This is a genomic window from Bradyrhizobium sp. HKCCYLRH2047, from assembly GCF_051168175.1.
Lineage (GTDB): Bacteria > Pseudomonadota > Alphaproteobacteria > Rhizobiales > Xanthobacteraceae > Bradyrhizobium.
In genome coordinates, this window is the sequence record NZ_JBNPUM010000002.1 from 1 (window position 1) to 225,634 (window position 225,634).

Here is a 225,634-nt window from a genome sequence, read left to right on the forward strand (position 1 = left end):
TTCGAAAGCGATTCGTCAGTCACTCGACCGAGGAATCATCCATTTCCGGCAGCAAAATGGTAAGTTAGCGCCAATGGGGGTCTCTCTCCGCCGGCTTCCTTCGCCGAGAGAGACCCCTCACCCGACGGAGTGCGCCGATGCGCCAGCGATGCCCTCTCCCACAAGGGGAGAGGGCGCTGCATCGGGCAGCGCGGACGAACTAATAGCTTACTGTCCCTAGGGTGGGCAAAGCGACGCCATCAGGCGTTGCGTGCCCACCGTTGGTAGCTGTGGTGTCGGTGACAAATGGTGGGCACGCTTCGCTTTGCCCACCCTACGTCGACAACTACGCCTTGGCCTTCTTCGGCTCGGTGAAGAACGCCAGCACGATGGTCAGCAGCATGAACCCGACCGAGGCGCCGAACACCCAGCGGGGTGCGTTCATGTCCATGATCCAGCCGAACAGCAGCGGGCTGACGACGCCGGCGAAGTTGAAGCCGGTGGAGACGATGCCGAAGGCGCGGCCGGCGGCGCCCGGAGGGGCGGCGTTGCGCACCAGCATGTCGCGCGACGGCGCGATCACGCCGCTCATGAAGCCGGCGACCAGCATAATCGCCGTGAGCAGCACGGTTGGCAGGTTGATGAAAGTGATCATCAGCACCAGCACGGCGTTGATCGCATAGGCGACGGCCGCGACCAGGTTGTGATGCCTGATGCGGTCGGCGAGCTGGCCGCCGGCGAGCACGCCGACGGCGCTGGCGCCGAGGAATGCGGTCAGCGCGATATTGGCGGTCGAGAACGAGATGCCGTAGCCGTTCATGAACGCGACCACGCCGAAGCTGGCGATGCCGGCGTTGGACAGGCTGAGCAGCATGAAGAACACGGTCAGCAGCATCAGCATCGGCGTCAGCAGGCTGGGCTGCTTCGCCTTGCTGCCATCGGCAGCGGTGTGGTGCGGATGCGGCGGCACCTCGGGCACGTTGCCGGCGAGCAGCAGCAGCGCCGCGAGCGGTCCGACCAGGCCGGCCGCGATCAGCGCGCCGGAGCCGCCGACGGTGGTGACCAGCGCCGCCATCACCGCGGGCGCGACGGCGCCGCCGAGATAGCCGGCGAAGGTGTGCACGCCGAAGGCGCGGCCCATGCGCTTCTCGTCCATGTGGGCCGACAGCAGGGCATAGTCCGAGGGATGGTAGACCGCGTTGGCGAGGCCGAGCAGCACCGCCGAGACGACGAGGCTTGTGTAGGTCAGGTAGAACCCGAGCAGCGCCAGCGACAGGCCGCCGAGCGTGAGGCCGAGCAGCAGGATGCGGCGGGCGCCGGCGCGGTCGACGAGATAGCCGACCGGGGCCTGCGTTAGCGCCGACACCACAGCGAACACGGTGAGCGGAAAGCCGAGCTCGACATAGCCGACGCCGAGCTTCTCCTTGAGGTAGGGAAACAGCATCGGCAGCACCAGCATGTGCAGGTGGCTGACCCAATGCGCCAGCGAGATCAGCGCCAGCGTGCGCAGCGGGGAGGCGGCCCGGACCGGAGCACGGACATGTTGCGGTGCGGCGAGAACGTCAGCCATGGTCGATCCGTGTGGCTCCGGTCGTCAGCGATGGAAAAGAGGACGCGTTGCCGGCAAACCGCCGATGCTGCCTAAACAGAGGCGCGCGACACAACGCCACAGTATCGGATTGCGGTTCATTGTCCATGAACGCCCGCGCATGGCACCTGCGCGGGATGGCCGGCGGCCGAGGGGCGGCAAGTCACCCGCCGCCGTTCCGGGGTTGTGGGCAGGAAGGCACGGTGTGTCCCCACCACAGGTGTCGTCCCCGCGAACGCGGGGACCCATAACCACCGGCGGATGTTTGTTGCGCGAGTCGTGCAACACGCAGCCTGCCTCAAGACGGATCACGCGGTATGGGTCCCGGGTCGGCGCCCGCTGACGCTTCGCGTCAACGGTCTTGCCCGGGACGACAGCGAGTGTGGGGCGCGGTCGAAGGCTGCCGAAAGGTGGGAGAGGAGAGCGAGAGCGTAACTCCCTACGGCACCACCGGTCCGCCGGCCTTCTTCCACGCGTCCAGTCCGCCCTCGATATGTGCCGTATTCGCAAGCCCCGCCGCTTGCGCGGTCTGCACGGCCATCGCGGAGCGCTCGCCATAGGCGCAGAAGAACACGATGCGGCGGCCGGTGGCGGCGGCAACCTCGCGCAGCATGCCGCCGGGCTTGAGATTGTCGGCGATCGCAGGATAGGGCGCGTGCAGCGCGCCGGACAGCGTGCCGTGCTTGGCGCGCTCGGCGGCCTCGCGCAGATCGACCAGCAGCACGTCGGGACGTCCCAGGCATTCGATCGCCTCACGTGCCGACAGCGACAGGCCCTGCTTCGCCAGTTCCTCCTGATGCAGCCCGACGCGCATGTTGGCGGGCACCGCGACATCCATCATCTTCGGATTCGGCAGCTTCAGATTCGCCATCAGCGCGACGTAGTCGTCGACCGACTTGACCTGCAGGCGCGGATTGTAGCGGCGCTCCTCGCCGATGGTGGAGACGGTGTCGCCCTTGTAGTCGTGCGCGGGATAGACCAGCGTGTCGTCGGGCAGCCGCAGCAGCCTGTTGAAGATGGAGTCGTACTGCTGCCGCGCATCGCCGTTCTGGAAATCGGTGCGGCCGGTGCCGCGGATCAGCAGCGTGTCGCCGGTGAAGACGCGGTCGCCCATCGAGAAACTATAGGAATCGTCGGTGTGCCCGGGCGTGTACATCACGTCCAGGCTGATGCCCTCGATCGCGATCCGGTCGCCCTCGCTGACGCGCATCGCCACGACATCGGCCTTGGTCTGCTCGCCCATGATGGTGACGCAATGGGTGCGGTCGCGCAAAGCGCCGAGGCCGGTGACGTGATCCGCATGCAGGTGGGTGTCGACGGCCTTCACCAGGCGCAAATCGAGCTCACGCAACAGCTGGCAGTAGCGGTCGACCTTCTCCAGCACGGGATCGATGATGACAGCCTCGCCGCCGGTGCGGCTGGCGAGGATGTAGCTGTAGGTGCCGGAGACGCTGTCGAACAATTGGCGGAAGATCATCGGCGCCTCCTTCCGATCTGGATCCCCGTGGCATTAGCACGATCGGGCTGGTGTCACCAATGCGGCGGACGCTCGGCAGGCCGGATTGCACCGCGCCGTCCGCGGTCACGATTGCGATGCAAAGCCGGGATTGCCGTCGACGCCCGAGAGCGTGACCTTGTTGGTTCCGACCAGCACCAGCTGACCGTCGCGCAGGTGGTTGGCGACCACGTCCCACACCGGCTTGCCGTCTTGCGCGTTCATCGAGGCCCAGCCGGCGACCTTGTAGCTCTTGCGCGCGTCGAGCGGGCGGCCATCGTCGCGCGTGAGATCGGAGATGCGGCGGCCGATCGGCTCGGCGGGCGCGCAGCGGTAGGACAGCCCGCCGGTGCGCACCATGTCGCCGCCCTGCTGCAGATAGGGATCGGCGTTGAACAGATTGTCGCAGACGTCCTCGAGCACGTCTTTGATCTCTGCGCCGGTCATCCGCTGCACATAGGTCTCGGGATAGGTGATGGCGGTCTGCGCCAGCACGTCCTCCAGCAGGATGGACTGGTTGGCGAGCAAGGTCGGACCCCAGCGGAATCCGGGTGACAGCGCAATCTCGGCGTCGAGCTCGCGGCGCAGCGCCGCGCAGATCAGGTCGTCGGTCGCGCCTTCGAAATTGCCGCGCCGGTACAGCAGCCGGTCCGATGTTGCGAGCTTCTCGCTCCAGGCCGCGACCTGCGGCTGCTGCGTCTGGTCGATCAGCGCCTGCATCGCGGGATCGGGCTTCAGCAGCTCCGAGTAGATGGGCAGCAGCCGGTAGCGTGCATCGGCGACGCGGCCCTTGCCGACATCGAGATCGAGCACGGCGAGAAATTTGCCGTTCGAGCCGGCATTGGTGACCAAGGTCGCGCCCTTGGCGTTGCTGACCGCGACCGGCTGCGGAACCGCGTCATGGGTATGGCCGCCGAGGATGACGTCGATGCCGGTGACGCGGCTCGCGAGCTTGAGGTCGACATCCATGCCGTTATGCGACAGCAGGATCACGGCATCGACCTTGTCGGCGCCGCGCAGGCCATCGACCAGCTTCTGCAACTCCTCCTCGCGGATGCCGAACGTCCAGTCCGGCGTGAAGCGGCGCGGATGCGCGATCGGCACGTAGGGGAAAGCCTGGCCGATCACGGCAATGCGGGCGCCGCCGATCTCCTTGATGGTGGCCGGCTTGAACACGCGCCCCGATCCGGGGTCGAACGCCTTGGCGTCGTTGAACGCGGCCTCCTCGGTCAGGAACACATTCTGCGCCAGGAACTCGCCCTTGAAGCGGGCGAGGTTGGCGCGCAGCGCCTCCTCGCCATAGGTGAACTCCCAATGCCCGGTCATCGCGTCGATGCCGAGCAAATTGGCCGCGCTCACCATGTCGGCGCCGCGCATCGCATTGGCGAGCCCGGTGCCCTGCCAGAGGTCGCCGCCATCGAGCAGCACCGAGCGATGGTCGCCGGCATCGGCGCGCAGCTTGTCGACCAGCGTCTTCAGATGCGCGAAGCCGCCCATCCGGCCGAAGCGAACGGCGTATTTCTCGAACTCGAACGAGGTGAAGGCATAGGCCTCGGCGCTGTCGGGCCGGATGCCGTAGCGGTCGAGGAAGGCGCGCTCGACCAGATGCGGCGGCCGTCCCCACATCTCGCCGATGCCGAGATTGACGCTGGGCTCGCGGAACAACAGCGGCCGCAGCTGCGCATGCGTGTCCGTGATGTGCAGGATGCGCGCGTTGCCGAATTTCTCGATGTCGTACAGGCTGACGGTGTCGGCGGCGGTCGCGCTGCGCAGCAGCGCCGGCGCGGCGATGGCCGCGACAGCCGATGCTTTCAGAAAATCCCGGCGCCGCATCGTCATGGCCAGCGTTCTAGATCATGATGCGATTCCATGGAATCGCATCATGATCCATCCCTTTGTGTGAGCATGATCTCCGCGCAAACGCCTTCGGCGGTTGTCGCGAGGGAGAACCGGTTGCCACGTCTCCGGATCATGCTCTAGCGGATCTCCATGTCCTTCCAGCGCTGCTTCTCGCTGGTGGCCTGGACGATCGAGGCCTTGGCGAGCGCCTCGGCCTCCTGCGCCGATTTCAGCGCAGAATCGAAATTGCCGGAATCCGCTGCCTTCTTCGCAGCGGTGAGTGCGGCCTGGGTCACGGTCCATTGGTTGCGCAGACGTCCGGCTTCCTTGTTGGCGCTCTCGGCCGCCGCGACCGCCGAGAGATAGTCGGCCTCCGACGCGGCCCGCGCGGAGCCGGCGCCGACCGCGGATACCATCATGGCGAACACGATCTTTTTCATGACGCCTGCTGTCGTGACATTTTTCATGGCCGCGCTCCCGGTCCTGAAACCGGCAGGCCGTTCGACACGTAGGACAGATAATATTCGAGGTTGCGGTATTCGTCCGACTGCGGCTCCAGCGGCACGGCGCGGGTCTGGCTGTTGCAAGTGACGAAGCGCCGGCTGATCGTGCCCATGCCGCTCCATTCCGAGCGGTAGATCGGCATCGCGTTGAGGATGCCGAGCGCCGGCGCCAGGATCTCGGCGCGGATGCGCTCGCCCGGGCTCTGCACATGGCAGCTCGCGCAGGAGAAGTTCAGCTGGCCGCGGCGGGTGTAGAAATACTCCTTGCCCTTCTCGAACGCCTCGAGCGCCCGCGGGTCATCGGGGATCTTGATGTCGAAGCGCTTGCCGCGCGAGGTGAACGCCATGTAGGCGGTCAGCGAGGCCATCTCGTCCTTGACGTAGGAGTAGGGCTGCTCGCCATTGGCCTCGCGGCAGCGGTTCAGCGCCAGCTCCAGCGTGATGACCTTGCCTTCCTTGTCGTCGAAATAGGGATAGTTCTGGCGGATGCCGATGCCGCCGTTCGGGAAGCAGTCGGCATAGGTCTTGCCGTTCTTGAACGGCTTGGCGAACATCTCCTTGCCGGCATCGAGCGCGAACTCGTAAGGAGGGAACTCCTCCTTCTCTTCCCATTGCTTGCGCATGTCGGCGTTCATCGAATACGGCCCGTTGACGAAATCATCGAACGCCACCTTCGGGAACTTCTTGACGAAGTAATCCTGGAACGCCTTGGCGTCGGCGGCCGGGTTCGGCTTGTCCGCGGCCGCGGCGCCGCAGGCGCCGAGAGCGAGCGCGGCCGCGACAGTCAGCGCGAGGCACGGCGCCCTCATTGGATCGTCGCCGTCAGGCTGTCGGTCGCGCCCTTGCTGTCGACCCAGCTCACCTTGAGCTCGTCGCCCTTGGCCGCGCCCTTGAAGGCGAACTTGACATAGGGGTCCTTCGAGACCGCGGTGCCCCAATCGGCCAGGAACACCGTCTTGTCCTTGTGCACGAAGGTGACCTGCTGGATATAGTGCGCCGGGATCAGCTCTCCCTTGGCGTCCTTGACCAGGCCCGTATCCATCGGGTGCTGGATCAGGGTCTGGACCTCGGCGATGTCGCCGTTCAGGACGGCGCGGACGCGGATGCTCGATGCCATGATGATCTCCTGACCTTAGCCGCCGCAGCCGCCGACGGTGACCTTGACCTCCTTGGTCGCGCTGTAGAGCTTGCCGCCGGATTCGACGAGCGCGATCACGTTGGAGGTCTTGGCCATCTTGAGTCGGTTCGCCACCGCGGGCACGGTGCCGTCGGGGATGTGGTACGACGCCGCCAGCGCGAACGGATTCTCGCTGACGATGAAAGCGATCGAGGTGACGTTCGGCAGCGTGGTCGTCACCGCGATCGGCACCACGCCGCCGTTCTCGGCGATCTCCGGCGCGTCGAGCTTGATCTTGTCGGACGCTTCGTGGTCGCGGCCGTACAGCGCCTTGACAGCGTCGCCCGCGTTCTTCTGCTTGAAGGCGTCTTCCGGATATTTGTTGTCGTTGGTCGCCGCGAAGGCGGGCGCGGCGTGCAGCACGGCGTTGCCGAGGCCGATCAGCGCGACGAGGCCGGCGCCCTTCAGGAACAGGCGGCGGTGGGCCAACGGGCCGGACGAGGCAGTCATGGCGGTCTCCAAACGGAATCAGAGGGTCTGCAGGAAATCGACGATGGCGCTGATTTCCTGCTCGGTCAGGATGCGGTTGCGGCCGAACGGCGGCATCACCGTCAGCGGATTGCGCCTGGTCTCGTCGTTGAGAATCGCGATCAGCTCGGCGCGGTCGTATCTCGCCTTGAGGTTCTCCAGCTTCGGGCCGATCGAGCCCGGCAGGTCGCCGCCCTTGATCTCGTGGCAGGTCAGGCAGTTGCCCTTGCCGCGGTCGAAGGCGAGCTTTTGGCCGTCGGCGGCACCGGACTGGGCGTGAGCGGCCATGGACATGGCGAGCGAGAGCCCCATCGCCAGGGCGGTACGCAGGACAGGTGTGATCAAGGTGGAATTCCGACGTCTCGGTGATCTCGGTATTATAGGAGCTGCAAAGCATAAAGACCATCGGCTGACAATGCAGCTATGGTGGCCGCCGCAACGCGGTTAACGAGGGCCGTTCATGGGGCGGCCGGGAGAATGGGCATGGCGGAGTATGTCGTGGAGTTCGGCCGGGACGGCCGGCCGGTGGAACCGGACGGGCGGCTGGACGCGGCCGCGTTCCATCGCAACCACCAGCCGATCTGGGCGGTGCTGGGACGGCTGCTGGCGGGCAAGACCGGCGACGTGCTGGAGGCGGGCAGCGGCACCGGCCAGCATGTCGTGCATTTCGCCTCCCAGCGCCCGGACCTGACGTGGTGGCCGAGCGATCTCAACGCCAACCACCTCGCCAGCATCGCGGCGTGGCGCCGGCATGCCGGGCGGTCCAACATCCGCGACGCCCAGCGCATCGACTTGTCGGATCCCGGCTGGCCGGCGGCGTTCCGCGCCGCGGGCGGGCCTTCGCAGCTCGCCGCGATCTTCTGTGCCAATGTGATTCACATCGCGCCGTGGGCGGTGGCGGAGGGATTGTTCGCCGGTGCCGGGCAGGCGCTGTCGGCGGACGGCGTGCTGGTGCTCTACGGTCCGTTCAAGCGTGACGGCAAGCACACCGCGGTCAGCAATGCCGTGTTCGACACCTCCCTGCGCGAGCGCGATCCGGACTGGGGCGTGCGCGACATCACCGATCTCGACGCGCTCGCCGCGCGCAATGGCCTCGCCTTGCGCGAGACGGTGGAGATGCCGGCCAACAACATGATCCTGGTGTTCGGTCGGACGTCGTGAGTTGTCGACGGCGCTGCTCCGAATTCCGCCGTCGTCCCGGCGAACGCCGGGACCCATAGCCACAGGGTCCAGTTGTGACGCGAGATCGGCGTGACATCTGCCCTCGCGACAAACTCCTGCCGCGGAGTATGGGTCCCGGCGTTCGCCGGGACGACAGCGGTGGGTGGGGCCGGCAGCACGGTAACGGAGCGTAGGCGCTACGCCATCTCCAGCCCCACATGCCGCGCCAGGAACCGGGTGCCCAGCGTGATGAAGCTGGCGCGCTCGCGGTTGTCGGTGCCATAGCCATGGCCGCCGGCGGCGGGTTCGTAGAACCACGCGTCGTAGCCCATGGCCTGCAGCTTGGCGGTCATCTTGCGGGCGTGGCCGGGATGGACGCGGTCGTCGCGCCGCGTGGTCGCGATCAGGATCGGCGGATAGGGCTGGCCGGGCGTGGCGGTGTGATAGGCCGAATAGGTCTGCAGCCAGCTCCAATCCGCGTCCTGATCGGGATCGCCATATTCGGCGATCCAGCTCGCGCCGGCGAGCAGCTTGGTATAGCGGCGCATGTCGATCAGCGGGATGGTGCAGAACAAGGCGCCGAAGCGCTCGGGGTAGCGCACCAGCATGTTGGTGATCAGGATGCCGCCATTGGAGCCGCCTTGCGCCGCGATGCGCTTCGGCACCGTGACGCCGCGGCGGACGAGATCGGCGGCGACCGCGGCGAAATCATCATGCGCGAGCCGCTTGCCGGCATAGCGGCCGGCGTCGTGCCAGGCGGTGCCGAATTCGCCGCCGCCGCGGATGTTGGCCTCCACCAGCGTGCCGCCGCGCTCCAGCCACAGCTTGCCCAGCGCCGCATTGTAGGCCGGACGCAGCGTGTGACCGAAGCCGCCATAAGCGCTCATGTGCACCGGCGCGTCGCCGGTCAGGTCGGCCGGCCCGGTCTGGGTGTAGGGAATACGCTCGCCATCCACCGAGATCGCCTCGTGCCGTGTGACGACGTGGCCCTCGGCGGCGAAGGTGCGAGGAGCCTGCTTCAGGATCACGGGTGCAGCGAAGCCCTCGATCAGTTGCAGCGACGGCGGCGTCAGCGGATCCTGGACATTGGCGAGCAGGTCGCCGTTGCTTTCCGCTTCGTCGGTGTCCAGGCGCCAGACGTCCACGGTCGCGATCTCCGGCAGGCCGGGCAGCCGCTCGCAGCTCCACGCCTCCTGCGACGGCGTCCACACCTCGAACCTGGCCCTGAGCTCGTCAAGGATCGACAGCACCAGCCGGCCGCCGGCCCAGGACAGGCCCTGCAGCGCGCGTCGCGGCGCCGGCTCGAACACGCGGGTGAAATCGCGGCGTCCGGCGAGGAATGCCGACAGCCGGAGGCCGAGCACCACATCCGCAGGATGGGTGACCTCGCCGACGGTCCAGGGCTGGCGCAGCTTGATGGCCATCCAGTCGCCATGCGCTGACATCCAGCAGTCGGTCGGCAGGTCGAGCCTGGTCTGCGCGCCGCCGCCGTCGCCGAGCCAGAGATGCTGGTTGAAGAAGTCAATGCCCTCGGCGAACCACACCCGCGCCGGCGCGACGCTGCGATCGACGCCGACATGGACCCATGTCGACTGGCTGCCTTCGGCGGCGAAGATCACCTCCGCCTGCTCGACCGGCTGGCCGCGCCGCCAGCGCCGCACCGTCCGAGCGTAGCCGGACGGCGTCGCCATGCCCGGGCCGAACGCGCTCGCCAGCAGCAGCGTGTCGGCATCGAGCCAGGCGGCGCTGCCCTTGGCCTCCGAGAGCGTGAAGCCGCCCGTGACAAAGCGCTTCGCCGCGAGGTCGAACTCGCGCAGCACCACGGCGTCGCTGCCGCCGCGTGACAGGCTCAGGATGGCGTGCTCATGGGCCGGCGGCAGGCTCGAGACTCCGTTCAGTGCCCAGTCCTCGCCTTCGTCGGCGGCGAGTCGGTCGATGTCGAGCAGGTCCTCCCATTGCGGTTGCGCCTTGCGGAACTCCGTCAGCGTCGTACGCCGCCACAAGCCGCGCGGATGCGCCGCATCCTTCCATTGATTGTACAGCAGCCCGCCGCGTCGGCTCACAAACGGGATGTTGTCGGGCCGGTCCAGAATGGCAGCTAGTGCGTCGCGGTCGCGTGCGAAGGCCGCATCGCCGAACGCGGCGAGCGTGCGCTGGTTCTGCGCCGCGACGAAGGCGAGCGCGCGCTCGCCGTCGATCTCCTCGAGCCACAGATACGGATCGTCATCGGGCGCCGCGATGGTCGGACGATCGTCGATTGACATGGCTCAAGCTCCGCGGGCGCCGTTGACGCGAGAATACCGTGATTAGCCGGGCGGGTCGGGAGTGTCGAATCACGCTCGGTGGCGCGGCCGCTGCCGCATGGCTTGTCTCCGTTCGCGCCCGTTGCCTCGGGCGCGTGCTTCCCCCAATAGTGCGGCTGAACCAGCAAGGCGAAGCGTGCGCGCCACGCCCCCGGATACCTGAGATGATCGATCTGACCGTGAGCGAAGATACTTCCGATGATGCCCGCGCTCGCCGCAACGTGGCACGGCTCGCGGCCGCCCAGGCGCTGACCGGCGCCAACTCGGCCGTGATCTTCGCGACCGGCGCGATCGTCGGCGTCACCATTGCCCCGAACATCGGGCTCGCGACGGTGCCGATCTCGATGTACGTCGTCGGCCTCGCCGCCGGCACCCTGCCGACCGGCGCGATCTCGCGGCGCTATGGCCGCCGGGCGGCCTTCCTCATCGGTACCGGCTGCGGCGCCGTCACCGGCGTGCTCGGCTGCCTCGCGATTCTGCGCGGCTCGTTCGCACTGTTCTGCCTGGCGACGTTCCTCGGCGGCCTCTATGGCGCGGTCGCGCAATCCTATCGCTTCGCTGCTGCCGACGGCGCCAGCGCCGCGTTCCGGCCCAAGGCGGTGTCGTGGGTGATGGCAGGCGGCATCTTCGCCGGTCTGCTCGGTCCACAGCTCGTGCAATGGACCATGGACGTCTGGCAGCCCTATCTGTTCGCGTTCAGCTATCTGATCCAGGCGGCGGTCGCGCTGGTCGCGATGGGGATCGTGGCCGGCGTCGATCTGCCGAAGCCTGAAGCTGCCGATCTGCATGGCGGCCGGCCGCTGTCCGAGATCGTGCGCCAGCCGCGCTTCATCGCAGCCGCGCTGTGCGGCACCATCGCCTATCCGGTGATGAACCTGGTGATGACCTCGGCGCCGCTGGCGATGCAGATGTGCGGGCTGACGGTGTCGGATTCCAATTTCGGCCTGCAATGGCACATCGTCGCGATGTACGGCCCGAGCTTCTTCACGGGATCGCTGATCGCGCGCTTCGGTGCGCCGGCCATCGTCGCGCTGGGCCTGGGGCTCGAAGCGGTCGCGGCCGTCATCGGCCTGTCCGGCCTGACCGCGATGCACTTCTGGGCCACACTGGTCATGCTCGGCGTCGGCTGGAATTTCGGCTTCGTCGGCGCCTCCGCGCTGGTGCTGGAGACGCATTCGTCCGCCGAGCGCAACAAGGTGCAGGCCTTCAACGATTTCCTGATCTTCGGCCTGATGGCGCTGGGCTCGTTCTCCTCGGGCCAGCTGCTCGCCCATTTCGGATGGTCGGCGGTCAACATGGTGGTGTTCCCGCCGGTGCTGCTGGGCTTGTGCGTGCTTGCGCTGGTGTGGTCGTCGAAGCGGCGCGAGGCAGCGGGTGTGGCGGAGCGGGGATGAGCTGAGCATCAGTTGAGCGGCGATCTCAGTGCACTCCCCTCCCCGCAAGGGGGAGGGGAGTGCACCGGCATCGTGGCGACAGCGGCGCATCGCAGCTCACGCGCTTCTTACTTCAACTCCGAAACCTCGCCCTCCGGCAGATCGAACTCGAACGTGTTCAGCGTCATCGAGACCATCGTGTAGTAGCCGCAGAGGCCGATGATCTCGACGACGCCGCGCTCGCCGAGCGTTGCGATCGCGTCCTTGTAGAGCGCATCCGTCAGCCCATGGCCCTCATGCAGCGACTTGGCGACGTCGTAGATCACTTTCGCCTTGGGATCGGAGAACTCCGGCGTGCGGCGGTCGCGGATGGCGTCGATGATCCTGATGTCCAATCCGCCGGCCAGCGCGAGGCGCTTGTGCGCGTACCATTCGTAATGCGCGGTCCAGTGCCGCGCCGTCACCAGGATCGCGATCTCCGACAATGCTGCGGGAAACACCGTGTCGTAGCGCAGGAAGGCGCCGAGCCGTGTTGCATGCCGCGCCATCTCGGGACTGTTGAGCCAGGCCATCATCGGCGGCGGCGGCGAGCCGCGCTTGCTGGCGATCGACTCGTCGTAGGTCTGGCGCTGGTCGGCGCTCATTTCGCCAGGCGAAAGAAGTTTCAGGCGCATGTTCGTTTCCTCGTATTTCACGCGGCGGCATCATGACCATAGAACGCCCGGCAAGGCGAGGGTGCCCGCGGCGACATCGATGTTGAATTCCGCCAAGCGCTGAGGTTAGGTCTTGCCAACGACAGCAATCATGGAAACGCGTGAGGACCTGGCATGGCCGATCTCGACACATTCCGCCGCGAAACGCGGGCCTGGCTGGAGGCCAATTGTCCGCCGGAGATGCGCCGGCCGATGACCTCCGAGGAGGATACGTTCTGGGGCGGCCGCAATGCGAAATTCTCCTCCGAGCCGCAGCGCATCTGGTTTGAGCGCATGCGCGACAAGGGCTGGACCGTGCCGCACTGGCCGAAAGAATACGGCGGCGGCGGCCTCGACGGCGAGGAGGCCAAGATCGTGCGCCAGGAGATGGCGGCGATCGGGGCGCGCGCGCCGATCACCTCGTTCGGCATCTCGATGCTCGGGCCGGCGCTGCTGAAATACGGCACCGACGACCAGAAGCGCGAGCACCTGCCCAAGATCACCGCCGGCCTGATCCGCTGGTGCCAGGGCTATTCCGAGCCGAACGCCGGCTCCGATCTCGCCTCGTTGCAGACCCGCGCCGAGAGCGATGGTGATGACTACATCATCAACGGCCAGAAGATCTGGACCTCCTACGCCAACTACGCCGACTGGATCTTCTGCCTGGTGCGCACCGACCCCGCGGCGAAGAAGCATGACGGCATCAGCTTCATCCTGTTCGACATGACGTCGAAGGGCGTGTCGACCAAGCCGATTCTCCTGATCTCCGGCCGCTCGCCGTTCTGCGAGACCTTCTTCGACAATGTCCGGGTGCCCAAGGCGAACGTGCTCGGCACCGTCAACCGTGGTTGGGACGTTGCGAAGTACCTGCTGCAACACGAGCGCGCGATGATCTCGGGCATGGGCGAGCGCGGGGGCAGCCGGCCGCTCGGCCAGGTCGCGGCCGACTCCGTCGGCAGCGACGGGCAGGGCCGTCTCGACGACGCGCTGCTGCGCGCCGAGATCGCGACCTTCGATGTCGACGAGGCGGCGCTCGCGGCGGCCGCCGAGCGCATGGTCGATCTCGCCAAGGCGGGGCAGGGCCATCCGGCGTTCTCCTCGGCGATGAAGTATTACGGTACGGAGCTCAACAAGCGCCGGTATGAGCTGTTGATGTCGGCCGGCGGCATCGACGCGCTGGAATGGGAGAGCGAGCGTTCCCATGAAGGCGCGCGTCCCCGTGCCTGGCTCCGCACCAAGGCCAACTCGATCGAAGGCGGCACCTCCGAGGTCATGCTCGGCATCGTCGCCAAGCGCATCCTCGATCTGCCGGGGGCGTAGTTCATCACTCTCTCCGTCATGGCCGGGCTTGACCCGGCCATCCACGTCTTTCCTCGTGACGTGAGACATGGATGCCCGGGTCAAGCCCGGGCATGACGAGTGGAGAGAGCCCGCATCCAACAAACAAAATTCTTGGAAACACCCCATGCCTCTCCTCCTCACCGAAGAACAATCCATGCTGCGCGACAGCGCGCGCGGGCTGATCAACGACAAGGCGCCGGTGTCGCACCTGCGCAAGCTGCGCGACGTCAGAGACGAGACCGGCTTCTCCAGGGAGCTCTGGGCCACCTTCGCCGAGATGGGCTTTGCCGGCCTGCTCGTGCCGGAAGAGCACGGCGGCTCCGGCCTCGGCGCGGTCGAAGCCGGCGTCGTGATGGAGGAGATCGGCCGCACCTTGATGCCGTCGCCGTTTTTCGCCACTGCCGTGCTGTCAGCCTCGGCGCTCACCCGCGCCGGCTCGGCCGCCCAGAAGTCGGAGTATCTGCCGAAGATCGCCAGCGGCGCGCTGCTCGCCGCGCTGGCGTTGGACGAGGGTGCGAAACATCGTCCGCTGCACACAACGCTGCAGGCCGCGCGCTCCGGCAACGGCTTCAAGCTCAGCGGTGCCAAGGCGATGGTGGTCGACGGCCACGTCGCCGATCTCCTGCTCGTCGTCGGCCGCAGCGCCGGCGCGCCCGGCGAGCGCGATGGCCTCACGCTGTTCCTGGTCGATCCCAAGGCCAAGGGCGTGGTGATCGAACGCACCATCATGGTCGACGCGCACAACGCCGCGCGGGTCACGCTCGACAACGTCGAGGTGACCGCCGATCACGTGCTCGGCGAGGTCGATGGGGGCGCTGCCACGCTCAGCGCCGTGCTCGATCTCGGCCGCGGCGCGGTTGCCTCCGAGATGGTGGGACTGAGCGAGGAAGTGTTCGGCCGCACCGTTGCCTATCTCAAGGAGCGCAAGCAGTTCGGCAAGGCGATCGGCGAATTTCAGGCGCTGCAGCATCGTACCGCGCAGCTCTACATTGAGATCGAGATCACGCGCGCCGCCGTGCTGAAGGCGCTGCAGGCGCTCGATGCCGATCCTGCCGGCGCGCCGGCGGCCGTGGCGGTCGCCAAGGCGCGCGCCGGCACGACCGCGACCCGCGCCGTCCAGGAGGGCGTGCAGATGCATGGCGGCATGGGCATGACCGACCAGTTCGACATCGGCTTCTTCATGAAGCGCGCCCGCGTCTGCGAGGAGATGCTCGGCGACGCCAACTACCACGCGGCGCAATTGGCGCAGCTGAGGGGGTACTGAATAAGGCTGCGCTCGCGAGACGTCACTCTCTCCACAGGTACGGCCCAACTCGTGCCACACCCAGCGCCGTCGTCCCGGCGAACGCCGGGACCCATAACCACAGGATGACGTGGTGACCCGCGCTGGCAGCTTCAGCCTTCGCCAAATCCCGGACGGTGGCTATGGGTCCCGGCTCAAGGCCGGGACGACACCGATGTTGTTGGGACGATATCGGCCCTCATCGGCCATTTGCGTCCCCGCGATCTTCAACGTCGCGATCTCAGAGATCACTGACAAAGAGCGCGCCATCAACCGATGGCGCGCCCTCGTCGCATCAATGATGCATCGCCGACTTCGCCGGTGGCAGCAGCACCTTGTCGATGACGTGGATGACGCCGTTCGAGGCCATGACGTCGGCCTGCACCACATGCGCGTCGTTGACCTGCACGCCGAAGAAGGTGCCGTCGACGTCGACCTTCTGGCCCTGCGCCGTCTTCACGCTGAGCTTCTTGCCGGCGACGTCGCCGGCCTTCACCGCGCCGGGAATCACGTGGTACTTCAAGATCGCGGCGAGCTTGGCCTTGTTCCTCGGCTTGAGCAGATCCTCGACGGTGCCCGGCGGCAGCGCGGCGAACGCCGCGTCCGTCGGGGCGAACACGGTGAACGGGCCCTTGCTCTTCAGCACCGGCACGACGCCTGCGGCCTTGGCAGCGGCGACCAGCGTCTTGAACTGGCCCGCGCCGACAGCGGTGTCGACGATATCGGCGGCACGTGCCGCGGTTGCTGACATGGAGAGCGCGCCCAGCATCAACGCGCCGGCCACGAACGAACGGATTCCCAGCGTCATTCGAATTTTTCCCTGTGAACTGAACTAATGAGTTGGTTGATGCGCAAAAGGGATTTGCGGCCCCTGTTCGCCCTGTCCTCCAGGTCGCATCACCCCGACCGGATTGGTCAGGCTCGTTACGATCGCTGCGTTCGGATGGATTTGAGGATGAGTTCACGAACTCGTGAGCCGCCTCTGAGGCCTGCAGGGCAGTGCGTCCGAGAGCCATGAATCCGCGGGACTAATTGCTTTGCAGGAGCATCCGCATTGCCCGTCGTGCCATTTTGTCGCAACCCGACGGGCGTTGTGTCGTCGGGCAAATCAGCCGCACATTTACCGCCGTCACGGCCCGCAAGAGGGACGCTTCGCGATCGTTACGAAACGTGGGCCGGCGACGCGATGGACGCATCGGATCGCAGCGCGCGAGATCGCGCCGACGAACGATGACGATGCGGACGTAAAAGCGCGTGGTCCTGGCGCCCCGATGCTGGCGTCAAGTCGATGGGAGTGATCCCGAACGACGACGGTGGCTAACAGGCCGGACACCGGGGAGAGCGCGCCATAAGCGTTAACACCATCGCGCAGGGAAGGCCGGGTTGTCCCGGCTGAGCCTGTGGTTCTGCCGCCTGCATTTTTTTCGCAGGCGGACCGCAGGTGCCAGTCGGCACCTGGCCTTCCCTGCGCCCTCGATTTACGGAGGGTGGAGATTTGGCAAAGCTCGGGCGCGAGAGGCGTCGCGAGAAGGTTACGTCATGCTCCGTCATTGCGAGCGAAGCGAAGCAATCCAGAGTCTCTCTGACAATCCTGGATCGCTTCGTCGCGTTGCTCCTCGCGATGACGGCGAGGGGGAGCGGAAACCCCTACCTGATCGGCGGTGCGTATTGCACGCCGCCGGCGTTCCAGAGCTGGTTCATGCCGCGCGGGATCTTCAGCTTGGACTCGCTGCCGACATTGCGCTCATAGACCTCGCCGTAATTGCCGACGTGACGGATCACGCGCGCCGCCCAATCCTTCGTCAGCCCGAGGTCCTCGCCGTAGCTGCCCTCGTTGCCGACCAGCCGCATCACGTCCGGCTTCTTCGACTTCAGCGCCTCGTCGATGTTCTTGGAGGTGACGCCGAGCTCCTCGGCATTGATCATCGCGTACAGCGTCCACTTGACGATCATCATCCAGTCGTCGTCGCGCTGGCGCACCACGGGCGCGAGCGGCTCCTTGGAGATCAGGTCGGGCAGGATGTCGTGATCGGCGGGCTTCGACAGCGTCAGTCGCAGCGCGTAGAGCTGCGAGACGTCGGCAGTGAAGGTGTCGCACTTGCCGCTGTCATACGCCTTGATGACGTCGTCGAGCTTCGAAAACTTCACCTCCTCATACTTCATGTTGTTGGTGCGGAAATAGTCGCCGAGGTTGAGCGCGTTGGTGGTGGAATCCTGCACGCAGACCTTGCTGCCGTTGAGGTCGAGCGCCGTCTCCAGCTTGCGCGACCGCGGCACCATGAAGCCCTGGCCGTCGTAATAGGCGACTGCGGGGAAATACAGGTCGTAGTTCTGCTCGCGCGCCATCGACCAGGTGGTGTTGCGCGAGAGGATGTCGACCTTGCGGCTCTGCAACTCCTTGAAGCGCTCACTGGCGTCGAGCGGCACGAACTTCGCCTTCTTCGGATCGTCGAAGATCGCGGCGGCCACGGCGCGGCAGAAGTCGACGTCGAAGCCGCTCCAATTGCCCTTGTCATCGGGAATCGAGAAGCCGGGCAGGCCGGCATTGACGCCGCACAGCACCTCGCCGCGGCGGATGGTCCGCTTCAGCGTGCGGGTGTCGTACATCTCATAGGTGACGGCGAGCGCCGCGACGAGGACGGCGACGGCGAGCCCGATCAGCAGGCCGCCTCGGAAAGTGCGCATGGTCAATCTCTTTCAAAAAATGTCAGGACGAAGCGATGGCTGAATGTCGGGCGGCGGGCGCCGCCGTCACAGTTCCGGCTTCTGCCGCACCACGACCTTGGTGCCGACCGGCACGCGGTCGAACAGGTCGGCGACATCGGCATTCACCAGGCGGAAGCAGCCCGAGGAAATCTTGCTGCCGATCGTCCAAGGCTGGTTGGTGCCGTGGATGCGGTACACGGTGGTGCCCAGATACATCGCGCGCGCGCCCAAGGGGTTGCCGGGGCCGCCGGCCATGAAGCGCGGCAGATAGGGCTGGCGCTGGATCATCTCCGGCGGCGGCGTCCAATCCGGCCACTCGGCCTTCTTGGTGATCGACAGCAGCCCCTGCCACTGGAAGCCGTCACGGCCGACGCCGATGCCGTAGCGGATGGCACGTCCGCCCGGCTGCACGAGATAGAGGTGGCGTTCGGCGGTGGACACGATGATGGTGCCCGGCGGCTCGGTGGTGCGGAAATAGACCACCTGCTTGCGCCATTCGGGATCGAGCTCGTAGCCGTCATCGGCGACGAGGCCGGGCTGATCGCCGGGGTCCTCGGACTGGGCAAAACTATGCGATGTGGACAGTGCCAGCGCAATGATGGCGCTGGCCGCACACAGCAGGCGACGGAAACTCGGCATTCAAAGCTCTCCTCGACGGACCCCTGCGAAGCTTGCCCGATCAAATCCACCCGCCAAATTTCAGGAGCATATTCGCAGCAAAGTCAAGGTGAGCGCAGGGCGCACCCGCTGTCATCCGAGCTTCATCCAGAGCCGCAGCAGGAAGGCCACCGCGCCGACGGTCGCCACGCCGGCGAGCCACAGCGCAACGAACCAGGCGAGGCGCTTCGCGAGTGGGGCAGGCTGCTCGGAGGGCATCAATGATAGCCGCTGTCGTGCCCGACCTTGCCGCGAAACACCCAATAGGCCCAGCCGGTGTAGGCGAGGATCAGCGGCACCAGCACCAGCACGCCCGGCAGCATGATCAATTGGCTGCGTTCGGGTGCTGCCGCCTGCCAGATCGTGATGCTCTGCGGCACGACGTAGGGATACATGCTGATGCCGAGGCCGGCGTAGGACAGCAAGAACAGCGCGAGCGCGAGAAAGAACGGCCAGCCATCGCGCTTCTGGGCGAGGTTCTTCATCATCAGCACGGTGACGCCAATGACGGCGAGCGGCACCGGCGCGGTGAGAATGATCGCCGGCCACCTGAACCAGCGGTCCGAATATTGAATGGTGAGCAGCGGCGTCCACAGGCTGACGGCGGCAATGGCGAGCAGCATCGCGAACAGCAGGACCCAGCTGATGCGGTAGGCCTTGTCGCGCAGGTCGCCCTCGGTCTTGAGGATCAGCCAGGTGGCGCCGAGCAGCGCATAGCCGATCACGAGCGAGACGCCGGTGAGCAGGCTGAACGGCGTCAGCCAGTCCCACCAGCCGCCGGCATAGTTACGCCCCTCGACATGCACGCCCTGCAGGATGGCGCCGAGCGCGATGCCCTGCGCCAGTGTCGCGACCCAGGAGCCGCCGGCAAAGGCGATGTCCCACAGATTGCGCTGGGCGCGGGTGCGCCAGCGGAATTCGAAGGCGACGCCGCGGAAGATCAGGCCGACCAGCATCGCGATCAGCGGCGCATACAGCGCGGGCATCAGGATCGCATAAGCGAGCGGGAACGCGGCCATCAGGCCACCGCCGCCGAGCACCAGCCAGGTCTCGTTGCCGTCCCACACCGGCGCCACGGTGTTGGTGATGACGTCGCGGTCCTGCCTGCCGGGAAACAGCGGGAACAGGATGCCCAAGCCGAGATCGAAGCCGTCCATCACGACGTAGATGAACACGGCGAGCGCGATGATGAACGCCCAGAGGGTGGCGAGATCGACGGTGACGCTCATGATCCGACGGCTCCCTGCACGACACCGGCGGCCGGCGTGATGCCGGCGGTGCGGACCGGCTGCTCGCTGCTCGGGCCCGGCTCGCCGGGATGCGGCGGCTCAGCCATCAGGCGCAGGATGTACATCACGCCGGCGGCAAAGATGATGAAATACACGACGATGAAGGCGAGCAGCGACGTGCCGACGGCCGGGGCGGCGAGCGGCGACACGGAATCCGCGGTGCGCAGCAGCCCGTACACCGTGAACGGCTGGCGGCCGGTCTCGGTGGTGATCCAGCCGGCCATGACGGCGATGAACCCCGCCGGTCCCATCGCAATCGCGAAGCGGTGCAGGCCGCGGTTGATGTACAGCCGGCCGCGCCAGCGCTCCCACAGGCTGAACCCGCCGAGCGCCAACATCAGCAGGCCCAGGCCGACCATGATGCGGAACGACCAGAACGTGATCGGCACCGGCGGCCAGTCCTGCCGCGGCACGGTGTCGAGCCCGGCCATCGGAGCGTCGATCTGGTGCTTGAGGATCAGCGAGCCGAACTTGGGGATGCCGAGCGCCCATTTCAGCTCGCCCTTGGCCTGGTCGGGCCAGCCGAACAGGTACAGCGGCGCGCCGTCCTTGTGGCTCTCGAAATGGCCTTCCATGGCCATGATCTTCACCGGCTGGTGCTCGAGCGTGTTGAGCCCATGCTGATCGCCGACCAGGATCTGCAGCGGCGCCACCAGGGCGGCCATCCACATCGCCATCGAGAACATCACGCGCGGGCCCGGCAGGTGCGGATTGCGCAGCAGATGCCAGGCGCCGACGGCGCCGACCACGAGCGAGGTGGTCAGATAGGCCGCGAGCACCATGTGCACGAGGCGATAGGGGAAGGACGGGTTGAAGATGACTGCGAGCCAGTCGACCGAGACGAACTGGCCGTCGGCGTTGACGGCATAGCCGGCCGGCGTCTGCATCCAGGAGTTGGCCGAGAGGATCCAGAATGCCGAGATCAGCGTGCCCACTGCGACCATCAGGGTGGCGAGGAAATGCAGCTTCGGGCCGACGCGCTTCAGGCCGAACAGCATGACGCCGAGGAAGCCGGCCTCGAGGAAGAAGGCGGTCAGCACCTCATAGGCCATCAGCGGGCCGATCACCGGTCCGACCTTGTCGGAATAGACCGACCAGTTGGTGCCGAACTGGTAGGACATCACGATGCCGGAGACGACACCCATGGCAAACGCGATGGCGAAGATCTTGAGCCAGTAATTGAAGACGTTGAGATAGACGTCGCGTCCGGTCCACAGCCACAGCGCCTCGAGCACGGCGAGGTAGGACGCGAGCCCGATCGAGAAGGCGGGGAAGATGATGTGGAAGGTGACCGTGAAGGCGAACTGCGCGCGCGCCAGCTCAACCGCATCCAAACCGAACATCAGCACCGTCCGTCATTGCCACGGGGCTTGTAGCATCGCCCCATGACGGAAGATTGCACCGGCAACGCGCGATATCAAATGGTCAAATCGCCCTATTGGCGGCACGCGCTGTCCCAAACGACGAAGACCCGGCGGGGGCATCCGCCGGGTCTTCGGAGCAACCTTGGGAGGTGGGGTTAACCTTGAATTTGCTCGCTCCAACCGAGATCAGCTGGGGGACTGAGGCTCGGCTGATGCATAACGTTCTAGCGGCCGAAATTTTCCAGGTGATTTCGCCGATTGTTTCAATTGTTTCGTTCGGCGATTTTCTCGATGTCGTCACGGGAACCCGCCGGGACATCGGCCCCGACGAGAATGAACCGCGGTCAGGCGGCGAGGCTGTGCACGCCGGCGCCGCGCAGCAGTTCGGCGAGATGCTTGCGGGCATAGAACATGCGGGTCTTCACCGTGCTCTGCGGGATGCCGATGATCTGCCCGACTTCCTCGACCGACTTCTCATGGTAGTAGATCAGAGTGATGATCTCGCGATGCGCCGGCGACAGCTTGGCGACGCAGGCGCGCAGGATGGCGCTGGTCGTCGAACGCTCGAGCGACGTTTCCGGCGTGTCGGAGTCGTCGGCGATCTCGCGCACCTCATCCTGGTCGATGTCCTCGAAACGGCGCTGGCGCAGCGCGGTCAGCGCCTTGAAGCGGGCGATCGAAAGCAGCCAGGTCGAGACCTGCGAGCGGCCCTCGAACTGCTTGGCGGTGCGCCAGACGTCCAGGAACACCTGGCTGACGAGGTCCTCGGCGATCGTGGTGTCGCGGACGATGCGCAGGATGAAGCGATAGACCCGCACATTGTGGCGCGCATAAAGCGTGTGCATCGCGGTGCGATCGCCATCGGCAATGCTCTCCAGGAGCATGTCGTCCGTGGTCGCCTGGGCTGCGATGATGCCCTGGCTGGCTGCGGAATTGATGGCAACGACGTTCTGCATGGCACTCTCCCGTTCCGCCGCCCCCTTGCGGCGTTTCGACGGGATGGATTGTTAAGGAGCGCCCGTTTCGGGACGTCTGCACGAAAACAGGAAAATGGTTTCGTGCGCCTGCGGAAATGTTTCGTCGCGTCGCACATCGCGAAACAGACGTGGCGGAATTGTGCCTTATTCCAATTTACGGAACGATGTATGGGTGCAGAGGCCGCTTTCGCCGCCGCCGCGCGGCCTGTTTCAGGCCTTCTCGCCGGCCGGGGAGAACAGGTAGCCGCCGCCGCGAATGGTCCGGATCACGGCCGGTTTGGTCGGATCGGGCTCGATCTTGCGGCGGATCCGCATGATTCGCAGGTCCACGGCGCGGTCGAAGGCCTCGGCATCGCGGGCATTGGCGAGCTCCAGCAGCCGCTCGCGCGACAGCACCCGCTTCGGGTTGGCGGCGAACACTTTGAGCAGGCCGTACTCGGAAGCCGTCAGCGGATGCTCGTTGCCTTCGTCGTCGCGCAGCGCCTGGGCATCGAGATCCAGCCATTTGGTGCCGAACCGCACCAATTGCGGGTTTTTGGCCTGGGCCGGAGCGGTCTCCGTGACGGCCGCCGCAGCCTTGGCTGGACCGCTGCGGCGCAGCACGGAGCGGATCCGGGCCATCAATTCACGCAATTCGCACGGCTTGGCGACGTAATCGTCGGCCCCGAGCTCGAGCCCGACCACGCGGTCGATCGGGCTGGCGGTGGCCGTCAGCATGATCACGGGGATGTTGGTGCGGCCCTTGAGATCGCGGATGATCGACAGTCCGTCCTCTTCGGGCATGTTGAGGTCGAGCACGACGAGATCGGCCGGGCCGGTTTCGATGGCGCTGCGCAGGCTCTTGCCGCCATCGCACAAGGTCACGGTGAAGCCGTGCATCTTGAGGTAATCACCCACCATTTCGCGGGCGGGCGCCTCGTCGTCGACGATGATGATGTGCTGGCTCTGACTCATGACAATTCGGCCGCCGGCAGTGTGATGGTGAAGGTCGATCCGGATCCCGGCCCTTCGCTCCTGGCCGTCACCTCGCCACCATGCATGTCGACGATGCGTTTGACAATCGACAGGCCGAGCCCGGTCGAGCTCTCGCCCGCGGTCGGTTTGGCCGACAGCCGCTGGAACCGGCCGAACAGCCGGCCGAGATCCTCCGGCGAGAGGCCAGCGCCCTGGTCGGTGATGCCGATGATGGTGTTGTCGCCATCGTCCGAGGCATTCACGATGATCCTGCCGCCGATCGGGCTGTACTTGATGGCGTTGCTCAAGAGATTGTCGATCGCTTCGCGGATCCGGTCGATGTCGCACATCGTCGACAGCAGCGTCGGCGCCGACACCTCGATGACCTGCTGCTTGTTGAGGGCGAGCGGCTGGTTGGCCTCGACCACCTCGTGGATCAGGGCTGTGATGTCGACCGGCTCGCGGCGGATGGTGATGTCGAAGGCGTCGGCCATCGCATCCGAGATCAGATGGTCGACCATCGAGGTCAGCCGCTTGGCGGCATCACGGATATGTCCGACCTGGCTGGTGATGCCCTCGGCGGATGCACCGGTTGCGATCAACTCGGTCAGCATTTCCGTGCGGCCGAGAATGACGCCCAGCGGATTCTTCAGGTCATGGGCGACGGTGCCGAGAATCTCGTTCTTGAAGCCGTTGGCGCGCTGCAGCCGCAGCCATTGCGCCGACAGCCGCCGGTTGGCCTGCATCAGCGCGCGGGTGCGCTGGGCGACGCGGTCCTCGAGCTGGGTGTTGGCCTCATGCAGCTGCTGATAGAGGATCACGTTGTCGAAGGCGATCGACAGCCGGCTAGAGAAGATCTCGACCAGCGAGCGGTCGGTCTCGGACAGCGGCCGCTCCGCCTGCAGCAGCACCACGACCTCGCGCCCCGAGCCGGTGCGGACATAGAGCACGGTGCGATGGTCGGCGAATTCGTTGCTGCGCTGCCTGAAGGCGGCCTCGACCATGTCGCGCAGGTCGGGATCGAGCGAGCGCGAGGTGACGGCGCCGGAGAAGCGGCTGTAGCAGCCGGAGCCGGCCAGCACCGAGAAATCCTCGGTCTGGCTGCCGTCGTCGCGCAGCACCAGGATCCCGGCGCAATCGACGTTGAGCAGCGACGCGATCTGGGTCAGCACGCCCTCGGCCAGCCGCTGCATCGACTTGAAATCATACAGCGTCGAGGCGGCGTCGATGATGATCTCCAGGCCGCGCCTTGTCTGCACCATGCGCTCGAGCTGCTGGTAGCTGCGCAGCGCTGCCGTCAGCGAGGTGAACAGCTTGTCGGCGGTGAGCTCGGTCTTGGCCTTGTAGTCGTTGATGTCGTACTGGACGATGACGCGCCGCTCCGGCGCCTGGCCGGGCTGTCCGGTCCGCAGGATGATGCGGACGGTCTCGTTCTTGATCTCGTTGCGGATGTATTCGACGAGCTCGAGCCCGGCGACGTCGGTCTCCATGATGACGTCGAGCAGCACCGCTGCGACGTCGGTGTGCTCCCGCATCAGGGCGCGGCCCTCGGCCGCCGAATAGGCGGAGAGGATTTCCAGCCCCTGGCCGTTCAGGCTGTAGTCCGACAGCGCAAAGCGGGTGCCTTCGTGCACGGCATGGTCGTCGTCGATGACGGCGATCTTCCATTTCCGGGCCGAACGGTCGTCCTCGTCGAAACCGGTATCCTCGATCAGTTGGAGGACATCGTCCTGTTCGGCCATTGCGTCGTTCCGTCACCCATTGCTGTCTCGGCGCCGCCCTTGGCGACCCGCGGCATGATAATCCGAAAGGTGGTGCCTTGTCCCTCGCGGGATTCCAGCATCATGCGGCCGCCAAGCTGCTGCGTCACCAGATTGTAGACGATATGCAGCCCGAGCCCCGTTCCCCCTTCGTTGCGGCGTGTCGTGAAGAACGGATCGAAGGCCTGGCGCTGCACGTCGGGGGTCATGCCGGCCCCGTTATCGGCGAAAATGATCTCAATGTCATCCGCGCCGCGCGGCCGCGCCGTGATCGAGATGGTGCCCGCGCGGCCGTCGGCAAAGGCATGGTTGACGGCGTTGAGGAACAGGTTGGTGAGAATCTGACCGTAGAACCCGGGATAGCCGTCGATGAAGAGCCCTTCGGGGACGTCGACCGCCAGCGTGATCGGCGCGCGCTTGAGCACCGGCTTGAGGCTGGTGATGATCTGATCGGTCGCCTCGCTCAGGACGAAGGTCCGTCGCTCCGCATGGGAGCGGTCGACCGCGACCTGCTTGAACGACTGGATCAACTCGCCGGCGCGCTGCAGATTGGCGACCAGCTGCTCCGATGCATCGCGCGAGGTGCGCACGAACTCCTCCAGCTGCGACCGGCGCAGGCCGCCTTCGGGCGACCGCAGCGCCGCCTCGAACATCTCGACCCGGCGCGCGAAGCTGGAGGCCACCGTCAGGCTGATGCCGATCGGATTGTTCACCTCGTGGGCGACGCCGGCGACGAGCCCGCCCAGCGCCGCCAGCCGCTCGGCATCGATCAGGTTGCGCTGTGCGGCGCTCAGTTCGAGCAGCGCGCTCTCGGCCTCTTCCTTCGCGGCGCGGAGCTCGTCCTCGGTCTTGCGCTTGGCGATCGCGTTCTCGCGGAAGGTCTCGACGGCGCGGGCCATCGCGCCGACCTCGTCGCGCGCCTCGGTGCCTTGGACCTCGCGGTCGTAGTCGCCCAGCATGATCGCGCGCATCGAGGCCATGATCTGCTGCAGCGGCAGCCGGATCGACAAGGCGATCAGCACGCCGGCGGAGAGGATCACTCCCAGGAAGATCACCGCGATCGAGAGGACGCGGCGGGAGATGTCCTTCAACGTCCGATCGAACGTCGCCTGCGCCTTCTGCTCGTGCTGGCGCATCTTCACCGACAGGCCGTCGATGGCGCCGATGGTCTCGGCCTGGCTCGCATCGATGGTGTTGCGCAGCAGCTCGGTGCGGTTGGTGAGCTGATCGGTGAGCTTGGAGAATCCCGCGCGCAGTGCCGCGGTCCGGGCCGACAGCCGCTGCAGCGCCAGGCGCTGCAGATCATTGTCCGCAAGGCTCGACATCACCGGAATGGTCTTCTCGATCGTCTCCGTGTTGCGGCGCGCGTCGTCGGCGGAGGCGGGCGCGAGCGACAGATAGTAGGAATTGGCCGCGACCAGCATGGCGGTGAACGCCTCGCGCGATTTGCCGAGCGAGGGCCAGATCTGCGCGTCGCGATGGCCGGTCGCGCCTTCGATCACCGAATACAGCCCGGCGATGTCGCGCGCGGGGCCGAGAACCTCTTCCTCGTAGGTCTTGGAGATCGTCGCCTGCAGGCTGCGCAGCTCGCCGAAGCCGTCCAGAAAGCGCACGGTGACGCGCTCCAGCTCCTCGACCGACCCCGACAGCATCGGGTCGGTCGAGGCGCGCGTCGTCAGCGTCCCGAGCACGGCCTCGCGCAGCAGCAGGATCTCGGCGAACAGCTCCGGGCTCGGCTGATTGATGTAGCGATGGATGAGGTTATGCAGCCGGCTGGTCTCGCTTTCGAGCAGGGCCAGGACCTTGTCGGATTCGCGGACCTGGCGGACGTCGTCCCAGGCCGTGCCGAGCACCGTCGCGCCATTCCAGATCAGCGCCGCCAGAACGATGACGACCGCCGAGTTCAGCGCGGCGATCGAGAGGATGCGCCAGCGGATCGGAACCGCCCGCAGCGCGCGCACGATTCGTGCCCGCCCCAGGACCGCCAGGCTGAGCGGCCGCGCGACGGATTTCCGCTGCTCGGATCGCGCCACGATCGCTACCTCGGACCGGGCTTACGGAACCGGCCTGCGCGCGATCCGCCGCGGGCACCCGGATTTGTATGCTGCGGCGCATTTAACCGCGCCGCGGAGTACGGGAGGCGTAAAAGGGACGAGCGGTACCGCGCGCCCGCCTCAGCGCGCATCAGCACCGGCGTGACGTCCACTCTCGAGATCGACGAAAGATGGGCGCGGTACACAGGCAACACTTTCCCCTTGATGATGAGGTCGGCCCGGATGTGAAAAGGTTCAATGCTCTCCCGAACAGGTGCTATAAGTCCATTCTGACGTCAAAGCGATACGCGTCAATGGTTTGTTGATAGTTTGTTGCAGCTCTGGGTTGCTGGGCCCCATTTTCGGTCCGATTGCGATCTCAGCCCAGGCAGATTCATCCATGGAATTGGAGTTGGCTCCCGGTGACGGTCCTCTGGCGTTCTGTTCCGTCTGCAATCCTGCTCTGGACGGTTGTTTGTGCAAGCACGGCCCAGGCCGCGACCGAGATCGTGTGGTGGCATGCGATGTCGGGCGAGCTCGGCAGGCAGGTCGACAGGCTGGCCGCCAACTTCAATGCTTCGCAGTCCGACTATCGCATCGTGCCGAGCTACAAGGGCAGCTATACGGAGACCGTGACGGCGGCCATCTTCGCATTCCGCTCGCGCAGCCAGCCGGCGATCGTGCAGGTCAACGAGATCGCGACCGCGACGATGACGGCGGCCAAGGGCGCGATCTACCCGGTCTACGAGCTGATGCGCGACGAGCAGGAGAGCTTTTCGCCGTCGGCCTATCTGCCCGCCATCGCCGGCACCTATGCCGACGCCGACGGCAACATGCTGTCGTTTCCGTTCAACGCCTCCACGCCCATCCTCTACTACAACAAGGATCAGTTTCGCGCGGCCGGGCTCGATCCGGGCGCGGCGCCGAAGACCTGGCCCGAGCTCGGCAAGGCCGCCCGGCGGCTGCGCGACAATGGCGTTGCCTGCGGCTTCACGACGTCGTGGCCGGCCTGGATCAACGTGGAGAATTTCTCCGCCTTCCACAATCTGCCGATCGCCACGCGGGCCAACGGCTTTGCCGGACTGGACGCCGTGCTGACATTCAACAATCCACAGGTGATTCGGCACATCGCCCAGCTCGCGGAATGGCAGAAGAGCAAGGTCTTCGACTATGGCGGCCGCGGCCAGGCAGCCGAGCCGCGTTTCCAGAAGGGCGAGTGCGGCATCTTCATCGGCTCCTCGGCGACGCGCGCCGACATCAAGGCGAATTCGAAGTTCGAGGTCGGCTACGGCATGATGCCGTACTGGCCCGATATTGCGGGCGCGCCGCAGAATTCGATCATCGGCGGCGCGACGCTGTGGGTGCTCCGCGACCGTCCGGCGGCCGAGTATAAGGGCGTGGCCAAGTTCTTCGCCTATCTGTCGCGGCCCGATGTTCAGGCCGCCTGGCACCAGAATACGGGCTATCTGCCGATCACGCAGGCGGCCTTCGATCTGACACGCGCGCAGGGCTTCTACGACCGCAATCCAGGCGCGGCGATCTCGATCGAGCAGGTGACGCTCAATCCGCCCACGGAGAATTCGCGCGGCCTGCGGCTCGGCTCATTCGTGCTGATCCGTGATGCCATCGAGGACGAGATGGAGCTGGCCTTCAGCGGCCGCAAACCGGCGCAGACGGCGCTCGATGCCGCCGTCGAGCGCGGCAACCGTCTGCTGCGCCAGTTCGAGCGCGCGAGCCCGGATCGCTGATGACGGCGTTGCACGAGTGAGCCACTGATGGGCCGATTGCCGGACATCACTGCGGGCGCCGAGCTGCTTGGCCTTCGCGCTGATGTCGCGGCATGGCTGCCGGTGGCGCGCGATATCGTGCGCCACCACGGTTGCGAGCATCCGGGCCTCGCTCCCTTTGCAGCCGGCACCAACCTCGTCGCGGGAATCGGCGGCGAGCTGATCCTGAAACTGTTTCCTCCGTTCCATCGGCGCCAGTTTCTGTCCGAGCGGAGTACGCTGCGCGTGCTCGCCGGACGCTTGAAGCAGGTCGCCACGCCCGAGTTGCTGCACGAAGGCGACCGCGACGGCTGGACCTATCTGATCATGACGCGGCTCGACGGCATTCCGGCCGCTGAGGTCTGGCCCGGGCTCGACGAGCGCGGGAAGCAATCCTTGCTGAGAGACGTCGGAGAGCTGATTGCGGAGGTGCAGCTTGTGCCCCCTGGCGAACTGCTCGCGATCGGCCCGCGCTGGTCCGACTTCCTGCAAGGGCAGTTCGCAGGCTGCCGCGCCCGCCATCAGCGGCTCGGTATGCCCGAGGCGCTGCTGGCTGGCCTGGATGATCTCCTGCGCGACGCCGCCGCGCTGCTGCCTCCGGACCCACGGCCCGTCATCCTGACCGGCGAATACATTCCGGAGAACTTTCTCGTCTCTCGCCATGGTGACGACTGGCGCATCAGCGGTCTGTTCGATTTCGGCGACGTCATGGCCGGCTTCGGTGAATACGACCTGCTCGGGCCGAGCGCCTTCATGGCCGCGGGCCATCCGGACCGCGCGCGCGCGCTGTTCGCGGGATACGGATTTGCGCCGGCCGACGTCACCTGGCAGCTGAAGCGGCGGCTGCTGGTCTTGATGCTGCTGCATCAGGCCAGCGATCCTGTCCGGCACATCTGCATTCCCGATTGGCCCAGCAGGGTCCGCAACTTCGATCAGTTGCAGGCCCTGATCTGGCCGGACTGATGTTCCGGTGTCCCGCCTGCGTAAATCGGTCGCATGGCATATTGAGAGACTATAATTTGTGCAAATTCGCACTTATGTATGCAATTCTGCATGGAGGTGACGCGAGGTTTGAGGTCGTGAGACCCGCAATTTCAACGGCTTAGTCGATCGTGAGGCTTGGCACGAAGCTTGCGATCACCGTTCCCGCCGGTCGTATTCTGGTGGGAGCATTTGATGAAGCGTCGCGATTTTCTGAAATCCGTGTCCGGTCTGGCTGCGGGAGCCGCGCTGCCAATGGCGCCGGCGATCATGTCGTCCGCCAAGGCCGATGCGCGGTCCGAGACGCTGCTGATCGTGTCCGAAGGCGGTCCCAACAACCTCGACATCCACGGCGTCGGCACCAACGTGCCGGGTTATGAGGTCTCCTGGAACTGCTACGACCGCCTGATCAGCCACGAGATGAAGAGCGGTCCCGGCGGGGTGCCGTATTACGACCGCGACAAGTTCAAGCCCGAGCTGGCCGAGGACATGACCATCGGCGACATGTCCGCCACCTTCAAGCTCCGCAAGAACGCCAAATTCCACGACGGCACGCCGGTCACCGCCAAGGACGTGAAGTGGTCGCTCGATCGCGCCGTCAGCGTCGGCGGCTTTCCGACTTTCCAGATGAGCGCGGGCTCGCTGACCAAGCCGGAGCAGTTCGTCATCGTCGACGACCACACGGTGCGGGTCGATTTCCTGAAGAAGGATCGGCTGACGATCCCAGATCTCGCCGTCATCGTACCCTGCGTCGTGAACTCCGAACTGGTGAAGAAGAACGCCACCGACAAGGATCCGTGGGGGCTCGAATACACCAAGCAGCAGACCGCGGGCTCCGGCGCCTACAAGGTGACGAAGTGGACCGCCGGCACCGAAGTCATCATGGAGCGCAACGACGACTGGGTGTGCGGTCCGCTGCCGAAAATCAAGCGTGTGATCTGGCGCATGGTGCCGCAGGCGGGCAACCGGCGCGCGCTGCTCGAGCGCGGGGATGCCGACATCTCCTACGAGCTGCCGAACAAGGACTTCCAGGAGATGAAGTCGAACGGCAAGCACACCGTGATCTCGCTACCGATCTCCAACGGTATCCAATATATCGGCATGAACGTGACCAAGCCGCCGTTCGATAATCCCAGGGTTCGGCAGGCGCTCGCCTATGCAATGCCCTATCAGAAGATCATCGATGCCGTGATGTTCGGCCTTGCCAATCCGATGTTCGGTGCGCCAGCCGACAAGGCGACCGAGGTGGCGTGGCCGCAGCCGACCAAGTATTTCACCGACATGGAGAAGGCCAAGGCGTTGCTGGCGGAAGCCGGCTACGCCAACGGCTTCGAAACCACGATCTCCTTCGACCTCAATTTTGCGCAGGTCAACGAGCCTTTGTGCGTGCTCGTGCAGGAGAGCCTCGCCCAGCTCGGCATCAAGACCACGATCAACAAGGTACCCGGCGCCAACTGGCGTACCGAGCTGAACAAAAAGGAGATGCCGCTCTTCACCAACATCTTCTCGGGCTGGCTCGATTACCCCGAATATTTCTTCTACTGGTGCTATCACGGCAACAATTCCGTGTTCAACACGATGAGCTACAAGTCGCCGGTGATGGACAAGTTCATCGACGGCGCGCGTGACGCCGCCGCGGCCGGGGACAAGGCGACGTATGATGCCGATGTGAAGGGCTTCGTCGACCTCGCCTTCGCCGAGGTGCCGCGCATCCCGCTGTATCAGCCGTTCGTCAACGTCGCGATGCAGAAGAACATCTCAGGCTATCAGTACTGGTTCCACCGTCGGCTGGATTATCGCGCGCTGGTGAAGGGATGAGCTGCGTGAGCTGCCTTGGTTATGTGAGCCGAGCTCTCTCACTCCCTCCCCCCTTGTGGGGGAGGGGCGGGGAGGGGGGTAGCCCCACCCACCGCCGCCGCGGCTCACCCCCCACCCCAGCCCTCCCCCACAAGGGGGGAGGGAGCAGACTGCGTATTGCCGTGGGAGCGGTGGAAAATCCGGCGAGACCTTGGCCATGCTGATGCTCATCGCCAAGCGCCTCGCTTTCGCGATCCCTTCGCTGATCGGCGTCGTGATCGTTACCTTCCTGCTCACCCGCGCCTTGCCCGGCGATCCCGCCGCGTACTTTGCCGGACCTGCCGCCACCAAGGAGGCCGTCGAGCAGATCCGCAAGAAGCTCGGCTTCGACAAGCCGCTGATCGAGCAGTTCTTCCGCTACACCGTCGATCTCGCCCATGGCGACCTCGGCAGTTCGCTGACCACGGGCCAGCCGGTCGCCAGCGAGATCCGCAACCGCCTGCCGGCCTCGGCCGAGCTCACCTTGCTCGGTCTGTTGGTTTCGGTCGCGATCGCGCTGCCGCTCGGTGTGCTCGCGGCGACGCGGCCGGGGTCGTGGATCGACCATACCTGCCGTATCGTCACGACCGCGGGCGTCTCGCTGCCGGTGTTCTTCACCGGGCTGGTGCTGGTGTATGTGTTCTACTTCCGGCTCGGCTGGTCGCCGGCGCCGCTCGGCCGGCTCGACGTGTTTTATAGCGCGCCGGATCCCGTGACCGGCTTCTACCTCATCGATACGCTGATCGCGCGTGACGGTGAGGCGTTCCGCTCGGCGCTGAGCCAGTTGATCCTGCCCGCCGCGACGCTGGCGATCTTCTCGCTGGCGCCGATCGCGCGCATGACGCGCGCCTCGATGCTCTCGGTTCTGTCGTCGGAATTCGTGCGCACGGCGCGCGCCTCGGGGCTGTCGCCCTCGACCGTCACCGTGACCTACGCGTTCCGCAACGCCATGCTTCCGGTCATCACCACGCTGTCGATGGTGTTCTCCTTCCTGCTCGGCGCCAACGTACTCGTGGAGAAGGTGTTCGCCTGGCCCGGCATCGGCTCCTACGCGGTCGAGGCGCTGATCGCCTCCGACTTCGCGCCGGTGCAGGGTTTCGTATTGACGATGGCCGTCATGTACGTCGTCCTGAACCTCGTCATCGACATTCTCTATGGCGTCATCGATCCCCGTGTGAGGCTGGAAGGATGAGCACCGTCGCGCCGACCCTCGAGCCCGCTGTCTCCGCCCGCACCTCCGGTCTCATGGCCCTGATCGGGCACACGCGCTATGTGCTGGCCGAGAACAAGGTCACGGGCTTCGCCTTCGGGCTTCTGGTCGTGATCCTGTTTGCTGCGATCTTCGGCCCGTGGATCGTGCCGTATGATCCGTTGGCCAGCGACACGGCGTCGGCGCTGAAGCCGCCATCGGCGGCGCATTGGTTCGGCACCGATCAGCTCGGCCGCGACATCTTCAGCCGCGTCGTGGTCGCGACCCGGCTCGACACCTTCATCGCGGTCGCATCAGTGGCGCTGGTGTTCTTCATGGGCGGACTTGCCGGCGTCGCCGCCGGCTTCTTCGGCGGCTGGACCGATCGCATCGTCGGCCGCGTTGCCGATACGATCATGGCGTTCCCGCTGTTCGTGCTGGCGATGGGCATCGTCGCCGCGCTCGGCAACACCGTGCAGAACATCATCATCGCCACCGCGATCGTGAACTTCCCGCTCTATGCGCGCGTCGCGCGGGCCGAGGCCAATGTCCGCCGCAATGCCGGCTTCGTGCAGGCGGCGCGGCTGTCGGGCAACAGCGAGATGCGCATCCTGCTCGGCCACATCCTGCCGAACATCATGCCGATCATGATCGTGCAGATGTCGCTGACCATGGGCTACGCCATCCTCAATGCCGCCGGCCTGTCCTTCATCGGCCTTGGTGTGCGGCCGCCGACGGCGGAATGGGGCATCATGGTCGCAGAGGGTGCCTCGTTCATGGTGTCGGGCGAATGGTGGATCGCGCTGTTTCCGGGCCTTGCGCTGATGATCGCGGTGTTCTGCTTCAATCTGCTCGGCGATGGCCTGCGCGACATCGTCGATCCGCAGCGCAGGACGTAATGGGATGAGGGTGTCCCAACAAAACTCCGTCACTGCCGGGCTTGACCCGGCAATCCATCCCCTCAAGCGAGACTTCGTCGGTCTGATGGATGCGCGGGCCTTCGCCGCGCCGAAGGGGCTTCGGCCCCGCAGGCGGGTCAAGCCCGCGCATGACGATGGGAATACGCGGAGCCACACATGACCGCCCAGCCGCTGCTCGACGTTCGCGATCTCACGGTCGAATTCTCCACCCGGCGCGGCGTCGTCAAGGCGGTGCAGCATGTCGATATCTCCGTCGCCAAGGGCGAGACGCTCGCGATCGTCGGCGAGTCCGGCTCGGGCAAGTCGGTGACGTCGTATGCGGTGATGCGCATCCTCGATCGCGCCGGGCGCATTGCCGAGGGATCGGTGATGTTCTCCGGCGTCGACGTCAGGGCGGCCGAGGAAAGCGCGATGCGCGATCTGCGCGGGCGCGAGATCTCGATGATCTTTCAGAACCCGCGCGCGGCCCTCAACCCGATCCGCAAGGTGGGCCAGCAGATCGAGGACGTGCTGAAACAGCACGCCCAGGCGGCCGCAACCGATCGCGCCGAGAAGGCCATAGCTGCGCTCGAGCAGGTCAAGATCGCGCGCCCGCGCGAGCGCTACCACGCCTATCCGTTCGAATTGTCCGGCGGCATGTGCCAGCGCGTCGTCATCGCGCTGGCGCTGGCCTGCAACCCGCAGCTCCTGATCGCCGACGAGCCGACCACCGGCCTCGACGTCACCACGCAGAAGGCGGTGATGGACCTGGTCGTCGAGCTCACCAAGAGCCGGGGCATGTCGACGATCCTGATCACGCATGATCTCGGTCTCGCCGCGGCCTATTGCGATCGCGTGGTGGTGATGGAGAAGGGCCGGGTGGTCGAGACCGCTAAGGCCGCCGACATCTTCGCCAACCCGCAGCATCCCTACACGCGCAAGCTGATGCGCGCGACGCCGCGCCTCGGCGTGTCGCTGCGGGATCTGCTGCCGGAGGAGGAGGCGCTGGCGGCGCCTAATACTCTCTCCGTCATGGCCAGGCTTGACCCGGCCATCCATCCCACTTCGCAGGACTCGCTCCAGGCGATGGACCCCCGGGGCAAGCCCGGGGGTGACGAGCGGAGTGGGGAGGGCGAGCGGAGTGCGGGTAGCGTTCGGCCGCTCCTGCTCGTCGACAAGCTGGTCAAGGAATATCCGCGCCAGGGCGCTACCGCGACACTGTCAAAGCTGTTCGGACGGAGGCCGGCGGTCGAGCCGGAGGTGTTCCGCGCGGTCGACGGCATCAGCTTCACGGTCGGTCATGGCGAGAGCGTTGGCCTGGTCGGCGAATCCGGCTGCGGCAAATCGACCACGTCGATGATGGTGATGCGGCTGCTCGACCAGACGTCGGGCCGCATCAGCTTCGATGGTGAGGAGATCGGCAACATCCTGCCGCAGGCGTTTGCCCGGCTGCCGCTGCGCAGCCGGATCCAGATGGTGTTCCAGGATCCGACCGATAGCCTCAACCCGCGCTTCACCGCAGCGCGCGCCATCGCCGATCCAGTCCTGCAGCTCGGCGATATCAGGGGCCGCGACGCGCTTCGTGCGCGCTGCGAGGAGCTCGCGACCATGGTCGGTCTGCCGCTCAACCTGCTCGACCGCTTCCCGCATCAATTGTCCGGCGGCCAAAAGGCCCGCGTCGGCATCGCGCGCGCCATCGCACTGCACCCGAAGCTCGTCATCCTCGACGAGCCCACGGCGGCGCTCGACGTCTCCGTGCAGGCGGTCGTGCTCAATCTGCTGCAGGACCTCAAGCAGCAGTTAGGTATGAGCTATCTGTTCGTCTCCCATGATTTGAATGTCGTGCGGCTGTTGTGCGATCGTGTGATCGTGATGCGGTCGGGTCGAATCGTCGAGGAAGGCACCTCCGAACGTGTGCTAGGTGATCCGCAGGATGCCTATACGCGGGAGTTGTTGACGGCGATTCCGCACCCGCCATTGCCGGCGCATTGAGCGTGAAAGCTTGAAGGGAAAAGCTGATGGCGGAGCCATTGGACGACTACATCGACGCAGTCGGGCGTGCATTGGCCCTGCCGATCGAGGACGCGTGGCGCCCGGCGATCCGGGCCAATCTCGAGGTCTCGCTGAGGATGGCGAAGCTGGTCGACGAATTCTCCCTGCCCGACGAAGCCGAGCCTGCCAGTGTCTTCACCGCTTAGTTCTCCCGAGATGACCGCGAGCGCCGTCGCCGCCGCGGTCGCCGCCGGCAAGCTCACCGCCGTCGAGGCGACCGACGCCGCGCTGGCGCGGATCATGGCCCGCGATGGTGTGCTCAATTCGTTTACCGACGTCACCGCCGAGCGGGCGCTCGCGAAGGCCCGCGCCGTGGATGCCGACATTGCGGCCGGGAAGCCGGTTGGTCCGCTCGCCGGCGTGCCGTTCGCGGTGAAGAACCTGTTCGATGTCGAGGGGCTGCCGACCCGCGCCGGCTCCAGGATCAACCGCGATCGCACCCCGGCGACACGCGATGCGACGCTGATCGCGCGCATGGAAGCCGCCGGCGCCGTCCTGGTCGGTGCGCTGAACATGGGCGAATACGCCTACGACTTCACCGGCGAGAACGTCCATGACGGTCCGTCGCGCAATCCGCACGATCCGACGCGGATGAGCGGCGGTTCGTCCGGCGGCTCGGGCAGCGCTGTCGGCGGCGGCCTGGTGCCGATTGCGCTCGGCTCCGATACCAACGGCTCGATCCGCGTGCCGTCGTCGTTCTGCGGCATCTTCGGCCTCAAGCCGACCTACGGCCGGCTGTCGCGGGCGCGCTCGTTTCCGTTCGTCATGAGCCTGGATCATCTCGGTCCGTTCGCACGCTCGGTCGAGGATCTCGCGCTCGCCTATGACGTGATGCAGGGGCCAGATGCGGACGACGCCGCGTGCACCGCGCGTGCGCCGGAGCCGGTCTCCGGCCAGCTCTCGCAAGGCATCGGCAGTCTGCGCATCGCCCTTGCCGGAGGGCACTTCCAGACGAATCTGTTTCCTGAAGCCGCCGAAGCGGTCGCTCGTGTCGCGGCTGCGCTAGAGGTCACCGAGGTGGTCGAGGTGCCCGAAGCGGCGCGCGCCCGCGCCGCGGCTTATGTCATCAGCACCACCGAGGGCGCCTCGCTGCATCTCGACCGGCTGCGCACGCGCGCGGGTGATTTCGATCCGGCGGTGCGCGACCGCCTGATTGCGGGTGCGATGATTCCGGCGCCGATGGTGGACCGCGCGCAGAAATTCCGCCGCTGGTATCGCGGCAAGGTGCTCGAACTCTTCAAGTCTGTCGACGTGCTGATCGCGCCCGCAACGCCCTGCGTTGCGCCCAGGCTCGGGCAGGCGACCTTCGTGCTCGACGGCGTCGAGCTGCCGGTGCGCGCCAATATCGGCATTCACACGCAGCCGATCTCGTTCATCGGGCTCCCCGTCGTCGCCGTTCCGATTCCGCTCGAGCCGATGCCCATCGGCGTGCAGATCATCGCGGCGCCCTGGTGCGAACATGTCGCATTGCGTGTGGCCCACGCCTTGCAACAGCTTGGCGTCGCCGCTGCGCCGGCCCCGAGAGGAGTTCTGGAGAATGGAAGTCGATCTGCCTGACGTCGTCGCGGAAGTCACCGCGCAGTTCCAGCGCTATGAACAGGCGCTGGTCCGCAACGACGTCGCCGTGCTCGACGAGCTGTTCAAGCAGGACTCCCGCACGCTGCGCTACGGCATCGGCGAGAACCTCTACGGCTACAGCGAGATCGCGGCGTTTCGCGCCGCGCGCTCGCCGGCAGGACTGATGCGGCGGACCGCGCGCACCGTGATCACCACCTACGGCCGTGACGCCGCGGTCGCCTCGACGCTGTTCTATCGTGACACCGCGCCCGGCAAGGTCGGACGCCAGATGCAGACCTGGGTCCGGTTTCCGGAAGGCTGGAAGATCGTCGCCGCCCATGTCAGCATCATCGACGAAGCAAAGGGCGGCTGAAGATGAGCCTGGACGATCTACCGCCGCGAACGCGCCAGCGGCCCGCCCGCGAGTCCGAGATCAAGCGCATCGACCGCGCGCCGCCTGCGGTTGCGAAGATCACGCGCGCGGAGGAGCTGCGCCTGCAACTCGCCGACGATATCGTGCGCGGCGCGCTGGCGCCGGGGGCGCCGCTGGACGAGACCGAGATCGCCAAGCGCTTCAACGTCTCGCGCACGCCGGTGCGCGAGGCGCTGCGTCAATTGGCGACGTCCGGGCTGATCGAGGCGCGTGCGCATCGCGGCGCCGTCGTGGCGCGGCCCTCGGCCGACCGCCTCACCGGCATGTTCGAGGCGATGGCCGAGCTCGAGGGCCTGTGCGCCGGTCTCGCGGCGCAGCGCATGACGCCAGTCGAGCGGCAGCGGCTGGAAGCCATCCACGAGGAGCTGCGCAATCTCAGCCACGCCGGCAATCCCGAGCGCTTCCACGAGGTGAACGAGCGCTTCCACAACGCGATCTATGCCGGCGCGCACAATGCCTACATCGCCGAGATCACCCTGGCGACGCGGGTGCGGGTGCAGCCGTTCCGCCGCGCCCAGTTCCGCAATCTCGGCCGCCTTGCCAAGTCGCATGCGGAGCACGACCGCGTTGTCGTCGCCATCCTGCGCGGCGACAAGGCCGGCGCGGCGAACGCGATGCGTGCCCATATCGAGCTGGTGCGCGGCGAATACGAGATCTACGCGGTGTCGGTGTAGGTTTTCGTTCGAGCGGTAGGGTGGGCAAAGCAGCCGCCGTTCGGCGGCAGCGTGCCCACCGTCCCACGGCGAGCTGATCACCAGCGGCATGGTGGGCACGGCGCCGCTGCTATCTCGCTCGGCGAGAGCGTGTGAACGCGCCTTTGCCCACCCTACGATTTTGCGCGTGGAGCCGTCAGTCCTTCTGCGCCATATACGCGCGCCAGCCGCCGAACTCGGAGATGTCGCGCGCACCGTCGAGCGCGGCGGGCTCGACGAGGAATCCTTTGGCGGTGCGGCCATCCGTCAGCCGGATGGTGCCGATCGACAGTGGCGGCGGGATCAGGTTGACGAATTGGCCGAAGCCGGCGGCCGACAGCGCCCAGATCTCGACCGCCATGGCGCTGCCCTTGTCATCGTCGATGCGCAGCATGCCGGGCTTGGGCGGCGTGGTCGACAGCGCATAGAGCTTGTAGTCCGGGGCGGTGGTCGTCGCCTCGAGCAGACGCCCGCCGAGGCTGGTCAGTTCGTGGTTCAATGCCATGCCCGAGAGATGCGCGCCGACGACGACGATGGCGATCTCGTCGCCATGCAGTGACGGTGACACAGGCGCGAGCGGCGGCAGCGGGATCGACTTGGCGCCGACCGGCAGCGCCGTGTCGGCATGAAAGGCGCGCCCGAGGCTGGCGAGCGCCGCATCGCGCCCGGCCGGCGCGAGCAGCGTGACGCCGAACGGAATGCCATCGCTGCGCATGGCGGCAGGCACGGCGAGCCCGCAAAGATCGAGCAGGTTGACGAAATTGGTGTAGGTGCCGAGCCGGCTGTTGAGCTCGATCGGGTTGGAGAGCGCCTCCGCGGTGGTATAGGCGGTCGGCGCCGTCGGCAGCACCAGCGCGTCGACGTCTGCGAACGTGCGCTCCGCCACCTTCCGCAGCCCCTGCAGACGATACAGCGCGGCAAACGTGTCGGCCGCGCTACCGCGCGCGCCGCCGATGGTGATCTCGCGCGTCACCGGATGGATCGCGTCGGGATCGGAGGCGAGGAGATCGCGGATCACGAGATAGCGCTCGGCAACCCACGGGCCTTCGTAGAGCAGCCGCGCGGTCTCATAGAACGGCTCGAGGTTGAATTCGACGAGCTCGGCGCCGAGCTTGGCGAAGCGTGCGGCCGCGGCGGCATAGCCTGCTTCGGCGGCCTTGTCGCCGAAGAAGATCAGCTGGCCCGAACGGGGAATGCCGAGCTTCACGCCCTTCGGAAAGGCCGTCACAGCGGCCACGGGGCGGTCGCGCGAAAACGGATCGAGCGGATCGGGCGCTGCCATCACCGACAGCGCCGCGACCGCGTCGTCGACCGTGAGCGAGAACACCGAGATGCAGTCGAGCGTGCGGCACGCCGGCACGAGGCCCGTGGTCGAGATCATGCCCAGACTCGGCTTCAGCCCGACGATGTTGTTGAGCATCGCCGGCACGCGGCCGGAGCCCGCCGTATCCGTTCCGAGCGACAGCGGCACGAGACCGGCCGAGACGGCCACGGCAGAGCCGGAGCTCGATCCGCCCGGCACGAGATCGGCGCGCACCGGGTTCTTCGGAATGCCATAGGGCGAGCGCACGCCGACGAGGCCGGTGGCGAACTGGTCGAGATTGGTCTTGCCGACGATGATCGCGCCGGCCGCGCGCAGCCGCCCCACCGCGGTGGAATCGCGAGATGGCGTGTACGCGAAGGCCGGGCAGGCGGCGGTGGTCGGCAGCCCCGCCACGTCGATGTTGTCCTTCACCGCGACGGGCACGCCGTAGAGCGGCAGCGATCTGTCCTTGTCGGCGAGGGCTTCGGCCTCCGCGAGCGCGTCCTTCTCGCCGCGCAGGCTGATGAAGATGGCGGGGTCGTTGTGCGCGCGAATCCGGGCGTAACAGCGCGCGATCGTGTCGCTTGGCTTTGTCAGGCCGGCGCGATGGGCGGCGACGATCTCGGCAATGGTCTCGGTCACGCGGCGCTCCGCGTCTCGTCCGAGCCCCAACTCTGGCCTGCCATTCTATTGCGCTCCGCTTCGCCAATCCTGCTGCGAACGTAGCAAGCCATGTGCCATTGTGTACACGGCCGGGATGCGGGCCCGACAAGGGAAAAATCTTGAAAGTCAGTGAGTTGGTATGCCGTCCGACAAGCCGTTGGGCGATCGGACACGGTTGCCGAAGGCGATTTGCCTAATTGATGGGCAGGTTGGGCGCCGGCGCCACCTAGTACCCGCGCCGCTCGGCCTCCCCGCCGGTGATGCGCGCGAGCCGTGCCTCGGTGGCCGAGCCCGTGCCACGGGCTGTCCGGAGCGATGCAGACGGCGGGCGGCTCACGGTGGTTCCCGACGATGGAACGTCGTCAGCCCCGCTGGGGAAGAACAGCAGTGCAACGCTCAGGCCGAGATTGACCAGCGCGCCAACCCACGTGCCGTGGTGCGATGATGTCGCCGCGTATTCGGGAAACCGGCCGGCGATCACGTAGTCCAGCACCATGACGGCAATCCAGGCCGGGATCACGCAGACCGGGTCCCAGCCGATGTCGCGGAAGCGCATCGCCTGCAGCATCAGGTTCGCGACCAGGCAAAGGCCAATCAGCACCATGATCGGCAAGCTCACCGTCAGCGCCGACGTCTGCGGGGCGAGCGCGGCAAGGCCGACGGCCACAACCACGATCAGGACCACCGAAACCAGCGCAAGACCGAGCGAGGCGAGAAAATATTGCAGACGGCCGAGACGCGCATTGAAACCGAAAATGAACCCCAACATCCGCCACTCCCCGCAGGCCGAGCCGCAATCGAGGGCGCGGCCGACATGGCATATCAGGCTGAAATTGCCGCCCGCCTTCGCCGATAATTAGAATTGCATCGATCGCGTGCGACGGCGCTTTCGCGCTGCGACATCCCGCGCGGCCGAAAATATATCGTTGCTAAAGCAACTAATCTGTGGAACGATCGACCCGATCAGCAATGAGGCGCGGAATGATCCGCGTCTTGAAGAAGGGACGGGAACGTGATGCGCAGCCTGCTCGACGCAGGCGCGGCCGCTTGCGCGCGCGCCAACAGATTGCCGCAGCGGACAGGGCGGCCGCTCGGCGGTGGCCGCCGAAGTGGCTCAGCTCGCGCCCGTGACGGCGTCGAGATTGTCGTGGATCCGGCGCAGCAGGGTGATCAGGACTTCCCGCTCATCCTTGTCGAGACAGGCGAGCAGACGCCGCTCGCGTTCCAGCGCGGCGACGATGACCTTGTCGTGCGTCGCGCGGCCCTTGGCCGTCAACGAAATCGAATGGCTACGGCCATCCGCCGGATCGTTGCGGATCGCGATCAGGCCGCGGCCCTTCATCAGCGCCAGGGTGCGGCTGACCGGCCCCTTGTCGAAGCCGATCACGCTGCAGATGCGCGAGGCCGGGATGCCCGGCTCGATCGCCAGCAGCGACATGATCCGCCATTCGGTGACGTTGACGCCGAAATTGCCCTGATAGAACGCGGTGGCGCTGTTCGACAGCTTGTTGGCGATGAAGGTGATGAAGGCCGGCACATAGCGGTCGAGATCGAGCGTGAGGCCGTGCCCCTCAGGCTCGCGCGGCGGCGCTTTGCGCGGCGTCCCGGATTTCTCGCTCATGATCCCCAGCGTCCATGCATCGCCACTCATACGGATACGAAAAGCCGCATGACAAGGCCAAACTTCGGGAGCTCCGCATGAACCCAACAGGTCTTTCCCCCGCTGCCGGCGTGGCGCCGGCCATCCCGCACCTCGCCATCGATCCGTTTTCGTATGAATTCTTCGACGATCCCTATCCGGCGCATCAGGAGATGCGCGAGGCCGGCCCCGTCGTCCATCTGGACGCGTGGAACGTCTACGGCGTCGCCCGCTATGCCGAGGTCTATGCCGTCCTCAACGATCCCCAGACATTCTGCTCCAGCCGCGGCGTGGGCTTGAGCGACTTCGCCAAGGAAAAGCCGTGGCGGCCGCCGAGCCTGATCCTCGAGGCGGATCCGCCTGCGCATACGCGCACCCGCGCCGTGCTGAGCAAGGTGCTGTCGCCGGCCGTCATGAAGCGGCTGCGCGACGGCTTCATGGCGGCGGCCGAGGCCAAGATCGACGAGCTCGTAGGCCGGAGCTCGTTCGACGCGATTCCGGATCTCGCGGAGGGCTATCCGCTGTCGGTGTTCCCCGATGCGCTTGGGTTGAAGCCGGAGGGGCGCGAGCATCTCATTCCCTATGCGAGCCTGGTGTTCAACGCCTTCGGTCCGCCGAATGAGCTGCGACAGCAGGCGATCGAGCGCTCGGCGCCGCACCAGGCCTATGTCACGGAGCAGTGCCAGCGCGACAATCTCACGCCCGGCGGCTTCGGCGCCTGCATCCATGCCTTCAGTGACACCGGTGAGATCACGCCGGCCGAGGCGCCATTGCTCGTGCGCTCGCTGCTGTCGGCCGGCCTCGACACCACGGTCTATGGCATCGGCGCCGCGGTCTATTGTCTTGCCCGCTTTCCAGACCAATGGGCGCGGCTGCGCGCCGATCCGTCGCTGGCGCGCAACGCGTTCGAGGAGGCCGTGCGCTTCGAAAGCCCGGTGCAGACCTTCTTCCGCACCACCACGCGGGACGTCGAGCTTGGCGGTGTCGTCATTCCCGAAGGCGAGAAGGTGCTGATGTTCTTAGGTGCCGCCAATCGCGATCCCCGCCGCTGGGAGCAGCCGGACAGCTACGACGTCACTCGAAAAGTATCAGGTCACGTGGGCTTCGGCTCGGGCATCCACATGTGCGTCGGTCAGTTGGTTGCGCGCCTCGAAGGCGAGGCGGTGCTGACGGCGCTTGCGCGCAAGGTCGGGAGCATCACGATGAGCGGCCAGCCGAAGCGCCGCTACAACAACACGCTGCGCGGGCTGGAGAGCCTGCCGGTGACGTTCACCCCAGCCTGCACTCCAGCCTGAGTCTTGCCATGACGACGATCACTTTCCTTCATCCCGACAACCGCAGCGAAAGCGTGGAGGCCGAGGACGGCGCCAGCGTCATGCTCGCGGCGCTGACCCACGGCATCGATGGCATCGTCGCCGAATGCGGCGGCAATGCCGTCTGCGCCACCTGCCACGTCTATGTCGACGACGCCTGGACAGCGAGGCTCGATCCGGTCTCCGACGACGAGGATGCGCTGCTCGATGGCACGGCGGCGGAGCGGCTGCCGAACAGCCGCCTGTCCTGCCAGATCAAGGTGCAGCCGGCGCTGGCCGGTCTGGTCGTGCGTATCCCGGACAAGCAGAGCTGACGGCTTCGACAACAATCAAAACAAGCAACACATGGGGAAGGAACACATGAAGCAACTCAGGACCTGTGCGCTCGCGCTGGCCGCATCATTGGGCGTCTCGGCCGGAGCATCCGCCGGCGAGATCTCGGACAACGTCGTGCGCGTGGGCGTGCTCAACGACATCTCCGGCATCTTCCAGGACACCAACGGCATGGGCTCGGTCGAGGCCGCGCGCATGGCGGCGGAGGATTTCAACGGCGGCGGCAAAGGCATCAAGGTCGAGATCGTCTATGCCGATCACCAGAACAAGGCCGATGTCGGCTCGGCGATCACGCGGAAATGGCTCGATGTCGACAAGGTCGATGCCGTCGTCGACGTGCCCAACTCGGCCGTCGGCCTCACGGTCAACGAGCTGCTGCGCAACAGCCGCATGACTTTCCTGGCCTCGTCGACCGCAAGCTCCGATCTCACCGGCAAGGCGTGCTCGCCCAACACCATACAGTGGGTCAACGACGCCTGGGCGACCGGCAACACCACGGCGGCCGCGATGATGGGCCGTGGCGGCAAGGACTGGTACTTCATCACGGTCAACTACGCGCTCGGCCAGGGCATCGAGGCGGAGGCCACCAACTACATCGAGAAGCACGGCGGCAAGGTGCTGGGCTCGGCGAAGCATCCGCTCGGTACGACGGACTTCGCCTCGTTCCTGCTGCAAGCGCAGGGCTCCAAGGCGAAAGTCATCGGGTTGGCGAACGCTGGCGGCGACACCATCAACGCGGTCAAGCAGGCGTCCGAGTTCGGCATCCAGCAGGGCGGTCAGTCGCTGGTCGCGTTCCTGCTCTTCATCAACGACATCCACGGCATGGGCTTGAAGGCGGCGCAGGGCCTGCAACTGCTCGAAGCGTTCTACTGGGACATGGACGACGACACCCGCGCCTTCGCCAAGCGCTTCGCGGCGCGCCCCGGCATGAACGGCAAGATGCCGAGCGGCAACCAGGCCGGCGTCTATGCCTCGACGCTTGCCTACCTCAATGCGGTTGCGGCCACCGGCAGCGACGATGCCAAGGACGTCGTTCCGCAGATGAAGACGGTGAAGGGCAAGGACAAGCTGTTTGGCGAAACCATGATCCGCGCCGACGGCCGCGTGGTGCATCCGATGTATCTGTTCGAGGTGAAGAAGCCGGAGGAGTCGAAATATCCGTACGACTACTATCGTCTGGTCTCGACGATCCCGGCCGAGCAGGCGTTTCGTCCGATCGCCGAAGGTGGTTGCGCGCTGGTGAAGTGACGCTCTTTGCGGGTGCCGTGACGAGCATCCCAGCCGGCCGTGTCATGCCGACGCGGCCGGCTTCTGCTGTGATGCAGTATCCTTAACAAGCACTATAGTTCTTGCCTTTGCCCGTTTCTGGGAATTATGGTGCATGGGTCGATCGCGCGCAGGATGAGAACCGCGCGACGGATGCTGCGGCGAAACGCCGCCGCTGGTCGTGCTGCTGCGTAGCGGCGACGAAACAACGATAAGAACGATTTGTCTGAGGGGAAGAAGACCATGAAGAGCTTCTGGCTGGCGAGCGCCGCGGCGCTGCTGTTTTCGAGCACGGCCTTTGCCGGCGACACCATCAAGATCGGCTTCGTCTCGACGTTCAGCGGTCCGACCGCCGTGATCGGTAACGACATGCGCAACTCGTTCGAGCTCGCGCTCGACCATCTCGGCCGCAAGATCGACGGCAAGCCGGTCGAGGTGATCTACGAGGACGACCAGCAGAAGCCTGACGTCGGCAAGCAGAAGACCGAGAAGCTCGTGCAGTCCGACAAGGTGGACTTCATCGTCGGCTACATCTGGTCGAACGTGCTCTTGGCCTCGCTGAAGACCGCGGTGGATTCCCAGACCTTCCTGATCTCGGCCAATGCCGGCCCGTCGCAGCTCGCCGGCGAATTGTGCTCGCCTTACGTGTTCTCGACCTCCTGGCAGAACGACCAGACGCCCGCCGCGATGGGCCTCTACATGAACCAGAAGGGCGTCAAGTCGGTGTTCCTGATCGGCCCGAACTATGCCGCCGGCAAGGACATGCTGGCCGGCGTGAAGAGCACCTTCAAGGGCCAGGTCGTCGGCGAGGAATACACGGTGTGGCCGAGCCAGCTCGACTTCTCCGCCGAGCTCTCCAAGGCGCGCGCCTCCGGCGCCGAGTCGATCTTCGTGTTCTATCCAGGTGCGGCCGGCGTGCAGTTCCTCAATCAATACGCGCAGGCCGGGCTCAAGGAGAAGATGCCGCTCTACACCGCCTTCACCGTCGACGAATTGTCGCTGCCGCTGCAGAAGGACAATGCGATCGGCGTGCCCGGCGCCCAGGAATGGGTCAACGACCTGCCGAACGAGCAGAACAAGAAGTTCGTCGCCGACTACCGCAAGAAATACACCGGCCTGCGTCCGACCTATTACGGCGCCCAGGCCTATGACGCGGCCCAGCTGATCAACAGCGCCGTGGTTGCGGTCAAGGGCGACACGTCCAAGAAGGACGCGATGAAGGCCGAGATGGAGAAGGCCAACTTCAAGTCGCTGCGCGGCTCCTTCAAATTCGGCAACAACCACATCCCGATCCAGAACTTCTACCTGCAGGACGTGGTCAAGGACACCGACGGCCAGCTCTCGTTGAAGACGGTCGCCACCATCGTCGAGAACGACCAGGACCGCTTCCACGACAAGTGCCCGATGAAGTGAGCGAAAAGAATTCCGAGCCAGCGGCCGAAACAGGCCTGGAATTTGCTTGAAGCTTAAAACATCTCCGGCCTAAGATCGGGACGGACATGGCGGCAGCGCCTGGAACGGGTTCTGCCGCCGTCTTTTTAAGCGTGAAGTGAGGGGCATGCTTCTCGTCGTCGAACAATTCCTGAACGGGCTGCAGTTCGGACTGCTGCTGTTCCTGCTGGCCGCCGGCCTGACGCTGGTGTTCGGCATCATGGACTTCGTGAACCTCGCCCACGGCTCGCTCTACATGATGGGCGCCTATTTCGCAGCGACGTTCGTGGCCTGGACTGGCAGCTTCGTGCTCGGTGCGGTCATGGCGCTCGGAGCCACGCTTCTGCTCGGCATCGTGCTCGAATTCACGGCACTGCGCCATCTCTATGGGCGTGATCACCTTGACCATGTGCTCGCGACGTTCGGCCTGATCCTCTTCTTCAACGAGGCCGTCCGGCTGATCTGGGGCCCGGCGGGACTGGCGCTGCCGCTGCCGTCCTGGCTCGCCTTCCCGGTCACGATCCTGCCCGGCATCCAATATCCCGCCTATCGGCTCGCCATCATCGTCGTGGCGCTCCTGGTGGCGCTGCTGCTCTATCTCGGGGTGATGCGGACGCGGATCGGCATGCTGATCCGCGCCGGCGCCTCCAACCGCGAGATGATCGGTGCGCTCGGCATCAACATCAAGCTGCTCTATACGCTGGTGTTCGGCCTCGGCGCCGCGCTCGCGGGCCTCGCCGGGCTGATGCAGGCGCCGATCCTGACCGTGCAGATCGGCATGGGCGAGAACATCCTGATCCTTGCCTTCGTCGTGATCGTGATCGGCGGCATCGGCTCGATCCGCGGCGCCTTCATCGCCGCGATCATGATCGGCCTGATCGACACGATGGGCCGCGCCTTCCTGCCAAACCTGTTGCGCCAGGTGCTGAACTCGGCGGCGGCGTCCACGGCGGCGCCGGCGATGTCGTCGATGCTGATCTATCTCCTGATGGCGATCGTGCTGGTGGCGCGGCCTGAAGGTCTGTTTCCGGCCAACCGCAGATGAAATCACAGCTCAACGTCTCAAGCCTCGTGGCCGCACTCGTCGTGGCCGGCCTGGTGCTGCTGCCGGTCTATTCCAACCTCTCCGGCAACATTTTCATCCTCACGCTGTTCACCCGCATCGTGATCCTGGCGCTGGCGGCCGTCAGCCTCAACCTCATCATGGGCTATGGCGGCATGATGAGCTTCGGCCATGCCGCCTATCTCGGCATCGGCGGCTACGCCGTCGGCATCCTGGCGCAAGAAGGCATCGGCTCCGGCTGGGCGCAGTTCGCGGTGGCGATCGCGGTGTCGGCGCTCTATGCGCTGGTGATCGGTGCGCTTTCCCTGCGCACCCGCGGCGTCTATTTCATCATGATCACGCTGGCTTTCGCGCAGATGGCCTACTACGTCGCGTCCGGCCTCGCCCGTTACGGCGGGGATGATGGGCTCACCGTCTACAAGCGCAGCGATTTCGGTGGCCTGATCAACCTCGGCAACCGCGTGCAGTTCTATTATCTCTGCCTGTTCTGCCTGCTTGCCGTCGTGGTGCTGATCTGGCGCATCGTCAATTCGCGCTTCGGCCTCGTGCTGCAGGGCCTGCGCTCCAACGAGCAGCGCATGCAGGCGATCGGCTTCCCGTCGAAGGGGTACAAGCTGGCGTGCTTCGTCATCGCCGGCATGCTGTGCGGCCTGTCCGGCGCACTGCTTGCCAACAATACCGATTTCGTCAGCCCTGCCGTGATGTACTGGACCCGCTCCGGCGATCTCATGGTGATGGTCATCCTCGGCGGCATGGGCACCCTGATGGGGCCGGTCGTCGGCGCGGTGGTGTTCCTCGTGCTGGAAGAGGTGCTGTCGCAGATCACCGAATATTGGGCGCTGATCATGGGGCCGCTGCTGCTCCTGATCGTGCTGTTCGGCCGCGGCGGCATCATGGGCATGCTCGGGAGGTTGAACCGTGGCTGAGCCGTTGCTTCGCGTCGACAATCTCGTGCGCCGGTTCGGCGGCATCGTCGCCACCGATCACGTCTGCCTGGACGTTGCCAAGGGCGAGATCCACGCCATCATCGGGCCGAACGGCGCCGGCAAGACCACGCTGATCAGCCAGCTCACCGGCCACCTGGCGCCGCATGCGGGGCGCATTTTCTTAGGTGGCCGCGACATCTCGCATTTCCCCGCCTATAAGCGCAGCGCACTGGGGCTGGCGCGTTCGTTCCAGATCACCTCGCTGCTGACCGACTTCACCGCGGCCGACAATGTCGCGCTGGCGGCGCAAGCCCATGACGGCAAGCACTCGTTCCGTTTCTTCGCAGCCGCGCGCAAGGACAAGCCGCTGCGCGCCGCCGCGCACGCCGCGCTGGAGCGCGTCGGTCTCGGCCATCGCGCCGACGTGCTGGTCTCGAAGCTCAGCCATGGCGAGCAGCGCGAGCTGGAGCTCGCGGTCGCGCTCGCGACCAAGCCGCAGCTCCTGCTGCTCGATGAGCCGATGGCCGGCTTGGGGGTGACCGAGTCGCAGCGCATGGTGAAGCTGCTCAATGAGCTGCGCGACGAGGTCTCGATCGTGCTGGTCGAGCACGACATGGAGGCGGTGTTCGCGCTCGCCGACCGCATCTCGGTGCTGGTCTATGGCCGCATCATCGCCTCGGGCAAGCCGGACGAGATCCGGCAGAACGAGGAGGTCAAGCGCGCCTATCTCGGCGACCAGCATGTGGTGGTCGGCCATGGTTGATCTGGGGACAAGCGCCATGCTGCTCGAGGTCGACGGCATCGAGACCTGTTACGGCCTGAGTCAGGTCTTGTTCGGCCTGTCGCTGGCGATCCGTCCCGGCGAGATGGTCTCGCTGATGGGCCGCAACGGCATGGGCAAGACCACCACGATCCGCTCGATCATGGGCCTGACCCAGGCGCGCGCCGGCCTGATCCGCTTCAGCGGCCAGGAGACGCGAAAGCTGCCGTCCTACAGGATCGCCCAGCTCGGCATCGGCCTGGTGCCGGAGGGACGGCAGATCTTTCCGAATCTGACCGTCACCGAGAATCTCGTAGCGGCTTCGGCCAACCGGCTCGGCGCGTCCGATCCCTGGACGCTCGACAAGATCCACGCGCTGTTTCCGCGGCTCGCCGAACGCGGCAGCAACATGGGCAACCAGCTCTCCGGCGGCGAGCAGCAGATGCTGGCGATCGGCCGGGCGCTGATGACCAACCCAAAACTCCTCATTCTCGACGAGGCGACCGAGGGGCTGGCGCCGTTGATCCGCGAGGAGATCTGGAACTGCCTGTCGCTGCTGAAATCGCGCGGGCAGTCGATCCTGGTGATCGACAAGAATGTCGAGCGTCTGACCCGCATCTGCGACCGCCACTATATCATCGAGCGTGGCCGCACGGTGTGGCACGGCACATCGGACCAACTGATGGCCGAGCCGGAGCTGCAGCACCGTTATCTCGGTATCTGAGGGCGGAGCGCTGCCGACTATGACGACGTGGAAGCGGATTGACTCAAATCAAGATCGCGTCGCGCGAGGGGCGTAGATTTCATAGTCGTGCTGGCATGCGCCGATTTTTCGCATTGAGGCGCGGCGTGGACGGGATTATTCTTCAGGGTAGTACTTTGTTTCACCCTTTACCAAAGGTTGAGCAAATGCGTGCGCCTCATCTCCGAATCGAAGCACCGAAAAAGGCCGCGGCCAGTCTGCGCAGCTTCTGGTCTGCTCATTCCGACCTCGAGACGGCGCTTTGTCTCGCCTTCATGCTGATCGTCGGAATCATCGTCAAGATGACGCCGCCAACCTAGGCGCCGCCGATCTGCGCATCGCCGCCTCCGCGCTCAGCGGTCGAACGGGATGTACTTCTGGTATTCCTTCGGCACCCGGCTGCGATAGCGCGAGGGCACCTTGCCGCTGCGCAGGGAGTCTTCGACTTCCTGCCGGGTGGTCTTGGTACGCTTCTTCTTTTTCGTGGCGGCCGCATCGGCGGCCGGCTTTGTCTCGGCCGGCTTTTCGGTCGTGGCCGCCGGCGCCGGAGCAGGTGCCGCCGCGGCAGGGGAGGGACTTGGCGTCGGAGAGGGAGTTGCGGCGGGAGCAGGCTGGGCCGGCGCATCCGCTGCCGGTGCGCTCTGCGCCATGGCCGCTCCGGACGCAAGACTCACGACCAGCATGCTTGCCATTGCGATCCCTGACAACTTGATCATGACAACGAGACCCCCAACACAGCACCGGACGTGCCGACCTGATGAGGTCGTTCGCGCTCGGCCACCGGTTCATGCCACTGATGAATGGCCGCCGAGCGCCGACGATCCTCATCGCCTAAGATGAATTCGTGATGCCGTCTTTTTGAGCATATGCTGTGATTTGTTCCGTTGAATCGCAAGCATTTTCCGTGGCACGCGGATTGCTTTTCCAGTTGCTCAGAGTTGGCAGCTAGGGTTCCGGTTCTCGGTCGAGAACGCTGGTCCGAGAGCAGCCGCCAGGGGAGAGCCCTGGTGCACGGCGGGATAAAAACCCGGGAGACCTCAGTGGCCGCGCTTGGCAGGCACGAGGTTCTTCATGCCAGTCCGCGGTCAGAAAACCGATGAGGGACTGGACATGTTCAAAGCGCGAAATCTGTTTGTTGCCCTGCTCGCGGCATCGACGCTGGCGACCGCGTCGCTGTCATCAGCGTCAGCCGAGAAGAAGAAGGAATTCAACATCGCCTGGACGATCTATGTCGGCTGGATGCCGTGGCCCTATGCGGCCGAGTCCGGGATCGTCAAGAAGTGGGCCGACAAATACGGCATCACGATCAAGGTCACGCAGATCAACGACTACGTCGAATCGATCAACCAGTATACCGCCGGCAAGTTCGACGGCGTCACCGTCACCAACATGGATGCGCTGACCATCCCCGCTGCCGGCGGCGTCGACACGTCGGCCATCATCATGGGCGACTACTCCAACGGCAATGACGGCGTCGTGCTCAAGAAGGGCAAGACCATGGCCGACATCAAGGGCCAGAAGGTCAACCTCGTCGAGCTCTCGGTGTCGCATTATCTGCTGGCGCGCGGTCTCGAGACCGCGAAGCTGTCCGAGAAGAACATCAAGACCGTCAACACCTCGGACGCCGACATCGTCGCCGCCGCGAAGTCGCCGGACACGACGGCCGTGGTCACCTGGAATCCGCAGCTGCTGGAGGTGAAGGCCGAGCCTGGCGCGACGCTGGTGTTCGACTCCAGCAAGATCCCCGGCGAGATCGAGGATCTCATGGTCGTCAACAGTGCGACGCTCAAGGACAATCCCGAGCTAGGCAAGGCGCTGGTCGGCATCTGGTACGAGACCATCGCGCTGATGAAGGACCAGAGCGAGAAGGGCAAGGCCGCGCGCGAGGCGATGGCCAAGCTATCGGGCACCGATCTCGCCGGTTTCGAGACCCAGCTCAAGACCACGTTCATGTATTATGAGCCGAAGGACGCGCTCGCCTTCGTGACCGGAGCGGAATTGCCGAAGATCATGGATCTCGTGCGCACCTTCTGCTTCGATCACAACCTGCTTGGCGAGAACGTGAAGTCGAAGGACGCGGTCGGCATCTCCACGCCAACGAAGACGCTAGGCGCGGCCGGCAATGTCAAGCTGCGCTTCGATCCGACCTTCATGAAGATGGCCGCCGACGGGAAGCTCTGAGCCGTCTGTCCGCTGCGCAACTCGTGTCACCCCTCACCCTGAGGAGCTTGCGTCAGCAAGCGTCTCGAAGGGTGAGGCCGAGGTGGGCCTCATGGTTCGAGACGGCGCTGCGCGCCTCCTCACCATGAGGAGTTAGGGAGCCATCCATGACGCGTGCGATGAACGTCGTCCCGAACCGGGGCAGCCGGCTGTTGCTGGCGCTGCTGCCGTTCCTGCTGATCGCGCTGATCTACGTGGTGGGGTCGGCGCAGCGGCGTGCGGACAATCCGGACGACAAGCTGCTGCCGCCGGTCTCCGAGATGGTCGCGACCTCGAAGCGGCTCGCGACCGAGCCGGATCGTCGCTCCGGCGACTACGTGCTGTGGTCGGACACGGCCGCGAGCCTGCAGCGGCTCGCGCTCGGGCTCGGCATTGCCGCCGTCATCGGCCTCGTGCTCGGACTCGCCATCGGCTTGCTTCCGATCGCCGGCGCCGGCTTCGGCACGCTGATTGCGGTACTGTCGATGATCCCGCCGATGGCGGTGCTGCCGGTTCTGTTCATCGTGTTCGGCCTCGGCGAGCTGTCCAAGGTGGTGCTGATCATCATCGGCGTTACGCCGACCCTGGTGCGCGACCTCTCGCTCGAGGTGCAGAACATGCCGCGCGAGCAGCTGATCAAGGCGCAGACCCTGGGCGCCTCGACCTGGCAGGTCGCGATCCGCGTCGTGCTGCCGCAGATCATGCCGCGGCTGATCCAGGGACTGCGGCTGATGATCGGTCCGGCCTTTCTGTTTCTGATCTCGGCCGAGGCGATCGCCTCCGATGTCGGGCTCGGCTACCGCATCTTCCTGGTCCGGCGCTATCTCTCGATGGATGTGATCCTGCCCTACGTCGTCTGGATCACCTTGCTCGCCTACATCCTCGACTATGCGCTGGTCTGGTTCGGACGGCGCGCCTTTCCCTGGGCCTATGCGCGAGGGAGCCGCTGATGAGCACGCTGTCCTTCCGCAACGTCTGGGTCGAATATGGCAACCAGGTCGTGCTCGAGCGCATCAATCTCGAAATCGCCTCCGGCACCTTCCTGTCGATCGTCGGCCCTTCAGGTGCAGGCAAGAGCACCTTCCTGCGCCTGATCCTCGGCCAGGAGAGGCCGACCGATGGCGCCGTGCTGCTCGATGGACAGCCGTTTCCGGCCGAGCCGGGGCCGGACCGCGGCATCGTGTTCCAGCGCTATTCGGTGTTCCCACATCTGACCGTGCTCGGCAACGTGCTGCTCGGCTATGAGCTTGCCGGCAGCCCGTTCACGGCGCGGCTGTTCGGGTCGGCGCGCAAGGAGGCGATGGAGAAGAGCCGCGCGCTGATCGAGGCCGTCGGCCTGGCCGAGCATCGCGACAAATATCCGAGCGCGCTGTCCGGCGGCATGCAGCAGCGGCTGGCGATCGCGCAGGCACTGGCGAAGCAGCCGCGCGTGCTGCTGCTCGACGAGCCCTTCGGCGCGCTCGATCCCGGCACGCGTGCGCAGATGCATGGGCTGATCAAGCCGTTGTGGCGCGAGCACAACATGACCATCGTGATGGTCACCCACGACATCAAGGAGGCGTTCGGCCTCGCCACCCGGCTGATCGCGCTCGACCGCCCGCGCAAGGATCCGCAGGCGCCCGAGCGCTTCGGCGCGCGCATCACCTACGACCTCGATCTCACCCGCGACAGCGCCGTGCCGGTGCTCGGATTCATCCGCGCCAGCCTGCAGGCGGCGCAATAGTCAGTTCAAGAAACGTCGAAAGAAACGAAGGAGAGTCTCCATGTCATTCCCACTCATGCGCCGGTCGCACCGCGCCGGATTGCACGCGCAGCGCCGGCTCATGCGGCGTCACCATCCGGACTTCGACAAGATGGCGACGCAAGGCTGGCAGGCGCTGGAGGCCGAGGGCAGGCTGCCGAGCAACGGCTGGCGCAGGGAGAAGCAATGGGCGCTCGACATGGGTTTGCCCGGCGCCGACACGCTGACGGATCGCGAGATCCCGACCTTTGCGCGCGGCGAGCTGCCGCATTTCGCCGGGATCAACACCTTCATGAAGGCGCCGTATGTCGAGAACGTCCGCGACGTCGGCAAATACGACGCCGCGGTGATCGGCATCCCCTTCGATTCCGGCACCACCTATCGGCCCGGCACCCGCTTCGGGCCGCAGGGCATCCGCCGCATCTCCGCGCTGTACACGCCCTACAACTACGAGCTCGGCGTCGACCTGCGCGAGCAGATGACCCTGTGCGATGCCGGCGACGTCTTCACCATCCCCGCCAACCTTGAAAAGAGTTTTGACCAGATCAGCCGCGGCGTCGCGCATGTGTTCTCGTCCGGGGCGCTGCCGATCATGCTCGGCGGCGACCATTCGATCGGCTTCCCCTGCGTTCGCGGCATCGCGCAGTGCACCGACAAGCGCATCGGCATCATCCATTTCGACCGCCACATCGACATCCAGGAGAAGGATCTCGACGAGCGCATGCACACCACGCCCTGGTACTGGGCGACCAACCTGCCGAACGTGTCGCCGACCAATCTTGTGCAGCTCGGCATCGGCGGCTGGCAAGTGCCCCGCGAGGGCGTCGAGGTCGCGCGCAAGCGCAACACCAACGTGCTGACCATCGCCGACATCGAGAAGATCGGCCTGGAGAAGACCGCCGAAATCGCACTCGAGCTGGCGTGGAAGGACGCCGACGCCGTCTACATCTCGTTCGACGTCGACTCCATCGATTGCGGCTTCGTGCCCGGCACCGGGTGGCCCGAGCCCGGCGGCTTCCTGCCGCGCGAGGCGCTGAAGCTGCTCGGCCTCGTCGCCGCCGAAGGCCTGTGCGGGCTCGAGGTCGTGGAGGTCTCGCCACCCTACGACACCTCGGACATCACCGCGCTGATCGGCGTGCGCGTCGTCGTCGAGGCGCTCGGCTCGATGGTCGCCCACGGCAAGCTCGGCAGCCACAAGTCCATCATCAACAAGCCGGTCAGCTTCTGAGGCTCGCGATGCGTCATCATCACCACCATCATGGCCATCATCATCACGATCATGGCCATGCGCATGATCATGATCACCACCATGACCACGATCACCCCCCGCACGGTCCCGGTCACAACCATCCCCACGGCGGCCGCTCGCCGGTACAGTGGCAGGCGCCGCATCAACCGGACGGCGCCAAGCCCGCCGCGGCGGCCGAACCGGATCTCGACAAGGTCGAGGCTGCCTTTGTCGACGGCTTCATCGCCGCGCCGGATCCGACCAGCTTCCTGCGGCTGGCGCGGGTTCCGTTCGAGATCCTGCGCGACGGCACGAGCCTCAAGCTGCTGCGCGTCGAGATCGACGCGCTGACCGATGTCGGCAGCCTGACGCCGCATCTCGGCGGCGGCACCTTCCGCTACGATCCGCTGCCGTCGAACTTCGTCTCCCGCCGCCGCCGGTTGCGCTTCGTCTATTTCGATGGCGCCAGCCTCAAGCCGCTCACCTACGCGGAGCTGCGGGAAATGGAATGAGCTTACCGCAGCGGCGTTCGCTTGAGCGCCGCTGCGAGGGCCTCGAAGCGGTCGACGACCTCCGGCAGCACGTAGGATCGCACGGTGGACGCCGCTGCGACGCCGATCAGCAGCACGATGACATATTGAGCGGCGAGCAGGAGGGCGACGCGCCGCAGCCATGCCAGCCGCGGCCGGCGCTCGGCAGCGCGAGCGGGGCTCTGCGGCGCATCGGGAGCTGCAAGCAGCAGGTCGTCTCGGTCTCGCGAGACCTCGGACATCAGCTCAGTACCCCGACAGAATCTGTTCGAGGCGGGATTTGAGCCGCTTGTTGGTGCGTTCGCGGTCGCGCAGCGTGCGAGCCCATTCCAGCGAGACGACCTCGCTCTCCTTGTCGAAGGCGAGGCCGGCGCCGGCACCGTCGCGCCACACCATGCGGGCCGGCCGCGACCATCCGCGCCGTTCGATCGTGACGTCGACGCGGTCGGGCAGCAGCACGCTCCCTTCCAACTCGATCTTGATGCCGCGGTTGTTGAAGTTGCGCACGACGCAGGCGAGCGTCGAGCAGCCGGCGTTGAATGTCAGAACGCCGCCATAGTAGACGCGTTGGCGGGCCTCGTTGCGACGGTTGTCCATGACACGTCCTCCAGTCACTTAACGATCTATTAAGCAATCGGAGGGTGTGTGGCCACCATCGGCGGTATGAAAATGACGGCGGTGGTTAACGCATGCCGGGATGTGCCGGCATTGACGTTGCGCGCGTTCACCCTCGCGCAAACATCCTGGCCTCTTTGGCGATGACCGGCTTCACAGCTTCCCCCAGCCGCGCGGCGGCCGCGTCGACCGACAGGCCCGCTGTATCCACGACGGCGTTGGCCCTTGCGTACAGCGGCTCGCGGCTGGCGAGGATGTTGCGCAGCTCGGCCATCGCCGAGCGGTCGTCGGCCATCGGGCGGAGGTCGCCCTGCTTGCGCACGCGCCCCATGTGCTCCTCCGGCTCGGCCTTCAGCCAGATCGTGTAGAACGAGGTCAGGATCAGGTCGAAGGTCACCGGTTCGGAGACGATGCCGCCGCCGGTCGCCAGCACCATCGGCTCCTTGCGCGCCAGCAGCTGCACCAGGGCGGCCTGCTCCATGCGGCGAAAGCCTTCCTGGCCGTAGAGCGCGATGATCTCGGCAACCGAAAGCCCGTTCTGCCGCTCGATCTCCTTGTTCAGCTCGACGAAGCTCCAGCCGATCCGCTCCGCCAGCATCTTGCCGAGCGTCGACTTGCCGGCACCGCGCAGGCCGATCAGCGCAATGCCCGAGAACGAACGCCGCAGCGGCGCCGATGCGCCGCCGGCAAGCAGCTCCTTGACCTCGGCGATCTGGCTCGGGCTCGCCTTCTTCAGGAGATCGCGAATGACTGGCCAGTCCGGCGATGGCTCGCCGCCGGGGATGATGTCGTCGAGCGGCGCGTTGATCGCGTTGGCGATGCGGCGCAGCAGCACGATCGAGACATTGCCCTTGCCGCTCTCGAGCTGGGCGATGTAGCGCTCGGAAATCCCGGAGACCTCGGCCAGCACCTTGCGAGACATGCCGGCGAGGCCGCGCATCCGCCGCACCCGCTGGCCCAGCTGGTCGAGGAAATCGGTCTCGGCCGCGGACTGGCCGTCGTCGCGCGGGGCATCGCTGTGTGGCGTCATATCCCTGAGGTGCTCTTTTGAGCAGGAAACATAATGCCGGGGAGGATTGACAGCAAGCGATGTTGGTGGCCTTGTATGAATTATAATTCAAAAATCCGGGGAGAATGCCGTGAGGTCGTACAATGCGGTATCGTGGTTGCTTGACCGCAATGTCGAAGCGGGGCGCGGCAGCAAGCTCGCCTACACGGACACGGTCTCCGAGCTGACCTATCGCGGTTTGCAGCAGCAGACCTGCCGCGTCGCCAACATGCTGCGTCGCCTTGGCGTCCGCCGCGAGGAGCGCGTGGCGATGATCATGCTCGATACGGTGGATTTCCCCGCGGTGTTTCTTGGCGCCATGCGCGCGGGCATCGTCCCGGTGCCACTCAACACGCTGCTGACCTCGGAGCAATACGCCTATGTGCTGGCCGACTGCCGCGCCCGCGTGCTGTTCGTGTCCGAGGCGCTGTATCCGGTGGTGAAGGACATTGTCGGCCGGATGCCCGATCTCGATTGCGTCGTGGTCTCCGGCGCCAATGCCTTCGGCCACAAGCTGCTCACCGAGGAGCTCGCGCGCGAGAGCGATCAGTTCGACACGGTCGCCACCCACGAGGATGAGCCGGCGTTCTGGCTATATTCGTCGGGCTCGACCGGCATGCCCAAGGGCGTGCGCCATCTGCACGGCAATCTCGCCGCGACGGCGGAGACCTATGCCAGCCAGGTGCTCGGCATCCGCGAGAGCGACGTCTGTCTGTCAGCCGCAAAGCTGTTCTTCGCCTACGGCCTCGGCAATGCGCTGACCTTCCCGCTGTCGGTCGGCGCGACCACGATCCTCAACTCCGAGCGGCCGACGCCGGCGCTGATGTTCAAGCTGCTCAACCGCTACAATCCGACCATCTTCTACGGCGTGCCGACCTTGTTCGCCGCGATGCTGCACGATGAATCGCTGCGTCATGAGAAGGCCGGCAGCGCTCTGCGCATCTGCACTTCGGCCGGCGAGGCGCTGCCGGAATCGGTCGGCAATGCCTGGAAGGCGCGGTTCGGCGTCGACATTCTCGATGGCGTCGGCTCGACCGAGCTGCTGCACATCTTCCTGTCCAACGTGCCCGGGGACATCAAATACGGCTCATCGGGGCGCCCCGTGCCGGGCTATCAGGTTCGTCTTGTCAACGAGGCCGGTGAGGGCGTGCCGGACGGCGAGGTCGGCGAGATGCTGGTGCACGCGCCCTCGGCTGGCGAAGGCTACTGGAATCAGCGCCACAAGACCCGCTCGACCTTCGAGGGCTATTGGACGCGCACCGGCGACAAATATGTTCGCGATGCCGATGGCCGCTACACCTTCTGCGGCCGCTCCGACGACATGTTCAAGGTCTCCGGCATCTGGGTGTCGCCGTTCGAGGTCGAGAGCGCGCTGATCACGCATCCCTCCGTGCTGGAGGCTGCCGTGGTGCCGGAAGCCGATCCGGAGGGCCTGCTGAAGCCGAAGGCCTATGTCGTGCTGCGCCCGAGCGTCGATCGCTCGACCCTGCACGAGGCACTGAAGGAACACGTCAAGCAGAAGATCGGCCCGTGGAAATATCCGCGCTGGATCGAGGTGGTGGAATCCTTGCCGAAGACCGCGACCGGCAAGATCCAGCGCTTCAAGCTGCGCGAGGGGGCGAACCAATAGTTGGTCTTACTGCCCGTAAGTAGGCCCTGCTTTTAGTTGTCGTCATGGCCGGGCTTGACCCAGCCATCCATCTTCCTGCGACGAAGAAAGACGTGGATGCCCGGGCCTTCGCCGCGTCGAAGCGGCTTCGGCCGCGCAGGCGGGTCAAGCCCGGGCATGACGAAGGAGAGAACAGCGCATGACGCTCGAAGCAAACGGCTTCCTCACCATCGACTCCGCCCAGCTCGAATATCGTCTCATCGGCCCGCAGCCGTCCGACGCCCCTTGCATCGTGCTGCTGCATGAAGGGCTGGGCTCGGTCGGCCTGTGGGGCGACTTCCCCGACAAGCTCCAACAGGCCACCGGCGCCTCCGTGCTCGCCTATTCCCGCGCCGGCTACGGCGCCTCGAGCCCGGTCACTCTGCCGCGCCCGCTCGACTACATGCAGCGCGAGGCGCGCGATGTGCTGCCGAAGCTGCTCGACGCGATCGGCTTCCGGCGCGGTCTTCTCGTCGGCCATTCCGACGGCGCCTCCATCGCGGCGATCTATGCCGGCAGCCACGCCGACCATCGCCTCCAGGGTATCGTGCTGATCGCGCCGCATGTCATCGTCGAGGACGTTTCGGTGTCGTCGATCGCCGCGATCAAGACCACTTACGAAACCACGGAGCTGCGCACCAAGCTCGGCCGCTGGCACAAGGACGTCGACAATGCGTTCCATGGCTGGAACGGCGCCTGGCTCGATCCGACGTTCCGGACCTGGGACATCACGGCTGACCTCGCCTACATCCGCGTCCCCGTGGCCGTGATCCAGGGCGTCGATGACCAGTACGGCACCGTCCGCCAGGTCGAGATCCTCCAGGAGGAGTGCTACTGCCCGGTCGAGGTGACGATGCTGCCCAAGACCGGCCATTCCCCGCATCGCGAGGCGCCCGAGGCGACCCTGTGCGTTATCGCCGAGTTCGCCGCAGCCACCTTGCCGTCACCGGCATCACAAACATGAAACAAAGTGCATGTTCTGGCATTTAACGGTAGACGCTAGTCATAACATGAATTATTGTGCATCTCAACGATAAGCACTCCAACGAAGGGTGACTCATGGCCGGGGAAGACCGCGTGCTCGCGGGAGGCAAGACGTTCATCGATTTTCAGACCGATCCCTCTCGCTACAAACATTGGAAGCTCTCGATCGACGGCGAGGTGGCGACGCTCGCCATGGATGTCGACGAGAATGGCGGCCTGTTCGAGGGCTACCAGCTCAAGCTCAATTCCTATGATCTCGGCGTCGACATCGAGCTTGCAGATGCCGTGCAGCGGCTGCGCTTCGAGCACCCGCAAGTGAAGGTCGTGGTGCTGCGCTCGGCCAAGCCGCGCGTGTTCTGCGCCGGCGCCAACATCCGCATGCTCGCGGGCGCGACCCACGCCCACAAGGTGAACTTTTGCAAGTTCACCAACGAGACCCGCAATGGCTTCGAGGATTCATCCGAGAATTCCGGCCAGCGCTTCATCACCGTGGTGAACGGCACCGCGGCCGGCGGCGGCTATGAGCTCGCGCTCGCCACCGATCACATCATCCTCGCCGATGACGGCTCGTCTTCAGTGTCGCTGCCGGAGGTGCCGCTGCTCGCGGTGCTGCCCGGCACCGGCGGCCTGACGCGCGTCGTCGACAAGCGCAAGGTGCGCCGCGACCGTGCGGACGCGTTCTGCACGACGGAGGAGGGCGTCAAGGGCAAGCGCGCCGTGCAATGGCGTCTCGTCGACGAGATCGCGCCGAACTCCAAGGTCGATGCCAAGGTCGCCGAGCGCGCCAGGGAGTTCGCGGCCGCATCCAAGCGCAACGGCAGCGGCAAGGGCGTCGCGCTCACGCCGCTCAAGCGCATCATTGACGCGAGCAGCGTGCGCTACGGCTTCGTCAATGTCGACATCGACCGCGCCGCCCGCATCGCCACCATCACGGTCTCAGCTCCCGAGGCCGCGCCGCCGGCCGACATCGACGGCATGATCGGGCAGGGCGCCTCGTTCTGGCCGCTGCAGGTCGCGCGCGAGCTCGATGACGCCATCCTGCATCTGCGCATCAACGAACTCGGCATCGCAATGCTGGTGTTCAAGTCGCAGGGCGAGAACTCCCAGGTCCTGGCCTACGACGCCTTCCTCGAAGCCAACAAGGCGCATTGGCTGGTCAACGAGATCAGGCACTATTGGAAGCGCGTGCTCAAGCGCATCGACGTCACGTCGCGCACGCTGGTGACGCTGGTCGAGCCCGGCTCGTGCTTCGCCGGCACCTTGGCCGAGCTCGTGTTTGCCTCCGACCGCTCCTACATGCTGATCGGCACCATCCAGGGCGACAACCGCCCGGCGCCTTCCATCGAATTGTCGGCGATGAATTTCGGTCCCTATCCGATGAGCCACGGTCTGACCCGGCTGCAGTCGCGCTTCCTCGACGATCCCAACGGGCTCGAGCGCGTGCACGAGCAGGTCGGCAAGCCGCTGGAGGCAGATGAGGCCGAGGAGCTCGGCCTCGTCACCTTCGCGCTCGACGATATCGACTGGGAGGACGAGATCCGGGTCTTCCTCGAGGAGCGCGCCAGCTTCTCGCCCGATAGTCTCACCGGCCTCGAGGCTAATCTGCGCTTCGCCGGTCCCGAGACGATGGAATCGAAGATCTTCGCTCGCCTGACCGCCTGGCAGAACTGGATCTTCCAGCGCCCCAACGCGGTCGGCGAGGAGGGCGCGCTCCGGCGCTACGGCACCGGCGAGCGGCCGCAATACGACATGACGCGCGTGTAGTTATCATCCGTCATGGCCGGGCTTGGCCCGGCCATGACGGGCTCATCGACACGAACGACGTGGATGCCCGGCACAAGGCCCGGCATGACCACCGGGAAGATTTCAGGGAGGCACGCCATGAACATGAACATCATGAACGTCGACTACTCGACCAAGATTCCGAACAACGTGAATCTCGCCGAGGACCGCCAGGTCCTCAAGGCGCTGGAAGGCTGGCATCCCGGCTATGTCGACTGGTGGAACGACATGGGCCCGGAAGGCTTCCAGCAGTCGCTCGTGTATCTGCGCACGGCCTATTCGGTCGATCCGCGCGGCTGGGCGAAGTTCGACTACGTCAAGATGCCGGACTATCGCTGGGGTATCCTGCTGGCCCCGCAGGAAGAGGATCGCAAGATTCCGTTCGGCGAGCATTATGGCGAGCCGGCGTGGCAGGAGGTCCCCGGCGAATATCGCGCGCTGATGCGCCGCCTGATCGTGATCCAGGGCGACACCGAGCCGGCCTCGGTCGAGCAGCAGCGCCATCTCGGCAAGACGGCGCCGTCGCTCTACGACATGCGCAACCTGTTCCAGGTCAACGTCGAGGAGGGCCGTCACCTCTGGGCGATGGTCTACCTGCTGCAGAAATATTTTGGCCGCGATGGCCGCGAAGAAGCCGACGAGCTGCTGCGCCGCCGCTCGGGCGATGCGGACTCTCCGCGCATGCTCGGCGCCTTCAACGAGAAGACGCCGGACTGGCTGTCGTTCTTCATGTTCACCTACTTCACCGACCGCGACGGCAAGATGCAGCTGCACAGCCTCGCGCAGTCCGGCTTCGATCCGCTGTCGCGCACCTGCCGCTTCATGTTGACGGAAGAGGCGCATCACATGTTCGTCGGCGAGACCGGCGTCGGCCGCGTCATCCAGCGCACCGTCGAGGCGATGCGGGCCGCCGGCATCGACGATCCCACCGATATCGCCAAGGTCCGCGCGCTCGGCGTCATCGACCTGCCGACCATCCAGAAGAAGCTGAACCTGCACTACACGCTGTCGCTCGACCTGTTCGGCTCGGAGGTCTCGACCAACGCGGCGAACGCCTTCAACGCCGGCATCAAGGGCCGCTATCACGAGACCCAGATCCAGGACGATCACCAGCTCAAGAACTCGACCTATCCGGTGCTCAAGCTGGTCGACGGCGAGATCAAGCGGGTCGACGAGCCGGCGCTGACCGCGCTCAACATGCGCCTGCGCGACGACTACTCGCAGGACTGCATCAAGGGCCTGTTGCGCTGGAACAAGATCATCACCACCGCCGGCTACGACTTCCAGCTCAAGCTGCCGCATACCGCCTTCCACCGCGCCATCGGCGAGTTCAAGGACGTCCATGCGACGCCCGAGGGCATCCTGATCGACGAGGGCACGTGGGCGAAGCGCAAGGGCGACTGGCTGCCCTCGGCCGACGACGGCGCCTACATCTCCTCGCTGATGAAGCCCGTCACCGAGATCGGCGAATACGCGTCGTGGATCGCACCCCCGAAAGTCGGCATCGACAACAAGCCGGGTGATTTCGAGTACGTGAAGATCGAGACCTGAGACCTGGACCCGGTCTGTTCCCTCCCCCCTTGTGGGGGAGGGCTAGGGAGGGAAGCCGCGGAGACGGTCGTTCGTGGCTTACCCCCCCTCTCCACCCCTCCCCCACAAGGGGGGAGGGAGCCGACCTTTCCTTGGGTTACTAATTCGGCCTCAACTATCCCAGCCCGCGCCTGGAATGCCGGGATTCGCGTAGACGATGCCGCCATCGACGGCGATCGTGTTTCCCACCACATAGTCGCCCGCCCGCGACGCCAGGAAGATCGCTGTCCCCGCCATGTCCTCGTCGGTGCCGATGCGGCCCGCGGGCACGCGCGCGGCGACCTCGTCGGCGTTGTCGCGCGCGGCCTTGTTCATGTCGGACTTGAACGGGCCCGGCGCGATCGCGGTGACCACGATGTGGTCCTTGATCAGCTTGGCGGCCATGCGCCGCGTCAGATGGATCAGGCCGGACTTGCTCGCCGCATAGGAATAGGTCTCGAGCGGGTTGACGAAGATGCCGTCGATCGAGGCGATGTTGATGACCTTCGCCGGCCGATCGGCGCTGGCCGCCGCGCGCAACGGCGCCGCCAGCGCCTTGGTCAGGAAGAACGGCGTCTTGAGGTTGAGGTTCATCACCTTGTCCCAGCCGCTCTCGGGAAACTCATCGAAGTCGGCGCCCCAGGCGGCGCCGGCATTGTTGACGAGGATGTCGAGCCTGGGCTCGCGCGTCTTGATCTCGGCCGCGAGCATGTCGATACCCGCCATCGTCGAGATGTCGATCGGCAGTGCGATGCACTCGCCGCCATATTCCGCCGTCAGTGCCTTGGCAGTCTCCTCGCACGGACCGGCCTTTCGCGCCGTGATGTAGACCCGGGCTGCGCCCTGCGCGAGCAGCCCGGATGCGATCATCTTGCCGATGCCGCGCGAGCCGCCGGTGACGAGCGCGATGCGGCCTTCGAGCGAGAACAGGTTCTTGAGCATGGTGCCTCCCTTTTGCTTATGTCGTGCGCGCTTGTGTGCGGGACGCGCCGGCACTGTCAAGTGAGAGGCAGTCGCAAGGATTTGCCGCAATTCATCGGGAGTGTGAAGACGCGGCCTATGCCGCGTCGATGCGGCGGAAGCCGTTCCACATCGCGGTCGCGGCGCCCGAGGTCAGCACCGGCAGCACGCGGGCGTCCTGGTAATGGCCGTTCAGCGAGACGCGCGACAAGGCCGTGAGATGATCGGCGCTTTCGGCGAAGATCATGCCGGGCCGGGTGGTGACGGCGGTCTTGTAGCCGCTCGCGGCCGCCAGCACGAATTCGCGCTGCGAGGCGGCGGCGCGGTCGCCGTAGGGGTAGGCCATGTGCAGCACAGGCCGCTGCAACTCGTTCTCGATCCGGGCACGGCTGTCGGCGATCTCGATGCGCGCCGTCTCCTCGGTCTGCTTGGCGAGATTGCAGTGACTGATCGAATGCGCGCCGATCGAGATCAATGGCTCCACCGACAGCGCCCGAAGCTCGTCCCAGGACAGGCAGAGCTCACGGCAGATCGACGCCTCGTCGACGTCGTAGCGCGCGCACAGCGCGCTGATCTCGCGCCGGACGTCGTGTTCGCCCGGCAGTGCGCGCAGCCAGTCGTGCAGGCGCTGGAACGTCACGCATTTGGCTGCCGGCGTCGATGCATCGAGCTGCAACGACAGCCCGCCGATCTTGATGTCGATCGCGTTGGTCTTCGCGACCAGCCGCTCCAGCGTCACCCACCAGAGCCGGCCGTTTCCGGACGCGAAATCGGTGGTCACATAGATCGTGAACGGCGCATCGAACTCGCGCATGACAGGCAGCGCGAAGTCGCGGTTGTCGCGATAGCCGTCGTCGAAGGTGAAGCAGGCAAAGCGGCGCGAGAAGTCCTTCGCCACCAGCCGGCTGTGCAACTCGTCGAGAGTGATGATCTCGATGTCGTGGTCGCGCAGGTGCGACAACATCTCGCGCAGGAAATCCGGCGTGACCTCGAGGTGACAATTGGGCTGGAAATCGGCGTCGCGGTGCGGCCGCACATGATGCAGCGTATAGATCGCACCCACGCCCGAGAAGATCGGGCGCAGCCAGACATGCGCGCCGCTCAGATACAGCGCTTCCAGGCCGGCACGGATAAAGGTTTTGCGAAATCGCCTCATCTGAAATATGCGGCCCGGTGAGTGTCGGGACAAGGTTACCGACGAATGATTGAAGAAAACCTTAGCCTGCGGTCGCAACGTACCGTGCGGCGCTCCTCATTTCCGGTTTGACAGGCATGCAAGGGTTTGTTTTCTCTCTACTTCCTCGATGCGACGGATGACGAATGCGCGGACTTTTCAGGTGGAGCGGGAAATGGTGGCCTGGTGTCATCCCGCTGATCGTGCTTTGGGGCTTCGCGGCCTGGACCAGCACCGTTCCCCTGGAGAATGATCTCGCCGGTCGCAGTGCGGCCGCTCTGAAGGGGGCGGTGCTCGACAGGACGAGCATCACGGTGGATGGCCGCGATGTCTCGCTGCGCGCCAATGCGTTTTCCGAGGCCGGGCGCCGCGATGCCGTCGCCGCGGTCGACGCCGTGGCCGGCGTGCGGCTCGTCAACGACGAGACTCGGCTGGTCCCCGAGGCCAAGCCGTTCGTCTGGTCGGCCGAGCGTGACGTCGTCCGGGTGACGCTGGGTGGCAGCGCGCCGTTGCCCGCCTTGAAGGGCAAGCTGATGGACGCGACCCGGGCGGCGCTGCCGGGCGTGGAGGTCGCTGACCAGATGGGCCTGGCGCGCGGCGCGCCGGCGCGCTTCGAGGATGCGGCGCTGCTGCTGATCGGCCAGATCGCCAAGCTGAAGGACGGCAAGTTCACGATCTCCGACGGCGACGTCACATTGTCCGGCATGGCGCGCGAACTCGGCGGCCGCGAGGCGATCGCGGCCGCGCTCGGAAAGCTGCCCGACGGCTTCAAGGTCGCCAGCAACGAGGTCAAGGCGCCGCCCTATGTCTTCCAGGCCTACAAGGACCCGGTCGCGGTCACCGTGACGCTTGGCGGCAACGTTCCCGACGAGAACATCCACGCCGTCGTCATCGGCTCCTCATCGCGCAAATTCTTCAGCGAGAAGGTCGTGGACAATCTCAAGAACAGCCTCGGCGCGCCGACCAATTTCGTCAATGCGGTGGTGCCGGCGCTGGGCGCCTTGTCGCGTCTGTCGACCGGCACGCTGGTGGTGTCCGACCGTGACATCAAGATTTCCGGTGATGCGCTCTACGACGCCGCCGCGGCCCAGATCCGGACCGGGCTCGCCAAGGACGTGCCGCAGGGCTGGCAGGTGAAGGCCGAGATCACGGTGAAGCCGGCAGCCGCCCCGGTCGATCCCACGGTGTGCCAGCAGCTGTTCTCCGACCTGCTCGGCAAGGCCAAGATCCGCTTCGAGACCGGCCGCAGCGACCTCGACCGCGATTCCACCGGTCTGCTCGACCGCCTCGTCGAGATCGCGTTCCGCTGCCCCTCCGCCAATGTCGAGATCATCGGGCACACCGATGCTGAAGGCGACTCTGCGGCCAATCAGGTGCTGTCGCAGAAGCGCGCCCAGGCGGTCGTCGATTATCTGGTCAAGGCCGGGCTGCCGGCCGATCGTTTCAGCGCGATCGGCTATGGCAGCACCCAGCCGATCGCCGCCAACGACACCGCCGACGGCCGGGCGCAGAACCGGCGCATCGAATTCGTGGTGAGGTAACGTCATGGCCTATCTCGTTGCCTTTCACTGGGGCTGGCTGGCCGGCGCATTCGCCATCGGGCTGGCGATGGGCTGGGTCGCCGTGGTGCATCGCGCCCCGCGCGTGTCGGGCTGGCTGACCTGGCTGCTGGCGGCGCTGGCCGCCGGCCTGGTCGCGGCGGCCGTGGTCTCCCTGATCCCCGGCCGGGCCGGCTACTGGCTTGAGCTGTTGCTGATCATGTTCGTGCCCTACCTCGTCGGCTGCGCCATCGGCACCTGGCTGCGGGCGCTGGTGGTGATCCGCAGCATGCGGACGAAATCGGCGGCCTGAAACCGCCGCACCGGACTGCACCCGACGCCACCTGCAAAGACGGCGTCGGGCGCGTCGCCGGTCCGCCTGCGCAGGTCATCGCAACTGCGAGACACGAAGGTTTGACGAGGCGCGAACCTGTCAAACGCGCAACTGGCGCTTATCGTTGAGCCATGCCGACCCGCCGAGCCATGGGGCGACCCGGAAAGCCCGGAGATCCGCGTTCCTCACCAAAGTTTAACCTGGGGTTTGCAGGCTGGCGGGAGCGTGCGCTGACCCGCCGTCCTGCATGATGCCTTGCCTGACGTCTTTGCCTGATGTCTTGCCTCATGTGCGGCAAAACGGTGCATCGCATTTCCGTAAAGCCTGCTAAGTATATCCATGTGTACGCTTTTGTTCGCACGCTCCGTGTTCCCCAATGCGTCGAAACGCGCTACGAGGGCGTTGTATGCGCACATGATGCTGCGGCCTCCGGGGCGCGGCGTCCCCGGCCGTCGTGATCGGATCACGGTGAGAGGTGTAGATGCTTGAAGCCATACGCAGAGCGGCCACGTTCCTGCGCGAGAAGCAAGTCCTGCACAAGCTCGGCGTGCTGATCAGCATCGCGGTGATCGCGGTCGCCTGCTACGTCCTCTACCACATGCTGCGCGGCATCGACACCTACGAGGTGCTCGAGGCGATCAAGAGCACGGAGCCGCATCAGATCGCGCTCGCCGCGCTGTTCGTCGCCGCCGGCTATTTCACGCTGACCTTCTACGATCTGTTCGCGGTGCGCGCCATTGGCCACGACCACGTGCCCTACCGCGTCAACGCGCTGGCCGCCTTCACCAGCTATTCGATCGGCCACAATGTCGGCGCCAGCGTCTTCACCGGCGGCGCCGTGCGCTACCGCGTCTATTCGGCCCATGGGTTGAACGCCATCGACGTCGCCAAGATCTGCTTCCTTGCCGGCCTGACGTTCTGGCTCGGCAATGCCGCCGTGCTCGGGCTCGGCATCAGCTATCATCCGGAGGCCGCGGCCTCGATCGACCAGCTGCCGCCCTGGGTCAACCGCATGGTGGCGATCGCGATCCTGGTCGGCCTGTTGGGGTATGTCGCCTGGGTATGGACCAAGCCGCGCGTGGTCGGCCGCGGGCCGTGGACCGTGGTGCTGCCGAGCGGCCCGCTGACCCTGTTGCAGATCGCGATCGGCATCATCGACCTCGGTTTCTGCGCGCTGGCGATGTACGTACTGGTGCCGGACGAGCCCAATCTCGGCTTCGTCGTGGTGGCCGTGATCTTCGTCTCGGCAACCCTGCTCGGCTTCGCCAGCCATTCCCCCGGCGGGCTCGGCGTGTTCGACGCCGCGATGCTGGTCGGGCTGTGGCAGATGGACCGCGAGGAGCTGCTGGCCGGAATGCTGCTGTTCCGGATGCTGTATTATTTGGCGCCGTTCCTCATTTCTGTAATCTTGCTGACGTTTCGCGAGGTTATCATCAGCACGCGGTCGAAGCGGCTGCGGCAGGCCGCGCTCAGCCTCGATCCGGGCCCCCCGCCCGAAGCCGCTTTTGTGAGGAAACGCAGCGATTCCGGTGCCTGACGCCAGTTCAAGGGAACAATCGGACCAGATGGCCCTCGACGCTCCCTCCGACACCTCGCTCTCGATCTTCACCCCCTGGCCGGACCGGCTGCGCCATTCCGCGATCATCCTGCTCGCTGCGGCGCTCGCGCTTGTCGGGCTCGTGCTGCTGGACGAGCTGCTGCCGCTGCGGGCCCTGGCGGTATTCCTGTGCATTGCCGCCGCCGCCCTGGTGCCGTGGCGGCTGCATGGCGCGGTCGCCAAGCGCGAGGAGGAGCGCCACGCCAACCCGGTCGAGGCGCCGGCCGTGAGCGCGGTGGTCGAGGGCATCCCCGATCCCGCCGTGCTGCTCGACCGCGCCGGCCGCGTCATCCACCTCAATGCCGCCGCCGCGCAGCTCGCGCCGGCCCTGCGCAAGGGCGAGCTCGCCCAGTTCGCGCTGCGTACGCCGGAGATCATCACCGCGCTGCGCGAGGCGATCGCCACCACCGAGATCCGTCGCGCCACCTATCACGATCACGTTCCGGTCGATCGCTGGATGGAGCTGATCATCACGCCGGTGCCGGTGCCGACGGCGTTCGGCGGCACCGACAAATGCATGCTGATGACGTTCCACGATCTAACCCCGCTGCGCCGGGTCGAGGAAATGCGCGCCGACTTCGTCGCCAATGCGAGCCACGAGCTGCGCACGCCGCTGGCGGCGCTCTCGGGCTTCATCGACACGCTGCAGGGGCCGGCGAAGGACGATCCGAAGGCGCGCGAGCGCTTCCTCGGCATCATGCACATCCAGGCGACGCGCATGGCGCGGCTGATCGACGATCTCCTGTCGCTGTCGCGGGTGGAGCTGTCGGCGCATGTCCAGCCCCACGCCATGGTCGACGTCGTCCCCATCATCCGCCAGGTCACCGACGGGCTGGAGTCGCTGGCCAGGGAGCGCCAGGTGGTGATCGAGACCAGCCTGCCGGAGGCGCCGGTGACGATCGCCGGCGACCGCGAGGAATTGCTGCGCGTGTTCGAGAACCTGATCGAGAACGCGCTGAAATACGGCGCCTCGGGCGGGCGCGTGATCGTCTCGCTGGAGCAGGCCGTCTCCGCCGAGAACGCGCCGGAGATCCGGGTCAAGGTGCGCGATTTCGGCCCGGGCATCGCGCCCGAGCATCTGCCGCGCCTGACCGAGCGCTTCTATCGCGTCGACGTCGGCGACAGCCGCGCGCAGGGCGGCACCGGGCTCGGCCTCTCCCTGGTGAAGCACATCCTCAACCGCCATCGCGGCCGGCTGCTGATCGAGAGCGTGCCGCGCAATGGCGCCGCCTTCACGGCCTGCTTTCCGCAGTCGAAGCCCGCGCGGGGCGCCTGATCGGCGGGCGCATCCTGCGGCCCGGCGCAGGCCGGGCACACGTCATCGATCGTTCTGAGTAAGCAGCCGGAGATCGCGGGGCGATGTGGAGCATCCTCATCGCCTGTCGCGGCCAACCGCTCAGCGCGTGGTCGACTTCGCCGGCTGGCGGCGGCGGTCGGCCGCGGGCTGATAGGCGACACGCGAATGCTGTGCGCAATAGGGCAGGCCGGACAGCGCCTTGCCGCCGCAGAAGAAGAAATCCGCGCTCGAGGGATCGCCGACCGGCCAGTGGCAGGTCGCCTCGTTGAGCTCCAGCAGCGACAGCCGCTGGTTCATCGGCACGACGTTGTCGAATGCAACCGGATCGGGCTCCGCCTCGACCTCGAAAACCTGTGCGAGCGCCGTGTTGCCGCGCGCAACCGGGCGCGCCACCCGCATCATCGGCTGGGCCGGGCGGGCCGCCTTGCGCTGGCGCGGTGCCGCGGTGGCCGGGCTCTTGGCGCGGCCGGACAGGCCCAGCCGGTGCACCTTGCCGATCACGGCGTTGCGCGTCACGTTTCCGAGTTCCGCGGCGATCTGGCTGGCCGATAGTCCGGCTTCCCAGAGTTTTTTCAGTTGCTCGACGCGATCGTCGGACCAGGTCAATACGGTCATCGAACCTTTCCCTTCGCGTTGCGCCGGCCAATTCCGGGACGGCGCTGCGATGCTGTCTCAAGAAAATCCCTGGCGGCAGAATCCCTTATCCCTCGCCGGGCGCGCACGAGGCACCCGGACGTTACGCAAACTCAGAGAACTTCGAGAGGGATCAGAACTGCCGCACGAGATGTCGTACTCGACGTCGAAAACGCTACAATATGGCGTGACTCTCGCGCAAGAGTCGGTGGCCGCAGTCCACACATTCCGTGGTTCCCTGTGGCACGTCTCGAGCCGTGTCGTGCGTCCGCAATCTCACGGGCCGGCCCCGCCATGCATCGGCTGACGCGTAGTTGACTCCCACCGCTGCCCGCATACAATAGATGTATGTGCCGCCTTGAAAAGGCGGCACATTTTGTTTTCCAGGGTGGGGTCCCTGATGCGCGATGGCGCCGCGTGGCGCGTGTCTCGGCCGGCCCGTCAGCTCATGTGATCCGCCATGACCAGTGTTGCCGCTACGCATCTCCTCCCCGTATTCGCCCGGGTCGATCTTTCGTTCGAGCGCGGCGAAGGCGCGTGGCTGATCGCGACCAATGGCGATCGCTATCTCGATTTCACCTCGGGCGTCGCCGTCAATTCGCTCGGCCATGCGCACCCGCATCTGGTCAAGGCGCTGCAGGAACAGGCGGCCAAGCTCTGGCACATGTCGAACCTGTTCAAGAGCCCGGATGGCGAGCGCCTCGCCGCGCGGCTGTGCGAGCAGAGCTTTGCCGACTACGTGTTCTTCGCCAATTCCGGCGCCGAGGCGATGGAAGGCGCGATCAAGATCACGCGCAAATATCACGCCGCCAAGGGCCATCCCGAACGCTACCGTATCATCACCTTCGAAGGCGCGTTCCACGGCCGCACGCTGGCGACGCTCGCCGCGACAGGTTCCGCGAAATATCTCGACGGCTTCGGTCCGCCGATGGACGGCTTCGATCAGGTTCCGTTCGGCGACATCGAAGCGGTGAAGAAGGCAATCGGTCCGCACACCGCCGGCATCCTGGTCGAGCCGGTGCAGGGCGAGGGCGGCGTGCGCACCGCGCCGCTGCCGTTCTACAAGGCGCTGCGCCAGCTCTGCGACGACAACGGTCTGTTGCTCGTCATCGACGAGGTCCAGACCGGCATGGGCCGCACCGGCGATCTGTTTGCGCATCGCTGGCTCGGCGTCACGCCGGACGTGATGTCGCTGGCCAAGGCGCTCGGCGGCGGCTTTCCCATCGGCGCCGTGCTCGCCACGGCCGAGGCCGCGTCGGGCATGACGCCGGGCTCGCACGGCTCGACCTTCGGCGGCAATCCGCTGGCGGTCGCCGCGGCCAACGCCGTGCTCGACGTGATGCTGGCGCCCGGCTTCTTCGATCACGTCCGCAGGATGTCGCTGCTGTTGAAGCAGAAGCTTGGTGCCGTCCTCGATCGTCATCCCGACATCATCTCCGAGATCCGCGGCGAGGGCCTTCTGATCGGCGTCAAGGCGGTGGTGCCGTCGGGCGATCTGGTCGCGGCGCTGCGCGATCAGAAGCTGCTCACGGTGGGCGCCGGCGACAACGTCGTGCGCTTTCTGCCGCCGCTGATCGTCAACGAATCCGAAATCGAACAATCGGTCGAGATGCTCGATCGCGCCTGTGCGGCGCTGTCGGGCAAGCCTGCCAGGCAGGCGGCCGCATCATGAGCAAGACCATGGGCAATACGCCGCGTCATTTCCTCGATCTCACCGAGATGCCGGTCGAGGAGCTGCGCAACGTGCTGGCGCTGTCCAGCGCGATGAAGAAGACCTTGAAGGCGCGCGAGCCGGCGAAGAAGCCGCTCGAGGGCAAGGTGCTGGCGATGATCTTCGACAAGCCGTCGACCCGCACCCGCGTGTCGTTCGACGTCGGCATGCGCCAGCTCGGCGGCGAGGCGATCATGCTGACCGGCACCGAGATGCAGCTCGGCCGCGGCGAGACCATCGCCGACACCGCGCGCGTGCTGTCGCGCTATGTCGACGCCATCATGATCCGCATCCTCAGCCACGAGGCGCTGCTCGAGCTCGCCGCGCACGCCACCGTGCCGGTGATCAACGGCCTGACCCGGCGCTCGCATCCCTGCCAGGTGATGGCTGACGTGATGACCTTCGAGGAGCATCGCGGCTCCATCGAGGGCCGCACCGTGGCCTGGACTGGCGACGACAACAACGTGCTGGCGTCCTGGGCGCATGCCGCCGAGCGCTTCAAGTTCCGGCTCAACGTCGCCACCCCCCCGCAGCTGTCGCCGGGCAAGCCGATGAAGGATTTCATCCGCGCCACCCGCGCCGACATCCATCTCGGCCACGACCCGGAAGTGGCCGTGGCGAATGCCGACTGCGTCGTCACCGACACCTGGGTGTCGATGGGCGACAAGGACGGCGAGCATCGCCACAACCTGCTCAAGCCGTATCAGGTCAATTCGAAGTTGATGTCCTTGGCCAAGCCCGAGGCGCTGTTCATGCACTGCCTGCCCGCCCACCGCGGCGAGGAGGTTACCGACGAGGTGATCGACGGCCCGCAGTCCGTCGTCTTCGACGAAGCCGAAAACCGCCTGCACGCCCAGAAGGGCATCCTGGCGTGGTGCTTCGGCGAGCGGGCGTAGGGTTCGACGGCGCTACACCACAATTGTCGTCCCGGCCTTGAGCCGGGACCCATACCGCGTGATCGAACTGGTTTGCAGCGGTGGCCGTTGCTCTGCTTAGTTGTCGGGATCGTGGTTCGTTCGTCAAGGCCTGGTGTGGGCTACAAGACGAGTGACTACTACCGACGTCCCTCGATAGCATCCGCGGTATGGGTCCCGGCTCAAGCCGGGACGACAGCCGGGGGGTGCCCTTCCATTCGTGCCAAAAAACCCCAAATACGCCCCATGACAGCCAATCCCCCCGCTACCAACATCAACCTCGACACCAGCCGCGCGCCCTCGGCGGTGCCGGTCGACGACGCCGTGCTGCCGTTCGAAGTCGCGGCGCTCGATCTGCGCGGGCGGCTGACCCGCATGGGCCCGGCGCTCGACGACATCCTCACCAAGCACGCTTATCCCGCGCCCGTGGGCAAGCTGCTCGGCGAAGCCATCGTGCTGACGACACTGCTCGGCTCCTCGCTGAAGTTCGACGGTCGCTTCATCCTGCAGACCCAGACCGATGGGCCGGTCTCGTTTCTGGTTGTCGACTTCCAGGCGCCCGACCGGTTGCGCGCTTACGCACGCTATGACGAGGCGCGGCTCTCGGAAGCGAAGGACTCCGGCGGCCTGCTCGGCAAGGGCCATCTGGCGATGACCATCGACCAGGGCGCCGACATGAGCCGCTACCAGGGCCTCGTCGCGCTCTCCGGCGGCAGCCTGGAGGAGGCCGCGCACGAATACTTCCTCCGCTCCGAGCAGATTCCCACGCGGGTGCGCCTCGCCGTCGGCGAGGAGTGGAGCGGCGGCAAGCACCGCTGGCGCGCCGGCGGTCTGCTGACGCAATTCCTGCCGCAGGCGCCCGAGCGCCTGCGCCAGGCCGATCTGCATCCCGGCGATGCGCCGGAGGGTACCGAGCTGCACGCGGTCGAGGAAGACGAGGCCTGGATCGAGGGTCAATCGCTGGTCGCGACAGTCGAGGATATCGAGCTGATCGACCCGGCGCTGTCCGGCGAGCGGCTGCTGTATCGCCTGTTCCACGAGCGCGGCGTGCGCGTGTTCGACACCGTGCCGCTGCAGGCGCGCTGCTCCTGCTCGCGCGACGCGGTCGCCAACATGCTGAAGAGCTTCTCGTCCCAGGACCGCGCCGACATGGTCAAGGACGACAAGGTCGTCGTCACCTGCGAGTTCTGCTCCTCGGTCTATCAGTTCACCCCGCACGAGGCGGGCGTGACGGAGAACTAGGCCGTCGATTCACGACGCGACGGCCCGGCAGGAGTGATTGGACGGCCGGCGATGCGCCAGCGAGCGATGCCGCAAGGCGTGATGCGCAACAGGGCGCCGGATCGTGACGCGATGGGATGGAGTCGCATTACTGATCAGTTCGCACAAACCTCGCGACAAGCGCCTCCAGCAATATGTCACTCGACCGCTTGATCTCGGCGGCCGGCACGTCCTGCAAGAACAGGGTCAGAACGCCGTTCGAAGCCGCCCAGATCGTTCGTGACGCGGTGTCCACGTCGGTCGTCAAACGCCCTTGGGCTTCAAGCCGCTCGACCACCGCCCGCATGAGTCCGAAAGCCTCTCTGGACGCGCCTGGGTCCGACCGGGTTTGATCGATCATCATGCGGAACAATTTTGGTCGTTCGAGTGCGAAAGCGATCCAGCCGTTCCAGCCGCGCTTCAGATCGGCGAGGGCGTCAGCGGTGTGACGGTTGGTCCGCTTCTGTGTCATGAACGTCTCGACCCCCCGCAAGACCAGGGCACGCAGCAATCCGCTCTTGTCACCGAAGTGGTGATAGAGCGTTGGCGCGGTGACGCCCGCCGCTTGGCACACCGCCCGCGTCGTCACGGCTTCGGGGCCCTGCCGTTCCAGGATTTCAGCGGCGGCGGATAGAATCTGATCTTCGGTCGACATCGACAGTCCCTGACGGATCTTGCATTGGCCTATAGCGGTGCTATATGAGTGCTATAGCAACGCTATAGAGGTAGCATGAAAAACGTCTTTGTCACAGGCGGCTCCGGCTTCGTCGGCAAGCGCCTCATCGCGCGGTTGCGGGAGATGAATGTGCGAGTGGTCGCGCTGGTTCGCAGCGACGAGGCGGCGGCGGCCGTCGAGGGCCCGGGTGTCGTGACCCGTCGGGGCGACCTTCAGGATGAGATGGCGCTGACCGAGGGTATGCAAGGGTGCGACACGGTCTTTCACGTGGCCGGGCACTTGAGCGAGTGGGACCCTCATGCGCTGTTTCGCGAGGCCAATGTTGACGGCACGCGCAAGATGCTGGCCGCCGCCAAGGCGGCTGGCGCATCGACATTTGTCGCCGCCGGAGCCGCCGCGGTGGTGATGGGACGTCCGAAGCCGATGAGGGACGTCAGCGAGGATGCGACGCTGCAAAGGCCGTCCTGGGCGCCCTACATCGCGACCAAGGCGGACGCCGACCAGATGGTGCGGCAGGCCAACACGGCTGCGTTTCGCACGATCGTGGTCCGGCCGCCGCTGATCTGGGGCGAGGGGATGCCGATGCTCGATGCCATGGTCGAAACCGCGAGGGCAGGTCATTTCGCGCTGCCCGACGGCGGTGGACAGCTCATGTCCACGAGCCACGTCGACAATGTCGTCGCATGCCTGCTATTGGCGGCCGAAAAAGGCCGGGGCGGGCAGGCCTACCATGTCACCGACGGGCAGGCCGGCACGCTCAAGCAGGTGATCACCGATCTGCTCGGCACCCGGGACGTTCCCCCCATCCAACGATCCGCACCGTTCGGCATCGCCTGGCGCATGGCGGCCGTCATGGAGACCGTCTGGCGCATGTTTCATCTGCGCTCCAAGCCGCCGATCACGCGCCAGACACTGCGCATGATCGGCCAGGATTTCACGCTCGACATCAGCAAGGCGCGAAGCGACCTCGGCTACACCCCGGTCGTGACCTGGGCCGAAGGCATCGCGCGCATGCGGGGATGATCGAAGGGCGTCGCGCTGGCGGCACGGTGGCCCCGACGGCGCCTCCGAGCGTGATCGCGTTCCCACGATCGCGAGCGGTGGTCGCGGGCGGTGGGCACGGCACCGTGCACTTGTGCCTCTATCGTCGGGCCTCCAAGTGCCTTTTGCCCGCCCTATGGTCCGGTGCTTCGTCGCTATTAGTTCATCCTGGATCGTGCCGACCGCACTGCCCGTCGCGCTCCTTTGTCGCAGCAACAAACAACTTGTGTCGTCGGGCAAATCACTGGCACATTTCCGCGCGTCTCTGCTGCCGCATGAGGGGCGTTTCGCGACCGTCACGAACCGTTGGCAGTGGGATGCGATGGGCGTGTATTGCCGCAGCGTGGATCAGTCCGCGCGGACGAACGGCGATGCACGCACGGTCAAGTCGCGCGGTCCTGATATCCCGACGCTGATATCAACTCACGCCGGAGCTTTCGCTTCGCGTGGGGATGGTGGCCAGAAAGCACGGCGCACCAGGGAGAACGCGAAGCAGCCGTTAAAACCGATCGCGCAGGGAGGGCCGGGTCGTTCCGGCTGAACCTGTGGTACCTGCCGCCTGCATTCTTTTCGCAGGCGGGCCACGGGCCTCAGCCGAGGCCCGGCCTTCCCTGCGCCCTCTGCTTTGAGAGGGCGAACGAACCGACAAAGCTCGGGCGCGGGATGCGTCGCGAGAATGCGAAGTGCTGTGACGTCAGTCAGAGAGGGGCGGTGTGACGCAATCTCGCTTCGACAGAAATGGTGTCGTCCCCGCCTAGTGCGCAATTGCGCACGTCGCGCGGGGAGCCATAACCACAGGGTCTTGTGGTGAAACGGCATCGTCGCTCCAGCCGTCGCCAAACTGCACACTGTGGTTATGGGTCCCGGGTCGGCGCATCCGCCAACGCTGGCGCGTTGTCGGACGCTTGCCCGGGACGACAGCTGAGCAGAAGTCAGCGGGTGTGCCGGGCCGATACGCGATGAACGTTGAAAGCCAAGTACAAAAATGCGGGTGCACGATCGGTCATCAGCCGAACCAAGTGCACGCTCGGCTAATTCAACACCCGCTTGCCGCCGTCCGGGCTGTCGAGCGAAAACGCCGGCACGGCGATGTCGAAGTGCTCGCCGCTCTCGCTCTCCATCTGGTAGGAGCCGGCCATGAAGCCGGACGCGGTGGTGAGCGGCACGCCGGAGGTGTATTCGAAGCGCTCTCCTGGCGCGAGCACCGGCTGCTCGCCGACCACGCCCTCGCCGCGCACCTCCTGCTGCCGGCCGATCCCGTCGGTGATGATCCAGTGGCGGCTGCGCAGCCGCACCGTCTCCTCCCCGCTGTTGGTGATGACGACGGTATAGGACCAGAACCAGCGGCCATCGGCCACCGAAGACTTCTCAGGCAGGAAGTTCGGTTCGACGGTCACTTCGATGTGGCGAGTCACGGCGCGATACATGGTGGCATTGTAGCGGAAACCCGCGCCGGAACCAATCGCGACGCCATCGTGCTTTCAACACAGTTCCGCATTATGGCACCAGAATCGCGGACTCTGTCGGCCGTACGCGCGGTCCGTTCCTTGGACTCGGATCGGGCGCGGCCGGCAGACCCTGGCGGCGATCGACCTGTCCTGCGTCGTGCGATCGCCCACCAGCTGGCCGCCAAGGTCGAAAAACTGGGCACGGCCCAGCTGATAAGTCCTTCATCGCTTGCGCAAAAACTGCGCAGCCCTACATTTCCCCTGCCGGGCCTCGAAGGCTGGCAGCCTTGACGCGGTGCCTGATGACGTCGATTGCCGATCGCCTTGCCGGACCGTCCGCCCCCGCAGCCAGCGCCGCACCCGCGCCGGCTGCGGAGACCGCCGCCGCGGCGAGCGCGGCTGCACCTGTGGTCGCATCAGCATCAGCCGTCGCGGCCGCGCCGGCCGCCACTGCTGCACCCGCCACCACCGCTGCTCCGGCGATCACCTTCCCGGCGGTCGGCGAGCGCGAGCTGCGGCTCGACCTGTTTCGCGGGCTGGCGCTATGGCTGATCTTCATCGACCACCTGCCGCCGAACCTGCTGACCTGGTTCACGATCCGCAACTACGGCTTCTCCGACGCCACCGAGATCTTCATCTTCATCTCCGGCTACACGGCGGCATTCGTCTATGGCCGGGCGATGCAGGATGCCGGCTTCATCGTCGCCACCGCGCGCATCCTGCGCCGCGTCTGGCAGATCTACGTCGCCCACGTCTTCCTGTTCACGATCTTCCTCGCCGAGATCTCCTACGTCGCGACCAGCTTCGAGAACCCGCTCTACACCGAAGAGATGGGGATCATGGATTTTCTCAAGCAGCCGGACGTGACCATCGTGCAGGCGCTGATCCTGCGCTTCCGCCCCGTCAACATGGACGTGCTGCCGCTCTACATCGTGCTGATGCTGTTCCTGCCGCTGATCCTGTGGCTGATGCGCTGGCGTCCGGATGTCACGCTCGGGCTCTCGGTCGTTCTCTACGCACTCACCTGGGAGCTCGATCTCTATCTGACGGCCTATCCGAACGGCTTCTGGGCGTTCAACCCGTTCGCCTGGCAGCTCCTGTTCGTGTTCGGTGCGTGGTGCGCGCTCGGCGGCGCCCAGCGCATGTCGCGCATCATCAACTCGCCGATCACGCTCGGGCTCTGCGTCGCCTATCTGGTCGCGGCGTTCTGCGTGACCTTGACCTGGTACATCCCGCAGCTCGGCCATCTGATGCCGCGCCGAATCGAGCAGTGGATGTATCCGATCGACAAGACCGACCTTGACGTGTTGCGCTTCGCGCATTTCCTCGCACTCGCAGCACTCACCGTGCACTATCTGCGCAAGGATTGGCCGCTGTTGAAGTCGCCGTGGCTGCGCCCGCTGATTGTTTGTGGGCAACACTCGCTCGAGATCTTCTGTCTTGGCGTATTTCTGGCGTTTGCGGGCCACTTCGTCCTTGCCGAAGTGTCCGGCGGCGCCATGATGCACGCGGTGATCAGCCTTTGCGGCATCCTCATCATGTGGGGGGTGGCGTCGTTGATTTCGTGGTACAAGCGTGAGGCCGATAAGGGCGCCGCGCGAAAAGGTGCGCGCAGCAACGCCGATCTGGCGGGAGGGGGCTGATGAAGTCCGTCTCGTGGTTAAGGTTTGGTATCGCGGCGCTGGCTGTTTCGCTGGCGGCCTCCGCGCGCGCGGAAGACGCGCCGCAGAACTGCGAGGTGCCGGCCTACCTGCTGACCACCGAGAGCCCGCTCCCGAAGGTTGCAGACGCCGTCAAGAACGGCCGCACACTCGATATTCTCGTCGTCGGAAGCCGCTCGTCCTCGATCGTCAACACCTCCGACGCCAATGCGTACCCCGCCCGTCTGCAGGCTGCGCTGAAGGACAAGCTGCCGGCGGTCGCCGTCAATCTCAGCATCGAGCTGCAGCCCAAGAAGACGGCCGAGGAAGTCGCGGGCAATCTCGTTAAACTGGTGGAAGGAAAAAGGCCTAATTTGGTCATCTGGCAGACCGGCACGGTCGACGCCATGCGGTCGATCGATCCTGATGAGTTCCGGCAGGCGGTCGACGACGGTGTGGCGACGCTGCAGAAAGCAGGAGCTGACGTCGTCTTGATGAATCTGCAATACAGTCCGCGGACGGAAACATTGATCTCCGTGCCGCCCTATGTCGACAACATGCGTGTGGTGGCGCAGCACCGCGACATTCCGCTGTTCGATCGGTTTGCCATCATGCGGCAGTGGAACGAGCAGGGCGATTTCGACCTGTTCAATCCGACGCACGGGGTCGAGCTGGCCAGGCAGGTTCATGACTGCATCGGCCGGGCGCTGTCGAAGTTCATCATCGACGCGGCGCATATCGGGCCGGCGCAGCAGAACTAGGATTATGTCGTTCATGACGTCGAATGAGTGTCACCGCGTATCCGGGACATGGGAGAAGCTTTCGGCCGTTGCGGTCATTGCCATCGCCCTCGCGCTGAGCCCGCAGACGGTACGGGCGCAGAGCGCAGCGCCGGCTGCACCCGCCGCGCTGTCCGATGTGGAGAGCTCCGGTCCGAAGACTCCGCTGATCAGCGAGCTGCGACCTAGCATCGGACACGTCACATTGGCGCAGGCGAACGATCAGGTGCGCGGGCCGATCGCCGCGGTGCGCCCGGCGGCCACGACCGCGCCGCCTGCGGCGACGACTGCGCCGGCCATGACCGACGCACAGCCGCCGGCCGCAGCCGGGCAGGCCGTCGCGGCCACGCCGCCGCAATCGCGCAGCATCACCGAGCGGGCGATCGACAAGGTCAAGCAGGTCGCCAAATCGGCCACCGACATCTTCAACCGCGTGCCATGCCTGGCGCCGAAGGGCGTCGCGAAGAAGAATTTCATTTCGCTGCCGCACGTCGCCAACAAGCTCGCCTCCGGCCTGCCGATCGTGATCGTCGCCTTCGGCTCATCGTCGACGCAGGGCTATGGCGCAAGCGCGCCGGACTACACCTATCCGAATCGGCTCGCCGCGCAGCTGCGCCGGCAATATCCGATGGTCGACATCAGCGTCATCAATGCCGGCGTCGGCGGCGAGGATGCGCCGGAGATGATGAAGCGGATCGAGACGTCGGTGATCGACCGTCACCCGGATCTCGTGATCTGGCAGGTCGGCACCAATGCCGTGCTGCGCGATCTCGATCCGGCCGAGACCGCCAGGCTGGTCGAGGACGGCGTCGCCAAGATCCAGGCCGCAGCCTCCGATGTCGTGCTGGTCGATCTGCAATATTCGCCGCGCGTGAACGAGCGGCAGGAGAGCGCGGGTCGCATGAACAAGCTGCTCGGCCGCATCGCCGAGCTGCATCACGCCGGCATCTTCCCGCGCTTCGAGGTGATGCGCGACTGGCACGAGCGGCAGGCGATCCCGATGAACGAGTTCGTGATCTCGGACGGCTTGCACATGAGCGATTGGGGTTATGCCTGCTTCGCGCAACTGCTCGGCGACGACATCATCCGCTCGGTTGGCCAGGTCAAGCTCGGCATCAACGCGCCGGCCGAGGTGCCGACCTATCGGCCGATGTGACGCCGCGGGCGTTATCCCGGGGCGCTCGCCGCGCGAGCGAACCCCGGAATCCGGAGGTGATGTGCGGATGAGGAATGACGAGTAGCGCGCAGGGATGAGATCGGTCTACTCGCGACGCCACTTCACCATTCGCTACGCCGCGCTGAGGGCGGCGTCGAGATCCTCGATCAGATCGTCGGCATGCTCGAGCCCGGCGGAGAAGCGGATGAAGCCCTCGCTGATGCCGAGCTCGGCGCGCGCGTCCGGCGTCAGCCGCTGATGCGTGGTCGTCGCGGGATGCGTGACCAGCGTCTTGGCGTCGCCGAGATTGTTGGAGATGCGCGCGAGCCTCAATCCGTTGAGCATACGGAACGCCGCCGCCTTGCCGCCCTTCACCTCGAAGCCGACCAGGGTCGAGCCGGCGCGCATCTGCTTCTTGACCGTCGCCGCCTGCGGATGGTCCTCGCGTCCGGGATAGATCAGCCGCGAGATCTTCGGATGCGCGGCGAGAAAATCGGCGACCTTGCCGGCGGTCTCAGTCTGCGCGCGCACGCGCACCGCGAGCGTCTCCAGGCCCTTGAGCAGGACCCAGGCGTTGAACGGCGAGATCGACGGGCCGGTCTGGCGCATGAAGTTGTGGATGTGCTCGGCGATGAAGGCTTCCGACGACAGGATCACGCCGCCGAGGCAGCGGCCCTGGCCGTCGATGTGCTTGGTCGCGGAGTAGACGACGACGTCCGCGCCGAGCGCGAGCGGGCTCTGCCAGATCGGCGTGGCGAACACATTGTCGACGATCAGCCGCGCGCCATGGGCGTGCGCGATCTCGGCGATCGCGGGAATGTCCATCACGTCGAGCGTCGGATTGGTCGGGCTCTCGAGGAAGAAGCTCTTGGTATTCGGCCTGACCGCCTTCTGCCACTGGTCGAGATCGAGCCCATCGACCAGCGTCGACTCGATACCGTAGCGCGGCAGGAGATCCTCGACCACGTAGCGGCACGAGCCGAACAGCGCCTTGGCCGCGACGACGTGATCGCCGGCCCGCAGGGGCGCCAGGATCGCGGTGGTGACGGCGGCCATGCCGGTCGCCGCGGAACGGCAGGCCTCGGCGCCCTCGAGCTCGATCATGCGGCGCTCGAACATCGCCGTGGTCGGATTGGAGAAGCGCGAATAGATGAAGCCGGGATCCTCGCCCTTGAAGCGCGCCTCGCACTCCTCGGCGGTGGCGTAGACGAAACCTTGTGTCAGATAGAGCGCTTCGGCGGTCTCGCCGAATTCGGAGCGCAAGGTGCCGGAATGCACCAGCCGGGTTTCGGGACGACACTGGGCGAACGACGCCGGGGCCTTCGCGGGGGACTTCGACATGTGACCTCCATCGTGGCCACCGCCTCGGGCGATGGGCACAAAAAAACCGGCCTGGGAAAACTCCTCACGGCCGGGATCACATTCGTCCCCGGCCTGTTTAGCGACTTATTTAACGTGGCTGCAAGCCGGCCGGCTCAAATCACCACGGGATAAGTCGTGCTCATAGTCGCAACCGGCCTTTCCGTCAAGCCGGCCATCGGATAACCGGTCAAAAGACCCTATATTGGCTCCCCAAGCCGCCGTTCCGGCGCCTGCAAAGGATCAGGCCTTGCCGTTTTCGCTTCCCGCCGACGCCCACGGCATCCTCCCCGATCGCATGATCGTGGCGATGGCGGAGGCCGGCCTGATCATTCCCGAATATGATTTCGTCGAGAGCCAGATCCAGCCGGCGAGCCTGGACCTGCGGCTCGGCGACGTTGCCTATCGGGTGCGCGCGAGCTTTCTGCCAGGGCCGGGGTCGACCGTCGCCGAGCGCATCGACGAATTGAAGCTGCACGAGTTCGCGCTTGCCGATGGTGCCGTGCTCGAGACCAACTGCGTCTACATCGTGCCGCTGCTGGAGAGCCTGGCGTTGCCGAAGGACATCGTCGCGGCCGCCAATCCGAAGAGCTCGACCGGCCGGCTCGACGTTTTCACCCGCGTGATCGCCGACGGCACGCGACGCTTCGACATGATCGGCGCCGGCTATCACGGTCCGCTCTATGCCGAGATCAGCCCGAAGACGTTTCCGGTCCTGTTGCGCGAAGGCTCGCGCCTGTCCCAGGTTCGCTTCCGCTATCGCGACGCGGTCCTGTCGGAGGACGAATTGATCGCGCTGCACCAGGCCGAGCGGCTGGTGGATCGCGATGATGCGGATCTCGCCGGCGGTGTCGCTCTGTCCGTCGACCTCTCAGGCAGCAATGCGAACGGCTATGTCGGCTACCGCGCCAAGCGCCATACCGGCGTCGTCGACGTCGACCGCCGTGCCGGCTATCCGGTCGAGGAGTTCTGGGAGCCGATCAAGGCACGGCCCGATGGCAGCCTCATCCTCGATCCCGGCGAGTTCTACATCCTGGCCTCGAAGGAAGCCGTGCAGGTGCCGCCGGACTACGCCGCGGAGATGGTGCCGTTCGATCCGCTGGTCGGCGAATTCCGCGTCCACTATGCCGGCTTCTTCGATCCCGGCTTCGGCTATGCCGGCGCCGGCGGGCAGGGCTCGCGCGCGGTGCTCGAGGTGCGCTCGCGCGAGGTGCCGTTCATCCTCGAGCACGGCCAGATCGTCGGCCGCCTAGTCTACGAGAAGATGCTGGCGCGTCCCAACGCGATGTATGGCAGCCGCATCGGCTCCAACTACCAGGCCCAGGGCCTGAAGCTTTCCAAGCACTTCCGCTTCTAGCCGGCTGCGTCTGCCGCGCACCCCCAATGCGCCTGCCGCACAGGGCGCGCGCCAGCGCCGTGCTAGGAAAGCGAAAGCAATCGAACGATAAGACGGCCGCGACCTGCGCGGCCGAGCGGGGAGCTGAGATGTCCGAGATCGGCCTGGCCGACAATCCGGTCGGCGAGGGGCGTGCATTGCCGCCCCCCGAGAAGCCGATGCGGAATAAGCTCGTCGACGGCCCCATTCTGCGCACCCTGCTGTCGCTGGCCTGGCCGAACATCATCGCCAACACGGCCGGCACCTGCGTCGTCATTGCCGAGACCTCCTATATCGGCCGGCTCGGCATCGAGGCGCTGGCGGCGATGGCGCTGGTGTTTCCGCTGGTGATCCTGACCATGACGATGTCCGGCGGCGCGATGGGCGGCGGTGTGGCCTCGGCGATCGCGCGGGCGCTGGGCGCCGGCGACACCGATCGCGCCTCGACGCTCGCCTCGCATGCGCTGCTGATCGCGCTGCTGTTCGGCGCGACCTTCATGATCGGCATGCTGGTGTTCGGCCCGGCCTTGCTGGAGTTGCTCGGCGGCCGCGGCGCGGTGCTGAGCCATGCCACGGCCTATCTGCAGATCTTCTTCGGCGGCGCGATCCTGCCCTGGCTGATGAACTCGATGGCCGGCATCCTGCGCGGCACCGGCAACATGAAGCTGCCGTCGTTCATGATCCTGAGCTCGGCGATGCTGCAGATCGTGCTGGGCGGCACGCTCAGCCTGGTCCTCGGGCTCGGTATGCGCGGCGTCGCGGCCGGCGCGCTGCTGGCGTTCTGCGTCAGCATCTCGGTGATGGGCTGGTACCTATTTTCGGGGCGCGCGCGCGTCCGGCCGAAGCTGCGCGGCCTCAGGATCAGCGGCGCGATGTTCGCCGACATTCTCAAGGTCGGCGCCGTCGCCTGCTTCTCGCCGCTGCAATCCGTGCTGTCGATCGCGATCTTCACGCATATGCTGGCGTCGTTCGGCACCGCGGTGCTCGCCGGCTACGGCATCGGCGCGCGGCTCGAATTTATGATGACCACGGTCGCCTTCTCCGTCGGCATGGCCTCGGTGCCGATGGTCGGCATGGCGATCGGCGCGCAGCGAATCGCGCGCGCCCGCCGCATCGCCTGGACGGCGGGGCTGGTGTCGTTCGCGTCGGTTGGCGCGCTGTCGACGCTGATCGCGATCGTCCCACAATTGTGGGTCGACATCTTCACCCAGGACGAGAGCGCGCGCGGCGCCGGCCGGCACTATCTGCAGGTCGCCGCGCCGATGTATGCCTTCATCGGCCTGGCGATCTCGATGTACTTCTCTTCGCAGGGCGCAGCCAGGGTGATCGGTCCGGTGCTGGCGCAAACGGTGCGGCTCGTGTTCATCGCCGCAGGTGGCTCTTATCTGTTGAGCCATGCCGCGACCGAGGGCGACTTCTTCATGCTGGCGGCGTCCTCGATGGTGCTGCTCGGCGTGCTGACGCTCGCGAGCGTCATGCTCACGCGGTGGGGGCCGAAGCCGGCCGCGGCGCTGGAGCTGCGCCCGGCCGTGCTGGCGGCCGGACGCGGTCCTGACGCGCACGCGCCGCCCCCGGCGCGTGTCGGCTGAGCCGCTATCCGCGCAGCCTGCCCAACGTGTCCTGCATCGCGCGCGCGCCGAGCTCCATCTGCTGCTCGATATAGGGCGCGATCTCGTGCGGCAGCACGTCGGTGGTCCAGATCACCCGGCAGCGCTCCTCGCCTTCCGCGATGATCTGAAACGAGGCACTGTGCTGGCTGATGCGTTCGTTCCTGATGGCGTAGACGAGGCGCCGGCGTTGATCGTTGCAGTCGACCAGCTGCTCGCGCACCACGCTGCCGTTGGCGAAGCTGACAATGCGGACGTCTCCGTCGAGCCTGGTGCCGGTCACGAAGCCGCGCGCCACCCTGGTATGAACGGCGCCGAAATCGCGCACTGCGTCCCACACTGCACCCGCCGGGGCCGCGATCGGAATATCCTTCTGGATGGATGCCATGACGCTGACCTCACGGACATACGGCTTCGATGTTGTTGCCGTCGGGATCGATCAGGAAGGCGGCGTAATAGGTCGGGCTGTAGTCCGTGCGCGGCCCGGCGCCGCCATTGTCGCCGCCTCCTGCCTTCAAACCCTCGCTGTGGAATCTGGCGACCGCCGCGTGGTCCTTGGCGCGGAACGCGATATGCGCGGTGCCTTTGCTGGCGCCCTTGTCGAGATACAGCCACAGCGCCGGCTGCCCCTTCGGGCCGATTCCCGCCGACGCCTCGTCCTTGGAGCAGAGGATGTGGCCGAGCGGCGCCAGCGCGGCGGTGTAGAAGCGGACGCTGGCGTCGAGATTGCCGACCCTGAGGCCGATATGATCGTACATCGATGATCTCCATGCTTAGCATGCGGCTGCCGCACGCGCCGGGATCATCCAATCAATGGCGGCTCAGACGGTCTTGGAGAATCTTGCGCTCGCCGCGCGAGGCCTTGCGGAACTTCGCCGGCGACACGCCGGCAGCGCGCGCGAAGGTGCGGGTGAAATTCGACAGATCGGCAAAGCCCGAATCGTAGGCGATGGCGGTGACCGGCGTATCCTCCTCGCTGAGGCGCCGCGCGGCGTGCCGCAGGCGGGAGCGGATCAGATATTGGTGCGGCGTCACGCCGATCGTAGCGGCGAACATCCGGAGGAAATGAAACGGGCTGACGCCGGCCTCGCCTGCCGCAGCCGCCAGGTCGATGTCATCATGCGCATTGTCGTCGATCCACAACGCGCTCTCGACCGCGCGCCGTCGGTCGCGAGGGCCTGGTGTCGCGGCGCGCGCCTGCTGGCCCGTGGCGGTCGCGACGAAGCGGCTGGCGATGATATGGCCAATCTCGTCGAGGCCCAGGGTCTGCTCGCGCGCGGCGACGGCCTCTGCGAGCTCAGCGAGGACCATGAGCTCCGGCAGCGGCGGCATCGCGCCGGCCCGCCAGGCCTGCCTGTCGCCGCCGATCTCGTCGATCAGCGCATCGTCGAAGAAGAACGACAGGCATTCGTCGCCGCAGACGTGGTCGTGCGTACACATGAACTCATCGCCGGGATGCCCGACCAGCAGCGCGCCGGTGACCAGCTCGAAGACGCGGCCGCGGTGCCGACAGCCGAAGCTGCCCTTGCGCACATAGGACAGCGAGTAGCCGGCATACTGCTCGACATAGGGACGCTCGCCCGGCATCGCTGCACAGCGGAACTCGGACACGGTGACGTCACGGCTTTCGAACAGGATGGTGGCGGTCATCCTGCAAATCTAGCGCATTGCGGAGGAAAGTGGAGGGCGATGCGCGAGATAATATCGCGCGACGCGAGGCGTCCGCTTACGACGCGCGCGGCCGGTCGACGGCGAGAAACGCGTCGAACAGCGTCAGGCCCGCATGAGGCCGTGCGCCTTCGAGCGACAGCAGCCGACGCTTGGAGACGATGCCGCTGTTGGGCGACGGCTTGTCGAGGCCGTTGCCGATGTCGCGGACGCGATGGCAAGGGACGATCAGGACGAACGTATTCTTGGTCAGTGCCTGCGCGATCGAGTTCAGCGCCTTGGGCACGTGCAGTTCGTCTGCGATCGCGTCGGCGGTGCGCGTCTCGCCGCGCGGAATCGCGCGAATGCAATCGTAGACGCGCTGGTTGAAGGGCGTGACGCCGTCGAGGTCGAGCGCAACGTCGGAGAAGTCGACCTCCTGCCCGCGCAGCATGGCCGCGATGCCTTCGATGGCGAGTTCAGTATTCGAACACGAGCGCTGCTCCCGTGCGTCGGGAAACTGACGAAACAGGCGCCGCCGCGTCTCGATTTCCCGCGCTTCCGGCAATTGTACGCCGGTGATTCCGGCATCGCTCCATGCAATGCCGCAACGGCCGAGGGCCGTATCAAAGATCGTATACCCACGCCCCATGACGCCACCCCAACCCCACGCACATCATATCATCGTCACGATCGCCCGCATCAACTTTGTTTACAAAGTGTTAACAGCGCGGCGTGACGGGGGCGGGTTTGCCCTGATTTGGGTGATGGTTGTCAAGCGTTGCGTTGCGATCTCTGTTGTCGCAGGCGAGACGCGATCGATCAGAGCTCAGACGAGCGGCTCACCATTCCGGTGCGATCGCCAGCAAAATCAGGATCATGCGCGAGCCACAGCTCGAGGAGGCTTAGGAAGGTCACGGCGATCCCGACCGTGATGCTGACATGCATCGCCGATGTATGCGCGAACCCGAGCAGCCACGGCGCTGCAATCAGCCATACGCCAAGCGCAACCTTCAGCCACTCCTCCCAATCGGCGAACGCCACGAGGCCGCCGAACGAGAGCGCGACGACGGCAGCTCCCGCCAGCTCAGCATCGATCCGGCCGGCGCTGCGCGCGAAGCCGAACAGCGCGGGCGCGAAGGCCAGGAACAGGCCGCAACCGAGCGTGTAGAGGTCGAGCGCCGACGGGCCCGACATGAAGGCGAGGGTTTTCGAGGGGGCGGTCGGAGACTTGTGGCCATGGCTCTGCATGATGTGAACTCCCAGCACACGGCGCGGCGACGCGAGCGCCGGCTCCAATGGCAAGGCGAGATCGCCCAATCTGTTCCCGAGACTTGCGGTTGCGACCGATCACGATCGGGCGATCCGGCCATCGCAGACCTTTCGCGTTCGCCGTCTGGGCCCGCGGATCGCGCGGCAACAAGCCGCTTGGCGAAACGCATCGTGTCGGCTAAGCATTGGCGAGCGCGGGCGTAGTTCAATGGTAGAACGGCAGCTTCCCAAGCTGCATACGAGGGTTCGATTCCCTTCGCCCGCTCCAAGCTCCGCATTGGATGCCGACAATGCGAAGGTGAATTGTCCACCGCTTCCGATAGCGCCGGATAAGACGAGTACGCGGTCTATGCTGCGCGATGAGGTGCAGCTGCGGCGTCAGGACGGTATGCGTTGCGCGCGCCCGGTGGAGGGCGGACCTCCCCTGCCGCTCCGCACTTTCGCTGCAAATCGATCAGGACCGCGCGGTCTCGAACCTGACACCAACCCGACGTTCGCGGGAGATCGTGAAGATGGGCGTCGCGGCAGGTGCAGATCTTTTGGCTGTCGCGATCGACTGACGGGCAGGGACCGTGCGCGCGCCGGAGCGTCGTTGCGGCCCTGGCTTCCTCAACCTGCGCGGCTGACGACACGGCGGCCGGCCGGAGGAGCGGTTCTGAAGATCGTCCGGTTGCCAAGATGCAGCTGGGACATGATCACGCCTCTCATCCTCGAAAAACTGCCATCGAATACACCTTTAAGGTGTATTTCAATTGACTAGAAAGTCCTGATGGCACAAGTTTCACGTGTATGTATTTTCATTACAATCATAGATTAAACCCAATCATGGATTGTTAAGGGGCCGGATCGGCCCCGACATCTTCGTTTCGGCAAGGGGAACGTCCAGTGGCAGAGCAGCCTGTCTCATCGACGGGAGTCGATAACTATTCCCGATACGGCGACTATCTTTCCGCGCAGATGCAGTCCAACCGCAGCTTCGGTTACGGTCTGTTCATTTGCAGGATGCAGGCGGCACCAGGTCCCGTCTGCTCGGCATTCTGGCTCTACTCCAACGCGCCCTCGGCGGCGCAATCGCCCGACGTAGCGCAGAACTGGAATTGGAACGAGGTCGATTTCGAGTTCGTCCCCTTCACCCAGGCGACCCAGGCGGCCTACGCCACCTTCGCGGGCGGGCTGCCAAAACCGAATGACCTGCAAACCTTCGGCGCAACCGTCGCTCTGGGAGATCCGCGTTCGCAGACACTCGATCCGGCCGCGACCTCTTGGACACTCGGCTTCACGCGGACCGATGAGGCCATCGCGCAGCAGATGTGGGCCTACTACAATACGTGGATGGGCGCGCCGGGCGCTCCGCCCAGCGGCGGAACGTTCGTCCTGGAGGACGGCACGACTGGCGCCAAGACCGGTGATCTTGCTTACAATATCAGTTCCGGCGACCTGCAGACAGCGCTCAACAAACTCAACAGCGGCACCGGCTTGTTCGGCGCAGGGCCGGTCACGGTCACCGTCGCGGCGTCGGGCGGTTCGGGAAACATCAACAGCGGCCAGCTCAATCAGATCGATATCACCACGGCTGGCCTGATCGGACAGCTTTCGGGCGGCGAGGCGGTCTCCGCCGTGGGTAACCCCGGTCTGCTTCCCGAAGGGACCTTCATCACCGAGGTCGACCAATCGACGTCGATCGTCACGCTGAGCCAGGCCGCCAGCGCGCCCGTATCAGGCCAGACCTTCCAGTTCACCCCCGTGAACGTTTGGTCGGTTGGCCTCGCCGGTAGCCAGCCAGTCAAAGACGTGCTGATCATCGATACAAGTGATCTCACGCCGGAGGGCACGCTCGGAAGCGTGATCGCCGGCCTCGGCGGTCCCGGTGGCAACGAGGAGACCGCATTCAATGTCTCCGTCTTCCAACCCCTGCACGCGCCGGCGCGCGGGTCGACCTGGTGGGAGTTGCTCGTCGACCAGACCGGGCCCAATTTGATCTGGCCTGACGCGACGACCTGGAAATATCCGCTGACGTCGCTCGCGGCTCCATCCGACCTCGACATGACCAATGCCGTGGCGCTCAACTACTGGCGGAGCCCTGCCGGCCAAGCCTCGAATACCGTCGATTTCACCGGATGGCCCGACGTCACGCACACCGGAATACTCCGGGTGAGCCCCATACCCGGCACGAGCGATCCGAACTCCTTCACCTCGGCGGTGCTCAACAACGAGGCGTATCTGTTCGACACGTCTGGAAACTTCGCGCCTTACAGCGAGTTTCATACGTACACCATCGCGTGGACGCCGACGCGTGTGGCGCAGTACATCGACGCGCCGAACGGCGGCCGCGACATCTCCAATGCCACCCCGGTCGCGGTGTTCGACCGCACTGATTTCCCGTCTGTCGCCAAGTCCGGACCACAGGCGCCGGGCGCGGAGATCCCGTGGATCAGCAGCGAAATGAACATGCCGGTGGGGAACGTCACGATAAATCTCGCCAACTACGTCGCCTTCATGGCTGCCGGTGCGGGACCAAACCCTCCGGTCGAGACGACAGGCAGCCTCACCGCAAATTCGACGGCCGTCACCGTTTCCGATCCATCGGGGATTTTCGCCAGCCAAGTCGTCTCCGGGGCGGGAGTGCCGGCGGGAGCGACGGTGACGGGCGTCAACGGAAGTATTGTGACGATGAGCCTCGCCGCCACGACGAGCGGCACGGGGGTCCCGCTGCAATTCGTGCCGACCGCCACGGTCACGACGACAGGCGACCTCGCGACCGGATCGCCGACGATCTCCAACATCGCTGCGGCGCAGGGAATCTTCGTCGGCCAGCAGGTCTCGGGGGCAGGCGTCCCGGAGGGGACGACGGTGACAGGCGTCGCGCCGCCCGATGTGATCATGAGCGCCAACGCCAGCGCGAGCAGTTCGGGAGCGCCGCTGACCTTCACCACATTGTTCGACGCGACGACGACCGGCGATCTGACCCAAGGTTCGACGATCATCACCAATGTCGCCAATCCCTCGATTGCCCTCCCGGGCCAGTCCGTCTCCGGTCAAGGGATACAGAATGGGACGAGCGTGGTCAGCGTCAACGACACCATGGTCACGCTGACCCAGGCCGCCGCCGCGAGCGGGACGGGCGTCGCGCTGACGTTTGCCACGATGCAGTCCGGCGTCGGGTGGTCGGGTCCCCCTCCCGGTTCTGACTTCACCAACGTGGCGGCCTTCGTGCAGACGATCGGCTGGTACCCGCTCATCCCTTTCAAGTCCGGCAAGGACACGTCGGATTTCGACCTGCAGAGCGACGATGCCCTGTGGCTCGATTTCTCCGACGGAACGTGGACTGCGAGCGATTTCGCGACCGACTTCTCGAAATATTTCGGCATCCTCTACGCGCAGGACTTCACCAGCGCGGGCGGCGCCGGCTCGGCTCCGCTGCGCGATTCGAAGAGCCCTCTCGCCGTATCGTGGGTGGGGGGGCCCAACGGCACTGGCGCCATGCAACTCGCCTGTGCATCGTCGGTGGCCGATCCGGCACGCAATTTCTTCGTCCTGCTCCCGAGCCAGGAAAGTCCGGGCGTGTTGGGCCCCGGCAATCCTCTCGTGCGCGCCGTGGTTCAGTCGACCGGGATCACTTTGAGCGCCAACGCGACCCAAAATGGCGACGCGTTGCTGACCTTCACCAGCACGACCACAGGCGATCTGTTCGAAGGAATAACGGCGATCTTCAACGTCGCAGACCCGTCGCTCGTCCAGATCGGTCAGTCCGTATCCGGACAGGGAATCGCGACCGGCACCGTGGTAACCGACGTCAATGCATCGGCCGTCACCATCAATTGGCCTCCGACGTCTTCCGGCACGGCGGTCGCGGTGACCTTCGTCAGCACGACGACCGCGACGCTGATCCAAGACGAGGCCGCCGTCACCCTCGCTGACCCCTCGTGCGTCGTTGCGGGCCAAGCGGTCACCGGGACAGGAGTGCCGGCGGGCACGACCGTGGCGCGTGCGAGACAATACTACGCCGCAACCAGCTCGGTCGGCACGCCCACCGCGTTCTACGCGCCGCCGGCGAATACGAGCATCGAGCTCTTCGTAGGCGTCTGGACCAGTTCGGCCAGCTACTTCCCCCAAGCGACGGTCCAGCCGTACTACACCGCCGAGATCATTGCTTCGACCAGTGCGGAGGGGGCGGTGTCGTGGGCGATCAAATCAGATCCGAAAGGGGCCCTGACCATCGATCCGAGCAACCCGTTCCGCATCGCCGTCGCAGCGCCTTCCGGGTAATCGGATCGCTGGCGGTTTCGGCCAGGCAAGGCTCGCCGAGGCCGGCGCACGGACCTCGCCGGCGTGCCCTCGCCAGCATGCCCTCGGCGCGAAACCAGGGATGCGAGCGGGTCAGCCGCGGGCTGAGCCTGAAACGGCAGTCTGTGGCGCCACCCGCTTCGCATAGATCGCCTCGATCTCCGTCGCGAAAGCACGCTCGATCGCCGGGCGCTTGTTCTTCAAGGTCGGCGTGATCAGGCCTTCCTGTATGGTCCACGGCTCCAAGGTCCAATGCACGGCTTTCGGCGTCGCGTAGGAGGGATAGGCCTTCACGGCGCGGGCGATGTGCCGCAGCAGCGATGCCGCCTCGGCCTCGGTGCCGCGCTGGCCGTGCGCCGCGAGCCGCGCCTGCTGCTCGGCCCAGCCCTTGGCATTGAGCACGACGATCGCGGCCAGGAACGGCCGGTTCTCGCCGATCACGATTGCCTGCTCGAACAGCGGATCGGTCAGGATCGCGGTCTCGAGATCGGCAGGCGCGATCTTCTCGCCGGTCGAGGTGACGAGGATGTCCTTGATCCGACCGGTGATGGTGATGCGTCCCGCATCGATGCGGGCCTGGTCGCCGGTGTGCAGCCAGCCGTCCGCTTCCTTGATCCGCGCGGTTTCCTCCGGCCGGCGCCAGTAGCCGAGCATCACGTTCGGGCCGCGCACCATCAGTTCGTCATTGTCGCCGATGCGCACCTCGATGCCGGGCAGGGCGCGACCGACGGTGCGCGGGTCGTTGTCGTCGGGCGTGTTGACGCTGACGACGGGCGAGGTCTCGGTCATGCCGTAGCCCTGCAGCACCTCGAGCCCGAGCGCCAGGAACAGCCGCACCACCGGCTCGGCGATCGGCGCGCCGCCGCTGACGGCGACCCGCAGCCGTCCGCCGAACCGGGCCAGCACCTTGGCGGCGACCAGGCGCTGCAGCAGCGGCCACGCGATACGGTCGAACGCTGACAGGCTCGTTTCGCGCCCATGCTGCGCATCGAAGCGACGGCCGCCGATCGCGATCGTCAGGTCGAGCAGCGCCCGTTCGAGCGGGTTTGCGGTCCCGCGATGATGCATGACCAGCGAGTAGATGCGCTCATAGATGCGCGGCACCGAGATCAGGATGGTCGGACGGACCTCCACCAGATCTTCGGACAATTGTTTCACCGACCGCGCATAGGCGACGCAGGCGCCGATGGCGATCGGGTAATAATAGCCCGCGGTGCGCTCGAACGTGTGCGACAGCGGCAGGAACGACAGGAACACGTCGTCGGTGTCGGCCGCGAGCCGTTGATGAATCGCCTTGAGGTTGGAGACGACGTTGTCGTGCGACAGCATCACGCCCTTGGGCCGGCCCGTCGTGCCGGAGGTGTAGACGATGGCGGCGAGGTCGTGCGGCGCGATGGCGGCCTGGGCGCCGGAAGGCGCGGCGTTGCCGGCTGCGTTCAACCACGCGTCCAGATCGACGAGGCGCGGATCGCCGGTCGGGCCAGCCGGTTGTCGGTCGGCGCAGATGATGCGCCGCAGCTCTGGCAGGGCCTCGCGGACCGCCGCGATCTCCTCCCAGCGGGCGTCCGAATCGACCAGCAGCAGCCGGGCGCCGGAATCGGCGAGGATGTAGGCGATGCTGTCGGCGTTATCGACGGCGTGCATCGGCACCGGCACCAGGCCGAGCGACAGCGCCGCCTGGTCCATCGCGAGATGCGCGATCCCGTTCGGCATCAGGATGGCGATACGCTCGCCCCGGTCGAAGCCCTCGGCCGCAAGCGCCCGCCGCCAGCGGGCGACGACGAGATCGATCTCGCGCCAGCTGAAGCTCGCCCATCGGCCGCCTCGCGCGTCGAAATGGCGGTAGGCCGGCTTGTCCGGGCTCTGTGCGACGCGCCAGCGCCAAAGCTCGGGCAGGGTGGTGATGGCGGCCAGCGTGCCGGCCGCCATGGCGTGATCATCGATGGGATTTGATTGCTGCACGCCCGTCTCCGGCGATCCTGGACTCCGTTGCGAGCAGAAGCTCTGCAGCGGCGGATCGCGTCCGACGTTGACGTAGCGCAATCATCGCAAGGCAGGTCGCGCATCCGCGCATGGGAGCCCGGCCATCGCGGCAGGCCGGCACCGCAACGGACGCCGGACCGGTCGGAGCGTCCATCAGGCGCCCTGCGGGACCTTGTCGAGAAATCCGGTGACGCGCTGGATGCGGCCGTCGGCCAGCTCGACGAAATCCGTGCCCTGGATCGGGGCTTCCGCATTCTCGGGGCCGAGCTCCCAGGAAAATCGCAGATGAGGACCGTGGCCGTCCGCAGCGCCGACCAGGCGAAAGCGGAAGTCGGGAAAGCGCTGCTGCACGCCCGCGACCAGGCCATCCACCGCGTCGCGTCCTTCGCCGCGCATCATCGGGTCGACGTAGAGCGCATCCTTGGTCCAGTTGCGCGCGAGCAAGGTGCCGCGCTGCGCGGCGTCGCGTTCGTTCCACAGCGCGATGTAGCTCTCGGCGATCTCGGTCGGGTTGGTCATCGGTGCTCTCCATGTTGTGAACGATGAGGAGCCCATCATCGCGCCCGGCGCGCAGCGAATCGATTACGTCGAACGTCATCTCATCCGGAATGACAGAACTGTAAGTTGCCGCCTGTTTGCGCGAGGCCTACGTCTCGCGCGGCGGCGGTGCGGGGAATGCGTCTCATGATGTCCGACACTTGGAAGTGGATTGCCGTCGCGATCTGCCTGGTGCTGTTCACGGCGGATACCGTGCTCAAGCCGCAGGACAAGCCCAATCGCATGGTCTTCTTCGAGCTGCATCGCGGTGAGAGCCCGACGATGATCGGCATGATGCGCGACGACCTCGTCAAGCTGCCGGGACGCGGCGCCAGCCGCATCCGCGATGCGCTGGCGCGTGGCGAGACGTTAACGGTCTGGCAATATGAATTAAAAAAGATTGAAGACGGCAGCTATCAGGAGGTGCCGGAGCGGCAGATCGAGCTCGGCGCCGCCGATGCGCCGCTCGTCACCTTCGGTGCGCGGATTCGGCTGCCCGATAATTAGTTCGATCCGCCGGGGCCGTGAGCGTCGGGAGGCCGATCGTCTCCCGGCTGCTGGCGCGGTGTCGGCGCGACCTCGCTTCATCTCCTCCCGATCAGACGGCGCGGTGCCGCCTGACCCCAACCGCAGTCATTGCGGCGCAGGGCCAGGAGCGGACGGCACAAACTTGTGATTGCGTCGACGGCCTCTCCTGACGTCGTCGCATGACGCCATGCCCGCGCGAGCCCTCACCCGCCATCGGGACCGCACCAGCGCCGCTGGGCCGGCGATCCGCGGGATTCGCCTCCCGCCCTGATTGGGGTGTGTCGTGCGAAAGCGCGGCCCCCGGGTTTCTCCGGAGTGCCGGTCGTGCCGCCGTGACGCCGCTGCCGCGCCGATGGGCGAATCATGCCGGGCCTCCGCCTTGCTCGTGGCGCGACCGCCATGTCCGGAACCAGCGTTCGGCCATTTTCGGTGGTAGCGACTCATTGGTGCAGCGGGCTTGCAACACTCGCGGTGAATTTGGCTTTGGTCGCTGCGCTCTCCTGGACAAAAACACGATCTCGAAACACGCTGCATGTGCGATTTGGATTTGGCCTTCGCGTTCCGGTTCTGCGGATGGGGTCGTGATTGCAAGGTCCACCGCAGTCCAAGCATCACAAGAAGCGCATCACACGAAGCGTGCCAAAGTCGGTCAGATCGGTTTCGCCGGGTTGCACTGGGGCTCGACATGAAATTCTGGACGGGATTGCTTGCGGTCGTTCTGTTGCTGTCGGGGGTCGGCGCCAGCCAGGCCGTGGTCCGGATCGCCGATGACCGCGGCGGCCGGATCGGAACCTATGTCGACAGGTACCAGGGCCTGCGATCTTCCGGGGAGTACGTGATCATCGACGGGCTCTGCGCATCGGCCTGCACCATCGTGCTCGGCGCCATCCCGCACGAGAAGATCTGCGTCACCTCGCATGCCAATCTCGGTTTCCACGCCGCCTGGGATTTCGGCGCCAACGGCCGGGCCGTCACCAATCCCGAGGCGACCCAGATGCTTTACTCGATGTACCCGTCGCCGATCCGCCGCTGGATCACCCAGCGCGGCGGCCTGACGCCCCGGATGATCTTCCTGAAGGGCAAGGAGCTGCAGGCGATGTACAAGCCCTGCTACATGGATGCCCAGGCATCCTCGCCCTCGTCCTCGCATGTCGCTCCCAATGCGCCGGCCATCTCTCCGGCCGCGGCCAAGGCCTCCGCCTCCCATTGATAACGGCTGGCATTTGGGCTGATCGGCCTCCCGACTGCGGCGCTTGCCTGGACCGGTTGCGGGGCTTATCTGGAGTCTGAGGGGCGGGCCGCGTGGTCGGCTCCGGCCGATGAGTACGCCATCATGCAGCCTCTTTCAGCGCCGCAAGAGATACCGTCCGTGTCGCAAGCCCGGCGTCCCGCCGCTGTGCCGGCCATCGCGGCGGGGCTCGCGGCGGTCGGGCTCGTCCTCGGGGCCGTGACGATGTGGGCGCAGTACGGGACCGCGGTGTTCTTCGAGACCCTCGCGGCCGGCTTGCAGGCCTGCTTCTGAGAGACAGTGAAGGAGCGCGCAATGCCGTCCAATATCACCCGTCCGCTGGTGATCGTCGGAGCCTTCGCCGCCAGCCTGGTGATCGGGCTGTCGCTGATGTTCCTCGTCATGGGCGGCGGACGCAACATCGCGGCGCCGGCGGCGATCGGCGGCCCGTTCCAGTTGACCGACCAGAGCGGTGCGGTCGTCACCGAGAAGAGCCTGGAGGGGCGGCCGACCCTGATCTTCTTCGGCTTCACCCATTGCCCTGACGTCTGCCCGACCTCGCTGTTCGAGATCTCCGAGGTGCTGCGCGCGATGGGCAAGGATGCCGACAGCGTCAACGCCTATTTCGTCTCGGTCGACCCGGAGCGCGACAATCCGGCCGCGATGAAGGATTACCTCTCGAGCTTCGACCCGCATCTCAAGGGCCTGACGGGCGATCCCGAGGTGCTGGCGAAGGTTCTCACCGAATACCGCGTCTATGCCAAGAAGGTTCCGCTGAAGGACGGCGACTACACCATGGACCACACTGCTTTGGTGTATCTGATGGACCGCAATGGCCGGTTCGTCGCGCCGTTCAACCTGAAGCGGACGCCCGAGGAAGCTGCGGCGGATCTCAAGAAATACCTCTGAGCGCGTTAACGCTCCAGCCGGGCGGCTGCCTCCCGGCCGAATCCAGCCTCGAATTTGCGCTGGGATGCTTTATAAGGCGGTGACCATCGGGACCGCTGATGCCGACCGTCTTGTCAAAGCCCGTGAAATCGACCCGTCTCGCCCGCGCCGCCGCTGGCGCGTTGCTGTGCTTCGGCCTCGCCGCGGCCGGTTCCGAGGTGCGCGCGCAAGCGCCGGTGAGGCCGGTCGTCGAGGCGGCGCCGCAGGCCGTCCCTGGTTTCTGGGATCCGCGCCGCCGGCCGGAGCGGCCCGATCTGTCGCGCCTCACCGTGATTCGGTTCCTGACCGAGACCGACTATCCGCCGTTCAACTTCACCGGCCCGGACGGCAATCCGGCCGGCTTCAACGTCGATCTTGCCAGGGCGATCTGCGACGAGATCAAGGTCACCTGCACCGTCCAGATGCGCCGGTTCGAAACCCTGCTCGACGCGCTGTCGTCCAACCGGGGCGATGCGATCATCGCCTCGATCGCGGTGACGCCGCAGATGCGGGCGCGGGCCGACTTCTCCGATCCGTATTACCGCGCGCCCGCGCGTTTCGTGTCCCGCCGCGACGCCGTCATGACCGAGATCCGCCCCGAATTTCTCGAGGGCAAGAAGATCGGTGCCGTCGCCGGCACCGCGCACGAGGCCTACCTCAAGGCGATGTTCACCGACGCCGAGATCAAGACCTATCCGAACGACGAGGCGCTGCGGCAGGCGCTGCGCCGCTCTGAGGTCGACCTGATCTTCGGTGACGGCATCTCGCTGGCGTTCTGGGTCAATGGCACCGATTCCGGCGATTGCTGCGCCTTTTCCGGTGGACCTTTCGTCGAAAGCCGTTATTTCGGCGAGGGCGTCGGCATCGCCGTGCGCAAGGGCAACGACCTCCTGCGCCAGGCGCTGAACTGGGCGCTGTTCCGGGTCTGGGAAAAAGGCCGCTACACCGATCTGTGGCTGCGCTACTTCTCGATCAGCCCGTTCTAGAGTTTCACCTGCCGGGTGGGCGAAGGCGTCATGCGCCCGGCCCGCCGTCGCTGCGCATCCACCGTCATTGCGAGGAGCGGAGCGACGAAGCAATCCAGAAGCCTTGTGACGGCTGGATCGCTTCGCTTCGCTCGCGATGACGCCCTGTGTTAGTTTTCTGCTCCTTCGAAACCGGTACTTCAAGATGTCCACGATCGATCTCGTCCCGACCAGCCCGAGCGACCTGCGCGCGCTTGCCGAAAACTCCAACGCCTGGCCGTTCGAGCAGGCGAAGGCGATCGTCAACCGGCTGAAGAAGACCCCGAAGGACGAGGTGCTGTTCGAGACCGGCTACGGCCCGTCCGGCCTGCCGCACATCGGCACCTTCGGCGAGGTCGCGCGCACCACCATGGTGCGCCACGCCTTCCGCGTGCTGACCGAGGACAAGATCAAGACCCGCCTGATCGCGTTCTCCGACGACATGGACGGCCTGCGCAAGGTGCCGGACAACGTGCCGAACAAGGAGATGCTGGCCATGCATCTCGGCAAGCCGCTGTCGCGCATCCCCGATCCGTTCTCCAACGAGTATCCCTCGTTCGCCGCGCACAACAATGCCCGGCTGCGCGCCTTCCTCGACCGGTTCGGCTTCGACTACGAATTCGCCTCCTCGACCGAGTACTACACCTCCGGCAAGTTCGATGCGGCGCTGTTGCGCATGCTGGAGCGGCTGGAGAAGGTGATGGCGATCATGCTGCCGTCCCTGCGCGAGGAGCGCGCGGCGAGCTACTCGCCGTTCCTCCCCATTTGCCCGCGCACCGGGCTGGTGCTGTACGTGCCGATCGTCGAGCACGACGCCAAGGCTGGTACGATCTCCTATGACGATCCCGAGACCAAGGAGCGGATGACCGTTCCGGTCACCGGCGGCCATTGCAAGCTGCAATGGAAGCCGGACTGGGCGATGCGCTGGCACGCGCTCGGCGTCGACTATGAAATGGCCGGCAAGGACCTGATCGATTCGGTGAAGCTGTCGGGCAAGATCTGCGCGGCGCTCGGCGGCACGCCGCCGGAGGGCTTCAACTACGAGCTGTTCCTCGACGAGAAGGGCCAGAAGATCTCGAAGTCGAAGGGCAACGGCCTGACCATCGATGAGTGGCTGCGCTATGCCTCGCCGGAATCGCTGTCGCTGTTCATGTATCGCGAGCCCAAGGCAGCGAAGCGGCTGTATTTCGACGTCATCCCGCGCAACGTCGATGATTACCAGCAGTTCCTCGAGGGCTTCTCCAGGCAGGACGCCAAGCAGCAGCTCGGCAATCCGGTCTGGCACATCCATTCCGGCAAGCCGCCGAAGGCCGACATGCCCGTCACCTTCCAACTGCTGCTGACCTTGGTGTCGTCGTCGAACGCCGAGAATGCCGAGACCCTATGGGGCTTCATCGGCCGCTACCGGCCAGGCGTGACGCCGCAAACCCATCCCAAGCTCGATGCGATGGTCGGCTACGCGATCAACTACTATCGCGACTTCGTCGCGCCCACCAAGACGTTCCGCGAGCCGACCGAGGGCGAGCGCGTGGCGCTGCAGGATCTGCGCGACGCGTTGTCGAACCTGCCGGCGGAGGCGACGGCCGAGGACATCCAGAACGTGGTCTACGAGATCGGCCGCCGCGAGCCGTTCCTCGACCACGCCAAGAAGGGCAAGGACGGCCGCCCGGGCGTGTCGCTCGACTGGTTCAACATGCTCTACCAGGTGCTGCTCGGCCAGGAGAAGGGCCCGCGCTTCGGCTCCTTCGTCGCGGTCTACGGCCTGAACAATGCGGTGGCGATGATCGACGGGGCATTGGCACGCAGCGCGTAAGGCCAACGCTGGTCATGACACAAAAGGTGTCGTCCCGGCCTTGAGCCGGGACCTATAGCCACCGGCCAACATGTGGCGGAGGGTCTCCGCCATCTTCTCAACCAATCAGGATTCCGCGGTATGGGTTCCGCTTTCGCCGGGACGACGGCGGAATGCGCGGCGGCGCTTTCCACCGCCGCGCGGCGAGCGAACTACACCCCTTGCAGCACGAAGCGGCGGTCGAGCTTCTGCACCGGGCGGGCGTTCATCGGATACAGTTTGGCGAATTTCGCCACGTCGGCTTCCGCGACCGAGACCGGCTCGCTCAGCAGCAGCCATTCGACCACCTCCGAGCAGGGCGGCGTCGTCAGCGAGCCGGCATAGCGATAATAGGAGCGGCGCGCTGGCAGCATCATGTGGGGATTGATGCGCGGATCAGCCTTGACCGCGGGACCCTCCTTGTCCGGCATCGTCGCGACGATCTGCGCGAAGGCGGCGTTGGGGCGGCCGGTGGTCATGAGCACGCCGAGGACGGCGAGGCCGCCGGAGGCGGCGCGATGCACGAAATGCGCCTCCATCGGATAGTTCTTGCCGCCGATCTGGTGCTCGCTCGGACGATGGAAATGCACCTGCAGCAGCTTGTAGGTGGTGCCCTCGAGCTTCATGGTGCTGCTGCCATCGGCGAAGTTGAGCTGGATGGTGTGGCCGTTGTTGACGATGGTGTCGGCGGTCCTGGCCCAGTTCAGCCTGAAGTCGGGCAGCTGGGCCCGAGTCGAGTGCTCGATGTCGATGGGCGATTGCTGGGTGCCGACGCCGCAGACCTTGTTGGCCGCGTCGAGATCACCCCATTTGGCCGGTCCGGTCGCGCCCTCATAGCTCCAGTGCGGGGCGCCCTCGGCGGCGAAGCCCGGGGTGGCGCAGACGGGGCACAGGGCGAGCCCCGCCAGGGCCTTCAAGACGTGGCGGCGGTCCATGACAATCTCCAAAGGTTCAAGCGTGGGCATGATCGGCTGCAAATCGCGCGCAACAGGAAAGCCGAATCAGGTTAACTCTTGCTGAGGAACCGGTTGCACCCTCGCGAATTCGCGGTCGCTCAGATACAGCCTGAGCGGGTCGGCCGCCGAACTGTCCCGGGCAAACGATGCTTGAGTTCGCCGCCCCCTGCCGATACGGTCGGCCGCTCCCGAAAACATCAGCAAACTCAAGCTCAAGCCAGGACCGCGCGAAGGTGCCCAAAATCTACAAAATCTGCTCAGCTTCGGCCTGGCGCGAGGCGGAGCGGCTGGGCGTGTACCGCGGCAGCGCGGACGATCTGCGCGACGGGTTCATCCATTTTTCGACCGCCTCCCAGGTGCCGGAGACGGCGCGGAAGCACTTCTCGGGGCAGAGCGCGCTGTTCCTGGTCGAGGTCGAGGCGGATGCGCTGGGGGCAGGCTTACGCTGGGAGCGCTCGCGCAACGACGAGCTGTTCCCGCATTTGTATGGCGAGCTCGATCTCGGCGCCGTGACCGCCGTTCACCAGATGCACAGCCGTGCCGATGGCGGCCACGACCTTCCGGAATTGAAGCCGTGATCCGCGCTTTCGACCAGCTCTCGCTGCCGCTGCTCCGATGGCTCGACGCCGAGGATGCGCACCGGCTCGCCATCCAGGGCCTGAAGCTGCTGCCGGCGATCAAGCCGCGACCGGATGATGCCAAGCTCGCGGTGCGCGCCTTCGGGCTGAACTTCCCTAACCCGGTCGGCATGGCCGCCGGCTTCGACAAGAACGCCGAGGTGCCGGACGCGCTGCTGCGGCTCGGCTTCGGCTTCGTCGAGATCGGTTCGGTGACCCCGCGGCCGCAGAGCGGCAATCCGCGCCCGCGGCTGTTCCGGCTGGAGCGCGACGAGGCGGTCATCAACCGCATGGGCTTCAACAATGACGGCGCCGAGATCGTGCTGCGCCGGCTGGCCGGCCGCGCTCATCAGGGCGGCATCGTCGGCGTCAATGTCGGGGCCAACAAGGATTCGGCCGACCGCGTCGCCGACTATGTCCGGCTGATCGAGACCTTCGCGCCGGTGGCGAGCTATTTCACCGTCAACATCTCCTCGCCCAACACGCCGGGCCTGCGCAATCTCCAGCAGGCCTCGCAGCTCGACGATCTGCTGTCCAAGGTGCTCGAGGCGCGCGACCGTATCAGGCGGAAATCCGGTGACACCCCGGTTCTGCTCAAGATCGCCCCCGATCTCAGCCTGGCCGAGCTCGACGACGTCGTCCACGTCGCCCGCTCGCGCGGCGTCGACGGCATGATCGTGTCGAACACGACGCTCGCCCGGCCGAGCTCGCTGCGCGAGCAGTTGCGCGCCAGGGAGCAGGGCGGCCTGTCCGGGCGGCCGCTGTTCCGGCTGTCGACCCGCATGGTGGCCGAGACCTTCGTGCGCGTCGAAGGCGCGTTCCCGCTGATCGGCGTCGGTGGCATCGACACCGGCGGCGCCGCGCTGACCAAGATCCGCGCCGGCGCCAGCCTGATCCAGCTGTATTCCTCGCTGGTCTACAAGGGCCTCGGCCTGGTCGAGAGCATCAAGGCCGACCTGACCTCGACCCTGCTGCGCACGGGACGCGATTCGCTGTCGGAGATCGTGGGCGCCGATGCCGCCACGATCACCGCCGAGGATTGGCCGGTCTAGCGCGCGGTCTATCGTCGACAAAGAATGTAGGGTGGGCAAAGCGCAGCGTGCCCACCCTTTGCACGTCAAGGAAGGCGGCGGGCACGCTGCGCTTCGCCGCCCTACGACCCTCATGATTTCCCGAACGACGCCCGCAACAGCGCCGGATAGCGCGCGGCCTGGAAGCCGCCGCGCGCCGCGTAGAAGCTCAGCATCGCGATCCACAGGCCCGTATTGCCGAAGCCGCGCAGCGCCAGCCAGGTGCCGAGGAAGACGACCAGCGCCGCCACCATGAGGTTGCGCATGTCGCGCGCCCAGGTGGCGCCGATATAGACGCCGTCGAATGCAAAGGCGAACACCGACAGCAGCGGCGACGCCACCACGAACGGCAGGTAGTCGCGCGCCGCACGGCGCACGGCATCGCTTGCCGTCATCACGTCGATCAGCACCGGCCCGAACAGCGCGAAGATCGCGGCCACCGCGAGCGCGAAGCCGAAGCCCCAGGTCAGCACCAGCCTCGTGGCGCCGGCGAAGGCGTCCTTGTCGCGCGCGCCGAACGCGTAGCCGCAGAGCTGCTCGGCGGCATTGGCGAGCCCGTCGAGGAAGAAGGCGGCCACCAGCAGGAAATTGTTCAGCACCGCGTTTGCGGCAAGCGTCGTGTCGCCGGCGCGCGCGCCTTGCGAGGTGAAGAACAGGAAGGCCACGATCATCGCCGCGGTGCGGATCATGATGTCGCGGTTGACGGCCATCATGTGCATCAGCTTGGCGCGGTCGAGCAGCGCCGCACGCGACATCCGGGCGTCGGCCTTGACCAATCGGCGCGCCAGCACGAGGCCGATCGCGACACCGACCGTTTCCGCGATCACGGCGGCGATCGCCGCGCCGGCGATGCCGGCCTGCAGCACCTGGACGAACAGGATGGTCGCGGCCATGTTGATCAGGTTGATCGCGACCTGAACGCCCAAGGCCAGCCGCGCACGCGCCAGTCCGACCAGCCAGCCGAGCAGCACGTAGTTGGCGAGCGCCAGGGGCGCCGACCAGATCCGGACGATGAAATAGCTGTGGGCCGCGCTCAGCACGGCGTCGCTGCCGCCCATGATGTCGAAGATGATCGCGCCCAGCGGCAGTTGCAGCGCGATCAGGCTGACGCCGATCAGCGCGGCCAGCACGAGGCCGCGGACCAGGACCATCAGGATCTCGTCGGTCTCGCCGGCGCCGAGCGATTGCGCAGTGAAGGCGAGCGTGCTGGCGCGGAGGAACGCGAACAGCCAGAACAGGCAGTCGAAGATCACCGAGGCCATGGCGACGCCGCCGAGCATGGCCGCTTCGCCGAGCCTGCCGATCGCCGTGGTCGAGACGATGCCGATCAGCGGCGTGGTCAGATTGGCGATCATCGCGGGGCCCGCGATGTCGAACACCTGCGCAGTCGTGACTTTGGCTGAAGCGGTCAAGAACGGCTCGTTGATTGGCGAAACGCGCGACACGCGCGTCTCTGCCGTTCTTAGCGGCCTTTCGCCTCTCCCGGCTAGAGGTCGATGCTCATGCCGTCATGCGCGGCCACGTGGTCGATGCGGTCCAGCCGGCCCAGCATGTCGTCGCTCATATGGGTGAGCACCAGCCGCCTCGGCCTGATAGCATCGAGATGCGCCTCCAGCGTCGCGAGGCTGAGATGGTTCTTCACCGCCTTGTCGTAGGTATAGGCCTCGGCAATCAGCAGGTCGGCGTCGCGGCCGAGCGGGATCAGGCTGTCGGTCCATTCGGTGTCCGCGGTGTAGGCGACGATCTTGCCCTCGGCCTCGATCCGATAGCCGAGAAACGGCCCGCCCGAATTGCCGTGGACGACTGGAAACGGCGTCACGCAGACCTTGCCGAAGCGCGCCGTCTGCTCCGGTTCAACCTCGATCACCGACAGCTCGAATTTCCGCGGCGTGCGCGACGAATGCTCGAACAGCGCCTCCATCACCTGCGTCAGCCGCGCCGCGATGCCGGCAGGGCCGGCGATCACCAGCGGCAGCGTCCGCTTTGAAAACTGCGCATCGAGCAGCAGGAAGGGGAGTCCGGCGAAATGATCGCCGTGGAAATGCGTGATCAGGATCAGTTCGATGGCGTTGCAGGCGATGCCGAGCCGCTTCAGCGCCGGCAGCGACGACGCGCCGCAATCGATCAGAAGGTTGGTGCGCGCCGCCGTCAGATGGAAGCAGGTATTGGACCTGCCGCCCGATCCGAACGCGTCACCGCAGCCGACGAAGCGGAGCTGCATCGGCTGCGTCTCTCTAGCGCCCGCGCGGGGCGAACAGCCGCGACAGGAGCCAGACCGGAATCACGATGACGGCGCCGAGCAGGAAGTAGCGCCACAGCCAGTTGAAGGCGTCGAAGCCGAGCTCGTACAGCCGGATGAACAGCAGCCGGATGCTGTGCAGGATGTTCAGCGGATCGAAGCCGATCGCCGACAGCACCACGCCGACCAGGATCGACAGCAGCACCAGCCGGAACGCGACCGACAGCGGCGAGCCGCCGAGAAAACGGTACAGGCCATCCGAGCTGCGGGCGCGGGCCGGATAGTCCCTGACGTCGTTCGACATGGCATCGTCTCCAGGCGGGTTCGTCGGATTCGCGAGCCCGATTATAAAGCACGGCAGGGCAGGTGGGGAACCCGGCTCAGCGCCGCAAGGCGATTACTGGCATTTAATGTTCCCGCGCCGTCACCCCGCCGTCTCGCTCTTCAGCATGCGCTCCAGCGTCTCCAGCCGGTCGGCGTCGCGCGGCGGCTTGTCCCAGCGCAGCCGGCTGATGCGCGGAAAGCGCATCGCGATGCCGGATTTGTGCCGCGGCGAGCGCTGCAGGCCCTCGAACGCCACTTCGAGCACAAGGCCCTGCTCGGGCTCGTGCACGACATGCCGCACGGGACCGAACTTCTCGGTGGTGTTGCGGCGGACGAAGCGGTCGATCTGCAGGAGCTCCTCGTCGGTGAAGCCGAAATAGGCCTTGCCGACGGGGACGAGCTGATCGCCGCCGTCTCCTGCCGTCCAGACGCCGAACGTGTAGTCGGAGTAGTAGGACGAGCGCTTGCCATGGCCGCGCTGCGCATACATCAGCACGGCATCGATGATGTGCGGATCGTGCTTCCACTTCCACCATTGCCCCTTGGGACGGCCGGGCAGATACAGCGCGTCCCGCCGCTTCAGCATCACGCCTTCGACCGCCTCGGCATCGTCGCCGGCACCGGCCGAGGCGGGATTGGCACGCGCAGCCTTCAGCTCGTCCCAGGTCGCGAACGCAATCGTCGGCGACAGGTCGACGCGCGGGTCATCCAGACGCCGGATGAACGCTTCGAGCCGCTCGCGCCGCTGTTCGAACGGCAGCTCGCGCAGATCGTGCTCCTCATCGCCGAGCAGGTCGTAGGCGCGCAGGTGGATCGGATACTCCTTCATCAGCTTCGGCGACACCGTCTTGCGGTTCAGCCGCTGCTGCAGCACGTTGAAGCTCTGCACGCGACGGTCGCGCACCACCAGCAGCTCGCCGTCGAGCGCGCCGGGCAGATGCAGCGACGGCAGCAGGTCCGGGAAGCTTGCCGTGATGTCCTCGCCGCTGCGCGAATACAGCCGCGTGACGACGCGGCCATCGGCCTCGCGGCCGCTCACTGCCTGCACGCGGATGCCGTCCCATTTCCATTCCGCGATGTAGTCGGCTGCCTTCATGTTGGCGAAGTCGTCGTCGTCGACGGCATGCGCCAGCATCACCGGCCGGAACGGCGCGGGATCGCGATTGACCGGCTTGTCGCCGCGGCCTTCCAGCCAGGCGAACAGGTCGAGATAGGGCGGCGCGAGGCCCGGCCAGATCAGCTCGACCTCGTGCGGGTCCTTGTCGCCGAGGGCGGCGGCCGCGGTCTTGGCGAGGCGCGCGGAGATGCCGATGCGCAACGCGCCGGTGACGAGCTTCAGCAGTGCCCAGCGCCCAGTTTCGTCGAGTTCATCCAGCCATTGCGCGAGCTGCCGCGGCATCTCCGTCTTGCCGAGCGTGCGCAAGGTGGTGACGACCTCGGTCAGCGTCGGCGGTGGCGGGTTGTTGTGGCCTGCGGCGTGCGATCCGGGTGTGTGCGCTTCAGGGAAACCGCCTGTGTGGCACCCCCCTCCCTGACCCTCCCCCACAAGGGGGGAGGGAACGGAGGGAGTGGTGCTCGGAGGAGCAAGAGCACTTTTCGAGCTGCCGTTCGCTATCGAATGAGATGCAAACTCCGGGTCCCACTCGGCTCCCTCCCCCCTTGTGGGGGAGGGCTGGGGAGAGGGGTACCCGGAAACGAGCTGCTCATTAGGAGCGCCCTTCGGCCACATCAGCGCGACCGTCTCCGAGAGATCGCCGACATAGTCATACGACAGCGCGAACAGCGCCGGATCGGTGCGCGCGGCGATCAGGTCGCGGATCAGGGCCGGCTTGGCGTGCTTGAACGACAGCGCGCCGGTCAGCGCTGATAGCGCGTAGCCGCGATCGGGGTCCCCGACCTCGCGGAAATACGCCGTCAGCAGCCGCAGCTTGTTGTTGCGGCCGGGCTCGTAGGCGAGGCGGTCGAGCAGCTCGGCGAAGCGGTTCATGCCTCGGCGTCCTCCGTCGCCGCCACTTCGCTCTCCTCCTCGTCGCCGTAGCCGACCAGGTCGAGCGGCCGCGCGGCAAGCCCGCGCGACTGGCACCAATGCACCAGCGCGTCCTCCTGGCCATGGGTGACCCACACTTCGCTTGCGCCGGTCGCCGAGATGGTCGCGGTCAGCCCGTCCCAATCGGCATGGTCCGAGATCACTAGCGGCAGCTCGATGCCGCGCTGCCGGGCCCTGGCGCGCACCCGCATCCAGCCCGAGGCGAAGGCGGTGACGGGATCGGGAAAGCGCCGGGTCCATAGGTCGGAGGTCGCGCTCGGTGGCGCAAGCGTGATGGTGCCGGCAAGCTCGGCCTTCTTGACGCCCTTCACAGGCCGCAGCTCGCCCAGCGCGATTCCCTTGTCCTGATAGTAGCGCGTGATCTTCTCCATCGCGCCATGCAGGTAGATCGGCCGATCGTAGCCGGCCTCGCGGATCAGCGCGATCACGCGCTGCGCCTTGCCGAGCGAATACGCGCCGACCAGATGCGCGCGCTCGGGAAACAGCGCTACCGAGGCCAGCAGCTTGTTGACCTCCAGCGCCGCGTCGCCGTGACGGAACACGGGCAAGCCGAACGTCGCCTCGGTGATGAAGACGTCGCATTGCACGAGCTCGAACGGCGTACAGGTCGGATCGCGCGCATCCTTGTAGTCGCCGGAGGCGACGATGCAGGTCCCGCCGCAGGACACTTTGATCTGCGCCGAGCCCAGCACATGGCCCGCCGGGTGGAAGCTCACGGTGACGTCGCCGAGCCTGATCTCCTCGCCATAGCGGATCGGCTGCGTGTTGCCGGCAAAATTCTCGCCATAGCGCAGCCGCATGATGTCCAGCGTCTCCTGCGTCGCCAGCACGGCGCCGTGGCCGGCACGGGCGTGGTCGGAATGGCCATGCGTGATCAGCGCCCGCTCGACCGGGCGCACGGGATCGATATGAAAGCCGCCGGACTTGCAGCACAGGCCGGACGGAACGGGCAACAGAATGTCTTGCGGGCGCATCAAGTTCATATAGGTCTCGTCAGCCGGATTTTCAGTCTGTCCCATTCCCGGCCGGCATGCGCGGGCTTGACCCGCGCAGCCATCTCCTGGAATGACAGCCCGCCCAGACCATGGTTCCAGCATGCCCCACCGTTTCTTCCTCTCCTCCGGCGACCTGATCGCCGACCGCCGCTATGAGTTCGCCCGCGACCTGCAATTGAAGGGCGATCTGGCCGCGGCCGCGGAGGTGATGGAGCAGGCCATCGAGGTCGCGCCGAACTTCGCCTCGGCGTGGTTCGAGCTCGGCCAGATCAGGATTGCGCTCGGCGAAACCGACAAGGCGGTCGCCGCGTTCCAGAACGCCCGGGCCGCCGATCCGGATGACCGCCATGGCGCCGGCGTGCGGCTGATGCAGCTCGGCGCCGCGCCGCTGTCGGATATGCCGAAGGCCTATGTGCAGTCGCTGTTCGACCAATACGCGCCGCGCTTCGAGTCCGAGCTGACCGAGCGGCTCAACTATCGGGCGCCGAACATCCTGTTCAAGGCCGTGCTCGCAGTGCGCGCGGCCGAGCGCAAGCCGGCCTACTTCAAGCGCGCCATCGATCTCGGCTGCGGCACCGGCCTCGGCGCGGCGGCGTTCGCCAAGAACGTCGACAGCTTCATCGGCATCGACCTGTCGGCCGGCATGATCGCGGAAGCGCGCGCCACCGGGCTCTATGCCGGGCTCGAGGTCGACGATATGACCGCAGGGCTGGCGCGCCAGGACGATGCGTCTGCGGATCTCATTCTTGCTGCCGATGCGATGGTCTATGTCGGCGACCTCGGCCCGGTGTTGCGCGAGGCGCAACGTGTGCTGATGCCGGGCGGACTGCTGGCCTTCACCGTCGAGACCCATGACGGCGACGGTGTCATCATGGGCAAGGGGCTGCGCTATGCCCATGGCGCGGAATATGTCCGTAGCGTGATCGCAGCCGCGGGATTGAAGCTGGCTCACCTCGCGCCGGCATCGCCTCGGACCGAGGAGCAGCTGCCGGTGCGCGGGCTGGCCGTGGTCGCCACCAGGACTTGAGTCTACACGCTATTGAATGCGCTGCACGCAGCGTCCAATGCGGCAACTTCGCTCTTGCCGCAGCTCTCTCGATGCCAAAAAATGCCGGCAGTCCAGGGAGAGACAAAAAATGAAAAAACATCTGACGCGGCGCGATTTCTGCGCCACCGCGCTTGCGACCATCGGCGCCTCGACGATCGCGTCGCCCTATGTCTGGGCCGCCGAGAAGAAGTATGACGCCGGCGCCAGCGATACCGAGATCAGGATCGGCCAGACCATTCCGCATTCCGGCCCCGGCTCGCTGTATGGTGTGCTCGGCCGTGTCGGCGAGGCCTATTTCCAGATGCTGAACGAGCAGGGCGGCATCAATGGGCGCAAGGTCAAGTTCCTGACGATGGACGATGCCTATAGCGCGCCGAAATGCGTCGAGGCGACCCGGCGGCTGGTCGAGCAGGACGAGGTGCTGGCGCTGTACGGCTCGCTCGGCACCGCGCCGCAGACCGCCGTGCACAAATACCTCAACTCCAAGGGCGTGCCGCAGCTCCTGCTCAACACCGGCGCCTCGAAGTGGAACGACCCCAAGAACTACAAATGGACCATGGCCGGCCTGCCGCTGTATCCGACGGAGGCGCGCATCCTCGCCAAGCATGTGCTGAGCGTGAAGCCGGAAGCCAAGATCGGCATCCTCTATCAGAACGACGATTTCGGCCGCGATTTCCTGGGACCGTTCAAGAAGGTGCTGGCCGATGCCGGCGGCAAGGCGCAGGTGATCATGGAGCAGACCTATGATCTCACCGAGCCGACGGTGGACTCCCAGCTCATCAACCTGTCGAAGTCCGGCGCCGACGTGTTCTACAACATCACCACCGGCAAGGCGACGTCGCAGTCGATCCGCAAGGTGGCCGAGCTCGGCTGGAAGCCGCTGCAGCTGTTGTCGGCCGGCTCGACCGGCCGCTCGATTCTCTCGGCCGCCGGACTCGAGAATGCCAAGGACATCGTCGCCATCCGCTATTCCAAGGATGCCGGCGTGCCGCAATGGAAGGACGACCCGGACGTCAAGGGTTTCGAGGCGCTGCGCGCCAAGTACCTGCCCAACATCGATCCCGACAACACCATCGCCTATGCCGGCTACGGCCAGGCGGTGTCGATGGGCGAGATCCTGCGCCGCTGCGGCGACACGCTGACCCGCGAGAACGTGCTCAAGCACGCCACGACGCTCGCGGGCTTCCACTCGCCGTTCTTCCTCGATGGCGTCAACTACGCCTACACGCCGGACGACTACACGCCGATGAAGACGCTCTACATCTCGATCTTCGACGGCAAGGATTGGAGCATCTCCGAGAAGCCGATGACAGAGTAGGGATTTTCTCTCCATCGGATGATGACACCGGAGCTGTCGCCGCACTCTCCGGTGTCGTCCCTGCGAACGCAGGGACCCATACCGCGGGGTCAATCGGTCAGGCATAACTGCCAGTCATCGTCTCGTCGGGGCCGGTGGCTATGGGTCCCTGCGTTCGCAGGAACGACAACGGAGTTTACTGAGGCGCTGGTGCGCTTCAGCATGGGCTGGGCCGACGGCGGAGGTGGTCGAGGCAATCGCGTGTTCTCGCCCCGACCCTCGACGAACCGCGCGTGACTGCCTACCTTCCCCCGGTGCCGCCCCGCGTCTCACCAGTCCCGTCCGACGACAGCGCCGCGCTGCCTGACCATTTCGCAAAATGGTTCGCGGCGCGCGGCTGGGCGCCGCGCGCGCATCAGCTCGCGCTGCTCGACAAGGCGCGGGCCAACCGGTCTGCACTGCTGATCGCCCCGACCGGTGCCGGCAAGACGCTCGCCGGGTTCCTGCCAACCTTGGTGGAATTGGGCTCGGCCTCTGCGTCGAATGACCGATCTGCTCGCGCCAAACAATCCGCTCTCTCCTCTCCCTCCCCCCTTGTGGGGGAGGGGCGGGGAGGGGGGCCTCCGGCGGAAGTATCGATGAGTCCCGCGCCTTCCCGCCGGGACGCCTCGCACGAATCTGGCGAGTCCACTGCCGCGGATCCCGATCCTTCGTCTTCGCGGGTAGCAGGAACCAACCCGGCAGCTGCAAAGGTGATTTCAACGGGGCGATCCGTCGTTCGCTCCACCGGCCTGCACACGCTCTACATCTCGCCGCTCAAGGCGCTCGCGGTCGACATCGCGCGCAATCTCGAGGCGCCGATCTCCGAGATGGGTCTGCCGATCAAGGTCGAGACCCGCACCGGCGACACGCCGGTGTCGCGCCGGCAGCGGCAGCGCCGCTATCCGCCGGACATTTTGCTGACGACACCGGAGCAGATGGCGCTGCTGCTGTCGTCGGACGATGCGCCGTTCCTGTTTTCCTCGCTGAAGCGCGTCGTGCTCGACGAGCTGCACGCGCTGGTCACCTCCAAGCGCGGCGATCTCTTGTCGCTCGCGCTGGCACGGCTGTGGCGGCTCGCGCCGGACATGCGCATGATCGGCCTGTCGGCGACGGTCGCCGAGCCCGAGCAGCTCGCGCGCTTCCTGGTGCCGCAACCGCGCGGCGGCATCGCTGCGGCCGATGTCGTGGTCGCCGGCGGCGCCGCACCGCCGGTGGTCGAGATGCTCGACACCCAGGAGCGGTTGCCATGGGCCGGCCACAGCGCGCGCCACGCGCTGGCCGAGATGTACGAGCTGATCAAGAAGAACAAGACCACGCTCGTGTTCGTCAACACCCGCAGTCAGGCCGAGATGCTGTTCCAGGAGTTCTGGCGCATCAACGACGACAACCTCGCCATCGCCCTGCATCACGGCTCGCTCGACGTCGCGCAGCGCCGCAAGGTCGAGGACGCGATGTCGGCCGGCCGGCTGCGCGGCGTCGTCTGCACCTCCTCGCTCGATCTCGGTGTGGACTGGGGCGACGTCGACCTCGTCATCAATGTCGGCGCGCCCAAGGGCTGCTCGCGGCTGATGCAGCGTATCGGCCGCGCCAATCACCGGCTCGACGAGGCCTCGCGCGCGGTGCTGGTGCCGGCCAACCGCTTCGAGGTGCTGGAATGCTCGGTGGCGATCGACGCCATCGCCGACAATGCGCAGGACACGCCGCCGCTGCGCATCGGCGCGCTCGACGTGCTGGCTCAGCACGTGCTTGGCTGCGCCTGCGCCGAGCCGTTTCTCAGCGACGAACTCTATGCGGAGGTGATCACCACCGCGCCCTATGCGTCGCTGTCGCGGGCCGATTTCGACGACGTCGTCGACTTCGTCGCCACCGGCGGCTACGCGCTGAAGACCTATGAGCGGTTCGCGCGCATCAAGCAGGATGCGAAGGGCCGCTGGCGCGTCGCCAATCCCAAGGTGCGGCAGAGCTATCGCTTGAACGTCGGCACCATCGTGGAAGAAGCGATGCTGAAGGTGCGGCTGGTGCGCGCGCGCGGCGGCGGCACGGGAGCGACCGGCGCGATCGCGCGCGGCGGCCGGCTGCTCGGCGAGATCGAGGAGGCGTTCATCGAAGGCCTCACGCTCGGCGACACTTTCGTGTTCAGCGGCGAGATCGTGCGCTACGAGGCGCTGGCCGAGGACCAGGTCTATGTCAGCAGGGCCAACGACTCCGATCCGAAGGTGCCGTCCTATATGGGCGGCAAGTTTCCGCTGTCGACCTATCTCGCCGAGCGCGTGCGCGGCCTGCTCGACGACCGCACGGCCTGGAGCGCGTTGCCGGAGCAGGTGCGCGACTGGCTGTCGTTGCAGAAGGACGTGTCGCGCATCCCGGCCCGGCGCGAGCTGCTCGTCGAGACCTTTCCGCGCTCCAACAAGCACTACATCGTCTGCTATCCGTTCGAAGGCCGGCTCGCGCATCAGACGCTCGGCATGCTGCTGACGCGCCGGCTCGAGCGGGCGCGCGCCCGGCCGCTCGGCTTCGTCGCCAATGAATATGCGCTTGCGGTGTGGGGGCTCGGCGACATGTCGCTGATGGTCAAGCAGGGGCGGCTCGACCTCGCAGCTTTGTTCGACCCGGATATGCTCGGCGACGATCTCGAGGCATGGCTCGCCGAATCCGCGCTGATGAAGCGCACGTTCCGCTCCTGCGCCATCATCTCCGGCCTGATCGCGCGGCGGTCGACGACCGAGGAGAAGACCCGCCGCCAGGTGCTGTTCTCGACCGATCTGGTCTACGACGTGCTGCGCCGGCATCAGCCCGATCACATGCTGTTGCGCGCGGCGCGCGCCGATGCCGCCACCGGCCTGCTCGATCTGAAGCGACTCGGTGATATGCTCCAGCGCATCGAGGGACGAATCACCCATCGGGAACTCGATCGCGTCTCGCCGCTGGCGGTGCCGGTGATGCTGGAAATCGGCCGCGAATCCGTCTATGGCGAGGCCGCCGACGAGCTTCTGGCCGAGGCTGCCGAGGAACTCGTGAAGGAAGCGATGGGGTAGTTGATAGTTGGGGCACGCAATGCGCGGCGCAGCAGGTCTACTCCCTCCCCCCTTGTGGAGGAGGGCCGGGGAGGGGGGCAGCCCCGAGGAGCGGCCGTCGTGAGTCTTCCGATCGCCATCGCCTCGGCTCATCCCGATCAGCACGGTGGTGCGCAGCGCGGCCGCTCCGCCGCGCTCGAGATCGCCGGCCTGTCGCTGCGCGTCGATCTCTCCGGCGCGCTGGTATGGGACGCGCAGCAGTTGCTCGTTGTCTCCGACCTGCATCTGGAGAAGGGCTCGAGCTACGCCTCGCGCGGCACGCTGCTGCCGCCGTTCGACACCATCGCGACGCTCCAGCGCCTTGCCTCGGTGATCGCACACTACAATCCGCGCACCGTGATCGCGCTCGGCGACAGCTTTCATGATCGCGATGCGCATACGCGCCTGACCGGCGACGACCGCGCTGCGATCGCAAATCTCCAGGTCGGCCGCGACTGGGTCTGGATCACGGGCAACCACGATCCGGCGCCGCGCGGTATCGGCGGCGAGGTTGCGGACGAGATCACGTTGGGCGCGGTGACGTTCCGCCACGAGCCGACCGGCGCGCGCGGCGAGATCGCCGGCCATCTGCATCCCAAGGCGCGGGTGGCGACGCGGGCGCGCACTTTGGAGCGCCGCTGCTTCGTCTCCGACGGCGAGCGCGCGGTGATGCCGGCGTTCGGCGCCTATGCCGGCGGCCTGAGCGTGCGCGACGCAGCCTTCGCCAGGCTGTTCCCGAAGCGTGCCTTCATCGCCCATGTGCTGGGAGATACCCGGCTGCACAGCATCGCCGCGGCGAGGTGCTATTAGTTCAGTGGATGGTCGGGAGTCGAAATTCGGAGTTGGACTGACCATGCCGGCGACGAACTCCGCCGCGCTCTCTCCCCCGCGTGCGGGGGAGAGTTGGAGAGGGGCGCCACGCGCACCGCCGTTGGAGCGGCCCCCTCCCTAGCCCTCCCCCGCAAGCGGGAGAGGGGACGCACCGCCATCGTGGCGGCAGGGTGGCAGGAGCCGTAGACAAGATACTCGTCACGCCGCCTTCGCCTGCACCTTCTCGCAGAACTCGGCCAGCCGGTCCGCGAGCCGCAGCGTCGCCGGGCTGGCGTCCGGCGAGGCGACCAGCGCGACCTCGGTGCGGTCGATCGGCGCAAACCCTTCGCGGGCCGTCAGCACGCGGTGCTCCGACTGCACCGACATCTCGGACAGGATGCTCAGGCCCATGCCGGCGGCGACCGCGGCCTGGATGCCGGCGAGGCTCGACGATGTGTAGGCCATGTGCCAGGCGCGTCCCTCGCTCTCCAGCGCATGGATCGCGCGGGTGCGATAGATGCAGCCGAGCGGGAAGCCGATCAGCGGCAGCGAGCGGGCATCGAGGCTGACCGGATGGCTCTTGCTGGTCACCCAATAGACCTGCTCCGGCCATGCCGCGATCGCCGCGTGTGAGTCGTCGGCGCCGCGCTTGAGCAGCGCCAGATCGAGGTCGCCGCGCTCGATGTCGCGCTTGAGGTTGAGGCTCTGGTCGGCACGCACGTCGAGCCGCAGATCGGGGTGGGCGCGCGAGAACGCGGCGAGCAGCTTGGCGAGGCGGTAGGCGGCGAAATCCTCGGGAATGCCGAGCTTCACCGCGCCGGCCGGACCCGGACGTGCCACGACGTCGCGGGCCTCCTCGGCAAGCGCGAGCAGGCGGCGGGCATAGGACAACAGCCGCTCGCCGGCCTCGGTCGGCGTGACCTCGCGGCCGTCGCGGTTGAGCAGCGTCTGGCCGAGATCGTCCTCGAGCCGCCGGATCTGCTGGCTGATCGTCGACTGCGTACGGTGGACGCGCTCGCCCGCGCGGGTGAAGCCGCCGGCCTCGACCACCGAGACGAAGCTGCGCAACAGGTCCAGATCGAGCATTCCTGGCCTCCATTTGGAAAACCACTGAGTTTCAGTCTATCATTTAATTTCCAGATGGGAAAGGAATAGCCCTACATCGAGGACGAAGGAGATCCCCGATGTCGTCCCTATCCTCCGTTGCGGTGACCCCCGTGAAGTCGAACCTGCTGCCGCTCGAGATCGGCCTGTTCTGCCTGCTGTGGAGCTTTGCCTTCGTCGCCGGCAAGATCGGCGTCACCTATTGTCCGCCGCTCCTGCTGCTCGCGGCGCGGTTCTCGCTCGCCGGCGTGCTCATTCTCGCGGTGCCGGCTATCCGGGGCGAGCTGCGCATGAGCTGGCGCGATGCGGCGGTGTTCGCGATCATCGGCATCGCCAACAACGCACTCTATCTCGGCCTCGGCTATACCGGCTTGCAGACGGTGTCGGCGGGGCTCGGCGGCCTGATCGTCTCGGCCAATCCGGTGTTCACCGCGGTGTTCGCCGCGCTGCTGCTCGGCGAGCCGCTGACCCTGCGCAAGGTCGCGGGCCTCGCGCTCGGCACCATCGGCGTCGCCATGATCGTCTGGCACCGCATGTCCGTCGGCACCGACCACCTCGAAGGCATCCTCTATACGCTGGCGGCGCTGGCCTCGATCGTCACCGGCACCATCCTCTTCAAACAGCTCGCGCCGAAGGGCAGCCTGTGGGTCGGCAACGGAATCCAGAATCTCTCCGCCGGGCTGGTGCTCTGGCCGGTGGCGCTGGGCGTGTCGCACGTGGGCGAGATCGTGCTGAATGCGCAACTGATCGGTGCGTTCGCCTTCCTGGTGCTCGGCGGCTCGATCCTCGCCTACGTGCTCTGGTTTCACCTCCTGAAGGTCTGCGGTGCGACCGCCGCCAGCGCCTATCACTTCGTGATGCCGCCGCTGGCGATGATCTTCGCCTTCGTGGTGCTCGGCGAGCACGTGGCGCTGCAGGATCTGCTCGGCGTCATACCCGTCGCGCTCGGGATCTATCTGGTCACGCGGGCTCCGGCCCGCACGGTGGGAGCACAAGCATGAGCGTTGCGATCACGCTGATCGGCGGCCCGACCGCCCTGATCGAAATCGACGGCTTCCGCCTGCTGACCGATCCGACCTTCGACGATCCCGGCACATATCAGCTGCCGCACGTCACCCTGGAGAAGCTCTCGCGACCGGCGCTGACGGCAGATGCGGTCGGCGACGTCGACGCGGTGCTGCTCAGCCATGATCAGCATTCCGACAATCTCGATCATGGCGGACGGGCCTTCCTGTCCCGTGCGCGGCGCGTGCTGACCACCGAGATCGGTGCAATACGGCTCGGTGCGTCAGCCGAAGGGCTCGCGCCCTGGAGCGAAACCGAGCTGACGAAGAATGGCAGGTCGTTGAAGGTTGTGGCAACCCCGGCGCGCCACGGTCCGGCCGGCATCGAGCCGGTCGCGGGCGATGTCATCGGATTCGTGCTGCAGTCGAAAGGGTCTGCGCCGATCTATGTCAGCGGCGACACCGTGTTCTACGACGGCGTCGCCGAGGTGGCGCGGCGCTTTCGTGCGGGAATCGTGCTGCCGTTTGCTGGCGCGGCGCAGACGCGCGGGCCGTTCCACCTGACCATGGACACCAACGACACGATCGAGACGGCCCGGGTGTTTTCTGACGCGCTAATCGTTCCCGTCCACACCGATGGCTGGGCACATTTCCGGCAGAGCGCGCAGGACCTGCGCAACACGTTCGACGTACTCGGCTTCGGGGCGCGGCTGAAGCTGCTGGAGCCAGGTGTGCGGACGGTGATCGAACGCTGACCTCGCACAGCGACTAATCCCTTCGGAACACGATCGACGCCATCCATCCCGTCATCAGCGCCATCGCGGCGGTGACCAGGCCATAGACGAAGCCGTTCTGCTTGGCGGAGGCCGCGACGAACTGCTCGAAGCCGACCTTGACGATCTCGAACGCAGTCTCGGTCTTGGTGACCAGTGCGCCGTCGGCGAGCAGCTTGATCTCGACCTCGTAGGTGCCGATCGGGACCGCAGCGGGCAACGGGATTCCGGTGCGGAACAGCGTCGGCGTGAGGAAGGTCACCGCGGACGTATCCTCGCGGTACAGGCCGTGCTGCGACTGCAGCCGCACGAAGGCGCTGCGGAACGCGTCGTTCGGGACGACATCGGCATAGTCGGGACCGACGCGCTGCGTGAGCAGCACGTTGTTGAGTCCGAGCTGCTGCCGGCGCAGCACCTCGGGCGCGGCCATCGCATCGAAGGGGCGGTTGGCGAACAGCGCCAGATAGCCGGGCACTTTCAGGAACTGGCGGGAGTCGGTGTTGATCCAGATGCCGAACTTTCGTTCCTTGCGTCGCGTCACCATGTCGGCCCGCGGTCCGCGGACGGTGACGACGAGGTCATAGGCGGTGCGGCCCGGCGGCGTCTGGATGTCCTTCTCGACCGAGCCGAACAGCACCAGCTCCTCGCCGGAATAGTTCGGCGTCACCGTCACGCGATGGTTGGAGACCGAGACGATCAGGCGCTCGGCGCGTGCGGATGCGGCGCCGGCCAGCAGCAGCATGACGATAAGGCTGGCGAGGCGGAGCGGCGTCATTGGCTGATCTCGGTCTCGCGGATCGTGAACAGGTCGTCGGGCTTGATCACGAGCTCGATCGCGAACCGGATGCCGACGGCGAGGATCAGCAGGCCGAGCAGCAGCCTAAGCTGCTCGCCGCGGATCATCTGGCCGGCGCGGGCCCCGAACTGCGCGCCCGTGACGCCGCCGACCATCAGGATCAGCGCCAGAACGGCGTCGACCAGATGATTGCTCATCGCGTGCAGCATGGTCGCGATCATCATGGTCGCGAGCGTCAGGACCATCGAGGTGCCGATGACGGTCGAGGTCGGCACACGCAGCAGGTAGATCAGCAGGGGCACCAGAATGAAGCCGCCGCCGATGCCCATCACGGCGCCGAGGAAGCCGATGATCAGGCCGATGCCGATCACTGGAATGACGGAGATGTAGATCTTCGAGCGCTTGAAGCGCATCTTCAGCGGCAGGCCATGGATCCAGACATGGCTGCCCGGACGCCGCACGGTCGCGACCGCGCCCTGGCGCGCGCGCATCATCGCGCGCAGTCCTTCCCAGAACATCGTGCCGCCGACGCTCGTCAGCAGCGCGACATAGGACAGCGCGATCATCAGATCGAGCTGGCCGAGCGACCGCAGCAGGGTGAAGGTGGCGACGCCGAGCCCCGTGCCGAGCGCGCCGCCGATCATCAATACCGCGGCCAGCGAGGGATCGATGGCGCGCCGCCGCCAATAGGACAGCGCGCCGGAGAACGACGAGGCGGCGATGTGGCTGGAGACCGAGGCGACCGCAACTGCTGGGGTGATGCCGACGAAGATCAGGAGCGGCGTCATCAGGAACCCGCCGCCGATGCCGAACATGCCGGAGACGAAGCCGACGGCCGCGCCCATCGCCAGCAACAGGAAGATGTTGACCGGGATGTCGGCGATCGGAAGATAAATCTGCATCCGCGCGGCCTCTGCCATCCTTCGAGCGAGCATCCCGCGCATGCCATGCAGGACGCCAAGCTCCTGCATAACCGAAAATCGCAGCGAAGGGATCAGTCATTCCCGCCCGAAGTCACATCCGCCGACGCCGAGCGTGGGGTTCTGAGGGCTCGGTCAAAGGGCCTTGAGCTGCGCGGTCACCAGCCTCATGGCCTCGGCATCGCTCGGATCGAGCCAGCGGATGTCGCGGGTCTGCGACATCGCCTCGATGACCTGCGACGATACGCCCATGCGCGTCATGTAGCCGAGGATGGCACCGGTGACGCGCTGGGTGTCGGCGACCGCGTCAGCGCCGCGGGCCTCAGACGTGAAGCGGTGCACGCCGAGCGCCGAACCATCGAGGCCGTAGCGGGTCTGCCCGCCGGCAAAGGCGAACACGCAGGCGCTGGCGCAGAAGCCCGGACGGATGCGGCCGCCATTGTCGGCCACGCCGACGGCGGTCGCGAGTCCGCGGGCGCGGATGATCTCGCCCATCAGTACCCCCTGGTCGAGGTTGCCGCCGGGCGAGGACAGCAGGATCACGTCACCCGGCTTGAGACGGGCCTCGCTGATCCGCTCACGCAGCCAGCCGGCCGCCGCTGGTCCGATGGGGCCGCTGACGGCGAGCACGGCGCGCCTGTCGCCCAGCCCGGCAAGGACGGGGTCGGCGACCAGCGCCGCCGACAGACTTGGCGAAATGTACTGATCCTTCCAGAACGACCAGGCGTCAGGCCGCGACAGGTCGCGGTAGGCGCGAATGCCCCCGCCGAGCACGATTGCAACGAAGAAGATGACGGTAGCCAGCCGGCGCCATCGGAACGCCGCAGGATAGCCGTCGGTCACGTGCTGCATTCGTTGGCGAGGAGGCGGAGCAGCGGCGACGTTCGCCGTGGTCCGCGGCGGCACGCGGGGCCCCGTCGGCGACTGCAGGAAGCGCGCGCCGTCCTGTTGTTCGTTCCCCGCTGACACCTGTCGATGCTCCTCGCGGCGCTCGTGATGATCCGCCGCGACAATCTATATCGATCGACCGCGCGACACTATGGCGGCGCGATCGCAAGCCGGGAGGATTTTTTTGGGCTGCGCGCGAGCGCTCGTCCATGTCGAGAGGGGGGCGCTATACCCGTGTCAGCGCGGCGCCGTCGCCGCCGCGCGCTTCGCCAGGGCCGCCTTGGCGGCGGCTGCCTTGGCGATCGCCTGCGTGCCATCCCAGCCGCCGGCGGGCGCCGGCACGTTCACGGCGTCGTCGGGCTGCGGTTCGACCGTGAAGGTCTGGATCGCGAGCTTGGCCGCGGCGAGCGACTGGACATCGAGCCGCTTGGCGACATCGTCGCGCTTGCGCCCTGCGTCGACGTCACCCTGCGCTGCGGCCAGGGTGAACCATTTGTAGGATTCGGCGAGGTTCTGTTCGACGCCGATGCCACGGGCATAGAGAATGCCGAGGTTGAACTGGCTATCGGCGACGCCGCGCTCGGCGGCCTTGCGGAACCATTGCGAGGCGCTCTTGTAGTTCGCGCCCTTGCCGCCGCCGTCGGCGTCCAGCACGGCGAGATTGTGCATCGCCTTGGCATTGCCGCGCTCGGCGGCGACCACGTAGTAGCGGCGGGCGATGTCGGCGTCCTTCTTCACGCCGAGGCCCTTCTCGTAGAAGGTGCCGAGACGGAAGACCGCCGGGATCAGCCCGGCCTGCGCCGCGCGGTCATACCACTTCGCGGCTTCCTCATAGTTCGCCGCGACACCCTTGCCCTCGGCAAAGCGCACGCCGACTTCGTAGGCGGCGGTCGGATCACCCTTCAGTGCGGCATTGCGCAGCGCCAGTCCGCCGATGGCATCGGGCAGCTTCTCGGAGGCGGGCACCTGCACCAAACCGAGCTTCTGGCCGTTGGCAGCGGTGGGGATCGTGCCGGTGACGTCAGTGGGGACGGCAGCGGGTAAGGTGGCTGGCTTTTCGACGTCCTGCGGGATCGCGAGCATCGCGATCGTCTCCGCTTCGCTCGGCATGGCCCGATTGTAGGACTGACGGTCGAGCGGCGTCGGCGAGGTCAACGACGGCGCGCTCTGGTCGGGCGTCGTCGGCCGCGGCGACAGGCTCGGCGAGGCCGACGGCATCTGCGCGCGCGGCGCCTCGCCCTGAGTCTCCATCGGCGAGATCGGCGGCGGCGTGCTGCCGCTGTCGAGCAGCGACATCGCGAATTTGAAGGTGCCGAGCACGATCACCACGACGCTTGCACCGACCAGGAGCGAACGGATCTTCGACCCGATGGTCGAGACCTCTTCGTCGCCCTCGGCGGTGAGAGCGAACGTCGGCTTGTCCTTGGGTTTGGCCTTGGGCTTGACAGCGTCGCTGGCGACGTCCTTGGGGAGGTCTTTCGGCGGCTCCTTGGCCTTGTCCTTCGGCTTGTCCTTCTTCGCCTTCTTGGCGTCCACAGGCTGTGCCGCCGCCGCGGCCTGCGCCGCGCGGCGCGCAGCCGCGATGAAGCTCGATGTCGACACCGGCTCCCGCTTGCCGGCGGGAAGCTCGCTCAGGGCATCCTCGGACGCGGCGATCCGCTCGGCGGGCGATGCGGTCCGGCCAGGCGGACGGGTGCCGGGTTCGAGCGGATGATCCGGTGGCAGCTCGGGGACGATGACGGTCGGGCGGGGCGCCTGCGCTGCGTGCGGCTCCAGGATGTCGGCGATCGCCTTCGGCGGAATCGGCGGCGGCATGGCGGCCGCCGGCGCCTGCGCGGCGTGGAAGTCGCGCGAGGCCGCTGCGAACGCCTGTTGACCCGCGGCCGGAGCGACAATCTGTCCCGCTGGCTCCTCGGCCGCCGGATTGGGCAGCTCCGGGCGGTAGGCAGGTTCTGGCTTGGCGGGCTCGGCATAGGCCTGGGGCGCCGTCGCGCGTGCGGCCGGCATCGGCGACTCGATTGGCGGCGCCAGCGGCGGCAGCGCGGCCGGCGGGCTCGCGGTGGCGCGCACATTGCGCAGGTCGCCTTCGATCATGGCGAGGCGGTCGACGACGTGCCCCAGCGTGTTGTGGACGGCCTCGAGCGAGTCCTGGGTGTTGCGGTCGGTCTCGGTCTGGCTGAAGCGGATGTCGGACAGCTCGCGCTTGACCATGTCGATCAGGCCGCCGTCATGCGACGTTTCGCGCTGCGACCGGCTCTCCGCCAGCGCTGCGAAGGTCGCCTGCTGCCGTTCGAGATAGCGCAGGATGTCCTGCAGGCCATCCTCGACCCGGGTCATGTTGCCGCCGCGCGGGTCGTTGGCGGCTTCGAGCCGTTCCAGCAGGTAGCTGATCCGCTGTTCGAGATGCGTGATCGCCGATGAGCCGTCGCTGCCGACCTGCAGGCGGTCGATCCGGTCGGACAGGCCGCGCAGCGCGTCCTCGATCTGGGCGGTGTTGTCGGGCGCGGCCGCCGGCGGCTCGCGGCTCTCCAGGGTCGAGGTCAGCGCGGCGATGCGCTGTTCGAGCGCCGCAAACGACTCGTGGAACGAGTCGTGATTGTCGCGCGCCTGCGTGACCTGGTCGACCTTCGACGACAGCTGGCGGAGATCGTCCGACAGCCGTTCCAGCGCGTCGTTGGAGGCGACATTGGCGACGATCGCACGCAGCGCCGCGATGGCGCTTTCGAGCTGCTGCACGGTGCCGGGGTCGTCATTGGCGCGCAGGATCAGGTCGAGCTTGGCGCCGAGATTGCGGATCGCCTCGTCATAGACGGCGAGCTGCTCGGCAGGCTTCAGCGAGCCGACGACCTCGCGGATGTCGGTCAACGCGCGCTCGATCCCGGCCAGAGCCTGGCCGTCGACGCCGGTGTTGCGGTTCTCGTCGATGCGGCGCGACAGCGAGCGGATCTCGTTCTCGATCGACTCAATCGCGCGGCGCGGCATCGCCTCGGTAATGGCGTGACGGATCTCGGAGAGCTCGTTGCGGAAGCCGGCGATCGACTGCTCGATGCCGTCCTCGGGGCGATGCAGCGCCTCGATCTGGCTCGTGATCTTCAGCAGATGGCGTTCGAGCAGCGAGAAATCGGGAGTGGGTGCCGCCGGTTGCGGCGGCGTCAGCGGCGCGCTGATCGGGGTCATCAGCGGCGCTGCTGCGGATGCCATGGCAGGCGCGGTCGGCGGCGCCTGGTGCGGCGGCAGCGGGCGCGCATTGTCGAGCTCGCTCTGGCGGGCGCTGATTTCGGCGACGGCCACGTCGAACGAGCCTGCGCTGAGCGTCTGGGCCGGCCGGTAGAGCTGTGCGGCGGCGCGCTCGACGCCGTCAGGACCACGATAGCGGTCCTCGGTGTCCGGCTTGCGCAGCGGCGTCGAGATCTGTGACAGGCGGGCGTCGAGCCGCGAGATCGCGTCGTTGAGCTGGCGCGCGACGCCCTGCTCGTCGCGCGGCGCATCCTTGCGCGCGACGGGGCGCGACATCTGCTCGATCTGCCGTGCGATGGAGTCGAGCCGCTGATGGATGTCGGTCACCTCGCGGGCATCGCGGCTGACGGTCGGCGTGCTGCGTGGCGCGGGGCTGCCGCGGAAATCGGGCGGGGCCGATGCGCCGAGCGTGGAGTTGATCCAGTCGTTCAGCGTCATGCCGGCGCGTTGCGCCGCGGCCTCGGCCCTTTCACGGACGGACGGGTCGATGCCTTCATTACTCCACGGTACGCGCGAATTCATGTCTCGTCCGGTTCCGCTTCCAGCGCTCCACCAAGCGCCTCCAGCCTCCCCACGCGTCCCGGACATGAACATGAACGGGTCCGCGCAGATCGTCTGCTCCAGGTCCCGACTTTTGACTTTTACGGTAAATAACGCGTTAAGTTTACCGCCGGCGCGGTCAGAAGTTTTGCGCTGTCAAACGGCGCGTATCAGCCGGCATTTTCGCGTGATGATGGATCGAGCGGCCGCACGCTGCTCGCGCCGGATATCGTCGACAGCGCGGTGATCGCCTCTTCGCACCATTCCGCCACCATGCGCTCGTGGCGCAGTCCGAGCCGCAGGTTGAGAAGCTTGCCCATATCGGCAGGGGCGACGCTGCCATCAGCGTAATGCTTCTTGAGGATGCGGTCGTAGCGCTCGGCGCGGTCGCGATGATGTTCCAGCCGCGCCATCAGGTCGGCCCGGATCGGCCCGATGTCGGCGGCGCCCAGCGCATAGAGCCGGACGAGAAGATCGTCCTTCGTCGAGGCCGGTGTGCTCGGCCGCGCCGCCCAGCTGCGGAACGCCGCGCGGCCCTCGGGGGTCAACGTGTAGACCAGCTTGTTGGGCTTGCCGGTCTGCACCACCTCGCGACCTTGGATGTAGCCGCGGTCGCGCAGCCGCGACAGCTCGCGGTAGATCTGCTGGTGGTCCGTCTTCCAGAAGAAGCCGATCGAGGAGTCGAACGTCTTGGCGAGCTCGTAGCCCGTCATCGGATGTTCGGTAAGGCAGGCGAGGATGGCGTCGCCGAGGGCCATGGCCGGAAACTGCTCCCGTCTTTCTGATCGTGTTCTATCCCGCTCCACGCTTGACATTATGCACACTGGCGCATATGCGTCAATGTGCATATGGGGTGGTTGTGGTGCTGGCCTGTTCCGCCCCGAGGAGACGCCCAATGACAATGACCGGCCTCGATGGATGGTACGGCTATATGAGGTCTCACGATCTCGGCGCTTTGCGGGAGCTGCTGCACCCGGACGCCGTGTTCGAAAGTCCCGTCGTGCATACGCCGCAGCGTGGCCGCGACATCACCTTCAAATATCTCGCAAGTGCCGAGAAAGTCCTGGGCGGTCCCGGATTCAAGTATGTCGGGGAGTGGCGTAACGCCACGGGCGCCGTGCTCGAATTCGAGAACGAGATCGAAGGCATCAAGCTCAACGGCGTCGACATCATCAGCTTCGACGACGCCGGTCTGATCACCCATTTCAAGGTCATGGTGCGCCCGCTCAAGGCGATCAACCTGCTGCACCGCCTGATGGGCGAACAGCTCGCCGCGATGAGCAAGCCGTCGTGACGTGACCGACGGCCGCAACGTGACGGCTGCCGCAAGTGCCTCAAACCCGCTACAGTCCGCGGCCTGCATTGTCTGCCGCGTCCGTGGAAATCCCAGTCTGAAACTTCAGCCTTCCTGCCGGAGACGCCGATGCCGATCTACAAAGCCCCCGTGGAAGATGTCACCTTCCTGCTCAACGACGTGTTCCAGATCGACCGCTACGACAATCTGCCGGGCTTCTCCGATGCCTCGGCCGATGTCCGCGAGGCGATCCTCGGCGAAGCCGCCAAGCTCGCCGAAGAGGTTCTGCACCCGCTGAATCGCGTGGGCGATCTCGAGGGCTGCAAGCGCCATGACGACGGCAGCGTGACAACGCCGAAGGGCTTCAAGGACGCCTACAGGCAGATCGTCGAGGGCGGCTGGCTCGGCCTGTCGGCACCGACCGAATATGGCGGCCAGGGCCTGCCGGTGACGCTCAGCCAGACCGTCAACGAATTCCAGTGCTCCGCCAACATGGCCTTCTCGATGTATGGCGGCCTCACCATGGGCGCGACGGCGGCGCTCATCGTGCACGGCAATGAGGAGCAGAAGAAGACCTACGTGCCGAAGATGGTCGCCGGCGAATGGACCGGCACCATGAACCTGACCGAGCCGCATTGCGGCACCGATCTCGGTCTCTTGCGCACCAAGGCGGTGCGCCAGGCCGACGGCAGCTTCAAGATCACCGGCACCAAGATCTTCATCTCCGCCGGTGAGCATGATCTGGCCTCCAACATCATCCACCTCGTGCTTGCCCGCATCGAGGGCGCGCCGGCCGGCATCAAGGGCGTGTCGCTGTTCGTGGTGCCCAAGTTCATGGTCAACGCCGACGGCTCGCTCGGTGCACGCAACGGCGTCAGCTGTGGCTCGATCGAGCACAAGATGGGCATCCACGGCAATTCGACCTGTGTGATGAACTACGACAACGCCACCGGCTGGCTGATCGGCGAAGAGAACAAGGGCATGCAGGGCATGTTCGTGATGATGAACGAGGCCCGGCTCGGCGTCGCCGTGCAGGGGCTCGCGCAGTCCGAGGTCGCCTATCAGAACGCGGTCGCCTATGCGCGCGAGCGCATCCAGGGCCGCTCGCTCACGGGCGCCAAGGCGCCGGACAAGGCCGCCGATCCGATCATCGTGCATCCCGACGTGCGCCGCACCCTGCTGTCGATCCGCGCCTTCAACGAGGCGGCGCGCGCGATGGTGGTGTGGACCTCGCTGAAGAGCGACGTCGCGCACCGCTCGGCTGACCCGAAGGACCGCCAGGCCGCCGACGACCACATGGGCCTGATGACCCCGGTCATGAAGGGCTACATGACCGACATGGGCTTCGCCAACGCCGTCCAGGCGCAGCAGATGTATGGCGGCCACGGCTACATCGCCGAGCACGGCATGGAGCAGTTCGTGCGCGATGCGCGTATCGCCATGATCTACGAAGGCGCCAACGGCATCCAGGCGCTGGACCTCGTCGGCCGCAAGCTGCCGCGCGACGGCGGCCGTGCGGTGATGGCGTTCTTCAACGAGGTCGGGACCTTCGCCAAGGAGCAGGGCGGCAATGACGCGATGAAGCCGTTCGTAGCTCCCTTGTCGACCGCGCTCGGCCATCTGCAGCAGGCCACGACCTGGCTGATGCAGAACGCGATGACCAAGCCGGACAATGCCGGCGCCGCCGCGACCGACTACATGCATCTCTTTGCGCTGGTCACCTTCGGCTACATGTGGGCGAAGATGGCGAAGGTGGCGCAGGACAAGATTGCCGCCGGCGACGGCTCGACCTATCTCACCACCAAGCTGGTGACGGGTCGCTTCTTCATGGAGCGCGTGCTGCCCGAAACGGCGGCGCATCTCGCCCGCCTCCAGGCCGGCTGTGCGACCGTGATGGAACTGCCGGCGGAAGCCTTCTGAGGATCAGACGAGAGCCGGTGCGCGCCGCGCGCCGGCTCCGTCGTCAATGCCAACAACAAATCTGACCAGATGAGGAGGGCGTGATGCCTGAGGCCTTTATCTACGACCACGTACGGACTCCCCGCGGCCGCGGCAAGGCCGACGGCAGCCTGCATGAGGTGACCGCGCTCGCGCTCGCCACCGTGCCGCTGAAGGCGCTGAAGGACCGCAACAACATCCCTGAGGACGCGGTCGACGACGTCGTGCTCGGCGTGGTCGATCCGGTCGGCGAGGCCGGCTCCGACATCGCGCGCTTCGCCGCGCTGAATGCGGGTCTCGGCGATGCCGTTCCGGGCATTCAGATCAGCCGCTTCTGCGCCTCCGGCCTTGACGCCGTGAACTTCGCCGCGGCGCAGATCATGAGCGGCCAGCATGAGCTGGTCATCGGCGGCGGTGCGGAATCGATGAGCCGCGTCGGCATCGGTGCTTCCGGCGGTGCCTGGCCGATGGATCCGTCGATGGCGGTGCCCGCCTACTTCATGCCGCAGGGCGTCTCGGCGGACCTGATCGCGACCAAATACGGCTTCTCGCGCGACGACGTCGACGCCTATGCGGTCCAGAGCCAGCAGCGCGCCGCGAAATCCTGGGAGGAAGGCCGCTTCGACAAGTCGGTCGTGCCGGTCAAGGACATCAACGGCCTGACCATCCTCGCCAAGGACGAGCATATGCGTCCGTCGACGACGATGCAGTCGCTGGCGCAGTTGCAGCCGTCGTTCGTGCAGATGGCGCAGATGGGCGGCTTCGACGCAGTGGCGATCCAGTCGCATCCGGAGATCGAGCGCGTCAACTACGTGCATCACGCCGGCAACTCCTCGGGCATCGTCGACGGCGCCGGTGCGGTGCTGCTCGGCAGCAAGGAGGCAGGCGCGAAGTACGGCATGAAGCCGCGCGCGAAAATCCGCGCATTCGCCAATATCGGCTCGGAGCCCGCGATGATGCTGACGGGCCCGGTCGACGTTACCGAGAAGCTGTTCGAGCGCTCGGGCATGAAGAAATCTGACATCGATCTGTTCGAGCTCAACGAAGCCTTCGCCTCGGTCGTGCTGCGTTACATGCAGGCGTTCGAGATCGACAAGGACAAGATCAACGTCAATGGCGGCGCCATCGCGCTCGGCCATCCGCTGGGCGCCACTGGCGCGATGATCCTCGGCACCGTGCTCGACGAGCTCGAGCGCACCGGCAAGGCGACCGCGCTGGTGACGCTGTGCATCGGCGGCGGCATGGGCACCGCGACCATCATCGAGCGGGTGTGACGGTGGGCTCCCTCCCCCCTTGCGGGGGAGGGTCGGGGAGGGGGGTGCCACGCGCTCCACTGCCCGTGAAAACCCCCACCCCCGACCCCTCCCCGCAAGGGGGAGGGGAGAAGAATTCCCCTGGGGCTGATGCTGTACTAGCGCGCCCCTTTCGTATCTGGGAGCACCATATGGCCTTCAAGAACTTCAAGCTCGAAACCGATGCCGACGGCATTGCGCTGATCACCTGGGACATTCCGGGCCGTTCGATGAACGTGCTGGACGAGACCTCGACCAACGAGCTCGAGGCCATCGTCAAGCAGACCACCGCCGACGCCGCCATCAAGGGCGTCGTCATCACCTCGGCCAAGGAGGCGTTCTGCGCCGGCGCCGATCTGTCCATGCTCGAAGGCATGAACCGCATCTATGCGGATGTGCTGAAGAGCAAGGGTGAGGAAGCCGCCAACCAGATGCTGTTCGACACCAGCCGGCGCTTCTCGCAGATCAACCGCTCGATGGAGACCTCGGGCAAGCCGTGGGTCGCCGCGATCAACGGCCTTGCGCTCGGCGGCGGCTTCGAGATCACCCTGTCGTGCCACTACCGTGTCGCGGCCGAGAATCCGAAGACCCGGCTCGGCCTGCCCGAGATCAAGGTCGGCCTGTTCCCGGGCGCCGGCGGCACCCAGCGCGTACCGCGCATCGTGCAGCCGCAGGACGCGATGAACCTGCTGTTGAAGGGCGAGGCGCTGACGCTCGACAAGGCCAAGGCCTTGAAGCTGGTCGACGCCATCGTTCCGGCGGCGGACCTCATCAAGGCCGCGAAGGACTGGATCAAGGGTGGCGGCAAGGCCGTGCAGCCGTGGGACGAGAAGGGCTTCAAGCTGCCCGGCGGCCCGGTGTTCTCCAAGAACGGCATGATGATGTTCCCGGCCGGCAACGCCATCTATCGCCGCGAGACCTACGACAACTATCCGGCCGCGCGCGCCATCATGAGCTGCGTCTATGAAGGTCTGCAGCTGCCGATCGATGCCGCGCTGCGCGTCGAATCGCGCTACTTCACCAAGATCCTGCGCTCGAAGGAAGCGGCTGCGATGATCCGCAGCCTGTTCCTGTCGATGCAGGAGCTCAACAAGGGCGCGCGCCGCCCCGTGGACGTGCCGGCGACCAAGCTGAAGAAGATCGCCGTGATCGGCGCCGGCTTCATGGGCGCCAGCGTCGGCTACGTCTCGGCGCGCGGCGGCCTCGAGGTGGTGCTGATCGACCGCGACCAGGAGAGCGCCGACAAGGGCAAGGCCCACGCGCAGAGCGTGATCGATGGCCTGGTCAAGAAAGGCCGCGCCAAGCCGGGCGAGGCCGAGGCGATCATGGGCCGCATCACCGCCACCGCCGACTACGCCGCGCTGAAGGATTGCGATCTCGTCATCGAGGCCGTGTTCGAGGACCGCAAGGTCAAGGCCGAGACCTATGCCAAGGCGCAACAGCACCTGAAGGACGGCGCGATCTTCGCGTCGAACACCTCGACTTTGCCGATCACCTCGCTGGCCGAGGAGTTCAAGGACCAGGGCCGCTTCATCGGCATCCACTTCTTCTCGCCGGTCGAGAAGATGATGCTGGTCGAGATCATCATGGGCAAGGCCACCGGCGACGTCGCGCTGGCGACCGCGCTGGACTATGTCCGCACCATCGGCAAAACCCCGATCGTCGTCAACGACTCCCGCGGCTTCTTCGCCAACCGCTGCGTGATGCGCTACATCGCCGAGGGCAACGAGATGTTCCTCGAAGGCGTGCCGCCGGCGATGATCGAGAACGCGGCCAAGATGGCCGGCATGCCGGTCGGCCCGCTGTCGCTGTCGGACGAGGTCGCGCTCGATCTCGGCCTGAAGATCATGAAGGCGACCGAGCACGATCTCGGCCCCAACGCGATCAACCAGGACCACAAGAAGCTGATGGTCGAGCTGGTCGAGAAGCAGGGCCGCTTCGGCCGCAAGAACGCCAAGGGCTTCTATGACTATCCCGAGAAGGGCAAGGGTCAGAAGAGCCTGTGGCCGGATCTGGCCAAGCTGCAGCCGAAGCATCTCGATCCGGATACGCTGGATGTCGAGGAGCTGAAGCAGCGCTTCCTGGTGGTGCAGGCGGTCGAAGCCGCGCGCACGGTCGAGGACCACGTCATCACCGACGTGCGCGAGGCCGATGTCGGCTCGATCCTCGGCTTCGGCTTCGCGCCGTTCACCGGCGGCACGCTGTCCTACATCGACTTCATGGGCACCAAGAAGTTCGTCGAGCTGTGCCACACCTTCACGGCGAAGTACGGCTCGCGCTTCGCGCCGCCGAAGCTCCTGGAGGAGATGGCCGCCAAGGGCGAAACCTTCTACGGCCGCTTCCCGCCGAAGAAGGTGGCGGCTTAGTCCTGTTGTGAGTTAGCACGGAGCCGGCCTCGCCCGATCTCCGTTCCCTCCCCCCTTGTGGGGGAGGGTTAGGGAGGGGGGTAGCCACAGGCGACGGTGTCCGTGGCTACCCCCCTCTCTATCTCTCCCCCACAAGGGGGGAGAGAACCTACTGCCCGGGTGGCAGCAGAGAGCTCTTTCAACAGCGAACTCACCCCGCCTTCATCAGCCCTTCCTTGGTCAGCGCTTCCTGCACCTTGGGGCGGGCCGCGACGCGGTTCTTGTAGGCCACGAGATTCGGCATCGCCGACAGGTCGAACTTCATCCGGTCGGCCCAGGTCAGGATGGTGAACAGATAGCCGTCGGCCACCGTGAACTGGCTGCCCATCAGGTAGTCGCGGCCGGCGAGCTGGCCGTCGATGTACTTGAACTTGCCCATCACCCGGTCCTTGAAGAACGCCTTGGCCTCGTCGGCGAGCACGGGAGAGAACATCGGGCCGAAGTTCTTGTGCAGCTCGGAGGTGATGAAGTTCAGCCACTCCAGCAGCTTGTAGCGCTCGCCGCTGTCGCGCGCCGGCGCCAATCCCTTGTCCTTGGCCTGGTCGGCGATCATCTGGACGATGACCGGTCCCTCGGTCACGATTTCGCCGCTCGGCAGCCCCAGGGCCGGCACCTGGCCCTTCGGATTGACCTTGAGATAATCGTCGCCATTTTCCAGGGTCTTGGCGCGCAGATCGACCTTGACCAGATCAAAGGGCAGGCCGGCCTCGAGCAGGGCGATATGGGGCGAGAGCGAGCAGGCGCCGGGTGAATAATAAAGCTTCATCTTGTATTCCCTCCGTGAGACCTTTTCTTCGTGGAACCGGTCGGGGCGCCACATCCGCCTTTAGATGCAGATGCATGGAATAGTCAAGATTGATGCAGCTGCATCGAATGCGCTAGACTGCGCATCTGAGGATACGAGCCGGCCCATGAAACGCAAACCATCGACCGAGGCGACCGCCGCCTGGATCCGCCTGATGCGGGTCCAGAGCCGGGTGCTGGACTGCGTCGAGCAGGAGCTGAAGAAGGCCGGGTTCCCGCCGCTCGCATGGTATGATGCGCTTCTCGAACTGTCGCGCGCGCCCTCCGGCGAGCTGCGTCCGGTCGAGCTGGAGCGGCAGATGCTGATCCCGCAATATTCCACCTCCCGGCTGATCGACCGTCTGGTCGACGAAGGTCTGGTCGTCCGGCGCGAATGCAAGATGGACAAGCGCGGCCAGTTCGTCGAGATCACCGAGGCCGGGCGCGAGCTGCAGAAGCGGATGTGGTCGGCCTATTCGGCCGCGATCGAGAAGCATGTCGGCTCCAAGCTGTCGGATACCGACGCCGCAAAGCTCTGCATGCTGCTGGATCGCCTCGGCTGCTCCTGTGGTCAGGCCGCTCCGTTGGCGGCCGGAGAGGGCGCAGCGATCCGATGAAGCATCCGTTCCCATTCACATCCGCGGCCCCCTGGGGTCCGCGGCCCTTCCTGTCACCACGCGCGACCCTCGAAGCGCTTCTGAACCGAGACTCCCATGGCGCGTGACCAGATCGATATGACCCCGCTGCAGTCGCGCGACGAGCTCGTGGCCTGGCTGGCCGCCGGCGTGAAGCCGCCGTCCGCCTTCCGCATCGGCACCGAGCACGAGAAGACGCCGTTCACGCTCGACGGTCACCGCCCGGTCCCCTACGAGGGTGCGCGCGGCATCGGCGCGCTGCTCGAAGGCATGAAGCTCTTGCTCGGCTGGGAGCCGATCATGGAGCGCGGCAACATCATCGGGCTCTATGACGTCACCGGCGGCGGCGCCATCTCGCTGGAGCCCGGCGGCCAGTTCGAGCTGTCCGGCGCGCCGGTCGAGACCGTGCACCAGACGCATGCGGAGCTGATGGCGCATCTGGCGCAGGTGCGCGAGATCGCGACCCCGCTCGGCATCGGCTTTCTCGGCCTGGGCATGACGCCGTCCTGGTCGCGCGCCGAAATTCCGATGATGCCCAAGGGCCGCTACAAGATCATGACCAGCTACATGCCGAAGGTCGGCAGCTACGGGTTGGACATGATGTACCGGACCTGCACCGTGCAGACCAATCTCGACTTCTCCTCCGAAGCCGACATGGTCAAGAAGCTCAGGGTCTCGGTGGCGTTGCAGCCGATCGCAACCGCGCTGTTCGCCAATTCGCCGTTCACCGAGGGCAAGCCGAACGGCTTCCTGTCGTTCCGTTCCGAGATCTGGCGCGACACCGACAATCAGCGCTCGGGCATGATCCCGTGGGCGTTCGAGGACGGTATGGGCTTCGAGCGCTGGGTCGACTACGCGCTCGATGTTCCGATGTATTTCGTGAAACGCGAGGAGACCTATATCGACGTCTCCGGCACCTCGTTCCGCGACTTCTTCGCAGGCAAGAACCCAGCGATGCCGGGCGAGCGGCCGACGCTGTCGGATTGGGCCAATCACCTCTCGACGATCTTCCCCGAGGTGCGTCTGAAGCGCTACCTGGAAATGCGCGGTGCCGACGGTGTGCCATGGGGCCGGCTGCCGGCGCTGCCGGCGTTCTGGGTCGGCCTGCTCTACGACGATGTCAGCCTCGATGCGGCCTGGGACCTCGTCAAGGACTGGACCGCGTTCGAGCGCCAGAACCTGCGCGACGACGTGCCGCGCCTCGGCTTCAAGACGCGCATCCGCAATCGCTACGTATTCGAGGTGGCGAAGGAGTGCCTGACGCTCGCCCATCACGGCCTGCGCCGCCGCAACCGCGTCGATCAGAATGGCCGCGACGAGAGCCGCTATCTCGAGCCGCTCGATCAGATCATCGATTGCGGCCGCTCGCCGGCGGAGGAGATGCTGGAGAAGTTCGACGGCCCGTGGGGCGGCTCGGTCGAGCCGGCCTACGACGAATATGCGTTCTGATCGGAACGGCCGTCCCTGCAGCCGTCGCAGGTTCGCTGCGTCGCCTGTTCCACGTTGAGGCGGTCGGCGGCTCGGGTCCCCTGTTCTCTGTTGCGATTTGTGTCTCAGGTTCGATTCAGCGCCTGGGCGCCGCTGCTTTGCCTTCCGCAGCTCCCCCGGTCCGGGCCGTTCATCCGCCATACAGGTTCGTGGCGATCAAATGACTGCCTAAAAACTCGCAAGAAAACTCGAACATTAACAATGGGTCGGATGGTTCAGCGGCGGCGCGTGGGGCGCTTCATCGGGGCATGGCTGAGGGCACTGGCGTGCCTGTTCGTGGCTGCCTGCCTGACGCCGGCTTCAGCCCAGACCTATTCCGATCGCCCCGGCGGCGACTACATGAGCGCGCCGATCGCCTCCGGCGACCCGGCCGATTGCGCGCTGCTGTGCGAGCACGACCGGCGCTGCCGCGCCTGGAGCTTCAGTTATCCGACCGTGATGGAAGCGGGTGCGGTGTGCTGGCTGAAGAACAGCGTGCCGTCGCGGGTGCCGGACAATTGCTGCGTTTCCGGCGTGCGCGGCGCTGGTGTCGTCGAGATCCGCAACGATGCGGTCGAGACGTCGATCGACCGTCCCGGCGGCGACTACCGCAGCTTCGACATCAAGACCACTGATCTGAAGGGCGGCGACAAGGCCGAGAAGGCCGCCGACAAGGGCGACAAGAGCAGCGGCGACAAGGCGGCGGACAAGAAGGAAGAAAAGGCCGCCGACGCCGAGGAGATCTGCAAGGCCGCCTGCACCGGCGACAACAAGTGCCGCGCCTGGACCTTCGCCCGACCCGGCTATGCCGGCAAGGAGGCGCATTGCTTCCTGAAGAAGGAAATCAAGCCGCCGCGGCGCAAGGCGGGCTTCACGTCGGGCGTCGTTCGCTGACCTGGCAAACGTCCGGCCCGCAGATTTTCTGCATCGTCGGGTAACATTGCATCCGTCTCCTGCGTATTGAACGACGGCACCGGACGGCTTTCGCCGCCGGCTGCCTGTCGCAACGCAGAGATCGGGTGTGTCATGACGTTTTCGCGCAGGTTCTTCGTCACCGCAGCAGTCGCTGCCACGTTTGCTTTCGCGGGGCTGAAGGCGGCCTCCGCCATCGAGACCGCCTATTCGGACGCCGCCTTCAAGGCTGCTCAAGCGGCTGGGCAGCCGATCCTGATCGAGATCCATGCCGGATGGTGCCCGACCTGCAAGGCGCAGAAGCCGATCATCGACAAGCTCGCGGCAGAACCCAAATTCAAGGACCTCAAGATTTTCCGCGTCGACTTCGACGACATGAAGCCGGTGGTGAAAGCGTTCGGCGCGCAGATGCAGTCGACCCTGATCACCTTCAAGGGAACGACCGAGACCGGACGTTCGGTCGGCGACACCAAGGAAGCCTCGATCGCGGCCCTGCTCGACAAGAGCCTGTAGCGCATCATGCTCGCGCTGCTGCTGGCCTTCGTGGCCGGCCTGCTCTCGATCCTGTCGCCCTGCGTGCTGCCGCTGGTGCCGATCGTGCTCGGCGCGGCGGCCTCCGCGCATCCGCGCGGTGCGCTGGCGCTCGCGGCCGGCCTTGCGCTGTCCTTCACCGGTATCGGCCTGTTCATCGCCCTCGCGGGCAACTCCATCGGCCTCGATGCCGGCGCGTTCCGTCTTGTCGCAGCGATCATCATGCTGGCGATCGGCGTCGTGCTGCTGGTGCCGTCCTGGCAGGCGCAACTCGCCGTCGCAGGTGGACCGGTGCAGCGCTGGGCCGACCGGCATTCCCAGGGCTTCGCAACGTCGGGCGCCGGCGGCCAGTTCATGATCGGGCTGCTGCTCGGCGCGGTGTGGTCGCCCTGTGTCGGTCCGACCTTGGGCGCGGCGTCGCTGCTGGCCTCGCAGGGACGCGACCTCGTGATGGTGAGCCTGACCATGCTGGCCTTCGGCCTCGGCGCCGGCCTGCCGCTGGTCGTGCTCGGGGTGCTGTCGCGAACGACCATGGTACGCCTGCGCGCGCGGTTGCTGTCGGCCGGCAAGCTCGGCAAGATGCTGATGGGGGCGGCCTTCGTCGTCGTCGCGGTCGCGATCCTCAGCGGCGTCGACAAGCAGCTCGAGGCGTGGCTGGTCGCCGTCTCGCCGGCGTGGCTGACGGAGCTGACGACGTCGATCTAACGCCCGAGCTGCATAGGCGGACCCACAACTCAGTGTCATTCCGGGGCGAGGCTCCGCGCGCCCCGGAATGCTGTTGCTATCCGCGTGGATCATTCCTCAGGAGCGATCACCGTGATCTCCGGCCACAGTGCCTTCCAGCGCGCCGCCTTGGCCGTGTAGTTCGTCACCGAGAAATTGGCCGTATAGTTCGGACGCACGATCATCTGGGCGATGTCGTCGAGGCCCTTGGGGGCATAGAGCTCGTAGCCGCCAGAAGCCGGTCGGATGCCGACCTGCGTGTTCACGGTGAGGAAGCGATCGATGCCGTCGGTGGACCGTGTCACGGCAGGGTAGGGCCGGCCGTGCTTGGTCGGATACCAGAGATGCACGCGCGCCTGATTGCGGACTTCGACTTTGGCATCGACCCGATCGAGACAGGATGCCATGCGCCGGATCACGGCATCCTCGGCATCCCACGACGTGTCGGGATCGAAGTAGAAGATATCGTAGTCGTTGATGCCGTGATCGACCGGGCGGCCGGTGCGCACGTTCCAGACCGTCTGGGTCAGGCAGCCGGCGACGATCCACGCATCAGGCAGCGTCGTCACGCGCAGCATATCCAGGATCGCCGTGTTGACGGGATTGCGGAGCGCTGACGCGACGAAGTCCTCTTCGGTCATGCCCGTGGATAGCATGCAAATGGCATCCGATCATGCGGACCTTGCTGCACCCACCGCACCGGATGCGGGAAAAAGCCGAGCGCTCAACCGCGATCGAACGCGGCGACGGCTTTCCGGGACGCCAGTGCCCGCCACTGCCGCCGCAGCAGCGGCGCGACGTCAGCGGCTCTCGCCTCGGACAGCCGCAGCAGCACGATTGGATAATCGCGGTAGTGATCAGTGAAATAGAACAGCTTCGGCCGGCTTTCCACCAGCATCGCGCGTTCGTCCGGCGGCACGCCCGGAAGGACGAGACTGTCCCCGTCCTCCTTCAGGCGCGCCAGCATCTTCTTGCGCACCTTCAGCGCTGACGTCCCATAGGACGTGCCGTCCTCGACCTCCGGCCATGCCAGCGCGAGCGCCCTGACATCGTCGAAGGTCATCGGCGTTCGTTCAACGCACCGCGGTGAAGAAGCGATCCAGCCGGAAGCCGGACAGCCAGGCCCAGACCGGCTGGTTCTTGTAGCCAAGGTCCCAGGAGCCGACCACGGCATCGGCGCGGCCGACGAGATTGTCGATCGGCAGCAGGCCGACGCCGCCATCGCGCAAGGCCACGCGGCTGTCGGCGGAGTTGTCGCGGTTATCGCCGAGCACGAACAGCTTGCCGGGCGGCACCGTCACCTCCGGCGTGTTGTCGAGACGGCCGTTGTCGCGCATCTTGAAGATCAGGTGCGATACGCCGTTCGGCAGCGTCTCGACGTAGCGATAGGCCGGATCGTTGCGGCCGGTGTCGTCCTCGGCATCGCCGATGCCGTCCGGCTTCAGCGCGGCCGCCTGGCCGTTGATGTAGAGCTGACCCTGGCGCATCTGGATGCGGTCGCCGGGCAGGCCGACGACGCGCTTGACCCAGGCCTGCGAGGTGTCGCCCGGCCAGCGGAACACGACGACGTCGCCGCGCTTCGGCGTCTCGCCGAACAGGCGGCCGGTCTCCGGCAGCGTGATCTGCATCGGCAGCGACGAGGTGCCGTAGCCGTAGGGGAATTTGGAGGCGAGCAGGGCGTCGCCGATCATCAGGGTCGGCTCCATCGAGCCCGACGGCACGTAGAACGGCTCGGCGATCGCGCCCTTGGCGACGAACACCACCATGACGACCGCGACGAGCTGCGCGAGCTGGCCGCCCCAGGTGCTTTCCTTGCGGACGGCGCCCGTGCGCGGGGCCTTGGTGCTGGTCTTGTCCGTGGACATCTTCTCAAGGCTCATCGGCCCGTGCCTCCGACCGTAATGCGATCCATGCGAAGCGTCGGCTGGCCGACGCCGACCGGCACGCCCTGGCCGTTCTTGCCGCAGGTGCCGATGCCGGTGTCCAGCGACAGATCGTTGCCGATCATGCTGATGCGGTTGAGGTCGGTCGGACCGTTGCCGATCAGCATCGCGCCCTTCACCGGCGCGCCGACCTTGCCGTTCTCGATCCTGTAGGCCTCGGTGCACTGGAAGACATATTTGCCCGAGGTGATGTCGACCTGGCCGCCGCCGAAATTGACGGCGTAAATGCCGTTCTTGACGGAGGCGATGATCTCGGCAGGATCGCGCTCGCCGGCCAGCATGTAGGTGTTGGTCATGCGCGGCATCGGCACGTGTGCGTAGCCCTGGCGGCGGCCGTTGCCGGTCGGCGCCATGTTCATCAGCCGGGCGTTCTGGCGGTCCTGCATGTAGCCGACCAGGATGCCGTCCTCGATCAGCACGGTGCGGCTGGTCGGCGTGCCCTCGTCGTCGATCGACAGCGAGCCGCGGCGCGAGGCCATGGTGCCGTCATCGACCACGGTGACGCCCTTGGCGGCGACCGGCTTGCCCAGCAGCCCGGCGAAGGCGGAGGTCTTCTTGCGGTTGAAGTCGCCCTCGAGGCCGTGGCCGACCGCCTCGTGCAGCATCACGCCGGGCCAGCCGGCGCCGAGCACGACGTCCATCTCGCCGGCGGGGGCGGGCACGGATTCGAGGTTGACCAGCGCCTCGCGCAGTGCGCCGTCGGCGGCCTCGCGCCACGCCTTGGTCTCGATGAAGCGGGCATAGGCCTCGCGGCCGCCATAGCCCTTGCTGCCGCTCTCCTGGCGGTCACCCTGGCCGGCGACGACGGAAACATTGACGCGCACCAGCGGGCGGATGTCGCGATAGCTCTCGCCGTCGGGACGCAGGATCTCCACGACCTGCCAGGTCGCGCCGAGGCTCACGGTCACCTGGCGCACGCGCGGATCCTTGTCGCGCAAATACGCGTCGATCTCGCCGAGCAGCTTGACCTTGCTTTCGAACCCCGGGGCGTCCAGCGGATTGTCGTCGCCATAGAGCCGGACGTTGGTGTGCGGCGGCGCGCTCGCGAACGTGCCGGAATAGCCGCCGCGCACGGCGCTGACGGCATCGGCCGCGCGCATCAGGGCCGGCAGCGAGACGTCGGAGGAATGGGCATAGCCGACTGCATCGTCCTTCACCGCGCGCAGGCCAAAACCCTGGCTGGTGTCGTAGGTCGCCTGCTTCAGCCGGCCATTGTCGAAGGTCAGTGCCTCGGTCTGGCTGTATTCGAAGAACAATTCGCCGTCATCGGCGCCGGCCAGGCCACGCCCGACCTCGCTCCGGACCGCATCACGGTCCAGGTTGGCGCGCTCGAGCAGGGAGGTGGTGGGAGCAGTCATGTGTCAATCCGTTGTCGGAGCGTTCATTCCAAGATAGTTGTTTTGACGCCGGGGCGCGAGGGGCTGGATGATTACCGAACTGACATGGTTGAGATCGTTCCCATCACGTCCGCTCACATCGAGAGCTTCCACCGCACGCTCGATTACGTCGCGCGCGAACGGCGCTATCTGTCGTTCGTGCAGGCGCCGCCGCTCGAGTCGACGCGCGCCTTCATTCTGAACAACATCCACGAGGGATATCCGCAATTCGTCGCTCTCTCGGCCGGGGAGGTGGTGGGCTGGTGCGATGTGACGCCCAAATCAGGGCCAATCGATGCCCGGATCGGGGTGCTCGGCATGGGCCTAATGCCGCAGTTCCGGCACCAGGGCCTGGGCCGACGACTGATGGCGGCGGCGCTCGAGGCGGCGCGGGTGGCCGGCTTCTCGCGCGTCGAGCTCACCGTTTACCGCAGCAACACCAACGCCATCAGGCTGTACCAGCAGGCCGGATTCCTGCTCAAGGCGGTGCAGCCGCGGGAGCCCGGCGATGACGGGTTCGACAAGACCCTGCTGGTGATGGCGCTGGCGCTCGACGCACCACGCTGAGATCGCGTCACACCGTCTCACGGCCCGATCACGGCATCGTGCGAATCCCGTCAATCGCAGCCGACGTCAGGGCAGCTTGTCGAAGCCCTCGGCGAGGCCGTTGAGGCTCAGCGGGAAGCCGATGCCTTCCTCCGGCGTCTCGAAGATGATGAAGGTCGCGGTCTTCGCCGTCTTGAGCTGGCCGAGCAGCTTGTCCTCCAGCACCACCTCGGCGACGCAGCCATTGGGCAGACAGCGCACGAAGCCGGCGCGGCCGACGTCCTGGTTGTCGAGCTTCAGTCCGAGGCCGGACGGCAGCAGCACGCCGAGCGGCGCCACCACACGCATCAGCCGGCTCTTCTGGTCGGCGGTCTTCAGCATGATCACGGTGAGGCCGGCATTGGAGCGGTCCTCGGCCACGACGCTCTGGATCAGCGCGCACTGCTCGGCCTGCGCGCCGGGCGGCGTGTCGCAGCGGATCTGCCAGTCGCCATGCACCGAGCGCACCGCGCCCTGCGCCCACGCCGCATGCGGCACGCCGACGACCGTCGCAGCGATCATCGCGACCGCGGTCGCTGCGGCGGAGGTCATCGCGGCAACACGCGTGAGTCGCGCACGCACCGCGCTGAATCGGTACAAACGGCGCGAGTCATTCGCAGCTGGGGTCGACATGTCAGCTGTCCTGTCCGTTGAAACCCTGATCCGGGTCGGTGCCATGACAATTTCCTGTGGGTGATCTGCGCGTCCGACGCCATGATACGGCAATGATGGCGTCTTGAGGACAGCGTCATCGGCGTACGGCACGAAACGATACCCAAAATGGCCGCACCCTGGTGGGCGCTGCCGCTGCGCCTCGCCGAATCAGCCTCGCAAACGGCCGTGTCCCGTTTGCCTACATCGCGCCGCACGCCTGTCAAGCGCCCGTTGCCCGCGAAATCACGGCATGCGGCAATCTCCCGGAAAATACGCTCGTCGCGACGAACAGCGCGGCGCGCGATATCAGGCGCAAGACTGCATTGCGATAGATCAAGAATTATGGTTTGAGAAGAAAGATTTCGTCATTCCAGTGAACTGGCCCAGGTGCTTTTCTATGCATCCGCCCGAGGGCCATTTGTCAGGAGAGCGGATCGAACGGCGCGCCGCTGCGTGAAGCGGGCGGTGCGCCGAGGGGGAAAGTTCTGAAGGGAGCGCGACGGCATGAAGATGTCGAAAGGCCAATTGGGCGCCTTGCTGGGGTTGGCCGTAACGGGCATGACGCTCGTGTCGGGTGGAGCGGCGTTTGCTGAAACGGGCCAGCCGGCGCCATGGGAAGTCAAGCTGCAGGAGGCCGCGACGCCGGTGATGGAGAACATCACCTGGTTCCACGGCCTGCTGCTGACGATCATCACCATCATCACGCTGTTCGTGCTGGCGCTGCTGATCGCCGTGGTGGTGAAGTTCAACGCGCGCGCCAATCCGGTGCCGTCGCGGACGACCCACAACACGCTGATCGAGGTGGCCTGGACGCTGATCCCGGTGCTGATCCTGGTCATGATCGCGGTGCCGTCGTTCCGGCTGCTGTTCCTCGAGCTGGACGTGCCGAAGGCCGATATGACCGTCAAGGCCACCGGCAAGCAGTGGTACTGGAGCTACGCCTATCCCGACAACGGCAAGTTCGAGTTCGACTCGCTGCTGGCGCAGGACAAGCAGCCGCGCCTGCTCGCCGTCGACAACGAGATGGTCGTGCCGGTCAACAAGGTGATTCGCGTTCAGACCACCGGCGCCGACGTGATCCACTCCTGGGCGATCCCGTCGTTCGGCGTCAAGATCGACGCCATTCCCGGCCGCCTCAACGAGACCTGGTTCAAGGCGACCAAGGTCGGCATGTATTACGGCCAGTGCTCCGAGTTGTGCGGCAAGGATCACGCCTACATGCCGATCGCGGTGCGCGTCGTGAGCGACCAGGAATTCACCGCCTGGGTCGAGGACGCCAAGAAGAAGTACGCCAGCGCGCCCACGAGCACCTATGCATCGGCTGCGGGCGTGTCGCAGTAGCCGAGCGCGGATGAACGCTAAGATTGAGGGCCGCCTTGGCGGTCCACGGGGACACTGAGGATTGGACAATGGCGACGAACGTAGCGACCCATGCAGGCCATGACGATCACGCGCACGACCACCCGACCGGATGGCGGCGCTGGATCTATTCGACCAACCACAAAGACATCGGCACGATGTATCTGATCTTCGCGGTGTGCGCCGGCATCATCGGCCTCGCCATGTCGGTCGCGATCCGCATCGAGCTGATGTATCCGGGCGTGCAGCTCTTCCACGAGAACCACACCTACAACGTGTTCGTGACCTCGCACGGCCTGATCATGATCTTCTTCATGGTCATGCCGGCGATGATCGGCGGTTTCGGCAACTGGATGGTGCCGCTCATGATCGGCGCGCCGGACATGGCGTTCCCGCGGATGAACAACATCTCGTTCTGGCTGCTGCCCGCCTCGTTCGCGCTGCTGCTGACCTCGACCTTCGTCGAGGGCGAGCCCGGCGCCAACGGCGTCGGCGCCGGCTGGACGATGTATGTGCCGCTGTCGACCTCGGGTCATCCCGGACCGGCGGTGGACTTCGCGATCCTGTCGCTGCACCTTGCCGGCGCGTCGTCGATCCTCGGCTCGATCAACTTCATCACCACCATCTTCAACATGCGCGCGCCGGGCATGACCCTGCACAAGATGCCGCTGTTCGTGTGGTCGATCCTGGTGACGGTGTTCCTGCTGCTGCTGTCGCTGCCGGTGCTCGCCGGCGCCATCACCATGATGCTGACCGATCGCAATTTCGGCACCACCTTCTTCGATCCGGCCGGCGGCGGTGATCCGGTGCTGTTCCAGCACCTGTTCTGGTTCTTCGGCCATCCGGAAGTGTACATCCTGATCCTGCCCGGCTTCGGCATGATCAGCCAGATCGTGTCGACCTTCTCGCGCAAGCCCGTGTTCGGCTATCTCGGCATGGCCTACGCCATGGTCGCGATCGGCGGCATCGGCTTCGTGGTGTGGGCGCACCACATGTACACGGTCGGCATGTCCTCGGCGACGCAGGCCTATTTCGTCGCCGCCACCATGGTGATCGCGGTGCCCACCGGCGTGAAGATCTTCTCCTGGATCGCCACGATGTGGGGCGGCTCGATCGAGTTCCGTGCTCCGATGCTGTGGGCGGTGGGCTTCATCTTCCTGTTCACGGTCGGTGGCGTCACCGGCGTCGTGCTGGCGAACGCCGGCGTCGACCGCGTGCTGCAGGACACCTATTACGTCGTCGCGCACTTCCACTACGTGCTGTCGCTCGGCGCGGTGTTCGCCATCTTCGCGGGCTGGTACTACTGGTTCCCGAAGATGTTCGGCTACATGTACAACGAGACCATCGCCAAGGCGCACTTCTGGGTGACCTTCATCGGCGTGAACCTCGTGTTCTTCCCGCAGCACTTCCTCGGCCTGTCGGGCATGCCGCGCCGCTACATCGACTATCCCGATGCCTATGCCGGCTGGAACCTGGTCTCGTCGATCGGCTCCTACATCTCGGCCTTCGGTGTCCTGATCTTCATCTATGGGGTGGTCGACGCCTTCATGCGCAAGCAGCAGGCGGCGAACAATCCGTGGGGACCGGGCGCGACGACCTTGGAATGGACCCTGTCCTCGCCGCCGCCGTTCCACCAGTTCGAGGTGCTGCCGAAGGTGCAGTAACCCTGCTCTCGCGATGCGGCGCCGATCCGGCGCCGCATCGATGTCCGCCGGCAGCGCGCTCGACGGCGCGCCGTCGGGATCCTTGAAGCGAGGTGCTGACGCGACATGCGTCGGGGCCGTTTGAATTGAAGTCTGGATTCGTCGTGTCGGTCATTGATCAGAACGCCATTGCCGTCGGCCCGCGGATTTCCGAGGCCGATGTCGGCGATTATCTCGCGCTCCTGAAGCCGCGGGTGATGTCGCTCGTGATCTTCACGGCGCTGATCGGTCTGCTCATCGCTCCGGGCCATTTCCACCCGGTGCTCGCCATCACCTCGCTGCTGTGTATTGCGGTCGGGGCCGGCGCCTCCGGCGCGCTCAACATGGCGCTGGAAGGCGACATCGACTCGCTGATGTCGCGCACCGCCAACCGTCCGATCCCGCGCGGCCGCGTCACCCGCCAGGAAGCGCTGGCCTTCGGCATCACGCTGTCGTTCTTCTCGGTGCTGACGCTCGGCATCCTCGTCAACTGGTTCGCCGGCGCCCTGCTCGCCTTCACCATCTTCTTCTACGTCGTCGTCTACACGCTTTGGCTGAAGCGCTGGACCGCGCAGAACATCGTCATCGGCGGCGCCGCCGGCGCCCTGCCGCCGGTGGTCGCCTGGGTGTCGTCCACCGGATCGATCGCGCCGGAGCCGCTCTGGCTGTTCCTGATCATCTTCTTCTGGACCCCGCCGCATTTCTGGGCGCTGGCGCTGTTCCGCAGCGATGACTACGCCCGCGCCGGCGTGCCGATGCTGCCGGTGGTCGCCGGCCCGGACGCGACCCGGCTGCAGATCCTGCTCTACACCATCGTCCTGGTGGCGATCGCGGCTGCGCCGTGGCCGCTCGGCTATTTCGATGCCGTCTACGGCGTCGTCTCGCTGGCGCTTGGGGCTGGCATGCTGTGGCTCGCGGTCGAGGTGTTCCGCAAGCGCGAGCGCAGTGCCTCGCTTCGCGCCAACCGCAAGCTGTTCGCCTTCTCGATCCTTTATCTGTTCGTGCTGTTCGCGACGCTCGGACTCGAAGCGGTCGCGCGCATGATCGCGCCGCTGATCTGGTAAGGGGCGCGAGACTGGAAAACATGGCGACCACGATGGCGGATCGAAACGAGTCAGAGGGCATCGTCCTCACCGAGGCGCAGCTGCGCAGCCGGCGCCGCCGCTCGATCGCGATCGCGCTCGCGCTCGGCGTGCTGGTGGTGCTGTTCTTCGCGGTGACCATGGTGAAGGGTCCCGCGGTGCTGAATCGGCCGATGTAGAGACGCGATGCAGGACGGGACGAAGCAGACCGCGATGGAGACAACCGACCAGAACGTTCCGGCGACCGCGTCGGCCGCGCCGCGCCGCGGCCTCAGCCGCGATGCGCTGGTCGGCGGCATCTGCGGCGCCGTCGCGGTGCTGATGGTGGGCGCGGCCTATGCCGCCGTGCCGTTCTACAACTGGTTCTGCCGCGCCACCGGCTTCAACGGCACCACGCAGGTGGCGACATCGGCGCCATCCGCGGCGCCGCTGGCGCGCCGGATCTCCGTGCGCTTCGACTCCAATGTCGCCGGCGGTCTGCCCTGGAAGTTCGAGCCGGAGAAGACCGAGATCGATGTCGCGATCGGCGAGGTGGTCACGGTCTACTACAAGGTCACCAACGAGGCGGCGCGCACCACCATGGCGCAGGCGGCCTACAACGTGTCGCCGCTGACATCAGGCGCCTACTTCCAGAAGATCAACTGCTTCTGCTTTACCGAGCAGACCATGGCGCCGGGCGAGACCCGCGAGATGGCGGTGGTGTTCTACGTCGATCCGGCGATAGCAGCAGATCACGAGAACGACAGCTTGAAGACGATCACGCTGTCATACACCTTCTATCCCGTCCGCGACACGCCGAAGCCGGTCGCTGCGGGCGAGCCGGACAAGCCGCGGGGCAGCCTATGACTGTGCGGAAATCCGATATCCGGGGACCATCGCTGTTGAACGACACCGTGCCGGCGCGACCGGCATCGATCTGGGGAGAGACTTGCCATGGCTGAGGCGCACGCCAAGCATCACGACTACCATCTCGTCGATCCGAGCCCTTGGCCGTTCGTCGGCTCGGTCTCGGCCTTCATCATGGCGTTCGGCGCGATCGGCTGGATGCACAAGATGTACGGCGCCGCGCCGATCGTGTTCGGCATCGGCACCATCGGCGTGCTCTACACCATGGCGAGCTGGTGGGGCGACGTCATCAAGGAAGCGCAGTACAAGGGCGACCACACCCGCGTGGTGCAGCTGCATCACCGCTACGGCATGATCCTGTTCATCGCCTCCGAGGTGATGTTCTTCGTCGCCTGGTTCTGGGCCTATTTCAATGCCGCGCTGTATCCGAACTACGAGGTGCAGGCGACCCGCGACGCCCTGTTCGGCGGCGTCTGGCCGCCGAAGGGCATCGAGACCTTCGATCCCTGGCATCTGCCGCTGCTCAACACGCTGATCCTGCTGACCTCGGGCACCACGGTGACCTGGGCGCACCACGCGCTGCTCGAGGGCGACCGCAAGGGCCTGAAATACGGCCTGATCCTCACCATCCTCCTGGGTGCGACCTTCACCTGCGTGCAGGCCTACGAGTACAGCCACGCGACGTTCTCGTTCGCCGGCCACGTCTACGGCTCGACCTTCTTCATGGCGACGGGCTTCCACGGCTTCCACGTCCTGGTCGGCACGATCTTCCTGATCGTCTGCCTGGCGCGCGCCTATGCCGGCCACTTCACACCCAAGCAGCATCTCGGCTTCGAGTTCGCCGCCTGGTACTGGCACTTCGTCGACGTGGTCTGGCTGTTCCTGTTCATCTGCATCTACGTCTGGGGCCACGGCGCCGAGGCGATGGCCCACGGCGCGCACTGAAGCCGGCGCGCACCGGTTCCGTCGAACGTGCTAAGAAGGGGCGGCCGTCGGGCCGCCCTTTCTCGTTTGCGGCGGCGCCCGGCGGTTGATCGAAATGTGATCCGCCGTCGCCGCCTCCGGTTGTATCACCAGGGGGCGCCGCCCGGCCGCCCAGGGGCAAGACACCATGACCACGCATCCGCCCGTCACTTTGGCCCAGACCGTCCTGCGCGGGCTCGCCTGCCGCTGCCCGCGCTGCGGCCAGGGCAAGCTGTTCGACGGCTTCCTCAACCTGCGCAAGCGTTGCGAAGCCTGCGATCTCGACTATGCCTTCATCGACACCGGCGACGGTCCGGCGATCTTCATCATGATGCTCGCCGGCGCCATCGTGGTCGGCGCCGCCCTGATCGTCGAGGTGAAGTATCAGCCGCCGTTCTGGGTCCATGCCGCGCTCTGGGGGCCGCTGATCCTGGTGACGACGCTGCTGCCGCTGCGCGCGATGAAATCGCTGCTGATCGCCCTGCAATTCCACCACAAGGCCGCCCCCGGCCGTTTGGTGGACAAGACGCCGCGATGAACGGTCCGAGTTCCGCGGAGCGGCGCTCCGGTTTTGAAGCGCTGCTCAGGTCCTGCCGTTGCGGTCTGTCTCCCGGGACATGGGTCAAGCCGCTTCCGGACGCGAAAGAAAAGGTAAGCCCTCGCCGCAAACACGCTGCGCTCCCTCCCCCCTTGTGGGGGAGGGTTGGGGAGGGGGGTAGCCTCAACGGCAGTCTTTGCTGGGGCACCCCCAACCCCTCCCCGCAAGGGGGAGGGGAGCGCACTGTCCGCGCGGTGAAAGCGGGAGGCTATCTCACGCGTGTGGACACCATCGAACTCAAGCCGGCGCGCAGCGTCGGAGTCGCCGCATGACCTCCGCCCGTCCCACCACCTCCTCCCGCGCCTTCGCCGCCTTCACCTTCGTCATGGTCGCACTGTTCATCGGCCTCGGCGTCTGGCAATTGCAGCGCCGCGCCGAGAAGCATGCGCTGATCGCCGCGCTGACCGATCGCGTCGCTGCCGCACCCGCACCGCTGCCCCCGCCGAGCGACTGGCGCACGCTCACGCCGGAGCGCGACGAATTCCGCCGCGTCAGCTTCACCGCGACCTATGCAAAGCTGCCGGATGCGATGGTCTACAGCGCCGGCTCGGCCGTGCGCGAGGACGTCTCTGGGCCGGGCACCTGGGCGTTCCTCCCCGCGCGCCTGCCGTCTGGCGAGACCATCGTGATCGACGCCGGCTTCGTCGCCAACACCATGCAGGAGCGCAGCATCCAGGATCGCCAGGTCGGCAAGCTCGTCACCGGCGAGCCCGTGACTTTCACCGGCTATCTGCGCTTTCCCGAGGCCGCCGGCCTGCTCACCGCGGCCGAGAGCCGCGACAAGCGGCTGTGGTTCACGCGCGACCATCGCGCGATGGCCAAGACGCTCGGCTGGGGCGAGGTCGCGCCGTTCTACATCGACCTGGAAACGCCGGTGCCGGACAACGGCATCCCAAAACCCGGTCCGCTGTCGCCGCATCTGCGCGACGAGCACATGCAATACGCGATCACCTGGTTCTCACTCGCCGCGGCGCTGATCGTGGCCTTCGCGGTGTGGGCGAGGGGACGGCGCGCGGCGAACCGATGACCCGTAGCCCGCATGAGCGCAAGCGACATGCGGGACCGGTGCCGACCCGCATGTACCTTGGCCACGCTGCTGGCAAAACGGCGCTTGACTTAGAGCGCGCTCGAACCCGTAGCCTGCCTGGCGTCGTGAATGGAGATAAAGCGCGCATGAAGATCGGCGAGCTGGCGAGGCAGTCGGGGCTGACGCCCCATACGATCCGCTACTACGAGCGGATCGGGCTGCTGCCCAGGGCCGATCGCGATCATGCCCGCCAGCGGGACTACGACGCATCGATCCTGACCTGGATCGAATTCCTCGGCCGCCTCAAGGCCACGGGAATGCCGATCCGGGACATGCTGCGCTACGCCGAGCTGCGCGCGGGCGGCGCTGCCACGGAGCCGGAACGACGCCGGCTGCTGGAGCGGCATCGCGACGCGGTCCGGGCGCGCGTCGCCAGCCTGCAGGATTGCCTTCTCGTTCTCGACGGCAAGATCGCCGGCTATGCCGGCAGCAGCGAGAGGACGAACGACGATGACGCGATCAACGCCCAGCCAAGCCGCGACGACGAGCCCGATGCCGGGCGCCACGCCATCCGGCACCAACACCGATCAGGACCGTCTGGCGCGCGGCCGGCGCGCGCTCGATAGTATCGACGGCGAGGCCGGCCACAATGTGATCGCGGCGCTCGCCGACATCGCGCCGGACTTCGCCACCTACGTGATCGAGTTTCCGTTCGGCGACATCTATTCACGCCCCGGCCTCGATCTGCGCAGCCGCGAGATCGCGACCATCGCGGCGCTGACCGCGCTCGGCAATGCCAGCCCGCAGCTGAAGGTTCATATCCATGCTGGCCTCAACGTCGGCCTCAGCCGCGACGAGATCACCGAAGTGATCATGCAGATGGCGGTCTATGCCGGCTTCCCCGCCGCGCTCAACGGATTGTTCGCAGCCAAGGCGGTGTTTGCCGAGGCCGACGCGAAGGCCGGTGAGGCCGCCTCGGTTTGATTAGCGGGCTACGCACCGCGCCTCGCCACCGCGATCGTCGCGATTCTGCCCCGAGTCGCCCGACAGGCTATTCGCAACGGCATGAGCTGGCGTCCGATATCAAGAATTCGGCCGCGCCGGAAAACTGATTATGTAAGCATCCTCAACGCGCTGATGAGTTCAGCATCGACCGGCGGCAATTTTTTACTTTCATTTTTTCCGAAATCATGGTTGTCTCTTCCCATTCCGCCTCGCCAGCGAGGGACGTACGCGTCGTCACGGACGTTGAGGTGGGATGCGATGGACGGGTCGGCTGCAACTGACGAGTGCGGCCGGCACGGACGGCGAAGTCGCGTGTTCCTGATACCCCGACGCTGGTATCAAGTTGGCGCTGGTGCCGATGCATCGCGTCGATGACGGTGGCCAAAAAGCCCGGTGCACCGAGGAGAGCGCGTATAAGTCGTAAGCCATCGCGCAGGGAAGGCCGGGTCGCTCTGGCTGAACCTGTGGTTCCTGCCCCGTGCATTCTTGTTCGCACGGGGGCCACGGGCCTCAGTCGAGGTCCGGCCTTCCCTGCGCCCTCCGTTTCCGGAGGGACGAGATTCCACAAAGCTCGGGTGCCGATCGCGCCGCGAGGATAAGAAGCTGTGTCTTGCGGGCCGGGGCGCCGCCTCCACCGCCGCCATGCCCGAAGGCGGGGATCCAGTAGGCCGCGGCAGTGCGGTTGACCATGGTCGCCACGGCGTACTGGGACGGAGCACCTTCGTGTGCTGCCACCCCGCGCCGGCGTAACGCCGCCGTAACCCGGAGCCGCGACCATTGCTGTGCCAACAACCGGTTTCGCCCACGGGCCAAAACCATTATGGTGCCGGACCATGTTGCCGCCGGGCGGTTCCGATTTCGAATTCAATCAACGGGTTATGGCCTGGTGACGCAGGTCAGGAGAGCGGTTTGACGCGCTATGTTTCGACCCGCGGGGAAGCCCCCGCGCTCACTTTCTGCGATGTGATGCTGACCGGGCTCGCCCGTGACGGCGGCCTGTACGTGCCCGAGACCTGGCCGCAGCTGACGCCGGCGACGATCGCGTCGTTCTTCGGCCGGCCCTATTGGGAGGTCGCCGTCGAGGTCATCAAGCCGTTCGTCGCCGGCGAGATTTCCGACGAGGAGCTCGGCCGCATGGCCAACGAGGCCTATGCGACCTTCCGTCACCCCGCCGTGGTGCCGCTCGACCAGACCGCGCCGCATCAGTTCGTGCTGGAGCTGTTTCACGGCCCGACCCTGGCGTTCAAGGACGTGGCGATGCAGCTGATCTCGCGGCTGATGGACCATGTGCTCGCCAAGCGCGGCGAGCGCACCACCATCGTCGTGGCGACATCAGGCGATACCGGCGGCGCCGCGGTCGATGCGTTCGCCGGCCGCGACAATGCCGACCTCATCGTGCTGTTTCCGCATGGCCGCATCTCCGAGGTGCAGCGGCGGATGATGACCACGTCGGGCGCGGCGAACGTGCATGCGCTGGCCATCGAAGGTCATTTCGATGACTGCCAGGCGATCGTGAAGGGCCTGTTCAATCATCACGGCTTCCGCGACTCGGTCAGGCTGTCGGGCGTCAACTCGATCAACTGGGCGCGCGTCGTCGCCCAGGTGGTCTACTACTTCACCTCGGCGGTCGCGATCGGCGCGCCGCACCGCGCCGTCGACTTCACCGTGCCCACCGGCAATTTCGGCGACATCTTCGCCGGCTACGTCGCCAAGCGCATGGGCCTGCCGGTGCGGACCTTGCGCGTCGCGACCAACGTCAACGACATCCTCGCCCGGACGCTGGCGACCGGCATCTACGAGGTGCGCGAGGTGCATGCGACGGCCTCGCCCTCGATGGACATCCAGGTGTCGTCGAATTTCGAGCGGCTGCTGTTCGAAGCCGGCGGCCGCGACGCCGGCACCGTGCGGCGGCTGATGGACGGCCTCAAGCAGTCCGGCCGCTTCGTGCTGCCGGATGCGATGCTGGCCGCGATCCGCGCCGATTTCGACGCCGGACGCGCCGACGAGACCGAGACCGCGGCTGCGATCCGCGCCGCCTTCCGCGAGGCCGGCGATCTCGTCGATCCGCACACGGCGGTGGCGCTGGCGGTGGCCGATCGCGACGGCACGGATCTGTCGGTGCCGAACATCGTGCTGTCGACCGCGCATCCCGCCAAATTCCCCGACGCGGTCGAGGCCGCCTGCGGGATGCGGCCGCATCTGCCGGCGTGGCTCGAAGGGCTGATGAGCAGGCGCGAGGACATCAGGATCATGCGGAACGACCAGGCCGAGGTGGAGAAGTTCATCCGCTCGGTCAGCCGGGCCGCCAAGCAGGGAATTGCATGATGGGTGTGGAAGTCACCAAGCTGCCGACGGGGCTGACGGTCGTCACCGACACGATGCCGCATCTGGAGACGGCCGCGCTCGGGGTCTGGGCCGGCGTCGGCGGCCGCGACGAAAAGCCGGATGAGCACGGCATCTCGCATCTGCTCGAGCACATGGCATTCAAGGGCACGACGACGCGCAGCGCCCGCGAGATCGTCGAGACGGTTGAGGCCGTCGGCGGCGATCTGAATGCCGGGACCTCGACCGAGACCACGGCCTATTACGCCCGCGTGCTGAAGGCCGACGTGCCGATGGCGCTCGACGTGCTCTCCGACATTCTCGCCAATCCGTCGTTCGTGCCGGAGGAGCTGGAGCGCGAGAAGAACGTGATCGTGCAGGAGATCGGCGCGGCACAGGATACGCCTGACGACGTCGTGTTCGAGCATCTCAACGAGCTGTGCTTTCCGGACCAGCCGATGGGCCGCTCGCTGCTCGGCACCGCCAAGACGCTGGAGGCGTTCGATCGCGACAAGCTGCACGGCTATCTGTCGACGCATTACCGCGGCCCCGACATGGTGGTCGCCGCCGCCGGTGCCGTCGACCATCAGCGGGTGGTCGAGGACGTGACGAAGCGCTTTGCGAGCTTCAATGGCGGCGAGGGGCCGAAGCCGCTGCCGGCGGCGTTCGGCAAGGGCGGCTCGCGGGTCGTGCATCGCGATCTCGAGCAGGCGCATCTGACGCTTGCGCTCGAGGGCGTGCCGCAGGCCGACCCGTCGCTGTTCTCGCTGCAGGTGTTCACCAACATCCTCGGCGGCGGCATGTCGTCCCGGCTGTTCCAGGAGGTGCGCGAGAACCGGGGGCTCTGCTACTCCGTCTACACGTTCCACGCGCCCTACAGCGACACGGGGTTCTTCGGCCTCTACACCGGGACCGATCCGGCCGACGCCCCCGAGATGATGGAGGTCGTGGTCGACATCATCGGCAATGCTGTGGAGACCCTGAGCGAGGCCGAGGTCGCCCGCGCCAAGGCGCAGATGAAGGCCGGGCTCTTGATGGCGCTTGAGAGCTGCAGCGCCCGTGCCGAGCAATTGGCGCGGCATATCCTGGCCTATGGCCGGCCGCAGACCTTGCAGGAGATGGTCGCCAAGATCGAGGCGGTCAGCGTCGAGAGCACGCGCGATGCGGCGCGGGCGCTGCTCGCACGCAGCAAGCCGGCGGTCGTCGCGCTCGGCACCGGCAGGGGTCTGGACACGGCGGTCACTTTCGCCGAAGGTCTGACCGGTTCGCGATCGAAGGCCCAACTGCACTGAGCGTGGTTCGGCTCGGTGCGGTCCGCGCGCATTTGAATCTCGCCAGATCTTGGCCTTGGAGATCTCGGCATTGGAGATCTGGGGTGGGTCGGAGCAGGCTTCGACCCGGAAAGAGCAGGGGGAGCATCACAGATGGCCCTGTTTCGCTTGCCATCCAACGGACCGGCTGCGCTGGCTCCGCGCGGCCAGGGCCTGCTGCTGCGTGCGCCGCAGATGGCCGATTACGCGCAATGGGCGCGGCTGCGCGAGATCAGCCGCGACTATCTCACGCCGTGGGAGCCGATCTGGCCGTCCGACGACCTGACGCGCTCCGGCTTCCGCCGCCGGCTGCGCCGCTATGCCGAGGACATCTCGGCCGACCGGTCCTATCCGTTCATCGTCTTCCGCGAGCAGGATGGCGCCATGCTCGGCGGCATCACGCTCGCCAATGTCCGCCGCGGCATCGTTCAGGCCGGCACCATCGGCTACTGGATGGGGCAGCCGTTCGCGCATCATGGCTACATGACGGCGGCGCTGCGGCTGCTGCTGCCGACCCTGTTCGGCGAGCTCAATCTGCACCGGGTCGAGGCGGCCTGCATCCCGACCAATATGCCGTCGATCCGCGTGCTGGAGAAATGCGGTTTCACCCGCGAGGGCCTGGCGCGTCGCTACCTCTGCATCAACGGGGTCTGGCAGGACCATTATCTCTACGGCCTGCTGCACGAGGATTTCCGGGGGTAGCAATCGTGATCGTGATCGCCGCGGGAGAGGCCAATCGGGGCTGGTTCCGGGCTCTGAAATGGGTATAGACGCCTTGGCTGGGCGACCGAGTTGCCGGGGATATCAGACGATGCGAGAGACGAGCGTGATCAGGGCTGGGACGTTGGCAGCCGTGCTGCTGGCCTTGGGAGCCGCGAGCGCGGCGCCGCCGGCCGCCGCCCAATCGCTGACCGACCGCTTCAAGAGCCTGTTCGGCGGCGGCTCCGACGACAAGGGGCAGGAGAACCTGCCCGCCAGCGGCGGACCGCCGGTCGATCCGACCGATGGCCTGACCTGTCCGCCGGTCAATATTCGCGCCGGCGCCTCGACCTACGCCGTGGCCGCGCCCGGCAAGCAGGCGGTCGGCAACGACGTCCGGTTCCAGGCGTCGATCACCAAGACCGCGCGGGAATGCAATCTCAACGGGGCCGAGATCACCGCCAAGATCGGCATTCAGGGGCGCATCGTCGCCGGCCCCGCGGGTGCGCCGGCGAGCGTCGACATTCCGATGCGCATTGCGGTGGTCCAGGGCGGCATCGGCGAGAAGGTGATCGCGACCAAGTCGTATCGCACCACGGTGCAGATGACCGAGGACGGCAGCGTGCCGTTCACGATCGTCGCCGAGGACATGGTCTATCCGGTGCCGCCGCCCGGCGCCAATGCCGACAATTACGTCTTCTACATCGGCTTCGACCCGCAGGCCCTGACCCCGGAGCGGCCGCACGGCAAGAAGCGGAGGTGACGATTGCCCTTGCGCGAAGCGGTCGCCGGAGAGTGTGAATAGCAAAAGGCCGGTGCGATGGAATCGCACCGGCCTTTTGAAGATGATGGATGAGATGGGCTGCCGCTCAGTTCAGCTTGCGGCCGACTTCGGCGATGCCCTTGGCGACGAGGTCTTCGCCAAGAGCGCCCTTGACCGACTGCGACAGCACGGTCGCTGCCGCCTGGACGGCGGCCTCCGCCGCAGCGGACCTGACGTCGGCCAGAGCCTGGGCTTCGGCGAGGGCGATCTTGCCCTCGGCGGCCTTGGTGCGACGGGCGACGAAGTCTTCCATCTTGGCCTTGGCCTCCGCCGCGATGCGCTCGGCTTCCGCCTTTGCGCTGGTGACGATCTCCTCGGCCTCACGCTCGGCGCTGGCGCGGCGGGTCTTGTAATCGGCGAGCACCTTGGCCGCCTCTTCCTTGAGCCGCTTGGCCTCCGCGAGCTCGTTCCTGATGCGCTCGGCGCGGTGGTCGAGCGCCGTCAGGACCATGCGGTGGACACCGAGATAGGCGAACAGGCCCATCAGGATCACGAAGGCGATCGCGACCCAGGTTTCCGGATCAGCAAGCAAATGCATCAGGCTGTTCCCTTCAACGATGCATCCACCGCAGCCTCGACCGTCTTGGCTGCGGGGGCCTTGCCGGTGAGCTGCTTCACGATCGCGCTGGCTGCATCTGCGGCGATGCCGCGGACATTGCTCATTGCGGTCGTGCGCGTGGTGGCGATGGATGCCTCAGCCGCCGCGAGCTTGGCTGCGAGGCTGTCTTCCAGCGCCTTGCGCTCGGCGTCCGAAGAGGCCGCGAGCTTCTCGCGAGTCTCGGCTCCGATCGCCTGGGCACGGGCACGAGCCGTCGCCAGCTCGCTCTCATATGCCTTCATCGCGGCTTCGGATTCATCCTTCAGCCGCTGCGCTTCAGCCAGATCGCCGTCGATTGACTTCTGGCGGGCGTCGATGACGGCCCCGACCTTCGGCAGCGCCACACGCGAGACGATCACGTACAGCGCCACGAAGGCGATCACCAGGGAGACGATCTGGGACGGAAAGGTTTCCTTCGAGAACGGAGGGAAACCATGCCCGCCATCGGCCTCCGTATGGGCGCTTGCGGTGCCCTTGGCCTCGCCGCCCTTGGCTTCGCCATGACTTTCAGCCACGGGCTTCTCCTGTCCGGCTCAGGCCGTCTTAGACGGCGTACAGCAGGAGCAGCGCGATCAGCAGCGAGAAGATGCCGAGCGCCTCGGTCACCGCGAAGCCGAAAATCAGGTTGCCGAACTGGCCCTGGGCGGCCGACGGATTGCGCAGAGCGGCCGACAGGTAGTTGCCGAAGATGATGCCGATGCCGGCACCCGCGCCACCCATGCCGATGCAGGCAATGCCCGCGCCAATGTACTTCGCTGCAACCGGATCCATGAAACGAACTCCTTTGAGGGGTTTGGTAGAGAGGGCCGGATCAGTGGCCCGGATGGATAGCATCGTTGAGATAGATGCAGGTGAGGATCGTGAAGACGTAGGCCTGGAGGAACGCGACCATCAGCTCGAGGCCGGTCAGCGCGACCGTGAGGCCGAGCGGCAACAGCGCGCCGACCTTGCCGACGAAGCCGAGCGCACCGAGCATGGTCACGAAGCTCGCGAACACCTTCAGGGTGACGTGGCCGGCCAGCATGTTGGCGAACAGACGGACGCTGTGCGAGATCGGACGGGAGAAGAAGGAGATGATTTCGATCACGACCACCAGCGGCAGGATCACCGCGGGGATGCCGGAGGGGACGAACAGCTTAAAGAACTTCAGGCCGTTCTTGTAGAAGCCGTAGATGATGACCGTCAGGAACACCAGCAGCGCCAGCGCGAAGGTGACGATGATGTGGCTGGAGACGGTGAAGGTGTAGGGGATGATGCCGACGATGTTCGAGACGAAGATGAACATGAACAGCGAGAACACCAGCGGGAAGAACGTCATGCCGTGCGAGCCGGCGCTGGTTCTGATGGTGTTGGCGACGAATTCGTAGGACAGCTCGACCACCGACTGGAACCGGCCCGGCACGAGCGCGCGCCCGGCGGCCATCATCATGACGGCGATCAGCACGACCGCGAGCAGCATGTACGCGGACGAATTGGTGAAGGCGATCTCCTGATTGCCGATGTGGCCGATCGTGAAGATCTTGTTGAGGTGGAATTGATGGATCGGATCGATCATCCGCGTGGCGTCTCAGTTGTTCACCGGCCACGCCGGCGCTTTGCAATTCACTCGTTGGTCTTCCGCGCGAGGTCTTCCGCGCATGTCTCACTGGCGGGGCCTGTCGGGAGCTATGCCTGCGGATCTCACCACGTTCAACACGCCGGCCGCGAAGCCGAGCAGGAAAAACACGATGAATCCAAAGGGCGATGTCGACAGCAAGCGGTCGAAGCCCCAGCCAAGCACCGCACCGACGAGGACACCGGCGATCAACTCGGAGGACAGTCGCAGGCCACGCGCCATGGCCGAAGCCCGGGCTGCAGTGTCACCGCCGCCGTTTCCAGGTTGATCAGCCCCGATCTTTCGGCCGTCGCGAAATTCGGACAACCGTTGGTCGAGACTTCCGAGCCTTGCGGAAAGCGCAACCTCATCGGGCGACTTGTCGCGATCCCCGTGTCCGCCGCTCTCGTTCGTGCCATCCGCCATGTGCTTATCCGCCATGTGTGGAGACCCGATCCGTTGCCGCGAGTGTCAGGAAATAGCGCCCCATCGCCCTTTAAAGCCGCGCGGACCATACTGACCGCATCCCCCCAAGTCAAGATTGCGTGTTGAACTGTTAGGTGCCTGATTCTGCTCGTCTTCTCGGCTTTTTCGTCAGATCGGTCGCGCGTGTCACCGCGCCGCATCAACAGTGTTCTGTGCAACTGCGATCTTGCCCCTGTCAGGGCCCTCTGATCCGATGTCGCTGAACTCCAACCAGCACGGGAACCCGCATGTCGCGCCAGATCGATTACTATTTCTCGCTGCAGTCGCCATGGGCCTATATCGGCCACCGGCTGTTCCGCGACATCGCCGCGAGCCACGGCGCGAGCGTCAACCTCAAGCCGGTCATGCTGGTGGATCTGTTCGCCGAGACCGGCGGGCTTCCGCTGGCCAAGCGCCATCCGGCGCGGCAGCGCTATCGCATCGTCGAGCTGAAGCGGTGGCGCGACAAGCGCGGTCTCGATTTCCACATCCAGCCGAGCAACTGGCCGTTCAATGCCCGGCTCGCCGACGGCGTCGTCATTGCGGCGCAGCAGGCCGGCCTCGATCCGGAGCTCTATCTGCAGCGCGCCTTCCCGGCCATCTGGGAGCAGCAGCTCAATCTTGCGGATGCCGAGGTGATCGCCGGCCTGGCCGATGCAGCCGGACTGCCGGGCCGCGATCTCGTGACGCAGGCGGCGAGGGACGTGGTCGGGGCGGCCTACGAGCAGAACCGGCAGGACGCGATCGCGGCCGACGTGTTCGGATCGCCGGCCTACGTGCTGGATGGCGAGATATTCTGGGGGCAGGACCGGCTCGAACTGCTGGCGGACGCGTTGAAATCCGGTCGCTCCGCCTATACGTCCGAAACATAGGTGCGGCCTGTGGCAGCGGATCGCACCTGAGGCAACGTCATGGCCGCGACACAATGTCGGCGTGCATGGCGGCGGTTGCGAATGCGCCTGGGAGAGCCAGCCATGAGTCCCACGAAGCCCTACCGGCCGCCCCTCCTCGCGCTGCTGGCGTTGAGCTGCCTGGGCGGAGAGGCGTTTGCGGTCGAGGACACAACGCCTGACGGCGACAAGGGACGCTACACGATGTCGACGACATCGGACGGCGTGATCCGGCTCGATACCAAGACCGGTGCGGTCTCGATGTGCAACAACAGCGGTGGATCGGGCTTTGCCTGTTACGCGGTGCCTGATGAGCGCGCCGCGCTGGACGCCGAGATCGGCCGTCTGCAGGCGGAGAATGAAAAGCTCAAGGGCCAGCTCGCGTCGCGCGACCAGAGCATCTCCGGCAAGATCGACGAGCCGCTGCCGAAGGACCAGGCGCTGCCCAAGTCCGATCAATTGAAGAAGGCGGAGCCTCGAGCCGGAGAGTCGAAGTCTGCTGATGGAACGCGCAAGCTCGAGATCCCGCTGCCCAGCGACCAGGACATGGACCGCATGATGGGGTTCCTCGAGCAGGCGTGGCGCCGGTTGCTCGACATGGCGACGCGGGTGCAGAAGGACGTCTCGGGCAGGATCTGAGACCGCTTCGAGGAGGCTGTATCCATGTCGGCACGATCGGCCTCGCGCACGGCACCTTCGGCCGCTGCGATCGATACGGTGGTGACGTCGATCCTGACGGTGCAGACTTCGGGCCGCGGCTTCACCGATCTCACGCGCGAGGTCGAGGCATTCCTGCGTGAAGTCTCCGCCAGGGAAGGCGCGGTGACCCTGTTCGTTCGCCACACCTCGGCGTCGCTGACGATCCAGGAGAATGCCGATCCCACCGTGCTGCACGATCTCACCACGGCGCTGGCGCGGCTGGCGCCGGAGGATGCCGGCTGGGTGCACGACACCGAGGGGCCCGACGACATGCCGGCGCACATCAAGACCATGCTGAGCTCGGTCTCGCTGCAGGTGCCGGTGCAGGACGGCCGCATGATGCTCGGCACCTGGCAGGCGCTCTATCTGATCGAGCATCGCGCGCGTCCGCATCGGCGCGAGCTGGTGTTGCAGTTCATCGGCGCGGCCTGAGGCCATAAAGAGAAAATCCGTGGGTCTGAAATGCGGAACGGCCGCGGAGCGATCCGCGGCCGTCCGTTCGAAGAAGATGCGGGCGGGGTCGCCGCCCGCGTCCTGATCAGTGCTGCTGGATGTCGACGTCCTTGGTCTCCGGCAGGAACAGGAAGCCGACGACCGCCGTGATCACCGCGAAGAAGATCGGGTACCACAGGCCGGCATAGATGTCGCCGGTCGAGGCCACGATCGCGAAGGCGGTTGCCGGCAGCAGGCCGCCGAACCAGCCGTTGCCGATGTGGTAGGGCAGCGACATCGAGGTGTAGCGGATCTTGGTCGGGAACAGCTCGACCAGCATCGCGGCGATCGGGCCGTACACCATGGTGACGAAGATCACCAGGATGAACAGCAGGCCGATGATCGCGGCGACCTGCGGACGGAAGACGTCGAACGGATGCGCCATCTTCACGATCGACGGATCACCCGCCTTCGGATAGCCGGCCTGGCCGATCGCGGCCGTCAGCGCCGGGTTGCTGGTCTTCGCATCGGTGTAGGGCACTTCCTTTCCGTTGAAGGTGACCTTCACGCCGGAGCCGGCCGGACCATAAACGGTCGAGTACTTGACCGAGGACTGGGCCAGGAAGGCGCGGGCGGTGTCGCAAGGCGCGGTGAAGACGCGGGTGCCGACCGGGTTGAACAGATCGCCGCAGCCGGCGGGATCTGCCACCACTTCCACCTTCGTCGCCTCGATCGCCTTCTCCAGCGCCGGGTTGGCGTTGGTGGTGATCATCTTGAAGATCGGGAAGAAGGTCAGCGCCGCGATCAGACAGCCGCCCATGATGATCGGCTTGCGGCCGATCTTGTCGGACAGCATGCCGAACACGATGAAGAAGCCGGTGCCGAGCAGCAGCGACCAGGCGATCAGCAGGTTGGCGGTGTAGCCGTCGACCTTCAGGATCGATTGCAGGAAGAACAGCGCGTAGAACTGGCCGGTGTACCAGACCACGCCCTGGCCCATCGTGGCGCCGATCAGCGCCAGCAACACGATCTTGGCGTTGCCCCAGTTCGCGAACGCTTCCGTCAGCGGCGCCTTCGAGCTCTTGCCCTCGTCCTTCATCTTCTGGAACACGGGCGATTCGTTCAGGCGCAGACGGATCCAGACGGAGACGCCAAGCAGCAGCACCGAGACCAGGAACGGAATGCGCCAGCCCCATTTGGCGAAGTCGGCCTCGCCGATGATGGTGCGGGTGAACAGGATGACCAGCAGCGACAGGAACAGGCCCATCGTCGCCGTCGTCTGGATGAAGGAGGTGTAGTAGCCGCGCTTGCCCATCGGGGCGTGCTCGGCGACATAGGTCGCGGCACCGCCATACTCGCCGCCGAGCGCGAGGCCCTGCAGCAGGCGCAGGCCGATCAGGATCACCGGCGCCGCGAAGCCGATGGTCGCGGCGTTCGGCAGCAGGCCGACGATGAAGGTCGACAGGCCCATGATCAGGATCGTGACCAGGAAGGTGTATTTGCGGCCGACGATGTCGCCGATGCGGCCGAACACGATGGCGCCGAACGGACGCACCAGGAAGCCGGCGGCGAAGGCGAGCAGTGCGAAAATGTCGCGGGTGGCCGGCGGATAGTCGCTGAAGAACTGCGCGCCGATGATCGAGGCCAGCGACCCGTAGAGATAGAAGTCGTACCACTCGAAGACGGTGCCGAGAGAGGAGGCCAGAATGACGAAGCGTTCGTCCTTCGTCATGCCTCCAGCTCTCGCTTGTGTGGCTACCATTGTTGACATCGGCATTCGCTCCCCATGATTGTTGTGATGATGGCTTTCGCCTCCGCATGCCGGACTTGGACGGCGCAGGTCGCGGAGACCTTGCTCTTCAGTAACATTGCAGTGAAACTCGCCCCAATACGACTTTCGGCTCTGCCCTCTGCGGCGCGCGGGAAAGATGGGGACATTGCGGCGGATCAAGTTCGCTGAGCGGCCGACGCGCTATCGATATTGCGTTGCACAAGGTTCGGATTAACCGCCTTCCCTGCAAGTGGAATTGCACGCTTGCATGCAACCGGTGGCCGGGCGAGTATTTTACGGAAAACCGGGCGCGTGCAGTTGCAGCATGTCGTCGGTCTCGCAAGGTCAAGTCTGGATTCATGGCGGCTGCCAGCACTCATCTCGTCATTGCCGATGATCACCCGTTGTTCCGCAATGCCTTGCGGCAGGCGGTCGCGAGCGTGCTCGCGGAGGCCGTGGTCGACGAGGCCGGCTCGTTCGAGGACCTCACCGCTTTGCTGGAAAAGGATTCCGAGGTCGATCTGGTGCTGCTCGACCTCACCATGCCCGGCATCTCCGGCTTCTCGGGCCTGATCTATCTGCGCGCGCAATATCCGGCGATCCCGGTCGTCATCGTGTCGGCGAGCGACGACGGCGCGACGATCCGCCGCTCGCTCGATTTCGGCGCCTCCGGCTTCATCCCGAAGCGGTTCGGCGTCGACACCTTGCGCGATGCCATCAAGAAGGTGATGGACGGCGAGGTCTGGGTGCCGCCCGACACCGACCTGGCCGCCGGCGCCGATCCTGAAATGACCAGGCTGCGCGACCGCCTGGTCACCTTGACCCCGCAGCAGGTGCGCGTGCTGATGATGCTGTCGCAGGGCCTGCTCAACAAGCAGATCGCCTACGAGCTCGGCGTCTCCGAGGCGACCATCAAGGCGCACGTCTCGGCCATTCTGCAGAAGCTCGGCGTCGAGAGCCGGACCCAGGCGGTGATCGCGGCCGCGAAGATCGCGGGCAGCGCCTGGCGGCAGGATACGCCGACGGGGAAGTGACGGGGTTTTCGCGCGTCGGGCGCCGATCTCCGAGCTTGACCCTCATGGTGAGGAGGCGCGCAGCGCCGTCTCGAACCATGAGGCCACCGTCCGGGCCTCGCCCTTCGAGACGCCCGCCTGCGGCGGGCTCCTCAGGGTGAGGGGCGAACGTCTTATTCAGACGTGAAGTTCGCCTCATTTGATGATCCATCGCGACACACCTTCTCAGCCTCGCGACGCGTCTCGCGTCCGAGCTTTGCTGATCTTTCGCCCTCTCGAAAGCAGAGGGCGCAGGGAAGGCCGGGCGCTGGCCGCGCCCGTGGCCCGCCTGCAGAAAAAAAGCAGGCGGCAGTCACCACAGGTCTGGCCGAACACGCCCGGCCCTCCCTGCGCGATGGTTTTGACGGCTGCTCCGAGCTCTCCCCGGGGACCGGCGTTCTTGCCCCCGTCATCCGCAACATCGTCGTCACGGACTTGGCATCAGCACCGGGATGCCAGGACCACACGGCTTGACCGTGCGCACCGGATCGTTCGTCCGCGAGACCTAAGCCCGCTGCGACCCGACGCGCCCACCGCATCCCGCGCCCCACGTTCGTGACGATCGCGAAGCGCCCCTCATGGCGGGCACGGGATGGCGCAACATGTATCATGATTTCTGGGAAAAAGAAATAAGATTCGACGGGCTGTGAATTTGTCGATCTGAACCGATAGCTGAACAGGACTGGAGTTCCGAGGACTCTTGGAGCCAGCGAACGCGCGCGGTCCTTGATCGCGCTCAAGCTGCGAGCAGCCGGTGGCTCTGCCGAGACGCGCTGGTGGGTTTGATCCGAGCATCGGCTGACGGCAAACGGCCGTCGCTGGGGACAACGGAGGCAGACGTAGAGGAGGGATAACTGACCGAGGTCCACAGGACTGGGTGCACAAGGGGACATGAAAATGTCAGCGGGGTTTGAGCTTACGTCACCATTTCGGGTTTGATCGCCAAAAAATTGCAGATTAATGAGTTTGCTCGCGCCGGAAGTATTTGGGCGCGTGCGGAAGAGAGCGGGTCGTTATGCATTCACCAGCCGAGGTGCACTACGCCAGGGACGCCGTCCATGGGCCTCTCTACCGACCAGACATCGACGGATTGAGAGCTGTCGCCGTCCTCTCCGTGGTCGCCTTTCACGCCTTTCCTGGCACGCTCCGAAGCGGCTTTGTCGGCGTCGACATCTTCTTCGTGATATCGGGCTTCCTTATCACATCAATTATTCTCGGCGGGCTGGAAAGTGGCACATTCAGCTTTCAGGTCTTCTACGCCCGGCGGATCAAACGGATATTTCCCGCGCTCGCGCTCGTGCTAGCCACATCGTTAGCAGCGGGCGCGCTTCTGCTACTGCCAGACGATTTCCGTCTGCTCGGTAAGCATGTGGCCGCTGGCGCGGGCTTTGTTTCCAACTTTGCTCTGTGGCAGGAAGCCAACTATTTCGACGTTGCGGCAGACACCAAAATCCTGCTGCATCTCTGGTCGCTTGGCATCGAGGAGCAGTTCTATCTCGTGTGGCCGGCGCTGATCTGGATTGCCTGGCGGCTGCGCCTGAACCTGTTCACGGTTTTTGTCGCAATGTTTGCAGCTTCATTCGTCTTCAACATCAAGGCTACGCCATCCAACCCCGTTGCTGCATTCTATTCCCCAGGCGCCCGCTTCTGGGAGCTGTCGACGGGCAGTATTCTAGCCTATCTGGCATTTTCGACGCCGCGGGCGGCAGTGTGGATCGAAAATGGCATCGCAACGGTGATGGCGTCCGTTCTCTTCGAACGCGGCGGAGTGGATGAGAGAAAGCTCTACCGCGACTTCGTTTCGGTCGCGGCCATCGCGCTGATTGGTGCGTCAGTCCTCATGATCACGCGCCGACAAGAGTTTCCGGGCTGGTGGGCGCTGATGCCGGTCCTTGGAAGCTACCTGGTCATCCTCGCCGGGCCGGGGGCTTGGCTCAACCGGGTGCTCCTCTCAAATCCAGTCATGGTCTGGATCGGTCTGATCAGCTATCCATTGTATCTTTGGCACTGGCCGCTGCTGACTTTTGCGCGCATCCACTATGGAGCCTCGCCGCCCCCGCAGGCCGTCATCACGTTGTTGGTCGGTGCGTCAGTCGGGCTTGCGTGGGGCACCTATCAGTTTCTCGAGAAGCCCATCCGGTCTGGCGAGCGGCGGGTCTGGATGGTGCCAGGGCTAGCAATGGCGATGATCGCCATCGGCGCATTTGGGCTCCTCGATGTCGCGATGCAGGGTTTCCCGGGCCGGATCAACGACGAGGACAAGCGTGAATATGCGGCATATTTTTATGGCGGGTCGCCGCTGATCCAGGCTGAGGCTCAGGATATCATGCAGAACCGCTGTAACTTTTACGCCTGGGATAGTCCGGTCCCCACGCTCGCGCCAAGAAAGGCCATCGATCCCAGTTGCTATATGCGGCACTCCGACAAGAGTGTGCTCATTATCGGAGATTCCAATGCTGCGGATCTATATTACGGGCTCAATGAAGTTCTTCCGAAAGATGTCTCGGTACTGCTGATCCACAGTTCGGGCTGCCAAGTCAGTCCAATTATCGAGCACATCATAGAAACTCACCACTGCAACATGGCGAACTACTTTGCGCTGCGTCGGATTGAGATCGATCCGCCCGATGTTCTGTTGCTTTCATCGAACAACTCGTTCGACATCGAGTACATCCGCAAGTTTTCGATGATGGTGAAGGGGTATGGCGTCAAGAAGGTGCTCGTGCTTGGTCAGCGGCCGCATTGGAAGCGCTTTCTGCACAAAATCATTCTGGATGAGTATTGGAAGTCGACCCCGCGGTATATACCGGGTCACCTCGATGACGAGTTGATGTCGTTCACCAAAAAGTTTCAATCGCAGCTGAAGCGCGACGAGCCCTTCGACTTCGTGGACGAAATGCAAGCGTTCTGTAGCGCAGAGGGGTGCCTTGCTTTCCTCGGAGATAACCGTCGCGAAGGGCTGATCACGGCTGATACGGTTCACCTCCGCCCATTCGCCTCGGTCTGGTTGGCGCGCCAACAGCTAGCCCCCCTGATTTTGAGGTCTTTGGGTAGTCAGTAAGCTGAGTCGTACACTTTTCCGTTCTGCGTCATCAGTGGCACGCCGTCGGGCGTACCCGGGATAAAGCAGCCGAACTTCACGAGCAGGCCGTTGCCTCCGACAATGGATGGGCCCACCTTGCGATAGCCATCCCTCCTGGGGCAATTACCGATACGTAGCTGTTCGCTCCCGATGACCATAAACAATCGGTTGATGCTCGGCATGTCGCCCGACTCGTCCGCTATCGGCTCTATGCTGGCGCATCCTTGAGAGCTGCAGCCTAGCGTAAACCGCCCTCCGCCTTGCTCCATGCGCCAGACGATATCGAAATGACCGGCGACTTGGATTCCGCCATTGAAGGACGAGCCTGCCGTTGGACCGTCAAACGAAATAGCGATATCCTTGTCGCCAGATCCGTGAAAGACGAGCTTTCCTGAGCCGTCGAAAACTCCGTTGTTGTGTGCGAGCATTTGCGGTGTATTCGGGTTGTTGTCCCTATTGCAGTGCATCTCGATCTGCCCCTGCGGCCCAAATTGATCCGCCCATAGAAACAGCTCACCATTGTCGCCTGCCGTAATGCACGTCGCTGCATGCACCAGCTTTATCGTTCCGTTTCCGTTCGGAGATAGCGCGATCAAATTGCTGCCCAGGGGCTGCCCACTAATGGCAACCGCGTCATCTTTGAAGGTTTGGCCGATGGTCGGCGCGATCGTTACGAGCGATTGGCGGGTGTCGAGGTCCTGCTGGATCAGCTGAACGGCGGTAGCGAGATACTTCACTGGCCTGCTGATGCCGTCGTTGCCATCATCGCCGTCATTATCGACGAGGATCTTCAAACTTCCATTCGGAACTTTGTATCGACCGGGCTTGTGCGTCGAAATCCAACGACCTTTGTAGCTTGTTATTCCGACCGACTGGTTTGGATAAAGCCGTGGGTTGATGTCTTGTGGGAAGTCGATCAAGAGCTTGCCGGCATCGGACTCTTCGTTGACGAGAACGATATCGCATCCATCTTCGATGCCAGTCGCCGCGGGAAGAGTAATTCGTATGTTTCCTCCGAACGCAATAATGTTCTGGTCGCACGCAAGCGGAAGGGGGCCGCTCCGACCGATAGTCCCTATAGGGCGTGACTGCGCGTTGAGGAGCGTGCCCGTAAGCACAATCAAGACGAAAAGAAATCGCCCCACCAAACCAAATCCAATCGGGAAATTTCAAATCTAGGATCAACTAACTTTCTAGGCTTTGTCTGGTAAGGTTCAACCATGGGCTGTGTCAACTGCCGCGATCTGCGTTTGGGTCGCCGACTTCGCTTCAACTCGGTCAAACCCGCCGTTTTTCGAGCCAGTTCCTCCTCCGGCCCTCTCAAGATCGTAGTCGTCGAGTGGACCCCCGCTAAAGTACGGAGTGGCCGAACGCTAAAGAAACCGCCCCACAAACCCCAGCGCCGTTTCCGCCACCTCGCGCCAGCCGCTGTCGATTGTCAGCGAGTGGCCGCGTTGCGGGAATTGGGCGAATTCGGTGACGGCGTGCTGGTTGCGCTTCTGCCGATCGTAGGCGGCGCGGGCGACCGAGGGCGGCACGGTGTGGTCGTGCTCGCCGGAGATGATCAGCAGCGGGCCGCGTTCGACGGCCTCGCTGTCGACGTGGGCCTCGGTCCAGGGATTGAGGTTGGCGGCCGCGGCCTGGAAGATCGGTCGGCCCGGGGCAGGCGCCTGGTAGGTTTCGTATAATGCGTCGCTCTCGGCTTCCGGCACGGAGTTCGCAAACGCGTAGCGGAATTGTTCGGGGGTAAGACTGACGTTGCGGTTGGCATTGAGCGGGTTCTGCAGGACCGGCCAGGCGGAGCGCAGCGCCGAGACGGGCAGCGGCAGCACGCCGCGGAATGGCGCCGGATCGATCGCGACCGTCGCCGCCGACAGCCCGCGGCCGGCGAGGATCTGCGCGATCAGGCCGCCGAAGGAATGGCCGATCACGGCGGGGCGCCGGTCGAGCGCGCCCGCGATCGCGGCGAAGTGCGCCGCCACCTCGCCGATCGTTTCGGGCGCTGCGGCGCCGCCCACCTCCGCCGGCCAGCCGGGCGCCAGCGCGGCATAGCCCGCGGCGGCGAACATCTCGGCCCAGCGGTCCCACGAGCTGGGCTTCAGCCACAGGCCGTGGATGAAGATGACCGCAGGCTTTTGCGCGGCGTTGGCCGCGCCGATCGCATCATCGAGAGCGTGGGTCGACATGATCGGCGCCTTCTGCTGCGTTGGATCAGTTGCGCGAGGATCAGCGCGACGACGGCGTGGCGGCCGGCTGCCCGTTGAGGAAGGCGTCGATCGCAGCGACCGTCGCGGTGGGCTGCTCTTCCATCAGCCAATGGCCGGAGCCTTCGATGACCTGCTCCTGCACGTTGTTCGCGCCGGCCCGCGCCACCACCGCCATGGTCGGGCCGAAGGACGCCGCGCCGCCGATCGCCAGCACCGGCATCGTCAGCTTGCCATGGGCCGCGAGCCAGGCGCGGTTGTCGATGGCGTCCTGATCGAAGGCGGCGAACTGGCTGAAGCCGGCATGCATCCGCCCGGGGCCGGCATAGAGCTCCGCGTAGTGGACGCGCGCGGCCTCCGGGAAATGCGCAGGGTTGGCCGAGAACTCGTTCCAGAAGCGGTCGAGATAGATGCGCTCGCGGCCCTCGACCAGGCGCTCCATGTCGGGGCCGCCGAAGCGGAAGTGCCACAGCAGCGGGTTCTTGAGGATCTCCTCCCACGGGCCGATGCCCGGCACCGGCGCATCCATCAGCACCAGCTTGGTAACGCGGTCGGAATGCCGCGCTGCCAGCGCATAGGCGACCATGTTGCCGATGTCGTGGGCCACGACCTCGGCGGTGCGCGCGCCCAGCGCGTCCATGACGCCGGTGATGTCCTCGGCCTGGTTGGCCTTCTCGAAACCCTTGTCGGCGCGGGCGGAGAGGCCGAGGCCGCGCAAATCGGGCACGATCACGGTGTGGTTCTCGGCGAGCTTGGCGGCGAGCGGCACCCACATGTCGCCGGTGTCGCCATAGCCGTGCAGCAGCACCACCGCGGGTCCTGTGCCGCCGACGCGGACGTGGAGCGTGGTGCCGTTGGTCGGGATCTCCTGGGTGCGGAAGCTCTTCGGGAACTTGCCGGGCGCCTCGGTCGCGTCGGCGAGGGCGGCGCTGGTCAGCATCGTGAGCGCGCTGGCGGCGAGGGCGGTTCGTTGCAGCAGGCGGGGCAGGGTCATGACGGTCTCCGTAGGTTGCATCGTGGTGATGCACGCAAAGCTAGACGAACCCCAATCGCGGTATTAGAGGGTAGTGACGCCAAAGATTTTTGATCTGGACGCAAAGATGGTACTGTCCGGCGCGGACCGCGCCCGGGATCTCGAGGTGTTCTGCGCGGTCGCCGACAGCGGCAGCTTCTCGGCCGCGGGCCGGGGCCTCGGGCTGACGCCGTCGGCCGTCAGCCGCACGCTCGACCGCATCGAGGCGCGGCTCGGCGCGCGGCTGCTGCTGCGGTCCACGCGCGTGCTCACGCTGACCGCCGAGGGCCTGGCCTATCTCGCGGCCGCCCGCCGCATTCTCGCCGATCTCGACGAGGCCGAGCAAGCGATCGCGGATCAGGGCGCGCCGCGCGGGCGCATCCGGGTCAGCGCCGCGCTGTCGCACGGCCGCATCTGCATCGTGCCGTTGCTCGGCGAGTTCGTGCGGCGCTATCCGAACATCCTCGTCGACATCAATCTCAGCGACGGCCTCGTCGATGTGGCGGCGGGCCAGGCCGACGTCGCCATTCGCGGCGGTCCGCTGGCCGACAGCGCGCTCACCGCGCGGCGCCTCGGCGACAATGGCCGCACCATCGTCGCCTCGCCGGACTATCTGGCGCGCTGGGGCGTGCCGCAGACTCCGGAAGACCTCACCAACCACAACTGCCTGAACTTCAGCTTCCGCCGCGCCGAGCCGGTGTGGCCGTTCCGCCGCGACGGCGTCAACTATGCGCTGAAGCTGCGCGGCGCCGTCGAAGCCAACAGCGGCGACACGCTCAGCCAGCTCGCGCTCGATGGCGTCGGCATCGCCCGCGTCGGCGATTTCAGCCTCGGCAACGCGATCGCAGAGGGGCGGCTGGTGCCGCTGCTCGAGGTGTTCAATCCCGGCGACAGGGAAGTCTTCCACGCCGTGTTCGTCGGCGGTCCCAACATGCCCGCGCGCGTCCGCGTGTTCGTGGACTATCTCGTGGAGCGGATGGGCGCGAGGGGAGAACCTTAGTTCTTGCCTCAAAGGATGTTCTGCGACCCTCGCAAGCGACAGCGGCCGGGGTTTGCGCCCGGCCGCCGTGCCATGTTCGAGGATGCTCCGTCAACAGACGCTGTCAGATGCAGTGCGCGACGGCATGGATCGTCTGGGAGGCTTCCTTACCCGGCCGGCTGCAGGGCGAGCGCGACCTTCGGGAAGTCGATGTCGGTGTGCGCGGCGTTGTTGACGTAGTTCGTCAGCACGTTGATCGCGACGTTCGCGATGATCTCGATCAGCCGGCCGTCGTCGAGACCCGCCGCGCGCGCCGTGGCGAGGTCGGCGTCGGCGACCTGTCCCTTGGTGTCGACGACGCGGCGCGCGAGGCGGGCGACGGCTGCGTCGATGGCGTCATCAGCGGTGCCTTCGCGAGCCTTGCGGAGGCCGTCCGGGCTGAGGCCTGCGCCCTTGCCCATCAGCGAATGGGCCGAGAGACAATATTCGCAGCCATTGGCCTGGGCGACCGCGAGCGCGACGATCTCGCGTTGCCTCGCGGTGAGCGCGCCCTTGGCGAGTGCATCGGAGAAGGCGATGTAGCCGTTCAGCGCGGCGCCCGACTGCGCGAGCGTCGAGAACAGGTTCGGCGTCATGCCGATCTTGGCCTTCACGGCGGACAGCGTGGCGACGACGCCGGCATCGGCGCTGACGGTGTCGACGGGAGCAATGCGGGGCATGGGAACATCCTTGGTGTGAGGTGCGGGCTTGCACGCCCCCTCCATGCCGGACTATGTGTGGCTTTAGGTGCCAGAAACATTGCAGATCGTCCCATGGACCCTTTTGCCGCGCTGTTTGCCCATGTCACGCCGCGGGCTCGGACCTTCTTCTCCGGCAACCTTTGCAACACCGTGGAATTCGGACCGGAGGGCCATCTGCACCTGTTCAAGGCCGGCGTGCTGACCCTGACCCAGCCGGGCGCAGACGACTTGAAACTGCACGAGCCGACCCTGATGTTCTTTCCGCGCGGACGGACGCATCGCTTCGTCGTCGATCCCGAGCGTGGTGCCGATCTCGTTTGCGCGACCGTCGAGCTCGGCGGCGCCGAGGGCAATCCGATCGGTGAGGGACTGCCCGAGCTCGTGGTGCTGCCGCTCGCCGGGCATCCGACGCTCACGCCGGTCTGCGACCTGCTGGTCGCCGAGGGGTTTGCCGATGGCGGCGGTCGGCAGGCGGCGCTGGACCGGCTGTTCGACTATCTGCTGATCCTGATCGTCCGCGACGTCGTCGCCAGCGGCGCGGTCGAGAGCGGCGTGCTCGCCGGGCTCGCTGACCCGCGCCTGGCGAAGGCGCTGACCGCGATCCATGACGCGCCGGGCCGGGCGTGGAGCCTCGAGGATCTCGCCGATATCGCCGGCATGTCGCGCACGCGCTTCGCCGATCTGTTCCGGGCGCGCGTCGGCCGAACGCCGATCGACTATCTGACGGCTTGGCGCATGACGCTGGCGCGGCAGCTGCTTGCCAAGGGCAAGTCCGTCAAGAGCGTCGCTTCGCAGGTCGGCTACGACAGCGCCGCGGCGTTCTCGCGTGTGTTCAGCCGGGTGTCGGGGCGCCCACCGCGGGAGGTGCGGTAGCCCGAGCGGCCGTTTCGCCGACCGGCGTTCCTACTCCGCCGCCACCATCTGCTGGATCCGCCACTGTCCCAACAACGCCCGCAGCGACGCCGGCTTCAGCGGCTTGTTGAGCACGGCGACGTTGTCGTCGCGGGCAGCGGCGCGGACGTGGGGGCTGCGGTCGGCGGTGATCAGGATCGCGGGCAGTGCCTCGTTGAAGCGGCGGCGGATGTCGCGGATGGCGGCGATGCCGTTGCCGCGGTCGAGATGGTAGTCGACGAGCAGGCCAGTGACGGCGCCATCGCGCGCCGCGATCGCCTCCATCGCGGACTCCGGATCAGGCACGGCGATCACCTCGGCGTCCCACGCCGTCAGCAGGGTCTTCATGCCGTCGAGGATCGCCGGATCGTTCTCGATGCAGACGATCAGCGCGCCGGCAATCGGCGTCGTCGCCAGCGGCGTCGCGCTGGTGACGGCGGCAGTGTGGTTGATCGCTTTCGCAATCGGCACCGTGACCGAGAACACCGAGCCGCGGCCGGGCCGCGAGTCCAGCGCGATGCCGTGATTGAGCACGCGCGCGATGCGCTCGACGATCGACAGCCCCAGGCCGAGGCCGCGCGCGATCCGCGCGCCCTGCTCGAGGCGGTGAAATTCCTTGAAGATCTCGCCGCGCTTCACCGGGGGGATGCCGACGCCGGTGTCGTAGACGCCGATCTGCAGCGACTGGCCGTGGCGGCGGCAGCCGACCAGCACGCGGCCCTTGGGCGTGTACTTGATGGCGTTGGAGATGAAGTTCTGCAGCAGCCGGCGCAGCAGCAGGCGGTCGGACTCGACCGGCAGCGACGACGGCACGAACACCAGCTCCAGACCCTTGGCGCGCGCGGCGGGCGCGAACTCGATCTCCAGCGAGCGCATCAAATCGGCCATCTTGAAGCTCGACACCGAGGGCGTCATCGCGCCGGCATCGAGCCGGGAGATGTCGAGCAGCGCGCCGAGGATCTCCTCGATCGCTTCCAGCGAGTCGTCGATGTTCTCGACCAGGCGCGAATCCTCGCCGGCCGTCTGCCGCTCGACGAGGCTCGTCACGTAGAGCCGCGCCGCGTTCAGCGGCTGCAGGATGTCGTGGCTTGCCGCCGCAAGGAAGCGCGTCTTGGAGATGTTGGCGTCCTCGGCGGCGCTCTTGGCCAGCGCCAGCTCCGAGTTCAGCCGCGTCAGCTCCTCGGTGCGGTCGCGGACGCGTTTTTCCAGCGTCGCATTGGCGCGCTCCAGTGCCTCGGCGGCCTCGAACGAGGGCGTGACGTCGGTGAAGGTGATGACGAGGCCGCCACCCGGCATGCGGTTGGTGCGGACCTCGATCACCATGTGGCGGTCGGCGAGGCGTTCCAGATAAGGCTCGCCCTCGGTGGTGTAGGCGGCGAGCCGGCGCGCCAGCAGCGCCTCGCCGTCCTCATAGGTGGGCGCGCCGATCGTGCCCATGAATTCGAGGATTTCCTTCAGCGGGCTGCCGATCTGCACCAGATCCGGCGGCAGCCCGAGCAGGTCGACGAACTGGCCGTTGGAGCAGATCAATTGCAGATCGGCGTCGAACACCGCGATGCCCTGGCGCACATGGTTCAGCGCGGTCTGCAGGATCTCGCGGTTGAAATGCAGCGCGGCATGGGAATCGTCGAGCAGCTTGAGCGCGGCCTTGGCCGACACCGTGCGCTTGCGCAGGAGCAGCGACATCACCAGGCGCGACGACGCCGCGCCGATCGAGGAGGCGATCAGATGCTCGGCATGGCGCAGCAGCTCGAAATCGGCCGGCGCGGCCGGATCGAGCGGCAGGTTGCGCTGGGCGGCGAAGGCCTCGAACGAGGCGCGGGCGCGATCGGGGCCGAGATATTGGCCGACCGTGCTCTGGATGTCCTGCACCGTCACGGTCGAGCGCCAGCGGCGGAAGCTCGGTGCGCTCGGCGTCAGCTCGGCCGGCACGAAGATGTCGGCCTGCAACAGCTCGATCGACGACGGCTGCCGCGCCAGCGACAGCACGATGTAGGTCAGCAGATTGAGCGACAGGCTCCACAGCACGCCATGCAGCAGCGGCGGCAGGTCGGTGCCGAGCAGCGCCTGCGGCCTGAGCGCCTCGAGCCCGAACGGGCCGTGCTGAAGAAACAGGATGCCCGCGGTCGAGGTGTCGAGGAAGCTCGGGATGAACAGCGTGTAGAGCCAGACGGCGAAGCCGACCAGCATGCCGCCCATCGCGCCGCGCGCGGTCGCGCGCCGCCAGAACAGGCCGCCGAAGAAGCTCGGCGCGAGCTGCGCGATGGCGGCGAACGACAGCAGGCCGATCGCGGCGAGCTGGGTGTTGCCGAGCGCGCGATAGTAGAAATAGGCCATCACCATGATGGCGAAGATCGCGATGCGGCGGGTGCCGAGCAGGAAGCCGGCGAAGTCGCGGCCGATCTCGCGCTGCTCCTGCTGGCGCTGCAGCACCAGCGGCACGACGATGTCGTTGCAGACCATGATCGACAGCGCGACGCATTCGACGATCACCATCGCGGTCGCCGCCGACAATCCGCCGACGAAGACCAGCACCGACAGCCATTGCGAATTGGCCTCGATCGGCAGCGCCAGCACATACATGTCGCTGTCGACGGCGCCGAACGGGAAGGTGATGAGGCCGGCGAGGGCGATCGGGATCACGAACAGATTGATCGCGACGAGATAGAGCGGAAACAGCCAGCGCGCGCGCGACACCTCGGCATCGTCGGCGTTCTCGACCACACTGACATGGAACTGGCGCGGCAGCAGCATCGCGGCGCAGAACGACAGCAGGGTCATGGTCAGGAAGCTGCCGATGCCCGGCACGTATTCCAGCGCGCGCTCGGCCTCCGGCGATTTCATCGCACGCTCGATCAGCTCGACCGGCGAGAACATAACGAAGGTGACGAAGGCGCCGGCGGCGATGAAGGCGACCAGCTTGATGATCGATTCGGTCGCGACCGCCAGCATCAGGCCGTGCTGGTGCTCGGTGGCGTCGGTCTGGCGGGTGCCGAACAGCACCGCGAAGATCGCCATCGCCAAGGTCACCATCAGCGCCATGTCGCCGACGATCGGGATATGGGCGAAGGCGCGGTCGTCGACCATGATGGTCTCGAGCGACGATGCCACCGCCTTGAGCTGCAGCGCGATGTAGGGCACCGAGCCGATGATCGCGATCAGCGCCACGGTCGCCGCCACCGCCTGGCTCTTGCCGTAGCGGGCGCCGATCAGGTCGGCGACCGAGGTGATGTTCTGCGACTTGGCAAGGCGGATGACTCGGCGCAGCAGCGGCGTGCAGGCGCCGACCATCAGGATCGGCCCGAGATAGATCGCGAGGAAGTCGACGCTGTTGCGCGAGGCGAAGCCGACCGAGCCGAAGAAGGTCCAGGACGTGCAGTAGATGGCGAGCGACAGCGGGTAGATCAGCCCGGCCAGCCGTGACGGCCGCCGTTCACCGGCCCGGTTGCCGCGGCTGGCGACCAGGAACAGGAACCCGATGTAGCCGAACGCGGCCAGGATCACGCCCCAGTCGTGCAGCATGCGTTGACGCCAACTCCTCGATCGATCCCTCTGGACGAGCAGCAAACTTAGCGCTTTGCGGGGGGCGGGGCGATAGGGATGTGGCGGCGGAAGCTGGAATGAGGCGGCGTCGTTAAGGGGCGGGCGCGCCTCAGATGCAAGGATGTGGTTAGGCGAATACAGCCTGTGGGAGTCGGTCTCTCACGGCGAGGTTAGTCGGCTCCCCTCCCCGCAAGGGGGATGGGAGCGCACCGCGTGTGTGGCGGCGGCTCGCGTTGCGCGGTCGGGGGCTACTCCGCCGCCAGCGGCTTCTCGTGCAGCGCCAGGCCCAGGCGTTCCCAGACCTGGAGCAGGGCCTCGGCCAGGCGGTCGATCAGGCCGTCGTCGTGGTAGGGCGAGGGCGTGATGCGCAGGCGCTCGGTGCCCTTGGCGACCGTGGGGTAGTTGATCGGCTGGATGTAGATGCCGTGCTCTTCCAGCAGCAGATCGGAGGCCTGCTTGCACTTCTCGGGATCGCCGACGAACAGCGGCACGATGTGGGTGTCGTTGGTCATCACCGGCAGGCCGGCGGCGTGGAGGACCGCCTTCACCCGCGCGGCGCGGTCCTGGTGGCGTTCACGCTCCCAGTTCGACGATTTCAGGTGCTTGATCGCAGCCGTCGCGGCCGAGCAGATCGGCGGCGGCAGCGCGGTCGTGAAGATGAAGCCCGGCGCGTAGGAGCGCACGGCATCGATGATCTCGCCCTTGGCGGCGATGTAGCCGCCGAGGCAGCCGAATGCCTTGGCCAGCGTGCCTTCGAGGATGTCGATGCGGTGCATGACGCCGTCGCGCTCGGCGATGCCGCCGCCGCGCGGGCCGTACATGCCGACCGCATGCACCTCGTCGACATACGTCATCGCGTTGTAGCGCTCGGCGAGATCGCAGATCTCAGCCAACGGCGCGACGTCGCCGTCCATCGAATACAGGCTCTCGCAGGCGATCAGCTTCGGCCGGTTCGGGCCGGCGGCGATCAGGAGCTGCTCGAGATGGGCGAGATCGTTGTGGCGCCAGATCTGGCGCTCGCAGCCGGACTGGCGCACGCCCTCGATCATCGAATTGTGGTTCAGCGCGTCCGACAGGATCAGGCAGTCCGGAATCAGCTTGGCGAGCGTGGCGATGCCGGTCTGGTTGGAGACGTAGCCTGACGTGAACAGCAGCGCCGCTTCCTTGCCGTGGAGGTCGGCGAGCTCGGCTTCCAGCTGCACCAGGGGATGATGGGTTCCGGCGATGTTGCGGGTGCCGCCGGCGCCGGTGCCGACGCGGGTCGCGGTCTCGACCATCGCGCCGACCACCCTGGGGTGCTGGCCCATGCCGAGATAGTCGTTGGAGCACCAGATCACGACATTGCGCGGTCCGCTCGGCGAGTGCCAGGTCGCATGCGGGAACCGGCCGGCGATGCGTTCGAGATCGGCGAAGACACGGTAGCGACGCTCATCATGCAGGCGACCGAGGGCGGCACTGAAGTACTGGCTGTAGTCCATCACGAAACCCGAACTGGCGCGCTGCAGTGCAGCACCTGAAGCGAAAACCTCGCGGCATGCGTGGCGTGAGGTCTTCTTAGAGCGTTTCCAGAGCGGCTGTCGAGCCGGAATCCCACGGCGGGAATTGGGCGATTTGTCCAAGGGGCAGCTGATCCCGGCTGAACGGCGCCAGGATTGCGGCGACGCGGCGGCGTTGCGGCCCCGCAGCCTCAGGTGGTGCGATAATGCAGCACGCCGTCGACGTCGCCGGCGGTCAGGCGGCCCTCGACCAGCATGTAGTTGACATGCGCGATCAGCTCGCCGGCGGCGAAGCCCATCTGATGCGCATCGAGCACGTGCTTATGGAACACGACCGGTACGAGCTGCGCCGAGGTCTTGGTCTCGTCGCGGCAGGCGTCCGCGATCATCCGGCAGCGCTCCTCATGGTGGTCGGCGAGCTGCTTGATGCGCGTCTTCAGCCCGTAGAACGGCACGCCGTGGCCGGGCAGCACCAGCACGTCATAGGGCAGGGTGGTGGTGAGGCTCGCCAGCGACGCCAGATACTCGCCGAGCGAGTTCTGGTCCGGCTCGACCGCCCAGACGCTGACATTCGGCGAGATCTTGCTCAGCACCTGGTCGGCGGACAGGAACAGCTTGTCGGCGGCGCAGTACAGCATGACCTGGTCGAGCGCGTGACCGCCGCCGGTGATGACCTTGAAGCGCCGGCTGCCGATCTGGATCTCGTCGCCATGGGAGATGCGGCGGTAGGAGGCCGGCAGCACCGAGACGCGCTGCAGATATTCCTGGCCGCGGCCGAGCAGCTTGTCGGTCAACGTTTCGTCCATGCCGTGGCGGCGGAAGAACAGCCGCTGCGCATTGCGGCGCTCCTCGGTGCCGCGGTTCTGGTGATAGACCGACTGCAGGTACTCGACCTGCGACATCACCAGCGGGCAGGCGAAGCGCTCGACGATCCAGCCGGCGAGCCCGACATGGTCGGGATGAGAATGCGTCACGATCAGCCGGGTGATCTTCACGTGCTTCAGCGGGCCATCGAGCAGCCGCGTCCAGGCGCCGATCGATTCCTCGTTGCCGAAGCCGGAGTCCACCGCGACCCAGCCATCGCCGTCGGCGAGCAGATAGATGTTCACATGGTTGAGGCGGAACGGCAGCTTCAGGCGCAGCCACAGCACGCCGGGCGCGACCTCGACGACCTGGTCCTCACCGGGATGCTGCTCCCAGGGATAGCGCAGGGCTTCAGCGGAGGAGGGAACGGTGTCTGTCTTGGTCATGCCTCATCGATTAACGGCCGCCGCGGGCGAGCGCCAGCCGAAAAACGCGATGGAAGCGGCATGGCTGGACGGCATTCCGGGACGCGGCAGGCCGGGCCTCATGGTTCGAGACGGCGCTGCGCGCCTCCTCACCATGAGGGTTGAGGGTCGGCGCTTCGATCCCACGCCCGGTTGGCCGCAAAGCGACCTGCGCCTCCTCACCCTGAGGAGCCGGCCGCAGGCCGGCGTCTCGAAGGGCGAGGCCCGATATCGACTACGCCGCCCTGATGTTGGTCAGGAACGCGTCGACCTCCGCGCGCAGCGTCTCCGCCTCGCGGCGCAGCGCCTCCGAGGCGCTGAGCACCTCGTTGGCGGAGGTGCCGGCCTGGGCCGAGGCGCTGGAGACGCCGGTGATGTTGTTGGAGACCTCGGTGGTGCCGGAGGCCGCCTGCTGGATGTTGCGGGCGATCTCGTGCGTCGCCGTTCCCTGCTGCTCCACGGCGGCGGCGATCGCGGTGGTGACGTTGTCAATCTCGGCGATGGTCCCGCCGATGTTGCGTATCGCCGACACGGCCGACGAGGCGACCTGCTGCATGCTCGCGATCTGCGAACGGATCTCGTCGGTGGCCTTGGCGGTCTGGCTCGCCAGGCTCTTCACCTCCTGCGCGACCACCGCGAAGCCGCGCCCGGCCTCGCCGGCGCGCGCCGCCTCGATGGTGGCGTTGAGCGCGAGCAGGTTGGTCTGCGAGGCGATCGCCTGGATCAGGTCGACGACGACGCTGACGCGGCTCGCATTGTCGGCGAGCCCCTGCATCGTCGAGTCGGTGGCGCCGGCTTCCTCGACCGCCTTCTTGGCGATCTGGGCCGAGGTCACGACCTGGCGGCTGATCTCCGCGATCGACGACGACAATTGCTCGGTGCCGGCCGACACGGTCTGGACGTTGACCGAAGTCTCCTCGGCAGCCGCCGCGACCGCATTGACCAGCGAGTTGGACTGGTCGGCGGTCTGCGACATGCTCTGTGCGGTCGCCTGCATGGCCGTGGCGGAGTTCTGCAGCGTGCCGAGGGCGCTGCGCACCGTCGCCTCGAACGTGGCGATCTGGGCCTCCATGCGCGCGGCGCGCTCGGCCTTGGCGGCATTCTCGCGGTCCTGCTCGGCGGCCAGGGTGCGGGCACGGACCATGTTTTCGCGGAACACCTGCAGGGTGTCGACCATCGCGCCGATCTCGTCGCGCTGCTTCGAGGCCGCGATCTCGGTGTCGAGATCGCCGCTCGACAGCGTCTGCATCGCCTGCTGCAGCCGCTTGATGCGGCGCAGGATGTTGCCGCCGACATAGAGCCAGACGAACAGCACCGAGCCGAGCAGCGTGGCTGCGCCGGCGCCGACCATGCCGAGCGTCGCCAGCTCGATGTCGCGGCCCGCCGTGGAGGTGGCACCTTCGGTCGACTTGCGAACGCCTTCGACGAGCTGCTGCACGCTGATGTCGAGGCCGACATTCAGCTTGCGCGTCTCCTCCAGCACGGTCTGGCCGTAGTCGTTGGCGTCGAGCTCCTTCTCGCGGGTCTTGAACACGCGGGTCTTGCCCTCGCCGAGCGCGGCGAGCTTCAGCGCGGCGTCGTGGATCGCCTTGGTGCTGCGGCCGGTCGGCAGCAGTTCGAGATTGGATTTGAGCTGCGCCAGCGCCTCCTTGAACTGCCGCTCGATCGTCTCCAGCGTGTCGCTGTCGTTGGCCGAGAGCGCGGCGGCCATCTGCGCCACCAGCAGGTTGCCGGATGCGATCACGTTGCCGAGCTGCTCGACGAAGCGGGCGGCGGCCGTCGCGTCGTCCGCCGACACCTCGGCCGCGCCGAGCACGGCGTTGAGCTGCGTCTGCGCGTCCAGCATCGGCTCGTTGGCGGCGGCGGTGAACTCCGCCTGCGCCTTGCGCAGGGCGTCATACTGCTTGTTGTGAAGGGCTGCGACGTCGAGCCGCTCGCGCGCCGCCGACACCAGGCTCTGATTGGCCTCGTTGATGTTCTTGATGGTCTCGGCGAGCGGCGCCACCACGCTTTTCGCGGCGCCGAGCGCGCTGATCTCGCTCAGCCGCTCCTGCGTGGTCTTCTGGATCTCCTGCATCCTCTTCAGGCGATCGTTGAGCGCGTCCTCGCTCTGGGACTGCAGCAGCGCCGGGCCGAGGCTCGCCAAGCTGGAGCTCTGCGCCAGCAGTTGCAGGCTCGAGGTCAGGCGCGGAATGTCGCGGCCCGAGAGCTCGACCATGGCGCCGCCGACGTGGCGCAGCATCAGTCCCGCAGCGACGCTGATCGCGATCGCCATGCCGGCGATCACCGCGAAGGCTGCGAACAGGCTGCCGCGGACGCCCCATTTGGGTCGCAGCGCCCCGAGCATCCTGCTGAAGCTGAACCGAATCGCCATCTCTGGTGTCCCCCAATATGCACTATTTGTAGCTGTTGCTTGCAGGCAGTATCGGGGCCGGCGGTTAACAAATCAGGGAAACTACTCAGGGCGTGCCGAATTTTCGCGGATTTTCGCATTTCACCGCGCGGCATTTAACGGGATGGAAGGGATTGTTCGGCCGCGCTTTCGATAACCTATGACAGAAAAGGCCGGCATCGCTGCCGGCCTTCCCGTCGTTTGTTGTTATTTGACGCCTGCGGATCAGTAGCGGGCCGCGAGCGGAGCGCCCCAGTTGAAGCGGTAGTTCACGCCAGCCTTGAAGGTGTGGTCGTCGGTGGTGAAGCTGCCGGTCGGGACCAGCGCGGCGGGCGCCGTGAAGGTGGCGCTGCCGAAATTGTAGTACTGATACTCGGCCTTGGCCGACCAGTTGGGCGCGAACATGTATTCGAGGCCGGCGCCGACGGTCCAGCCGTTGCGGTGGTCGCCGCTGGTCGCGAAGCCGACCGGCGTTCCGGCGAACGTCACCTTCTCGTTGTTGTCGGAATAGGCATAGCCGCCCTTCACGTAGAGCAGGCCCGGACCCCAGGTGTAGCCGAAGCGGCCGGTGATCGAGCCGAGGCCGCGCTGGCTGTTGGTGTAGGCGTAGCCGCCCGGGAATGCTGCTCCGACGCTTCCGCTCAGCCAGCTGTACTGGCCTTCCGCGCCGATCACCCAGGTCGGGGCGAACTGCCAGTCGGCGCCGACCTGCACGCCGCCCAGGAAGCGGCCGTTGGAGTTGTTGCCGGTGGCGAGGCCGGAGAAATTGTTGTCGCTGGAGAACGCGCCGCCGAGATGGGCGCCGAGATAGAAGCCGGTCCAGTTGTAGATCGGAGCGGCGTAGGCCGGCGGCGCCTTGGTGGCGTAGGGGTAGGTCCGGGCGCCGAGATCGGCGGCGAAAGCGGACTGGGCCGAAGCCAGCGCGGCGACTGCAACGGTTGCGAACAGGATCTTCTTCATGGCGGGTCTCCGATACTCAACTAACAAGGCTCGCGCGTCGCGCGCCGTCGATGGATCGGAGATAGATCGCTTTTGAGTAAAATGCTGTCACTCGCGCAGCACACCGGCTTCCAACCCGACTTTCTCCGGGCAAAGGTTCTGGCGTAGTTAGCAATGCACTAACGAAGGCTGAACCGGGAGTTAACGCCGCGCCTTGCTGTGCCGTCGCGGCACAACCGGTTAAGGCGCGTTAAGGGCTCGATGCAGATCCGCGACTGCGTCGCGCAGCTGCTCGCGATGAACGATGTCGTCCTTGGGCATCGAAGCGATGCCGGCGGCGAGCTCGCGAAGAATCCCGGCGAGCAGTCCAAAGTGCAGATGCATGCGGATCGATTTTCGGACGTCCTCGGGGCCGGGCCGCTCCAGGGTCAATGCCAGGCCGGATGATTCGAGATGGGCTTCGAACCGCGAGGAATGCTCGAACGTGCCGGCATAGAACTTGTCGGGATATTCGAGCGCGATCTCGGCCTTGTCCGGGATGGGTTTCGACATGGTGGCTCCTGGTGGCTCCTGCAGCAACGACGCTTGAATGTTCGCAGATCCACCTCCCGCCGCCTTGCGCCAGGTCAGAGTGGGAGGAGCGCCTGCATCCCCGGCCGAACGGGCTGCACCGCATTTCTACGGGGGCGGAAATTTACCTTCCCTGAGAAAAGGTTGTGCACGCTGATCAAATTAACGACTCGATGCCGGTCGTTCCGGACCGACCATCTCCATGCAAGCGAACGGAGAGGGCTCCGGCGGGACGACGGCGGGTGCAGTCCACGCTCCAGCGAAATGTGCCGCCGCCATGAAGATGCGTCTCTCCATTTCCACGTTCATTGCGGCTTTCGGCCTCGTGCTCGCACTCGGCTTCGGTGCGGTCGTGCTGACCAGCGCCTATGCGCTGCGCGAGCTCAAGGTCGGCGGGCCGCTCTACGACAAGATCAAGCTCGGCAATGATCTGGTGGCCGACATCCTGCCGCCGCCTGAATATGTGCTCGAGGCCTATCTCGAGGCGACCCTCGCACTCCGGACGCCGAAAGATCTCGACACGCATGTCACGAAGCTGGCGCAACTGAAGAAGGACTATGAGGATCGCAAGACGTTCTGGACCGGCTCGGCGCTGCAGCCTGATCTGAAATCGCTGCTGGTCGAACGATCGGACGGCGAGGTCCGGAAATTCTGGCAGGCCCTGGAAGCCGAGTTGATCCCGGCGCTGCGCTCCGGCGACATGGCGAAGGCCGATGCCGCCTATGCCCGGCTGGCCGACGCCTACGCCGCCCACCGCGCGGTGATCGACACGCTGGTCGACAAGGCGAACAAGTTCAATTCGGACATGGAGGCGACGGCGGCGACCCAGGACCGCAGCATCTCCATCATCGTGTGGAGCGTATCAGGCATCGTTCTGGCCCTGGTCGTCGCCGGCATGTCGGGTCTGGTGCTCGGCGTCGTCCGTCCTCTGTCGCGCATGACCGGCCTGATGCGGCGGATCGCCGAGGGCGATCTGTCGGCCGATATCTCCTATTCCGAACGCGGCGACGAGATCGGCGCGATGGCGGGCGCGCTGAGCATCTTCAAGACCAACGCGCTCGAGAACGCGAGCCTGCGCGACAGGCAGGAGCGCGATCGCTCGGCCGCCGAGGAGCACAAGAAGCGCGCCATGCTCGACATGGCCGACGTGATCGAGCGCGAGACCGAGACGTCCGTCGAAGCCGCGGCCGGCGCATCGCGCCAGGTCGAGGCCGTGGCCGCAGGCCTCTCGAAACTGGCCGAGGAGCTGTCGACCGATGCGCAATCGGTGGCCGCCGCCTCGGAGCAGTCGCTCTCCAATGCCCAGACGGTCTCGTCGGCAGCCGAGCAACTGAGCTCGGCGATCCGCGAGATCTCGAGCCAGGTGGCGCGCGCCAGCACGATCACCAAATCGGCGGTGACCGGGCGTGAGAAGGCCAAGAACACGATGCTCTCCTTGTCGACGGCCGTGGACAAGATCGCCGAGGTCTCCAACCTGATCGGCGGCATTGCCGAGCAGACCAACCTCTTGGCGCTCAATGCCACCATCGAGGCCGCGCGCGCCGGCGATGCCGGCCGCGGCTTTGCCGTGGTTGCGGCCGAGGTCAAGTCGCTGTCGGATCAGACCGCCAAATCGACCGAGGAGATCTCGCGCCTGATCGGCGAGGTACAAACCACCACGCAGGCCACCGTCGACGTCGTCGAAGGCATCGGCAGCCAGATTTCCGAGATCGACGAGGTCGCGGCCTCGATCGCTGCGGCGATGGAGGAGCAGCACGCGGCGACCCAGGAGATCAGCCGCTCGGTCCAGTCATCGGCCAGCGCGGCGCGCGACGTGTCGTCCAAGATCGGCAATGTCGGCAGGGATGCCGGCATGGTCAACGATCGGGCCGCCGAGGTGCGCAGCGCCATCGGCTCGGTGGCGACGGGCCTGACCTCGCTCCGCGCCACGCTGGTGAAGGCTGTGAGGACCGCGACCGCCGAAGCCGACCGCCGGCAGTCGCCGCGGATGAAGTCGACCCTGCCGATCAAGGTCGTCGACGATCGCAAGGGCGTGGTGAAAGCCGACCTGGTGGATATTTCCGAGGGCGGCGCCTGGTTCCGGTTCGACCCCGAGCCGGGCATCGGCGATCGCGGCGTCATGGAGTTCAGCGGCTTCGATGGCCGCGTGCCCTATCGGGTCCGCGCCCGCGACAAGGACGCGCTGCATGTCGAGTTCGACGCCGGCCAGAACCGCGAGGCGTTCCTGGCGTGGTTCAGGCGGACCTTTGCGCGGCAGGCGGCGTAAACGAAGCGAGGTCGCTGGCCTCCGCTCTCGGTCAGGAGAACGGAGGCATTGCTTCGAACGGGTTTCGTTGCCGCGCTCACGTCATTGACGCGAGACCAGATCGCTGATCCGCACCGGAAACCGCCTGATGCGGATGCCGGTCGCATGCGCCACCGCATTGGCGACTGCGCCGGCCGAGCCGGTGATGCCGATCTCGCCGACGCCCTTGATGCCGAGCGGATTGACGAACGGATCGTGCTCCTCGACCGTGAACGCCTCGATCGCCGGCACGTCGGCGCTCACCGGCACATGATATTCGCCGAGATTGGCGTTCATGATGCGGCCGGTGCGGCGGTCGGTGACCGCCTCCTCGTGCAGCGCCAGCGAGATGCCCCAGATCATGCCGCCGACGAGCTGGCTCTTCACCAGCTTCGGGTTGATGATCCGCCCCGCCGCGAATGCGCCGACCATGCGAGTCACCCGGACCTGGCCGAGATCGGGATCGACCTTCACCTCCGCGAAGACCGCGCCATGTGAATGCATCGCGTATTGCTCGTTGGCGGCAGGGTCGGGCATGCCGCTGCCGGAGCCCTCGACCTCGTCGAGGCCGGCGCGTGCGAGGATGTCGGCATAGCTCTCGCCGCGGCCCTCGTCGTCGCGCCGGAGCAGCCGGCCGTTGCGCGCGATCACGCCGGCATTGCCGGCGCCGAACAGCGGCGAATGCTGATCGGAGGTCGCGAGCTCCGCGAGCCTGGCGATGACGGCGGCGCCGGCATTGTGGATCGCCGTGCCGACGGTCGCGGTATGTGCCGAGCCGCCGGCGATGCCGGCATCCGGCAGGTCGGAGGTGCCGGCCTTGAACGTCACCTGATCGAGCTCGAGCGCGAGAGAATCCGCCGCGACCTGCGCGAACGCGGTCCAGGCGCCCTGGCCCATGTCGTGCGCGCCGCTCTCGACCACGCCGGTGCCGTCGCGCCGGATCACCGCGCGGGCCTGGCCTGCAAACATCAGCGCATGGAACGTCGCGGTGCCCATGCCCCAGCCGACCAGGAAGCCGTCTCTGTCGCGCATCATCCGCGGCTTCAGCGGCCGATCCCACCAGCCGAACTTCTCCGCGCCTTGCGTGTAGCACTCGCGCAGCGCTTTCGACGAGAACGGCTTGCCGGTGGCCGGCTCGACCTCGGCGTAGTTCTTGACGCGAAATGCCAGCGGATCGAGGCCACAGGCTTCGGCCATCTCGTCGACCGCGCTCTCCAGCGCGATCGATCCCGGCGCGATGCCGGGCGCTCGCACGAACAGCGGCGTGCCGGTGTCCATGCGTACCGCGTCGTAGGTGGTCGCGATCGCCGGCGCGGCGTAGAGCGTGTGCGTCACATGCGCCGCGGCTTCATAGAAGTCCTCGAAGCTCGAGGTTGCGATCCTCGCGTGGTGACGGATCGCCGACAATTGTCCGGTGTTGCTGGCGCCGAGCTGCAGCGTCTGCCGGGTCGGCGAGCGATGGCCGAACGGGCCGTAGAGCTGCTCGCGGCGCGCCACCAGCTTCACCGGCCGGCCGACCATCTTCGCGGCGAGGATGCCGAGCACCTGCGGGCCGGCCATCAGGCCCTTGCCGCCGAAGCCGCCGCCGAGATAGGGGCTGCGGATCAGGATGTTGTCCGGCGCGATGCCGAACAGCTCGGCCAGGCGGCCGCGCATCATCACCAGGCCCTGGGTCGGTGTGTCGATGATGAGCCTGTCGCCCTGCCACTCGGCGACGATCGCGTGCGGCTCCATCGCGTTGTGATAATGCGGCGGAGTCTCGTAGATCGCGGTGATCTGCTTGTCGCTGCCCGCCAGCGCGGCCTCGATATCGCCGTGATGGCTCTCGGCGGGAAACCCCATGCCGACGACAGGCGGCACATAGGCGTCAGCGGCATCGAGACCGATGCGGGCCGGCTCGGCCTCGTAGCGCGGCGACAGCAGCGCGGCGCCCTCGGTCGCGGCTTCCAGGCTTTCGGCAATGACCAGCGCGATCGGCTGGTTGGCGTAGCGCACACGGTCGTTCTGCAGCGCCTCGAAGCGGAACGCGAACGGGTTCGGCTTGCCGTCGGGATCGGCATGCAGCGGCGGCCGGTTGGCGGAGGTCATCACCTCGACGACGCCGGGATGAGCCTTGGCGGCGTCGACGTCGAGCGTGATGACGCGGCCGCGCGCGATGCTGGAGACGGCGAGCACGGCATAGAGCAGGCCGGGCGGATTGTTGTCGGCGGCATAGCGCGCCGTGCCGGTGACCTTGGCACGGCCATCGACGCGCGACAGCGGCTGGCCGACGTTGGAGCCGTGTCTGACATGGGCGGGATCGCGGGAGAGATTGAGCTCAGGCGTCATGAAGTGCTCCTGGAACGGCGGAGAAGGGAGAGGCCGGCAGCGCCGGCACGCGCGACGGCGTGCCCTCGGCTGCGGCGGCCAGCGCGCGCATGATCAGGCTGCGCGCGAGCGGGATCTTGTGGGCGTTGTCACCGGATGGCTTTGCATCGCGCAGCGCGATCTCGGCAGCGTGCTGGAATGTGTGCGGCGTGGCCGGCTGGCCCGTGAGCAGCGCTTCGGCCGGGTGGGCGCGCCACGGCTTGGCGGCGACGCCGCCGAGCGCCAGACGTGCGTGCTTGATCGCGCCGTTCTCGATCACGAGACCGGCCGCGGCGGAGACCACGGCGAACGCATAGGAATTGCGCTCGCGCACCTTCAGATAGCGCGCGTGCCTGGCGAACGCCCGCGCCGCCGCGGGCAGCCGGACCGCGACGATCATCTCGCCCGGCGCGAGCACGGTCTCGCGCTCCGGCGTGGTGCCGGGGAGCAGATGCAGCGCCTCCAGCGCGACCTCGCGCCGGCCGGAGCCGCCTTCGATCTCGACGATCGCATCGAGCGCGGCGAGCGGCACGCAGAAGTCCGAGGGGTTGGTGGCGATGCAGGCCTCGCTCCAGCCGAGCACGGCGTGCTGATGGGTGTCGCCGCCGCGCGCGTCGCAGCCTGCGCCGGGCGTGCGCTTGTTGCAGGCCGAGGCCGGATCATAGAAATACGCGCAGCGTGTCCGCTGCAGCAGATTGCCGCCAACGCTGGCCGCGTTGCGCAGCTGCGCCGACGCGCCCGACAGCAGCGCTTCGGCGACCGCCGGGAAGTCGCGCGCGAACGCCGCGTCATGCGCGAGGTCCGCATTGCGCACCAGCGCGCCGATCCGGACGTCGCCATTGCCGAGCGTTTCGAGGCGCGCGAGCTCCTTGATCTGGGAGATGTCGACCAGCCGCGCCGGCCTGATGACATTGCCCTTCATCAGGTCGAGCAGGTTGGTGCCCGAAGCGAGATAGGCGGCGCCGGGCGCGCTGGCCGCTACGATCGCCTCCGCGACCGTCGACGGCTTCACGTAGTCGAACCGGTTCATGCCGCGCGCTCCTTGTCCTCGGTGAGCGTCGCCTGGGCGTCGAGCACGGCCTCGACGATGCCGACATAGGCGCTGCAGCGGCACAGATTGCCGCTCATGCCTTCGCGCACGCGCTCCGGATCGCTGCCGGCCTGGCCTTCGTTGATGAGGCCGACCGCGCTCATGATCTGGCCGGGCGTGCAGAAACCGCATTGCAGGGCGTCGTGGGCGATGAAGGCCTCCTGCACCGGGTGTAGCTGGTCTCCGTTGGCAAGCCCCTCGATGGTGGTGACGGCGGCGCCGTCGAGGCTCAAGGCCAGCGTCAGGCAGGAGTTGATGCGGCGGCCGTCGACGAGGACGGTGCAGGCGCCGCACTGGCCGCGGTCGCAGCCTTTCTTGGTGCCGGTGAGATGGAGGCGCTCACGGAGGAGGTCGAGCAGGGTGACCCTGGGGTCGTCGAGCGCAAGCGTTCGCGGCTCACCGTTGACGGTGAGTCTGACAGTCCAATTCATGCGTTGTTCCGATCGAAGCGATGGCCTAATCGGATCGCAGCGGGCACCGCCTTACGGGCGGTGGTCCGTCCAGATCCAGCGACCGCGGGACGAAAGCCCAGGAAGGTTGGCTATCCCGGAGTGGCAGGTCTATTTATACGGAGGGTTCCTCCGTTTAGCAAGGGGACATGAACGGTCCGTCATCAAGAGCTGGTGAGATGGAGACGAAACCACAAGACCGCCATCGCAAGCCGCGCGCGGACGCGCAGCGCAATCGCGAGCGGGTGCTGGAGGCGGCCAAGGCGGTGTTCAGCGTCGGCGGCGCCGAGGCGAGCCTGGAAGCGGTGGCGCGCCAGGCCGGCGTCGGCATCGGCACGCTGTATCGTCATTTCCCGACCCGCGAGGACCTGTTCGAGGCCGTGTACCGGCGCGAGGTCGAGCAGCTCGCGGAGCTGGCCGAGGAGCTCAAGAGCGAGCCGTCGGCGGTCGAGGCGCTCCGGCGCTGGCTGCGCTCGACGGTGCAGTTCGTCGCCACCAAGAAGGGCATGATGGCCGCGCTCGCGATCGTCATGACCGCGAACTCCGAGCTCGCCGCCTATTCGCACGGCCATCTCACCCGCTCGATCGGCGCGCTGCTCGCCCGCGCCGTCGACGCCGGCGAGATTCGCGGCGACATCAGCGCCGACGACGTCCTGCGCGCGCTGATCGGTATGTGCTACATGCACGACCAGACCGGCTGGCAGCAGAGCGTGCTGCGGCTGCTCGACGTGTTCGTGGATGGGTTGCGGGTGCAACGTTGATGGCTTCCGTCAGGCGAGAATGATGCGAATCGTCGTCATCCTTGTCGCCCTCATCGCACTGGTCTATTCAGGCGAGTGGGTCTATCGCAGCTTCATCCGGCCCATTGATCCAATGCCTGCCGAGATCGTCGCGCTTGCCGACCATTTCGATCGGAATGGCATCAAGGTCTCTCCCTACGCCGTCCGGCACGGCTTCAGACATTCAGAGGTCGAGGCCGTCGCCGCCTTCAAGGTTGCGGAGCTTCCGATCCCATTTGTCGTGCTTGTTTGTCCGGACAAGCGATCGGCGGCGGTCCAACTTGATGCGCTTAGACGCGATGGCGTGACGCGTGCCGGACAGAATGGCCGCATGGTGCTGGAACTCGGCCTGTGGGCTGATGACGATCAGGATCGCGCGCTGAAAATCATCGAGCTCTTCAATGCGTTCGACGGCTCGCAGGCGTCCTAACCGATCCAATCACCCCCGCAACCACTCCATCAGCGCCTGCGCCGTCTCCTCCGGCTGCTCGGGTTGCGGCAGGTGGCCGCAATTCTCCAGCACCACCAGCCAGCTGCCGTCGATGCCGTCGGCCATCTCCTTCGACAGGCTGTTCGGGATGGTGTTGTCGGTGTCGCCGGTCAGCACCAGGGTCGGACAGCGGATCGCGGTCAAGGTCGGCCGCGAATCCGGGCGCGACATGATCGCCGTCAGCTGCCGGATGAAGCCGATGACGCCGACCTCCTCGGCCATGTCGTGCACGAGCTGGCGCAGTCGCGGATCATCCTGGCGCGACGGATGGACGAAGCCGGAGAACAGCTCGTCGACCACGCCGTGGTAGTCGCCCTCCTTGGCGCGGGTGATCATGGTGCGGCGGCGGGCGCTCGCCTCCGGCGTGTCGGGCCGCGCCTGGGTGTTGATCAGCGCCAGCCGACCCACGCGCTCCGGCGCCTGGCGCATGATCTCGAGCGCGATGTAGCCGCCCATCGAATGTCCCGCGAGCGCGAAGCGCGGCGGCGCCTCGGAGAGGATGCGGCGCGCGATCGCAGCCATGCTGTCGTCGCGGACGTGGTTCGCCACCATCACCGGCCCGAGCCGCCACAGCGCCGGGATCACCGGCGCATAGATGCGGGGCGACGAGATCAGGCCAGGCACCAGCACGAGCGGCAGCGCATCAGTCATGGGTCTTCCCCCCGGAAACGGCGTTCACCTGCATGTCCGGGTGTCGTCCGCCCGGCATGCCATTTACGCGCGAGAGGCGGCCGATGTCCAACGATGTGCTGCGGCTCGCGCCCGGCGTCCCAGGGCGACGACCTCGTCCCCAGCCTTGTCCTGGCTCATCCTGCGCCTCTTCGCGACAGTGGATGGCCAGCCGGATGATCGCTGTGATCGGGGCGCACGCGATGCTGCTTGGGCCGCGGCGCCTCTGGCTTTCGTGATTACGGCGTCATTCGCGGCAATCTGGTGGCGTCGTCCGCAATTCGCGCGCGAGGAAGGGGGCTAACTACTTCCGCCCCGGATCATGCCACCATCGCATGCAGCGCGATGATACCTGGATGGATCGTCAATCGTGGCAAACGAGGTCGGGCGTCACGATAATATCACGTAATGGGCGTGGGGCCCGGCGTCGCAAGGCCTGCGACCACAACGATTAGTTCGAGCGGCTGGTAACTTCACGTGGCTGTTGACGCCCGGCGCTCTCGTTCCGTCGCGGCGATGAATTGATAGCACCGGGCTGTCGGCGATGACATCGGAGCGATCGTCGCACCCGGAGGAAACATATCCGCGCGAAGTCTAGCTCTTGCCGGAGCAGCGCGGGCCGACGCTGTTGATGGAACGAGAGACGACTGCTCGCTCGGCAGCAGCGAGGACGCGTCCGGCGACGTCGCTGCCGGATGAAACAGTGGCACTCGCGGCAGCGAGGTCGATGCGAAGCTTAAGGTGCTGTGGCCCAATGCGCGAGCACGAGCCGGCACGGCTGCAGCCGAGCCCGGTGCCTCTTGTCGAAGGATCAGACGAGCAGTGGCTGCGCCGTGGCGGCGAGCTTCTTCAGCAGCGGCAGGAAGCGCTCCTTCATCTCGTCGACGCCGATGCGATCGACGTGGCCGCCGATGTTGGCGGCGGCGATGATGCCGCCGTCATAGCGGCGAATCGGCACGGAAATCGAGCGGAAACCCTCCTCCGCCTCGCCGTCGACGAGCGAATAGCCGTCGTCCCGAACGGCCGTGACCGACGCGATCAACGCGTCCTTGTCGGTGATCGTCTGCGGCGTCATCTCGGTCAGCGTCATGCGCTCGACGGCCTGGCGCAACTGATCGTCCGGCATCCGGCTCAGCAACACGCGGCCGACCGACGTGCAGAACGCCGGCAGCCGATAGCCGATCTCCAGGCCGGTGGAGAACATGCGCGCCGGCGTCGCGCGCGCGATGAACACGACCTGGTCGCCGTCGAGGACGGCGAGAGAGCAGACCTCGCGGGCCTCGCCGGCCGTGCTGTCCATCAACGGCTGCATCACGCTGTTGACCTGGTTGGAGGCGAGATAGCTGGAGGCCAGCAGCAGCACGCGCGGCGTCAGCGAGAACAGCCGGTCGTCGCCATGGACGAAGCCGGAGGCTTTCAGGGTCAGCAGAATCCGTCGCACCGTGGCGCGGGCGAGGCCGGTGAGTTCCGCCGCCTTGCTCAGCGTCATCGGCCGGCCCTCGCGGCTGAAGGCTTGTATCACCCGCAGGCCGCGATCGAGCGCTTCCACGAACTCGGGACCGTCGCCCCGAGCCTGCTTCTTCTCCTCATCAGTGCGCTTCAGTTTCGGCATCGGCCTGACATGATCCGCTGTTGTTGTTTTCGGCCGCAGTGAAGCTGCAGTCCGTTGGCCCCTCGGCTTCGGTTGTAGCTTTTTCACTTGCGCTTCTCCCCACTTAAAGCGAATCTAATCTGGGCGAACATATGTTCGTCTAGCGAACATTATTAGATGATCGCGTGACGCTCAACGCCCGACTTGCGACGGAACAGGAGAGACGGCCATCATGATGAGCCAGGAGCAGAACGACCTGATCACGCGCGTCGGACCCGGCGCGCCCGCCGGTAAACTAATGAGGATGTACTGGCAGCCGGCCGCGCTGGTCGATGAGCTCGCGGGCGAGCGCCCGGTGCGCGCGGTGAAGCTGCTCGGTCAGGACTTCGTGCTCTTCAAGGATGCGCAGGGCCGCTACGGACTACTTGATCGCGATTGTCCGCATCGCGGCGCAGATCTCGCCTTCGGACGGCTGGAGAACGGCGGGTTGCGTTGCGCCTTCCATGGCTGGCTGTTCGACGCTGACGGCAATTGTCGGGAGACGCCGGCCGAACCGGCCGGCTCGCCACTGTGCAAGAACGTCAAGCAGCGCGCCTATCCCGTGATCGAGAAGGGAGGCATCCTCTGGGCCTGGCTCGGCGATGGTGCAGCCCCGGCGTTTCCCGATCTCGACTGCTTCACCGCGCCCGATACCTACACCTTCGCCTTCAAGGGCCTGATCGAGTGCAATTGGCTGCAAGCGCTGGAGGTCGGCATCGACCCCGCGCATGCCTCGTTCCTGCACCGCTTCTTCGAGGACGAGGATACGTCGACCGCCTATGGCAAGCAGTTCCGCGGCGCCTCCGCCGACAGCGAGCTGCCGATGACCAAGGTGCTGCGCGAGTACGATCGTCCGATCATCAATGTCGAGCGTACCGAATACGGCCTGCGCATCATCGCACTGCGTGAGATCGATGCCGAACGCACCCATGTCCGCGTCACCAATCAGCTGTTCCCGCATGCCTTCGTGATTCCGATGAGCACGGAGATGACGATCACGCAGTGGCACGTGCCGGTCGATGACGAGAGCTGCTACTGGTACGCGATCTTCACCAGCTATGGCGCGCCGGTCGACCGGGCGAAGATGCGGGCGCAGCGGCTCGAGCTCTATGAGCTGCCCGACTATCGCTCGCGCAAGAACAAGAGCAACGATTACGGCTTCGATCCACGGGAGCAGGCGACCGCGACCTACACCGGCATGGGCAACGACATCAACGTGCACGACCAGTGGGCGGTGGAGTCGATGGGCCGGATCCAGGACCGCACCCGCGAGCATCTGGGCCAATCCGACAAGGCGATCATCCAATATCGTCGGCTGCTGCGCGAGCAGATCGAGAAGGTCGCGAGCGGCGAACCGCCGATGCTGTTCCTCGATGCCGCCGGGGCCCGCAGCGTGCAGGGCCCGGCGACGATGGACGGCATCGGCCCGACCCGCGGCTGGGAGACCTACTGGATGGAAGTCGACGTCCGCCGCCGCCGCAACGCCCCCTGGGCAGCGCCGGTGCCGGCCGATATCGTGCGTCTCGCACCGCATCTGAGCGCTGCGGAGTGATGGCTGGCGTGAGCGGGCATTTGATTGGGGGCCGTCGCGACGAGCAGCCTTGTCAATTATTCACTCCGTCATGCCCGGGCTCGTCCCGGGCATCCACGCCGTCCTCAGGATGCCGAACGACGTGGATGGCCGGGACAAGCCCGGCCATGACGACGTGGAGACAGACGGGTGCTAAACTCCGATCTCTACATGCGGTGACTTGGCCGCAGGCGAGGAGAGGCCGGGACCGAGCCAGCCGCACCGCCGCGGACTCGATTGCGCAATCAGTCATGCTCATCAGGAGCCATCGTTGAGTTTCGTCGACAAGCATCAGTTGTGGACCGCCGAGCAGGCCGAGGCCGCAGTGCGCATGCGCCGCCTCGCCGAGGAGCACGGCCTCACCACCATCCGCTTCTCGTTCCCGGACCAGCATGGCATCCTGCGCGGCAAGACGCTTTCTGTCGATGCTGCGTTGTCCTCGCTCGAGGACGGCTGCTCGATCACGACGACCCTGCTCGCCAAGGACACCTCGCATCGCACCGTGTTTCCGGTGTTCACCGCCGGCGGTGGCTTCGGCATGGCCGAGATGCAGGGCGGCAGCGATGCACTGATGGTCGCCGATCCCACCACGTTCCGCGTCCTGCCCTGGGCGTCCGGCACCGGCTGGGTGCTCTGTGATCTGTACTTCGCCAACGGTGCGCCGGTCCCGTTCGCCACGCGCAATCTCTACCGGTCGGCATTGGCGACGCTCGAACAGCGTGGCTATCAGTTCATGGCCGGCCTCGAGGTCGAGTGCCACATCTTCAAGGTCGAGGATCCCAGGCTCGCGCTCGGTGATGCCGGCTCGCCCGGTCAGCCCGGCGTGCCGCCGACGGTCAGCCTGCTGACCCAGGGCTATCAATATCTCACCGAGCAGCGCTTCGATCAGATGGAGCCGGCGCTCGAGATCATCAGGGCCAATCTCGTCGCGCTCGGCCTGCCATTGCGCTCGATCGAGCTCGAATATGGCCCGAGCCAGTGCGAATTCGTGCTGCAGCCGGCGCTCGGGCTCGCGCCTGCAGATACGATGGTGCTGTTCCGCAGCGCCGTGAAGCAGATCTGCCAGCGCCACGGCTATCACGCCACCTTCATGTGCCGGCCGCGCATTCCCAACGTGATGTCGTCGGGCTGGCATCTGCACCAGTCGCTGGTGGCGCGCGACGGCGGCAACGCCTTCATGACGGAGGATGCCGAAGGCCTGTCCGCGCTCGGCCGCCACTACATGGCGGGTCTGCTCGCGCATGCGCGCGCCTCGGCGCTGTTTTCGACGCCGACGATCAACGGCTACCGGCGCTACCGCGCCTATTCGCTGGCGCCGGACCGTGCCATCTGGGGCCGCGACAACAGAGGCGTCATGATCCGCGTGCTCGGCGGCCCCGGCGATCGCGCCACGCGCCTGGAGAACCGCATCGGCGAGCCCGCCGCCAATCCCTATCTCTACATGGCGTCGCAGATCGCAGCCGGCCTCGATGGCATCGACCGCAAGCTCGAGCCGGGACCGTCGGCCGATGTGCCCTATGAGACCAAGGCGAGCCTGCTGCCGAAATCGCTGCGCGAGGCCGTCGATGCGCTGAGGGACGACGCGTTCTTCCGCCAGGCGTTCGGTTCGACCTTCGTCGACTACTACACCTTCATCAAGAACGCCGAGCTCGAGCGCTTCCAGGCGGAGGTCTCCGACTGGGAGCAGCGCGAATATTTCGAGATGTTCTGACGGCGATGCACCGCCTCACCGGCTGCGCACCAGCCCGCCGTCGACGTGGTTGTTTTGCCCGGTGACGTAGGCCGCGGCCCCTCGGCGCGGGTATTTCCTTATCCGCCGGATTCGTTCCCGCGCCGCCGCGTCGCATTTTCGTGAGTCCTGTGTCCGTTATTCCGCGCGCAAGCAGGCCTGCGGGAACCCGATCCCATCCAGCGGCATATCGAAGGAGGCGTTGCACAACTCACGCCGGTGCCGGCGCGACCCTGCATGTCATGGCGATGGAAGGCGGAGCAAGGAAGCATGTTGGAACACGGGCCGCAGCGCGATCGCGCGATTGTCGACAGCGGCGATGCATCCGATCTGTCGTCTGAGCGCCACGACATCTTCTTCGCGGCCGTCGAGACCACGCGGATGCCGATGATCGTCACCGATCCGCGCCAGCCTGACAATCCGATCCTGTTCGCCAACCGGGCGTTCCTGGAGATGACCGGCTACGCGCTGTCCGAGATCGTCGGAGCCAATTGCCGTTTCCTGCAGGGGCCGGACACCGACCGCGACACCATCGCGGCGATCCGCACCGCGATCGCCAACCGCCAGGACATTGCGGTGGAGATCCTCAATTATCGCAAGAACGGCGCTGCGTTCTGGAATGCGCTGTTCGTCAGCCCGGTCTACAACCGCGACGGCGAGCTGGTCTATTATTTCGGCTCGCAGCTCGACGTGTCGCGCCGGCGCGACGCCGAGAGCGCGCTGGTGCAGTCGCAGAAGATGGAGGCGATCGGCCAGCTCACCGGCGGCATCGCGCACGACTTCAACAACATCCTGCAGGTGATCATCGGCTACACCGAGACGCTGCAGGGCGCCGTCAGCGAGCTTGCCCCGCGGCACCGCCGCGCCGTCGAGAACATCCGCTCGGCCGCCAACCGCGCCGCGACCCTCACCCAGCAGCTGCTGTCGTTCGCGCGCAAACAGCGGCTCGACAGCCGGCCGATCAACCTCAACAACATGATCGAGACCATGGTGCAGATGGCGCGCCACACGCTCGGCGACAGCGTGCGCATCGTCGTCAAGGCGCAGCCCGGCCTGTGGAACAGCCGTGTCGACCAGACCCAGGCAGAGGTCGCGCTGCTCAATCTGTTCGTCAACGCGCGCGATGCGATGCCGCACGGCGGCACGTTGACCATCCGCACCGAGAACAAGGAGATCGCGGAGGAGGACATCGTGCAGTTCGGCGTGCCCAAGGGCGGGCGCTATGTCGCGCTGAAGGTGTCCGACGACGGCGTCGGCATTCCGCACCACATTCTCGCGCGGGTCGCCGAGCCGTTCTTCACCACCAAGGAGGAGGGCAAGGGCACCGGGCTGGGCCTCGCCATGGTCTACGGCTTCACCCGCCAGTCCGGCGGCAGCACCTATATCTACAGCGAGGTCGGGCAGGGCACGACTGTGCAGCTGCTGTTTCCGGCGACCGAGCAGGCGATCGCTGCGCCGTCGATCCGGCCGCAGATGGCGATGGACCGCACCGGCAGCGAACGCATCCTTATCGTCGAGGACCGCCATGAGGTCGCCGAGCTGGCGCGCTCGATCCTGGAGGATTTCGGCTATCGTACCGAGGTCGCGGCCAATGCGCATGCCGCGCTCGAGCTGTTGGATTCGGAGGTCCGCTTCGATCTGCTGTTCACCGATCTCGTGATGCCCGGCGGCATGAACGGCACCGTGCTGGCGCGCGAGGCGCGCAAGCGCCAGCCGAAATTGAAGGTGCTGCTGACGACCGGCTATTCCGATGCCGCGGTCGAGCGCGCCGACGCCAACATCGGCGAGTTCGAGATCATCAACAAGCCGTACCGCCGCACCGATCTGGTCCGCCGCGTCAGGCAATTGCTCGACGGCCCGACCGGCGTGACCTGATGCGACGCTTGACCAGGCGACTCCTCGCATCGAAAGTCGGGCTGGAGAGCGGAGATCCAACCATGCGTCACGTCACGGTGCAGACACCGGCCGATGCGCCAGTCCTTCAGCCCCGCGGTGAGCCACGGGAACTGGGCGTGGTCGCAGCCGGTGCCTATGCCAATGGCCGCCGCGTCGCCGACATTCAGATCGAGGACGCCGGCGCCTGGAGCAAGCGGCCCGGCCACGTGGTGTGGATCGGGCTGCACGAGCCCGACGCGGCGCTCCTGCAGCGCGTGGCGGACCAGTTCGGCCTGCACGAGCTCGCGATCGAGGATGCGTCGAAGGCGCATCAGCAGCCCAAGGTCGAGCGCTACGGCGATGCGCTGTTCGTCGTCGCCCGCACCGCGCAGCTCGTCAAGGAGCACATCGTGTTCGGCGAGACCCACATCTTCGTCGGCCCCGGCTTCGTGGTCTCGGTGCGCCACGGCGCCTCGACCTCCTATGGCGCGGTGCGCGAGCGCTGCGAGAGCTGCCCGGGCTCGCTCGCCAAGGGCGAGGACTACATCCTCTATGCGATCCTCGACTTCATCGTCGACAACTACCGGCCGGTGACCGAGAGCATCATGGCGGAGGTCGAGACGCTGGAGGAGGTGGTGCTGCAGCGGCCGCTGGCGCGCCACGAGGTCGACCGGCTGTATCGCCTGCGGCGCGACCTGCTGCGGCTGCGCCGCGCCGTCGGCCCCGTGGTCGACGTCTGCAAGCGGCTCGAGCATGTCGACAACGTCGCGATCGATGCCGAGATGGCGCCGTTGTTTCGCGACGTGCTCGACCACGCCAAGCGCGCCGAGGAGGATGCGGATTCCCTGCGCGAGATCCTCGCCTTCGTGTTCGAGGCCAGCATGATGGCCGGCCAGGCGCAACAGACCGACATCGCGCGGCGGCTGGCGGCGTGGGCCGCCATCCTCGCCGTGCCGACGGCGGTGGCCGGCATCTACGGCATGAACTTCGAGCACATGCCGGAGCTGAAATGGCAATACGGCTACTATGCCGTACTGGGCTTCATCGCCACCGTGTGCAGCGTGCTGTATTGGCAGTTCCGCCGGCGCGGATGGCTGTGAGGGGATGGGCTGTCGGTCCTCCTCGCGAAGCGGGTCCAGCCGCTTGCGCGCGGTGCGAAGGCGTCGCTCCAAATCCCTTGCTTCAAATCCCTTGCGGCAAAGCGAGGCGCGGTGCCAGGGCGCTGAGTGCGGTGGCGCCAAGACCGCCGAGCACGACGTGCCGCGTGTGACATCGAAATCGTCTGCCGTTGAGGGAGCAACGCGCCTGCCATGGCGCAGCGCTCACGCCGCGGCGGATCGCCCGGGATGTGCGGACCACCACGCGGCGATGGCCTCCGTCAGCTCGTCCCAGATCGCGGTCGGCAGGTCGGGCACGGCGACGCGCACGCTGTAGCGATCCGTGGTGGCGTCGTGAAACCATTCCGTCGCAGCGAAATCGAAGCCGAAGCTGCCGGCGTGGCGGATCGGCAGCCCGGCGCGCCGGAGATCATCACTCATGGCGGTTGCGGCTTGCCGGGCGGTGGCCTCGTCGAGCGGCGCGCGACCGGCGAGCGTGACGTAGAGGCCGTGCGCGAAGTCGAGCTCCGCGGTCAGGCCGCGCAGCGTGGTCGCGAAGTGGCGCCGCGCCCGCCGGCTGTTGCGCAGGATGGCGGCCACGCGTCGCGCGGTCAGCTCGCGATAGGCCGGCAGGCCGACGTAAGGCGGGAAATGCGCCGGCAGCGCCGCGCCGCCAAGCAGCCTGACGGCGTTGCGCGTCTCGTCCGGCAGCGCCTGAAGCGCAATACGCCCCGCGGCGCCGGCCTTGCTCCAATCGGCGAAAGCGACCGAGCCGAGCCGGCCATATTCAGCGCCGAGCGAGTCGAGCTTGGTGTGGCTGCGCACCATCACGACCGGCACGTCCCAGCGCCGCGTCCAGGCCAGCACGCGGCGAATGCGGCCGGAGCCGTTGGCAAAGCAGGTGGTGTCGAAGATCAGGAGATCGATCGCCGGGCGGTCGCAACCCAGCACGGCTTCGAAGCGCGGCGCGGTCGCGCTGGAATCGATCAGCAGCAGCCGCGGCGCGGGCGAGCGCTGCGCCAGCGCGGCGGCCAGGTCGCGGGTCAGCGTCACCGGGCGCAGATGCCGCGCATGCGCCGCGACCAGCTCCTGCGTCTCGCCATAGGAGCCCGGCAGCATCAAGAGGTCCGCCGTGCCGAGAACGGGCCGCGTCGCCAGCAGCAGTGCCGCGATCGCCGCCATGCCGGAGATGGTGTAGATGGTGTCATGGCGGCTCTCGCCCGCCGCGTAGAACGACGGCCCGCGCACGTCGAGATCGGCGCGCTGATAGTCGTAGCTGAAGGCGAACGGGCCGGCGCGATGATCGCCCGCATCCGCCCAGGCCGTCTCGGTCGCGGTCCAGTCGCTGAGCGCGTGCTCGGCCTTCAGCGCGGCCGTGAGCTGAAACTTGCGCCGGATGACCTCCATCACCGAGCGCGGCGCCGGCAGCGCATGCGGTCTCCGCAGGCAGCAATTCAGGAGCTGCAGCTCCTGATGCTTGCGGGCGAGATAGGCTTCGATCGTCTCCATCGGGCTCTTCATGGGTGATGCTGGCGGCCGGGATGCAACGCGTGGGGATCGCGATGGGTCCAACGGAGTGCGGCAACGCGGCGCGGTTTGCTGTAGTCTGGCCGGACAAGGAGGAGACGATGGGCAGGGAACTCGAAGGCAAGGTGGCGGCGGTCACCGGCGCGGCGTCGGGCATCGGCCTGGCCAGCAGCGCGGCGATGCTGGCGGCCGGCGCGCGCGTCGTCATGATCGATCGCGACGCCGCGGCGCTGGCGAAGCTGCGCGAGACCCATGGCGACGCCGTGATCCCCGTCGTGATCGACCTGCTCGATCCCGCTGATTGCGCCACCCTTCTGCCGCGCGTCCTCGATGCGGCCGGACGGCTCGACATCCTCCACGCCAATGCCGGCAGCTATCTCGGCGGCGATCTCGTCGACGCCAGGACCGACGCGATCGACCGCATGCTGAACCTCAACGTGAACGTCGTCATGAAGAATGTGCGCGACGTTCTCCCGCACATGATCGCGCGCGGGTCGGGCGACATCATCGTGACCAGCTCGCTCGCGGCGCATTACCCGACGCCGTGGGAGCCGGTCTATGCGTCGTCGAAATGGGCAATCGACTGCTTCGTGCAGACGGTGCGGCGCCAGGTGTTCAAGCACGGCATCCGCGTCGGCGCGATCTCGCCCGGCCCGGTGGTCACCGCGCTGATCGCCGACTGGCCGGCCGAGAAGCTGAAGGAGGCGCGCGAGTCCGGCAGCCTGCTGGAGCCCTCGGAGGTCGCCGAGGTGATCATGTTCATGCTGACCCGTCCGCGCGGCATGACCATCCGCGACGTCGTGATGCTGCCGACGAATTTCGATCTGTAGGGCCGTCCAAAATTTCCCGAGCTGGACTCAACCCCAAGTCGTCGCCGCGCGTAAGGACATTCTTCGAGCGGGGCGGGATGACCTGTCCGGCGCCCGTGTCTCCGATCAAGGACGCGCGACGTCTCCGTGGAACTACGGGGGTCGAATTAAGCGCAACCTTAATCATACGGAACCTAGCGTGAGCCCGCGCAATCCGGGGGCAATAATGAAGATCGGCCGACTTTTCGCAATTTCCATGCTGTCGGTGACGGCTTTGGCCGTCCTCCCTTCTGCTCAAGTCGTGATCGAGCAGGTCAGGGCTGTCAGCAACAAGGCCGAGGCGATCAAGACGGTCGAGGCGTTCGGCGCCGTGCTGCTCTACGCGCAGGACGTGGTCGGCCATCGCGCCCCCTACATCACACCCATCTTCCAGGATTCGCCCGCGACGCCCGCGCAGCTCGAAGGCGTGCGCAAGATCAGGCAATCCGCCGAGGCATCCTTCGCCAGGGCGCGCGCGCAGCTGGCGAACGTCTCCAACAGCGAGGCGATCACACGCAGCCTGGACCAGGCCTCGTCCAAGCTGAACGAGATCCTCGCCAAGGTGGACCCCACGCTGGCTGCGCCGCTGAACGCGCGCGATCCGGCCGTCATCAAGAGCTTTCTTCCCGGGGTCACCCAGGTCGCCCTGGCGATCGAGCCGATCCTGAACCAGCTGCAGAACCGCATCGCCAACGCCGACGCGTCGCTGACGACGCTGCTCGACGTCGCCCGCACCGCGCAGGACCTGCGCGTGACCGCCGGCGGCCGGGCTGCCGCGCTGTCGCCGGCGCTCAGCGCCCGCCGCGCCGTCACTCCGGCCGAGAAGGCGGCGATGGACCGCGCCCAGGGCCGCACCGAGGCCGACCGCGAGCGCCTGGATGCCGGCATCGACCAGCTCGGCAATCCGGAGCGGCTGCTCGCGGCGTTCAAGGAGGCGCGTGACGCTTATTTCGGGCGCGCCGTTCCGATAGTCGACAAGGACATCGCAGCCGGGCTCGGCGATCTCAACTACGCCCTCACCGCCGACAGCCTGGCCGAGGCGGTCGTCCCGGCCGTGCAGAAGTTCTTCGTCGTGCGCGACGCCGCGATCGGCGAGGCCCGCGACCGCGCCGTCGCGGCGCGCGATGCGGCCTATCTGATGCTCGCGCTGGCGACGGCGGTGGTCGCGGCGCTCGCCGGCATTCTCGTGTTCGTCACCCTGCTGCTACGCCGCCGCGTGATCAACCCGATCGTGGCCCTGACCGGCCTGATCGGCGAGATGGCGGCCGGCCATGACGACGTGGCGATCCCGACGATCGATCGCGACGACGAGATCGCCGCGATGACCGGCTCGCTGCAGACCTTCAAGGAGGCGCTGCTGGAGAAAAAGCGCGCCGAGCAGGCGGCCGCGGCCGACGCGCAGGCCAAGATCGAGCGCGGCCAGCGTGTCGAGCGTTTCACCCGCGAGTTCGAGATGGCGATCGGCGAGGTCGTCGGCATCGTGTCGTCAGCGTCGGCCGATCTGGAGCGCTCGGCCTCGTCGCTGACGACGACCGCCGGCCGCTCGCTGGAGCTCGCCACCGTCGTCACCCAGGCGTCCGAGGAGGCCTCGACCAACGTGCATTCGGTCGCCGCGGCCGCCGAGGAGATGAGCTCATCGGTCACCGAGATCAGCCGCCAGGTGCAGGACTCCGCACGCATCGCCAACGAGGCGTTGGCGCAGGCGCGCAAGACCAACGACAACGTCGCCGAGCTCGCCAAGGCCGCCGCGCGGATCGGCGACGTCGTCGAGCTGATCAATGCGATCGCCGGCCAGACCAACCTGCTCGCGCTCAACGCCACCATCGAGGCCGCCCGCGCCGGCGAGGCCGGACGCGGCTTCGCGGTGGTCGCCTCGGAGGTGAAGGCGCTGGCCGAGCAGACCGCCAAGGCCACCGGCGAGATCGGCCAGCAGATCGGCGGCATCCAGGCGGCGACGCAGGAGTCGGTCGGCTCGATCAAGGAGATCGGCGAGACCATCGCCCGGATGTCGGAGATCGCGTCCGCCATCGCCTCCGCCGTCGAGGAGCAGAGCTCGGCGACGCGCGAGATCTCGCGCAACGTCCAGCAGGCGGCGCACGGCACCCAGCAGGTGTCGGCCAACATCGCCAGCGTCCGGCATGGCGCCGACGAGACCGGCTCGGCCTCGTCGCAGGTGCTGTCCGCCGCGAAGTCGCTGTCCGGCCAGAGCAGCCGCCTCCGCGACGAGGTCAGCAGGTTCCTCGACTCGGTGCGGGCGGCGTGAGGGTGCATTTTGCGTGGCCTCGACGAGGGCCTCGCATCGCCACCCGATCGCAGCAGCTGTAGCCCGCATGAGCGCAAGCGACATGCGGGGCCGGCCCCCTCAGATATCGGTGCCGCTCATGCGGGCTACAGCTACTCAGATCTGCGCTGCTGCCGATGCTCCGCGATCGGACTGATCGCGCCCTTTGTTCTTCTCGGCTGCCCCGTTCTCCCGCGAACGCGGGAATCCACAACCCCAGGCGGATGTTAGCTTGCGAGACACGTTCAACTGAAGTGGACCCCACGCACGGGACCATGGATCGCCGAAAATGAAGGTGTGATCGCGCCTGCCTTGTCGTTCAAATCAAGCAGCTTCCTGCTGCTGCGTTTGGGCCTGCTGTGGGGATGTGGGCAACGCGTTTGCGTTGTCCAAGCGAAGCGGCATATCCACAGTCTGGGCCGCCTCGATCACATCCATGCCGGCGCGCCATGCCGCCATGGGAAACTGATTGTTCATCGCCTGGTGCGGGCGGCGATGATTATAAAAGGTCATCCATGAGCCGATGCCGTCTCGCGCTTCGCGCCCGTCAGCATAGGCTTTCAGATGCACTTCCTCATACTTGATCGAGCGCCACAATCGTTCGATGAAGATGTTGTCCATGAAACGGCCGCGTCCGTCGATCGAAATCGCCATGCCTGCAGCCTCCAGCCTGCCGGTGAAGGCTGAGCTGGTGAACTGCGCGCCCTGATCGGTGTTGAAGATCTTAGGCCGGCCGTGCCGCGCCATCGCCTCGTCGGGCGCAGCGATGCAAAAGCCCGCATCCATCGTGTTCGACAAGCGCCACGCCAGCACCGCCCGGGTGGCTCAGTCGATGATCGCCACCAGATACAGGAACCCCTGCGCCATCGGAATGTAGGTGATGTCGGCCGCCCAGACGTGATTGGGCTCGGTGATGCTGACGCCGCGCAGCAGATAGGGATGGATCTTGTGGCCGGAGACGGCCTTGCTGGTGCCGGGGCGCGGGACCAGCGCCAGTACCGTTAACGGACCGCCGGACAATGGTTGAAGTTTCCGATACAGGTGCTCTTTGAGTTTTCCTTCCAACCCTCTCCCTTTGAGGGGTTTCCAAGACATGTCTTGCAAGAAGTGGTCGACGTCGTGCCCTTGCAACCTAGGTTTTTGTAGCAAGTGCCCGCATGGACGGTCCAAGGAATGAAAACAATCGCGACTAGTGCGGCGGCGGTGCAGATATTTCTCATCGTTTTTTCCCATTTGAAGCGGTGATGGTCTCGATCGAGCCGATAAGCGAAGGGCTCGACCAGCATTTCGGTCGTCAAAGCGGGCACGACATTGGTAGCTACCAATGCTAACGCTGGAGACTTAAACCGACATCGGGGTCGCACCCCGTTTTCGCATTGGGAGAATCCCCCATGGGCCGCCCAGCTTCGCACGCGTGAACTTGCCGGACGCAGACGGGCATGGATCAAGGCGCCGGTGCGCCGTAAGGGTCGCCGAGCAGCCGCTGCGGATCGCCACCAGAAGGTCTTCCGTCATCTCCCGCTTGGCGACGTAGCCGTCGGTGCCGGATTCGAAAGCGCGGCGGACGTATTGCGGCGAATCATGCCTGTTCAATCCAGGTAGCGGCAGACGAACAAAGCGCGCGCGAACGTCTCTCACCAGATCCAAACCATTGCTATCGCCAAGGAACAGATCGACGATCCCTAGATCCGGTTTCGTGGCCGCGATGGCCACGAGCGCATCCCGTTGGATGGCCGCCAAGGCACATACGACAAGATCGGGCTCAGCATTGATCAGCGCGGTCAGCCTGCGCCGCATCAGGGGTGACTGTCCACAATGAGCAGACGCCGCTTGCGCCGTGCCGATCGCGCAGTCCGCTTTAGCACCATGGACCAGACCGCGTGTTCGGCCGTCGCGCTTGCCGGAAAGCGGCTTGGTCGAGAAGTCATCAGCGCCATGGCAGACGTGTATGACACTAACCGCGCACTTGGGCGAACTTTATGACTCAACCCAATCGGGCGATTGTAACCCATTGAGCCGCGCGTTGGGCGAGTTCAGCAGCCGATTCGATCGCCAGCTTATTCTTGATGTGCTCAAGATGGGATTCTACCGTTTTGACGCTGCGGTTCAGTAGACCAGCGATCTGCCGCGTGGTTCGGCCCTGACCAACGAGCCGAAATACCTGCAATTCGCGATCGCTCAGCGTGCGCACCGGCGAGGCGGCCTCGAGCGGTCGCGCGCCGACGCATCGTTCAGCCAGCCGCCGCTGCAGAGCCTCGCTCATGTAGGTCTCGCCTGCAAGCACCCGACGAATGGCAGCGATCACGGTCGATTCGAGCTGTTGTTTGGTGACATAGCCGAGGGCGCCGGCGCAAAGCGCGCGCTCGGCGAACACCTCTTCGTCGTACATCGAAAGCACCAGTGAGCGAACGCCGGGATGACGCGCCTTGATTTCCTTGACGAGGTCTAGGCCGTCCTCGTCGCCGAGAGCAAGGTCTACGATCACCAGATCAGGGCGACTGATCGCGATGGTCTTGAGCGCGGCCACGCGCGTACCGACCGCGCCGTGAACGGCGAGGCCATTTTCCGCCTCGATGAGGGCGATCAACCCGCGGCACAGCACGGGATGATCGTCGACGACAAGCAGCCTCTTCCGCACCGCGTCCGCGGCTTCAGCCAGGCAAGTGGGCATCGCCGATACTTTCCTGCCGTTCGTAATTCGATAACAGCGGAAACGCGCACGCAACCATGACGCCGCGACGGGCCTGCGGCTCCACAGTGAGAGAACCGCCGATCGCCCGCGCGCGGTAGTCCATGGTATAAAGCCCGATGCCGTCATGATCGCGCCATTTTTCGGGAAGCCCGACACCGTTATCCCGGATGCTCAATAGTCCCGAGCCTGCAGTGCACGCCAGACGGATCTCGATTTCGTCGGCTCGGCCGTGGCTGACCGCATTGCGGACGGCTTCTTGGGCGATGCGCACGAGGTGGCTCGTGGTTTCGCGGCCAAGATCGGGACAAGGGTTATCTTCCACAAACGCACAAAAGGCGCCATGAGCGGCGCTGACGTTGCGGGCGAGGCTCTCAAGGGAGCCGACAAGATCCGCGCTATTCAGACCGATCGAGCTGAGCCCACGAGCGAGGTCACGCGCCTCGCCGATGGTCTCGTTCAGCAATCGTACGAGTTCGGCCGCGGCCGCGGCGGGACCCGGTTGGCCACTCGCCGCCAAACTTCGCCACAGCGCCGCAGCTAGCGCCGCTAAGCCGGCGAGCGATTGGCAGAGCCCGTCGTGGAGTTCACGCCCGATGCGCTGCCTCTCGCGAGAGGCAATCGCAAGAATTTCACGTTCAAGAATTTCTTGTTGCCCAATATCGCGAGTTATGGCTTCGATCTGCTCCCGTTGCATCGAAGACCAGCCAGGTTTTCTCGTGACTAAGATACACCCTTAGGATGTATCAGCAGTATGATCGAGTCAACTTCAAAGATCGATTTAAACCGCATAACTTTATGTACATTAGAGGTACGCGCCGCACCGTTGTAATTGTCGATCGGCAGGGCGCCGATGAAGCTCATCGCGTCGACGGAGAGCACTGCGCCGCCATTCGTCGTCTTTCCCGACGCTAGCATGAGCCAGTGGACGCTGAGCCTTGCAGCTTCCATACGCATGAAATGTGGACGTGAGGTGAAGGTCTCACAGGCGTTGAATAGCGGGCAGCGGGTTTATCCTCATTCATGATTGATCGCCTCGGCAACTCTGTTGAGGCAATCTCATGACAGGCAAGATCAAACCAATCTCGATCTGTCTCGCGGGCGCCCGACCGCAAGGTACGACCGCCGTGCTTCCACATCAGTTGCGCGAAGCGAAATGCAACGACAGCGGTCGCCACGCTTCCATTAGACGTCCGTGTAGCAGCCAGTCCCCCGGCTTACGTCGGGTTTGGTGAAGTGCGTGCGTGCATTCACGACACCGATGTCTCCAAGGCCCCTGATCTGGATGTCGCCGCCGGAAATCTCGGTGACCGGCGACTTCCGGGCGACTTGCTGCAGGAAGCCGGCGCGGTGGAGGACGGGGATTACGGTGACGCTGCACCAAACAAAGCCCCCTCCGCCGCCCGCATCCCAGCTCTGCTAAAACTGCCCGTCGTGCCACTCTGCCGCACTCATTTCCCTTGCACCGTCGGGCAAATCACCCGCACATTTTCGGCCGTCCCGTGCTCATCGAAGAGGGGCGTTCGCGAGTCGTCACGAGCGTTGGGTGGGGGATGCGGTGGCCGGGTCGGAGTTGCAGCGCGCATTCGCGAGCGGACGAACAACTTCGATACGGACGGTGAAATCGCGTGGTCCTGGCCTCCCGACGCTGAGGTCAAGCTCGCTGGTGTGCGTCGCGCGCATCGCGGGTGATGGGGGCAACAAAGCCCGGTCCCCAGGGAGAGCGCGTATAAGCCGTAAGCCCATTGCGCAGGGAGGGCCGGGTGTGTTCGGCCAGACCTGTGGTACCTGCCGCCTGCATTTTCTTTCGCAGGCGGGCCACGGGCGCGGCCAGCGCCCGGCCTTCCCTGCGCCCTCGATTTCCGGAGAGGGCGGTGCTGCAGCAGAGCTCGGACGCAAATTGCGCCGCGAGGCCGATGACGCGCATCCGCGCGTGGCCTGTGGTCCCGAGGGGTCGCCGAAGATCATGTTGGGGGAATGATGCCCTGGTGCTGCCGGACAGGATTGAACTGTCGACCTCTCCCTTACCAAGGGAGTGCTCTACCACTGAGCTACGGCAGCAAACGGACTGGCGGGGACCGGCCCGAAGGGCGCGACCGAACGCGGGCGGTTCTTGCCACAAGGTCCCCGCCTGCGCAAGCGCGGCTCGCCCGGTTTTCCGGGAAAGACGTCAGCGTGATGCATGGAAATGGAGCGAAAGACCTCCGAATCGGCGCGAAATCGCCCGCTCGCGGCGGATTCTCGCGGTTGGCCGCTCAAGGTGCCCAACTGGCCGTCGCCGCGGCGGCAACTCCCCATCCGGGCAGGCGACGGCCGGCCGGGCGGAACCTACCGTCTGCGTCGCCAACGCCTCTTGGCTTTCGCATCTGCGGCCCCAATTGTGCCTCTGGTATGGGGTGACCGGGGGGAAGGGATGACGGATAAGACCGGGAAGGCGGCGCCGAAGGGCGCGCGCGAGGAGCGGCTGAAGCAGGCGCTGCGCGAGAACCTGAAGCGCCGCAAGGCACAGAGCCGCGCGCGCAGCCAGCCGGTGACGGCCGAGGAGCGCGGCCTGGACGAGGCCGCTGCCGGCGGTCCGGACGATTCGAAGCGTTGAGCAGATGGCAGGCGGGGTGGGCGTGATGGCAGCGGATGACGGGATGACGGCGGATGCGGCGGCACAACGGGCGGAGCTCGCGAAGACGCTGCCGCGCTTCGACCAGACGTTTCCGGAGCTGACGCCGCCGGAGATCGCGCGTCTGCGCGGCTTCGGCGAGATCCAGAGCTATCGTGACGGCGAGCTGCTGTTCGAGACCGGCAAGCCCGGCCCCGGCATGTTCGTGATTCTCAAAGGCCATGTCGCGATCACCCAGCGTGACGGTCTCGGTCACGTCACGCCGGTGATCGACCAGGGGCCAGGGCAGTTTCTGGCCGAGATCGCCCAGCTCTCCGGCCGCGTCGCGCTGGTCGACGGCCATGCCGAGGGCGACGTCGAGGTCATCCTGATTCGTCCCGAACGGCTGCGCGCGCTGTTGATCGCCGAGGCCGAGCTCGGTGAGCGCATCATGCGGGCGCTGATCCTGCGCCGTGTGAATCTCATTCAGGGCGGCGCCGGCGGCCCGGTCATGATCGGCCCGCCGCAATCGGCCGCGATCGCGCGGCTGCAAAGCTTCCTCACCCGCAACGGCTTTCCGCACCATCTGCTCGATCCCGCTGTCGATCACGACGCGGCCGACCTGATCGCGCGCTATTCGCCGACGCCGGCCGAGCTGCCGCTGGTGGTGGTGTCCGACGGCAGCGTGCTGCGCAATCCCAGCGAGACCGAGCTGGCGCGTGCCGTGGGGATGATCGGCGGTCCGCGCGGCGAGAAGGTCTACGACGTCGCGGTCGTCGGCTGCGGGCCGGCGGGCCTCGCCACCGCCGTGTATGGCGCGTCGGAGGGGCTGACGGTCGCGGTGCTGGATTCGCGCGCGTTCGGCGGCCAGGCCGGCGCCAGCGCGCGCATCGAGAACTATTTCGGCTTCCCGACCGGCATCACCGGCCTCGCGCTGACCGCGCGCGCCTTCAACCAGGCACAGAAGTTCGGCGCCGAGATCATGATCCCGGTGTCGGTCAATGCCCTCGACTGCGAGCGCAAGGCCGGCGCCTTCGTGCTGGCGCTCGAGGGCGGCGACGAGGTGCGGGCGCGCTCGGTCGTGGTCGCGAGCGGCGCGCGCTATCGCCGGCCTGATCTTGCCCGGCTCAAGGAGTTCGAAGGCAGGGGCGTGTGGTACTGGGCCTCGCCGATCGAGGCGCGGCTGTGCGCCGGGCAGGAGGTTGCGCTGGTCGGCGGCGGCAATTCCGCGGGGCAGGCCGCGGTGTTTCTGTCGGGTCACGTCAAGAAGGTGCGGATGATCATCCGCGGCGGCGGGCTCGCCGCGTCGATGTCGCGCTATCTCATCGAGCGCATCGAGGCGACGCCGAACATCGAGCTGTTGTTCAACACCGAGGTGGTCGCGCTCGATGGCGGGGCAGACACGGGGCTCGAACGCATCACCTTGAAGAGCCGGCTGTCCGGCGAAGAGACGCCGGCCGACATCAGCAATCTCTTTCTGTTCGTCGGCGCCGATCCCGCCACCGGCTGGCTCGACGGCTGCGGTATCACGCTCGATCGCGCCGGCTTCGTCGTCACCGGCGCGCAGTCGGAGCAGAATGCCGGGCGGATGGTGTCGCCGCTCGAGACCTCGGTGCCCGGGGTCTATGCGGTCGGCGACGTCCGCTCCGGCTCGGTCAAGCGCGTCGGCGGCGCCATCGGCGAGGGCGCCCAGGTCGTCGCCGCGCTGCACGGGTTTCTGGCCGATGCGCTGGTCCCGCCGGTCTGATTCGCGCCGGCAGCCCGCACCGCCGGGGGATGACTTTCCCGACGATGCGACCTGCCGTTGCGAACTCATCAAATCGCCGTAATGTCGGTCCTGTTGCGCCCATCTCACCCAATTTCCCGGCCAGCCAGCAGGACCAGCATGGATCGCATTCGCATCGTCGGCGGCAACCCGCTTCACGGCACCATCCCGATTTCGGGCGCGAAGAATGCCGCCCTGCCGCTGATGATCGCGGGTCTTCTGACGCCGGAGACGCTGATCCTGGACAACGTCCCGCGGCTGGCCGACGTCGCGCAACTGCAGCGCATTCTCGGCAATCACGGCGTGGACATCATGTCGGTCGGCAAGCGTCCCGGCGATGGCCAATACCAGGGTCAGACGCTGCAGATCTCCGCGGCCAACATCATCGACACCACCGCTCCTTACGAGCTGGTGTCGCGGATGCGCGCCAGCTTCTGGGTGATCGCGCCGCTGCTCGCGCGCATGCACGAGGCGCGGGTGTCGTTGCCCGGCGGCTGCGCCATCGGCACGCGGCCGGTCGATCTCCTGATCATGGCGCTGGAGCGGCTCGGGGCCAGCATTGACATCGACGCAGGCTATGTCGTCGCCAAGGCGCCGGGCGGCCTGCGCGGCGGGACGATCGATTTTCCCAAGGTCACCGTCGGCGGCACCCATGTCGCGGTCATGGCGGCCGCGCTCGCCAAGGGCACGACCGTCATCACCAACGCCGCCTGCGAGCCGGAGATCACCGATCTCGCCGAGTGTCTCAACAAGATGGGCGCGCGTATCTCTGGCGCCGGCACGCCCCGCATCGAGATCGAGGGCGTGGCGTCGCTGCATGGCGCGCGCCATACCGTGCTGCCCGACCGCATCGAGGCCGGCACCTATGCGATCGCGACCGCCATGACCGGTGGCGACGTCCGCCTTGCCGGCGCGCGGCCGGAGTTGCTGCAATCGGCGCTCGACGTGCTGACCGAGGCGGGCGCCGAGATCTCGAGCGATGCCGAGGGCATCCGCGTCGTCAGAAACGGCCACGGCATCCGCCCGGTGCAGGTGACGACCGCGCCGTTCCCCGGCTTCCCGACCGACCTGCAGGCCCAGCTGATGGCGCTGATGGTCTGCGCGCAGGGCGCCTCGGCGATCACCGAGACCATCTTCGAGAACCGTTTCATGCACGTGCAGGAACTCGCGCGGTTCGGCGCGCGTATCAGTCTCGACGGCGAGACCGCGCGGATCGAGGGCACCTCGAATCTGCGTGGCGCGCCCGTGATGGCGACCGACCTGCGCGCCTCGGTGTCGCTGGTGATTGCCGGCCTTGCTGCGGAAGGCGAAACCATGATCAATCGCGTCTACCATCTCGATCGCGGCTTCGAGCGGCTGGAGGACAAGCTCAAGGCCTGCGGCGCCACGATCGAGCGCATTCGCGAGTGAGGTTGAAGGGATGATGCCGTGACCGACCGGCTCAAACTGATCGCGCTCGACGCCGACGATCTCGCCGTCATCTCGGCCCATGTGCAGGACGCGCGGGTGCAGGCGGCGGATATCATCTGGCGCCAGGCCGAGAAGCGGCTGGTGATCGGCATGAACCGGCTCGACTGGGATCAGGCGCTGCATGGCGAGAGCGAGCCGCGCCGGCTGCTGGCAGCGCTGCGCTTCGACCGCGTGCTGGCCTGCAAGTCGCGCCGCATCGACCTAGCCGCGCCCGAGGCCGTGCTGGAGCTGATCGGCATCGAATTCTACGCCGGCGCCGAGCCGCCGGCCGGCAGCGCGCTGCTGCTGTTCTCCCACGGCGGCGCATTGCGGCTGGATGTCGAATGCCTGGAATGCGAGCTGACCGATCTTGGCGAGGACGACCTCGGCACCAGCGATATCGATGGCGTCCCGCCGCTGACCGGGTAGGCGCCTGTTCAAAGGGTTGACGGCCTCGCGCTGCCGCGCCATTGAGCAGGGGGTCGGGGGCAGCCACCCCTTCGGAAAGTGCCAGAGATGCCCATTCGCCTGTCCCGCGCCAGCACCGATTTCGACGCCCAGTTTCGGCAGTTTCTCGCCGCCAAGCGCGAGACCTCCGCCGACGTCGAAGCCGCCGCCCGCGCCATCGTGGACGACGTCGCCAGGCGCGGCGATGCGGCGCTGCTCGAGGCGACGCGCAAGTTCGACCGGCTCGAGCTGACCGCCGCGTCGCTGCGCGTGACGCCCGCCGAGATCGAGGCCGCGGTGAAGGCCTGCGACGCGGCTACCGTCGACGCGCTGAAATTCGCCCGTGACCGCATCGAGGCCTTTCACCTCAAGCAACTGCCGGCCGACCAGCGCTTCACCGACGCCGCCGGCGTCGAGCTCGGCTGGCGCTGGAGCGCGATCGAATCCGCCGGTCTCTACGTTCCCGGTGGCACCGCGGCCTATCCGTCCTCGGTGCTGATGAACGCCATTCCCGCCAAGGTCGCCGGCGTCGGGCGCCTCGTGATGGTGGTGCCGGCGCCGGACGGCAAGCTCAATCCGCTGGTGCTGGCGGCCGCCCATCTCGGCGGCGTGTCCGAGATCTACCGCGTCGGCGGCGCCCAGGCGGTGGCCGCGCTGGCGCATGGCACCGCGACGATCGCGCCGGTGGCGAAGATCGTCGGTCCGGGCAATGCCTATGTCGCCGCCGCCAAGCGGCTGGTGTTCGGCAAGGTCGGCATCGACATGATCGCCGGCCCCTCCGAGGTGCTGGTGATCGCCGACGACAGCGGCAATGCCGACTGGATCGCCGCCGACCTGCTCGCGCAGGCCGAGCACGACGCCAGCGCGCAGTCGATCCTGATCACCGACAGCCGCCGCCTGGCGGATGACGTCGCCCGCGCCGTCGAGGGCCAGCTCAAGACGCTTCCTCGCGCGGAGATCGCCGGCGCGTCCTGGGCCGATTTCGGCGCCATCATCGAGGTCGACCATCTCGACCAGGCCGTGCCGCTCGCCGACGCCATCGCCGCCGAGCATCTGGAGATCATGACCGCCGACGCGGACGCGTTCGCCGCGAGGGTTCGCAATGCCGGCGCCATCTTCCTCGGCGCGCACACGCCGGAGGCGATCGGCGACTATGTCGGCGGCTCCAATCACGTGCTGCCCACCGCGCGCTCGGCGCGGTTCTCCTCCGGTCTCGGCGTGCTCGACTTCATGAAGCGCACGTCGCTGTTGAAATGCGGCCCCGAGCAGTTGCGCGCGCTGGGACCAGCGGCGATGACTCTAGGCAAGGCCGAGGGTCTCGACGCCCATTCACGCTCCGTGGGAATACGCCTCAATCTGCCATGACCCAGCACCCGCCAGGCGACGACCGGACCAATCGCATCGTGGCGGTGACGCTCGACGAGGAGTCGATCGGCCGCTCCGGTCCGGACATCGAGCATGAGCGGGCGATCGCGATCTACGACCTCGTCGAGGAGAATTTGTTCGCGCCCGAGGGCGCCGACGGCACCGGCCCCTTCACTTTGCATCTCGGCATCACCGCCAACCGGCTGATGTTCGACATCCGCAGGGAGGACGGCACGCCGGTGGTGACGCACCTGTTGTCGCTGTCGCCGTTCCGGCGGATCGTGAAGGACTACTTCATGATCTGCGACAGCTACTACCAGGCGATCCGCACTGCGACGCCCGACAAGATCGAGGCCATCGACATGGGCCGCCGCGGCATCCATGACGAGGGCTCGCGCACCCTGCAGGAGCGGCTCAAGGGCAAGGTGCGGGTCGACTTCGAGACCTCGCGCCGGCTGTTCACTTTGATCACGGTGCTGCACTGGAAGGGCGAGGGCCAGTGATGCCGCCGGCCGCGATGCGCGCCTCCCAGCTTTCGGCCAAGGGCGCGTAGGCGCATGGCCGAGGGGCCGCCGCGCGCGCGCCAGCCGCAGGCGGTGCTGTTCGCCTGCGGCCAGAACAGCGTGCGCTCGCCGATGGCCGAGAGCCTGCTGCGCCAGATGTTTCCGCAGGCGCTGTACGTCCGCTCCGCCGGGGTCAAGAAGGGCGAGCTCGACCCATTCGCGGTGTCGGTGATGGCCGAGCTCGGCCAGGACATCTCGCAGCACAAGCCCACCACCTTCGAGGAGCTCGAGGACTGGGAGGGCCTGAACTTCGACCTCATCATCACCCTCTCGCCCGAGGCGCATCACAAGGCGCTGGAGCTGACCCGCACCATCGCCGCCGACGTCGAATATTGGCCGACGCCGGACCCGACCGGCGCCGACGGCAACCGCGAGCAGAAGCTGTCAGCCTATCGCGAGGTCTGCGACGGGCTGTTCACGCGGATCCGCAAGCGCTTCGGCAAGCCCGGGCCCGCCGGTCTGTAGGTTTTCGGTTCCCGAGCCGGTGTCATCGAACCGAAATACCAACGTCGTCCCCCGCTCAAATTCGCGCCGTAGAGCAGGCCTGTCGCAGCCTTGTCGCAGCCTTCGGGTTGTGGAATGACAGCCCTTCCGATAGGTTCCGCGCGCCCGCCCCGCCGCTTCCGAATCCCTCAGCGAAATCAGCATGCTCGGCCGTCCCAAAATCGTTCTTGCATCCGGTTCGCCGCGGCGTCTGGCGCTGCTCAACCAGGCCGGCATCGAGCCCGACGCGCTGCGCCCCGCCGACGTCGACGAGACGCCGAAGCGCGGCGAGCTGCCGCGCGCCTGCGCCAACCGCCTCGCCCGCGCCAAGGCCGATGCGGCGCTGAAATCGGTCCAGCTCGACGACGAGCTGCGCGGCGCGTTCATCATCTCCGCCGATACCGTGGTCGCCGTCGGCCGCCGCATCCTGCCCAAGGCCAACCTGGTCGACGAGGCCTCGCAGTGCCTGCGGCTGCTGTCGGGCCGCAACCATCGCGTCTACACCGCGATCACCCTGGTGACGCCGAAGGAGGCGTTCCGCCAGCGCCTGGTCGAGACCCGCGTCCGCTTCAAGCGGCTCAGCGAGGACGACATCCAGGCCTATATCGGCTCCGGCGAATGGCGGGGGAAGGCCGGCGGCTACGCCGTCCAGGGCATCGCCGGCTCGTTCGTGGTGAAGATGGTCGGCTCCTACACCAATGTCGTCGGCCTGCCGCTGTACGAGACCACGACGCTGCTCGCCGGCGAGGGCTTCCCGATCCGCTTCGGCTGGCTGAACACGGTCGGCGTCTGACGCGAACGAGGGGATGCATCGGTCGCCGCGCGCGCCTAGATAGCGGCCATGCCCGACGAATCGACCAGCCCGAAGACCGCCACCCCGGCCAAGCCCGTCCGCCGCTGCCCGATCTGCAACCGGCCGGCCGCCGAAGGCTCGCGCCCGTTCTGCTCGCCCCGCTGCCGCGACGTCGACCTGCATCGCTGGCTGAGCGGCTCCTATGTCATTCCGGCCACTGAGGGCGACGAGGACGACGTCGAATAGATCAATATTCTCATGCTGTTGCGGCGGCGGTGCCGGGCGGCATCGGCGCGCACTCCGCGTGGCTGCGCAACCGCAAAAGGAATGTGAAAACTTCGCCTCAGGGCGGTAGACAGCGCCGCCTGCTCTGACTATAACCCGCCGGCTCGCCGGGCTTTTCTGCCCTTCACGAGACCTGCCCAGGTAGCTCAGTTGGTAGAGCATGCGACTGAAAATCGCAGTGTCGGTGGTTCGATTCCGCCCCTGGGCACCACGCTTCGCCCTTCGGGCTACGCGTGGCGCAGCCGCGCAGTAGTCCGCAGGGCGAAGCGTGCCCGGCGTAGCGCCTTCGCGAAGCCGGGCGTTTGAGCCCCCAGCTCTTGCTTGAGCCCCCCGCTCTCTGATCTCCGATCAACCCTGTCAAACAGCCCGCTACTCGCCGCAGCCGTAGCTCGCGCCCATGCCGCCGCGATCTCGCGGCCAAATCAGCCCGAGCTCTGCTGCAGTTGGCGTCCTCTTGAAAAGAGAGGGCGCAGGGAAGGCCGAGTGCCGACTGGCACCCATGGCCCCCGTGCGAAAGAAGTGCACGGGGCAGGAACCACAGGCTCAGCCGGAATCAACCCGGCCTTCCCTGCGCAATGGGTTTACGGCTGCTCCGTGCTCTCCCAGGGGACCGGGCTTGCTTGCCCCCGTCATCGGGATGTCGCCGACCAAGACACCAGCGTCGGGGTGTCGGGACCACACGGCTTGACCGTCCACGGCGCGACGTTCGTCCGCACCCCCAAGGAGATGCTGCGTCGCCCCGCGGCCACCGCTCCCCGCCCGCAACGTCCCGTGACGATCGCGATACGCCCCTCTCAGTGCGGGCGGGATGGCGGGATAAAACCACTGATTTGGGGGCTGTGTCAACAAATTTTCTGGTATTCAGAATTCACGAATGAGCCTTTGCGTTGTTACTCCGATGCCAAGAGAAAGCGCGGTTTCACCCAGTTGGAGTGCTTCTTGGATCTAAGCGACGTGACGCTGGTGAACATCTGCCGGACGACCAGTGGCCGACACGCGTTGATCGGGTCAGGAAGCCTTCCGTTGGTGAAGGCCAGGATCGGTACCGACGACCGTAGCCGCTCAAGTTCTGCAGGCTCAGCGGGGCCGCAACGATATTCGGATCGAGTCGCATTGCTGCGGCGCATCCTACGAGGTTGACGATCTGGGCCGTAAAGATTTTCGCGGGAAGTTGTAAGGAAGCTTATTCGGTCTGGACACGCGAGCGCGCGGTACATAGTTTCTGCATAGATCGACGCAATCAGAGGTTTATTTGTGCGTTACATCATTGCCATTTCTGGACCGGTTGCGGTCGGAAAGTCGGCTTTGGCCGACGAACTACTCAAAAGGTTTAGCTCCTATCGGATTTCGACTCGACAGTTGTTGATCGACGCCGGTTGCCTAAACGAGCGTGACGCTTTGATCCAAGCCGGCAAGCGACTGGATATTGAGACCGGTGGTAGATGGGTCCGGGACGGCATCGCGCGGTACATGACCGAGCATGCGGGCAATGACGTGATCCTCATCGATGCAGTGAGGACTGCGCCGCAAATCGCGTTTCTTCGCGAAACCTACGGCGAGCGGCTCGTCCACGTCCATGTCAAGGCGCCGTTTGATGTGATCAAGAACCGCTACGAGGAGCGCGGGTCGGTCGCCGATACCGGCATAACCTACGATCAAGTCAGGGCCGATCCCACCGAGGCCGGTGTCTGGTTGCTGGACAATAAGGCCGATCGGGTCGTTGTGAACCACAACAGAGAGCCTTCCTCGTTGTTGGCTCTGGCCGTGGCTGGGTTGGGCCTTTTTCCGCTGGAGCCGACCCCGAGTGTGGACGTGATCGTCGGCGGGCAATACGGCAGCGAGGGTAAGGGTCATGTCTGCGCGCATCTGGCCCCGGGCTACGACGTGCTAGTGCGTGTTGGCGGGCCGAACGCCGGACATCGCGTGGCCTACCCGCCCTATGACTACATCCAGCTTCCTTCGGGCACGCAGTCGAATGTCAACGCCAAGATCCTCATCGGACCCGGCGCGACCATCAGGCCGTCGCAGATGATGAAGGAAATACGAGAATGTGCCCTGGAACGCGCGGCCCGACTCGTCATCGACGAGCAGGCGATGATCATCGAGGACGCCGACGCCGAGATCGAGGCCGGCCCACTGGAATCGATCGGATCGACCAAGCAGGGTGTTGGAGTGGCGACCGCGCGCAAAATCTTGAACCGCGGCGACCAGCCAATATTCGGCGCGAAGGTGCGGCTCGCGCGGCATCATCCTGATTTGAAGCCCTATATCGGGTCCACGGCGCGCCATCTCGAAGACGCTTACTCGGCGGGTCTGAAGATTATGCTCGAAGGCACGCAGGGAACGGGGCTGAGCATCCATCACGGCAGCTATCCGCACGTCACCTCGCGCGAGACGACCGCGGCCGGCTGTCTGGCGGATGCAGGTATCTCGCCGAGGCGGGTCCGCAAGATCGTCATGCTGACCAGGACTTATCCGATCCGAGTCGGCGGCACCTCCGGACCGATGGGCAAAGTGATTGATGCCCAGACCATCGCGGATCGAGCGGGGCTGCCGGTGTCGCAGATCGAAAAGACCGAGGTCGGAACCGTGTCCGGCAAAAAGCGGAGAATGGCCGAATTCGATTGGGAGCAACTGAGGCGCTCGGCCTCGCTCAACGGCGCAACCGACATCGCGCTGAGCTTCTCGGACTACATCACCGCCGAAAACCAGAATGCGACGCGCTACGACCAGTTGTCGGTTGAGACGCATGCTTTCATCGCCGAGGTCGAGAGGGTCGCCAACGCGCCGGTCACGTTGATATCGACCAAGTTCGACCGCTTCGGCGTCATCGATCGAAGGAATTGGCGGTGAAGGAAGAAGATTTGTTGAGGAACTATCCGCGCCTCTACCACATGGCGGAGGACGCGAGTTGGGAGTCGATCGTCGAGCATGGCCTTCTTTCGACGACCGAGCTGCTCGATCTGTACGAATTCGAGGGCGAGGAACGGCGGAAGCTGGAATCCGAACGCAGGCCGGAATCGGTGAAGATTTCTCGGGAGGGTTTGCCCGCGGCTGTAGTGCGCGACCAGAAGCCGATGACGCGCTCCGCCCTGGAGAAGTGCCTGAAAGACGGTACGACGCCCGAAGAGTGGTTCGAAGCCTTGAATGCGCGCGTGTTCTTCTGGCTGTCTAGGGATAGGCTTCAAGGACTTCTCGGTGCGCGGGCCTATCGAGACAAGCCGCAGACTGTGATCACCCTGAATACGGCGAGTCTGGTCGGCGTCCATCGCGATATCATTGCGCTCAGCCCGATTAACAGCGGCGCCACGATCTACAATCCCGTACCGAGGGGACGCAGCACCTTCATGCCTATCGCCGACTTTCCGTTCGACGATCGCCGCAAGATCAAGAAGAAGGCACTTAAGGATGCCGTGGTGGAGCTGACGGTCTTGGGCGGCGTGCCCGATATCGAAAGGCACGCGCTCGCGGTTCATCGGGTGTGCAAAGGCGTCAAAACCGAGCTTTGGCGCCGTAAAGGCGCCGATCCTTCCGAGGGACCCTAGGCGGTCTATAGCGCCGAACTCTCACTCAGACGCGCAGGGCGCTGGTGCTTGCGGAGGAGGTCGGCAACGTGACTCGTCAATCCGACCTCGCCGCGGATACGGACGCCGACACCCGACGGCAGTCGGTGCAGCAGGCTGCGCAACTCTTCCAGGCCGCTCGAAACATCGAACGTCTCCCAACGTTCCGCCTCGCCCGGAACGAGAGTCGACGCAGCGCTGTCGGTGGCGCCCTTGTGGAGTTGCACAATCCAGACGCGCTTGCCGTCGTGGACCCACTCGAATCGGACAGGCCCGAGCCGCTCCGTTATCCGGTGATAGATCGCCTCGACGTCTTTCACGACATCCCTCGGCAGGCGTTCCGGCACCTTTTGGCCGAGCATGAAGCGATCGCCCTCGCCGGCGGCACCCTCTATGACGATCTCACCGCGTGCGTCCGTGATGGCCGCGCCCGCAAACGAGGCAGGTACTGCGGCTTGAGAGAGGACTGCCGAGATGGCTTCGCCCGTCGGATCTTCGGCGTTCAGTAGACGGAACGGATCCAGCCACCCCTTGCGCGTGGTGAACCTGCCGGGCTCCTGCTCTCGGGGGCACGTGCGCGTCCACACTTCTTTGGAAGACGTCGTCTCGCCGAACGTGAAAGGAGCTATGCGCCGTGTGATGCAGGTTGTACGGGGAACGGGCAGGCCAACTACGTGAGCGATCAACAGACCGAAAGTCTTGTCGCCGATCAGCCGGCTAAAGCGGTTCGGCCATTTGACAGCCGCCCTAGCCGGGGCGCTGTTCGAGCCTTCATATTCCCACATCAAGGTGTGGGTTCGCCGCCAGCCGCGCGGCTTGGGGTGGACGCTGAATTCGAGCCGTCCACGACCGGCATCAACCGTTTCGACAGGAATTCCGTACACACGCTCGATGAACGCGAGAGCCCACTCCAGTGGAAGAGACGCGGTGCCACCCTTCTCCACGCAGCGCGGCGTGTCGTCAGGTGCAAACTCGGCCACTCCGCCCTGGATGACGCCGGAAACGCCGCCGTCGGAGACGTCAACGGTCTCGTTAGCGATGACGAATAGACCCTCAGCCGACATGCTTCGGACCAGTGCCTCAATCTGTGCGAGATCGGAGAGGCCGTAGTGGAAGTCGCGGCTTCTCGGACTGTCGGGTGTGAAGCTTCGAAGATTTATCGTCCCTTCGGGACTGTGCTCAATCAGCCCGCGAATTGCGTCCGACAGCGACGGGAACTTATGGTTAGGGTCGAACCCGGTGACTCGGCAGAATTCCTGCCGCGGCCGCTGCGCGTCAGGGGAAAAGCTCACGAACTGCGCGACATTTCCAACCCGCGCGAGCTCGTCCAACGATATGTCCTTACGCAATGACATCAAATCCCGCCCCTGTTACGCGTCCCGTCCAGACGTAAAGACGTAAACAGCGGCCTCCTCCAGCCGACCTCGGGAAATATCACCACCTTTCACCGAACTCACCGGGACTGGGATTGCCCCTTGACAATCCTCTACTGCCAGAGCGCCTCGAAACGCTCGAGCCACATCCTCTTGGCGATCTCCGGTGGCAGATGTCGGACCACAATGGGAGCCGGAGTGATCGACAATTCGCTGAGCCAGCCATCGGTCCCGGCCGGCATGATCTGCCGTTGTTCGGCAGCCAGCACCCTCAGGTCGGCCTCCTTGATCTGCGGCGGAAGAGGAGAGGTTACACCGAACCGCTTCAAGATTGCATCCTGGACGCCGGCTTCGATCCGCTTGAAGTCAGGAAGCATCTGTTTCAGCGGCCGCGTTATGTCGCCAATAAAAGCCTCGGCGGCATCGTGGAGGAGCGCTTCAAATTCGCATCCTTCGGCGACGTCGCTGACCAGGAGGCTGTGCTCGGCGACCGAGTAAAATCGGCTGCATTGACCCGAGTACCGGCAGATGTGAGCGAGGCCGTGGGCGATGTCTTCGACCGTGAAGTCGCTAGTGTGTGGCGATGCGAAGTCGAACCACGCGCCACTATGGAGCCTGATCGACGGTCCCACCTCGACCTTGACTGCGACCATCACGCTGTTCTTCCAAGACATCGATCTCACCAATATAAGTCAGCGCGCGAGATGGCGCCATTGGTCGGATCTTGCACGGTTTATGTTGCAAATAAAACAAAAATGAAGCAGATATTCGCTATTATCCTCTTCTCAGAACGCTGTCATGCCCCGAGGAACGGTCGGTCACCCCGCGGTCGCGCGGTTGCGAGAGCTTGCGGACGAGCGCTCTTGGAGCAAGCGTGAGCTGGCTAGGCGCCTTGGCTTAAATCATTCCCTCGTCACAAGGGCGCTTGCCGGTCATCCCGTAACGCAGACCAACGCCAGTCTAATCGAGCAAGGACTTGATCGCCTGCGGCATGGCGAAAGGCCGAAGATCGATGTTTCATTTGCAACAGAATTGTTGCTTTTGATGCAGCGAGCTTTGAGAGCCTATGAATTGTCGCAAGATACCAAGAAGCGCAGTCGAAAGCCCTGACGCTGGATGCCTTTCTTGCCAGGGATTGCGGTGACGCTCCACTAACGCCGAGGCATCCGGCATACCGAGGCCCACCTCCGCGAACAAGCCGGCCGGTACTCAGGAGCCGAAATAGCGGCTTGATGTTGATGTGACCTCTCTCACAGCCCGCCACGTGATCGGGCGTCAACGTCGTCCCACCTGGTCCTGGCACGTCGAACAAGGAGATGATGACATGCGCTGGAGTGACTCAGCCAAGGGATTTGCGGTCGTCGTGGTGGTGACCGTCGCCGGAGTTCTATCCACGACCTATGTCGACCACCGATTTGCCGCGCTTGAAGCATCCACGGACGCGACAACGAGTCCGTCCCCGGCATCCGCCGCTTGCGTCGGCGAAGATGGCCGCTGGCACAATTGGCCGTGGGCGAACGTGCCGATGCTCTCGCCGGCGTGCCGGCAAGATCGATAGCGCGTCGGGCGGATGGAGCGTCATCCGCCATGCGGGGATCATCGATGACGGCGTTGGATCGTCGGCCGCGAGCTCGACGAGCAGCTCCTCGGCGATCCAGCGGGTTCACGGCAGGAACAAGCGTCCTCCCGGAATGAGCGGCGACCGTTGGCAAGCAACGCAAGCCGGCGGCGGATGACGCTTCGCTCATCCGCCCTACGAATTACGCTGACGATTGCCGACTCGACGTTTCAGGCATCCCACGGCCGCCGCGAATCCGGCTTTGACTCCAGGTTGCCGAAGTGATCATCTTCTCCGCTGACGGGAGAAGCGGGGCTCCAGCCAATCACACGCACCCAGGGAGGCGATGATGAACGGCAACAACAACAAGCTCGTGGCGGAGGCGATCGGGACGTTCTGGCTCACCTTCGGCGGTTGCGGCAGTGCGGTGATCGCGGCCGGGGTGCCTGATGTCGGGATCGGGATGCTCGGCGTGGCGCTGGCGTTCGGGCTCACCGTGGTGACGATGGCCTATGCGATCGGGCACATCTCGGGCTGTCATCTCAATCCGGCCGTGACGGTGGGGCTGGCGTGCGGCGGGCGGTTCCCGAGCAGCCTGATCGTGCCCTACGTCATCGCGCAGGTGGTCGGCGCGATCGTCGGTGCGGCCGTGCTGTATGCGATCGCCAGCGGCGCGCCGGACTTCAGCATGGCCGGCGGCTTTGCCGCCAACGGCTATGCGGAGCATTCGCCCGGCAGATATGGGCTGGGGGCCTGCCTGCTCAGCGAGGTCGTGCTGACGATGATGTTCCTGTTCGTCATCATGGGCGCGACCCATGGCAAGGCGCCGGCCGGATTTGCGCCGCTGGCGATCGGGCTCGCGCTGACGCTCATTCATCTCATCAGCATCCACGTCACCAACACCTCGGTGAACCCGGCGCGCAGCACCGGGCCGGCGCTGTTCGTCGGCGGCTGGGCGCTGGCGCAGCTCTGGCTGTTCTGGGTGGCGCCGCTGCTCGGTGGCGCGGCCGGCGGCTTCATCTATCGTTGGCTGAGCCCGGAGCCGGCCGGCGAGGTGACGGGCGAGCGCGCCGGGCAGGGCGTGGTCGCGAAGAGCGCCTAGCGAGATTTTCCCACGCGGTCGCGCTCACACCTTCATGTCGATCACGGTGCGGCTCATCTCGTCGCTCGCCTTCAGCACTTTCGCGTTCGCGGCAAAGCTGTATTTGGCGACGAGCTGGCTGATCATCTCCTGCGCGAGATCGACGTTGGGCGCGGCGACCAGGCCGTCCTTGTTGGCGAATGGCGCGGAGGGATCGTAGCTCGCGGACGTGCCCGAGCTCGACCGGGTGATGGTCGTCTGCGTGCCGCCGCCGGCGACGTCGCTCTGCACCAGCGCGAGCGGGTCGTAGGCCTTCGGCGCGCCGGCCGGCAGCGTGCCGTCGGCATTGGGCAGCGCGCCCGTGCTCCGGGCATTGGCGATGTTCGAGGCGGACACCTCGAGCCGGCGCGAGGCGGCCTGCATGCCGGAGACTGCGATGGTGGCGGTGGGGCTCATGGCGGCGCTTGCTGGTGACGTGATGCGTCAGCTAAGCCCGCGGCGCACCAAGCAAGCGTCAAGACCGCCGATGAGACTCGAGCGTCCGGCGTAAGGTCCTGTTCACCATCACGATCTCAACCCGGCCTGTTCGGATCATCGCGCAGCAGCGCCAAGGCGCTGGGCACGTCCTTGGCTGCGGAGACGAGTACATATTCGCCACGCGCCGCGCGGACGCCGCCGGTGACCACGACCGCCCGCTTCGGGCACAGGCCGAAGCAGCTCGTCATGACGATGCGCGCCGGCTTCTCGCCCGCGCCGTTGCCGGGGCCGTCCGGGGATTTCAGCGCGTTCTTGATGGCCTTCCTGATTTCCTTGGGGTCATCGCTGCGCTTCAGGCATTTGCGGCAGACGAACATCGGGGCGGCGCGGCGGGGGCGGGCGAGAGCAGGGAGGGCCATGCCTCCGAGCTAAGCGGCCGGCCGAGGCGCCGCATCCCTCGCGGATGCGCAGCCGTCGTGCGGCGAGCGAGGTTCCGGGGCTTGGGTTGCAACCTTCCGAGCTTGGGCTATTGCCCATGATCGGGGCATATGATCTGGTCCGAATGACCCGGCCGCGTCCGGCTGGGGATGGTGGCGGGCTTCGGTTCCCGGCGCCGTGGCGGCCATGCCATAGTGCCGGCCGATCACCGTCGTGCCCCTGCTCGGCCGGGGGACGACGTGTCTGAGAAGGAGACCGCTCTGCGTCATGGCAGGCGACAGCGAAAAATCCCGGCTCGACGACGCCGCCCGCGCCGGCTGGCTGTATTTCATCGCCGGCCACACCCAGGACGAGATCGCCCGGATGCTGCAGGTGTCGCGCGCCTCGGCGCAGCGGCTGGTGTCGCTGTGCCTCGCCGAGCGGCTGATCACCTTCCGACTCGAACACCCGATCGCGTCCTGCATGGCGCTCGCGGCGCAGCTCAGGGAGCGGTTCGCGCTGGTGCATTGCGAGGTGGTACCGACCGATCCGGCCGCCCCGGCGGGCGCCGCGGGGATCGCCGAGCGCTGCGCCAACCTGCTGGAGACGACCTTGCGCGCCGAGACGCCGGTCATCATTGCGCTCGGAACGGGGCGGGCGGTGCGCGCCGCGGTCGAGCGCGTCTCGCCGGTCGACCGTCCCGAGCACCAGATCGTCTCGCTGGTCGGCAACATCCTGGCCGACGGCTCCGCCAGCTTCTTCGACACCGTCGGCCGGCTCGCCGACCGCACCGGCGCGCGGCATTATCCGATGCCGCTGCCGTTCCTGATGGGCAGCGAGGACGAGCGCGACCGCATGGTCCGGCTGGATGCCATCGCCAAGGTCAAGGCGGTCGCCGACAAGGCCGATCTCAAACTGGTCGGCATCGGCCAGATGGACCAGAAGGCGCAGATGCATGTCGACGGCTTCGTCACCCGCGACGAGCTCACCGAGATGATGCGGCTCGGGGCCATCGGCGAGATCACCGGCTGGGCCTATGACGCCGGCGGCAAGGTGATCGCTGGCGGCACCAACCGCCGGCTCACCAGCATTCCGCCCGAGGTGCCGGCCCGCGCCATGACCATCGCGGCGGCGCTGGGGCCGGCGAAGATCCCGGCGATCCGCGCCGCGCTGACCGGTCGTCTCATCAATGGCCTGATCACCGACGAGGCCACGGCGCGCGCCGTCCTGGGGTGAATGCCCGCGGCGCTGCGCTTCCTTCTATCAAAGTCCGATCTCTGTCGCGCCGCACAACCTGTGGGCGCCGGCGCATGCTTGACAAAGCCCGACCAGTGTTGTGAACATCAGCTCAGCCCGTGAGCATATATTCAAAAGACACGGGAAGGGAGGAGACCGTGAAGACCATCTTCACTCGGACGAGCACGCTTGCCGCCCTGATGGGCGCCGCCACGCTGCTGACAGTTACGCCCGCACTGGCGGAGACGAGCCTGACCATCGCCACCGTCAACAACGGCGACATGATCCGGATGCAGGGCCTCACCAGCGAATTCACCAAGGCCAATCCCGACATCTCCGTGAAATGGGTGACCCTGGAAGAGAACGTGCTGCGCCAGCGCGTCACCACCGACATCGCCACCAAGGGCGGCCAGTTCGACATCCTCACCATCGGCACCTACGAGGTGCCGATCTGGGCCAAGAAGAACTGGCTGGTGCCGCTCGACAAGCTCGGTGCCGACTATGATGCCAACGACATCCTGCCGAAGATCAAGGACGCCGTGTCCGTCGACGGCAAGCTCTACGCCGCGCCGTTCTATGGCGAGAGCTCGATGGTGATGTATCGCACCGATTTGTTCGACAAGGCCGGGCTGAAGATGCCGGAGAGCCCGACCTGGGACTTCGTCATCGACGCCGCCAAGAAGCTCACCGACAAGCAGGCCGGCGTGTTCGGCGTCTGCCTGCGCGGCAAGGCCGGCTGGGGCGAGAACATGGCGTTCCTGACCGCGATGTCGAACTCGTTCGGCGCGCGCTGGTTCGACGAGAAGTGGCAGCCGCAATTCAACACGCCGGAATGGAAGAAGACGCTGTCGACCTATGTCGAGCTGATGAAGGAGGCCGGCCCTCCCGGCGCCAGCTCCAACGGCTTCAACGAGAACCTCGCGCTGTTCAACTCCGGCAAATGCGCGATGTGGATCGACGCCACCGTGGCGGCCTCGTTCGTGACCAATCCGAAGGAGTCCAAGGTCGCCGACAAGGTCGGCTTCGCGCTGGCGCCGAACACCGGCCTCGGCAAGAACGCCAACTGGCTGTGGGCCTGGAGCCTCGCGGTGCCCGCCGGCTCCAAGAAGGTCGAGGCGGCGGAGAAGTTCATCGCCTGGGCGACCAGCAAGGACTATCTCAAGCTCGTCGCCTCGAAGGATGGCTGGGCCAACGTGCCGCCGGGGACGCGCACCTCGCTCTACAAGAACGAGGAGTACCTGAAGGTCGCGCCGTTCGCCAAGCTGACCTTGGCTTCGATCGACGCCGCCGATCCGAACCATCCGACGGTGAAGCCGGTGCCTTATGTCGGCGT

At 66.1% G+C, this 225,634-nt stretch carries 200 protein-coding genes, 3 tRNA genes, 2 pseudogenes and 2 riboswitches (1 of these 207 cut by a window edge); of the genes and pseudogenes, 116 read left to right on the plus strand and 89 right to left on the minus strand.

Annotated elements, in window-relative coordinates; translation table 11 throughout:
* Positions 1–325 precede the first annotated feature (325 nt).
* From ACQR1D_RS03610 to soxX, 8 genes are all read right to left on the minus strand, one after another.
* Positions 326–1,549: an MFS transporter gene (locus ACQR1D_RS03610; RefSeq protein ID WP_434838144.1), complete on the minus strand. Its 1,224-nt coding sequence runs from the start codon at positions 1,547–1,549 to the stop codon at positions 326–328.
* A gap of 457 nt (positions 1,550–2,006) precedes the next feature.
* Entirely contained in the window at positions 2,007–3,044 is a 1,038-nt protein-coding gene (locus ACQR1D_RS03615) for an MBL fold metallo-hydrolase (RefSeq protein ID WP_316179393.1), read from the minus strand.
* Between the two features lie 105 nt (positions 3,045–3,149).
* Entirely contained in the window at positions 3,150–4,901 is a 1,752-nt protein-coding gene (soxB, locus tag ACQR1D_RS03620; RefSeq protein ID WP_434838143.1) for a thiosulfohydrolase SoxB, read from the minus strand.
* Between the two features lie 137 nt (positions 4,902–5,038).
* Positions 5,039–5,341, minus strand: a complete 303-nt coding sequence (locus tag ACQR1D_RS03625) for a hypothetical protein (RefSeq protein ID WP_410053204.1) — start codon at positions 5,339–5,341, stop codon at positions 5,039–5,041.
* Between the two features lie 23 nt (positions 5,342–5,364).
* Positions 5,365–6,213 (minus strand): sulfur oxidation c-type cytochrome SoxA, encoded by an 849-nt coding sequence (soxA, locus tag ACQR1D_RS03630; protein WP_316179398.1) that lies wholly within the window; start codon positions 6,211–6,213, stop codon positions 5,365–5,367.
* Complete coding sequence (gene soxZ, locus ACQR1D_RS03635) at positions 6,210–6,521, minus strand: thiosulfate oxidation carrier complex protein SoxZ (RefSeq protein WP_315801650.1); 312 nt, start codon at positions 6,519–6,521, stop codon at positions 6,210–6,212. Before soxZ ends, soxA begins: the two co-directional genes overlap by 4 nt.
* A 15-nt stretch (positions 6,522–6,536) precedes the next feature.
* Positions 6,537–7,031: a thiosulfate oxidation carrier protein SoxY gene (soxY, locus tag ACQR1D_RS03640; protein WP_434838142.1), complete on the minus strand. Its 495-nt coding sequence runs from the start codon at positions 7,029–7,031 to the stop codon at positions 6,537–6,539.
* 18 nt (positions 7,032–7,049) lie between these two features.
* Positions 7,050–7,343: a sulfur oxidation c-type cytochrome SoxX gene (soxX, locus tag ACQR1D_RS03645; RefSeq protein ID WP_316179438.1), complete on the minus strand. Its 294-nt coding sequence runs from the start codon at positions 7,341–7,343 to the stop codon at positions 7,050–7,052.
* Between the two features lie 189 nt (positions 7,344–7,532).
* Between soxX and ACQR1D_RS03650 the strand changes: the two genes are divergently transcribed.
* On the plus strand, positions 7,533–8,210 hold the full coding sequence (locus tag ACQR1D_RS03650; protein WP_315801648.1) for a DUF938 domain-containing protein: 678 nt from the start codon (positions 7,533–7,535) through the stop codon (positions 8,208–8,210).
* A gap of 197 nt (positions 8,211–8,407) precedes the next feature.
* Here the strand turns inward: ACQR1D_RS03650 and ACQR1D_RS03655 are convergent, their stop codons facing one another.
* Entirely contained in the window at positions 8,408–10,474 is a 2,067-nt protein-coding gene (locus ACQR1D_RS03655) for a prolyl oligopeptidase family serine peptidase (RefSeq protein ID WP_434838141.1), read from the minus strand.
* A gap of 203 nt (positions 10,475–10,677) precedes the next feature.
* On the opposite strand from ACQR1D_RS03655, the gene ACQR1D_RS03660 reads away from it, so the two are divergent.
* Complete coding sequence (locus ACQR1D_RS03660; protein ID WP_434838140.1) at positions 10,678–11,907, plus strand: MFS transporter; 1,230 nt, start codon at positions 10,678–10,680, stop codon at positions 11,905–11,907.
* Between the two features lie 107 nt (positions 11,908–12,014).
* Here ACQR1D_RS03660 and ACQR1D_RS03665 read toward each other — a convergent pair whose 3' ends face one another.
* A complete protein-coding gene (locus ACQR1D_RS03665; protein ID WP_316179405.1) occupies positions 12,015–12,560 on the minus strand; it encodes a carboxymuconolactone decarboxylase family protein in 546 nt (181 codons plus the stop codon).
* 153 nt (positions 12,561–12,713) lie between these two features.
* Between ACQR1D_RS03665 and ACQR1D_RS03670 the strand changes: the two genes are divergently transcribed.
* A complete protein-coding gene (locus tag ACQR1D_RS03670) occupies positions 12,714–13,898 on the plus strand; it encodes an acyl-CoA dehydrogenase family protein (protein ID WP_316179407.1) in 1,185 nt (394 codons plus the stop codon).
* Between the two features lie 145 nt (positions 13,899–14,043).
* Entirely contained in the window at positions 14,044–15,183 is a 1,140-nt protein-coding gene (locus ACQR1D_RS03675; RefSeq protein ID WP_434838139.1) for an acyl-CoA dehydrogenase family protein, read from the plus strand.
* Between the two features lie 313 nt (positions 15,184–15,496).
* On the opposite strand, the gene ACQR1D_RS03680 is transcribed toward ACQR1D_RS03675, so the two are convergent.
* The 10 genes from ACQR1D_RS03680 to ACQR1D_RS03725 form a co-directional block, all read right to left on the minus strand.
* The gene (locus ACQR1D_RS03680; RefSeq protein ID WP_434838212.1) at positions 15,497–15,952 is read right to left on the minus strand and encodes a fasciclin domain-containing protein; all 456 of its coding nucleotides are present in this window, start codon (positions 15,950–15,952) and stop codon (positions 15,497–15,499) included.
* A gap of 896 nt (positions 15,953–16,848) precedes the next feature.
* Positions 16,849–17,886, minus strand: coding sequence for an amino acid ABC transporter substrate-binding protein (locus tag ACQR1D_RS03685; RefSeq protein ID WP_315801642.1), 1,038 nt, complete (start codon positions 17,884–17,886; stop codon positions 16,849–16,851).
* A gap of 66 nt (positions 17,887–17,952) precedes the next feature.
* Positions 17,953–18,546: a L,D-transpeptidase gene (locus tag ACQR1D_RS03690; RefSeq protein WP_315717095.1), complete on the minus strand. Its 594-nt coding sequence runs from the start codon at positions 18,544–18,546 to the stop codon at positions 17,953–17,955.
* Positions 18,547–18,657: 111 nt separating this feature from the next.
* The gene (locus ACQR1D_RS03695; protein WP_315801641.1) at positions 18,658–18,783 is read right to left on the minus strand and encodes a DUF2474 family protein; all 126 of its coding nucleotides are present in this window, start codon (positions 18,781–18,783) and stop codon (positions 18,658–18,660) included.
* On the minus strand, positions 18,783–19,793 hold the full coding sequence (gene cydB / locus ACQR1D_RS03700) for a cytochrome d ubiquinol oxidase subunit II (protein ID WP_315801640.1): 1,011 nt from the start codon (positions 19,791–19,793) through the stop codon (positions 18,783–18,785). Before cydB ends, ACQR1D_RS03695 begins: the two co-directional genes overlap by 1 nt.
* Positions 19,790–21,196: a cytochrome ubiquinol oxidase subunit I gene (locus ACQR1D_RS03705; RefSeq protein WP_315801639.1), complete on the minus strand. Its 1,407-nt coding sequence runs from the start codon at positions 21,194–21,196 to the stop codon at positions 19,790–19,792. Before ACQR1D_RS03705 ends, cydB begins: the two co-directional genes overlap by 4 nt.
* Before the next feature lie 365 nt (positions 21,197–21,561).
* On the minus strand, positions 21,562–22,173 hold the full coding sequence (locus ACQR1D_RS03710; protein ID WP_315801638.1) for a sigma-70 family RNA polymerase sigma factor: 612 nt from the start codon (positions 22,171–22,173) through the stop codon (positions 21,562–21,564).
* A gap of 231 nt (positions 22,174–22,404) precedes the next feature.
* Positions 22,405–23,148, minus strand: coding sequence for a response regulator (locus tag ACQR1D_RS03715; protein WP_434891646.1), 744 nt, complete (start codon positions 23,146–23,148; stop codon positions 22,405–22,407).
* Positions 23,145–24,890: an ATP-binding response regulator gene (locus tag ACQR1D_RS03720; RefSeq protein WP_316182052.1), complete on the minus strand. Its 1,746-nt coding sequence runs from the start codon at positions 24,888–24,890 to the stop codon at positions 23,145–23,147. Before ACQR1D_RS03720 ends, ACQR1D_RS03715 begins: the two co-directional genes overlap by 4 nt.
* Positions 24,860–26,845 carry a sensor histidine kinase gene (locus ACQR1D_RS03725; protein WP_409997902.1) on the minus strand — a complete coding sequence of 662 codons (1,986 nt, stop codon included), beginning with the start codon at positions 26,843–26,845 and terminating at the stop codon, positions 24,860–24,862. Before ACQR1D_RS03725 ends, ACQR1D_RS03720 begins: the two co-directional genes overlap by 31 nt.
* Positions 26,846–27,363: 518 nt before the next feature.
* Here ACQR1D_RS03725 and ugpB point away from each other — a divergent pair.
* The 10 genes from ugpB (at position 27,364) to ACQR1D_RS03775 (ending at position 38,328) form a co-directional block, all read left to right on the plus strand.
* Positions 27,364–28,689, plus strand: a complete 1,326-nt coding sequence (gene ugpB / locus ACQR1D_RS03730) for a sn-glycerol-3-phosphate ABC transporter substrate-binding protein UgpB (protein WP_434893802.1) — start codon at positions 27,364–27,366, stop codon at positions 28,687–28,689.
* A gap of 27 nt (positions 28,690–28,716) precedes the next feature.
* On the plus strand, positions 28,717–29,670 hold the full coding sequence (locus ACQR1D_RS03735) for an aminoglycoside phosphotransferase family protein (protein WP_434838137.1): 954 nt from the start codon (positions 28,717–28,719) through the stop codon (positions 29,668–29,670).
* Between the two features lie 213 nt (positions 29,671–29,883).
* Positions 29,884–31,506 (plus strand): ABC transporter substrate-binding protein, encoded by a 1,623-nt coding sequence (locus tag ACQR1D_RS03740; protein WP_434838136.1) that lies wholly within the window; start codon positions 29,884–29,886, stop codon positions 31,504–31,506.
* A 196-nt stretch (positions 31,507–31,702) separates the two neighbouring features.
* Complete coding sequence (locus tag ACQR1D_RS03745; RefSeq protein WP_434838135.1) at positions 31,703–32,716, plus strand: ABC transporter permease; 1,014 nt, start codon at positions 31,703–31,705, stop codon at positions 32,714–32,716.
* Positions 32,713–33,612, plus strand: coding sequence for an ABC transporter permease (locus tag ACQR1D_RS03750; RefSeq protein ID WP_316237369.1), 900 nt, complete (start codon positions 32,713–32,715; stop codon positions 33,610–33,612). The genes ACQR1D_RS03745 and ACQR1D_RS03750 overlap by 4 nt, the downstream gene beginning before the upstream one ends.
* 177 nt (positions 33,613–33,789) lie before the next feature.
* Positions 33,790–35,604 carry a dipeptide ABC transporter ATP-binding protein gene (locus ACQR1D_RS03755; protein ID WP_434838134.1) on the plus strand — a complete coding sequence of 605 codons (1,815 nt, stop codon included), beginning with the start codon at positions 33,790–33,792 and terminating at the stop codon, positions 35,602–35,604.
* Positions 35,605–35,630: 26 nt separating this feature from the next.
* Positions 35,631–35,810 carry a DUF4089 domain-containing protein gene (locus ACQR1D_RS03760; RefSeq protein ID WP_315801629.1) on the plus strand — a complete coding sequence of 60 codons (180 nt, stop codon included), beginning with the start codon at positions 35,631–35,633 and terminating at the stop codon, positions 35,808–35,810.
* Between the two features lie 10 nt (positions 35,811–35,820).
* Positions 35,821–37,221, plus strand: a complete 1,401-nt coding sequence (locus tag ACQR1D_RS03765) for an AtzE family amidohydrolase (RefSeq protein WP_316237367.1) — start codon at positions 35,821–35,823, stop codon at positions 37,219–37,221.
* The gene (gene hpxZ / locus ACQR1D_RS03770) at positions 37,202–37,594 is read left to right on the plus strand and encodes an oxalurate catabolism protein HpxZ (protein ID WP_315801627.1); all 393 of its coding nucleotides are present in this window, start codon (positions 37,202–37,204) and stop codon (positions 37,592–37,594) included. Before ACQR1D_RS03765 ends, hpxZ begins: the two co-directional genes overlap by 20 nt.
* A gap of 2 nt (positions 37,595–37,596) precedes the next feature.
* A complete protein-coding gene (locus ACQR1D_RS03775; protein ID WP_315801626.1) occupies positions 37,597–38,328 on the plus strand; it encodes a GntR family transcriptional regulator in 732 nt (243 codons plus the stop codon).
* Positions 38,329–38,503: 175 nt separating this feature from the next.
* Here the strand turns inward: ACQR1D_RS03775 and atzF are convergent, their stop codons facing one another.
* From atzF to ACQR1D_RS03790, 3 genes are all read right to left on the minus strand, one after another.
* Positions 38,504–40,291, minus strand: a complete 1,788-nt coding sequence (atzF, locus tag ACQR1D_RS03780; protein ID WP_434838133.1) for an allophanate hydrolase — start codon at positions 40,289–40,291, stop codon at positions 38,504–38,506.
* A 247-nt stretch (positions 40,292–40,538) separates the two neighbouring features.
* Positions 40,539–41,081 (minus strand): DUF805 domain-containing protein, encoded by a 543-nt coding sequence (locus ACQR1D_RS03785; RefSeq protein WP_434838132.1) that lies wholly within the window; start codon positions 41,079–41,081, stop codon positions 40,539–40,541.
* A 345-nt stretch (positions 41,082–41,426) separates the two neighbouring features.
* Positions 41,427–41,933 (minus strand): MarR family winged helix-turn-helix transcriptional regulator, encoded by a 507-nt coding sequence (locus tag ACQR1D_RS03790; protein WP_315801623.1) that lies wholly within the window; start codon positions 41,931–41,933, stop codon positions 41,427–41,429.
* 77 nt (positions 41,934–42,010) lie between these two features.
* Here ACQR1D_RS03790 and ACQR1D_RS03795 point away from each other — a divergent pair, with 77 nt between their 5' ends.
* The 9 genes from ACQR1D_RS03795 (at position 42,011) to ACQR1D_RS03835 (ending at position 50,105) form a co-directional block, all read left to right on the plus strand.
* Complete coding sequence (locus ACQR1D_RS03795; protein WP_434838131.1) at positions 42,011–43,246, plus strand: cytochrome P450; 1,236 nt, start codon at positions 42,011–42,013, stop codon at positions 43,244–43,246.
* An 8-nt stretch (positions 43,247–43,254) separates the two neighbouring features.
* Positions 43,255–43,578 (plus strand): 2Fe-2S iron-sulfur cluster-binding protein, encoded by a 324-nt coding sequence (locus ACQR1D_RS03800; protein WP_315801621.1) that lies wholly within the window; start codon positions 43,255–43,257, stop codon positions 43,576–43,578.
* Between the two features lie 46 nt (positions 43,579–43,624).
* Entirely contained in the window at positions 43,625–44,845 is a 1,221-nt protein-coding gene (locus tag ACQR1D_RS03805) for an ABC transporter substrate-binding protein (protein WP_434838130.1), read from the plus strand.
* 261 nt (positions 44,846–45,106) lie between these two features.
* Positions 45,107–46,276 (plus strand): ABC transporter substrate-binding protein, encoded by a 1,170-nt coding sequence (locus ACQR1D_RS03810; protein ID WP_315801619.1) that lies wholly within the window; start codon positions 45,107–45,109, stop codon positions 46,274–46,276.
* Positions 46,277–46,421: 145 nt separating this feature from the next.
* A complete protein-coding gene (locus ACQR1D_RS03815) occupies positions 46,422–47,339 on the plus strand; it encodes a branched-chain amino acid ABC transporter permease (protein ID WP_315801618.1) in 918 nt (305 codons plus the stop codon).
* A complete protein-coding gene (locus tag ACQR1D_RS03820; protein WP_434838129.1) occupies positions 47,336–48,283 on the plus strand; it encodes a branched-chain amino acid ABC transporter permease in 948 nt (315 codons plus the stop codon). Before ACQR1D_RS03815 ends, ACQR1D_RS03820 begins: the two co-directional genes overlap by 4 nt.
* The gene (locus ACQR1D_RS03825; protein WP_434838128.1) at positions 48,276–49,046 is read left to right on the plus strand and encodes an ABC transporter ATP-binding protein; all 771 of its coding nucleotides are present in this window, start codon (positions 48,276–48,278) and stop codon (positions 49,044–49,046) included. Before ACQR1D_RS03820 ends, ACQR1D_RS03825 begins: the two co-directional genes overlap by 8 nt.
* A gap of 16 nt (positions 49,047–49,062) precedes the next feature.
* A complete protein-coding gene (locus ACQR1D_RS03830; RefSeq protein ID WP_434838127.1) occupies positions 49,063–49,767 on the plus strand; it encodes an ABC transporter ATP-binding protein in 705 nt (234 codons plus the stop codon).
* A gap of 38 nt (positions 49,768–49,805) precedes the next feature.
* Positions 49,806–50,105: a hypothetical protein gene (locus ACQR1D_RS03835; RefSeq protein WP_434838126.1), complete on the plus strand. Its 300-nt coding sequence runs from the start codon at positions 49,806–49,808 to the stop codon at positions 50,103–50,105.
* 33 nt (positions 50,106–50,138) lie between these two features.
* On the opposite strand, the gene ACQR1D_RS03840 is transcribed toward ACQR1D_RS03835, so the two are convergent.
* On the minus strand, positions 50,139–50,435 hold the full coding sequence (locus ACQR1D_RS03840) for a hypothetical protein (protein WP_434838125.1): 297 nt from the start codon (positions 50,433–50,435) through the stop codon (positions 50,139–50,141).
* A 284-nt stretch (positions 50,436–50,719) separates the two neighbouring features.
* Positions 50,720–50,821: riboswitch (guanidine-I (ykkC/yxkD leader) on the plus strand.
* Between the two features lie 74 nt (positions 50,822–50,895).
* On the opposite strand from ACQR1D_RS03840, the gene ACQR1D_RS03845 reads away from it, so the two are divergent.
* The 5 genes and pseudogenes from ACQR1D_RS03845 to ACQR1D_RS03865 all read left to right on the plus strand — a co-directional run.
* On the plus strand, positions 50,896–51,966 hold the full coding sequence (locus tag ACQR1D_RS03845; protein ID WP_434838124.1) for a putative urea ABC transporter substrate-binding protein: 1,071 nt from the start codon (positions 50,896–50,898) through the stop codon (positions 51,964–51,966).
* A gap of 146 nt (positions 51,967–52,112) precedes the next feature.
* Positions 52,113–52,934: an ABC transporter permease gene (locus ACQR1D_RS03850; RefSeq protein ID WP_434838123.1), complete on the plus strand. Its 822-nt coding sequence runs from the start codon at positions 52,113–52,115 to the stop codon at positions 52,932–52,934.
* A complete protein-coding gene (locus ACQR1D_RS03855) occupies positions 52,934–53,707 on the plus strand; it encodes an ABC transporter ATP-binding protein (RefSeq protein WP_434838122.1) in 774 nt (257 codons plus the stop codon). The genes ACQR1D_RS03850 and ACQR1D_RS03855 overlap by 1 nt, the downstream gene beginning before the upstream one ends.
* 40 nt (positions 53,708–53,747) lie before the next feature.
* Positions 53,748–54,953 (plus strand): arginase family protein, encoded by a 1,206-nt coding sequence (locus tag ACQR1D_RS03860; RefSeq protein ID WP_315801610.1) that lies wholly within the window; start codon positions 53,748–53,750, stop codon positions 54,951–54,953.
* 143 nt (positions 54,954–55,096) lie between these two features.
* A pseudogene (locus tag ACQR1D_RS03865) lies at positions 55,097–55,465 on the plus strand (hypothetical protein); the annotation flags it as partial.
* A 2-nt stretch (positions 55,466–55,467) separates the two neighbouring features.
* Here ACQR1D_RS03865 and ACQR1D_RS03870 read toward each other — a convergent pair.
* From ACQR1D_RS03870 to ACQR1D_RS03880, 3 genes are all read right to left on the minus strand, one after another.
* Positions 55,468–55,725, minus strand: a complete 258-nt coding sequence (locus ACQR1D_RS03870) for a hypothetical protein (RefSeq protein ID WP_316182020.1) — start codon at positions 55,723–55,725, stop codon at positions 55,468–55,470.
* Between the two features lie 4 nt (positions 55,726–55,729).
* A complete protein-coding gene (locus ACQR1D_RS03875) occupies positions 55,730–56,080 on the minus strand; it encodes a PilZ domain-containing protein (RefSeq protein ID WP_315801608.1) in 351 nt (116 codons plus the stop codon).
* 127 nt (positions 56,081–56,207) lie between these two features.
* Positions 56,208–57,128 (minus strand): helix-turn-helix transcriptional regulator, encoded by a 921-nt coding sequence (locus ACQR1D_RS03880; protein ID WP_316218744.1) that lies wholly within the window; start codon positions 57,126–57,128, stop codon positions 56,208–56,210.
* A gap of 109 nt (positions 57,129–57,237) precedes the next feature.
* On the opposite strand from ACQR1D_RS03880, the gene ACQR1D_RS03885 reads away from it, so the two are divergent.
* The 4 genes from ACQR1D_RS03885 to boxB all read left to right on the plus strand — a co-directional run bounded on the left by ACQR1D_RS03885 (position 57,238) and on the right by boxB (position 63,111).
* Entirely contained in the window at positions 57,238–58,776 is a 1,539-nt protein-coding gene (locus tag ACQR1D_RS03885) for a benzoate-CoA ligase family protein (RefSeq protein WP_434838121.1), read from the plus strand.
* Positions 58,777–58,954: 178 nt separating this feature from the next.
* Positions 58,955–59,758: an alpha/beta fold hydrolase gene (locus tag ACQR1D_RS03890; RefSeq protein ID WP_434838120.1), complete on the plus strand. Its 804-nt coding sequence runs from the start codon at positions 58,955–58,957 to the stop codon at positions 59,756–59,758.
* Positions 59,759–59,853: 95 nt separating this feature from the next.
* Entirely contained in the window at positions 59,854–61,542 is a 1,689-nt protein-coding gene (gene boxC / locus ACQR1D_RS03895) for a 2,3-epoxybenzoyl-CoA dihydrolase (RefSeq protein WP_315801604.1), read from the plus strand.
* A 117-nt stretch (positions 61,543–61,659) separates the two neighbouring features.
* The gene (gene boxB / locus ACQR1D_RS03900) at positions 61,660–63,111 is read left to right on the plus strand and encodes a benzoyl-CoA 2,3-epoxidase subunit BoxB (RefSeq protein WP_316218159.1); all 1,452 of its coding nucleotides are present in this window, start codon (positions 61,660–61,662) and stop codon (positions 63,109–63,111) included.
* A 150-nt stretch (positions 63,112–63,261) separates the two neighbouring features.
* Here the strand turns inward: boxB and ACQR1D_RS03905 are convergent, their stop codons facing one another.
* Together ACQR1D_RS03905 and ACQR1D_RS03910 are read right to left on the minus strand one after the other, a co-directional pair.
* A complete protein-coding gene (locus ACQR1D_RS03905) occupies positions 63,262–64,071 on the minus strand; it encodes an SDR family oxidoreductase (RefSeq protein WP_315801602.1) in 810 nt (269 codons plus the stop codon).
* Positions 64,072–64,186: 115 nt separating this feature from the next.
* Positions 64,187–65,245, minus strand: coding sequence for a polysaccharide deacetylase family protein (locus ACQR1D_RS03910; RefSeq protein WP_434838119.1), 1,059 nt, complete (start codon positions 65,243–65,245; stop codon positions 64,187–64,189).
* A 164-nt stretch (positions 65,246–65,409) separates the two neighbouring features.
* On the opposite strand from ACQR1D_RS03910, the gene ACQR1D_RS03915 reads away from it, so the two are divergent.
* From ACQR1D_RS03915 to ACQR1D_RS03930, 4 genes are all read left to right on the plus strand, one after another.
* On the plus strand, positions 65,410–66,804 hold the full coding sequence (locus tag ACQR1D_RS03915) for an OmpA family protein (protein ID WP_434838118.1): 1,395 nt from the start codon (positions 65,410–65,412) through the stop codon (positions 66,802–66,804).
* Between the two features lie 4 nt (positions 66,805–66,808).
* Positions 66,809–67,114 carry a hypothetical protein gene (locus tag ACQR1D_RS03920; protein WP_315801599.1) on the plus strand — a complete coding sequence of 102 codons (306 nt, stop codon included), beginning with the start codon at positions 66,809–66,811 and terminating at the stop codon, positions 67,112–67,114.
* 502 nt (positions 67,115–67,616) lie between these two features.
* Positions 67,617–68,672: a lysylphosphatidylglycerol synthase domain-containing protein gene (locus ACQR1D_RS03925; RefSeq protein ID WP_315751236.1), complete on the plus strand. Its 1,056-nt coding sequence runs from the start codon at positions 67,617–67,619 to the stop codon at positions 68,670–68,672.
* Between the two features lie 28 nt (positions 68,673–68,700).
* Positions 68,701–70,008 (plus strand): ATP-binding protein, encoded by a 1,308-nt coding sequence (locus ACQR1D_RS03930; RefSeq protein WP_434838117.1) that lies wholly within the window; start codon positions 68,701–68,703, stop codon positions 70,006–70,008.
* A gap of 120 nt (positions 70,009–70,128) precedes the next feature.
* Here the strand turns inward: ACQR1D_RS03930 and ACQR1D_RS03935 are convergent, their stop codons facing one another.
* Positions 70,129–70,644 (minus strand): GcrA family cell cycle regulator, encoded by a 516-nt coding sequence (locus ACQR1D_RS03935; RefSeq protein WP_315717142.1) that lies wholly within the window; start codon positions 70,642–70,644, stop codon positions 70,129–70,131.
* A 478-nt stretch (positions 70,645–71,122) separates the two neighbouring features.
* On the opposite strand from ACQR1D_RS03935, the gene ACQR1D_RS03940 reads away from it, so the two are divergent.
* From ACQR1D_RS03940 to ACQR1D_RS03950, 3 genes are all read left to right on the plus strand, one after another.
* Positions 71,123–72,334: an aspartate aminotransferase family protein gene (locus ACQR1D_RS03940; RefSeq protein WP_316182001.1), complete on the plus strand. Its 1,212-nt coding sequence runs from the start codon at positions 71,123–71,125 to the stop codon at positions 72,332–72,334.
* Between the two features lie 8 nt (positions 72,335–72,342).
* Positions 72,343–73,269 (plus strand): ornithine carbamoyltransferase, encoded by a 927-nt coding sequence (gene argF, locus ACQR1D_RS03945; RefSeq protein WP_315801770.1) that lies wholly within the window; start codon positions 72,343–72,345, stop codon positions 73,267–73,269.
* A gap of 264 nt (positions 73,270–73,533) precedes the next feature.
* Positions 73,534–74,529, plus strand: coding sequence for an Hsp33 family molecular chaperone (locus ACQR1D_RS03950; protein WP_316181999.1), 996 nt, complete (start codon positions 73,534–73,536; stop codon positions 74,527–74,529).
* Between the two features lie 127 nt (positions 74,530–74,656).
* Here the strand turns inward: ACQR1D_RS03950 and ACQR1D_RS03955 are convergent, their stop codons facing one another.
* Entirely contained in the window at positions 74,657–75,202 is a 546-nt protein-coding gene (locus ACQR1D_RS03955; RefSeq protein WP_316181998.1) for a TetR/AcrR family transcriptional regulator, read from the minus strand.
* A 75-nt stretch (positions 75,203–75,277) separates the two neighbouring features.
* On the opposite strand from ACQR1D_RS03955, the gene ACQR1D_RS03960 reads away from it, so the two are divergent.
* The gene (locus tag ACQR1D_RS03960; protein ID WP_434838116.1) at positions 75,278–76,246 is read left to right on the plus strand and encodes an NAD-dependent epimerase/dehydratase family protein; all 969 of its coding nucleotides are present in this window, start codon (positions 75,278–75,280) and stop codon (positions 76,244–76,246) included.
* Positions 76,247–77,295: 1,049 nt separating this feature from the next.
* Here the strand turns inward: ACQR1D_RS03960 and apaG are convergent.
* Positions 77,296–77,691 (minus strand): Co2+/Mg2+ efflux protein ApaG, encoded by a 396-nt coding sequence (apaG, locus tag ACQR1D_RS03965; RefSeq protein WP_315801592.1) that lies wholly within the window; start codon positions 77,689–77,691, stop codon positions 77,296–77,298.
* A 323-nt stretch (positions 77,692–78,014) separates the two neighbouring features.
* Between apaG and ACQR1D_RS03970 the strand changes: the two genes are divergently transcribed.
* The 3 genes from ACQR1D_RS03970 to ACQR1D_RS03980 are packed head-to-tail and all read left to right on the plus strand — an operon-like array spanning position 78,015 to position 81,287.
* Positions 78,015–79,355, plus strand: a complete 1,341-nt coding sequence (locus ACQR1D_RS03970; protein ID WP_316218163.1) for an OpgC domain-containing protein — start codon at positions 78,015–78,017, stop codon at positions 79,353–79,355.
* Complete coding sequence (locus ACQR1D_RS03975) at positions 79,355–80,113, plus strand: SGNH/GDSL hydrolase family protein (RefSeq protein ID WP_315801590.1); 759 nt, start codon at positions 79,355–79,357, stop codon at positions 80,111–80,113. The genes ACQR1D_RS03970 and ACQR1D_RS03975 overlap by 1 nt, the downstream gene beginning before the upstream one ends.
* Positions 80,114–80,126: 13 nt before the next feature.
* Positions 80,127–81,287 carry a GDSL-type esterase/lipase family protein gene (locus tag ACQR1D_RS03980; RefSeq protein WP_316237349.1) on the plus strand — a complete coding sequence of 387 codons (1,161 nt, stop codon included), beginning with the start codon at positions 80,127–80,129 and terminating at the stop codon, positions 81,285–81,287.
* Positions 81,288–81,419: 132 nt separating this feature from the next.
* Here the strand turns inward: ACQR1D_RS03980 and ACQR1D_RS03985 are convergent, their stop codons facing one another.
* Positions 81,420–82,628, minus strand: coding sequence for an O-succinylhomoserine sulfhydrylase (locus ACQR1D_RS03985; RefSeq protein ID WP_434838115.1), 1,209 nt, complete (start codon positions 82,626–82,628; stop codon positions 81,420–81,422).
* Positions 82,629–82,704: 76 nt separating this feature from the next.
* Positions 82,705–82,784, minus strand: a riboswitch (SAM riboswitch).
* Between the two features lie 112 nt (positions 82,785–82,896).
* On the opposite strand from ACQR1D_RS03985, the gene ACQR1D_RS03990 reads away from it, so the two are divergent.
* Positions 82,897–84,003 carry a 2'-deoxycytidine 5'-triphosphate deaminase gene (locus ACQR1D_RS03990; RefSeq protein WP_316181992.1) on the plus strand — a complete coding sequence of 369 codons (1,107 nt, stop codon included), beginning with the start codon at positions 82,897–82,899 and terminating at the stop codon, positions 84,001–84,003.
* A 128-nt stretch (positions 84,004–84,131) separates the two neighbouring features.
* On the plus strand, positions 84,132–85,610 hold the full coding sequence (locus tag ACQR1D_RS03995; RefSeq protein ID WP_434838114.1) for an MATE family efflux transporter: 1,479 nt from the start codon (positions 84,132–84,134) through the stop codon (positions 85,608–85,610).
* Between the two features lie 4 nt (positions 85,611–85,614).
* Here the strand turns inward: ACQR1D_RS03995 and ACQR1D_RS04000 are convergent, their stop codons facing one another.
* The 5 genes from ACQR1D_RS04000 to ACQR1D_RS04020 form a co-directional block, all read right to left on the minus strand.
* Positions 85,615–86,016 carry an SRPBCC family protein gene (locus tag ACQR1D_RS04000; RefSeq protein WP_316218166.1) on the minus strand — a complete coding sequence of 134 codons (402 nt, stop codon included), beginning with the start codon at positions 86,014–86,016 and terminating at the stop codon, positions 85,615–85,617.
* A gap of 10 nt (positions 86,017–86,026) precedes the next feature.
* A complete protein-coding gene (locus ACQR1D_RS04005) occupies positions 86,027–86,386 on the minus strand; it encodes a VOC family protein (RefSeq protein ID WP_434838113.1) in 360 nt (119 codons plus the stop codon).
* A gap of 52 nt (positions 86,387–86,438) precedes the next feature.
* On the minus strand, positions 86,439–87,278 hold the full coding sequence (locus ACQR1D_RS04010; RefSeq protein ID WP_434838112.1) for a helix-turn-helix transcriptional regulator: 840 nt from the start codon (positions 87,276–87,278) through the stop codon (positions 86,439–86,441).
* Positions 87,279–87,354: 76 nt separating this feature from the next.
* Positions 87,355–87,927: a methylated-DNA--[protein]-cysteine S-methyltransferase gene (locus ACQR1D_RS04015; RefSeq protein WP_316218167.1), complete on the minus strand. Its 573-nt coding sequence runs from the start codon at positions 87,925–87,927 to the stop codon at positions 87,355–87,357.
* A 170-nt stretch (positions 87,928–88,097) separates the two neighbouring features.
* Positions 88,098–88,526 carry an SPW repeat protein gene (locus ACQR1D_RS04020; protein WP_315801580.1) on the minus strand — a complete coding sequence of 143 codons (429 nt, stop codon included), beginning with the start codon at positions 88,524–88,526 and terminating at the stop codon, positions 88,098–88,100.
* Positions 88,527–88,741: 215 nt separating this feature from the next.
* On the opposite strand from ACQR1D_RS04020, the gene ACQR1D_RS04025 reads away from it, so the two are divergent.
* Positions 88,742–88,815, plus strand: a tRNA-Gly gene (locus ACQR1D_RS04025).
* Positions 88,816–89,432: 617 nt separating this feature from the next.
* Positions 89,433–92,813, plus strand: coding sequence for a hypothetical protein (locus ACQR1D_RS04030; protein WP_434838111.1), 3,381 nt, complete (start codon positions 89,433–89,435; stop codon positions 92,811–92,813).
* 111 nt (positions 92,814–92,924) lie between these two features.
* Here the strand turns inward: ACQR1D_RS04030 and ACQR1D_RS04035 are convergent, their stop codons facing one another.
* Positions 92,925–94,793 (minus strand): AMP-dependent synthetase/ligase, encoded by a 1,869-nt coding sequence (locus tag ACQR1D_RS04035; protein WP_434838110.1) that lies wholly within the window; start codon positions 94,791–94,793, stop codon positions 92,925–92,927.
* Between the two features lie 174 nt (positions 94,794–94,967).
* Positions 94,968–95,333, minus strand: coding sequence for a nuclear transport factor 2 family protein (locus ACQR1D_RS04040; RefSeq protein ID WP_316181981.1), 366 nt, complete (start codon positions 95,331–95,333; stop codon positions 94,968–94,970).
* Positions 95,334–95,498: 165 nt separating this feature from the next.
* Here ACQR1D_RS04040 and ACQR1D_RS04045 point away from each other — a divergent pair, with 165 nt between their 5' ends.
* From ACQR1D_RS04045 to ACQR1D_RS04070, 6 genes are all read left to right on the plus strand, one after another.
* A complete protein-coding gene (locus ACQR1D_RS04045; RefSeq protein WP_315801576.1) occupies positions 95,499–95,858 on the plus strand; it encodes a hypothetical protein in 360 nt (119 codons plus the stop codon).
* Between the two features lie 706 nt (positions 95,859–96,564).
* On the plus strand, positions 96,565–97,089 hold the full coding sequence (locus tag ACQR1D_RS04050) for a hypothetical protein (protein ID WP_316181980.1): 525 nt from the start codon (positions 96,565–96,567) through the stop codon (positions 97,087–97,089).
* Between the two features lie 159 nt (positions 97,090–97,248).
* On the plus strand, positions 97,249–97,401 hold the full coding sequence (locus ACQR1D_RS04055; RefSeq protein ID WP_434893801.1) for a hypothetical protein: 153 nt from the start codon (positions 97,249–97,251) through the stop codon (positions 97,399–97,401).
* 21 nt (positions 97,402–97,422) lie between these two features.
* The gene (locus ACQR1D_RS04060) at positions 97,423–98,016 is read left to right on the plus strand and encodes an SCO family protein (protein WP_315801573.1); all 594 of its coding nucleotides are present in this window, start codon (positions 97,423–97,425) and stop codon (positions 98,014–98,016) included.
* Between the two features lie 98 nt (positions 98,017–98,114).
* On the plus strand, positions 98,115–99,020 hold the full coding sequence (locus tag ACQR1D_RS04065; protein WP_316181978.1) for a transporter substrate-binding domain-containing protein: 906 nt from the start codon (positions 98,115–98,117) through the stop codon (positions 99,018–99,020).
* Positions 99,021–99,204: 184 nt separating this feature from the next.
* On the plus strand, positions 99,205–100,851 hold the full coding sequence (locus tag ACQR1D_RS04070; protein ID WP_316181976.1) for a lysine--tRNA ligase: 1,647 nt from the start codon (positions 99,205–99,207) through the stop codon (positions 100,849–100,851).
* 191 nt (positions 100,852–101,042) lie between these two features.
* Here the strand turns inward: ACQR1D_RS04070 and ACQR1D_RS04075 are convergent, their stop codons facing one another.
* Positions 101,043–101,804, minus strand: a complete 762-nt coding sequence (locus ACQR1D_RS04075; RefSeq protein WP_315801570.1) for a carbonic anhydrase — start codon at positions 101,802–101,804, stop codon at positions 101,043–101,045.
* A 254-nt stretch (positions 101,805–102,058) separates the two neighbouring features.
* Here ACQR1D_RS04075 and ACQR1D_RS04080 point away from each other — a divergent pair, with 254 nt between their 5' ends.
* Both ACQR1D_RS04080 and ACQR1D_RS04085 read left to right on the plus strand, forming a co-directional pair.
* Positions 102,059–102,403 (plus strand): DUF952 domain-containing protein, encoded by a 345-nt coding sequence (locus ACQR1D_RS04080; protein ID WP_315801569.1) that lies wholly within the window; start codon positions 102,059–102,061, stop codon positions 102,401–102,403.
* Positions 102,400–103,494, plus strand: a complete 1,095-nt coding sequence (locus ACQR1D_RS04085; protein WP_316181974.1) for a quinone-dependent dihydroorotate dehydrogenase — start codon at positions 102,400–102,402, stop codon at positions 103,492–103,494. The genes ACQR1D_RS04080 and ACQR1D_RS04085 overlap by 4 nt, the downstream gene beginning before the upstream one ends.
* A gap of 110 nt (positions 103,495–103,604) precedes the next feature.
* On the opposite strand, the gene ACQR1D_RS04090 is transcribed toward ACQR1D_RS04085, so the two are convergent.
* From ACQR1D_RS04090 to ACQR1D_RS04110, 5 genes are all read right to left on the minus strand, one after another.
* Positions 103,605–104,891, minus strand: a complete 1,287-nt coding sequence (locus ACQR1D_RS04090; protein WP_434838211.1) for an MATE family efflux transporter — start codon at positions 104,889–104,891, stop codon at positions 103,605–103,607.
* Between the two features lie 107 nt (positions 104,892–104,998).
* Positions 104,999–105,733, minus strand: coding sequence for an MBL fold metallo-hydrolase (locus tag ACQR1D_RS04095; protein WP_434838108.1), 735 nt, complete (start codon positions 105,731–105,733; stop codon positions 104,999–105,001).
* 13 nt (positions 105,734–105,746) lie between these two features.
* Positions 105,747–106,055 carry a DUF6460 domain-containing protein gene (locus ACQR1D_RS04100; RefSeq protein WP_315717950.1) on the minus strand — a complete coding sequence of 103 codons (309 nt, stop codon included), beginning with the start codon at positions 106,053–106,055 and terminating at the stop codon, positions 105,747–105,749.
* Positions 106,056–106,175: 120 nt separating this feature from the next.
* Positions 106,176–108,062 (minus strand): ATP-dependent DNA ligase, encoded by a 1,887-nt coding sequence (locus tag ACQR1D_RS04105; protein WP_434838107.1) that lies wholly within the window; start codon positions 108,060–108,062, stop codon positions 106,176–106,178.
* A complete protein-coding gene (locus ACQR1D_RS04110) occupies positions 108,059–109,096 on the minus strand; it encodes a ligase-associated DNA damage response exonuclease (RefSeq protein WP_434838210.1) in 1,038 nt (345 codons plus the stop codon). The genes ACQR1D_RS04105 and ACQR1D_RS04110 overlap by 4 nt, the downstream gene beginning before the upstream one ends.
* A 121-nt stretch (positions 109,097–109,217) precedes the next feature.
* Here ACQR1D_RS04110 and ACQR1D_RS04115 point away from each other — a divergent pair, with 121 nt between their 5' ends.
* From ACQR1D_RS04115 to pdeM, 4 genes are all read left to right on the plus strand, one after another.
* Positions 109,218–110,144, plus strand: coding sequence for a methyltransferase domain-containing protein (locus ACQR1D_RS04115; protein ID WP_434838106.1), 927 nt, complete (start codon positions 109,218–109,220; stop codon positions 110,142–110,144).
* 109 nt (positions 110,145–110,253) lie between these two features.
* Positions 110,254–111,483 (plus strand): ABC transporter substrate-binding protein, encoded by a 1,230-nt coding sequence (locus tag ACQR1D_RS04120; protein WP_316181968.1) that lies wholly within the window; start codon positions 110,254–110,256, stop codon positions 111,481–111,483.
* 293 nt (positions 111,484–111,776) lie between these two features.
* A complete protein-coding gene (locus ACQR1D_RS04125; protein ID WP_434838209.1) occupies positions 111,777–114,539 on the plus strand; it encodes a ligase-associated DNA damage response DEXH box helicase in 2,763 nt (920 codons plus the stop codon).
* Positions 114,540–114,719: 180 nt separating this feature from the next.
* Entirely contained in the window at positions 114,720–115,367 is a 648-nt protein-coding gene (gene pdeM, locus ACQR1D_RS04130) for a ligase-associated DNA damage response endonuclease PdeM (RefSeq protein WP_316182065.1), read from the plus strand.
* A gap of 219 nt (positions 115,368–115,586) precedes the next feature.
* Here the strand turns inward: pdeM and ACQR1D_RS04135 are convergent, their stop codons facing one another.
* On the minus strand, positions 115,587–116,453 hold the full coding sequence (locus ACQR1D_RS04135; protein WP_434838105.1) for a LysR family transcriptional regulator: 867 nt from the start codon (positions 116,451–116,453) through the stop codon (positions 115,587–115,589).
* 98 nt (positions 116,454–116,551) lie between these two features.
* Here ACQR1D_RS04135 and ACQR1D_RS04140 point away from each other — a divergent pair, with 98 nt between their 5' ends.
* Together ACQR1D_RS04140 and ACQR1D_RS04145 are read left to right on the plus strand one after the other, a co-directional pair.
* Positions 116,552–117,472 carry a DMT family transporter gene (locus ACQR1D_RS04140; RefSeq protein ID WP_434838104.1) on the plus strand — a complete coding sequence of 307 codons (921 nt, stop codon included), beginning with the start codon at positions 116,552–116,554 and terminating at the stop codon, positions 117,470–117,472.
* Positions 117,469–118,230, plus strand: coding sequence for an MBL fold metallo-hydrolase (locus tag ACQR1D_RS04145; protein ID WP_315801559.1), 762 nt, complete (start codon positions 117,469–117,471; stop codon positions 118,228–118,230). The genes ACQR1D_RS04140 and ACQR1D_RS04145 overlap by 4 nt, the downstream gene beginning before the upstream one ends.
* Before the next feature lie 13 nt (positions 118,231–118,243).
* On the opposite strand, the gene ACQR1D_RS04150 is transcribed toward ACQR1D_RS04145, so the two are convergent.
* The 5 genes from ACQR1D_RS04150 to ACQR1D_RS04170 form a co-directional block, all read right to left on the minus strand.
* Positions 118,244–119,023 (minus strand): TIGR02186 family protein, encoded by a 780-nt coding sequence (locus tag ACQR1D_RS04150; protein ID WP_315801558.1) that lies wholly within the window; start codon positions 119,021–119,023, stop codon positions 118,244–118,246.
* Complete coding sequence (locus ACQR1D_RS04155; RefSeq protein ID WP_434838103.1) at positions 119,020–119,946, minus strand: sulfite exporter TauE/SafE family protein; 927 nt, start codon at positions 119,944–119,946, stop codon at positions 119,020–119,022. Before ACQR1D_RS04155 ends, ACQR1D_RS04150 begins: the two co-directional genes overlap by 4 nt.
* Positions 119,947–120,099: 153 nt before the next feature.
* Complete coding sequence (locus tag ACQR1D_RS04160) at positions 120,100–120,933, minus strand: hypothetical protein (RefSeq protein ID WP_434838102.1); 834 nt, start codon at positions 120,931–120,933, stop codon at positions 120,100–120,102.
* Positions 120,934–121,089: 156 nt separating this feature from the next.
* Complete coding sequence (locus ACQR1D_RS04165; RefSeq protein WP_434838101.1) at positions 121,090–124,611, minus strand: hypothetical protein; 3,522 nt, start codon at positions 124,609–124,611, stop codon at positions 121,090–121,092.
* A gap of 188 nt (positions 124,612–124,799) precedes the next feature.
* Positions 124,800–125,387, minus strand: coding sequence for a PadR family transcriptional regulator (locus ACQR1D_RS04170; protein WP_315801554.1), 588 nt, complete (start codon positions 125,385–125,387; stop codon positions 124,800–124,802).
* A 137-nt stretch (positions 125,388–125,524) separates the two neighbouring features.
* On the opposite strand from ACQR1D_RS04170, the gene ACQR1D_RS04175 reads away from it, so the two are divergent.
* The 4 genes from ACQR1D_RS04175 to ACQR1D_RS04190 all read left to right on the plus strand — a co-directional run bounded on the left by ACQR1D_RS04175 (position 125,525) and on the right by ACQR1D_RS04190 (position 131,519).
* A complete protein-coding gene (locus ACQR1D_RS04175; RefSeq protein ID WP_315717936.1) occupies positions 125,525–125,923 on the plus strand; it encodes a nuclear transport factor 2 family protein in 399 nt (132 codons plus the stop codon).
* A 129-nt stretch (positions 125,924–126,052) separates the two neighbouring features.
* On the plus strand, positions 126,053–127,843 hold the full coding sequence (locus tag ACQR1D_RS04180; protein WP_434838100.1) for an acyl-CoA dehydrogenase C-terminal domain-containing protein: 1,791 nt from the start codon (positions 126,053–126,055) through the stop codon (positions 127,841–127,843).
* Positions 127,844–127,926: 83 nt separating this feature from the next.
* Positions 127,927–129,135 (plus strand): acetyl-CoA C-acetyltransferase, encoded by a 1,209-nt coding sequence (locus tag ACQR1D_RS04185; protein ID WP_315801552.1) that lies wholly within the window; start codon positions 127,927–127,929, stop codon positions 129,133–129,135.
* Between the two features lie 170 nt (positions 129,136–129,305).
* Positions 129,306–131,519: a 3-hydroxyacyl-CoA dehydrogenase NAD-binding domain-containing protein gene (locus tag ACQR1D_RS04190; RefSeq protein ID WP_434838099.1), complete on the plus strand. Its 2,214-nt coding sequence runs from the start codon at positions 129,306–129,308 to the stop codon at positions 131,517–131,519.
* Positions 131,520–131,709: 190 nt separating this feature from the next.
* On the opposite strand, the gene gstA is transcribed toward ACQR1D_RS04190, so the two are convergent.
* Complete coding sequence (gene gstA, locus ACQR1D_RS04195; protein ID WP_434838098.1) at positions 131,710–132,324, minus strand: glutathione transferase GstA; 615 nt, start codon at positions 132,322–132,324, stop codon at positions 131,710–131,712.
* Between the two features lie 145 nt (positions 132,325–132,469).
* On the opposite strand from gstA, the gene ACQR1D_RS04200 reads away from it, so the two are divergent.
* The 5 genes from ACQR1D_RS04200 (at position 132,470) to ACQR1D_RS04220 (ending at position 136,591) form a co-directional block, all read left to right on the plus strand.
* Positions 132,470–132,958 (plus strand): MarR family winged helix-turn-helix transcriptional regulator, encoded by a 489-nt coding sequence (locus ACQR1D_RS04200; RefSeq protein WP_315801549.1) that lies wholly within the window; start codon positions 132,470–132,472, stop codon positions 132,956–132,958.
* Positions 132,959–133,054: 96 nt separating this feature from the next.
* Positions 133,055–134,425 carry a glutamate--cysteine ligase gene (locus tag ACQR1D_RS04205; RefSeq protein ID WP_316181954.1) on the plus strand — a complete coding sequence of 457 codons (1,371 nt, stop codon included), beginning with the start codon at positions 133,055–133,057 and terminating at the stop codon, positions 134,423–134,425.
* 249 nt (positions 134,426–134,674) lie between these two features.
* On the plus strand, positions 134,675–135,337 hold the full coding sequence (locus ACQR1D_RS04210) for a PAN domain-containing protein (RefSeq protein WP_316182063.1): 663 nt from the start codon (positions 134,675–134,677) through the stop codon (positions 135,335–135,337).
* 132 nt (positions 135,338–135,469) lie between these two features.
* A complete protein-coding gene (locus ACQR1D_RS04215) occupies positions 135,470–135,868 on the plus strand; it encodes a thioredoxin family protein (RefSeq protein WP_315801547.1) in 399 nt (132 codons plus the stop codon).
* 6 nt (positions 135,869–135,874) lie between these two features.
* Positions 135,875–136,591: a cytochrome c biogenesis CcdA family protein gene (locus tag ACQR1D_RS04220; RefSeq protein ID WP_434838097.1), complete on the plus strand. Its 717-nt coding sequence runs from the start codon at positions 135,875–135,877 to the stop codon at positions 136,589–136,591.
* Positions 136,592–136,680: 89 nt separating this feature from the next.
* On the opposite strand, the gene ACQR1D_RS04225 is transcribed toward ACQR1D_RS04220, so the two are convergent.
* From ACQR1D_RS04225 to tldD, 4 genes are all read right to left on the minus strand, one after another.
* The gene (locus tag ACQR1D_RS04225) at positions 136,681–137,250 is read right to left on the minus strand and encodes a nucleotidyltransferase family protein (protein WP_316218234.1); all 570 of its coding nucleotides are present in this window, start codon (positions 137,248–137,250) and stop codon (positions 136,681–136,683) included.
* Positions 137,251–137,333: 83 nt separating this feature from the next.
* On the minus strand, positions 137,334–137,672 hold the full coding sequence (locus ACQR1D_RS04230) for an MmcQ/YjbR family DNA-binding protein (RefSeq protein WP_315801545.1): 339 nt from the start codon (positions 137,670–137,672) through the stop codon (positions 137,334–137,336).
* 10 nt (positions 137,673–137,682) lie between these two features.
* Positions 137,683–138,489 (minus strand): signal peptidase I, encoded by an 807-nt coding sequence (lepB, locus tag ACQR1D_RS04235; RefSeq protein ID WP_409997896.1) that lies wholly within the window; start codon positions 138,487–138,489, stop codon positions 137,683–137,685.
* Positions 138,486–139,910 carry a metalloprotease TldD gene (gene tldD / locus ACQR1D_RS04240; protein WP_315801544.1) on the minus strand — a complete coding sequence of 475 codons (1,425 nt, stop codon included), beginning with the start codon at positions 139,908–139,910 and terminating at the stop codon, positions 138,486–138,488. The genes lepB and tldD overlap by 4 nt, the downstream gene beginning before the upstream one ends.
* A gap of 84 nt (positions 139,911–139,994) precedes the next feature.
* On the opposite strand from tldD, the gene ACQR1D_RS04245 reads away from it, so the two are divergent.
* The gene (locus ACQR1D_RS04245) at positions 139,995–140,495 is read left to right on the plus strand and encodes a GNAT family N-acetyltransferase (protein ID WP_315801763.1); all 501 of its coding nucleotides are present in this window, start codon (positions 139,995–139,997) and stop codon (positions 140,493–140,495) included.
* Between the two features lie 66 nt (positions 140,496–140,561).
* Here the strand turns inward: ACQR1D_RS04245 and ACQR1D_RS04250 are convergent, their stop codons facing one another.
* Positions 140,562–141,191, minus strand: coding sequence for an invasion associated locus B family protein (locus tag ACQR1D_RS04250; protein ID WP_315801543.1), 630 nt, complete (start codon positions 141,189–141,191; stop codon positions 140,562–140,564).
* Between the two features lie 480 nt (positions 141,192–141,671).
* Between ACQR1D_RS04250 and coxB the strand changes: the two genes are divergently transcribed.
* From coxB to ACQR1D_RS04320, 14 genes are all read left to right on the plus strand, one after another.
* Positions 141,672–142,508, plus strand: coding sequence for a cytochrome c oxidase subunit II (gene coxB / locus ACQR1D_RS04255; RefSeq protein WP_434838096.1), 837 nt, complete (start codon positions 141,672–141,674; stop codon positions 142,506–142,508).
* 68 nt (positions 142,509–142,576) lie between these two features.
* Positions 142,577–144,190 carry a cytochrome c oxidase subunit I gene (ctaD, locus tag ACQR1D_RS04260; RefSeq protein ID WP_316218188.1) on the plus strand — a complete coding sequence of 538 codons (1,614 nt, stop codon included), beginning with the start codon at positions 142,577–142,579 and terminating at the stop codon, positions 144,188–144,190.
* A gap of 143 nt (positions 144,191–144,333) precedes the next feature.
* On the plus strand, positions 144,334–145,272 hold the full coding sequence (locus ACQR1D_RS04265) for a heme o synthase (protein WP_316218189.1): 939 nt from the start codon (positions 144,334–144,336) through the stop codon (positions 145,270–145,272).
* A 20-nt stretch (positions 145,273–145,292) separates the two neighbouring features.
* A complete protein-coding gene (locus tag ACQR1D_RS04270) occupies positions 145,293–145,469 on the plus strand; it encodes a CoxF protein (RefSeq protein WP_315801539.1) in 177 nt (58 codons plus the stop codon).
* A gap of 34 nt (positions 145,470–145,503) precedes the next feature.
* Complete coding sequence (locus ACQR1D_RS04275) at positions 145,504–146,136, plus strand: cytochrome c oxidase assembly protein (RefSeq protein ID WP_434893807.1); 633 nt, start codon at positions 145,504–145,506, stop codon at positions 146,134–146,136.
* Between the two features lie 87 nt (positions 146,137–146,223).
* Positions 146,224–147,081, plus strand: coding sequence for a cytochrome c oxidase subunit 3 (locus tag ACQR1D_RS04280; protein ID WP_315801538.1), 858 nt, complete (start codon positions 146,224–146,226; stop codon positions 147,079–147,081).
* A gap of 166 nt (positions 147,082–147,247) precedes the next feature.
* A complete protein-coding gene (locus tag ACQR1D_RS04285) occupies positions 147,248–147,637 on the plus strand; it encodes a DUF983 domain-containing protein (RefSeq protein ID WP_315717920.1) in 390 nt (129 codons plus the stop codon).
* 328 nt (positions 147,638–147,965) lie between these two features.
* Positions 147,966–148,724, plus strand: coding sequence for an SURF1 family protein (locus ACQR1D_RS04290; RefSeq protein WP_434893800.1), 759 nt, complete (start codon positions 147,966–147,968; stop codon positions 148,722–148,724).
* A gap of 146 nt (positions 148,725–148,870) precedes the next feature.
* Complete coding sequence (locus ACQR1D_RS04295; RefSeq protein ID WP_434893799.1) at positions 148,871–149,350, plus strand: MerR family transcriptional regulator; 480 nt, start codon at positions 148,871–148,873, stop codon at positions 149,348–149,350.
* The gene (locus ACQR1D_RS04300) at positions 149,277–149,708 is read left to right on the plus strand and encodes a carboxymuconolactone decarboxylase family protein (protein ID WP_434893798.1); all 432 of its coding nucleotides are present in this window, start codon (positions 149,277–149,279) and stop codon (positions 149,706–149,708) included. The genes ACQR1D_RS04295 and ACQR1D_RS04300 overlap by 74 nt, the downstream gene beginning before the upstream one ends.
* A 930-nt stretch (positions 149,709–150,638) precedes the next feature.
* Positions 150,639–152,054 (plus strand): threonine synthase, encoded by a 1,416-nt coding sequence (gene thrC, locus ACQR1D_RS04305; protein WP_434893797.1) that lies wholly within the window; start codon positions 150,639–150,641, stop codon positions 152,052–152,054.
* On the plus strand, positions 152,054–153,343 hold the full coding sequence (locus ACQR1D_RS04310) for a M16 family metallopeptidase (protein WP_315801761.1): 1,290 nt from the start codon (positions 152,054–152,056) through the stop codon (positions 153,341–153,343). Before thrC ends, ACQR1D_RS04310 begins: the two co-directional genes overlap by 1 nt.
* Positions 153,344–153,475: 132 nt before the next feature.
* On the plus strand, positions 153,476–154,063 hold the full coding sequence (locus tag ACQR1D_RS04315) for a GNAT family N-acetyltransferase (protein ID WP_316181937.1): 588 nt from the start codon (positions 153,476–153,478) through the stop codon (positions 154,061–154,063).
* A 142-nt stretch (positions 154,064–154,205) separates the two neighbouring features.
* Positions 154,206–154,823, plus strand: coding sequence for a hypothetical protein (locus ACQR1D_RS04320; protein ID WP_316182056.1), 618 nt, complete (start codon positions 154,206–154,208; stop codon positions 154,821–154,823).
* A 106-nt stretch (positions 154,824–154,929) separates the two neighbouring features.
* Here ACQR1D_RS04320 and ACQR1D_RS04325 read toward each other — a convergent pair whose 3' ends face one another.
* The 5 genes from ACQR1D_RS04325 to ACQR1D_RS04345 all read right to left on the minus strand — a co-directional run bounded on the left by ACQR1D_RS04325 (position 154,930) and on the right by ACQR1D_RS04345 (position 157,501).
* On the minus strand, positions 154,930–155,421 hold the full coding sequence (locus tag ACQR1D_RS04325) for a F0F1 ATP synthase subunit B family protein (RefSeq protein WP_315801532.1): 492 nt from the start codon (positions 155,419–155,421) through the stop codon (positions 154,930–154,932).
* On the minus strand, positions 155,421–155,996 hold the full coding sequence (locus tag ACQR1D_RS04330) for a F0F1 ATP synthase subunit B family protein (protein ID WP_315801531.1): 576 nt from the start codon (positions 155,994–155,996) through the stop codon (positions 155,421–155,423). Before ACQR1D_RS04330 ends, ACQR1D_RS04325 begins: the two co-directional genes overlap by 1 nt.
* 28 nt (positions 155,997–156,024) lie before the next feature.
* Entirely contained in the window at positions 156,025–156,252 is a 228-nt protein-coding gene (locus tag ACQR1D_RS04335; protein ID WP_006615622.1) for a F0F1 ATP synthase subunit C, read from the minus strand.
* Between the two features lie 40 nt (positions 156,253–156,292).
* Positions 156,293–157,036 carry a F0F1 ATP synthase subunit A gene (locus tag ACQR1D_RS04340; protein ID WP_316181934.1) on the minus strand — a complete coding sequence of 248 codons (744 nt, stop codon included), beginning with the start codon at positions 157,034–157,036 and terminating at the stop codon, positions 156,293–156,295.
* Between the two features lie 87 nt (positions 157,037–157,123).
* Positions 157,124–157,501 (minus strand): AtpZ/AtpI family protein, encoded by a 378-nt coding sequence (locus ACQR1D_RS04345; RefSeq protein ID WP_315801529.1) that lies wholly within the window; start codon positions 157,499–157,501, stop codon positions 157,124–157,126.
* Between the two features lie 287 nt (positions 157,502–157,788).
* Here ACQR1D_RS04345 and ACQR1D_RS04350 point away from each other — a divergent pair, with 287 nt between their 5' ends.
* The 3 genes from ACQR1D_RS04350 (at position 157,789) to ACQR1D_RS04360 (ending at position 159,561) form a co-directional block, all read left to right on the plus strand.
* The gene (locus ACQR1D_RS04350; protein ID WP_434893796.1) at positions 157,789–158,412 is read left to right on the plus strand and encodes a 2-hydroxychromene-2-carboxylate isomerase; all 624 of its coding nucleotides are present in this window, start codon (positions 157,789–157,791) and stop codon (positions 158,410–158,412) included.
* A 102-nt stretch (positions 158,413–158,514) separates the two neighbouring features.
* The gene (locus tag ACQR1D_RS04355) at positions 158,515–159,069 is read left to right on the plus strand and encodes a hypothetical protein (RefSeq protein WP_434893795.1); all 555 of its coding nucleotides are present in this window, start codon (positions 158,515–158,517) and stop codon (positions 159,067–159,069) included.
* 24 nt (positions 159,070–159,093) lie between these two features.
* Entirely contained in the window at positions 159,094–159,561 is a 468-nt protein-coding gene (locus ACQR1D_RS04360) for a secondary thiamine-phosphate synthase enzyme YjbQ (protein WP_316218198.1), read from the plus strand.
* Between the two features lie 106 nt (positions 159,562–159,667).
* Here the strand turns inward: ACQR1D_RS04360 and ACQR1D_RS04365 are convergent, their stop codons facing one another.
* Positions 159,668–161,338, minus strand: coding sequence for an MFS transporter (locus ACQR1D_RS04365; RefSeq protein ID WP_315801525.1), 1,671 nt, complete (start codon positions 161,336–161,338; stop codon positions 159,668–159,670).
* Positions 161,339–161,691: 353 nt separating this feature from the next.
* On the opposite strand from ACQR1D_RS04365, the gene ACQR1D_RS04370 reads away from it, so the two are divergent.
* The gene (locus ACQR1D_RS04370) at positions 161,692–162,366 is read left to right on the plus strand and encodes a response regulator transcription factor (RefSeq protein ID WP_316181924.1); all 675 of its coding nucleotides are present in this window, start codon (positions 161,692–161,694) and stop codon (positions 162,364–162,366) included.
* 1,033 nt (positions 162,367–163,399) lie between these two features.
* Positions 163,400–165,445 (plus strand): acyltransferase family protein, encoded by a 2,046-nt coding sequence (locus tag ACQR1D_RS04375; protein ID WP_434893794.1) that lies wholly within the window; start codon positions 163,400–163,402, stop codon positions 165,443–165,445.
* On the opposite strand, the gene ACQR1D_RS04380 is transcribed toward ACQR1D_RS04375, so the two are convergent.
* The 3 genes from ACQR1D_RS04380 to ACQR1D_RS04390 form a co-directional block, all read right to left on the minus strand.
* Entirely contained in the window at positions 165,439–166,611 is a 1,173-nt protein-coding gene (locus ACQR1D_RS04380) for a hypothetical protein (RefSeq protein ID WP_434874793.1), read from the minus strand. The genes ACQR1D_RS04375 and ACQR1D_RS04380 overlap by 7 nt on opposite strands.
* Before the next feature lie 228 nt (positions 166,612–166,839).
* Positions 166,840–167,652 carry an alpha/beta fold hydrolase gene (locus ACQR1D_RS04385; RefSeq protein ID WP_434874794.1) on the minus strand — a complete coding sequence of 271 codons (813 nt, stop codon included), beginning with the start codon at positions 167,650–167,652 and terminating at the stop codon, positions 166,840–166,842.
* Between the two features lie 40 nt (positions 167,653–167,692).
* A complete protein-coding gene (locus ACQR1D_RS04390; protein ID WP_316237318.1) occupies positions 167,693–168,664 on the minus strand; it encodes an alpha/beta fold hydrolase in 972 nt (323 codons plus the stop codon).
* A gap of 106 nt (positions 168,665–168,770) precedes the next feature.
* On the opposite strand from ACQR1D_RS04390, the gene ACQR1D_RS04395 reads away from it, so the two are divergent.
* A complete protein-coding gene (locus ACQR1D_RS04395) occupies positions 168,771–169,682 on the plus strand; it encodes a LysR family transcriptional regulator (RefSeq protein WP_434838088.1) in 912 nt (303 codons plus the stop codon).
* 146 nt (positions 169,683–169,828) lie between these two features.
* Here the strand turns inward: ACQR1D_RS04395 and ACQR1D_RS04400 are convergent, their stop codons facing one another.
* Positions 169,829–170,380: a carboxymuconolactone decarboxylase family protein gene (locus tag ACQR1D_RS04400; protein WP_316218204.1), complete on the minus strand. Its 552-nt coding sequence runs from the start codon at positions 170,378–170,380 to the stop codon at positions 169,829–169,831.
* 93 nt (positions 170,381–170,473) lie between these two features.
* Between ACQR1D_RS04400 and ACQR1D_RS04405 the strand changes: the two genes are divergently transcribed.
* Positions 170,474–171,274 carry an AraC family transcriptional regulator gene (locus ACQR1D_RS04405; protein WP_315801516.1) on the plus strand — a complete coding sequence of 267 codons (801 nt, stop codon included), beginning with the start codon at positions 170,474–170,476 and terminating at the stop codon, positions 171,272–171,274.
* A 30-nt stretch (positions 171,275–171,304) separates the two neighbouring features.
* Here ACQR1D_RS04405 and ACQR1D_RS04410 read toward each other — a convergent pair whose 3' ends face one another.
* From ACQR1D_RS04410 to ACQR1D_RS04435, 6 genes are all read right to left on the minus strand, one after another.
* On the minus strand, positions 171,305–174,814 hold the full coding sequence (locus ACQR1D_RS04410) for a PAS domain-containing hybrid sensor histidine kinase/response regulator (RefSeq protein ID WP_315801515.1): 3,510 nt from the start codon (positions 174,812–174,814) through the stop codon (positions 171,305–171,307).
* A 269-nt stretch (positions 174,815–175,083) separates the two neighbouring features.
* Positions 175,084–176,313: a 5-aminolevulinate synthase gene (gene hemA / locus ACQR1D_RS04415; protein WP_434838087.1), complete on the minus strand. Its 1,230-nt coding sequence runs from the start codon at positions 176,311–176,313 to the stop codon at positions 175,084–175,086.
* Positions 176,314–176,522: 209 nt separating this feature from the next.
* Positions 176,523–177,581: an MBL fold metallo-hydrolase gene (locus tag ACQR1D_RS04420; protein WP_434838086.1), complete on the minus strand. Its 1,059-nt coding sequence runs from the start codon at positions 177,579–177,581 to the stop codon at positions 176,523–176,525.
* 253 nt (positions 177,582–177,834) lie between these two features.
* On the minus strand, positions 177,835–179,973 hold the full coding sequence (locus tag ACQR1D_RS04425; RefSeq protein WP_434838085.1) for a methyl-accepting chemotaxis protein: 2,139 nt from the start codon (positions 179,971–179,973) through the stop codon (positions 177,835–177,837).
* Between the two features lie 243 nt (positions 179,974–180,216).
* Positions 180,217–180,951: a porin family protein gene (locus ACQR1D_RS04430; protein ID WP_315801511.1), complete on the minus strand. Its 735-nt coding sequence runs from the start codon at positions 180,949–180,951 to the stop codon at positions 180,217–180,219.
* Between the two features lie 219 nt (positions 180,952–181,170).
* Positions 181,171–181,482, minus strand: coding sequence for a hypothetical protein (locus tag ACQR1D_RS04435; RefSeq protein ID WP_315801510.1), 312 nt, complete (start codon positions 181,480–181,482; stop codon positions 181,171–181,173).
* Positions 181,483–181,777: 295 nt separating this feature from the next.
* Here ACQR1D_RS04435 and ACQR1D_RS04440 point away from each other — a divergent pair, with 295 nt between their 5' ends.
* Positions 181,778–183,766: a methyl-accepting chemotaxis protein gene (locus tag ACQR1D_RS04440; RefSeq protein ID WP_434893793.1), complete on the plus strand. Its 1,989-nt coding sequence runs from the start codon at positions 181,778–181,780 to the stop codon at positions 183,764–183,766.
* An 81-nt stretch (positions 183,767–183,847) separates the two neighbouring features.
* Here ACQR1D_RS04440 and ACQR1D_RS04445 read toward each other — a convergent pair whose 3' ends face one another.
* Genes ACQR1D_RS04445 through ACQR1D_RS04455 form a run of 3 tightly spaced genes read right to left on the minus strand, consistent with a single transcriptional unit; the run spans position 183,848 to position 187,651 of the window.
* Positions 183,848–186,112 carry a xanthine dehydrogenase family protein molybdopterin-binding subunit gene (locus ACQR1D_RS04445; protein ID WP_434838083.1) on the minus strand — a complete coding sequence of 755 codons (2,265 nt, stop codon included), beginning with the start codon at positions 186,110–186,112 and terminating at the stop codon, positions 183,848–183,850.
* Positions 186,102–187,160, minus strand: a complete 1,059-nt coding sequence (locus ACQR1D_RS04450) for an FAD binding domain-containing protein (protein WP_434838082.1) — start codon at positions 187,158–187,160, stop codon at positions 186,102–186,104. The genes ACQR1D_RS04445 and ACQR1D_RS04450 overlap by 11 nt, the downstream gene beginning before the upstream one ends.
* Positions 187,157–187,651 carry a (2Fe-2S)-binding protein gene (locus ACQR1D_RS04455; RefSeq protein WP_434838081.1) on the minus strand — a complete coding sequence of 165 codons (495 nt, stop codon included), beginning with the start codon at positions 187,649–187,651 and terminating at the stop codon, positions 187,157–187,159. The genes ACQR1D_RS04450 and ACQR1D_RS04455 overlap by 4 nt, the downstream gene beginning before the upstream one ends.
* A 197-nt stretch (positions 187,652–187,848) precedes the next feature.
* On the opposite strand from ACQR1D_RS04455, the gene ACQR1D_RS04460 reads away from it, so the two are divergent.
* Positions 187,849–188,430, plus strand: coding sequence for a TetR/AcrR family transcriptional regulator (locus ACQR1D_RS04460; protein WP_434838080.1), 582 nt, complete (start codon positions 187,849–187,851; stop codon positions 188,428–188,430).
* A 22-nt stretch (positions 188,431–188,452) separates the two neighbouring features.
* Positions 188,453–188,878: a hypothetical protein gene (locus tag ACQR1D_RS04465; RefSeq protein WP_434838079.1), complete on the plus strand. Its 426-nt coding sequence runs from the start codon at positions 188,453–188,455 to the stop codon at positions 188,876–188,878.
* Positions 188,879–188,887: 9 nt separating this feature from the next.
* Here the strand turns inward: ACQR1D_RS04465 and ACQR1D_RS04470 are convergent, their stop codons facing one another.
* Both ACQR1D_RS04470 and ACQR1D_RS04475 read right to left on the minus strand, forming a co-directional pair.
* The gene (locus tag ACQR1D_RS04470; RefSeq protein WP_315801502.1) at positions 188,888–189,589 is read right to left on the minus strand and encodes an alpha/beta fold hydrolase; all 702 of its coding nucleotides are present in this window, start codon (positions 189,587–189,589) and stop codon (positions 188,888–188,890) included.
* A gap of 829 nt (positions 189,590–190,418) precedes the next feature.
* A complete protein-coding gene (locus tag ACQR1D_RS04475) occupies positions 190,419–191,219 on the minus strand; it encodes an IclR family transcriptional regulator domain-containing protein (protein WP_315801501.1) in 801 nt (266 codons plus the stop codon).
* 211 nt (positions 191,220–191,430) lie between these two features.
* Between ACQR1D_RS04475 and ACQR1D_RS04480 the strand changes: the two genes are divergently transcribed.
* The 4 genes from ACQR1D_RS04480 to ACQR1D_RS04495 all read left to right on the plus strand — a co-directional run bounded on the left by ACQR1D_RS04480 (position 191,431) and on the right by ACQR1D_RS04495 (position 197,511).
* Positions 191,431–192,789: a Rieske 2Fe-2S domain-containing protein gene (locus ACQR1D_RS04480; protein WP_434893792.1), complete on the plus strand. Its 1,359-nt coding sequence runs from the start codon at positions 191,431–191,433 to the stop codon at positions 192,787–192,789.
* A 289-nt stretch (positions 192,790–193,078) separates the two neighbouring features.
* Positions 193,079–194,518, plus strand: coding sequence for a glutamine synthetase family protein (locus ACQR1D_RS04485; RefSeq protein WP_434893791.1), 1,440 nt, complete (start codon positions 193,079–193,081; stop codon positions 194,516–194,518).
* A 288-nt stretch (positions 194,519–194,806) separates the two neighbouring features.
* The gene (locus ACQR1D_RS04490; protein WP_315801498.1) at positions 194,807–196,411 is read left to right on the plus strand and encodes a hybrid sensor histidine kinase/response regulator; all 1,605 of its coding nucleotides are present in this window, start codon (positions 194,807–194,809) and stop codon (positions 196,409–196,411) included.
* 62 nt (positions 196,412–196,473) lie between these two features.
* Positions 196,474–197,511: a magnesium and cobalt transport protein CorA gene (locus tag ACQR1D_RS04495; RefSeq protein ID WP_316218225.1), complete on the plus strand. Its 1,038-nt coding sequence runs from the start codon at positions 196,474–196,476 to the stop codon at positions 197,509–197,511.
* Between the two features lie 222 nt (positions 197,512–197,733).
* Here ACQR1D_RS04495 and ACQR1D_RS04500 read toward each other — a convergent pair whose 3' ends face one another.
* A complete protein-coding gene (locus ACQR1D_RS04500; protein WP_434893806.1) occupies positions 197,734–199,017 on the minus strand; it encodes a hypothetical protein in 1,284 nt (427 codons plus the stop codon).
* Between the two features lie 119 nt (positions 199,018–199,136).
* Between ACQR1D_RS04500 and ACQR1D_RS04505 the strand changes: the two genes are divergently transcribed.
* On the plus strand, positions 199,137–199,865 hold the full coding sequence (locus ACQR1D_RS04505) for an SDR family oxidoreductase (protein ID WP_315801496.1): 729 nt from the start codon (positions 199,137–199,139) through the stop codon (positions 199,863–199,865).
* A 205-nt stretch (positions 199,866–200,070) separates the two neighbouring features.
* Positions 200,071–202,146, plus strand: a complete 2,076-nt coding sequence (locus tag ACQR1D_RS04510; protein WP_316182238.1) for a methyl-accepting chemotaxis protein — start codon at positions 200,071–200,073, stop codon at positions 202,144–202,146.
* 450 nt (positions 202,147–202,596) lie between these two features.
* Here ACQR1D_RS04510 and ACQR1D_RS04515 read toward each other — a convergent pair.
* The 5 genes and pseudogenes from ACQR1D_RS04515 to ACQR1D_RS04535 form a co-directional block, all read right to left on the minus strand.
* Positions 202,597–203,157: pseudogene (locus ACQR1D_RS04515) on the minus strand (IS3 family transposase); the annotation flags it as partial.
* 348 nt (positions 203,158–203,505) lie between these two features.
* Complete coding sequence (locus ACQR1D_RS04520; protein ID WP_434887453.1) at positions 203,506–203,961, minus strand: response regulator; 456 nt, start codon at positions 203,959–203,961, stop codon at positions 203,506–203,508.
* Between the two features lie 187 nt (positions 203,962–204,148).
* Positions 204,149–204,835, minus strand: a complete 687-nt coding sequence (locus ACQR1D_RS04525) for a response regulator transcription factor (RefSeq protein ID WP_315801493.1) — start codon at positions 204,833–204,835, stop codon at positions 204,149–204,151.
* Positions 204,816–205,550: a sensor histidine kinase gene (locus ACQR1D_RS04530; protein ID WP_315717875.1), complete on the minus strand. Its 735-nt coding sequence runs from the start codon at positions 205,548–205,550 to the stop codon at positions 204,816–204,818. The genes ACQR1D_RS04525 and ACQR1D_RS04530 overlap by 20 nt, the downstream gene beginning before the upstream one ends.
* Positions 205,551–206,839: 1,289 nt before the next feature.
* Positions 206,840–206,914, minus strand: a tRNA-Thr gene (locus ACQR1D_RS04535).
* 352 nt (positions 206,915–207,266) lie between these two features.
* Here ACQR1D_RS04535 and ACQR1D_RS04540 point away from each other — a divergent pair.
* The 12 genes from ACQR1D_RS04540 to ACQR1D_RS04595 all read left to right on the plus strand — a co-directional run bounded on the left by ACQR1D_RS04540 (position 207,267) and on the right by ACQR1D_RS04595 (position 218,141).
* Complete coding sequence (locus ACQR1D_RS04540; RefSeq protein ID WP_316218918.1) at positions 207,267–207,449, plus strand: hypothetical protein; 183 nt, start codon at positions 207,267–207,269, stop codon at positions 207,447–207,449.
* Between the two features lie 25 nt (positions 207,450–207,474).
* Positions 207,475–209,193 carry an FAD-dependent oxidoreductase gene (locus ACQR1D_RS04545; RefSeq protein ID WP_434887503.1) on the plus strand — a complete coding sequence of 573 codons (1,719 nt, stop codon included), beginning with the start codon at positions 207,475–207,477 and terminating at the stop codon, positions 209,191–209,193.
* Between the two features lie 138 nt (positions 209,194–209,331).
* Positions 209,332–210,621, plus strand: coding sequence for a UDP-N-acetylglucosamine 1-carboxyvinyltransferase (gene murA, locus ACQR1D_RS04550; protein WP_316182250.1), 1,290 nt, complete (start codon positions 209,332–209,334; stop codon positions 210,619–210,621).
* A gap of 18 nt (positions 210,622–210,639) precedes the next feature.
* A complete protein-coding gene (locus ACQR1D_RS04555; protein ID WP_316218920.1) occupies positions 210,640–211,089 on the plus strand; it encodes a DUF2948 family protein in 450 nt (149 codons plus the stop codon).
* 87 nt (positions 211,090–211,176) lie between these two features.
* Complete coding sequence (hisD, locus tag ACQR1D_RS04560) at positions 211,177–212,472, plus strand: histidinol dehydrogenase (protein ID WP_316218921.1); 1,296 nt, start codon at positions 211,177–211,179, stop codon at positions 212,470–212,472.
* Positions 212,469–212,975, plus strand: coding sequence for a UPF0262 family protein (locus tag ACQR1D_RS04565; RefSeq protein ID WP_006613054.1), 507 nt, complete (start codon positions 212,469–212,471; stop codon positions 212,973–212,975). The genes hisD and ACQR1D_RS04565 overlap by 4 nt, the downstream gene beginning before the upstream one ends.
* Before the next feature lie 54 nt (positions 212,976–213,029).
* A complete protein-coding gene (locus ACQR1D_RS04570; RefSeq protein WP_316182256.1) occupies positions 213,030–213,500 on the plus strand; it encodes a low molecular weight phosphatase family protein in 471 nt (156 codons plus the stop codon).
* A gap of 181 nt (positions 213,501–213,681) precedes the next feature.
* Positions 213,682–214,311, plus strand: a complete 630-nt coding sequence (locus tag ACQR1D_RS04575) for a Maf-like protein (protein WP_006613056.1) — start codon at positions 213,682–213,684, stop codon at positions 214,309–214,311.
* A 48-nt stretch (positions 214,312–214,359) separates the two neighbouring features.
* A complete protein-coding gene (yacG, locus tag ACQR1D_RS04580) occupies positions 214,360–214,557 on the plus strand; it encodes a DNA gyrase inhibitor YacG (protein ID WP_315801484.1) in 198 nt (65 codons plus the stop codon).
* Between the two features lie 174 nt (positions 214,558–214,731).
* Positions 214,732–214,807: transfer RNA gene (locus tag ACQR1D_RS04585), tRNA-Phe, on the plus strand.
* A gap of 1,043 nt (positions 214,808–215,850) precedes the next feature.
* On the plus strand, positions 215,851–217,449 hold the full coding sequence (locus tag ACQR1D_RS04590) for an adenylosuccinate synthetase (RefSeq protein ID WP_434893790.1): 1,599 nt from the start codon (positions 215,851–215,853) through the stop codon (positions 217,447–217,449).
* Positions 217,446–218,141, plus strand: a complete 696-nt coding sequence (locus ACQR1D_RS04595; protein ID WP_434893789.1) for a DUF7002 family protein — start codon at positions 217,446–217,448, stop codon at positions 218,139–218,141. Before ACQR1D_RS04590 ends, ACQR1D_RS04595 begins: the two co-directional genes overlap by 4 nt.
* A 5-nt stretch (positions 218,142–218,146) precedes the next feature.
* On the opposite strand, the gene ACQR1D_RS04600 is transcribed toward ACQR1D_RS04595, so the two are convergent.
* On the minus strand, positions 218,147–219,490 hold the full coding sequence (locus ACQR1D_RS04600; RefSeq protein ID WP_434893788.1) for a hypothetical protein: 1,344 nt from the start codon (positions 219,488–219,490) through the stop codon (positions 218,147–218,149).
* Between the two features lie 155 nt (positions 219,491–219,645).
* Complete coding sequence (locus ACQR1D_RS04605) at positions 219,646–220,206, minus strand: hypothetical protein (RefSeq protein WP_434893787.1); 561 nt, start codon at positions 220,204–220,206, stop codon at positions 219,646–219,648.
* A 1,233-nt stretch (positions 220,207–221,439) separates the two neighbouring features.
* Here ACQR1D_RS04605 and aqpZ point away from each other — a divergent pair.
* Positions 221,440–222,192, plus strand: coding sequence for an aquaporin Z (gene aqpZ, locus ACQR1D_RS04610; protein ID WP_434847104.1), 753 nt, complete (start codon positions 221,440–221,442; stop codon positions 222,190–222,192).
* Positions 222,193–222,216: 24 nt separating this feature from the next.
* Here the strand turns inward: aqpZ and ACQR1D_RS04615 are convergent, their stop codons facing one another.
* The gene (locus ACQR1D_RS04615) at positions 222,217–222,627 is read right to left on the minus strand and encodes a flagellar basal body rod protein FlgC (protein WP_316181053.1); all 411 of its coding nucleotides are present in this window, start codon (positions 222,625–222,627) and stop codon (positions 222,217–222,219) included.
* A gap of 116 nt (positions 222,628–222,743) precedes the next feature.
* Positions 222,744–223,067, minus strand: a complete 324-nt coding sequence (locus ACQR1D_RS04620; protein ID WP_434893786.1) for a hypothetical protein — start codon at positions 223,065–223,067, stop codon at positions 222,744–222,746.
* Positions 223,068–223,353: 286 nt separating this feature from the next.
* On the opposite strand from ACQR1D_RS04620, the gene ACQR1D_RS04625 reads away from it, so the two are divergent.
* Both ACQR1D_RS04625 and ACQR1D_RS04630 read left to right on the plus strand, forming a co-directional pair.
* Positions 223,354–224,301 (plus strand): sugar-binding transcriptional regulator, encoded by a 948-nt coding sequence (locus ACQR1D_RS04625; RefSeq protein WP_434847105.1) that lies wholly within the window; start codon positions 223,354–223,356, stop codon positions 224,299–224,301.
* A gap of 200 nt (positions 224,302–224,501) precedes the next feature.
* A protein-coding gene (locus ACQR1D_RS04630; protein WP_315804687.1) for an ABC transporter substrate-binding protein crosses the window boundary here: on the plus strand, positions 224,502–225,634 show its 5' portion. 157 nt of this gene lie beyond the right edge of the window; the window shows 1,133 of its 1,290 coding nt (coding positions 1–1,133); it begins with the start codon at positions 224,502–224,504; the stop codon falls past the right edge of the window.

What these genes read in the sequence shown, in the direction of transcription:
- ACQR1D_RS03660 (WP_434838140.1), top strand. Translation starts at nt 10,678, where the DNA reads ATGATCGATCTGACCGTGAGCGAAGATACTTCCGATGATGCCCGCGCT.
- ACQR1D_RS03855 (WP_434838122.1), top strand. Translation starts at nt 52,934, where the DNA reads ATGAGCACGCTGTCCTTCCGCAACGTCTGGGTCGAATATGGCAACCAG.
- ACQR1D_RS04215 (WP_315801547.1), top strand. Translation starts at nt 135,470, where the DNA reads ATGACGTTTTCGCGCAGGTTCTTCGTCACCGCAGCAGTCGCTGCCACG.
- ACQR1D_RS04110 (WP_434838210.1), bottom strand. Translation starts at nt 109,096, where the DNA reads ATGCGCCCGCAAGACATTCTGTTGCCCGTTCCGTCCGGCCTGTGCTGC.
- ACQR1D_RS04495 (WP_316218225.1), top strand. Translation starts at nt 196,474, where the DNA reads ATGCGTCACGTCACGGTGCAGACACCGGCCGATGCGCCAGTCCTTCAG.
- ACQR1D_RS03970 (WP_316218163.1), top strand. Translation starts at nt 78,015, where the DNA reads ATGACGTCGATTGCCGATCGCCTTGCCGGACCGTCCGCCCCCGCAGCC.
- ACQR1D_RS04345 (WP_315801529.1), bottom strand. Translation starts at nt 157,501, where the DNA reads ATGGCGGATGGCACGAACGAGAGCGGCGGACACGGGGATCGCGACAAG.
- aqpZ (WP_434847104.1), top strand. Translation starts at nt 221,440, where the DNA reads ATGAACGGCAACAACAACAAGCTCGTGGCGGAGGCGATCGGGACGTTC.
- ACQR1D_RS04355 (WP_434893795.1), top strand. Translation starts at nt 158,515, where the DNA reads ATGAGTCCCACGAAGCCCTACCGGCCGCCCCTCCTCGCGCTGCTGGCG.
- ACQR1D_RS04070 (WP_316181976.1), top strand. Translation starts at nt 99,205, where the DNA reads ATGTCCACGATCGATCTCGTCCCGACCAGCCCGAGCGACCTGCGCGCG.
- ACQR1D_RS04300 (WP_434893798.1), top strand. Translation starts at nt 149,277, where the DNA reads ATGCCGGGCGCCACGCCATCCGGCACCAACACCGATCAGGACCGTCTG.
- ACQR1D_RS04370 (WP_316181924.1), top strand. Translation starts at nt 161,692, where the DNA reads ATGGCGGCTGCCAGCACTCATCTCGTCATTGCCGATGATCACCCGTTG.
- ACQR1D_RS03890 (WP_434838120.1), top strand. Translation starts at nt 58,955, where the DNA reads ATGACGCTCGAAGCAAACGGCTTCCTCACCATCGACTCCGCCCAGCTC.
- soxZ (WP_315801650.1), bottom strand. Translation starts at nt 6,521, where the DNA reads ATGGCATCGAGCATCCGCGTCCGCGCCGTCCTGAACGGCGACATCGCC.
- lepB (WP_409997896.1), bottom strand. Translation starts at nt 138,489, where the DNA reads ATGAGCCTTGAGAAGATGTCCACGGACAAGACCAGCACCAAGGCCCCG.
- ACQR1D_RS03995 (WP_434838114.1), top strand. Translation starts at nt 84,132, where the DNA reads ATGTCCGAGATCGGCCTGGCCGACAATCCGGTCGGCGAGGGGCGTGCA.
- ACQR1D_RS04615 (WP_316181053.1), bottom strand. Translation starts at nt 222,627, where the DNA reads ATGAGCCCCACCGCCACCATCGCAGTCTCCGGCATGCAGGCCGCCTCG.
- ACQR1D_RS03625 (WP_410053204.1), bottom strand. Translation starts at nt 5,341, where the DNA reads ATGAAAAAGATCGTGTTCGCCATGATGGTATCCGCGGTCGGCGCCGGC.
- ACQR1D_RS04525 (WP_315801493.1), bottom strand. Translation starts at nt 204,835, where the DNA reads ATGCCCACTTGCCTGGCTGAAGCCGCGGACGCGGTGCGGAAGAGGCTG.
- ACQR1D_RS04045 (WP_315801576.1), top strand. Translation starts at nt 95,499, where the DNA reads ATGATGTCCGACACTTGGAAGTGGATTGCCGTCGCGATCTGCCTGGTG.
- ACQR1D_RS04505 (WP_315801496.1), top strand. Translation starts at nt 199,137, where the DNA reads ATGGGCAGGGAACTCGAAGGCAAGGTGGCGGCGGTCACCGGCGCGGCG.
- ACQR1D_RS03760 (WP_315801629.1), top strand. Translation starts at nt 35,631, where the DNA reads ATGGCGGAGCCATTGGACGACTACATCGACGCAGTCGGGCGTGCATTG.
- ACQR1D_RS04365 (WP_315801525.1), bottom strand. Translation starts at nt 161,338, where the DNA reads ATGCCGATGTCAACAATGGTAGCCACACAAGCGAGAGCTGGAGGCATG.
- ACQR1D_RS04455 (WP_434838081.1), bottom strand. Translation starts at nt 187,651, where the DNA reads ATGAATTGGACTGTCAGACTCACCGTCAACGGTGAGCCGCGAACGCTT.
- ACQR1D_RS03830 (WP_434838127.1), top strand. Translation starts at nt 49,063, where the DNA reads ATGCTGCTCGAGGTCGACGGCATCGAGACCTGTTACGGCCTGAGTCAG.
- ACQR1D_RS04200 (WP_315801549.1), top strand. Translation starts at nt 132,470, where the DNA reads ATGAAACGCAAACCATCGACCGAGGCGACCGCCGCCTGGATCCGCCTG.
- ACQR1D_RS03960 (WP_434838116.1), top strand. Translation starts at nt 75,278, where the DNA reads ATGAAAAACGTCTTTGTCACAGGCGGCTCCGGCTTCGTCGGCAAGCGC.
- ACQR1D_RS04540 (WP_316218918.1), top strand. Translation starts at nt 207,267, where the DNA reads ATGACGGATAAGACCGGGAAGGCGGCGCCGAAGGGCGCGCGCGAGGAG.
- ACQR1D_RS03750 (WP_316237369.1), top strand. Translation starts at nt 32,713, where the DNA reads ATGAGCACCGTCGCGCCGACCCTCGAGCCCGCTGTCTCCGCCCGCACC.
- tldD (WP_315801544.1), bottom strand. Translation starts at nt 139,910, where the DNA reads ATGACTGCTCCCACCACCTCCCTGCTCGAGCGCGCCAACCTGGACCGT.
- ACQR1D_RS04150 (WP_315801558.1), bottom strand. Translation starts at nt 119,023, where the DNA reads ATGACGCCGCTCCGCCTCGCCAGCCTTATCGTCATGCTGCTGCTGGCC.
- soxX (WP_316179438.1), bottom strand. Translation starts at nt 7,343, where the DNA reads ATGTCCATGGCCGCTCACGCCCAGTCCGGTGCCGCCGACGGCCAAAAG.
- ACQR1D_RS03765 (WP_316237367.1), top strand. Translation starts at nt 35,821, where the DNA reads ATGACCGCGAGCGCCGTCGCCGCCGCGGTCGCCGCCGGCAAGCTCACC.
- ACQR1D_RS04065 (WP_316181978.1), top strand. Translation starts at nt 98,115, where the DNA reads ATGCCGACCGTCTTGTCAAAGCCCGTGAAATCGACCCGTCTCGCCCGC.
- ACQR1D_RS04100 (WP_315717950.1), bottom strand. Translation starts at nt 106,055, where the DNA reads ATGTCGAACGACGTCAGGGACTATCCGGCCCGCGCCCGCAGCTCGGAT.
- ACQR1D_RS03705 (WP_315801639.1), bottom strand. Translation starts at nt 21,196, where the DNA reads ATGTTCGGTTTGGATGCGGTTGAGCTGGCGCGCGCGCAGTTCGCCTTC.
- ACQR1D_RS04120 (WP_316181968.1), top strand. Translation starts at nt 110,254, where the DNA reads ATGAAAAAACATCTGACGCGGCGCGATTTCTGCGCCACCGCGCTTGCG.
- ACQR1D_RS03775 (WP_315801626.1), top strand. Translation starts at nt 37,597, where the DNA reads ATGAGCCTGGACGATCTACCGCCGCGAACGCGCCAGCGGCCCGCCCGC.
- ACQR1D_RS03850 (WP_434838123.1), top strand. Translation starts at nt 52,113, where the DNA reads ATGACGCGTGCGATGAACGTCGTCCCGAACCGGGGCAGCCGGCTGTTG.
- ACQR1D_RS03845 (WP_434838124.1), top strand. Translation starts at nt 50,896, where the DNA reads ATGTTCAAAGCGCGAAATCTGTTTGTTGCCCTGCTCGCGGCATCGACG.
- ACQR1D_RS04510 (WP_316182238.1), top strand. Translation starts at nt 200,071, where the DNA reads ATGAAGATCGGCCGACTTTTCGCAATTTCCATGCTGTCGGTGACGGCT.
- ACQR1D_RS04545 (WP_434887503.1), top strand. Translation starts at nt 207,475, where the DNA reads ATGGCAGCGGATGACGGGATGACGGCGGATGCGGCGGCACAACGGGCG.
- ACQR1D_RS03680 (WP_434838212.1), bottom strand. Translation starts at nt 15,952, where the DNA reads ATGTCAGCAACCGCGGCACGTGCCGCCGATATCGTCGACACCGCTGTC.
- ACQR1D_RS03940 (WP_316182001.1), top strand. Translation starts at nt 71,123, where the DNA reads ATGACCAGTGTTGCCGCTACGCATCTCCTCCCCGTATTCGCCCGGGTC.
- ACQR1D_RS04165 (WP_434838101.1), bottom strand. Translation starts at nt 124,611, where the DNA reads ATGAATTCGCGCGTACCGTGGAGTAATGAAGGCATCGACCCGTCCGTC.
- ACQR1D_RS04440 (WP_434893793.1), top strand. Translation starts at nt 181,778, where the DNA reads ATGAAGATGCGTCTCTCCATTTCCACGTTCATTGCGGCTTTCGGCCTC.
- ACQR1D_RS04490 (WP_315801498.1), top strand. Translation starts at nt 194,807, where the DNA reads ATGTTGGAACACGGGCCGCAGCGCGATCGCGCGATTGTCGACAGCGGC.
- soxB (WP_434838143.1), bottom strand. Translation starts at nt 4,901, where the DNA reads ATGACGATGCGGCGCCGGGATTTTCTGAAAGCATCGGCTGTCGCGGCC.
- ACQR1D_RS03930 (WP_434838117.1), top strand. Translation starts at nt 68,701, where the DNA reads ATGGCCCTCGACGCTCCCTCCGACACCTCGCTCTCGATCTTCACCCCC.
- ACQR1D_RS04480 (WP_434893792.1), top strand. Translation starts at nt 191,431, where the DNA reads ATGATGAGCCAGGAGCAGAACGACCTGATCACGCGCGTCGGACCCGGC.
- ACQR1D_RS04400 (WP_316218204.1), bottom strand. Translation starts at nt 170,380, where the DNA reads ATGCCCCGCATTGCTCCCGTCGACACCGTCAGCGCCGATGCCGGCGTC.
- ACQR1D_RS03740 (WP_434838136.1), top strand. Translation starts at nt 29,884, where the DNA reads ATGAAGCGTCGCGATTTTCTGAAATCCGTGTCCGGTCTGGCTGCGGGA.
- ACQR1D_RS03975 (WP_315801590.1), top strand. Translation starts at nt 79,355, where the DNA reads ATGAAGTCCGTCTCGTGGTTAAGGTTTGGTATCGCGGCGCTGGCTGTT.
- ACQR1D_RS04155 (WP_434838103.1), bottom strand. Translation starts at nt 119,946, where the DNA reads ATGCAGATTTATCTTCCGATCGCCGACATCCCGGTCAACATCTTCCTG.
- ACQR1D_RS03955 (WP_316181998.1), bottom strand. Translation starts at nt 75,202, where the DNA reads ATGTCGACCGAAGATCAGATTCTATCCGCCGCCGCTGAAATCCTGGAA.
- ACQR1D_RS04250 (WP_315801543.1), bottom strand. Translation starts at nt 141,191, where the DNA reads ATGGCACCGACCCGGATCAGGGTTTCAACGGACAGGACAGCTGACATG.
- ACQR1D_RS03815 (WP_315801618.1), top strand. Translation starts at nt 46,422, where the DNA reads ATGCTTCTCGTCGTCGAACAATTCCTGAACGGGCTGCAGTTCGGACTG.
- ACQR1D_RS04410 (WP_315801515.1), bottom strand. Translation starts at nt 174,814, where the DNA reads ATGCTGCACGACTGGGGCGTGATCCTGGCCGCGTTCGGCTACATCGGG.
- ACQR1D_RS04280 (WP_315801538.1), top strand. Translation starts at nt 146,224, where the DNA reads ATGGCTGAGGCGCACGCCAAGCATCACGACTACCATCTCGTCGATCCG.
- ACQR1D_RS04605 (WP_434893787.1), bottom strand. Translation starts at nt 220,206, where the DNA reads ATGTCTTGGAAGAACAGCGTGATGGTCGCAGTCAAGGTCGAGGTGGGA.
- ACQR1D_RS04145 (WP_315801559.1), top strand. Translation starts at nt 117,469, where the DNA reads ATGAGCGTTGCGATCACGCTGATCGGCGGCCCGACCGCCCTGATCGAA.
- ACQR1D_RS04405 (WP_315801516.1), top strand. Translation starts at nt 170,474, where the DNA reads ATGGACCCTTTTGCCGCGCTGTTTGCCCATGTCACGCCGCGGGCTCGG.
- ACQR1D_RS04005 (WP_434838113.1), bottom strand. Translation starts at nt 86,386, where the DNA reads ATGTACGATCATATCGGCCTCAGGGTCGGCAATCTCGACGCCAGCGTC.
- ACQR1D_RS04220 (WP_434838097.1), top strand. Translation starts at nt 135,875, where the DNA reads ATGCTCGCGCTGCTGCTGGCCTTCGTGGCCGGCCTGCTCTCGATCCTG.
- ACQR1D_RS04425 (WP_434838085.1), bottom strand. Translation starts at nt 179,973, where the DNA reads ATGGCGATTCGGTTCAGCTTCAGCAGGATGCTCGGGGCGCTGCGACCC.
- ACQR1D_RS04625 (WP_434847105.1), top strand. Translation starts at nt 223,354, where the DNA reads ATGGCAGGCGACAGCGAAAAATCCCGGCTCGACGACGCCGCCCGCGCC.
- ACQR1D_RS04385 (WP_434874794.1), bottom strand. Translation starts at nt 167,652, where the DNA reads ATGTCGACCCACGCTCTCGATGATGCGATCGGCGCGGCCAACGCCGCG.
- ACQR1D_RS04190 (WP_434838099.1), top strand. Translation starts at nt 129,306, where the DNA reads ATGGCCTTCAAGAACTTCAAGCTCGAAACCGATGCCGACGGCATTGCG.
- ACQR1D_RS03610 (WP_434838144.1), bottom strand. Translation starts at nt 1,549, where the DNA reads ATGGCTGACGTTCTCGCCGCACCGCAACATGTCCGTGCTCCGGTCCGG.
- cydB (WP_315801640.1), bottom strand. Translation starts at nt 19,793, where the DNA reads ATGAGCGTCACCGTCGATCTCGCCACCCTCTGGGCGTTCATCATCGCG.
- ACQR1D_RS04245 (WP_315801763.1), top strand. Translation starts at nt 139,995, where the DNA reads ATGGTTGAGATCGTTCCCATCACGTCCGCTCACATCGAGAGCTTCCAC.
- ACQR1D_RS04105 (WP_434838107.1), bottom strand. Translation starts at nt 108,062, where the DNA reads ATGAACCGCTTCGCCGAGCTGCTCGACCGCCTCGCCTACGAGCCCGGC.
- ACQR1D_RS04295 (WP_434893799.1), top strand. Translation starts at nt 148,871, where the DNA reads ATGAAGATCGGCGAGCTGGCGAGGCAGTCGGGGCTGACGCCCCATACG.
- ACQR1D_RS04420 (WP_434838086.1), bottom strand. Translation starts at nt 177,581, where the DNA reads ATGACCAAGACAGACACCGTTCCCTCCTCCGCTGAAGCCCTGCGCTAT.
- ACQR1D_RS04335 (WP_006615622.1), bottom strand. Translation starts at nt 156,252, where the DNA reads ATGGATCCGGTTGCAGCGAAGTACATTGGCGCGGGCATTGCCTGCATC.
- ACQR1D_RS03860 (WP_315801610.1), top strand. Translation starts at nt 53,748, where the DNA reads ATGTCATTCCCACTCATGCGCCGGTCGCACCGCGCCGGATTGCACGCG.
- ACQR1D_RS04205 (WP_316181954.1), top strand. Translation starts at nt 133,055, where the DNA reads ATGGCGCGTGACCAGATCGATATGACCCCGCTGCAGTCGCGCGACGAG.
- ACQR1D_RS03905 (WP_315801602.1), bottom strand. Translation starts at nt 64,071, where the DNA reads ATGCTCAAGAACCTGTTCTCGCTCGAAGGCCGCATCGCGCTCGTCACC.
- ACQR1D_RS03715 (WP_434891646.1), bottom strand. Translation starts at nt 23,148, where the DNA reads ATGAGTCAGAGCCAGCACATCATCATCGTCGACGACGAGGCGCCCGCC.
- ACQR1D_RS04360 (WP_316218198.1), top strand. Translation starts at nt 159,094, where the DNA reads ATGTCGGCACGATCGGCCTCGCGCACGGCACCTTCGGCCGCTGCGATC.
- ACQR1D_RS04075 (WP_315801570.1), bottom strand. Translation starts at nt 101,804, where the DNA reads ATGGACCGCCGCCACGTCTTGAAGGCCCTGGCGGGGCTCGCCCTGTGC.
- ACQR1D_RS04040 (WP_316181981.1), bottom strand. Translation starts at nt 95,333, where the DNA reads ATGACCAACCCGACCGAGATCGCCGAGAGCTACATCGCGCTGTGGAAC.
- ACQR1D_RS04095 (WP_434838108.1), bottom strand. Translation starts at nt 105,733, where the DNA reads ATGCAGCTCCGCTTCGTCGGCTGCGGTGACGCGTTCGGATCGGGCGGC.
- ACQR1D_RS04050 (WP_316181980.1), top strand. Translation starts at nt 96,565, where the DNA reads ATGAAATTCTGGACGGGATTGCTTGCGGTCGTTCTGTTGCTGTCGGGG.
- hemA (WP_434838087.1), bottom strand. Translation starts at nt 176,313, where the DNA reads ATGGACTACAGCCAGTACTTCAGTGCCGCCCTCGGTCGCCTGCATGAT.
- ACQR1D_RS04450 (WP_434838082.1), bottom strand. Translation starts at nt 187,160, where the DNA reads ATGAACCGGTTCGACTACGTGAAGCCGTCGACGGTCGCGGAGGCGATC.
- ACQR1D_RS03655 (WP_434838141.1), bottom strand. Translation starts at nt 10,474, where the DNA reads ATGTCAATCGACGATCGTCCGACCATCGCGGCGCCCGATGACGATCCG.
- ACQR1D_RS04230 (WP_315801545.1), bottom strand. Translation starts at nt 137,672, where the DNA reads ATGACCTTCGACGATGTCAGGGCGCTCGCGCTGGCATGGCCGGAGGTC.
- ACQR1D_RS03665 (WP_316179405.1), bottom strand. Translation starts at nt 12,560, where the DNA reads ATGCGCCTGAAACTTCTTTCGCCTGGCGAAATGAGCGCCGACCAGCGC.
- ACQR1D_RS04010 (WP_434838112.1), bottom strand. Translation starts at nt 87,278, where the DNA reads ATGACCGCCACCATCCTGTTCGAAAGCCGTGACGTCACCGTGTCCGAG.
- apaG (WP_315801592.1), bottom strand. Translation starts at nt 77,691, where the DNA reads ATGTATCGCGCCGTGACTCGCCACATCGAAGTGACCGTCGAACCGAAC.
- ACQR1D_RS03805 (WP_434838130.1), top strand. Translation starts at nt 43,625, where the DNA reads ATGAAGCAACTCAGGACCTGTGCGCTCGCGCTGGCCGCATCATTGGGC.
- ACQR1D_RS04475 (WP_315801501.1), bottom strand. Translation starts at nt 191,219, where the DNA reads ATGCCGAAACTGAAGCGCACTGATGAGGAGAAGAAGCAGGCTCGGGGC.
- ACQR1D_RS03650 (WP_315801648.1), top strand. Translation starts at nt 7,533, where the DNA reads ATGGCGGAGTATGTCGTGGAGTTCGGCCGGGACGGCCGGCCGGTGGAA.
- yacG (WP_315801484.1), top strand. Translation starts at nt 214,360, where the DNA reads ATGCCCGACGAATCGACCAGCCCGAAGACCGCCACCCCGGCCAAGCCC.
- ACQR1D_RS03675 (WP_434838139.1), top strand. Translation starts at nt 14,044, where the DNA reads ATGCCTCTCCTCCTCACCGAAGAACAATCCATGCTGCGCGACAGCGCG.
- ACQR1D_RS04315 (WP_316181937.1), top strand. Translation starts at nt 153,476, where the DNA reads ATGGCCCTGTTTCGCTTGCCATCCAACGGACCGGCTGCGCTGGCTCCG.
- ACQR1D_RS03755 (WP_434838134.1), top strand. Translation starts at nt 33,790, where the DNA reads ATGACCGCCCAGCCGCTGCTCGACGTTCGCGATCTCACGGTCGAATTC.
- ACQR1D_RS03685 (WP_315801642.1), bottom strand. Translation starts at nt 17,886, where the DNA reads ATGCGCACTTTCCGAGGCGGCCTGCTGATCGGGCTCGCCGTCGCCGTC.
- ACQR1D_RS04020 (WP_315801580.1), bottom strand. Translation starts at nt 88,526, where the DNA reads ATGCAGAGCCATGGCCACAAGTCTCCGACCGCCCCCTCGAAAACCCTC.
- ACQR1D_RS03950 (WP_316181999.1), top strand. Translation starts at nt 73,534, where the DNA reads ATGACAGCCAATCCCCCCGCTACCAACATCAACCTCGACACCAGCCGC.
- soxY (WP_434838142.1), bottom strand. Translation starts at nt 7,031, where the DNA reads ATGACTGCCTCGTCCGGCCCGTTGGCCCACCGCCGCCTGTTCCTGAAG.
- ACQR1D_RS04325 (WP_315801532.1), bottom strand. Translation starts at nt 155,421, where the DNA reads ATGCATTTGCTTGCTGATCCGGAAACCTGGGTCGCGATCGCCTTCGTG.
- murA (WP_316182250.1), top strand. Translation starts at nt 209,332, where the DNA reads ATGGATCGCATTCGCATCGTCGGCGGCAACCCGCTTCACGGCACCATC.
- ACQR1D_RS03870 (WP_316182020.1), bottom strand. Translation starts at nt 55,725, where the DNA reads ATGTCCGAGGTCTCGCGAGACCGAGACGACCTGCTGCTTGCAGCTCCC.
- ACQR1D_RS04310 (WP_315801761.1), top strand. Translation starts at nt 152,054, where the DNA reads ATGGGTGTGGAAGTCACCAAGCTGCCGACGGGGCTGACGGTCGTCACC.
- ACQR1D_RS04460 (WP_434838080.1), top strand. Translation starts at nt 187,849, where the DNA reads ATGGAGACGAAACCACAAGACCGCCATCGCAAGCCGCGCGCGGACGCG.
- ACQR1D_RS03695 (WP_315801641.1), bottom strand. Translation starts at nt 18,783, where the DNA reads ATGCCCTCCGAGCAGCCTGCCCCACTCGCGAAGCGCCTCGCCTGGTTC.
- ACQR1D_RS04210 (WP_316182063.1), top strand. Translation starts at nt 134,675, where the DNA reads ATGGTTCAGCGGCGGCGCGTGGGGCGCTTCATCGGGGCATGGCTGAGG.
- ACQR1D_RS04465 (WP_434838079.1), top strand. Translation starts at nt 188,453, where the DNA reads ATGCGAATCGTCGTCATCCTTGTCGCCCTCATCGCACTGGTCTATTCA.
- ACQR1D_RS04170 (WP_315801554.1), bottom strand. Translation starts at nt 125,387, where the DNA reads ATGGCCCTCGGCGACGCCATCCTCGCCTGCCTTACCGAACATCCGATG.
- ACQR1D_RS04395 (WP_434838088.1), top strand. Translation starts at nt 168,771, where the DNA reads ATGGTACTGTCCGGCGCGGACCGCGCCCGGGATCTCGAGGTGTTCTGC.
- ACQR1D_RS04530 (WP_315717875.1), bottom strand. Translation starts at nt 205,550, where the DNA reads ATGCAACGGGAGCAGATCGAAGCCATAACTCGCGATATTGGGCAACAA.
- ACQR1D_RS04115 (WP_434838106.1), top strand. Translation starts at nt 109,218, where the DNA reads ATGCCCCACCGTTTCTTCCTCTCCTCCGGCGACCTGATCGCCGACCGC.
- ACQR1D_RS04570 (WP_316182256.1), top strand. Translation starts at nt 213,030, where the DNA reads ATGGCCGAGGGGCCGCCGCGCGCGCGCCAGCCGCAGGCGGTGCTGTTC.
- ACQR1D_RS04390 (WP_316237318.1), bottom strand. Translation starts at nt 168,664, where the DNA reads ATGACCCTGCCCCGCCTGCTGCAACGAACCGCCCTCGCCGCCAGCGCG.
- ACQR1D_RS04185 (WP_315801552.1), top strand. Translation starts at nt 127,927, where the DNA reads ATGCCTGAGGCCTTTATCTACGACCACGTACGGACTCCCCGCGGCCGC.
- ACQR1D_RS03745 (WP_434838135.1), top strand. Translation starts at nt 31,703, where the DNA reads ATGCTGATGCTCATCGCCAAGCGCCTCGCTTTCGCGATCCCTTCGCTG.
- soxA (WP_316179398.1), bottom strand. Translation starts at nt 6,213, where the DNA reads ATGAGGGCGCCGTGCCTCGCGCTGACTGTCGCGGCCGCGCTCGCTCTC.
- ACQR1D_RS03920 (WP_315801599.1), top strand. Translation starts at nt 66,809, where the DNA reads ATGGCCTATCTCGTTGCCTTTCACTGGGGCTGGCTGGCCGGCGCATTC.
- boxB (WP_316218159.1), top strand. Translation starts at nt 61,660, where the DNA reads ATGAACATGAACATCATGAACGTCGACTACTCGACCAAGATTCCGAAC.
- ACQR1D_RS03915 (WP_434838118.1), top strand. Translation starts at nt 65,410, where the DNA reads ATGCGCGGACTTTTCAGGTGGAGCGGGAAATGGTGGCCTGGTGTCATC.
- ACQR1D_RS03985 (WP_434838115.1), bottom strand. Translation starts at nt 82,628, where the DNA reads ATGTCGAAGTCCCCCGCGAAGGCCCCGGCGTCGTTCGCCCAGTGTCGT.
- ACQR1D_RS04500 (WP_434893806.1), bottom strand. Translation starts at nt 199,017, where the DNA reads ATGGAGACGATCGAAGCCTATCTCGCCCGCAAGCATCAGGAGCTGCAG.
- ACQR1D_RS04470 (WP_315801502.1), bottom strand. Translation starts at nt 189,589, where the DNA reads ATGACTGATGCGCTGCCGCTCGTGCTGGTGCCTGGCCTGATCTCGTCG.
- ACQR1D_RS04430 (WP_315801511.1), bottom strand. Translation starts at nt 180,951, where the DNA reads ATGAAGAAGATCCTGTTCGCAACCGTTGCAGTCGCCGCGCTGGCTTCG.
- ACQR1D_RS03615 (WP_316179393.1), bottom strand. Translation starts at nt 3,044, where the DNA reads ATGATCTTCCGCCAATTGTTCGACAGCGTCTCCGGCACCTACAGCTAC.
- ACQR1D_RS03935 (WP_315717142.1), bottom strand. Translation starts at nt 70,644, where the DNA reads ATGACCGTATTGACCTGGTCCGACGATCGCGTCGAGCAACTGAAAAAA.
- ACQR1D_RS03980 (WP_316237349.1), top strand. Translation starts at nt 80,127, where the DNA reads ATGACGTCGAATGAGTGTCACCGCGTATCCGGGACATGGGAGAAGCTT.
- ACQR1D_RS03795 (WP_434838131.1), top strand. Translation starts at nt 42,011, where the DNA reads ATGAACCCAACAGGTCTTTCCCCCGCTGCCGGCGTGGCGCCGGCCATC.
- ACQR1D_RS04275 (WP_434893807.1), top strand. Translation starts at nt 145,504, where the DNA reads ATGGAGACAACCGACCAGAACGTTCCGGCGACCGCGTCGGCCGCGCCG.
- ACQR1D_RS03840 (WP_434838125.1), bottom strand. Translation starts at nt 50,435, where the DNA reads ATGGCGCAGAGCGCACCGGCAGCGGATGCGCCGGCCCAGCCTGCTCCC.
- ACQR1D_RS03925 (WP_315751236.1), top strand. Translation starts at nt 67,617, where the DNA reads ATGCTTGAAGCCATACGCAGAGCGGCCACGTTCCTGCGCGAGAAGCAA.
- ACQR1D_RS04350 (WP_434893796.1), top strand. Translation starts at nt 157,789, where the DNA reads ATGTCGCGCCAGATCGATTACTATTTCTCGCTGCAGTCGCCATGGGCC.
- ACQR1D_RS04285 (WP_315717920.1), top strand. Translation starts at nt 147,248, where the DNA reads ATGACCACGCATCCGCCCGTCACTTTGGCCCAGACCGTCCTGCGCGGG.
- ACQR1D_RS03875 (WP_315801608.1), bottom strand. Translation starts at nt 56,080, where the DNA reads ATGGACAACCGTCGCAACGAGGCCCGCCAACGCGTCTACTATGGCGGC.
- ACQR1D_RS03910 (WP_434838119.1), bottom strand. Translation starts at nt 65,245, where the DNA reads ATGAGGCGATTTCGCAAAACCTTTATCCGTGCCGGCCTGGAAGCGCTG.
- ACQR1D_RS03880 (WP_316218744.1), bottom strand. Translation starts at nt 57,128, where the DNA reads ATGACGCCACACAGCGATGCCCCGCGCGACGACGGCCAGTCCGCGGCC.
- boxC (WP_315801604.1), top strand. Translation starts at nt 59,854, where the DNA reads ATGGCCGGGGAAGACCGCGTGCTCGCGGGAGGCAAGACGTTCATCGAT.
- ctaD (WP_316218188.1), top strand. Translation starts at nt 142,577, where the DNA reads ATGGCGACGAACGTAGCGACCCATGCAGGCCATGACGATCACGCGCAC.
- ACQR1D_RS04000 (WP_316218166.1), bottom strand. Translation starts at nt 86,016, where the DNA reads ATGGCATCCATCCAGAAGGATATTCCGATCGCGGCCCCGGCGGGTGCA.
- ACQR1D_RS03820 (WP_434838129.1), top strand. Translation starts at nt 47,336, where the DNA reads ATGAAATCACAGCTCAACGTCTCAAGCCTCGTGGCCGCACTCGTCGTG.
- ACQR1D_RS04565 (WP_006613054.1), top strand. Translation starts at nt 212,469, where the DNA reads ATGACCCAGCACCCGCCAGGCGACGACCGGACCAATCGCATCGTGGCG.
- ACQR1D_RS03670 (WP_316179407.1), top strand. Translation starts at nt 12,714, where the DNA reads ATGGCCGATCTCGACACATTCCGCCGCGAAACGCGGGCCTGGCTGGAG.
- hisD (WP_316218921.1), top strand. Translation starts at nt 211,177, where the DNA reads ATGCCCATTCGCCTGTCCCGCGCCAGCACCGATTTCGACGCCCAGTTT.
- hpxZ (WP_315801627.1), top strand. Translation starts at nt 37,202, where the DNA reads ATGGAAGTCGATCTGCCTGACGTCGTCGCGGAAGTCACCGCGCAGTTC.
- ACQR1D_RS04375 (WP_434893794.1), top strand. Translation starts at nt 163,400, where the DNA reads ATGCATTCACCAGCCGAGGTGCACTACGCCAGGGACGCCGTCCATGGG.
- ACQR1D_RS04290 (WP_434893800.1), top strand. Translation starts at nt 147,966, where the DNA reads ATGACCTCCGCCCGTCCCACCACCTCCTCCCGCGCCTTCGCCGCCTTC.
- ACQR1D_RS03790 (WP_315801623.1), bottom strand. Translation starts at nt 41,933, where the DNA reads ATGAGCGAGAAATCCGGGACGCCGCGCAAAGCGCCGCCGCGCGAGCCT.
- coxB (WP_434838096.1), top strand. Translation starts at nt 141,672, where the DNA reads ATGAAGATGTCGAAAGGCCAATTGGGCGCCTTGCTGGGGTTGGCCGTA.
- ACQR1D_RS04140 (WP_434838104.1), top strand. Translation starts at nt 116,552, where the DNA reads ATGTCGTCCCTATCCTCCGTTGCGGTGACCCCCGTGAAGTCGAACCTG.
- ACQR1D_RS04225 (WP_316218234.1), bottom strand. Translation starts at nt 137,250, where the DNA reads ATGACCGAAGAGGACTTCGTCGCGTCAGCGCTCCGCAATCCCGTCAAC.
- ACQR1D_RS04445 (WP_434838083.1), bottom strand. Translation starts at nt 186,112, where the DNA reads ATGACGCCTGAGCTCAATCTCTCCCGCGATCCCGCCCATGTCAGACAC.
- ACQR1D_RS04175 (WP_315717936.1), top strand. Translation starts at nt 125,525, where the DNA reads ATGACAATGACCGGCCTCGATGGATGGTACGGCTATATGAGGTCTCAC.
- ACQR1D_RS04575 (WP_006613056.1), top strand. Translation starts at nt 213,682, where the DNA reads ATGCTCGGCCGTCCCAAAATCGTTCTTGCATCCGGTTCGCCGCGGCGT.
- ACQR1D_RS04435 (WP_315801510.1), bottom strand. Translation starts at nt 181,482, where the DNA reads ATGTCGAAACCCATCCCGGACAAGGCCGAGATCGCGCTCGAATATCCC.
- gstA (WP_434838098.1), bottom strand. Translation starts at nt 132,324, where the DNA reads ATGAAGCTTTATTATTCACCCGGCGCCTGCTCGCTCTCGCCCCATATC.
- ACQR1D_RS04180 (WP_434838100.1), top strand. Translation starts at nt 126,053, where the DNA reads ATGCCGATCTACAAAGCCCCCGTGGAAGATGTCACCTTCCTGCTCAAC.
- argF (WP_315801770.1), top strand. Translation starts at nt 72,343, where the DNA reads ATGGGCAATACGCCGCGTCATTTCCTCGATCTCACCGAGATGCCGGTC.
- ACQR1D_RS03720 (WP_316182052.1), bottom strand. Translation starts at nt 24,890, where the DNA reads ATGGCCGAACAGGACGATGTCCTCCAACTGATCGAGGATACCGGTTTC.
- ACQR1D_RS04620 (WP_434893786.1), bottom strand. Translation starts at nt 223,067, where the DNA reads ATGGCCCTCCCTGCTCTCGCCCGCCCCCGCCGCGCCGCCCCGATGTTC.
- ACQR1D_RS04060 (WP_315801573.1), top strand. Translation starts at nt 97,423, where the DNA reads ATGCCGTCCAATATCACCCGTCCGCTGGTGATCGTCGGAGCCTTCGCC.
- ACQR1D_RS03690 (WP_315717095.1), bottom strand. Translation starts at nt 18,546, where the DNA reads ATGCCGAGTTTCCGTCGCCTGCTGTGTGCGGCCAGCGCCATCATTGCG.
- ACQR1D_RS03800 (WP_315801621.1), top strand. Translation starts at nt 43,255, where the DNA reads ATGACGACGATCACTTTCCTTCATCCCGACAACCGCAGCGAAAGCGTG.
- ACQR1D_RS04270 (WP_315801539.1), top strand. Translation starts at nt 145,293, where the DNA reads ATGGCGACCACGATGGCGGATCGAAACGAGTCAGAGGGCATCGTCCTC.
- ACQR1D_RS03735 (WP_434838137.1), top strand. Translation starts at nt 28,717, where the DNA reads ATGGGCCGATTGCCGGACATCACTGCGGGCGCCGAGCTGCTTGGCCTT.
- ACQR1D_RS03710 (WP_315801638.1), bottom strand. Translation starts at nt 22,173, where the DNA reads ATGCAGAACGTCGTTGCCATCAATTCCGCAGCCAGCCAGGGCATCATC.
- ACQR1D_RS04340 (WP_316181934.1), bottom strand. Translation starts at nt 157,036, where the DNA reads ATGATCGATCCGATCCATCAATTCCACCTCAACAAGATCTTCACGATC.
- ACQR1D_RS03810 (WP_315801619.1), top strand. Translation starts at nt 45,107, where the DNA reads ATGAAGAGCTTCTGGCTGGCGAGCGCCGCGGCGCTGCTGTTTTCGAGC.
- ACQR1D_RS03785 (WP_434838132.1), bottom strand. Translation starts at nt 41,081, where the DNA reads ATGTTGGGGTTCATTTTCGGTTTCAATGCGCGTCTCGGCCGTCTGCAA.
- ACQR1D_RS04015 (WP_316218167.1), bottom strand. Translation starts at nt 87,927, where the DNA reads ATGGGGCGTGGGTATACGATCTTTGATACGGCCCTCGGCCGTTGCGGC.
- ACQR1D_RS04520 (WP_434887453.1), bottom strand. Translation starts at nt 203,961, where the DNA reads ATGCGGCGCAGGCTGACCGCGCTGATCAATGCTGAGCCCGATCTTGTC.
- ACQR1D_RS04135 (WP_434838105.1), bottom strand. Translation starts at nt 116,453, where the DNA reads ATGCTCGATCTGGACCTGTTGCGCAGCTTCGTCTCGGTGGTCGAGGCC.